This is a genomic window from Niabella pedocola, assembly GCF_021044425.1.
GTDB classification, from domain to species: Bacteria; Bacteroidota; Bacteroidia; order Chitinophagales; family Chitinophagaceae; genus Niabella; species Niabella pedocola.
Window position 1 is genome coordinate 1,153,063 of sequence record NZ_JAJNEC010000005.1, and the last position, 230,686, is coordinate 1,383,748.

Genomic DNA, 230,686 nt, shown 5'->3' on the forward strand with positions numbered 1-230,686 from the left:
CCTTCATCCATCAGTTGCAAAAAGATATCGAATACCGACTGGTGTGCCTTTTCGATCTCATCAAACAATACCACCGAATACGGTTGCTGCCGGATCTTGTTCACCAGCAACCCGCCTTCTTCATACCCCACATAACCGGGAGGGGCGCCGTATAATAACGCGGCTGAATGTTCTTCCTTAAACTCCGACATATCGAAGCGGATGATATTGGTTTCATCCTGGAACAGGAAATCGGCCAGCGATTTTGCCAGCTCGGTTTTACCGGTACCGGTAGGACCTAAAAAGAAAAAGCACCCGATGGGTTGCCCGGGCTTTCCTAAACCCGAGCGGGACTCTAAAATGGATTCGCTGATGATCTTAACGGCATGATCCTGCCCTACCACCCGTTGCTGCAGGATCTCTTCAATGTTCAGCAGGCGTTCCTTTTCCTGTGCCTGTATTTTACCCAATGGGATACCGGTTTTATCCGCCACAATGGAAATAACATCATTTTTATCCAGTGCGGTACGATCCTTTTCTACCAGGGGTTTCAGCGTTTCATAAACCACATCCAGGTATTTTACCACTTCGTCCGAGGTCTTCATCTGCATCGGGTCCTCCGATGTAGGAACCGCGCTCCAGATCACCGGACTCATCCCACTTTTTAATTGCTGGTAATGCCACTGATATTCGGTCAACGGCGTTGGTGTTTCCGCATTATTTTTCAATGCTTCATATTCGGCCTTCCGGCTTTCCAGCAGGCTGGCTCCCGTATCTTTTACTAGGCGCAATGCGGCCATGGAACGGTCTGCAAGATCGATGGCAGCATCGGGCAGGCGCCGGTCCTTAATATACCGTTTGGCCAGGCGGATGGACTCGTGCAGGGTTTCATCCGGTGCTGCAATCTTATGATGGGTTTCATAAAGCGGCATCACAATCTTCATCATCCGGAAAGCCGCCACTGCACCGGGCTCCTCAACGGTCAGCGTTTCAAACCGCCGGGCAAAAGCCTCATCCCGCTCAAAATGCTTCCGGTATTCATCAATGGTGGTGGCTCCTACAATGGTAATAGACCCCTTGGCCAGTTCCGGTTTGAGCAGGTTGGCCGCTCCCGAAAAGGGGCCGTTCTTATCCAGCAATACATGGATCTCATCAATGAACAATATGCCTTTTTCAAATTGTTTGATCTCGTTTAGTACCGATTTCAACCGCTCCTCCGTTTCCCCTTTATAGGACGCTCCGGCGGCCATGGCCCCGTTATTCAGTTCAAACACCCGCGCATTTTTCAAGAAGGCCGGAACCTGTCCCTGCTGGATAGCAATGGCAAACCCATCTACCAGCGCGGTTTTGCCCACGCCCGGCTCACCAATCAGCAGCACATTGGGCTTGGTACGCCGGCTCAGGATCTCCGCCATCATCCGTATTTCCTGTTCTCTTCCGATAATGGGGTCCAGCTTGCCCTCAGCAGCCATAAGGGTTTTATCGATCGTATATTTTTGCAAGGCCTGTTTGCCGCCCCCGGTGCCCTGTGCGGCCGCGCCCTGGGTGGCATTTTTTACTTCATTGAGCAACCGGGCTCCCTCAGCGGAAACAGATGCCAGGTCAATCAGCTGCTGCCGCTGCGCCGGGAATGTTTTTAGCTGGTCAAAGGAAAAAACGATCCCCGGTGTGCTGATGGATGCCAGTACATGAACCGGTGCAATTTCATCATCGCCCGTTTGTAAACGGATGCGGTCGGCATCATCCAGTACCGTGGCGATATCATCGGCAGGCGGAACCTCGTCTTTCGGTGCCGTAGATTTCGGAAGCGCCTCTATGCGTACATCGGCCCAATCCGCCAGGTAATACACATCCATATCCGCCTGTACCAATACCGGCTCCAGCTCCACATCTTTGTGCAGTAAGGCTTTTAGCAGGTGCGCAGACGCATAACTGCCGTGCATATTTTCTTTGGCAATCGCTTTTGCAATATGCATTGCCTTTTCGAGCGTTTTTGAGAATTGCATTTTGGTCTGTTAATTAGTGATTGATTAAAGATCTCTCCATGACATCCCCAGCATTCCCGTTTTCACCTTCCCGATTATGTCAATTTTATTTACGCAATTGTTCTGCTTGCTTTTATATAGTGTGGTCGTTAATGACAGTTTATCGCCTTTTTTTACTGCTGCTACCTTTTCGAAAAACTGCTGAAAGGTAGTTGCTTTTCCGTTCAGAATAACCGTTGTATTCAGATTTCCCTCACAAAAGTATTTACTAAAGGTGGAAATCGGCCGTTTTCCGCCTGCAGAATTCCGGAGCATCTGGTTAAAATCGGCGGCGGCCACATCCGGATACATCACCGTTGGCTCCGGTGTCTGGGGCTGCGGCTGTTGTTGCTGGGGCGCCGGATTCAGCTGTTCGGGCAGCGGAGCGGTATGCGGGTCGTCGTTCACCCGGGGACGGATCACGGGCCCGGATGCTCCTGCCACTCTGGGTGCTTCGGCGGCGGCCTTCGGATTTACAAATATCTTCCGCACCAGCGGTGTTTTCATATTTCCGTTGATGACAACTGAAATGGTTTTCCAGCCGGGCGTTTTATATGTATAGTATTGATTCCGTAGCGTACCATCTACATTGGCGGTTTCACCAAACCGCCACTCCCAGGAACTGGCCCTGGCTGATGTATCGGTAAAAAGCACCGGTACATCCACTGTTGCCGTGGCAGGCATCACCACTTTGGCAACCAGCGAAGAATCAATGATCTCCGGTGCTTCATAAACCGTAATGGTCTTGTACTCCGAACATTTGCCATCCGCTATCAGCATAATGGTATAATTTCCCGGAGCGTCAAAGGAGTGCATCGCCGATGCCACTTCGGTAACACTCTGCTGGTTATCTCCAAAATCCCATTGCAGCTGCTTGAAGTTGCGCACATCCGTTTCAAACCGGACAATAGTGCCCACCCGCAGACTGGAGCCCACGGTTTTGATCGAAAACTCCGAACAGGGTTTATAATTTTTAAACCGCACCACAAATGCCAGCGAGGCCAGGATGCATACAGCCAGGAGCGTGATGATCACATTATCATCCAAACGAAAAACCATAAATTGTTTTTTCTGCATAAAGATGGCTTTGCGATTTTCAATAGTTTTTTTACAAACGGTTTTTAGTTTAAAACTTAATTTTGCTACATGTTACCAGGAAAAATATTCAGCGCCTTGTTAATCACTTTAAGCCTTCCGGCCTGCACCATTTTTAAAAAACCGGCCACTCCGGATTACAGCACCTCCCTGTACATTAACAACCCGGCCCACAAAGACAGCACAAGTGCTGCAGTGATGGTTAGTACGGGCAATAAACGAACCCTGTCTCGCTCCGACTCGCTGTTAAAAAGCAAGTATGCACAATATTTACAGGTACCTGCCGATAGTATTAGCAACCTAAGGCTTTACCGCTTTATTGATGAATGGCTCAACACGCCCTACCAGTGGGGCGGCACTACCAAAAGAGGTATCGACTGCTCGGCACTGATGCAACGCCTGCTGGCCGAAGTGTACGATATCTATATCCCCCGCACGTCCTACCAGCAGTACTTTACCGATAATGTGGAACGCTTTGCGCGCTGGGAATCGCTGGCCGAAGGTGACCTGATCTTTTTTAAGACCATCCCCGGCAACCCCATTACACATGTGGGTTTGTACCTCGGCAACGGCCGCTTCGTAAACTCCGCCTCCCGTGGTGTTACCATTGAAAGCCTCCGGAAACCCTATTGGGCCGCACGCTATGTAGCTTCCGGCCGGCTTATTGTAAACAAATCGAAGCGGGTAGCAAAAAAATAAGTCAAAGAACAGACCGCGCCTAACGGGGCGTGGTCAACAAATTATTCATCTGGGTCCGGCACTCCGTAAGATCCCTGCTGAGTTGGGCATTATCCGCTTTCAGTTTTTCCACTTCGGTGGGCATATCACCAATATCTGTGATCTTGTTGGTAGCCTCCAGGTACCGTTGAAACACATCGATCACATTGGTATTTAACCGGGAGTACATGCTGCTGTCTTTGTACTGCAGGTTGTTCAGCGTCCGGATCTTTTCCATGATCAGTGAGTTCAGATACGCCTTTTGCGATCCGGGTTTGCGGAGCGAATCGATCAGCACCTTGGTTTCGTCCATGGTTTGCACAAAACGGTCCTGGGCAGCTTCCTGCAATTTAAAATTGTTCAGCTGCTGCCGCATCACCCGGTTATCTTTTGTGGGCACCAGGGTATCAAAATAAAAGGCCAGTAACACCAGGCCCACCGCCAGTATGAATAACAATAAAAATTTCCAGAATGCCTGCTGGCGCTCTTTTGCGTTGATGACGATCTGCGACATTTTTCTTCTGTTTTAAATTCCGGTTAATGATAAAGGGATCAGTCTGCCAGGAAAAATCCACGCTTTCTGGCCTGTACTTCTTCTTCGGGAACGATCAGCTTTTCTTTTACGAAAATTCCAGTTTCCTTTTTCTTACCGATATAATCCAGCCCGGCAAGGTTGGTAAACAGCTGCAGGATCAGTGCACAGAATTTTATATTCTTCTCTATTCCTTCGCGGATGTTCAGGTGATCGTACCGGTAATTCGTAATACTGGTAATTTCGTCCTCCAGCGCGCCCTGGTTTACATTGCACCACTCTGTAAAATAATTGACCATCTCTTCCTTAGCCGACCCTACATAAATGTCGATGGCATTTTTAATGGTACGCGCCAATCCGGAAACCGCGGATACCAGGTGTACCGGCGAGCCGTACAATACATCATGCCGGTATCCTCCATATACCTGGGAAATATAAAACAACACCTGCTCACTCAATTTGCGTACAGGTTCAATAAGTTCATTCTGCTGGTTTTTCTGAAGGATCTTCTGCAGGATCTGTAAGGCGTTCAATTCCATCCGGCCAAAAAACTGCTCTGTTTCCGCGTGATGCTGGATCAGGCTTTCGTGGCTGTTTACGGCCGTACAGGGCGGAAGATAGTCCTCCTCCAGCGAAACGGACTGATCCCGGATGACTACTTTCCCAACCGGCAGCTGGAATGCTCCCAGCGTATTAAGCGAGGTATCCACCACCGGCAGCAGGGACACGGTATAAGCCGGCTCTGTAAAGGGCAGCCGGATGGGCTGTTCCTCCGGGTTGGCCGCACCGGAGGGGACCGGATTATACGGATCCAACGAAAGAACCACATAAAACGCATCAGACTTTCCCTGCAGCTCGCTGAAAGGAACGCTCAATCCCGGGATGCGGGCACTCAGCTGGCTGGTATTATCTGCTGAATCGGCATTGAGGCGGATCACATATCCTCCCCTGGTAACAGCCGTACAGGAAAGAATGCGCACATTCACGTGCTGCATATTATCTACACTTACCCAGATCCGGGGAGGCTCTGTTGCCGCACTAATGGGCAACAGACCATAGTTATGATCATTCAGGAATACCGTATTACTCATCGCCTGCTGAAATACAGCGGCATTGTGTTGCGCAATGAAATGATTTTTGTTGATCTTCATTCCATTGACCCAGTTAACAGGTTTATATTCTTGCATGCGGTTCATATGTTCATGTTTTATCAGGAAACCCTGGAGCAAATAATAATATCGTTCTCTTTTATTTTATTAATAAAGATGGTACGTTCCGGATCGATATATTTTGTAAACAGGGTATACCATCTTGGTTTTTTAAAAAAGATCCAGCCGGAGGGTACACCTTTTTCATTGATATAAGCAATGCTGGCACTCGGATGCCGTTCATTATAGTCGTTGATGAAATAATAAAAAAGCTCGCCAAATTCCATGTCGACGGGTGCTTTGGCCCTGAAATTCGTAAAATGTTTATCGGCGCCCTTTTTATGAAATTCGAAACTGATCACTAGCAGGTTCCGCAGTTTCTTTTCGTCTACTTCCGCTATTTCCATATGGGCGGGATAATGCCACTGCTTCAAAATTTTAAACGGAATGGCAACGGCCTGTTTATAGGTATAATACACGATCAGCGGAATGAAAAAGATCACAGCAGCCGTAGCCATGGTGAGGTCCATATAATCTTTCCGGAACAGCCGGTAAGTCATCATAAAACAAAGTCCGCCAATAAACAGGATCGCCAGGGTTAGAAAAATTTCGGCCCAGTATGTTTTTTCATTCACCCATTTCAGCCGGGTGGTAAGGGTATACACATGCAGGATACCCAGCCATAAAAAGAAAAACTGGAAAAAAAGAAATTGCTGCGTATTGCTTTCCAGGAACCGGAACCAGGACAATAGCCCGATGATGGCAAACCCGACCGCATACAAAAGAATATAGTACACCGTAGGTTTTGTAAACGGCTTAAAGCTGCCCCTGATTTTTGAAACAATCAATCCCATGATCACCGACATGCTGATAAAGCTGATCCCCAGGTAGGGCAGCGCCGATTTTAATGATGGTGAAAACCAGTTTTCCATTGCTTTGTCTCTGTTGTTCCTAAATTAAAAACCGTTTATATAATAGAAGAATATCCCAGGATCACTTCACTTTCCTCATCAAAGGACATTCCTTCTGTTTTCTGTGTTACAATAATTTCGATTTCAATATCCGCTTCCACCGGAGCAAAATAATCATTAAAGGTTTTTATCAGCAGGTCCTTTTCTTTGTTGTTGATAAAATCGCTGACCTTACCATTTTCCAATGGTCCTATTTTATACAACAGCACCGGATAATCCTCCATGAACTCCGATCCGCAAACCATATAGTCCCCCAGTGGTTCTGCTCCCAGGCCTGTTCCACTGCCCAGCCCTTCGTTTTCCGCCACCTGTATCAGTTCCGGCTCCTTACGAACGATTTGTACCGGCTCGTTCAACAATGTTTTCAAACAGGACTCCATAATGGGAAGGTTGCCGCTGGTTTGGTGTGCATACGGCAGTAATAGCAAAAATGAAGCCGCTTCGTGTACTTTAAAAGAAGCCGGTAATCCCCAGAAATCCAGGAAGTATTTGGTGAGGATCTGGCTTTTTAAAATATCCAGTAAACTGATTTCTTCTTTCTCGAGCATCCGCTGCTGGTAAAAAAATTCATGCTCAAAAGGCTGAAAAAATTTGCGGATCTCGTTTTCCTTTGTCAGATTCTTTTTATACCGGTCGATCATTTCAGCCACTCCGGCCTGTTGCCGGAACTCGGAGGTCTCCGGCTGGTGAAACAAGGCCTCCGGAAGCATATCGTAAAAACCGGCACGGGATAAACCGATCTCCAGGAACGTCCGGTACCAGTCGTCCTCGATCACGTTGGTACGGTAGATATCCTTTACAAATTCCCGGTAGAAATAGCCATTGTTATGGGTTACATAACCCTGTTCCGGAAAACCATTCTCCAGCGCATGGTTCAGCAACACTTCGGCCTTTACATCCGCATCGCGCTGTTGTAACCATTCTGACAGGTATCGTATGGTATCTTCGCTCTTCATATTAAATGCCTGAAGCTTCCCTGATAAATACCCGGTACGGGATAAATGCCATCGAACGTTCGGCCAGCTGCAGGGCCAGCTCTTTTTCCCATTGGGCCACTTCGCCTTTTTCCTGGGCTTCAATAAAGGCTTTCCGCTGCATGGTGATCGTTACGTCAATTGTTTTCATAAATCCCTTTGTTGTTTCTGCAGAGATCATAAATCCTTTGTCTACCGCTACGGCCTCTACCACCGCCCCCAGGAAATGCCGGCAATATAAGGCGATATCGTTCCGGCTCATGATACGGTCTTTAGACAGGAGGGCATACTTATAGGCCACCACCGCATCCGACTGGCTCAGCCGGTTTTTACCGTTTTGCGTGTTGGTAAGTAAAAAAACGGAAGCATGATTCACCGATCCGGTTCTGTACGGGTGCAGACGGGTGCCGGGGCGCAGGCCATTTGCCGCATACCCGTTGGTACTCCAGTATTGGATGTATAAAAATTTTGAGCTGGTTTGCCGGGGATTGCGTACCATCAGATAGGGTGTGTAGGCCGATTGGTTGGAACTTGTATTGCCTACCAGCTGCTCAATTTTTGCAATGGATTGCTGCAGGCTTTTGAGCTCCTGGGAGATAAGATCTTTACCCAGTTTTGCAAAAGCCGCACTTTCATCCCGCAGCAGCTGTACAAGATTCTCTACCACAACCGTTGCATCGCGTTCATCAAAACGGCCGGCACCCCCATTGCGCAGCAGGATATTGAGCTTTTCGTGGGCCTCTTCGGAATTTTGCCGGGTATGCAGGAAACGCCCGGTTTCATCGGTAATTTCTGCCAGGTCGTAAAACTGGTCGGCATCCGTAAGCAGCGGAATCACATTGATCATTTCCTGGATCCGGTACGTGATCTCATGCAACTTCCGGTTCACTACAGGAAAGCAGTTTGCAAACACGCTTACATCTTCCAGCATGGTGCTGGTAATATTTTCGGGGAAGGTGATGCGGATCCAGCACAAGGGTTCATGTATCGCTTTCAGGGTATCGTTACCAAACACCGCTTTCAACTCCGCCGGTAATGCTTTTTGCGCGGCGGCATACTGTTGTACAGCCGGATCTTTAATACTTACAAAAGCCTCTTCATATAATTCGTTTACCAGCCGGATATACCGGGAAGTAGCGCTCGCTTCCTGCTGGATCAGCTGTGCAGCATACCAGTCAGGGTTCCGGTTGGCCTGCACATTATATCCCTTTTGCGTATGTACGGGACGGTCTCCGATCTGCCAGCCGGCACTTTTCAGCTGATTAAAGAATACGGCTTTGTTTACCTCGCTGCGGTACTGGAAGTAAAACTGCGTATGATTCAGATCCAGTTCTTTATGATCCATCGCAATCCAGAGCGTGGAGGGCGGCAACCATTGTTGCTGCTCCGCCAGTCCTACAAGTTCTTTGGTAACGCCTCCGGGATAACGGTACAGCTTGTTTCCGGTGGCAGCGTAGCGCACACGCGATTTGTTGATGATAAACGCGTCTGTAGGTGTAAAAAAGATATCGGTACTTTTGGGCGCTTCGCCACTGCTCTGCCGTATATGCTGGGTAGTATAAAATTGTTCTTTTACCGATAAGGTGGCCACATCTTCCAGGCTGTTTGCATTTAAAACGGCGGAAGCCAGCCGGGGCCCGGTTAAAACATCCGGTGCCAGCAGTTGCACAATGCGATCCATTACCCGGTTGCGGGAGTGATAGATCTCGTTCGAAAGCCGCTCCAGCTCTGCCGCATTTACCGACAACAACAGGCCAACCAGCGGATCGAAATTAGAAGCTTCCTCGGTTTCGGGGTATCCCCAGATCCTCGCTGCGTTTTGCAGCATCCTGTTCCGGATATGTTCCCTGCTTTCGTTCATTGTGTATGTTTAGTTATATGCCAGCGGACTGATAAAAAAGCCATCCCGGTAAACGATGGGTTCGTTGGTAGCCGAGATCACTGCGGTAATGGTAAATTCCAGCTTTCTTTTTATTCCCGGATCGGAGCGGCCGGAAGCATTTTCTTCCTGCTGTACCCGCATTTCGATCTTTACCTTTTCGATCCTCTTTTCAAAACGGGCAATGGTTTTCCCCAGCGAAAGCAATATTTTTTCTTTTTGCTTATTCCGGTAAGACACATTGTCAAAATCTTCATCCCATAGTTCGTTCCCAAACTGCGCATCGCTTTGCAGTTCACCAAACGCCGTGGTCAGCATCAGGTGTAAATGATGCGCAATGGATTCCTTTAGCGAGCATTTTTTTACTTCTTTCTTGCCCACTATTTTTTCCAGTTCTAATGGAAGTTTATAATACGGATACAGCATGCCCGACATCAAAATGGTTCGTAAGTAACGTTGCGATTTAGAATCATGCGATTTGCCAGGCTCAAAAGATATTTTCTTGATAGGTAAACACGCGGCAGAGTTTCCTCTCCTGAAGCAAATATTATTTTTTTTTCCAGATTTTCCCAGTTTTGCCCCGAGTTTTTAAAAAAATCACCTGTTTTTGATGATTGCTTCTTCCCCGCCCTGCATATATAATAACTATTCACCATATAGCTGCAGATCCTCCTCTTTTATCCAGCCCGTAAGTTTATAATCGGGGTTTGCAATACTTTGAAAAACAGCGTAGTAAAAGTTTTTATAGCGTTTTGAAACCTGGATTTTATTCCCCCGCGTCAGGTACTCATCGGTCCGCACCTGATTCTGGGGATCTTTATAGAAATATGCCCTGTCTGCCGCAACGATGAATTTTCCGGAAACATTGGTTACCGTACCTTCCGGAACTGCCGCTACTTTTTCAGCTGCCGGTATTTTGGTAAGCCATATCACCGATGCGGCAATGACAAGCATACAAAGCAACATCAGCGGAATCCGGTAGCGCTGCTTTTTATCTGTTCCTGTTGTTCCCAGCTGCCGGTATGCTTTTTCCGCTTTCAGGTATGCCTGTTTGGCCGTAATATAATCCGGCAATTCGGCCCGGATGCGCTCCAGTGCCCCGGCATGCGGATCTTCCTCAACAGCCACTTCTTCCGTTACAACCTCTGAAACAGCAGGCTCCGGTGTAGCCGCTTCCGGTTCATGGTCCGGCGTTTCCGGGGAAGGCTGCGGCTCCGGTTCCGGCCGGGAAGCCGCTTCCTGGAAATTCATTTTTGCAGCACGCCGGTGTTCATCATATACCTGGTCATATTCTCCGCGTAACTGCGGGTCGCTCAATACTTCAAATGCCTCTATGATCTTTTTTGACCAGTCTTCAAAATAAACATCCCCTACATTTTTATCCGGATGAAATTTAAGAATCAGTTTCCGGTACGCCGTTTTTATCTGCTCGTCTGTAGCAGAGCGCGGCACGCCCAGGGTTTCATAATAGTTCTTTAATGTTCCTGCCATATCAGTTGTCTTTCCAGCTCAGCACTTTTTTATTAAGGATCTGTACTTCTGTAATGCCGGTTTGCGCCGCGTTTTTCTCCTGCGGATAGATCCAGGTTTCTTCGCCGGCCTGCGCTTTTATTTCAGCAGGATGCCCCCAGGCCATTAACAAAAATTCGGCGGGCATCCCGATAGTGACTTCGCCTTCCCGGATCTCCCGGGTATATTTCCGGTCGATCTTGTTTTCAATAATATCAAATAAACGGGTTTCTACCTGTTCGTATACCGCACGGGCGGATGCCAGTTCGGCGCGGGCTTTTTCCCGGTCTTCTTTCTGGTGTACGGCCTTATCGCCCCGGCTCAGCAGCAGGAAAACAAGCAGCCCGGTAGTAATGGCAATAATAATGATCGGCAAAAGGAACATAGGGCATTTTGATGATGATAACAGATTAACACGTGTGCACTCAAAGATAACGGCAATGCCGGAAAAAAGAATAATTTCAGGACGGGTTCCGGTGAAAAAAATTTTTCCACATTGTCAAAATATTTAGTAATTTGCACTAAAATTATTAGTCATGTCAGTTGCCAACAAAAATCTGAAATACCTGAGGAAGCTCAGAGGTTTAACGCAGGATGAGTTTGCCAGCAAATTAAGCATCAAACGCTCCCTGCTGGGTGCTTATGAAGAAGGGCGTGCCGAACCAAGGCTGGAAGTACTGGAAACCGTTTGTGACCTGTTTAAGTTAACACTTGACGAAATTTTACGCAAGGACCTGAGCGAACATACCGATAATTACCTGGCCAAAAGACGCGCTCTTAAGCTCTCCGACACCTCCGCAAAGATCCCCTTTGTTCCTGTAAAGGCCGCTGCGGGATACCTGAATGGGTATGCGGATCATGAATTTATTGATGAACTGAACACTTTTACGCTCCCCATGGTTACCGGCGGCAACTATCGGGCGTTCGAGATCTCGGGAGATTCGATGCTGCCCACCCCCAGCGGATCCATCATCGTGGGTGAAAAAGTAGAGGCCATGGATCATGTAAAGAACAATACCGCCTGTATCGTGGTATCCAAGAACGACGGTATTGTTTACAAACGCATTCAGAAGAACGGGAAAGCCAAAAGCAAATTAATGTTGCTGAGCGACAACCCTACCTTTCAGCCTTATTCGATCAGTTCGGAAGATGTAGTGGAAATGTGGGAAGCACAATTTATCATTTCAAAAACGAATACTATGCAAAGCTGGAATGTGGGCCAGCTGGTAAATATTGTTGCCGACCTTCAGCAGGAGGTTGCGGGTATGAAAAAGAAGATCAATTAAGGGCTTAAACGCGAAGCCGCTGGGGCACTGAATACTTTCGCACTTCTGCAAATCCGGCGTTCCCGGATGTTGCAGACCTTTCCGCAACCTTATCCTAGACCCGAATTCCAGTGCTCTGTTTTCTGTGGCAACCTGAATTGAAGCCGCTAAGGCACTGAAGCGCTGCGTATTTTATACCTTCTGAGGAAATGCAGCACTCAAACGGATGACGCCGGCCTGTATCTTCTGTGTTTGCTATGGCAAGCCGGAACCGTAGCCGCTACCAGTCGTCGCGCCGCAGGGTGCGGCGGCTGGACTTGATTTCACCTTTCCGCTTCTTCTTATCGATCCTTCGGGCAACCGCTGCCTTTGAAATCTTTGTGGCGATCCGTGCCTTTTTTTTATGAAGTGCAGCAGCGATCAGCGTGTTAATCTTTTGAATGGCATCCACCTTATTCTCCAGCTGGGTGCGGTACTGTTGTGCCTTTACCTGCAAATATCCTTCCGACTGAATACGGTTGCTTAGCTTTTCCAGCAATATGGCTTTCTGCGCTTCAGAAAGCAGGGTCGAGCTTTGTACCTGAAAGGAGGCGATCACGGCAGTTTCCACCTTATTTACATTTTGTCCGCCCTTGCCGCCACTGCGGGTTGTTTGAAACAGCAATTCTTTTGAAACATCAATCTTCGGGTCCATATCGGGCGTAAAACTAATTCATAATTCTGAACCAGCCAGAACTGGCTTAAACGATCCGGCGATCAGTCCGCATTGAAATGTCCCACTTTCGCAGTGTAACAGGTAATGGCCAACTATATTGGAGTATCCGCCCCAGTAACCGGAGCCTATCCCACAAAATTTATATCCCTTTTTGCAAATTGCCCGGGATTCCTCCCGGGATCGCTATTTTTGAAGAAGGAAGCAAATTATGAAAATAGTTATTCAACGTGTATCCGGAGCCAGCGTGATAATTGATGGCATTATTTTTTCAGCAATTGAAAAAGGGCTGTTGATTTTGCTGGGTATTGAAGACGCCGATACGGAAGAAGACATTCGCTGGCTTAGCCAGAAAATAACCCAGCTGCGGATCTTTGATGATGAAAGCGGTGTAATGAACCGGTGCGTAAAAGATGTAAACGGCGCGTTGTTGCTGGTAAGCCAGTTCACCCTGCACGCGTCTACAAAAAAAGGGAACCGGCCTTCCTATATTAAAGCCAGTAAACCGGATGTGGCCATTCCCCTGTATGAAAAAATGATCCGGCAGCTGGAACAGGACCTGGGGCAAAAGATACAAACCGGTGTTTTTGGAGCCGATATGAAAGTACAGCTGGTGAATGATGGCCCGGTTACGATCATCATCGACTCAAAAAATAAAGAATAAAAAAGTATCAAACATATGACAATAGACGAAGCTCAGCGCACCGTAGACCATTGGATCCAAACAGTAGGTGTCCGGTATTTCAGTGAACTCACCAACATGGCCATTCTTACCGAAGAGCTCGGTGAGCTCTCACGGCATATGGCCCGCATTTATGGCGACCAGTCGTACCGAAAAGCGGAAGACGAAAAGAATGCCCGGGAGATGATGGCCGATGAAATGGCTGATGTGCTTTGGGTGTTGATCTGCCTGGCTAACCAAACCGGAACGGACCTGACAAAGGCGCTTCAAAAGAATTTTGAAAAGAAGAATATACGGGATGCCGACAGACATTTGAACAATAAAAAATTGTAGTGCATGGCGCTAAAACGGACCTGGACGGTTATTAAGCAAACGCTTGAAGAAACCTTTACCAACCGCATCTTTAAACTCAGTGCGGCCCTGGCTTATTATACCATTTTTTCACTTCCCGGACTGCTGATCGTGATCATCTGGATCGGCGATAGCTTTTTTGCAGACACCTTATTAAACCATGGTGCACATGCCGATGTGAAAAACAGCCTGCATAAACAAATCGAAGGGTTTATTGGCACCTCCTATGCAGACCAGATCTGGCAAACCATCGACAATGCAGCCCGTTTTCCTAATAAAGCGTTCGCAAAAGTGATCGGTATTCTTACGCTCGTATTTGGTGCCACCGGGGTTTTTGCAGAGATCCAGGATTCTATTAATATGATCTGGCGGTTGAAAGCCCGCCCCAAAAAAGGCAAGGGTTGGTTAAAATTGTTATTAGACCGTTTAATGTCTTTTTCGGTGGTTGTTACATTGGGATTCCTGCTGCTGGTATCCCTCATGATCAACGGGTTGATGGAACTGCTCACCAACCAGCTTACGCGTATTATTCCCGATTCTCAGCGGGTGATCGCTTATATCTCCAACCTGGCCATTACCTTCCTGATCACCTCCGTTTTGTTTGGTATGATCTTTAAGGTGCTGCCGGACGCAAAAATAAAATGGCGCGCGGTAAGAGCCGGCGCCTTTGCGACCACCCTGCTTTTTATGGGTGGCAAATTCCTGATCAGCTATTACCTGGGGCACAACAAAATGTCATCAGCCTATGGTGCTGCCGGCTCCGTAATTATTATTTTACTTTGGGTGTACTATTCGGCCATTATCCTTTATGTAGGAGCTGTTTTTACCCGGGTATACGCCATTCACAATGGCATGAATATTTATCCCAGCCAATATGCGGTATGGGTAGAACATGTAGAAGTTGAAAATAAAGACTCCATCCAGAACCTGCACCAGGATCCCGTGGTAGCGAAATCAGCCGAAGAGCACCGGTTGGAAAATATTTATACGGACGAAAAGGAGCACCGCAAGGAAGAATAAGCCGCTTTCCGCCGGTTCCATTTTATCTGTTGATAATGCTCAAGGCTGGGGGCTTCGCCCACCCCGGAATTTTGTGCGGGGTGTTTCCGTTTAAAAATGCAGCAATGGATTTCGCCTGTTTAATACCGGCCATACCGGCCCTGGAACAAGCCTACATTCACTCCTGCACGGATTACCGGGATGATCACCGGCCTTTTGTTTCCAAAATCATCATACCGTTTATCAACATAAGGACTATTCCAGTTTTTTAATACATCGGCCAGTACCGAAATATAAAAGAAGGTGGTGCCTCCTTTTACACGACCGGTAGAATAACCGCCGCCCAGCAACAAGGAAGGGGCGCTGGCATTGATCTTATAAGAAGGCACCGAGCTGGCGCCGGAAGTCGTATACCGCTCATTGGTAAAATTCTGCTCAAACTGCGCCTGGAGAAACAAAAAGCTGATGGGGTAGGCCCTCAGGAATGCCCCCGGCCCCCATACATGCTGCCGCAGTTTATCATTACCCGCCCATATATCCCGGGCACCGTTATACACATAGTTCAGTACGATACCGCCATCGAAATAATCGTTGAATTTATATCCGATCACCGGGCTGGCCCCCAGCACACTGCCTCCCGAATAAAAAGAGGCCGTTACACCTCCACCAGTAAACAGGTTTTCCTTCTTAAATCCTTTTTCCTCAAAAGGTTGTTCCTTATTGGCATTTCTTACCTCCACCGGGTCATCCTGTTGGGCATGCGATGTTATGGTTAGCAGCAGTGCCGTGCCAAGCATACAGGCCATACAGATCATTCTTTTCATATTCAACGGTTTTATGTGCTATCGCCTTGTTTATACAGATGCCTCGGCATCAAATATTTTCCCGGCGTTTAAAATATTGTTGGGATCAAAAGCCTTCTTAATGTCGCGCATAACCTGGAGCTGGCGTTGTTCAAATACAATGTCCATATAGGTTTTCTGGATCAGCCCGATGCCATGTTCGCCGCTGATGGTACCTCCCAAACTTTTTACTAATTTAAACAATTCCCGCAGTATGGCATTCATTTCCGGATCATTCAGACTGTTCTTATTGCCTTCCTTTTTGATGCGTACGTGCAGGTTCCCATCGCCGGCATGCCCGTAACAAACCGCATGAAAATTGTATTTCAGGCCCAGTTCCTTTACGCCTTTGATCAGTTTGGGCAGTTCTGCACGGGGTACTACGGTATCTTCTTCAATGGTATATCCCGAAGATTTTACGGCCTCCGCGGTTCTTCTGCGCAGTTTCCACAACTCTTCTTTTTGCTGGGCATCATCTGCAAAGAAAAGTTCGCCGGCCTCATATTGTTCCAGCAACATAGCGATCTGTTCCATTTCCTGCATCAGTACATCCAGGTTGTTGCCATCCACTTCCACCACCAGGTGCGCCGCAATGTCGTCGTTTACCGGCACCACGTAGCTGTCTACCATCTGGCTCACGATCTTTAACGCATCGATCTCTACCAGTTCCAGCGCGCTGGGATTAAAGCCTGCTCTGAAAATAGCACTTACCGCCTCGCTTGCTTTTTCAAGAGAAGCAAAAGGCGCCAGCATCAGCAGGTCGTATTTAGGCAGGGGGATCAGTTTCAACACAATTTTTGTAACCAGGGCCAGCGTACCCTCGCTGCCTACCAGCAATTGTGTAAGGTTATAACCGGTGGCATTCTTTAATACATTGGCGCCTGTCCAGATGATTTCCCCGGTAGGTAAAACAGCCTCCAGGTTCAGCACGTAGTCTTTTACCACCCCGTATTTAACGGCCTTGGGGCCGCCGCTGTTTTCTGCAATATTGCCGCCGATAAAGCAGGTGCCCCGGCTGCTGGGGTCCGGCGGGTAAAACAATCCTTTTTCTTTTACCGCATTTTGCAGCACTTCGGTGATCACTCCGGGTTCTGTGGTCACCTGCAGGTTCCGTTCGTCGATATCCAGGATCCGGTTCAGCCGTTCCGTAGAAAGCACTACCCCGCCCAAATGTGCCAGGGCACCACCGCTCAGCCCCGTACCGCCACCCCGCGGGGTAACAGGGATCAGATCCCGGTTACAGATCTTAAACAATGCCGATACTTCTTCTGTGCTTCCGGGTTTTACCACCACTTCCGGTACAAAATGAAGCGTTTCTGTTTCGTCGTGCGAATAAAATTCCAGTGATTCTGCGTCTACGATTACATTTGCGGCACCTACTATCTGCTTAAAAGCCTCAATATGCGCTGCCGTGATCTTTTTGTCTGCCATTAGTCTTTTTTACGAACAGTCTATAAATTTAGGAGGCGTAAAATTCGGGGAAATTTGGGAAAGGAAAAAATGATATAGTAAGCAGCGTTGAGATCTGAGGGTTGAGCATTCAGACAATAAAGACTGAAAACCGTATTTTAAGACTTCTACAGACCAGTAGCCCGTTTGTAATTCGCTTCCAAATCAGCCATCTGACTTCTAAATTCAATTTCGATTGCGGCGGTCTCGATTCTGTGATCTCAATTCTGGCGGCTAACAGCCCTAAGAAATCTTGCTCCAGGCCGTTTTTCCCTTCTGCGATCGCAGGAAATCCTTCAACACTTCATGTTCGGGCAGGGAAAGGTCCGGATCTTCTTTTAAGATCTCTTCGCATTGTTGCTTTGCCGCATCTACCATCGCCCGGTCATTTACAATATCTACCAGTTTAAAGCTCAGGGCGCCGCTTTGCCGGGTTCCTTCTATTTCTCCGGGCCCCCGCAACTCCAGGTCCTTTTCTGCAATCACAAAACCGTTATTGGTGGAGGTCATGATCTTCATCCGCTCGCGGGCCTCATTGCCCAGTTTTTTACCGGTTAGCAGGATGCAATAGCTCTTTTCTGCCCCCCTTCCTACCCGGCCCCGCAACTGGTGCAATTGCGATAACCCAAATTTCTCGGAGCTCTCGATCAGCATTACGGAGGCATTGGGCACATTTACCCCTACCTCAATCACGGTGGTAGAAACCATGATCTGGGTATCATGTGTTACAAAGCGCCGCATGTTTTCTTCTTTCTGAAACGCCGGCATTTTTCCATGCACCATGCTGATCCAGTACTGCGGCTCGGGAAAATAGGTCTTTATCTCTTCATAGCCCTGCATCAGGTTCTCATAATCCAGCTTCTCGCTTTCTTCAATCAGGGGAAAAATAACGTATACCTGCCGGCCCAGGGCGATCTCCGCTTTCAGAAAGTCCATCACCGAGCTGCGGTCGTTCTCAAACCGGTGCACCGTTTGGATCGGCTTCCGTCCCGGCGGCAATTCGTCAATAACGCTGTAATCCAGGTCGCCGTAGGCCGTCATGGCCAGCGTGCGCGGAATCGGCGTAGCCGTCATCACCAGCACATGCGGCGGAATGGGCGCCTTATCCCAGAGCCTTGCCCGCTGCGCCACGCCAAAACGGTGCTGCTCATCGATGATTACCAGGCCCAGGTTGTGAAACTGTACCGGGTCCTCGATCACCGCATGGGTACCTACAAGCATATGGATCTCCCCTGCCGCAAGCCGCTCCAGCACCAGCCGGCGCTCTTTACTCTTGGTAGTGCCGGTTAAAATGGCCACTTCTACCGGTAATGGCTCCAGCAATTCCTTAATGCCCTGGAAATGCTGGCGCGCGAGGATCTCCGTGGGTGCCATCAGCACCGCCTGAAACCCGTTATCGGCTGCCAGCAGCATATTGAGCAGGGCTACGATTGTTTTACCGCTCCCCACATCGCCCTGCAACAGGCGGTTCATTTGTTTGCCCTTTCCGGTATCGATGCGGATCTCCTTTAATACCCGCTTCTGTGCGTTGGTTAATTCAAACGGCAGGCATTCTTTATAAAAACGATTGAAGAGGTCGCCCACCTTTTCAAATACCACGCCTTTTGAGAACCGGTGCCGTTCCCACCGCAATAAATTCATCCGCAGTTGGGCAAAAAAGATCTCTTCAAACTTCAGCCGGCGTACCGCCGCCTCGTACAGTGCGGTTGTTTGGGGAAAATGAATGTTCCGAAAGGCTTCAAAACGCGACATCAACCGCAGGGATTCCCGCATTTTTAAAGGCAGGTTCTCCGGCAGATCGCGTTCGGTGAGATGTGTTATCAGCGCCGCCGTCAGCTTCCCGATCTGCCGCCCTCCCAGGTTTTTTGCTTTCAGCTTTTCAGTAGACGGGTATACGGGTTCCAGGAAATCTTTTCCTCTTAGTTTTTCGGGATCCCAGGCTTCCATTTCCGGGTGGACGATCTGGGGCTTTCCCATAAAAAAGGAAACCTTTCCATAAACGAGGTAGGGCTGTCCCGGCTGGATCACTTTTTGAATAAGACTGATACTTTGAAACCATACCAGTTCCAGCACGCCGGTTTTATCGCGGATCTGGGCGGTAAGCCTGCGTGCGCGCCGCTCCCCGATCAGTTCAAACGGAGATAACAATCCGGCCACCTGTGCATATTCCTCGCCCGGGGCAAGCGCGGCAACAGGCGTAATCCGGGTTTTATCTACATGCCGGAACGGGTAATGCAGCAACAGGTCGCCAAAGGTAAAAATACCCAGCTCCTTTTGCAGCAGCTCGGCCCGTTGCGGCCCCACTCCCTTGAGATAACCGATCGGATTGGATAATATATGCGGATGCGTTGAAATAGGTTGTTTTTTGACAAAAATAAGGCGGAATTAAACATAGGCAAACCAGAGGGGCCGGGCCGCTAAAAGCCGGACCAATTTTATCTGATAAATCTGCCAATGATCGGTAATGCCTTCAGTTCCTTTTTTTCCACACGACCGATAAAATACAGGAATACTGCCATGAAAAATGTTGCTGAAATAGTTTTTAACCAGAAGTTACCGATAAAGGAGCAGATTGTACTATTGATCCAAAAAAGAATCACAGTTATAAAAATATACGCCACAAGCTTCTTCCATGCATATGGTATCGGATAATATTTCTGGCCCAGCAAATAAGCCAATAGGACCATGGATCCATAACAAACCATCGTTACCGTTGCTCCAGCATACATTTCAAATTTGGGAATAAATAAGTAATTTCCTATTAAAGTTATAACTGCTCCCAAAATGGTAATGATAATGCCCCAATACATCCTGTCTGTTAATTTATACCAGGCAGAAAGATTATAGTAAATTCCCAAAAAAACATTAGCCATTAACAATATGGGCACAATACCCAAGCCAGACCGATACTCCCTGCCAATCATGTGCTGCCAGATATGCAGATAAAGCCCGGTAAACAGGTATGCAATGCAAAGAGTGATAACAAACCATTTCATAACGCGTGCATAGGTTTGCCGGGCATTGGCGGCATTTTTTTGCCGGAAAAAGAAGGGTTCTGCAGCCATGCGAAACGCCTGTATAAACATGGTTATAAAGATGGATATCTTATAATTGGCGGAATAAATACCCACTATACGCATATTTTCATCCATGGAATGGGGCAGAAAACTTTTCAGCATCTGCCGGTCCATTACCTCATTCACCATTCCGGCAAGACCAATAACAATCATTGGCAAGCTGTAATGAAGTACTTTTTTCAAAAGAGTTACATTAATATTGAAGCGGAACCGCTTCCATTCCGGATATAAAAACAGAAATACAAAAAAGGCCTGTGCCAGATTTGCCAGGACCAATAAGGTTACTCTATTTTGCTGCAACAGCCATTTAACCAGATAATTTTCCGACTTTGAAAAATGTTTGGGAATAAAATATACAAACAACACCACCAAGCCAATATTAACCAATACACCAAATACCTTTATAAAAGCGTACCTGCGCGGCCGGTTCTCCTGCCTTAATTTTGCAAAGGGAATAGTAGATAGGGTATCAAACCCCATAATAATCACAGTAATTACTATGATCCGGGGAAGTTCTCCAATTTCTAAAAATTCGGCAATGGGATGACTAAAATAAAGGAGAACAACACTTAATATAATTGTGGTAACTACATGTGAGCCAAAAGTAGAATTGAACAATTGTCGTTGAGAAATCCCTGCATCGCTGCTAAAACGAAAATACCCGGTTTCCAATCCATAAGTATATATAATATTGGCAACACCAATCCAGGCATACAATAAACTAAAGTCTCCGAATTCCTTCACGCCTTTTGAATCTACCATCAGATAGGTCAAAATGGGAGTCAAAAGAAATCCGATTAATCTGGTTAACACATTGCTTAAGCCATACCAAATCGTTTGTCCTGCCAGTTGTTTAATGCCGCTCAATGGATCTTCGTATTATTTAACAAATGTACTGTTCTTCTGCTAAATGGTATGGCTGCCTAAAATTTGGGGTTGGAATAACATCTTTTTACCTTCGCAGCACATCACTCCATAAAAATACAAATTAACATGAAAAAGTTTTCGTTGATTTTGGCATTGTTTACGCTGACCGGCACTGTTTCTTTTGCACAAAAAGCCTTTGAAGGAAAGATCCGGTATAAAAAAATCGACCAGCCGGCACTTGCGGTAGAATACGACTACCCGGTAGCCGTGGTGGAAAATGCACTAAAAGCCAAAATGGCGGATCTGCAGCTAAAATATACCGCTGCCAAGGATTTTATTTCCTATAACAACAGCAGCATACCATCCATTACCCGCTCCGTGTTGGATTATACCTTTAAAACCATTCCTTCCGTTAAAAACGGAAAAGAGAAAACAACCCTGTATATGATCATGGAGGGAGGCAATAATGTGGTGGGCGACGCTGCAACACTGGCGGCCAATGGCAAATCCTTCCTGGAAAGTCTTGCCTCCGACGTAAAAAGAAGTGATGCCATTTTCCGGATCAAAAAACAGGAAGACATCCTTGTTACAGAAGAACAAAAACTGCAATCCTTAAAAGACGCCTATAAGGAACTGGAAGAGAAGCTGCAGAAGAACCTGGACGAGCAACAAAAACAATCCAGGATCATCGCCTCTCAAAAAAGTGTACTGGACGACCTCAAAAACAACTGATACGGCCGTTCCGGCGGTTAGCGAACTCTTTTAAAACTGCCATTGGAATATTCCAGGAAGTATAGTTTCTTGTTTTCGTAATAGTCCAGTTGATTGATTTTGCTCACCGGCTGAATATCATAATCATAAAATACCCGGTACTCTTTACTGGCCAGCATGGCCGCAAGGTTTTTACCATATTGATTAAGCAGACGGCCAAACCGGTAGGTAAGATCGTAACTGCGAAATACCAGGTCTGAAGGCCTTGCATACATTTTTGCGTTATAGTAGCTGATGATATTCCGGCTGGCTGCATCCAGCCTGGAGCTGTAAAACGGGGTACTGTACACGAGGTCGAGCCCCTTATACTTTGAAAAATTCAGATTGTCCCAGGTAGGCATTCCCATTATGGTGATCCGGGGATAGGTTTTACTCAGTCTTGACAGCTGGGTGAGCAGTTTTTCTGAAAAGCTATTATCCAGCGATCCGATCACAAACAGCGAGGGGCGGTCTGTAAAAAGATTGGCCGTGATCTGGGCCTGCGACAGCGAATCCTTAACATCTGTAAACTTAATGTGCATGGCGGTGGTCCGGTCCAGCTTGTTGAGGGTTTCAAAAACCGATCTCAGGTAGTTCTCAGAGGCTCCTTTACGGGTAAGATAAATGATCTGCTGACCGGGATAATTCTTCTTGAGATAGGCATAGATCTGCTCCCCCTGCGTGGGCAGAGTAGGGTTCATTACCACGAAATAAGGATTATCCCGCACATTTCCGTCGTTAGGCACTACCGCATTTACAAGCGCGATCCTTTTTGAAGCCGCCAGCTTTGATAAGCGATCCAGCTCACTGATGGCACAGTTGGCGATGATCAGCTCCACACCGTCGGCCGCAGCCTTGTTAACCTGGCTTTCCAACGACATTTTCGCCGACTTTGAATCATAAATGTAAATATCCAGCGGAAGACTCAGCTGGTTCAGGGAATCGATGGCCATCGACGCCCCATGATAAAACTCCAGCCCGGGTATCGACGCTTTGGGAAATGATTTGCCGCTGTAGTTGTACGATCCGTCTGCTCCAAAGGCATCATCCAGGTATAAAGGGGTAAAAATGGCCATTTTATGCCGTTGCAAACCCGCTACCTGTGCCGTAACTGCCATAACCTGGCAAAGGGCAAGGAGTACAAATAAAGATAATTTCTTCATAGTCACAAGAATATTTGATCACCTGTTCCCCGGTTCCGTTCCAGAAAGATCGATCGGGGAAACCGGTATATTCCCAGCAAATATTATTCCCATTCTATGGTAGCCGGCGGTTTGCTGCTGATATCATAAACCACGCGGTTAATTCCTCTTACATTGTTACAGATCTCATTGGAAACATTTGCCAGGAAATCATAAGGAAGATGTGCCCAGTCTGCGGTCATTCCATCCACACTGGTTACTGCACGGAGGGCCACGGTATACTCATACGTACGCTCGTCTCCCATTACGCCCACACTCTTCACCGGTAACAAGATTGTTCCGGCCTGCCAAACCGTTGCATACAGCCCTGTTTCTTTTAGGGCATTGATGTAAATAGCATCGGCCTCCTGTAGTAATTTGACTTTTTCTTCGGTTACTTCGCCCAGTATACGAATCGCCAGTCCCGGGCCCGGGAACGGGTGCCGGTCGATCAGTTCGGCGGGTATGCCCAGCTCCCGGCCCACTTTGCGTACCTCATCTTTAAAAAGAAAGCGCAGGGGCTCTACCAGGGACAGGTGCATTTTTTCCGGAAGACCGCCCACATTGTGGTGCGATTTGATGGTTACTGACGGGCCGTGTACCGAAACGCTTTCGATCACATCCGGGTAAATGGTTCCCTGCCCCAGGAAATCGATACCGGTTAATTGGTTGGCTTCGTCCTGGAACACGTCAATAAAAAGACGGCCGATGATCTTCCGTTTGGTTTCCGGATCGGGATTTCCCTTTAATTCTTTATAGAACGTATCCTTTGCGTCCACGCCTTTAATATTCAGGCCAAGCTGTTTGTAGGTTTCCAGCACCTGCTCAAATTCGTTTTTCCGCAATACGCCATTGTCTACAAAAATGCCATACAGCCGGCTTCCGATCGCTTTGTGGATTAGTGTAGCCGCCACGGTACTGTCTACCCCACCGCTCAACGCCATAATCACTTTACGGTCGCCGATCTTTTCACGAAGTTCATTTACCGTATCAGTAACAAAATGCGCGGGCGTCCAGTCCTGGCTGCAACCGCAGATATCCGTAAGAAAATTCTTTAATATTTTTTTCCCTTCAATGCTGTGATACACTTCCGGGTGAAACTGCAATCCGTAAAGCGGGTGTTGTGCGCCTGAGTATTTAAACGCTGCTACCGGTATGCTTTCCGTGGTAGCCAATACCTTAAAATCTGCAGGAAGTTCCAGGATACTATCGCCATGGCTCATCCACACCTGGCTTCTGGGTTCCACCGCTTTCATCAATGGGTCTCCGGCCTGGCCGATCTGCATCTGCGCCCTTCCGTATTCCCGTTTACTGCTTTTTTCCACCCGCCCGCCAAAGAGTTTGGTAGAAAGCTGTGCGCCGTAGCAAATGCCCAAAACCGGCACCTGGCCCAGGAGGCTTTTTATGCTGATAACCGGCGCATTTTCATCATTTACCGAAAAGGGCGACCCTGAAAGGATAATTCCTTTTAAATTGCCGTCGAATTCAAATGATTTGGAGTAAGGAATGATTTCGCAATAAACATTGGCTTCCCTTACGCTACGCGCGATGAGCTGGGTATACTGGGAGCCAAAATCAAGTATTAAGATTTTTTCGGTCATGATGCGCGAAGGTAATAAAATTGCAAATCACATAGGTAGAGAATCCGGAGAACCTTTGGTTAAATTACATGGATTCTGTGTTTAAAATTTTATTTTTATAAAAAGGGGCAGTACCGGTTTCCGGTTCCGGAGAAAAACAAACGATTATAAACTTAAAAAAGCAGCGGATGAAACAGTTATTTTTTTTGGCATTGGGCGCCATATTACTGGCAGGATCCTGTAATATCATTGATCAGCAACGTATTAAAGGCAATGGGAAAATTGTGAGCAAGACCTACGAGCTGAAGGATTTTAACAGCATCGATATTGGCAATGCCTCCCTGGTATTCCTCAAACAGGATTCTGTGTTCAGCGTAAAGATCGAAACAGATGAAAACCTTTTTCAATATATTACTGCGGGTGTTCAGGAAGGAGAACTGGATATTGATGAAAAAGATGATGTAAACCTGAAACCCAGCAATGATATTAAGATTTATATTTCCATGCCGGTAGTGAAAAAGGCTGCGTTATCCGGGGCCTCTACCCTAAAAGGCGATAATAAGATCATTCAGAACGATCCGTTTGCCCTGGATATCAGCGGGGCTTCCAATGCAACCCTCCAGGTTAAAGCGCCCACGGTGCAGGTGGATGTAAGCGGAGCTTCTACCCTGACGATTACCGGGGAAACCCGCGATATCAAAGGAGAATCCAGCGGCGCCAGCACTATTCATGCTTTTGATTTGAAAGCCGAAACCACCAATATTGAAGCCAGCGGGGCCAGTACCGCCAATGTGTTTGCCAGCGTTCAGCTAACGGCAGATGCAAGCGGCGCCTCCAGCATTAAGTACAAAGGCAATCCCAAGGTAAGTTCTTCTGCAAACGGAGCGGGGAGTGTAAATAAGGCGGATTGAGGTTTGAGATTTCAGATTCGAGAATCGAGAATCCAGATTTGAGATATCAGTTCCCCATATTACCGGGTAACTCAGCTTTTAGCTTTTAGCTTTCAGCATTCAGCATTCAGCGTTCAGCCATCCGTATGTAACGTCAACACTGCATTACGGATTTGGATTTGGATTTTAGATTTTAGTGCTTAGAATTTAAAAATTATTCTTTATCCAGTCGCTCCCAGGCCTCCATAAGCTTTTTTTTAACCGCCGGTGGAAGACTGTCAAAATTTTTAGAATACCGGCTCTTACTGTATCCATCCGCGGCAAACGCGCTAACCGTATAAAATGCCGTACCTTTTGAAAACAGCAGGTGCACCGATTGCTGCTTCAGATCTGCGTCGGTCAGGCTGTAAATAAAATACGCATCTACACTGCCATCCGCGTCCCCGTCAAAAAAGCCTTTACGGGCATCCCAGTTCATGATAACGCCGGCATGTACCAGCATGGTATCCGCTTTTACAGTCCACCCGCTTTTTTCCCTGGAATAGCGCTGCAGATACATGGTATCCGGTTGAGCGCCTTTGGTCGCTTTTGAAAAAATGAAAACGTTTTCCTCCCGGCCCTCAATTCCGGCCTCATTCACATTCAGTAACCGGGCGCCCCGGAATTTAAAATGGCTGTATGCTTCTGCCGCGCGCGTAATCACGCTTACCTGTGCGTGGGTAGCCGCAGAACCGGTAAGCAGCATTAATAGCAGTATTATGGATTTCATAGTATGTATGGTGTTTGGTGTTGATTTTTGTTTTTTGGATTTTGTTTTTTTCTTTAAAATCCGGAACCGGGAACTTATAAAAATGGGTCATGATCCATTTACCATGCATCATGACCCATTCACTATGAACAATAATTATTTCCGGCTGTAGTTCGGGGCCTCTTTGGTAACATCCACATCATGCGGATGGCTTTCGTTCATACCGGCATTGGTGATCTTTACAAACTGGGCATTCTGCAAATCCTTAATGCTCTTTGCACCGCAATAACCCATCCCTGCACGAAGTCCGCCGGTATACTGATAGATCACTTCTTTCAATGTTCCTTTATAAGCCACCCGGCCTTCAATACCTTCCGGTACAAATTTCTTTACATCATCTTCCGGATCCTGGAAATAGCGGTCGCTGCTGCCTTTGGCCATCGCTCCCAGCGAGCCCATGCCGCGGTATGCTTTAAACTTACGGCCTTCAAAAATGATGGTCTCACCCGGACTTTCTTCCGTGCCGGCAAAAATACTGCCCATCATAACGCAATCGGCACCCGCGGCCAGTGCCTTTACCAGGTCACCGGTATACCGGATACCACCATCGGCAATGATCGGTACGCCTTTCCGTTTCAGGCCGGAGGCAGCCTCCATAATCGCCGTCAGCTGCGGCATGCCTGCTCCGGCAACAATACGCGTGGTACAAATGGACCCGGGTCCGATTCCCACTTTTACCGCATCGGCACCTGCTTCTGCCATCGCCAGGGCGCCCGCGGCCGTTCCTACATTACCGGCAATGATATTGAGTTTCTTAAAATTCTTCTTCACCGTTTTTAATGCGGTCAGTACGCCCTTTGTATGTCCGTGTGCGCTATCCAGTACCACCACATCCACACCTACCTGCTGCAATGCATCAATGCGCTCGGCCACATCACCGGTGATGCCAACGCCTGCGCCCACCAGTAATCGCCCAAACCCGTCTTTAATGGCATTGGGAAAGGAAGTCACCTGCAGAATATCACGGTACGTGATCAGCCCGATCAGTTTACCCTGCCGGTCTACTACCGGTAATTTCTCTACCTTATGCTGGCGCAGGATCGTTTTTGCCTTTTTCAGATCGGTACCCTCGGGTGCGGTGATCAGGTTTGTGCTGGTCATCACCTCACTTACTTTCCGGCTCGGGTTATCTTCAAACCGAAGGTCTCGGTTGGTGAGGATCCCTTTCAGTTTTTTGTTTTTATCGATTACGGGAATGCCGCCAATTTTATTTTCTGCCATCAGCTTCAGTGCATCCCCAATCGTGGCATCTTCCAGTAACGTGATGGGATCCAGGATCAAACCGCTTTCACTCCGCTTTACCTTGCGCACCTGTTCTGCCTGTTTTTCAATGCTCATATTCTTGTGCAGGATGCCCAATCCTCCTTCACGGGCGATAGCCGTAGCCAGCGCTGCTTCCGTAACCGTATCCATGGCTGCGGATAAGATGGGAATGTTTAACGTAATATCTTTTGTAAGCCTGGTACGAATGTCTACCTCGCGTGGCAGCACCTGGCTGAATGCCGGAACCAGTAATACATCATCAAATGTTAAGCCTTCAAAGGCGATCTTGGGATTATTTGCAGTAGCTGCAGAAGATTTTCTTGTTGCCATGTGCAAAGGTAAGGGAAAATGGAAATACGATCCGTAGTTTTACAATTTGATCATACGGATCTTGCAATTCCATGACTTTAAAACCCGCATCCGGCAAGGGTTTCAGGGCAGCAATTATTTTTTGAACCGCGTTTTCCGGGTCATCGTCCTTATTTTAAAGCAGCTTATACATGCAATCGTTTGCGTAAGTACACGTACATGAAAATCAAGGGCGCACACAAACAATACCCCTGTTTTTCTTTTTAGTCCTACTTTTGCAAACAAATTTTAATGCGGAACTGAATCATGTTTAAAAGCAATCTTTCAAAAAAACCCGGGCCTACGGTCCTTTTTATATTTGGCGGGAGCGGAGATCTGAACCAGCGTAAACTGACCCCTGCCCTGTATAATCTCTGGCTGGATGGCCTGATGCCGGAACAGTTTTCCATCATCGGTACCGGGCGTACAGATTATTCCAACGAAAAATTCAGAGATCACCTGCTGGAAGGCATCAATGAATTTTCACGCAGAAAAAGTGACGGCAACGGAAGCTGGGAAAAATTTTCGCAGCAGATATCTTACCTGCGCATGGATGTAGACAAGCCGGAAGACTATGTGGCCATGGGAAAGATCATCAGCGATTATGAAGCGGAATGGGGCGTGGAAGTGCATGTGCTCTTTTACCTGGCGGTAGCACCACAACTGGTACCGGAGATCACGACCAACTTAAACAAACTGGAAAAAGCAAAGGATAAGAACCGGGCGCGCATTGTTATTGAAAAGCCCTTTGGTCATGACCTGAAGAGTGCTGAGGAATTGAACCGGCTGCTGACCGAGATGTTTGATGAAAGCCAGATCTATCGCATTGATCATTATCTTGGAAAAGAAACCGTACAAAATATCCTGGCCCTGCGCTTTGCCAATGCGTTGTTTGAACCCATCTGGAACCGGAACTATATCGACCATGTACAAATCACGGCCGCAGAAACCGTGGGCGTGGAAGATCGTGGCGGCTATTATGAACGTTCGGGCGCCCTGCGCGACATGGTGCAGAACCACATCCTGCAGTTGCTCTGTATGGTGGCGATGGAAGCACCGGTTTCTTTTGAAGCCGATGAGATCCGTAATAAAAAATCGGATGTGTTGAATGCCATCCGGAAGATCAAAAAAGAAGAAGTACAGCAGTACGCGGTACGCGGACAATACTCCCAGGGTTGGGTGCAGGGACAACAGGAAAAGGCTTATCGTGAAGAAAAAGGTGTGGCACCCGATTCTTCAGTGGAAACCTTTGCAGCAGTAAAATTTTATATCGATAACTGGCGGTGGCAGGATGTTCCGTTTTATGTACGCACCGGAAAATTCCTGAAAGAGAAAACCACGCTGATCACGGTACAGTTCAAAGAAGCGCCTAAATATGCCTTCCCGCCGGAAGCTTCTGAAACCTGGCGCTCTAACCGGCTTACCATCAGTATTCAGCCCGAAATGGATATCCGGCTGCGGTTCCAGGCCAAGCGCCCTGGTCAAACCATGTCGCTGAACCCGGTGAACATGGTGTTTAGCTATGCAGACAGCTATGATGCCCCCCAGCCGGAGGCTTATGAAACCCTGCTGCTGGATGCGATGATGGGGAACCCCACCCAGTTTATGCGCGGCGACCAGGTGGAAGTAGCCTGGGAGGTGATAGCGCCCATCCAGGAAACCTGGGAAAACCGCCCGCCGGTTGACTTTCCCAACTATGCGCCCGGCACCTGGGGGCCCGAAGACGCAGAAGCACTGATTGCACGCGAGGGCAGGAACTGGATTACCCTGCCGCCCAAAAGAAAAGAAGGATAAATATTTTTGAATAACATAAAAACAGGCGCCGGATCATCTTCAGGGCCTGTTTTTTTATGCCTTACGGGATCCTCTATCCCGGCCCCTGCCGGCATTTAACGTTTCCTTTGCAGCCATTCGTCGGAGGTTTGCATTTATACCAGATGATGTAACATTTAAACCCATTCATACGAATCATAACAATGAAAGCATTTCTACTGACTGCTATCGCATTCTTTTTCCTGCATACGGCTGCTGCCCAGGTAAAGGGTCTGGTTGCTGATGAACATGGATCACCGCTTCCCTATGCCACCATTACCGTAAAGGGCACTACCAGCGGCACCACGGCCAACAGCAAAGGGTTTTACGCCTTAACCCTTGCGCCCGGCACCTACACACTTGTATTTGAATATGTGGGATACATTCCGGTAGAAAAGCAACTCACCATTACCGATAAAGAACAAGTATTCGATGCGAAGCTTTACACCAACGACCACCTGATGGGTGAAGTGGTGGTTAAAAGTAAAGGCGAAGATCCCGCCTACCGTATCATCCGGCAGGCGATTAAAAAGAAATCCGATTACGAACATCAGACCGATTCTTTATCCGTGAACATTTACCTGAAGGGGATCATCCGCACCCGGAATATTCCAAAAAAAGTACTGGGCCAAAAAGTAGAACGGGATGCCAACGACGGGTTGGACACCATGGGTAAAGGTGTATTGCTGTTATCGGAATCTACCATCAAACTGGATGAGGTAAAACCCCGCCAATCGAAGATCACCGTACTTTCCAGCTATGAACGGGGCAGCAATATGGGGCTTAATTTTTCGAAGGTAACTTCTTTTTACACCAACAATGTAGCCGTATTTGACCTGGGCAACGGCTCACGCGGTTATATTTCGCCCATTGCAGACGCTGCATTCAATTTTTACCGGTATAAACTTTTAAACACGTATACCCGCGATGGCATTACGGTAAAAACCATCCGTGTGATTCCGAAAAGGAAAAATGAACCGCTGTTCTCCGGCACCATTGAAATTGCAGACAGCACCTGGCATATTTACAGCCTCGATCTCATGCTTACAAAGGAATACCAGCTGGAGCTGATCGATACCCTTCACATCAAACAACTGCATAGCCGCATTGCACCCGGAGTATGGAAAACCCGGAACCAGATCCTTTCCTTTTCCTTTAACCAGTTTGGCTTCAGCGGTGTGGGCAGTTTCGTAAATGTATACAGCAATTACAACCTGCATCCGCCATACGCCGCAAATTATTTCAACAATGTGGTAATGAAATATGATACGGGCTACTATAAAAGAGACTCCAACTTCTGGAAACAGCAGCGGCCGGTAACATTGGAGCATGATGAAAAAAGATACTATGCGTTCCGCGACAGCCTCAGTATCCTGAACAGCAACCGCCCAAAGACCTACTATGATTCCTTAAGGCGACATCAGAAAATTACCGTATGGAACCTCCTTTGGAGCAATCAGCAGTACCGCTGGTACTCGAAAAACCATACGCTTACCTATAATCTCCGGGGTCTTTTAAAGGGGCTGGAGTACAACACAGTGGAGGGCGTTGCATTAAAAGCAGACCAGACGTTTCATTATGCTCCCGTAAAAGGTAAATACGTATATGATCTGCGCTGGAACCTGCGTTATGGTTTTGAAAATCATCATTTCAATAGTTACGGAACATTCATGGTGAAACCCAAAGAGCTTCCCTACCGCAACCGGTATTTAAGTGTTTCCGGTGGAAAGCGGGTATCGCAGTTCAACCCGGATGAACCGATCAACGCACTGACCAATACCTTTTATACGTTATTTTTCAGAAGCAATTTTATGAAGTTGTATGAAAACCGGTTTGGAAGCGTCCGTTACAATAACCGGTTTGAAAACGGATTGGGTATGTATGCGGAACTGTTGTATGAAGACCGTATGCCGTTGCAAAATACGTCCGGCTTTTCATTTTTCTACCGGGATAAAGATTTTACACCCAATCACCCCGGGGCTCTGCGGCAGATTGCCTTTAATCCGCATCAGGCATTAATGGCAAGCCTTACGATCCGGTACCAGCCCGGGCAAAAGTATATTCAATATCCCAGCTATAAAGCATCCATCGGATCCGATAAGCCCGTGTTTGCGCTTAACTATACCGCCGGTATTCCACAATTGCTGGGCAGCGATGTCAACTATCATAAATGGTCGCTGGAGATGACGCATGATAAAAATTTCCGGCTGGCTGGCCTGTTCAAATACCGCATCGGGGCCGGCGGTTTCCTGAGTGCCGATGCCTATTCCATTCCGGATATGAAACATTTTAACGGCAATCAGACCTTTTACAATATCAAATACCTCAACAGCTTCCAGCTGGCGCCCTATTATGCATACAGCAACGTGGCACGTTTTTATGCGGAAGGGAATATTGAGCACCACTTTAACGGCTTGCTCACCAATAAGATCCCTTTGTTCAATAAGCTTAAGTGGAACCTTGTAGCCGGAAGCAATGCCTTTTATGTAAACAAAAACCAATATTATGCGGAGGCTTTTGCAGGAATTGAAAACATCTTCAAACTATTCAGGGTAGATGTGATCGCCGGCTATCAGCCCCTGTTAAAAACAACCTATGGCGTGCGCGTAGGATTGGGCGGTCTTTTGGGAAGTGCATTCCGGTTTGAGCAATAGCCGCCCTGATCCGCAAAATATTATAAAAGGGTTAACACAGAAACCGTCTATTCCGTTTTAAATTTATGGGGAACATATGAAATGTGCTTACCCAAAATAACTACGATGCGATTCCTCCTGTTGTTCTGCTCCCTGTTACAGTTAACAGTTGCCGGCCATACACAGCCGTCTGCACGTCAAATTCAGAACATAGAAGCATTTACCAAACTCTTTGGTTACATCCGTTATTTTCACCCTTCCGATGAAGCGGCGTCGATCAACTGGGATCAATTTGCAGTTTATGGCGCCCACCAGGTTCTAAAAGCTTCTTCAGACGAGGAACTGGTTAGGACCCTCAGCAATTTATTCATGCCCATCGCCCCATCCATCCAGCTGGGGCCCGATCCTCATTTCAACGTTGCAAGTATCACGCCCGAAAAGCCACAGGATCATCAAAACATATTCTGGTTTCATTCTGGCGTTGGGATCAACGATCGCCGGCCCTATTCCAGCAAAAGAATAAACCGTCCCACAGGAGCTTCTACCGGATCATCGGAAGGTTCTGCGCTGTTTACACAGGTTATCGACGCCTCCGGCTTAAAGGGTAAGCAGATCCGAATGGAGGGAGAAATGAAAGCGGATGTCACCGATGGTAGTGGTTATTTCCGGATCAAAATATATAAAGCCGGAGAAGCCGGGCTTTCATATAATATCGATAGTGAGCCTGCCCAAAAAAATGAATGGACTGTTTACAAAGTATCCGGAACAGTTGAAAAAAACGCCCGGCAAATTATACTTGGCGGAATGCTGAAAGGAACTGGTTCTGTGTGGTTCGATGATATGAAGGTATTTGCCTATGATGACGTTCTAAAGCAATGGAAACCGGTAACCATCAATAATGGAGATTTTGAAACATGGAGTAATGCGCTTCCGGCGGATTGGAATATAGCCCCGGTAAAAAGATATAAATATACAATGGCTACCGTTGAAAGCAATAAGGTGCTTTCCATAGCGAGTGAAAATATGGAAATGGAGCGTAACCGTCCTGTGGTAAACATACACACCATAAGCTATAAACATATTCCAGCCCCCGGCACCACGCTTCAAAAATCCATTGCAAAAAATATAGCGGTCATCTTTCCCATAGCACTCTATGGTACCGATAGCCATACCTTTCCTGTTGCAGATAGTGCAAAGCTCGATGCGCTTAGAAAGGAAATAACAGCATTTTATCAGCAGCACAAAATGGCGGGAAACCTGAGTGTACGGTTGGGTACCATTGCTATTGCATGGAATCTGTTTAAGCATTTTTTTCCTTACTGGGAAGACACGTCCCAAAGCGCTGATGAACTCCTGAGTGAGGCCATCAAAAGGTCGTTTGCAGATACAACTCCACTCGAATTTAGACACACCTTGTTAAAGCTTATGGAGCCTTTAAATGATGGTCACGTCCGGGTTGGTTTGTGGGGAGACACCACTCATGCATACAGCGTACCCTTACAATTAGCCTGGGTGGAGGGAAAAGTGGTCGTAGAACAGGTGTTAGAGTCCAGCGTCAGCGGAATAAAACGAGGGGCAGTCATTACGGCAATAAACGGGAAAGATGTGATGGATGTTTACAAAGATAAGATGAGTTCTATTTCCGGGTCCCCTCAGTGGAAATCATACGCTGCCGTTAGCACACTATTAGATGGTTCCCGATACACCACAGTGGAAATAAGCTACAGACAGGACGGAGCCCTTCATCGTAAAAAATGGGAACGTAGTTTTAGCAATGCGCAATATTACAATAGTCTGAACCGGTTGAAAAAACCAAGTGGTAGAATTGAAAACGATCTATTTTATCTTGATATGAGTACCGTGTTGCAGGATTCGATCGATAAATGGATGCCGGAGCTTGCCAAAGCCCGGGGCATCATTTGCGACTTCCGCGGTCATCCGGAAAGTAACAACGACTTTATCAACCATCTTCTAAAAGAGGAGGAAGATACAAAATGGCTGTTCACTCCGCAGACTGCTTATCCGGACCAGGAAAATATCGAATTCAAAGGCTCTGGATGGAATAGGAAACCCAAGAAACCCCAGGTTGCCGGAAAAGTTGTTTTTATAGCGGATAGCCGCGCTATTAGCCTGGCAGAAAGTTACCTGGGTTTTATCAAAGATTTCAAACTCGCCACCATCATTGGCCAGCCCTCCGCCGGTGCCAATGGCGACGTTAATACCGCCGATTTGCCGGGAGGATATACTATTATTTGGACGGGAATGGTGGCCAAGAATCATGATGGCAGTAAACATCATATAAAAGGTATTGTGCCGGATATTCCCTTGGAGCGCACCCTCAAGGGAGTGGTTGAGGGACGGGATGAGTTCTTTGAAAAAGCACTGGAACTTATATCAAAGTAAAACTGCTGTCTTCTTACAGCAGCTGGTACATTTTTCCTGGTAGTGCCTGGATTACATGCTGCATTTCAAGGTTCAGCACCGCCACGGCCACCCGGCTGCTGCTCAACCCGGAGCGCAGGTGCAGTTCATCAATATCGGCCTGCTGCCGCTCCTGCAGGAGTGTTACGATAGCCTGTTCTTCGGCAGATAACTCGATAAACAATTCTCTTGTTTGTTTCTTAACGGCTTTTTTCGCCGTTGCCCATCCCATGGTTTCCAGCAGTTGTTTCCCATCTGTAAGCAGCTGCGCCCGGTTGGTTTTAATAAGGTGATTGCAGCCACTGCTTTTTTTATCCAGTGTTCTCCCCGGAAAAGCAAATACATCCTTGTAATAACCGTTCGCCAGTTCCGCAGTAATCATGCTTCCACCTTTGATTTCCGTTTCCACTACGATGGTAGCATCGCTCATACCCGCTACGATCCGGTTCCGGCTGGGAAAATGATGACGATCCGGCTGTGTTCCGGTTACAAACTCTGTCAGCAACCCGCCCTGCCCGGTCATTTCCCGCGCCATGGCAAAATGATCCGCCGGATATATTTTATCCAGTCCATGTGCCAGCACCCCTACCGTTTGCAGCTTCGCTTTTAAGGAGTGCTTATGCACCAGCGAATCAATTCCATAGGCCAACCCGCTAACGACCAATACTCCGCTGTGCTGCAGGTCATCGATCAGCTTTTCACAAACCAGCCGTCCGTATTCGGTATGCAACCGGGATCCCACAACTGCAATGATCTTTGATTGGTTCAGATCCGCAGTTCCCTTGTAGTACAGGAGTACGGGGGCATCGTAGCAATTCAGCAGCCGCTGCGGGTATGCATCATCGGTAAGAAAAAGTGGCCGTACCCCGTGCTTTTCAATGAACACCAGTTCCCGTTCCGCCTGTGAAAAACCGTTAAATTTCAGAATGCTGTCGGCCCGCAACCGGCCCAGGCCTTCAATACCTTCCAGTACAGGCCTTCGTGCTGTAAAAATTTCTTCCGGTGATAAATGCTGTAACAGCAACCGTGCAATAACGGGCCCGATGTTCGGAACAAGGGTCAGGGCAATACGGTACATCAACGGGTGTTCCATGAGGTTATCTTTGTATTAAAGATACAAAGATTTTTACAGGCTCTTTTTAATTTTCCTGAAAAAACACACCCCATTTACCTAAAGAAACGGCTCATACAGGGAATGTAGAAAATATGCGGATGCTTCATCCCAAGATCATTCATTTATTCCTGTATTACCCGGATAGCTTTTGAGGCCACCTGTGTACCATTATTATCTACCTGTACGATACGCACAAACAGTTGCCCGCTTTGAGCATCATCAATAACGGCCTGTCTGCTACAGCTGAAAGCGACTGCAAATAATACCACCGCCGCTATAGCAACCGCATATTTTCTGCGGCATCCCAACGCAAACACACCAAATAAGAAGGTCAAACTCAATGCGGATAAAGGGATGGCTGTTTCATAGTCCAATGGAGTACTGCTATTCCCGCCGGGTGCTCTGGTTTGTACCGTTTGCGTGGTTTGCCAGTTGCTCCCATCCCGTGAAAGCTGTATTAAAAAATGTTTGTTGCCGGTTTCCGTTTCGGTGCTCCAGTTTACCAGTAGTTCTCCGTTTTTTACAATCGCGCCTATAGCGCCAAACAATACCGGCAGGGCCGTCTGATTTTCAAAGGCGCCCATATCAATAGTGCCCCCGGCCAACCGCCGGTTACCTGCTAAATCAGTGTCCGTATTCAAATCGCCCCCAGCATCGGTATATAATTGATTGGAACCGGCGTTAACTGCCGGGCTTCCTCCCTGTAATGTATAATTTCCACCGGCAGCATTGGTAAATAACGGAGCTGCATTGGAATTACCCGTTCCTACCGGCACTGCGGCTCCCTGTACGATGCTATGGCTAACTACAAAGGGTGTGCTGCCAACGCCATCCAACATACTCACAGCACCGGGCTGGCTGTTCCATAGAATGCTATTGGTTAATATTACCGGACGCCTGCTGGACCAGTTAAACAGGGCATTACCCCCCAGGCTGGCTGTATTGTTTGCCATCGTGATGTTGACCAACACAAGCGAATCGAGCTGGCTGCAGATTGCTGCGCCATATTTTGCTGCATTGCCGGTAAAAAGCGCATTGGTAAATACATAACCGGCCCCCACTCCCATGGCAGGTAAAAAGAATCCACCACCCCGTTCTGTTGCAACGTTGTCACGAACCGTAAGATTTATGAGTGAAGGAGTTGCAGCAACACTGCCACCGGCTCCAAACTCCCCCCTGTTGCCGCTGATCTCCGTATTGCTGATCGTGAAAGAACTTCCGCCACCTAAAAAAAATATACCGCCGCCCCCCCCTCTCACGAAAGAAAGGTTTGTCTTGTTTATTATAATCTCTGTTTGTATCGAAGTACCATCGGCCATTCCTCCTGTTATTTTCACCCCATCAATATGTGCAATTTGCATACCGACAGCGATCAGCACATGATACACGTTGTCTGCATAGTCATTGGCTACACCGATATCGCCACTCAACGTGGTTATATGGGTTTTCCAGTTTCGCTGACCCATTCCGGGATTTCCTGTAGCGGGAAATCCCCCATACAGGTTTACACGGTCCACCCATACAAAGGCATTATCCCGTCCGCCGTCATTCTGATAACGTCCGCCATCTGCATCGTAAAGAGGCTTATATGTCCCCTCGGCAATAAATATACGTAGTGAATCACCGGCCAGCCAGTTATTATCCGCATCATGCTGCTGCCTTGCCCATCTGAGCGCATCCGCCAGTTCGGGTACCGCATTTGCCCAACTATCACCCGATCCGTTACCACCAGCTACCGCTTTATTAACATAGAGGATCTTGTCGGCAGAAGGGGAGATCTGCGCACTGACTGTGCTTGTCCACAACAGATAACCCAAGAGCAGCAGACAAAATTTTCTTATGCTCTGTCCTGACGGGAATGTTAGCTTCATTATGATTTTGCTGTTTAGTTTATACCCATAGATATTGATGCAACCTGATATACTGTAGTTTAATGATTTTCCAAAGCGTAGCGTAGTTCACCGAGGGTTTAAACTATCGTATGTCAGCATGTTCCCGCAAAATAAAAAAATAAAACCAGAACACAAAAGGATTCAGCATCTTTCCGTTAGCGGCTCGCGCTTTTACTCCAGGTGCGCCTGTGGCCGGTGTCGTTCCATCAACGTTGTCGTGTTTGCGGGTTCTTCAAACCCATATTGCCGGTAAAGCTCGTGTGCATCCTTTGTGTTCAGCATTAGCCGTCGCATATGCTTTGTCCAGGGCTGCTCCAGCAATACCGATAACATAGCTTTTGCAATTCCTTTACCGCGATGCGGCGGCAATACAAAAAAATCGGCCAGCCAGCCAAAAGTGGCGTAATCCGTAATGACCCGCCCGAAGGCCACCTGGCGGTCGCCGATAAATGCACCGATACAAAAAGAGTGTTTGATCGAATGTTCCACCATTTCAAAACGGATGCCCCCGGCCCAATAAGACGCGGTACTCAAAAAATGGTGGATCACCGGTACATCCATCTGCTCACTACCGGTGCGGATCATAAATGTGTTCATGCTGTTGTTTTTACAAAAGAAATCAAAATATCAAAACAAGCACAGATACAATTTATGAAAAAAAGCAGACACAGTTTAACGATCAAGCCTCAACCATTCCCTGCGCCTGTATGAAGCATTGCGCAGCAATGCACACGAACAGCAAGGAAAACCGGAATCACTGAACGAAGGAGCCGCTTTTGCAACGGGAGGCTATGCCATTTTTTTCTTTTGGCCATAGACCAGGTGTGCCACCAGCGCCAGTACCGTAAAGGCAATACCGATGGCTACGACACCGTTCCATTGCCCATGCTTCCAGGCCTGTGCGGCCAGGTAGGTGCCTGCTGCGCCACCTATAAAATAGCTGAACATATACACCGTATTCAGCCGGTTATTGGCTCCCAGGTTTAATGCAAAGAAGGAGGACTGGTTGAGGATGTGCATCGACTGTAATCCCAGGTCGAGCAGGATCACCCCAACAATCAGTCCGGCATAAGTATACCCACCGATATAAAAAATGCACCAGCTCAGGATCAGCATCACAATGGCCGACGAAATAATCCGGGATGCCGGCACCTTCCGGGCCACCCGGCCTACCAACGCAGCCGCCAATGCCCCTACCGCCCCAATAATACCGAAGGAACCGGCCACCGCCGGGCCGGCATGAAACGGGGCATCTTCCAGGTGAAACACTAACGTGGTCCAGAAAGCACTAAAGGCCGCAAAGCCCATCGCCCCGCGAAACGCCGCCAAACGCAGCACCGGCTGGGTACGGGTAAGCTGCAGCAGGGACCGCATCAATGAGCCGTAGCTCCCTTTAAAAGTGGGATGTACTTCCGGTAGCTTTAACGCAATCAACCCGGCCAACAATACCATCGCGCCCGTAGCAATATAGTACATCACCTTCCAGCCCCAAAGATCGCCAACCACCCCACTAACCACTCGCGACAATAATATACCCAGCAGCAATCCGCTCATCACCATACCGATGGCTGCACTTTGCTTTTCCTTTGCCGCCAACTCTGCTGCCATGGGCACAAACAGTTGTGGCAGTACCGATGTAAAGCCCACCATGAAACTGGCCAGGAACAACCATCCTACCGTAGGAGCAATGGTCATACCTACAAGCGATAAAATGATCAGTCCGAAATCAATAAGAATTAACCGCCTGCGCCGAAGCATATCACCTAGCGGTACAATCAGCAACAGTCCCATTGCAAAACCCACCTGCGTCAGCATCGCGATATTGCTGATGCGCCCTTCGCTTACACCAAAGTCCCGGGCCATGAGTCCCAGCAAGGGTTGGTTATAATAATTGTTGCCCACTACCACTCCCGTGGCGATAGTCATCAGCCAGAGCGTTCCACGGCTTAGTGGCGGCCTGGCCGGTGTTTGCTCCGGACGGTGCGCGCGGTGTATGTTCACGTTGGTTTTTTCTTCAGGTTCTTCTAGCATCTCAATATTCGTAGTACGCATAATCATCATGTTATAGATCCGGTTTCCGGATCCGCTTTACTTCGCGCCGGTTTATTGGTAGTTGCTTACACCCATCATCACCGGACACATCCTAAGTGAAAAAGCCCCTGAGGGCTCTTTCGTTATTGAACAGTATAAACACATTATAAAGCCGTTATTCTTTACCGTTTTTTTTTGCGGAAGCGTTTTCCAAAACCCCGGCAATTTCCGTATATCCCCTGGAGCGGGCGTGCTGTAACGCCGTAACACCATCATGATCCGGGATCTGGATATTACACCCGGCGTTTACCAACAGCTGCACCACGGTTACATATTTTTCTGATCCGTTGCCCAATACCACCGCCTCCATCAACGCCGTCCAGCCCAAACGGTTCACATGATCGACTGGGAAGCCCTTCGTGTTTGCCAGGATCTTCACCACATCAATATGCCCCCGCTCGCAGGCCGGGATCAGCGCAGTTCCGTTATACCGGTTAAACAGGTCGAAACGGGCGCCATGTGCCAGGAATAGTTTTACCAGTTCTGTAAACCCCGCCGCACCCGCATACAAGAACGGGCTGTCTTTGATCTGGTCCTGCTGATTCACATTTGCTCCATGCGCCACCAACAGGGTTGCCATCTGCAGGTTATTGGCCTGTGTGGCGATCAGCAGCAGGGACCTTTTATTCTTATCGGTAGTATTTGCATCCGCCCCTTTCTTCAACCCAGCTTCCACTACCGACAACTGATTTTTTTCTACTGCTTCTATAATATTTATACGTTGTGTATTCATATCCGCACTGTTTGTTTTTGCCTGGCAGGCATTCAGGATCCATATCGAGTACACCAATAGTAAATAATGCATAACGTTATTAATTAAAACACGACGGTTCCGCGGTGGATCAGGGAGCGCACCGGCGAGATACGCGATACGGCTTCTGCCGAGCAGCTGGCATCGATCAATACCAAATCTGCTTTATCTCCAACCCTGGGCCATTGCCGGTTACCTTTATCATCCAGCGGCAGTACATTATGGGTGGCCAGTTTTAATATACGCGACAAATCAAACTCCGTACGATATCCATACAGCTGGGCTGCAAGATTGGCTTTCTGTAATACACTGCCGGAACCAAACGTATTCCAGTGATCAATGATACAGTCGTTCCCTGCACGTACATCCACGCCGTACTTATACAACGTTGGAATGGGCATAATCATTCCTCCAAACGGAATGGTAGACATCACGCCCACTCCGGCATTCCCCATCTTCTCCGCCATTTCTTCCTGCTTCTTCCGGTCGAGATAGCCCAGGGCAAAGCAATGACTAACGAAGGTCTTTCCCTTCAAAACCGGGTTTTCGTTTACCTTGTTAACCAGGTATTCAATGGTTTTTACACCCGACTCACCCCCTTCGTGCAAATGAATATCGATGCCTTTTTTGTAATCCAGCGCCAGCTGTACCACAAAGTCCATGCTCTTCTCAATGCTGCCATCAATAGTGGTAGGATCCAGTCCCCCGATATAATCGACGCCCATTTGTGCAGCATCCTTCATCAGCGCGGCGGAATCGGTATAAAAAATACCATGTTGCGGAAACGCCACCAGCTCCGCCTCAAAAGTATCCTTTTTATTTTCCAGGGCCTTCTGCAGGTGCTTTAACGAATCCAGTTTTGAGGTAGGTTCGATATTGACATGGCTGCGGGCTATATTGCTGCCTTTTGATTGCAGCAGCTCGATCAGCTTTTCTGCTTTATAGGTAGAGTTCTTCAGCAATTCCGGGATGATCTGCTGCTCCAGCGCAATCATTCCTTTTACACCACCCTGCCGTTTACCGGTAGCCTTCCATTTTTCGCCATAATAGGTTTTATCCAGGTGGATATGCATTTCCTTGAAGGCCGGCAATAACAGTAAGCCTTTTGCATCCACTCCTTTTGCCGCCGGGTTATTGGGCAATACCGATTTTATTTTCCCATCGCTGATCTCAATGGTAAACAAGGCCGTTTTTGTACCAACCACCTCTTCTCCTTCATATTCAAACCCCGTTTCCAACCGCACATTTTTTAAGGTAAGCGTTTTCCCGGCAGTAACAGCTGTTTGACTGCCGGCGGCAACGGCCTGGCCGGTTGCCAGTAAACCACTGCCGGCGGCGAAAAGAATGGACGAGTTCTTAATAAAATCTTTCCGGGAAATGGATCTGGGTACCATAATGCGTTATTTTTTACAAAATTAATTCAAGCCTTTTCCTCCACGATGGAGGATTTATGCTATAACTTGTAAAATTTATAACTGTTCCCGGAACACGCGCGGCGCAAAACCTGTTTTGCTTTTAAAAAAATTTGAGAAATAAGCGAGATCACTAAACCCTAGTTCGTAGGCTATTTCCTTTACTGATTTTTCAGAAACCTGCATCAGGCGCTTGGCTTCCAGTATCACGCGGTTCTGGATCAGGAAGGTGGCCGGCACATGAAAATGCCGTTTGCAAAGGATGTTTAAATAGTTGGCGGTTATATGCAGCTGTCCGGCGTAGAAGGTCACCGACTTCTGTTCCTTAAAATGCAGGTCTACCAGGGATTGGTATTTTAACAATACGGGCCGTGTATGATACACTTCAAAATCCTCAAACTTCCGCTCTGCTTCCCGGCTGGCCAGTTGTGCAATCAGGCGGGTGCGAAGCGTAACAATTTCTGATTGAACCGGTGCCTGCTCCAGTTCTTCTTTTATCGAACGGAACTCATACAGCAGTTTTTTAAACACCGGTTCCGGAAGATCCAGCACCGGATGATGCTGATACAGGAAAAATGAAAAGCGTAATGCATCGGAAAACGTTTCAAAAACCGGCCGGCTGATCATCAGCTGAAATCCCGAGGTATTTTTCCCCAGCCGCCAGCTATGCACCTGGTCCGGAAACAAAAGATGCAACTGGTGAGGCCTTACCTGGTAATCAATAAAATCGATGGAATGAACACCGCTTCCCTTTTCAAACAAAAGAAAAAAGAAGAAATCATGCTTATGAGGTTTTTCAATAATCCGTGCGCCGTGCAGCTCCTGATACACCAGGTCCTCCTCGGATTGTTGTTGTTCCTTAAATTCCCGGATCCCAAAAATCGGGAAAGGTTCTTTTCCGCTCACGGATGAAAGTTACAAACTTTTTAAAGAACAGGCCCTGGCCGGCCTTGTGCATGCCGGCATGCGCAGTTTGCTTCTCATCGATTCCGATTGGATGACCGGATTGTAACGTCTGCAGCAAACAGGTTCCGGAACCGTAAAGGGTGGTATCGGCTTCTCCGCCGGTTGATGAGCGCTTCGCATGCCCATAAACGGATGAATGGCATAACCTTTCCCCCACCTGCTAAGCATGTTTCCCCAGGCTGTTACCAAAATGCTGATAGGCTTTTTCCAGCAATGCCACAAAGACCGGTAATGCAGGCTGCCGGTTCTCCGGATCAAAAACCAGCACGGTTTCCGTGCGCACCGGCAATTGCCGCAATGGTGCAAAATCCAGATCCGTAAAGCGGAATAATTTCCGGACCGATTGCGGAACAATGGCCAGGCCCATACCATCGGCCACTAACTCCAGGATGGAGGGCATATTATTACTTTCATGGATCACCTGTGGCTCAAAGCCCAGCTGGTGGCAGCAATAAATAAACTGCTGATGGTAATCCGGCGCATAATCCTTATTAAAGGAAACAAACGGCTGCTTGGCCAGTTCCCGCAGAGGGATCTTTTTTCCCTTCGGCTTCGCCAGGCAAAAATATTCGGTCAGCATTAACCGCTGCTCTAGTTGCGGGGCCAGCACCGGTGCGCGGGTAATACCCAGATCAAGCGTTCCGCTTTCCAGGGCGGCCCGCTGCCGTTGTGTAGCTGCTTCATACAGGTTTACGCGCAAAAAAGGATATTGTTCTTTTACCGTTTTCAGCACCTGGGCGAGAATGCTCCGGGGTGTGGAGCTGATATATCCCAACCGGAAGGTACCGGCCACGGAATCGTGGATCTGCTTGGTCTTTAATTTTGCCCTTTCCAGCTGCTGCAGCAGGGCCGTGCTTTCAGACAGAAAATACCTGCCAGCCTCCGTAAGCGTTACCCGTTTATTATTCCGCTCAAACAGCAGTACGCCGAGTTCCGTTTCAAGCTCCCGGATCTGCCGGCTTAATGGGGGTTGTGAGATAAACAGTTTTGCTGCCGCTCTTCCGAAATGCAACTCTTCTGCAAGCATCTGGAAGTATAATAAATGCCGGATTTCCATGATACCTTTTAAGTATTAATAGATGATAAAAATAGCATTTTTAAAGTATCGGTTCTGTTTTTACTTTTGAATGAAAACCATTGTATGGAACAAAAATCAACATTGAAAGAAATTGAAGCGCGGTTCGACCAGGATGTGGCCCGTTTCTCCAATCTTGAAACCGGTCAGCAAACCACGCTGGATGCCAGCTTTAATATGGAGCTGATCACGGACGGTATCGTTGCCACTACCCCCGATTTAAAAAAGTTGCTCGACATCGGATGCGGCGCCGGTAACTACCCGGTAAAGCTACTGGCAAAAACAAGTATCAACCCTGATGTAACGCTTGTAGATCTCAGCCAGCCTATGCTGGAGAAAGCCAAAGAACGGGTACAGCCATTGACTACCGGCAGGGTAACTACTATCAAAGAAGACTTCAGAACAGCGGAGCTGGAGGAAGCCGCATATGATGTCATCATCGCTACGGCCACACTGCATCATTTGCGGGAGGATGCCGACTGGGAAGCCGCTTTTGCAAAATTTTACCAGCTTCTGAAGCCAGGTGGCAGCATCTGGATCTTTGACCTGGTAACCGAAGATCATCCGGCCATTCAACATCTGCTTTTTACACAACACTACGGCAACTTCCTCACCGGCCTGAAGGATGCCGCCTACCGGGATCATGTATTTGCCTATATCGAAAAAGAAGACTCTCCCAGAAGTGTGCTTTATCAAACCCATCTTTTACAGCAGTCGGGTTTTAAAACCGTATCACTCCTTCATAAGCATCTTTGCTTTGCTTCCTTTGTAGCTTTTAAATAAGCCCGCAAGTACATTTGACAATCTTAAAAATCTTGTCGAAATTTGCCAGGCTGAGAAGCGCATCCTGTTTTGCAGATGCCCGCGAAAATATCCGGACATTGCATACGGGAATCATAAACAAAGTACCAATGACAGGCCTGATCAACGAGCTGAATAGCATGCGCAGTTTTTTTCACACGGGAGCTACGCGTTCCATCGCGTTCCGGAAAAAGCAACTGCAACAATTAAAAGAAAGCATCCTGCGTCATGAAGAAGCATTGAGCAATGCATTGTTTCAGGATCTGCATAAAAGCAAGGAAGAGGTCTGGATCACCGAAACCGGAATGGTCATCTCGGAGATCGATGCCTGCATCCGTTCGCTGAATGAGTGGATGGCTCCGCAACCGGTGGCCACCAACCTGGTCAATATGCCCGGCAAAAGCAGCATTCTTTACGAGCCGTTGGGCCTGGTGCTGATCATCGCTCCCTGGAATTATCCTTTTCAGTTATTGTTCATGCCGCTGATCGGCGCCATTGCGGCGGGTAACTGTGTGGTATTAAAACCCAGCGAACTGGCGGCAGCCACGGAAAAAGTGATGGGACAGATTATCGGTGAAGCGTTTCCTGCCAACTATATACTATATGTTCCGGGAGAAGGGGTTACCCTCATTCCCCGGTTGATGGACGACTTCCGGTATGACCACGTTTTTTACACCGGAAGCACGATGGTAGGAAAGATCATTTATCAAAAAGCAGCAGCGCAACTCACACCGGTAACACTGGAGCTCGGAGGAAAAAGTCCTTGTGTGGTAACCGCCAATGCAACGTTGAAAACGGCAGCCAAACGGATCATCAATATCAAATTCTCCAATGCCGGCCAGATGTGCATTACCCCGGATTACCTGCTGGTGCATCACTCGGTTAAAGAAGCGTTGATCCAGCTTCTGAAAGCAACCATCCTCAAATTTTACGGGCAGCACCCCATCAGTAGCTATGATTATGGCCGTATCATCAACAACAGGCATTTTCATCGCCTGAAGCAGTTGATGAACGGACAAACCATCCTGCATGGCGGCGAACACAACGAAGAACAATTGTTTATTGCGCCCACGCTGATCGATGCGCCACCCATGGATGCACCGGTTATGAAAGAAGAAATTTTCGGACCGCTGCTGCCCGTTATTGGTTATGAAACCGAAGAAGAAGCGCTGGCCCTTATCCGGCAGAACGAAAACCCGCTGGCCTTTTATGTATTTACCAACGATAAAAAAGAGGCAGACCGGTGGCTGCAGCAGGTGCCCTTTGGCGGCGGGTGCGTAAATACGGCAGCGATGCATTACCTGAATAAAAACCTACCCTTCGGAGGCCGGGGCAACAGTGGCATCGGGCGCTATCATGGACGGTTTTCCTTTGAAACCTTTAGCCATGCAAAAGGCATTTTAAAAGCCCGTAACTGGCCCGATATCCCATTGGCGTATCCTTCGCTGAAAGGAAAACTGAAAACCTTAAAAAGGGTAATATAAGCGGATCCCATACGCTTCAGGATAAAACATGCTTCCCCAAAAAATCGATTTACAATATAAAAAGGCTGCATCAAAAATCTTCAGGGTAATATTGCCTTCTCAACAATAGGTACACCCAATCATTTTTGATACAACCTCTGGTCAACCCCATCGGGTCATTTAAAGAATGTTAACCCATAGCTGGCAGGTGCTCAGCAACAGGGCGCATGCATTCCGGACTACCCGTTTGTTTCATCTGCAATATCGGCATCCGGCGCATTCTTCTTTACCGATTCAATCCCGTTTTCCCGTGCTGCCTCCGACTCATACAGTTCGCTTTTACCGATCACCTGGCCATTGCCAGCCTTCAGATTGAAAAACGGTTTGCCATTGGATGAGGTTTTACGCTCGAAATTATCATCCTCCGGCGCATTTTTCTTTACAGAGTCAATACCATTATCACAGGCTGCTTTTGTAGTATAGCCTTCGCTGGTAAGAATTACCTGGCCATTGCCGGCTTTCAGGTTAAACTGGAACTCTCCGTTGGTTCTTTTGGTAATTACAAATTTACCCATAGTTGATTTTCTTTAAAGGTAACGCAATAGATTATTGAAATACTTGATGTACTAAAGTTAAGGAAACGGATTTATAAACACTCCTCCCGGGTATGCAAAATCTTTTATCGCATCGGCCGGAAGCAATAACACACAGCCGGCCCCTCCGCAACAACAAATGCCGCCGCTCCAAAACGCTGCTGAAAAACAGCCTGGGTCTACTCACAAAAATGCGCTGATTATACAAGCATCAACAGCTGCATAAAACCAGCGCCATCCGCGGCAAACGTATACAATATCAATTTTGCTACAGTCCCAATACCGCCTTTAACTTTCCATACCCATTCCGGCTTACATTGATCTTTGTGCCATTTTTAAGAATCGCTACATGCCCGTCTTTTTCATAGGGATCAATACGCGTAATTTCCTGTATGTTCACAATGTAGGAACGGTGGCTCCGTACAAACAGGTCGGCCGGTAAAAAAGCTTCAAAGAATGACATTGTCTTATTTTTAAGGAAATAGCCATCCTTTGTAAAGATTTTTACAAAATCATCCGCAGCTTCCAGGTATAATACCTCCTGTACCGGGATGATCTTGATCTTACTTCCGTTTTTTACCACGATCCGGTTATTGGAATTGGGCAGCTGTACATCATTCAGCAGCTCCTGTGTATTGGTTGCGCTTCCTTTATGCTGCGCCAGGAATTTATTCACGGCTTTATCAAAGCGCTCCTGGTCAAAAGGCTTTAACAGATAATCCACCGCATGGGCTTCAAAGGCCTTGATCGCATATTCATCAAATGCCGTGGCAAAAATTACGGCTGGGGGCTCTTCGATCAGTTCCAGCATTTCAAAGCCACTGATCTTGGGCATCTGGATATCCAGAAAAATCAGGTCAGGCTTGTGCTCCTGTATGGCCTTCATGCCCTCAAAACCGTCTCCGCATTCGGCCACCAGCTCCAGCTGGGGATACTTCTGCAGATACTCCTTTACCATGCTTCTTGCCAAAAATTCGTCGTCGATGATGATTACTTTGCTCATGCCTGTTGTGGTATTTTTACGATTGTATAATAAATATTCTCTTTTGTTTTTGTAGACAGCAGGTCATTCCTTCCATACAGCAGGTATAACCGTCTTTTGATAGAGCTCAATCCAAAACCGGTACCCGTTTTGGGCAGGGAGGTTTCCGGATCAAAAGGGTTGCTGACCATAATGCATAATTCCGACAGCTCCTTGGTACTTTCTATCGTAATCAGGGTTTCGCCGATCGTATCATACAGCCCGAATTTGATCGCGTTTTCAACAATGGGCTGAAGCAGCAATGTGGGCAACTGCAATTCTTTGGTATCCTCATCAATGGAAATGGAAGTCATCAGCCGGTTTCCGAAACGCACTTTTTCGATCTCCAAATATAAGTTCAAATAATTAATCTCCTCGGTAAGGGAGATCATTTGAGATTCCTCCTTTTTGAGTGTTCCTCTTAAAAAATCCGACAGTTGTTGCACCATCCGCCGTGCCTGCTGGGGATTCAACCCGATCAGCGCGTTAATGGAGTTAAGACTGTTGAACAAAAAATGAGGTTGTAATTGCTGACGCAGTTTAAACAGCTCCGCTTCCCTTGACAGCCGGTCTGCATCCGTACGCCGCTGCTCTACTTTTTGCCGCTCTACCCAGTTGTACCACAAAATGGCCGCAATGGTAAGAATGGTAAGTACCAGGAAGGCAAAGCCCGCACGGATGATCAGTGAGTTTTTGAGAAAAGCGGCATATACCTCGGAATCTCCCAGGAATATTTTCAAAAAGGTATTGGAAACAAAAAGCCACAAACCCGTTAAAACCAGGCAGGCCGCAATAACGCTGGTATATTGATAGGTTGACGGCAAATAGTACTTGGTTACATTCAGCATCAGCAAACCGGCTACCAACAGCAGGAAATTGCTCAGCAAGCTATCCGTCAGAACGGTGTAAAGCGGGAAAAACGGGAAATAACTACGCAGGAAAAATACCTGGGCGGTCACCAGAACCACCCAGGCAATAATCAGGGGTGTAAGAAATCTTTTAGCTGTTAACGGCGAGGACGACACTGAATTATTTGGAATTTGAAATTCGGGATTTAAAATTTAAGATCCGGGACATAGCCCCTTCTGTTGTAAAACGGTAACGTATGCACGATTGGCCTTTCACTATTGATTATTGCTGATTCACGATTTCCTTCGCCACTAAAAGCTCTTGATATCAATACCCCCTAAAATTACGGTTCCTTTTAACACCAGCGTTTTTGTAGTATCCACATTGCCCATCGATACCCGTTTATCCTTTACCTCCCCAAGGATGGCCACGGCTTCTGAAACCACATTCCAGTGAGAGGGGATCAGCAGGGTAGCCCCGCCCAATATGGCTGTTACCTCCAGTACCGCCGTTCCGCTGATATCGGCCTGCAGCAGGTCAATTTCACTGCCACCGAATACATTTACCATATCGCCGCCCCTGAAATTTTTTGACAATACTTTTTTCTTGGTCCCTCCAAAAATAGAGGTAGCGTCAATGATATCTTCATTACTGATGCTGCCCCGGTAGGTTTTTTTGCCGGTCGGATCGCCGGTACTGGGGTCCTGGGTTATAAATTCATAGCTTTTTTTAGGACGCAGGATAAAAAACAGACCGGCACCGATGAGGGCAATGGGGAAGATAAATTTCCGCAGTGCATTAAAGAGGAAGAACTCATTGACCAGGAACAGGGATCCTACCAGGATCAGGATCAGCCAGCCGGGCCCCTGAAAATTTTTACGGAAGCCGATAAAGATCCCCAGCACGATCAGGAACATCTGCCAGGAAAGCATAAAATCCGGAAAAATGAAACCCATTCGTTTCAGCAGGTACACCACACCGATCAGCACCAAAAACAGGCCCACCCATATATGTCCCTGTGCATTCCGCTCTTTAAAATAAGGCGGTTGCCCGGTTCCCGGAGGCTGTGTCTCCGGCCGGTCGCTTTTCTCTGATTTATTATAGAATTCGGTATTGTACGGATTATTTTCACTCATTGTTCAATATTTTCTGTAAAAATACCCCCCTAAGATAGGCCTTACAACAGATTTTTCGTATGTAAACGCCAGATATCGGTAAATGGGCGGATTGCCACGGCGAATGACAACCGCGTTTTCAGGAAATCCGGTTCAGGCGGTAAAATGCTCATTTTGCAGGGGTGATAAATTCAAATTTTTCTCCATCGAACAGGCCTTTATCGCTTAGTTTCAGAGCGGGGATCACCAGTAAGGCCATAAACGAAAGCGTCATAAAAGGAGCCGAAAGTGTTGAGCCCATTGCCTTTACCATCTGGTCAATGGCCGTATAAGCCGCCGCAACCGCATATCCGTCTTCATTGCTCATCAATCCCGCCACCGGCAGCCGTACAATCGCTTCCTGCGCACCGTCTACAGCCGCAACTCCGCCTTTTGCAGCAATCACCAGGTTCACGGCACGGCACAAACTTTCATCGTCTACGCCTACGGCAATAATATTATGACTGTCATGTGCCACAGAAGAAGCCATGGCACCCCGTTTCAGCCCGAAATTCCGGATAAACGCCACCGCCGGCGCTGCCTCCTTGTACCGGTTCACTACCGCAATTTTCAACAGGTCCTGTCCGGGATCGCTTACAAAGACTCCGTCCTCTTGCCGGAGCTGCACGTGCAAAGCGTTGGTGATCAGTTGCCCATCAAGGGCCTCAATCACGGGCAGCTCCGGTGCCCCGGTAACGGGTATCCGGAAATCAGCGGCTGTTTTCGGCCGGCATTCAAAATAATTGATCACCCCGGCCCTGGAAGTCTGGATATTCGTTTTGCCTCCCTTCGCCACCAGGCTTCCATTAATATAGGTTTCAAGGACCCTGAAATGCTGCAGGTCCGCTACCACGATCAGGTCTGCCGGATCACCTTTTTTGAGCTGTCCTACATCCAGTTTATAATGCGTAACCGGGTTTACACAGGCGGCCTGCAATACATGAAACACATCTACGCCTCTCTCCACCGCCCGGGCACATAGCTGGTTTATATGTCCGGCTTCCAGGCTATCCGGGTGTTTGTCATCGCTGCAAAACATGATCGCGTCCGGATAATCATTGAGAAGATCGATCAGCGCATCAAAGTTCTTTGCAGCGCTTCCTTCCCGGATCAGGATTTTCATGCCCGCCTTTAGCTTATCCAGGGCTTCTTCTTTTGTAAAGCATTCATGATCTGTTCCGGGTAGCCCTGCAGTGGTATCGGCGATGGCTTCCGCATAGCGCAGCGCGTCTTCCCCTCTTAAACCCGGGGCATGCCCGTCAACGGGTTTTCCTGCCTGGTGTGCCGCCTTTATTTTTTCCATCACTTCAGGGTCCTGCGCCAGCACGCCCGGAAAGTTCATCATCTCGCTCAGGTAACGGACTTCGGGATCTTGCAACAGCTCGGTTACCTCCTTCACACCCAGTTTTGCACCCGCCGTTTCAAAAACCGTGGCCGGCACACAACTGGGGGCGCCGAAATTAAATTTAAAGGGCACCGTTCTCCCGTTTTCGATCATATACCGCACCCCCTCCATCCCGCATACATTGGCGATCTCATGTGGGTCACTTACCGTGGCTACCGTTCCGTGTACTACCGCCAGGCGTGCAAATTCGGAGGGCACCAGCATACTGCTTTCGATGTGTACATGACTGTCTGTAAAGCCCGGTAGTATATAGGGATACCCCGCTACCGGCTGCGCTTCGATCACCTGCACATCGCTGATCGTTCCCGCATCAAATTCCACTAATGCAAGGCTGACCGTCCGCGCCATAATATCCACCAGATTTCCTTTTACCTGTTTCATTACATGTATCAATTTGAGTAAATGTAAAAAATTGTTCCAGAATAAAATAACACCCCGCTTGAACAGGAACATTTAGCCTGTAATTTTGTATCAAATCGTTTATATGTCCGGGGACCCTCAAATTTTTCAGACGGAAAGCAGGACGCGATGGAACACGTTTAAGTGGATCAGCCGGCTGCTGGTTTTCCTGGCCATTGCGATGATTCCATTGGGTATTTTTTCCATTAGCCGGGTAGATAATTTACTGTTGCCCGGTCTTTCAAAAGCCGATACCAACCGGACGATCCACCTGACCATCCCTAAGAGCCTGAGTGAAAAAGATAAGAAAAAGTACAAGGGCATGCAGGCATTCATCAGTGCCCGGGCACAAAACAACGCCTATATCGCGCAGGAAAAGAAACGGCCCAAAAGTGCCGGAATCCGCGCTGCATTTTTTGTAGACTGGGATCCGCAATCGCTTTCTTCCTTAAAGTCGAACGTTGACAAACTGGATATGGTATTACCGGAATGGTTCCTGCTCGATCCGGATGCGGATACCCTCCGGCCCAATATCGACAACGATGCGTTACAGATCATGCGCAAGGCCAAAGTGTCCGTCATCCCCATGCTGACCAATGTGCAGAATGGAGATTTTGATGGAAAACTGCTGCACCGGATACTGAGCAACCCACAGAAAAGGAACCGGCTGCTGCAAGACATCCTCAATACCATTGAAAAATACAAGCTAAACGGTATTAACCTGGATCTTGAGGAACTCCAAGAAGGCACCCTGCCGTATCTGCGCCAATTCCAGGAAACATTATACAGGGAATTGCACAGTCGCGGGCTCCTGGTAACACAGGACATACTGCCTAATGACGACAATTATAACATCGCTGAAATTGCCCGGCTGAACGATTATATTTTTCTGATGGCCTATGACCAGTTTTACGACACCAGCATCCCCGGGCCGGTAAGCGAACAACGCTGGATTGAAAAGGTACTGGATGATGCCGCCAAAAATGTGCCCTCTGAAAAGATCGTGCTCTGCATGGCCACTTATGGATATGATTGGCCGGAGAACCGGGCCGCACAAAACCTCACCTATGCGCAGGCCATATCCGCCGCCAAGGAACACAATGCCAGCATTGAATTTGACAACAACACGTATAATTGTCATTTCAGTTATACCGACTATAGCAATGTAAAGCACCAGGTCTGGTTCAACGATGCGGCCAGCAATTTTAATACGATGCGGTTTGCAGACGACTATGGTGTGGCCGGCATCGCCATTTGGCGATTGGGAGCAGAAGACCAACGCTTATGGACCTTTTACAAACGAAACCTCACCACCGAAGCAATGCGATCGCAGGCCCGGCTGTTCCAACGGCTCGAAAACATCCCGGTATCCTTTGAAAAACCCGATTATGTGGGCGATGGAGAAGTACTCGATGTGATCTCCGAGCCGCAGAATGGCCGCATGAAAATAACTGCAGACACCCTGAATGATTACCTGATTCAGGAAGAACAATATATTGAGCTCCCCACCAAGTATGTGATCCGGCGGTTTGGCCAGGTAGTACCGGGCAAACAGGTACTGCTTACTTTTGATGACGGTCCGGACCCTGAATATACCCCTCAGATCCTCAGCATACTCAAACGGGAGCAGGTACCCGCCGCATTCTTTGTAGTAGGCATCAACATTCAAAACCATTTACCGGTATTTGAACAGGTTTATAAAGAAGGCTTCGAAATCGGCAACCACACATTTACCCATCCCAATATTGCCAGTGTGGGCATCCGGCGCGCACAAACTGAGATCGATGCCACCCGTCTTTTAATTGAAGCCGTTACCGGGCGCAGCACCATTCTCTTCCGGCCACCTTTTAATGCCGATGCTGAACCTACATTGCAGGTAGAGTTGCAACCGGTGGCTTTAAGTAAAAAGCTCAAATACTATGCAGTGGGAGAAAGCATTGATCCTGAAGACTGGGATCTGGATAGTGCCCACGTAAATGCAGACAGTATTTACAACCGTATTGTGCGGCAATATGAAGCCATGCCCTATAAAGACCGCGGCATTATTTTATTACACGATGCCGGTGGCAACCGGCAGGGAACTGTGGATGCCCTGCCCCGGATCATTAAATATTTTAAGGATCGCAACATCCAATTCATTACGGTAGCGCAATTGCTCAATCTTACCCGCGACCAGGTAATGCCCCCTGTAAAAAACGATATGCTGCAGGCGGATAGTTTTGCCACCAAACTTGTTTTCTGGATATCGCAGTTCCTTACTACTGCGTTCTGGCTGGCGATCTTTCTGGGGTTGGGCCGTGTTATTTTTATGGGCATCCTCGCCGTGCTCAATTACCGGCGCCAGAAAAAAGAAACACGCCCTCCATTGGGAGCCTTTAAAGAAAAAGTAAGCATTATTGTTCCCGCATACAATGAGGAAGTCAACTGTGTTAGAACTGTCAACAGCCTTCTAAAACAAGATTATCCCAACCTGGAGATCATTTTTGTAGATGACGGTTCAAAGGACCAAACATTTAAGAACATCAGTGAAGCCTTTGCCGGCCATCCAAACGTAAACGTACTCACCAAGCCCAATGGAGGCAAGGCTTCAGCACTCAACTATGGCATAGGGCAGGCATCTGCTGATTACCTGGTTTGTATTGATGCAGACACCCAGCTGCGGAAGGATGCCATCAGCCAGCTCATGCGGTATTTTGTAAATGAAACCATTGGTGCCGTAGCAGGTAATGTAAAAGTGGGCAATATCAACAATGTGCTTACCCGCTGGCAGTCGATCGAATACATTACCGCTCAGAATTTCGACCGCCGGGCATTTGATTATATCAACGGGATCACCGTGGTTCCCGGTGCTATCGGCGCCTTCAGGAAAGAAGCCATTGTGGAAGCCGGCGGCTTTACCACCGATTCGCTGGCAGAAGATTGTGATCTTACCATCCGCATCCTGCGCCAGGGATATGTTATCCGCAACTGTAATGATGCGGTTGCCATTACCGAAGCACCCGAAACCATCCGGCAGTTCTTAAAACAGCGCTTTCGCTGGAGTTATGGGGTGATGCAAAGTTTCTGGAAAAACAGGGATGCCTGTTTCAGGGCGCGGTATAAAGGATTGGGTATGGTATCCCTTCCCAATATCCTTTTATTCCAGATCATACTTCCCATTATTGCACCCATTGCCGACCTGCTGTTTTTCTTCTCTATTTACTACAACTGGCCCAATGCGCAACACACCAGCTGGACCGATCTGAACCGGATCCTGTTCTACTATGGCATCTTCCTGGTGGTAGACGTACTGGTAGCGGCCTTTGCATTCAGCATTGAAAAAGAAAAAAATTACTGGCAGCTTTTATGGCTCATTCCCCAGCGTTTTGTATACCGGCAGATCATGTATATTGTGCTCTTCCGGTCACTGCGCCGCGCCATCAAAGGCGAAGGCCAGGGTTGGGGAAACCTGAAGCGTACCGGCAATGTTGTTCTAAAGGAACCATAATCCGGTGCAGTTCCGTTTTCGTTAGCCCCGCGTGTCCATCAGGGAAACATACCGGTTCATATGCCGGGCTGCAATTTCGTCCGCACAGGCCAGGATCGTGGCAACCTTTTCCTTCAGTGCTTCCAGGAGATGATCCGGCACCGTAAAATCATTCTTATACCGTCCGCCGGTATAGGAGCTTTCCAGCAGTTCCAACAGTTCAAGTTCGGCTGCCGTTTTAAAAAAAGAAGCAAACCGGCGATGGATACGGCTGCAATGATATAACAGTTCCCGGATCGAGTGCTGGCGCAGGTATACACCGGAAAAGGCTGCTGCAAACCCGCGCAGCGAAAGTTCAGTAGCCTGATGCAGCATAAAACAGCCCAGTTCATTGGCTCCTTCCTTTTGAAACAGCGATGCGTGTTCAAAGATCCGCCGGCCCCTTCCCGACCCGGTTTCAAGTGTTTGCCGCGACTTTTCCAGCCATTCCTGTATCACCCGGTTATCCATTGATTCCAATACAGCGCCTTTCCGGGCATACACCAGCCGTTCCTCGTTGCAACTCAGCACACAAAACAGATTTCCCTGCTTCCGCTGTTGCAGGAATTGACTACGCTGGCACAAGGTGAACCGGATATTCCAGGTTCCAAAAGTGGCGGCATGAATGTAGGCATGCAGGTCTTTAAAATTGCGCGCTTCCTGCGGCTGTAATACAATAAACAGATCCAGGCTGCACTGTTCTGCAGTATGCTCCATTTCGAAAATAAATTCAGGTGCACACAATCCGGAGATCCATGCAATCACCTGCGCCCTCGACAGGCCGGAGGGCGGCTGCCCGTTCAGGGGAGTGGCGGGCCCATCCGGATCAAACAGCCGCTCTACATCCGGGATCAATTCATAGAGATAGTGGGCAAAGCCCCGCTCGGCTTCTTTTACGATCAATTGTTTTAGCAGGTTACATTTTGTAGTTGCATCCCATTGCGGTAAAACAACACCACCGCTGTGTAACAGCCGGATATCGGGTATTGGTTCGTTTTTCATTTATCGGAAATTTATAGATTAGAAAATGCGATCACAAAGAAGTGCACAAAGCGGGCATACGCTTTAATGAATGACACGGACTCTAATAGGTGCGGGGAGACGGCATCACAAACTTCTGGGCATTCCAGGCATTTGAACCGGGAGTACGTTATTCTGAAGGGCCCTCCTGCTTTTTTTCCTCAATGCCAAAAAGTGCAGGGTACCGTTTGATCATATGGTAAGGCGCCCGCAACATACACAATAGCGACTCATAATCGAAAAGAACATTCTTATGATCGATCTTAAAATAGGTTCCACATCCCAATATGCAATCTAAAACAGACCAGAGGTAAACACGGGCCTTGCGCTCGGAATAAGTGGCGGTAAAACCCAGTATCTGCTGGTAGGCCTTGCCGGTTTCCGGCAGGTAGCGGTAAATCACCTGGCGATCGGCAATAAACAGCCGCTTCTTTTTCATTTTCATCCATTCATGAACCGCATAGTGCGATGCATCCATCAGCAAATGAAAATGCATGGCAAACCGCAACAGGAAATTCCGGTCCATATCATCGCTGAACGCGCTATACTCTGCACAAATCGTACAATGCACCCATTCATTCCATTGCGCCTGCAGATCCTGAAGAGCGGTACTATCCAATACCCGCATCAGGCAGTAAAAGGGATTCGATTTTACCAGGTGCATAAAATGATAACCGGGTTGAAAGTTGCTTTCATTGAAACGGGCCTGGTTTTCCTGGTGTTTTTCTTCTTCAGATTCGAAATGGGCGGCATCCTCGGATACGATCGAGAGAATCTCGTTATTTTTGTAGTTCATGGCTGTGTGTTTTATTGTTAGCACCCCAAAGATACAAACCTATTTGTGATAAACAAACAAAAATGAACAAATCTTCAACTTTTTTTGAACGACTGGAGCAATTCAGTGCTGCTGAGGGGTTTAAATCGATCAATGATTTTGCTATTAACGGACTGAAGTATAAATCGTCGCAGAAGCTCAACCGGCTCCGCGACAGGAAAAACAAGCCTTCGCTGGAAATCATTGAAGATATTAAAAACCGGTTTGCACATGCAGATTTGAACTGGCTTATCTCCAATAAAGGGGCGAAGTATCTGACGGATGCCGACCTGGTGTTACAGGAACCGCCGGAGCCGCAACCCTGCAAGGAATGTGCACTGCGGGAAAAGATCATTACGAGCCAGGAACAGGCCATAAAGGCCTTGCAGGGCCAGGCCGATGCCTTACAATTAAGTATGGAAATCATCAGCCGGAAAACGATCCGGAAAAACGCATAGCTTTAACAGGATGCCGCTATTACAGGTCAATTCATATCCTTTCCGGCCTTCAGCTTGCCGATCTGCTCCAGCAGGTTATTCCGGGTATTGATTTCACCGGCTTTAGGTAATGCCTGCTGGGCATATTTAAGTGCCGTTTTATAATCCCCAAGTGCCGAATATGCCCTCGCCATGCCCAGCAGCGTTGTAAACTCGTTTGGATACTTTTTATAATTATCTTTGAAAACGGCCGCCGCTTCCTGCAGCTTTTGCTGCTGCATCAACGTACGCCTGTACATATGAACTTCATTCATGTCTGCATGTACAAGAGCGGCCCTCATTACGGCTGCAGCCTCATTGCTGCGGCCTGCCTTTTCCAGTAGCTGCGCCTTCGTGTTTAAGGCCGCAAATGCTTTTTCGCCACCAAAACTTTTGCCGGTTGCAGAATCTGCCCAAAGCAGCGCCTGGTCTAAATTTACATTCCGTTGCAGGCACCAGAGCGCCGCCTGGTTCCATGCCTGCCAGCCAAAGCCCTTTTCTGTTCTCAATTCCTGGCGAAATACGGCCAGCTGATCATTGATATAATCCGTCTCCACCCTGAAGGGAACGGCCAGCTTTTCCCATTGCAACGTAACCGTTGCCCCTGTTTCTGTTTCATCAGAAAACTCATATTTCAATCGCTCTACAGTTTTCTCCAGCGGCAGCGGCTTTACCGGTACCCGCAGCACGTCCTCCTTCGCATCATAAAAATAACTGCCCCAGGAGCCCGCATTCTTTGAAAAGATCAGGATGCATTCAGCGGGCGCGTACGCAATAAAAAAGCCATACTTGCCTGCGGGGAGTAATCGCCCTTCAACTTTTACCGCATTAGAAAATTCGATGGTCGTATTTTCATTGGCCCCCGCCCGCCAGGGTGCCGCCTTGCTGCTGCCAAACCCCAGGTCTCCAAATCCCTCATACACCAACCCACCCCAGATCTTTCCCTCCCGGCCTTTTACAGCCGGCCGGTCATAATGTATGGTTACATCCGTAAGACCGATGCGTTCGCTTACAGATGCCTTTTTGTTACCGCCGCTGGGCGGGGTGGTTAGTAACAGCTGTGCCTGGGCAGCAATACCGGCAAAGCAGGCAAACCCAAAAAGCAGTTTCTTTTTCATTTTTTAATCGTTTCTACAAAATTAGTCTACTTGGTTACAGCTTTGCGCAACCATCGGCGACAAAACCCTGTTTCGGGCACCGGTTGCCCGGTCGTTTGTAACCGATTCACCTGTTTCGGCGATGGTCATTCCCCGTTATTCTCAGTAAATTTATAGGTTGGTAAAACAATACGGATAACCGGCTTAAATTTTTATTATATGCCTAAATATCTAATCGAACGGGAAATTCCCGGCGCAGGAAGTCTTACCCCCGATCAGTTAAAACATGTTTCGCAAACGTCTTGTAATGTGTTGCGGGAAATGGGACCGGAGATCCAATGGGTACAAAGCTATGTAACCGGCAATAAAATCTATTGCGTGTACATTGCTCCAAACGAAGCCCAGGTAAGGGAACACGCCGCAAAGGGAGGCTTTCCGGCCAACGCCATCAATGAGATTGCCACGGTAATTGATCCTACCACGGCGGAATAATGGCGATAGGGATCATAAATGTATGCAGGTGATGCGGGATCGTAATCAATCAGCCAGCAGGTCCGGGCGGCGGTCCTTTGTGCGTTGCAGTGCCTTCTCATAGCGCCATTCTTCAATTTTTGCATGATTGCCGCTCATCAGCACATCCGGCACCTGCATGCCTTCAAAATCAACCGGGCGGGTGTACACCGGAGGCGCCAGCAGGTTGTCCTGGAACGAGTCGGTTAACGCCGAGGTTTCGTCATTCAGCACGCCGGGCAGCAGGCGGCCAATTGCATCTACCAGCACGGCAGCAGCCAGTTCGCCTCCACTCAAAACATAATCCCCGATAGAGAGTTCAAGCGTTACATATTTCTGCCGGATGCGTTCATCGATCCCTTTATAATGACCGCAGATGATCAGCAGGTTTTCTTTTAAGGAAAGCGCATTGGTCATACGCTGGTTCAGTGTTTTCCCATCCGGTGTTACATAAATAATTTCATCAAATTTCCGGCTGGCCGAAAGCTCGGTAATGGCATTTACCAGGGGCTCACACATCATAACCATGCCTGCCCCGCCTCCATATTGATAGTCATCTACCTGGCCGTATTCATTAACCGCCCATTTTCGTAAATGATGTACTGCAACAGTAAGCAAACCCTTATCCTGCGCACGTTTCATAATACTGTGTTCAAAAGGACTGGTCAATAATTCGGGAAGCACGGAAATAATATCAATATGCATTATACTATTTGAGATTTGAGATTCGAGATTCAGACTCAGATTGGAATTTAGAATTTGAGCTTTGGAATTTTCTTTTCGCCTCACTCCTCGCCGTCCATAAAATCATCCAGGTCTCTTCGTTCCTTTTTGGTAGGACGGCCGATCTTACTCAACCGCTTTCCGCTGAAAAATGAAGCCGCCTGCACCTTTGCTTTTTCCAGCTCTTCCGCCGGCGTAAGGTCGGTATAATATTTTATGGCCTCCTCATACTTCAACCGGGTATGGAGCAAACCGGTAACCTTGACTACCCATCTGCGGCCTTCCGTGCGCACGTCGTACACATCGCCCAGATGCACATTCTTACCGGGTTTGGCCGACTCTTCCTGGTATTTTACTTTGCCGCTATTACAGGCATCCGTAGCCAGCCGTCTTGTTTTAAAAAGCCGGATGGACCAGAGGTATTTATCTAAACGTAGTTTTTCTTTTTCCATTTTTTTGTACATGCGCTGTTACAACCAATCCCGGAATGGCACTTCGCCGTTCTTTCCTCCCGTACCTTCTTTCATTCGTGCCTGAACGTACTTCAGATCGATACGAAACCTATATGAGGTCATACTGAACTTGTTTTCAGTATCTATCACGGACATTAAAGCGGATGTCGTCGTCTGCCACCCGCGATCCCAGCGCTCCGCCGATACAGGTGGCGTTCATCGTGTCTGGCATTAAAGACCACGAATACACAAATCCGTTTAAGGCATTCGTGCATTCGTAGCTATTTATCTTACTCCCCGAAATACTTATGGAAGTAAGGGATGGTTTCAATACCCTTGTAATAGTTTTCGATATTGTATTTTTCGTTGGGGCTGTGCAGGCCATCATTATCCAGCCCAAAGCCCATGAAAATAATCTTGATGCCCAGTTCTTTTTCCAGCACCGAACAAATAGGAATACTACCACCACCTTTTACCGGGATGGGGGTTTTACCGAAGGTGGTTTCCAGTGCCCTTGAAGCAGACTGGTAGCCCTTGCTATCGATGGGGGTGCCATAAGGCTCGCCGCCATGATGTTCAAAGGCATTTACCTCCACACAGGATGGAGCGATCTTACGGAAATGCTCCAGCAATAACTTAGTGATTTTTTCGCTGGTTTGGTTGGGTACCAACCTTGCAGAGATCTTGGCCGTTGCCTTTGCCGGCAATACCGTTTTGGCTCCCTCCCCTGTATAACCGCCCCAGATACCGTTCAGTTCCAATGTGGGCCGGATACCCGTACGCTCATAGGTAGTAAAGCCTTTCTCACCGTACAGTTCCTTAATACCGATCTCGTCTTTATACTCCTGCTCATTAAACGGCGCTTTGTTGATCAGTTCCCGCTCTTCCGCAGAAACCTCCAGTACATCATCATAAAAGCCCGGAATGGTAATGTGATTGTTTTCATCATGACAGCTGGCAATCATTTTCGACAGGATCACAATGGGATTGGCCACTGCACCCCCATAGGTACCGCTGTGCAGGTCTCTTGCAGCCGCGGTTACTTCTACTTCAATATAGCTCAGTCCGCGCACACCCGTATCCAGTGAAGGATTTTCCATGCTCAGCAATGAGCTGTCGCTGATCAGGATCACATCGGCTTTCAGCAGGTCTTTATGCGCTGCCACAAATGCGCCCAGGTTAGGAGATCCTACTTCTTCTTCACCTTCAATAATAAACTTGATATTGGTGGCCATGGTATCCGTGTTCACCATTGTTTCCAGGGCTTTTACATGCATATAAAACTGCCCCTTGTCATCGGCACTTCCACGGGCAAATACTTTACCGTCTTTGATGGTGGGCTCAAAAGGAGGCGTGTTCCAAAGTTCCAGCGGTTCCACTGGCTGCACATCATAATGACCGTATACCAGTACCGTGGGTTTTGAAGGGTCGATGATCTTTTCGCCATATACGGCCGGGTGGCCGCCGGTTTCCATTACCTCCGCTTTATCACAACCGGACGCCAGTAACGCCGCTTTAACTGCCTCCGCACATTGCTTCATATCCGCTTTATTCTCACTCTTGGCGCTGATAGAAGGAATCCGTAAAAGATCCATCATCTCATTAAGAAAACGCTCTTTATTTTCCTCCTGGTATTTTTTCCATACTTCAGACATAGTATAATTTTTTGTTCCCGCGAAGGTACGGAATTGAGCGATTTAGCCTGAAACTGCTGCCGGTGCGCAGAAAAACCGCATCGAATCGGTTGCGCGGCGATTGCAGCATCGGTCATGCCTCCGGTACTTGTTGCCGGCTACGCCGGCACTCCTTCGAAACTCCATAAATATGCGTAACTTTAAAGAAACAGGCAAGCAATGAAAAAAGAGATCCTCGACGCTATTCTGAAAGCCCTTGAAAACGAAACCGCGGGTATTGAACAGGAGATCGATACACAGGAGAGCAACGCAGCTATTGATACAGAAGCCACGGCCGACCTGGATACAATCTCCCAGCGCGACCAGGCCACAGATATTTACAATCTGCTGCAACAGCCGAAAGATACGGCGGAAAATACAGCAGCAATGGTAAAACAATACCGGGAACTGTCACGCAGCGATGCAGGCCCCGGGGCACTGGTAGAAACAACGGAATATTTCTTCCTGGTGGGTGTAGCCCTTCCGCCGCTGGAGATCAACGGCAAGAAGGTGGCGGGGATTACTACAGATGCCCCTACTTATGCCAATCTTGAAGGAAAAAGAAAAGGCGACGAAATTCACCTGGGTGAGTGCGATTACCTGATCCTTTCCGTACAGTAACACGGCTATTGCAGGGCAACTTTCCCATCCACCGGTGCGCCGTTGCGTACCTCTTCGGTAACCGTGGTAATGAGCGTGTCGCTGGCATGCAGATCTCCATATACTGCCACCTTGCCCCCGGTTTGCACACCGGTCTTTACCGGCACCCAAACGGTTTTCCCGTTAATAACCTTGATCACATAAATTCCCTGGCTGGAATTGAGCAATGCACTGCCCGGGATCACAAAGGAAGCCTGGTGGCCCGCCTGTAACGGAATCTGTACTTCCGGTATCATTCCGGGTAATAATTTCTTATCGGTATTCAATACATCCATTTCCACATGTTGTGCCCGCAGCCGGTTGTCCAGTGCGCCCGATACCCGGGAGGTTTTAGCAGCAAACTGCTGCCCCGGCAACGATTTCACCGTAAACCGTACCGCCCCGTTCTGATCCAGCACACCGGCATTGCTTTCCGGCAGGTTCACTACCAGGCGCAGCTTTTTCTGCTCCTGCAGGGTAAACATCGGCACGGCACCGGCACCCGGCCCCACATAAGCGCCGGCACTTACATTGCGCGCGGTAATAACCCCTGAAAAAGGTGCCCGTATCTCCAGGTAGTTGCGATTATCGTGCACCTCTTTTAACGCCGCCTTGGCCGCCTGGTACTGGGCATAGTCTGACTGCTGGCGCGCCCGGGCCACATCCAGGTCGTTTTGCGAAATGGTGCCCGGCGTTTTACTGGTTTCCAGCAACCGGTCGTACGTGGCCTTGCTGGCCAGGTAAACGGCTTCCTGCGACTGTACGCGCGACTGTGCACCTTCACTCTGGGCATTCAGTTCCGGGGCTTCCATCACAGCCAGCAATTGTCCTGCCCGCACTTCACTTCCCACATCCACATACAATTTCTTTACAAAGCTGCTCACTTTTGCAAACAGATCCACATGTTGAAAAGCCACCAGCTCACCCGGGATGGACAAGGTATCCAGCAGCGCGCCTTCGGTAAGCAGGAACGCCTGTACTGCCGGTACTTTTTCCGGGGCCTTTTCCTCACCCGCATTGGTTGAGCCGCAGCGCTGCAAAACGGCGGCGGCTGTAACAGCACCAATACCAACCAGGATCATTCTTATTGTCTTTATCATAATTCCGTGTAGTTAAATATGAGCAAATCAGGTTTAATGGTGATGTAAATTCGGTATGTAATGTACGCTTTCCGCATCTTCCGGATCGAGGGATACACTGGCTGTTTTTGCCTTTCCCTGCCCCCATGCAAATGCCAGCGGCAAAATAAATAAGGCGGCAACCGTAGAAGCGATCAATCCACCGATCACCGCACGCCCCAGTGGTGAGGACTGGTCGCCGGCTTCTCCCAGGCCCGATGCCATGGGGATCATACCCACTACCATCGCCAACGCCGTCATCAGGATCGGACGCAGGCGCAGGGCGGCCGCCTCCCGGGCCGATTTCAGGGCATTGCCGTTATGTTTCCGGATCTGTTCGGCATTCGTGATCAAAAGTACCGCATTGGAAATAGATACGCCCACCGACATGATCATTCCCATATACGATTGCAGGTTCAGGGTGGAGCCGCAAAGCATCAGCAGGGCCATCGACCCGAATAACACGGCCGGAACGGTAGCCAGTACGATGAGCGAAACTTTGAACGACTGGAAATTGGCCGCCAGCATCAGGAAGATCACCACAATGGCAACGATCAGTCCACCCTGCAAGCTGTCCAGCGTGTCGGTAAGGGTTTCGCTGAGCCCGATCAGGTTCACATTCAAACCGCGTGGAAGCTTACCCAATCCGTCAATGGCCTGTTGCACATCCGTTGCCGCAGCGCCCAGGTCTTTATTGTTCAGGTTGGCCGTAACGGTCAGCATCGGCACCGAGCCCAGGTTATCGGCCTCTCCATACGTCACATCCGGTTCAATGGTAGCCACATCGCCCAGCAGCGGACGGGCATTGTTGGCGCTAAGCGGTATTTCACTGATCGCGTTCTGACTGGCCATTTCATTTTCCGGGATCTGCACCTGCACACTGTAAGGCAGGTTTGATTTAGGATCTACCCACATATTTTTCTCCGTTAACCGGGAAGAGGAAGTGGATGCGATCAGCGACCGGGAAATGGCATTTACATCTGTACCCAATTGTGCGGCCCGCAAGCGGTCGATATTAATATTCAGCGACGGGTAGCGGATCGACTGCCCCAACTGCACATCCCGCAGGTAGGGGATTTTTTTCAGCCGCTCGATCATCATCAGCGCATACTTTTCATTCATCTTTTTATCCCTTCCGGAAAAACGTATTTCAACCGGCGTAGGCGATCCCTGGCTCAGGATCTTATCCGTTAGCTCGATGGGTTCAAACGACAACTTCATTTCAGGAGCGATCTCGCGGGCACGCTTGCGGATCTTGTCTTTCAATGCATCCAGGTTTACGCTGTAATCTTCTTTCAGAGCCACCTGCAACACCGCTTCATGAGGGCCGGCCATCCAAAGGAAAATAGGTGCCGTGGAAAACAATTGCGGATGCACGCCCACAAACGAAGAAGTAATGGATACATTTTTCTTTCCTACAATTTCATTTACCGCATTGATCAGGTCCAGTGTTTTCAGCTCCGTCCGTTCAATACGCGTGCCATCCGGCTCACGCAGGCGCACCTGGAACTGTTTCCCATTTACCTTGGGCAATACATCCCGGCCGATCTGTTTCAGGAACAGCAAGGCCAGCAGCCCGATCACCACTATATAGAGGGATACGATCCATTTCCGGTGAGGCATCATCCGGTCAATAAACCGCATATACCGCATCCTGAATTTTTCAAACCGGCTGATTTTCCCATCCCGGTTACTGTCCGCACTTTTCAGCAATATTTCTTTTTGAGACCAGGTATCTTCTTCGGCATCTGCAATAGCAGCACTTTCAAACACTTCCTGCTCGCTTAGTTCTTTTCCGTCCTTGCCCTTCTGGTGCTTGATCTTCATGATCCAGTTGGCCATTACCGGCACAAAGGTCTGGGCCAGGAAGTAAGAGGCGATCATGCTGAAGCCGATGGCCAGTGCCAGCGGCAGGAATAACGACCCCGGAATACCGCCCATGGTAAACGCCGGTGCAAAAACGGCCAGGATACAAAAAAGGATCAGCAATTTGGGAAATGCGATCTCCTTACAGGCGTCCCAGATCGCCAGCGCCTTGGGCTTGCCCATGTCCAGGTGCTGGTGAATATTCTCAATGGTTACCGTACTTTCATCTACCAGGATCCCGATCGCCAGCGCCAGCCCGCTCAGCGTCATGATATTGATCGTTTGCCCGAACAGGCTCAGGAACAGTACGCCGGTAATAATAGAGGTGGGTATGGTAAGGATCACAATGAGCGCGCCCCTGAGGTCACCCAGGAAGAGCATCACCATCAAACCGGTCAGTATCGCACCGATTACGCCTTCACTCAGCAAACTCTTTACAGAGTTCATCACATAGGTGGACTGGTCGAACTCATAACTCAGCTTTACGTCCTCCGGTAACTGCGACTGAATTTTGGGCAGGGCTTTTTTCAGGTTTTGCACCACCTCCCAGGTGGAAGCATCCGCCGCTTTTGCAATATCTACGTATACGGAACGTTTGCCATTGATCAGCGCATAACTGGTACTTACGTCTGCACCATCTTCTACCGTGGCTACATCACGCAAATACAAATTCGCGGCGCCGGTACCGGTAAACAACGGGATATTTTCAAAGTCCTTTATTTCCTTTAACGTGGTATTGGCCGGCGTTACATAGTTCTTATCATGAATGCGTACATTACCCGCAGGCGCGGAAAGGTTGTTGATCCGGAGCGCCGCCACAAGCTGGTCTGCCGTCATATTATGTGCCCGCAGCAGTTCCGGACTGGCCTTGATCACTACCGTACGCACATTGCCCCCAAAGGGTGTGGAACCCACCAGGCCGGGAATGGAGGTAAAGGAAGAACGTACGTATACATTGGCCAGATCAAGCAGCTCATTATTACTGCGTTTGTCACTGCTCAGCACCAGTTGCCCCACGGGCAATGTAGATACATCAAAGCGGATAATAAACGGGGGGTTGGATCCCTGGGGAAAGATGGCCTGGATCCGGTTAGAGAAAGCGCTTACCTCCGCTGCGGCCTGGGCCATATTGGTGCCCGGGTAAAAATTGATCTTGATGAGCGTAAGGCTCTGGATATTTTTTGTTTCAATGCTTTTTACCCCGTTTACATACAACAGGATATTGATATACTGCTTTCCGAAATACGCTTCCATTTGCTGCGCCGTATAACCGCCAAACGGATGCGAAAGATAGATCACCGGCAGATCCAGCTTGGGAAAGATATCTACCTTTATGGTGCTTACGGCCTTAATTCCAAAAAAGAAAAGCGCTGCTACCATCACCAGGATGGTAATGGGTTTTCTTAATGCAAAACGTATCAAATTCATAACTGTCCCTGCTTTTTATGATCCTTACCGGTTCGTTGTTATAACTGTGCTTCAAATAATTCAAAATCGCCAATGGCCGCTGCCTTCAGCAAAAGGGCCTGCCATACATTGTTATTGGCAATGTCGCGGTCGGTTTCCGCGCGTATCAGCGTATAACCGGCCTGCATTACGTCTACCATATTGGTAAGCCCGTTTTTATACAATACCGATTTTTGATGATAGGCATCACCGGCAGCCTTTACCTGTACCGGTGCCTCTTTGTAGTTCGAAAGCGCATTATTCATTTTATTATCTGCGGTGCGCAACTGTGTTTTTAACTGCAAAGCCGCAGCATTATATTCTTCCTCCAGGGCCTGGCTGATCATCTGCTGCGCGTGCACCTGCCTGGACAAACGTACCGGCTGCATAATATTCCAGGTCATCCCTACTCCTATGAGGTAATTGGAGCGGTTGGGGTTGATGCCTTTCCAGTAATCCGATGTATAATGGGTTTGGTCGGTTATATAATCACTTTCAAACCCTGAAGCCCTGGCTTGCCAAACCCCCACCAGCGAAAACGACGGGTAGTACTGCGTTTTTATATACTGCGATTGCTGGTCGCTGACTGCAATCCGGCTCCGGTAAAATTCCAGTACCGGATGCTGAAGGTTTGTATCCGGCATGCTTGTATAGCTGCCCGGAATCTTCGAAACAAATACGGTGTCAATGGTAAAGCTGGTATCTTCTGAACCGATCAGCTGCGCCAGGATATTTTTTTGCTCCTGCTCCTTATCCCTGGCATTGGTAAGCAGGATCTGCGCACTGGAGTACTCGGCATTGGCCAATGAAGAATCCACCCCCGCAATCAACCCGTTTTTTACACGGGCAATGACAAACCTGCGGATCGAATCGGCCCGGTTTACATTTTTTTCATAAGATTTCGTGATCTGCTGGCTGGCCACCAGGGTAAGATACGCAGCGGCTACTTTTATTTTGTGTTCAAAAAGCTCCTGCGCCAGATCCTTGGTATCGCGCTGCCATACCTGCTGCGCCACCTTCACCTTCTCCCGGTATTTTCCAAATGCAAAAAACTCCCAGTTTACATTGGTCAGATACAATGCGCCAAAAGCCGCATTCCAGTTTTGAGCAGCAAACGCCGGTCCGGAGGAGGCTGTAGCTAAGCCACCAAAACCATATAGCGGACCGTTGGTTCCGTTAATGGTACCATAATCCTGCTGCACGCCCAGGTTCACGTTGGGGAGCTGTTCTTTGCGGGCTGCTGCAACCAGTTGCGCCGATGCCGTTGCATACGCGGTCTTTGCTTTTATGGTAGGATAGTTTTCCGTTGCGATCCGGATCGCATCTTTCAGGGAAAGCGGTGACTGGGCATTTATTGTTGCGGAAAAAACGCCCGCAAGCAGTACAAAAAGAAATCTTCTGTGCATTGTTATTGCGCTATTTGGAGGAAACAATGCGCAAATCAACTGGATCTTTTTGAAGCAATTTTGAAGCTGCCGTTAAAATGTTAGCCGGTTAAAAAAACAGCGCTCAGACCTCAGCAAAAACCACGCGCTGAAAGCTGGAATTGGAAGGAATGCCGTCAATTTCGGATAAATAATTTTCATTAAAATACACACAGAAAATATGCCGGCCCTCTACATAAGCGTAGGAGATCCGGAAATTACATACTTCACAGATCTGCTTTACAATGGCCAGTCCCAGCCCCACGCCCTCATTCTTCTGACTGCCTTTTTTAAACCGGCGGAACAGGTCTTTATGAGGAATGGTTACCGGGGCGCCCGTATTGCTGATCCGGAAGTAATCTGTAGTCAGTTCTACATGCACCGATCCGTTTTCTTCATTGTACCGGATGGCGTTGCGCATCAGGTTGGCCACCAGGATATCGGCCAGCGTAGGATGTATCTGTATAAATACCCGGCTGTCTGTGTTACGGGTAACCGTGATGTTTTTCAGATCGGCCCAGTAAGCATAGGTTTCAATCACATTTTTTGCGATCCGGCAGAACCGTATCTTTTCCCGGGTATTGAACTCATGATTTTCCATCCGGGCCAGCAATACCAGCGATTTGGTAATATTGGAAAGCTTGTTGATCTCTGTTTGCATATGCTCAATCAGGTCGGCCTGCTGACTGTTGAGCGATGTTTGGGTGAGCAGCTCTGTTTTTGTGCGCAGTACGGCCAAGGGTGTCTGCAGCTCGTGCGATGCATTTTCACTGAACTCCCGGGCCGTTGCATATTCCTCCATGGCCTTATTGGTCATGGTTTCGATAAAACAATTGAGCTCATTAAATTCACGGGTAGAGGATCGTTCCAGCTGCAGTTTTTGCTTTTGCCGGATATTGAAATTCCGGATGGCTTCCATCGTGCTTTTAAACGGTTTAAACAGGATCCGGGACAGGATGCGCGCAGATATCAGTACAGCGATACCCAGCAATAGCATTTTCCACAACAGGGTAATGAACATGCTGCTGAAGAACTCGCTGGGATTGATAAAATAATTATGCGAGGTAACCTTATAAACGACACCATTCACCTGCCGGTAACTGGTTACAAAAAGCGCCAGTTCTTTTTCACTCATTCCTTCTGCATTATCCACACGCCGGACCACCTGCGGGTTTTCCCTGGGTACCGGCCCCTTAACGGCAGCGATTTGAATTTCCCGGTCCCTGATAAAATCGTCAACCGGCTGTCCTTCCTTCAGCAGATTGTATACACGTTCGTTTACCGACAACAGGCGTTTTTCCTCAAACTCGATCATTTTGCGTTTGATGCCCGCCCGGGAAATGATCATTGTAACCGGGGTGATCACCAGAATAATACAAAGAAACCAAAGGGATATCTTGTTGATCAGTTTCATATGTCAGAGTTTAAAACGGTAACCCAAACCGTACACGGTTTCGATATAATCGTTACCGTTTGCCGCCGCGATCTTTTTACGAAGGTTTTTGATATGCTGGTAAATAAAATCAAAGTTCGCAAGATTATCGGTATAGTCGCCCCACAAATGCGTGGCAATGGCCTGGCGGGAGAGCACCCGGTCCTTATTTACAATAAAATACAGCAACAGATCAAATTCCTTTGGGGTAATATCCAGCAACAGGGAATGCACCCTGGCTTCGATGGTATTGGTATCCAGTTCTATTTCGTTAGCTGTAACAATATGACTGCCCTGAAGACTGTTCCGGCGGTACATCGCACGTAGCCGGGCATGCAGCTCCGGCAGGTGGAAGGGCTTGGTAATATAATCATCCGCCCCGCCCTCCAGTCCGTTTATTTTATCATCCAGCGCATCGCGTGCCGAAATGATCAGTACATTGCTTACGATTTTCTCCGCCTTTATAAACCGCAGCACGTCCAGGCCGTCACCGTCCGGAAGCATTATATCCAGTAAAATAAAGTCGTAGGTGAATATGGATAATTTCTCCCTTGCCTCATCTACCCCAAATGCGCATTCACAAATAAAATGCTCGGTTTCCAGGTAATCCCGGATGCTGGCAGACAACGCAATATTATCCTCAATGATTAAAATTTTCATCCCCCGCAAAAGTACGCAGGAGTTTTGAAGAAACTTTGAAGGAGCCGTCAGCTTTCAGCTTTCAGAATTGAGATTCCAGATTCCAGTTTTCAGATTCCAGTTTTCAATATCCGGAGTGCTTCTTTTCAGGCATACGACCAGATTCAGCCCGGCGGTATTCCGGTCTTCTGTTACCAGGAAGTTGCCACCGGCGGACCTGAATAAACATGGCGCCTGTGCTCACCAGACCTGAGATTGCTAAACGCTGATTGCCAAAAGCCGAAAGCTAACAGCTGATTGCTGACTTCTGACGGCTGATAGCTGCTCCCTACTTCTTCGTAGCCACCAACATTGCCCTGAAGTAGCCCACAGATTCGGCAATGCCCATAAACGGATTGTCCATATTCCGCTCGTGCTCCAGGCTTACCACCCCGGTATAGCCTACCTGGCGCAGCATTTTTACAAACGCCGGGAAATTAATGATGCCGCGGCCCACTTCTACGGAATAGCCCTGCTTCGTAGGCCCGGTAACATCCTTCAGATGGATATCAAATACCCGGGTATGGTATTTTTTCAGATCCGCAACCGCATCCTTTCCATTCCGGGTGTCGTGGCCAATATCCAAACACATACCCATGCGCGGATCCAGGTTCTTTACATTTTTCCATACATCATCTGCATCGGGATACAACGGCATATCCGGCCCATGCAGGTGGATGGCGTATTTCATATCGTATTCCTTTACCTTTTTATTTACATACGGCAGCAATTCATAGTTGGGCACGCCCACGATCAGTTTTACCCCCACCCGTTTGGCATATTCAAATGCCCGGTCTACTTCCGCTTCGGTTTTCATATAGATAGGTCCTATTCCGTAACCGGTAACGCCTTTGTCTTTCAGTTTTTGATGAAAAGCCGCAATTTGCTCATCCGTGCTGTTAAACGGGAGGTGAAAATCCTTGATGCAGAAATAATGTACATCCGCCCGCTGCAGGGTTTGCAACGCGGTATCCAGACCAAATTTTGCAAACGTATACCCGGCCATTCCCAACTTAAAAGGTTCCCGGGTATCCGCGGCAGGTTGCGGATCCGGCCGTTTAACTGTTCCCTGGGCATTTGCCCCGACCGTTATACCTGCTGCCAGTAAAAAAAGCAACGCAAATCGTTTCATATTTCTAATTGTATTTATATTTTAAGAACCGTTACACAACGCCCTAAAAATATTAAATGTTTCCATGTCCGGAACCGATCTGCGCCATTTTTTAAGACAACGTTTTCGAAAGCCGGCAACTATTCCTTCTTTCTATGCCTTTTTTTTCTTAAAAAAATGAAAATTTATACCGGTCCTGCTGTAGGTAGCCCTTTACCGGAGGTTCCATTACTGGTAGCAGGGCCACCGGCCTAAGGGTCAGCACTATTCATTTTTCGGCCAAAAACAGGGAGAGGATCCGGCTCACCTGCTGTAACGGGTCATTTACAGCGTCCTGAAGCCCGTTCGGCGAAGCATGACGCGGATCAAGTTGGGGCGCCGGGGGTTTGGCCCGGTTCTTGAAAATGATATCATACAAACTATACACAATGACCAACCTAATGACCATATTTGGAGCTTTTTTGTTCCTGTACAGCATCGGGATATTTGCTGCGATCCGGTTTAAAAAGTAATCCGTTGCCTCCGGTAGCAAATGTTTCTAAAATCTTCGCTCCAGCAACCGGGCTTTTAAGCCGATAACCGCACGCTGCCTTACATCACCGTAAAATTTCCCGCTGACTGTCATTTACAATATTTAAATCCTGGAATCGACGCTTTAACGGCTTTGACTGGTAGCCTCCGGCAAACGAGCCAATTATATATGGCGTTCCGTTGTCATAATCAAAACCGGTATGGGGCCCGCTGTTGACGGATAAGATCTAATCATGATTACCAGATTCTTTGTACCTTCGAATTATGGCTATTTTAAAATTCAGGGTATATTTTGAAGAGGATGACAGTATCTACAGAGATATTGCAGTGCTGCATACCCAAACCTTTTTTGACCTGCACGGAACGATTCTCAAGGCATTTGATTTTGATAATAAACATCAGGCTACTTTTTTCAGGAGTAATGACCAATGGCTGAAAGGCCGTGAAATTACCCTTGAAGTATATTCCGACAGAAATTACAAAGTAGCGCCGCTGTTGATGCGTACAACCACCATCGGCTCTGAAATAAAAAACACCAATCAGCGCTTTACCTATAGCTACGATTTTCAAAAGCATTGGGATTTTCTGCTAGAACTGATCAATGTTTCGAAAGATGGCAGTGCCGCAATAGACTACCCCAAAATCACCCGTACAGAAGGGATCAGCCCCAAACAATATGGTACTAAAGGCCTGCTGGGGGAGAAATTTGCCGATATTGAAGAGAAATATGATCTTACCCGGTCGGCCGAGGGCTTTGGCGAAAAAGGCGAAGACGGAGAAGATGTAGGCGTTGACGAAGGGGAAGGGGCAGAGGATTACAATGATGGGCTGGAAGATTAGTCCCCCTGGTAAAACTGCTCCCTGATGGATGGTGCTCCATTCTCTATTGCTCATGCATTATAGTCCGTTTGCAAATGCTGCTTCACAAAAATGTACTCATTATTATTACAGGGCCTACCGCCGTTGGCAAAACTGCGGTAGCCATTGAAGTGGCCCGGCAACTGGATACGGTAATTCTTTCTGCCGACAGTCGCCAATGCTTTAAAGAGCTGTCGATAGGCGTGGCCCGACCTTCGGAAGCAGAGCTAACGACCGTTCCCCACTATTTTATTGCATCGCACAGCATCCATGAAGCAATGAGCGCTGCAATTTATGAAGCCTACGCATTACAGTTGCTGGAGACCCTCTTCCAACAACATCCGGTGGTAGTGGTTACCGGTGGCACCGGTCTGTATATAAAAGCCCTGCTGGAAGGTTTGGACCCGGTACCAGCCGTTGCAGCCGGCCTCCGGGAGGAGATCGTCAGCGGTTATGAAACCATGGGCATTGACTGGCTGCAGCAGGAACTGCAAAAAAAAGATCCGCTTTTTGCACTATCCGGTGAAATGCAAAATCCGCAGCGGATGATGCGGGCGCTGGAAGTGGTGGAGGCCACCGGCCGGTCGATTCTTGAATTCCAGTCTAAAACCAAACAGCACCGGCCCTTTGATACGATCAATATCGGGCTTGAACTGCCCAGACCCCTGCTTTATGAACGGATCAACCAGCGGGTGATGGGCATGATGGAAGCAGGCCTGGAGGCCGAGGCGAGCAGTCTTTTACCCCTGCGCCAGCTAAATGCCCTGCAAACCGTAGGATACCAGGAACTGTTTCAATATTTTGACGGTGCCCTTAGCCGTGAACAAGCCATCGCCCTTATTCAGCAAAACACCCGGCGTTATGCCAAACGGCAGCTGACCTGGTTTAAAAAACAGCCGGAGTTCCATTGGATGGAAGCCACCGCTTACCCAACTATTTTACCGTTTATAAAATCCAGACTGGCACAAGGGGCAAAATAACATCTCATAATCAAACTTTTAGACAGGCCTGTTGTTAGTACACCTTTTGCAGGAAAAAGCAGTTTAAAGATTTTTTAATACCTGTTTGTTCGTATTTTACCGAACTAACTATAAATTTGCAGTTCGTTTTACAAATTATGGTAGCTACAAAAAAAGAACTCTATCAGGACATGGTCACTTTTTACGGGAACCTTTACGGGCTTCCCCCGTTGAATGCAAAGATCTATGTGTACATGATGATCGATCTGAAAACAGACGGATATACGTTTGACGAACTGCTGGAAAAATTCAACGTGAGCAAGAGCTCATTATCCAACAGCCTGCAAATGCTTGTGCAAAACAAATATGTGGAGTACATCACCCCCATCGATTCGCGCAAGCGGTATTACCGCATCAACCCCAAATTTATGGGGATCCGCTTTGGTAATATCCTTGATAAGCTGGTTCGGGAAAAAGAGCTCATGCAACGGATGGTACAATGCAATAAGCAGGTAAAAAATCCCAACGAACAGGTAATTAAAGGTATCAACCAGTATATAACTATTTTAGACAAGCATATCAAAACAGTAGAAAGCACCGTAAAAAGTTTACACCAATAACCCGAAATCAGGATTTATGAATACAAAGACCCGTATTGCAGCAAGCAGCATCGTTATCCTTCTCCTGGCTGCCTGTGGAGGAAAAAAACAAGCTCCCAACCCCAATGCCGCCAAGCCCTACCCCGTTATTGCCGTACCGGTAAAAACCGTTACCGGCTACAGTGCCTACCCGGCCAGCATCCAGGGGCGTAACAACAATGATGTACGCGCAAAAATATCAGGCTATATTAAAGAGGTACTCGTAGACGAAGGGCAGGCCGTTCGCAAAGGACAGGTACTGTTCCGTTTGGAAACCAATACGCTTTCGCAAACTGCGGATGCGGCTAAAAGCGGCGTGGGTGCCGCAGAAGCCAGTATCAGCACGGCAGAAGCCAATGTGAATGCAGCCCAGGTAGAGGTAAACAAACTGACGCCGCTGGTAGAAAAAAATATCATCAGTAATGTGCAGCTGGAAACGGCAAAAGCCAACCTGCGCTCCGCCCAGAGCCAGTTGGTACAGGCAAGGGCCAACCGCGGACAGGCACAGGCCAACTACCGCAGCGCTGCAGCCAATGTAGAATATTCCATCATCCGCAGCCCTATCGATGGTATCGTAGGCAAGTTGCCCCTGCGGGTAGGTAGCCTGGTGGGGCCCACAGATCCTACCCCGCTTACCACGGTTTCGGATGTAAGCGAGATCTATGCCTACTTTTCAATGAATGAAAAAGAATACCTGAATTTCCTGGAGCAGACACCGGGTCTTACCGTTCCGCAAAAGCTCAACAACATCCCTCCTGTTTCACTTGATCTGGCCAATGGTTCTGAATATGGACAAAAGGGTAAGGTAAAAGCCGTTACCGGCCAGATCGATCCCAATACCGGTACCATCCTGTTCCGGGTATCTTTCCCCAACCAGGGAAGACTGCTGGCAAACGGGAACAGCGGTACCATTAAAATTCCCAAAACCTATACCGATGTGCTGGCCGTTCCGGAAGCAGCCACCTTTGAGCAGCAAGGGATCATTTATGTATATAAAGTGGGCAAAGACACCGTAAACTCAGTAGTGGTGGGCGTTTTGGACCGTATCAATAATATGGCCCTGCTGGGCGGCGGTGTTAACAAGGGTGATACCATCATTGCTGCCGGCGTGGGCGGACTGCGGAACGGTGCTGCCGTTATTCCCCGTCCTGCTGATTTCGATAGTATTACTAACGCCATTAAACCTGTTTTTTAACACATGATTAAAACATTTATCAACCGACCGATCCTGTCTACGGTGATCTCCGTAATACTCGTATTACTGGGGATACTGGGAGTGATTTCCCTTCCCGTAACACAGTATCCAGATATCGCCCCGCCCACGGTAAACGTGCGGGCAACCTATACCGGTGCCAATGCCGAAACCGTACAAAAAAGCGTGATCATTCCTATTGAAGAGCAGGTGAACGGTGTAGAAGGGATGGACTATATCACTTCTACTGCGGGTAATGATGGTAGTGCTACCATTAACGTGTTCTTCAAACAGGGGATCGATCCGGATATTGCCGCGGTAAACGTGCAGAACCGCGTGGCCCGCGCCACACCCCTGCTGCCCGCCGAGGTAACACGTGCAGGTGTGGTTACGCAAAAGCAGCAAACCAGCGCCCTGATGTTCCTTACTTTTTATACCAGCAATAAGGAACTGAACGACGTATTCCTGCAAAACTACCTCGATATTAATGTGATCCCTGGTATTAAACGGATCTACGGGGTGGGTGACGCTACGGTATTCGGAGGAAAATCCTATTCCATGCGCATCTGGCTGGATCCGCAGAAGCTGGCCGCCTATGGTATACAACCCAGCGACGTAACCGCGGCCATCAACAGTCAGAGCCTGGAAGCTGCCGCAGGATCCGTAGGACAAAACAGTGGTAGTGCCTTTGAATACGTGATCAAGTATAAGGGCAAATTCAATGAAAAAGAACAATACGATGACATCATTATTAAATCGCTGGGACAGGGTGAATTTTTACGCCTGAAGGATGTGGCTACCGTAAAACTGGACGCCCTTTCCTATGCCGGTGTGGGCGAAAGCTCCGGCAATCCGGGTATCAGTATGGGGATCTTCCAAACACCGGGGTCCAATGCCCAGCAGATCATCGTAGACATTAAAAAATACCTGGCGGAAACCGAAAAAACATTGCCGCAGGGCATCGGTTATGTGATCAACTATGATACCAATGAATTCCTGGAAGCCTCTATTGAAAAGGTAATTCATACCCTGGTAGAAGCCTTTATCCTGGTGTTTATCGTGGTTTACATCTTCCTGCAGGATTTCCGTTCCACGCTCATTCCGGCCATTGCCGTTCCGGTATCCATTGTAGGAACCTTTTTCTTCCTCAACCTGATGGGCTTTTCACTAAACCTGCTGACCCTGTTTGCCCTGGTACTGGCTATCGGGATCGTGGTGGATGATGCCATCGTGGTAGTGGAGGCCGTCCATGCAAAGATGGATCACGGGGAACGGGATCCCAAAAAAGCTACCCTGGACGCCATGCACGAAATCACAGGGGCCATCATTTCGATTACCCTTGTAATGGCCGCGGTGTTTATTCCGGTAACCTTTATCAGCGGTCCTACCGGTGTGTTCTATAAACAGTTTGGTATTACGCTGATCATCGCCATCCTTATCTCGGCAGTGAATGCGCTTTCGCTCAGCCCGGCACTCTGTGCCCTGCTCCTGCGTCCGCATCCGGAAGGACACGATCATAAAAAGAAAAATTTCCTGCAACGCTTCTTTGCCAGCTTTAACGTTGCGTTTACGGCAATGACCACGCGTTATGGAAAGGCCTTTATCTTCCTGATCCGTCATAAATGGGTTACACTTATCATTCTCCTGGCTTCCATGGGGCTGATCTTCTTCATCAGCAACAAAACCCCTACGGGCTTTGTGCCGGCGGAAGACCGGGGTATTATATTCGGTAACGTGGAGCTGCCCCCCAGTGCCACTATGGACCGTACCTACCAGGCCATGAAAGAGCTCACCGCCAAGGCCTCCAAGATACCCGGTATACAAGGGGTTACCTTTAGTACCGGGCGAAGCCTGATCTCCGGTTCGGGCAGCAACTACGGACTCGCCTTTATCAAACTGGCGCCGTTTAAAGACCGGAACTCCGCAAAGGGGCAAAGTGTGGATGATATCACCAAGCAATTGTTTGGTGTAGGCGCTACCATACCAGATTCAAGGATGATCTTCTTTAGTCCGCCCAGTGTACCTGGTTTTGGTAACAGTGCCGGTTTCCAGCTTTCCTTGCTCAATAAGGGCGGCCAATCGATCAGCGAGCTAGACGCAACAACCCAGCGTTTTATTGGTGAGCTGATGAAGCGGCCGGAGATCCAGTTTGCGCAAACCTCGTTCAACACGAAGTACCCGCAGTATGAAATGGTGATCAATGTACCAAAGGCCAGTGAGGCGGGCGTATCGGTAAGCAGCCTGTTATCTACCATGCAGGGATATATTGGTGGTATTTACGCCGCAGACTTTACAAAGTACGGTAAACAATACCGCGTAATGGTGCAGGCATTGCCCGAAGCAAGGATGGACGCCAACAGCCTGAACTCCTTTTTTATAAAAACAGGAAGCGGCCAAATGGCGCCGGTATCGCAGTTTGTAACACTGGAACGCGTTTACGGTCCACAGTCCGTTACCCGTTTTAACCTGTTCTCTTCTGCCGATCTTACCGGAGCTACCAACCCGGGTTACAGTACCGGGGATGCCATTAAAGCCGTACAGGAAGTAGCACAAACGACGCTCTCCGCCAGCTATGGTATCGATTATTCCGGTTTAACAAGAGAAGAGATCAATGCCGGTTCACAAACACTGATCATCTTTGCGCTGAGTCTTGTATTTGTGTATTTCATTCTCAGTGCCCAGTATGAAAGTTATATCATTCCGCTTACGGTGATCATTTCCTTACCCATGGGGGTAATGGGTGCTTACCTGGGCCAGTGGTTGTTTGGGCTCGAAAACAATATCTACTTCCAGATCGCACTGATCATGCTGGTGGGGCTCCTCGCCAAGAATGCGATCCTGATCGTGGAATTTGGCGTGCAGCGTCGGCATAAGGGCGAAAGCATTCCTATGGCCGCTATCAATGCCGCAAAAGCCCGGTTACGTCCCATCCTGATGACCTCCTTCGCATTTATTGCCGGTATGATGCCCCTGGTATATGCAACCGGTATTGGTGCCATCGGTAACCATTCCATTGCCACCGGTGCGGCCTCAGGCCTGTTGATTGGTACTATCCTGGGATTATTGGTAATACCGGTGCTGTTCGTGATCTTCCAGTGGCTGCAGGAAAGAATACGCCCGGTAAAGATCAACAAAGCTGAAAAATTATCAGAATAATCATTCAACGCAACACCACCGTTTATGCTACGCCCGTAGAGGTAACCGTTATGAAGCAGGCATGCATCGGCGTAACATAAACAGGATAAAAAAACAGATATATGAAATCAAACAATAAGATCCGGATATACAGGGCCCTGCCGGGATTGCTGCTAATGACGATTTTGCTGCAGGCATGTTTTGTGGCAAAACCTTACCAGCGGCCCAGGGACCTGGTTGACGACCGTTATTACCGTACCGACCAGCTCCCGGCAGACACTACTACCATCGCAGATGTTTCGTGGAAGGAACTGTTTACCGATGAAAAACTGGCAGGCTATATCAATAAGGCACTTGAAGAAAACCTGGATATCCGGACGGCCATCCAGCAAATTGCGGCGGCGGAAGCCTATATGAAGCAGGGCAAAGCGGGCTTTTTCCCAACCCTTTCAGCCGGGCCGTCTGTAACGTATCAGACCAACTCACTGAACACACAGCTGGGGCAGCTGGCAGGCGGCCACCGGCTGCACCTGTTCCAGTATGGCATCAGCGGCAATCTTTCCTGGGAAGCCGATATCTGGGGCAAGATCAAAAGCAATAAAGAAGCGGCCGTTGCAAATTTCCTGAAATCACAGGCAGCGCATCAGGCTGTAAAATCAGACCTCATCGCTGCAATCGCAGATACCTACTACCAGCTGATGTCGCTGGATGAGCAGAAAAAGATCACAGAAGAAACCATCCGTTACCGCGAGCAGAACCTGGAAACCACAAAGGCGCTCAAAAACGCGGGGAGTCTTACCCAGGTGGCCGTGAAACAAAGTGAGGCACTGCTCCTGAATTCAAGAGGCATCCTGGTGAACCTGGACAACAGTATCAAACTGATGGAGAATTACTTTTGCATGCTCCTGAGTATTCCACCCCAACCCATTGAACGGAATACGCTGGATCAGCAACAGATCAACACGCCCCTGGCCATCGGCGTTCCGGTACAGTTGCTCACCAACCGGCCGGATGTAAAAGAAGCTGAGTTTGGTTATATGAATGCCTATCATATGACCAATGCTGCAAAGGCAGCATTTTACCCTTCGTTAACGCTCAGTGCCAGCGGCGGACTGCAAAGTGTAGACTTTGACCGGCTCTTTAGTGTAAGCTCCCTTTTTGCAACCGCAACCGGGTCATTGCTGCAGCCGGTGCTGAACAAACGCCAGATCCGTACCCAATACGAAGTATCACAGGCGAATCAGCAAATCGCTTACAACGGTTATAAAAAAACGATCTTAAACGCAGCAAAAGAGGTATCGGATGCCCTGTTCAGCTACGATGCCCAGCAAAAGCTCATTAATTTTAAGAAACAGGAGTTTCAGCAATATGACTCTGCTACGCAGTACTCCCAGGAGCTTGTAAACAACGGTATGGGTAACTACCTGGATGTGATTACCGCCATGACCAATAAATTACAGGCAGAGCTGAATTATGTAGACGCCAAATATGGCAAACTGAATGCCGTAATTCAATTGTATAAAGCATTGGGGGGCGGCTGGCGATAAACCGGCCGGAACCTGGAGGGGCTGTATCAAAGCGAAGTCGCCGGTTGTTGATACAGTCCCTTTTTTTATTCCATAACGGGAATGCACGCACTTGCCGTATTTCTTAAAAAAACATGGCCTATATTTACATTTCAAAAAATAACAATGACAGAACAGGATCCCCATTCCATCTTTGAAACCGAACCCGATCCGGAAATGGATCGTCAGCTGCTGGCCCTCAGCCGGTGGACGCGGTTGATTAGCGTGATCGGCTTCAGTACGGGTGCATTTGTGGTGGCCATGATGCTGGTAAACGGTGCCATGATTTTAAAATCGCTTGAAAGCGTTCTCCCGGTAAAGGCAGAAGGAACATATGGTGCGCTGATTGTGGTGTTCTTTATCTTCTTTTTTATAACAGCAACCATCCTGTATTTTCTTTATAAAGCGGCCAGCAGCATCAAAGCAGGTGTATTGCAAAAAAACACAACCCTGCTTGCAGAAGGATTTTCCAATTTTCATCGTTTTTTTATTGCCATGGCCATCCTTTCGGGGATCAGCCTCCTTGCAAATATTTCAACACTGTTTCAATGAACCAACCGGAACAAGATCAAAGCCCGTCATTTATACCGCTTGATGTTTATACAAAAAGCAAGATCAGCAGTACTGCAAAGGTCGCGGGAACCGTTGCCATTCTTTCCATTTCGGGAACCATCATCAGCCTGATTGCTTACATCACCAAACCCTCTGTAAGAACGGGACTGGCGAAAGAAGGATTCGATGATGCCACACTACAAATGGCAACGCAGGGCTCTGTAGTTTTTGTTGCATTTTCCGTAATTGTAAGCGCCGTACTTTTTTATATGCTTTACAGCTTTGCAAAATTTGCGCAGAAGGGGCTTGCAACCGATGACCGCCGCAGCCTCAACAAAGGGCTGTTTCACCTGGCTACTTACTTTAAAGTGATTGCCATCATTTTTTTATGCGCTCTGGCCTTCCTGTTCTTATCGGTTCTGATGATGATGCTGGGAGCGGCTGCTTAAACCAATTGGCGGGTAGAAAGGTAATTGTAATCTTCCAGCAGCTTATCTAAAAACTGGTAGGGTTCCATATCCGTTTCAATCTCCAGGTACTGTTTCACCCGGTCGGCAGCCGCCCTTAATGATTCGTACCGGTGCGTTTTATGCGCATTGTCCAGCAGGTTTTTAATGATGTTCAGATCCCTGTCGGAAATATGCATTACCTGTGGAAAAACGGGTATATAATCTTCGCTCACTTCCCGGAAAATTGTAGCCGAAAGGTCCTGCTGCCGGTTCGTCCGGATCAGGATCGTATGCGCCAGCAGGTCGCCGATACGCTGGGATCTTTTTGAAGAGGCCACCAGCACAATATCCGTTACCAGAAATCCGAGCGCCAGCAGTAACATAAAAAAAGTTTGCAGGTTGGTGCCATCGCTCAAACTCAACAGCAGCGCCAGGATGAGCACCATCCAAAGATCAGAAACCCGCAGCAGCCACCGGATCAGGAACTGGCTGATACTGGCCTTACCACCCTTATCGTTTACCACCCGCAGCTTCATTATTTTTTTACCCACGCTTTGTCCGTTGGTGGTTACCTCCATAATGACGTGGTATAAAAAAACCGGGGCAATGGCCAGCAATTGAAGCGCCCATAAATTATGCTGTGCATCCTCATCCCAGGTATTTGCCGGACCTGTTATTTTACCAATCAGCCATAAGGCCGTAATCAGATAACAGATCTCCACCGCCATATCAATGAGCAGGGAAGCCAGCCGTCTTCCAAAACTGGGTACTTCAAAAGCCACATCAATATTAAAAGAAGTAGGAATGCTGATTACCGGCATGGAGCAAGTGTTTATCTGGCAAAATACGTTTTAATTATTATATGCCCCACGATTATTTACCCGGCAGGATTGATCTTCTTAAATAAAAATTGTATTTTGGCAAAAATCTTTTGCTTGAGAGAAGCACTGTTTATTAAAAAGAACAAAGACCGCTGGCTGAAAAACCAACAGGAACCTCCGGGAACACCCGATGAGCAGGCCCGCTCTTTTACACAGCTGGTAGATGACCTGGCTTATGCCAAAACTTTTTATCCCACCAGCAAAACCACACAGTACCTGAATAAGCAGGCATCCGACATGTACCTGGGTATTTACCAGAACCATAAGGAAGAATCCAGCCGGATCGGGTATTTCTGGAAATATGAGCTTCCGCTGGTCATTTATAAACAACGTAAGGCTGTTCTGTTTGCCTTTGTATTGTTCACGGTCTTTTTCCTGCTGGCTTTTTTTATAGCGGCCAAGGACCCGGAACTGGCCAATAATTTTTTTGGCGATAACTATGTGCAAAAAACCCTGGACAATATCGCGGATGGAAACCCCTTTGGCATTTATGAAACCGGCAACCCGGTATTAAGCTGGCTGGGCATTATGATCAACAATATCCGGGTTGCCTTCTTCTTTTTTGTTTCCGGTATTTTTTGCGGCGTTCCCACCATGTATAAACTGGCCGAAACAGGCGCCATGATCGGTATTTTTGATCAGTTATTTGCCTCAAAAGGACTGGGCATTCAATTCTGGCTTGTTGTGTTCGTGCACGGTACGCTGGAGATCACGGCCATTATCCTGGCCGGTGCAGCCGGTTTTGTTTTGGGAAAAAGTTTCCTGTTCCCGGGTACTAAAAAGCGGATGGAGGCGTTTGGAGAAGGTGCAAAAGATGGTGTTAAGATCATGATCGGCATTTTACCGGCGTTTATCATTGCCGCCTTTTTTGAAGGACTTTTTACACGGCTCTATAATAACGCATCCTGGTTTACCACGTTACTAACGGCGGCTTCCGTTCTTTTTGTGATCTGGTATTTTATCATCTATCCGGTTCAATTGTTCCGCAGAGGCATCCGAATCGCAAAGGAGGGCAGCGCCGGTGATGTATAACCTTGTAAAGACGATATGCCGTTTGGCCTGCCTCGGACTGCTGCTATGCAGCACCCCTTGTATTGCACAGCAGGAAGCAGACACGGTGGTAACCGTATTGGAGCCACCGCAGGGCAGTGATGCCCATGCAGAAGCGGCGGACAGTGAAGGTACCGCATCCTTCGACCCGGTAGAAGGATTTGAAAACGAACAGTCCGTCATTCGCCCGATGCCCGGCGACTTCACGCGCAAGCTGCAGGAAGACGAGGCCTTTCACTATGTAAAAACCGGTCTGAAGCCTGCCAGGGATCAACAGGAAGCAACCAACGCTCCGCACCGGCGCTCCGGCACCTGGGCCGTGTTTTTTGAGGTACTCCCTTATATAGCCGTTGCCGTTTTTATAATACTACTTGCATGGTACCTGGCATCAAATAACTTTATCCTGTTCCGTAAAAAAAGTACCGCACTCGAAACACCGGTGATCAAAGATGCGCCGCAGGACATTTTCTCTATCGATTATACGGCATCCATCCGCCAGGCCTTACAACAAAAAAACTACCGGCTGGCCATCCGCCTGCAATACCTGGAACTTTTAAAAAAACTTTCCGACCGGCAGCTGATCCATTTTTTACCCGATAAAACAAATATTGAATACCTGCTTCAGATGCGTTCCAGCAATTACTACGATGATTTTTTTACTGCCACACGCCATTATGAATACAGCTGGTACGGCTTGTTTGATGTTACCGAAAATATGTATCAGAAAATAAACAACACCTTCCAGCAACTCAAACAAAAACTATAATCATTATTGATCGCTTGAAAAAATACGCTCCATATCTCTTGCTGCTTTTGCTGGTTGGCGCCGTCTTTTTCCTGTTTGTACGCCCCGGAAAAAAGACTGCCAAGCCGGTCAGCACTTTTGTTTCCTTAAAAAAAGAAGACAAGAATCCCTATGGCACTTACGTAGCACACCAGGGTATAAAACGTTTTTTTCCCGAAGCCCGCCTCCTTTCGAATACAAAAAACTTCTTGCAGGACACCCTTTTAAACCAGGGAACGCCGGGGCAGCTTTTCATCAGCATCGGGCCTCAATTTGGCATTTCCACTTATGAGCTGGATGCCTTGATCAGTTTTATTGAAGAAGGTAATACGGCATTTATCAGTTGTTTCCGCGCCGGTGAAGCGCTGGAAAACCTGATCGACGGCCGGGCCAGTGTGGGGCCCATACGATCCTACCCTTTTGCCGACTACGGGCCCGACACCATGCAGGTGGAACTGGACGCCGGCCCCTTTCCCAAAAACTATACGGCCAGTTATCCCGGCGTGGCATTGGAAGGCTATTTTGTAAGAACGGACAAAAGCACCACCCGTATCCTTGGGAGGGGGCATGAAGGCCGGGCCAACTTCATCCAGCTAAAAAAAGGAAAAGGCCGGTTATTCCTGCATCTTTCGCCGTTAAGTTTCAGCAATTACTTCCTGTTGTATCAAAACAATATCGAATATTTCAGCCAGGTATTTTCAATGATCCCCCGCAATACCCATACCATCATATGGGATGAATATTACCGCAAGCGGAGTTATGACAGCGACAATAAAAATAGTTGGTTTGCGTCCATTATGCAGCAACAGGCATTCCGCAGCGGGATCCTGCTGGCCCTTGCCCTGCTCCTGATCTTCGCGTTGCTGGAAATGCGGCGTCGGCAGCGCATTATTCCCCGGGTAGAGCCGCTGAAAAACGACACCCTGGATTTCGTAAAAACAATGGGCTTACTGTATTATGAGAAGAAAGATAATGTGAACCTGGCTCAAAAAATGAGTGCTTATTTCCTGGAGCATCTGCGGAATAAATATCATATCTTTTCAAAAGAGCTGGATGAAGCCTTTATCCGGGAAGTAAGTGATAAAAGCGGAGCCGATACATCGCTGGTAACGGCAATTGTTTATCAGATCAAACAGGTGGGCAATGAAGGCGTCATTTCGGATACCGACCTGATCCAGTTACAGACAAACATTGAAAAATTTTACAAGAGCGTTTAAAAATAACAGAATGGAAGAACCGATTTTTGAAAACCGTGTCAATCTCAGCGACCTTAACCAGGCAGTCATAAAGATCACTGATGAAATTAAAAAGATCATTATTGGTCAGGACGAAATGGTCAGGCTGATCATTACCGCACTGCTGGCCGATGGGCATGTGCTCATACAGGGGGTGCCGGGCGTTGCCAAAACGCTTACCGCCAAACTGGTTGCCCGTGCTGTAAATGCCGTTTTTTCGCGTATCCAGTTTACACCGGACCTGATGCCTTCCGATGTGATCGGCACGCCGGTATTTAATCCGGCAGACGTTCGCTTTGAGTTCAAGAAAGGCCCCGTGTTTGGTAATATTGTATTGGTAGACGAGATCAACCGCGCCCCCGCCAAAACGCAGGCGGCATTGCTGGAAGTAATGGAAGAACGGCAGGTTTCTGTAGATGGCAAAACCTATACCATGGATGCGCCCTTTATGGTCATTGCCACGCAAAACCCCATTGAGCAGGAAGGTACCTATCGCCTGCCCGAAGCCCAGCTGGATCGCTTTCTTTTTAAAATTGAAGTGCCTTATCCCACCGAAGAAGAAGAGTTGCAGATCCTCAGCCGCTTTCATGAATTGGGCAACCACAGCCCGCTGAACAGCATCCGGCAGGCGCTAACAGGCGCAGAGATCAATGCACTCCGGCAACAGGTAAAAGCGATCGTCATCGAAGAAAAACTCCTGGGTTTTATTGCAAAACTGGTACATCAAACGCGGAACAACAAAGCGATCTACCTGGGTGCCTCACCGCGTGCCTCCCTGTCGATTATGAATGCCTCCAAGGCAATGGCGGCCATCAGCGGCCGGGATTTTGTTACCCCGGATGATGTGTTGGCGGTAGCAGCCCCCGTTTTAAGACACCGCATCATCCTTTCACCCGAAAAAGAAATGGAAGGTATTACCGAGAACGAGATCATTAAGCAAATGATCAACGGGCTGGAAATACCGAGATAACGAAATCTTAAATCCTAAATCTCAATTCTGAATTCTCGAATCTCTAATCTCAAAACTCAATTCTGAATTCTCAAATCTCAGATCAATCCTTGCAATCCTTTTACCTCAATAAAATTGTTTACTATATCGGCGGCGCACTGGCATTGTGCTTTATCGCCAGCTATTTTGTGCCGCAGCTTTATGCCGTCGCTTCGCTGTTGCTCCTGTTTCTTGTTGTTGCGGTGCTGATCGATACCCTGCTGGTTTACCGCAAACGGAACGGCATTATTGCTACCCGCACCACGCCCGACCGTTTGAGTATCGGTGATGTAAACAGGATCAGCCTGCATCTGTTCAATAACTATCCCTACCCTGTTTCACTTTCCATTATCGATGAACTGCCGGTTCAATTCCAGGAGCGGAACTGGGTGCGGCATGCATCCCTGGCAGGCAATCAGGGAACGGATATCCATTACGAGGTAAAGCCGCTAACCCGGGGCGCCTATACCTTTCATGACATTCAGGTGTTTGTTACAGCCCCGCTGCGCCTGGTTACCCGCAGGTTCACCATTCCTGCGCAGAAAACAACCAAGGTGTATCCTTCTTTTGTACAGATGCGCCGGTTCCAGCTGCTGGCCATCAGCAACCGCCTACAGGAAGCCGGCGTAAAACGCTCACCCCGTTTGGGCCATAGCATGGAATTTGAGCACATTAAAGAATATGTGCGTGGCGACGACTACCGCACCATTAACTGGAAGGCTACAGGGCGTAAGGGTAACATCATGGTGAACAACTACACCGATGAAAGAAGCCAGCAGGTATACTGCATCGTTAACAAAGGACGGGTAATGAAAATGCCCTTTGAGGGAATGACCCTGCTGGATTATGCCATCAATGCCTCGCTGGTGCTTTCCAATATTTCCCTTGTAAAACAGGATAAAGCCGGTTTGATCACTTTTGCAGAAAACCTGGACAGCTTTGTTCCTGCAGACAAGCGCCCGGGGCATATTAGCCGGATACTGGAAACCCTGTATCAGCAGGAAACCCGTTTCCTGGAAGCCGATTATGAAAAGCTGTATACGGTGATCCGGAACAAGATCAACAGCCGCAGCCTGCTGGTACTCTTTACCAATTTTGAATCGATCGAAAGCCTGCAACGGGAAATGCCCGCATTAAAAAAAATGGCCCATTACCACCTGCTGCTGGTAGTGATCTTTGAAAATACCGCCATCAAAGGACTCATTGAATCATCCGCCTCCAATCTGGAAGAAGTATATATCAAGACCATTGCCGAGAAATTCGCCTTTGAAAAGCGGCAGATGATCAAAGAATTGCAGCAAAACGGCATCCTGGGCATTCTTACCACGCCCCAGCAACTTACCGTTAATACCATCAACAAATACCTGGAACTGAAGAACCGGGCAAGAATCTAATGCTGAAGATTTAATTGAAATTCTAAAATCAAAATTCTAAATGTTAAAGAATAAAATCTGGCTTCGGGGGTAAGTTTGAAAATCACAACCTCAAATCAGAACCAATGAAATCTTGAAGGACAGAAACACCTGCTATTGATAAGATTGAATAAATCTTTTCGGGTGGAAGTTTCCTGAATAAAAATTCACCGGCAGCGGATGACATAATTATAACGCCAAACCCTGAGCGCAAGGAACCCCCGTAGGAATGATATAATGTTACTCCTTCGAGCTTGAAAACCAGGATGCGCTTGTTCCCCGATTTTTATCCGGCGTATTTATTAAAGGTACACTGTCAGCATTCAGCCAACAGGCAACAGTGCTGCGACCAGCACATACTTATTTTTGTGCGGGATCAAGCAAGGGCCGCGGATCAAACACCACTTTAAATGACCGGATCTTTCCTGCATCCGTATGATACCAGCCGGAGGCCAGGATCTTTTTACCATTCATATCAATATTGTACCAGAGGCAGGTGTCCTCACCAGCCTCAAAAGATTGCAGCACCTCATATTTCAGCTTCATCTGCGACATTTCCTTTATGTAAAGGTCTGCCCCTTCTCTCTTTCCCAGCACCCCTTCAAATACAAAGTCATCATGCAGTGCATTTCTTGCCCCTGAAAAATCTTCGTTGTTGAGATCCTCAATAAATTGGGAAACAACAGTTGTTGCGTCGTGATTCATACTGTGTTATTTTAATAGAATTACAAAGCTATAAAGCCGGGAGAAAAAATGGTGTGACAATTATCACAAAATGCCCGGCTCAAAGATGCCGCCGGCTTCTTATGCGGCTCAGGGTTTCGCGGGCTACACCCAGGAACGAAGCCAGCTGTGTTAACGGAACCCGCTGTAACATAAAGGGATACCGTTCTTCAATAGCGGCCAGTCGCTCTTTAGCGGTATAAAGCTGAAACAGGCTTGAGAACGCTTCCTGCTTTGATGCAAACAAGCGGATACAGCAGCGCCCGGCGGTTTCAATTTCCGGTGCTTTTTTTCCCGCCTCCAGTAAACGCTGTTTATCAAAAACAATCACCTCCAGCGGTTCGCCCGCTGCTATAAAATATTCCGACGGCTGCCCGCTTCCAAAACTGCTGATATTGGTAGCTATGTCGTTTTCAAAAAAGAAACCCGTGTTTTTCTCCAGGCCGTCTGCCAGGTAGTAACTTCTGCAATAACCCTTTTCAATAAAATACAACGATTGGCAAACCGCGCCTTCTTTTAAGAGCAGCTCATTTTTAGCAACCTGCTTCCGCTTCAATGCCGGCTGCAACAGTTGCCAGCTTTCATCAGAAAGCGGAGCCAGGGATCGTAAATATGTAAGCAGGTGATGCATCATCCGATAGGTCACTGTTCGGCTTTGGAAACCTGACAGATCCGTTATTTATTAAAAAAACAGCAGGAACAACCAAACAAATGGAATGGCTACGAGGAGCGAATCAAACCGGTCCATAAAGCCCCCATGTCCTGGCATGATATGGCCGCTGTCTTTTACACCAGCCATTCGCTTGAGCTTCGACTCCAGCAAATCACCCGCCGTACCGGTAATGGCCGCAATCAATGAAATGCCCAGCAGCGCCTGCCATTGAAACCAGTATTGCAGGATCAGTGTAATGGCCGCCACACAAAGCAGCATTCCACCAACGGTGCCTTCCATCGTTTTCTTGGGAGAGATCTTTGATAACGGGGTTTTCCCGATCATTGAACCTACGAGGTAGGCACAGGTGTCATTGATCCATATCGCTACGATCAGCAGGATAGGAATAAAGAAGCCGGACATGGCGTTCTGAGCCGGATCTTTCATAATATGGATTTCCGTTGTATACCGCAGGGATAACAGCAGTGCCCAGCTCAGTGAAATATACACAAAGCCCAGTGCCGCAGCGCCCAACGCCTTTACATGGATGCGTTGCCGGAACATCCCCGTCACCAGCAATACCAACCCTGCCACCAGGAACGGCAACGAAAAACTGGAAGCAAGGCCAAAGCCCAACCATTGCAGGGAGCCGCAGCAAAGCAGCAGCAAGTGATACCCGGTTAAACAGAACCCAAGCTTTATATAAGGATGAAAAGAAACGCCGAAAATCTTCTCGATCAGCTGCAGGTATTCCCACCAGCAGCCAAAATGGATCAGGCTGATCAATATCAAAAAGCTCCATTCATTATAAAGCAACCCGGCCATCATCACCGCTACAAAGATCAATGCGGTAAAAGCCCTTGTCCAGAATGTTTTCCAGTTAAATGCCATCTGCCGGTTTTGTTTGTTGTATTTTCTTATTCAGCTGCATAAAAAGAAAGGCCACTACCGGCACCGCCAGCAGTCCCAGGTAACTGCCGCTTTTGTCGCTCATGGCTTCCGCGATCGACTTTCCACCCTGTACCTGGGTATACATCACAATAACGGCCAGGGCATTGTTAATAAAATGCGCCAGGATATTCAGCCAGATATTTCCCGATAACTGATAAATCAACCCAAGAATTATACCCAGGGCCAGGCGCGAAAGAAAACCATATCCCGACATATGCACGATACTGAAGATCACGCTCACTACGATCACCGATAGCCATAAGTTCCGGTTGCCGCGATACATAAAATTTTGCAATCCGCCCCGGAAAAAGGCTTCCTCACAAACCGCGGGCACCAGTGCCAGCACCACAATTGAAATCAGCAGATCCGGTATGTTTTTAAAACTCACCAGCCCCGCAGCCTGGGAGGCATACAGTTTTTCCCAGTTATCAAAAACCGTTCTTAGTCCTGCCGGCAAGGGCAGCTGGTAGCTTAAATGGCCCAGCCCGGCACTGATTCCCAAGCCGCACAACATAATCGCAATACTGAAAATGATCTGATTCCCCTGAGGTTTTTGGCTAAAACCCACCAGTCCAAGCGGCTTACGGCTTAAAAAAGAAGCAGTTACAAGTGTTGGCACCAAAAATCCAAACACGGCCTGGAGGGTTTGTAAAAGTTGGATTTCCTTTAAATAGGCCGGATTCCCAATCGCCTTGGCCAGCTCCAACAGGTTCTTCCCTGTCATTAAATTCCACACAATTCCTCCAATAGCACCTGCCAGGAACATGCCACCCACACCAAAAGCCACCAGCATAAAGAACCCCGCTGTATAGGATACATCTTTCTTATAAGGATCTGTTATCATAGCATCAAAAAAATAAATCGTACCTTTGCGGGCTCAAAAATAGTTGATTTCTTCAAGCTGAGCGTAGAACGCTGAAAGCGAAACATTAAACGCTGAATGCGGAAGGCTGAAAGCTGATAACTCAAGAAATGGTAAATATAGGAAACATATCACTGCCGGATTTTCCGCTGTTGCTCGCTCCCATGGAAGATGTAAGCGATCCTCCCTTTCGTGCGGTGTGTAAGGATAACGGAGCCGACCTGATGTATACCGAGTTCATCAGCAGTGAGGGCCTGATCCGCGATGCGATTAAAAGCCGCCGGAAACTGGATATTTTTGATTATGAGCGGCCCATCGGCATCCAGATCTTCGGAGGCGATGAAGACAGCCTGGCAATGGCTGCCCGGATTGTGGACGTAACGCAGCCCGATCTTTTGGATATTAATTTTGGCTGCCCTGTAAAAAAAGTGGCACTGAAAGGCGCCGGAGCGGGTGTATTGAAGGATATCGACCTGATGGTACGCCTTACCGATGCCGTGGTACGATCTACCTCATTGCCGGTAACCGTAAAAACCCGGCTGGGTTGGGACGACAGCATGCTGAATATTGAAGAGGTGGCAGAGCGCCTTCAGGACGTAGGCATCAAAGCCCTGGCCATCCACGGCCGTACCCGCTGCCAGATGTACAAGGGAGAAGCAGACTGGACCCTGATCGGTAAAGTAAAAAACAATCCGCGGATCCGTATTCCCATCTTTGGCAACGGCGATATCGACAGTCCGCAAAAAGCACTCGAATATAAAAACCGTTACGGCGTGGATGGCATTATGATCGGCCGGGCCGCAATCGGTTATCCCTGGATCTTCCGGGAGATAAAGCACTTTGTGCAAACAGGCACTGTACTACCCCCTCCTACCGTGGAAGAACGGGTAAACGTGGTGCGCAAACACCTGCAAAAAAGTGTGGAATGGAAGGGCGCCATTGTTGGTATCAATGAAATGCGCCGTCATTACGCCAATTATCTTAAAGGACTGCCCAATATAAAAGAATACCGGAGCAAGCTGGTACGGCTGACAGAAGAAGCCCCCATCCGCGAAGTGCTGGATGAGATCATTGAAAAATATTCCGGTCTTGAAATGCAGGCCACACCCATTGAGCTGATTAATTACCACGAAAAATGCCCGGTGAATTAATGTGCTTATGACCAATGGTTCATGAACTATAGCGGGTCGTCCAGCGCATCTATGAGCCGTTAATCATGGTAAAGAAGCAGACAACTCTTCCGGCAGCCATTTAAAAAGATTATCTTTACAGGAACTGAAAAGCCCCATTTCATGGATTCGGAAAACAACGTAGAAGAACCTTTTGTTCCTTATGGTGCCATTACATCCCTGGATCAGCTTGACTTGTCTGAGCGTTATTCCTATGCCGACTATTTCCGCTGGAAATTCCGGGAAAGAGTAGAGCTTTTAAGAGGCTGGATCCATAAAATGAGCCCGGCACCGGGTATAAAGCACCAGTCTGCATCCTTAAAGCTCACCCTTAAAATCGGGAATTACTTTGAGGGAAAGTCCTGCAATGTTTTTGCAGCCCCTTTTGACGTACGCCTGCCTGATTCCAAAAAGCAAACGAATGATGCGGCTGTTTTCACCGTGGTACAACCCGATATCTGCGTTATCTGCGATGCGGAAAAAATAGACGACCGGGGTTGCATCGGTGCTCCCGACCTGGTAGTAGAAATTCTTTCTCCCGGGAATACGCAAAAGGAGATGGGGATCAAATTTGACCTCTATGAAGAAAGCGGCGTTAAAGAATACTGGCTCGTAGAACCGCAGGATAAAGTAATCCTTGTGTATATATTAAAAGACGGAAAGTTCCAGGGCATCAAACCTTTTATTGAAACCGATGAAATCCGTTCCGCATTGTTCCCGGAGTTAAAATTTAACGTGCGCGATATATTTGAATAAAGTAACACCAGCCCGCCCATTTCTGTGCATCATTGACGCTTCTTCTTTACTTTTACGGTTCTATGGATACTACAAGCTATAAAGAAAGAGCGGAACAGTTTTCTAAACAGGCAAACCTGCTGAAGCAAAAGTCGGGATGGCTCAGTTTCTTCCGGCTCCTGCTCTTTGCCGTTTTTATCTACCTGCTTTATCAATCTACCCAAACCGGCAATGCCTTAACCATTGCATCCGCCGTTATTGTATTTATTGCTTTCCTTGTAGTGGTAAAATGGTACGACCGCCTGCAGCAAAAGACCGCCTATTACAAAGCCCTGGTAAAATATAATGCCGACGAGATCGCTTTCCTGGAAACCAACCGGTCGCCTTATGCCAATGGAAAAGCCTATGAAGATCCGCACCATCCCTATTCTTATGATCTGGACCTGTTTGGAGCGGGCGGACTTTACGCGCATTTGAACCGTTGCAGTACCTCTTTTGGAAGAGAAGCGCTGGCAAGCCTGCTGCTAAACCCAGACACAGCAACCATCTTGCAGCGGCAGGAAGCCGTAAAAGAACTGGCAGCCCTGAACGATTTTCGTCAGCAGCTCTATGCCAGCGGCAGCCTGCAGGAAAACCGGGAGAAGGAACTGAACCAGCTCATGGCCTGGGTACATGCTTCCAAAACCGGCATCAGCAAGCCGCTGTATTGCTTCCTGATGCTTTTTCCGCTGGTTACCATTGGCAGTTTACTCTATTATCTGTTTATATCAGACAGCAACGAAGTATTCCGGATTATTTATAGCACGTTTGTATTGAACCTGGTCATCGCTTTTGCATTTGGAAAAAAAATTGCAGCCCAGTTAACCGTTTCTACATCCGTAAACAAAATACTGGCCGCGTATAAAGACCAGCTGCGGCGGATCGAAGATCAGCCATTCAACACGCCGCTCCTCCAGGCTTACCAGCAGCAGCTGAAACAGGATGCCCCCGCCGCCTCGCGGCAACTGCATCAACTGGCTTCCTTGTTTGAATACCTGGAATCCATCGTAAATCTTGTGGTAAGCATCCTGCTAAATGGGTTATTCCTTTTTCATGTACACATTCTGTACCGGCTGGGCATTTGGAAAAAGAAGCATGGAGATCATATTGCCGGCTGGCTTGAGGTAATCGGCCAGTTTGAAGCGCTGGGCAGTTTGGGTAATTTTTCCTTTAACAACCCGGTAAACGCCTTCCCCGAAATCAGCAAGGAGCCTGCACTGGCCGCCACAGACCTGGGGCACCCGCTGATCCGCTCTGAAAAAAGGATCTGCAACGATGTAAACTTCCTGCAGCAAAAATTCATCATTCTTACGGGTTCCAATATGAGCGGCAAAAGCACTTTTTTGCGCACAGTAGGCATGAACCTTGTGCTGGCACGCAGTGGTGCACCTGTAACAGCCTCCCGTTTTGTCTTTTATCCCTTTGATGTATACGTGAGTATGCGCATTACGGATTCGCTTCAGGAAAGTGAGTCCTTCTTCTATGCCGAATTAAAGCGCCTGCAAACCATTGTACAGCATCTTGAGAACGGGCATATCACATTCGTGATCCTGGATGAGATCCTGCGGGGTACCAACAGCAACGATAAGCGGAACGGCACCATCGGTTTGATCCGGAAAATGGCCGGCTTCGATACGTTTGGTATTATTGCCACACACGATGTAGTGGTAGCCGACCTGATACAGGATTACCCCGGCTATATTTCCAACAAGGCTTTTGAATCGGAGATCATCAATGATGAACTGATCTTTGACTATAAACTGAAAGATGGGGTTTGTACCAAGCTGAGCGCATCCTACCTGATGAAAAAAATGGGCGTCATCGATCAGTAATACAGGGTCTGTTTTCGTTTGGGCAATGCCAGTTCGGTTTTCCCGGGTATAAAAGCATCCATCAATGGCAGCGGCTTTTTAACCTGCATCCGCTCTGTCCAGCCGCTTTCTTTTGCCGCCCCTTTTTTGTCGCAGGCCTCTGTAGTATGTTTTACCACCACTTCGCCTGTAGATAAATTATAATCCAGCTGTTCCATATAATCGCAGGGTGCTCCAAAATGCACGGTAGCGCCGATCAGGTACCAATGCTCGTTTTGAAACCGGTAACGGTGGGTATATTCCCATTTCTGACGGCTTCCTCCAAAATGGTGAATAACGATGCATCTTCTTGCAATCTCCACGCCGCTGTAAGGATCGCCCATCATGCCTCCGTTCTGATCGCCCAGCAAGGGTGCCAGGGTTTGATGCCAAAGGTGCCATTGCCCGCCGGCTTTCCGGTAAACGGCAAGACAGGAAGCAAAGCCCATCTCCGCCGGCATGGGCGTTTTATACACCATCACGGCCTCGTCGCCCTCCACACCATCCAGATCTCCAAAAGCGCTGTCCCGCACCGTCCAATACGCCGGTGTAAAAGCCGCAAGCGTAGCAGCGCTGGTAATTTTAATGGTTTCATCATAGTTACCGGATGCTACTGCAGCATCAAAGGCCTCCTGCTGTTGCTTTTTTTTGGCGGCAATGGCCGGTATTGGCTTCAGCATCGCCGCTAACTGTGCAGGGTAATGCGGCAGCGGCAACATTTTTGGTACCTGCCCGGTCTGGTAATACACAATTTCCCGCGCCTCAAAGGCCACCTGTTGCTTTTCGCCATATACGCCGTTGTTACAGGGCTGGTAATACTTCCGTTTTTCGATCCAGTTATTTTTGTCGTCATACTTATATGTGTAGCTTTCGATGCCCAGCAGATTGCCGGTATACTCGGTTGACTGTTCAAACACCAAGTCGCCCTGTGCATTGTACCTGCGTACCGTTTTTAATGATTTTTCGGTACCCTTCATATGATACTGCTGTTCGATACGTTCGGTATATTCCTTTGAATAGAAGTATTCCGTTTTATTTTCCAATGTCCCCTCCGGCTTTTGCCAAACCTCGGATGTAATAAAACCCTTGTCGTCGTAAGTGAACCGCACCTGGCGGTCGTCAAAAATATAACCCTGCGTTTCCACCGGTTTATACGAATGCCGGATCATCCGGAAGCGTTGCACTTTCGATTGATATAAGGGCCGGTTTTTTACCAGCGTTGACCCGGAGAAGCGATACTCCGCAACCGGATCCGCGATCGTATCACTGTTATAACCGGTGATCTGCACCATGCGGACAGCGCCGGAATCACGGTAGCTATACGTTGTATAAGCATCCACCTGGAGGCGGCCCTCATTATTAGCACAACGGATCATGCCCTCAAGCAATCCCTTATCGTTATACCGCAGCCAGTTTTGCCAGGCTAAAGTTTCTGTTTCCGGCCGTTCGATCAGCAGCAGGTTTTTGAATTGCGGATCATAATAATACCGCGCATCATACTTTTTATCTCCGCTGTAGTATTCATAATAAGTTCTTCTTCCATCCGGAAGGTATGCAGCATACGCGGTCATCTGCACCAGCGTACCTCCGATATTTTTTACATTTTTCCCCGCCGGCTTCTTATCCGGTTTACTATAATAACGGACAGAAAAAATATTTTTTGTTCTAAAACTTCCGGTATCGGCAAAAGACGCGGCTATTTCAAAATTGTCCAGGTTCTGATTGATGACCTCCGGTGATTGCGCAACTGCCTTAAGCGAAACGCCCGGGAGCAGCAGCAACAAAAAACAAACAGCATACTTCATAAGCTATACAAAATCAATATTAAATACCGGCTAAAAATACGGCATTCATTACTTGCATGCATTGATTGTAAGGCAACAAGGCTTCGATTAAATCGATTTTCAAAATAAATTTATCGATTTACAATAAATTTATTTTGAAATATGATAAAAATAGCGCAGCTTTGTATTTAAAATCAAATGTATGAGATCACAACCTGCTGTTAAAATTTTAAAGGTGCTGGCCTATATTGGCTTTTACCTGCTCGTGATTTTTACCGCTTTATTCCTGGTAAAGTATGTACTGAATATAGCCGGGGTGAAGCCCGGTTTCGAATCGAATGATTTTCGTGAGCTTAATTTAAATGTACGGTCCTTTAACTCCATAAAATCGCCCCTGGTTATCAACGCTGAACATACTGCTAAATATGAGCAGGTAAACAGCCGGTATGTGATCAGCATTCATCCCGATACACCTGCCGGCTATTATACGGTATTCATAAAAACAGTGTATATGGCATTGGGCATATGGATCCTGTGGATCTTTATCCGCGTATTAAAAAGCTTTAATAAAAGCGATTCACCCTTTCACCTGAAGATCATCCGTTACCTCCGCCTGATGGCCCTGGCTTTTATTTCAAATGACATCATTAAGATGCTCGACTACCTGATTGAGGGGCGTATATTGCGCCAGCTGTTTCCGGCGATGCATTTTCAGTTAGAAACAGAAATCGGCAATGGTTTGATCACCGGTTTGATCATCTGGGTCATTGCTTTTGTATATGCAAGCGGCGTCCGGCTTCAAAACGATCAGGCGTTCACTATTTAAATCACCGGCATGCAACCACAACATTCATATTCCATTTTGTTCAGGGCATTGTTTTTTTACATCAGTACTACCTTGCTGTTTGTGGCTACTACTGCAATAGTACCGGTGACCGGCGTTCACCCGGAAGCTACGGTAACGATAGGAACGGCAGCCGTGCTTACCTTTATAACGCTTATCCTCTTTTGCCGAAGGGATAAGCTGCCACTAAAACAGACGGGGGTTTATTTGCATAAACAAAGCATTCCCCGTTTTTTAAAGGGGTTTGTAGTGGGTTTGCTCATGGTTCTTGCCTGGGTATTGCTTGTTATATGCGTAACGCCTTTCCGGTTGTCACTGGGTGCCATGCCCCGTTTCGGAACCGTTTTTTCCGCCCTGTTGTTGTATCTTCTTGTAGCAGCAAGAGAAGAACTGGTATTTCGCTCTTACTTTTTAACAAGACTTGCCACAGGCTACAACAACATGGCCGCATTAATGATCGTAACCATCGTTTTTATTCTTGAACACCGCCTGGCGGGCATGAGCTGGCGCATGTCGGTCATTGGGTCAGGAACCGGTGGGCTTTTGTTCGGATTGGCCGCCCTTAAAACAAAAGGCCTCGCCCTGCCTATAGGCCTTCACAGTGCCTGGAATTTTGGCCGCTGGATGTTCGGACTTACCGGCAGTCCCGGCATCTGGCAATACACCAACACAAAGGGGAATGAAGCATACGGCGAAACGGTTGCCCTGATGCTCCACGCAATCATTTTTCTGATAGCCATCACCGGCATCCTTATTTCCGGGAAAACCACTAACCGGCCATTTCTACGTGCAATTACCAAAATATTTAAATGATTTTAAAATGAAAAAGAATACAATACTGTTATGGGTCCTGATCATTGTTTCATGGATCATATTTGTAGGACTCTGTATCGAGGCCGGAGGCTTCATCACCAACTCCGCTTTTGTATTGTTCAATCCGGATAAGGTACGATATCTTTGGCAGCAGGCCGACCTGTCGGACCTGTTTAAAAGCGATCACGGGTATTTTTTTGTAATGACGCTGGTTATAGGCATTGTAATGGTATTAAAAGCATGGTTATTTTACGGGATCATAAAAATCCTGCATAATAAAAAACTAACCCTGAGCCAGCCTTTCGATGAAACCATCCGGCGTTTTATCTTAACAAGCGCATTCATTGCCCTGCTGATCGGTTTGTTCTCCTCCTCCGGTGCCCAATACAGCGAATGGCTGGTAAAAAAGGGTATCCGAATGCCCGATCTGCAGGCATTGCGCCTGGACGGCGCCGATGTATGGCTTTTTATGAGTGTGATCCTCTTTGTGATTGCACAGATTTTTAAAAAAGGAATCCAAATCCAGGCCGAAAACGATTTAACCGTATAACTATGCCCATCATTATCAATTTAGACGTTATGATGGCCCGCCGGAAAATGTCGCTCAACGAGCTCAGTGAAAAAGTGGGCATTACCCTCTCCAATCTCTCCATTTTAAAAAACGGCAAGGCCAGGGCCATCCGTATTGAAACTCTGGAGGCCATCTGTAATGCGCTGGATTGCCAGCCGGGTGATATCCTGGAGTACCGGAAAGACAACGCATAAAAAACTTTTACATTTCTTTTAGAACGCTGTAACTTTTTTTCGCATTTAAACGACTAACAGCTGAGCTTAAATAAAATTGACCTTCAATGACAAAAAAATACCTGGGACTTGTATGGTTTTCCCTGTTTCTTCTTTGTATCCAGAGCTATGCCCAAAAAACATCCGTTACCGGTGTTGTAATGGACAGCAGTGCCAATGTGCGGCTGGCCAATGCCTCCGTGGTACTCCTGCAGGATAAAGATTCATTTATTGTAGCCGATACCCGGGCCGACAAAGACGGGAAATTTGCGTTCCATAACCTTAGTGATACCGCACGATACGTGTTATTTTTCAGTTACCCGAAGTATGCCGACTATGCGCACCGGGTTTTTATGCGGGATGCAAAGAACAACCTGTTCAACATGAACAAGGTGAATATGATCCTTAAAGAAAAGCTGTTGCAGGAGGTGATCGTAAAATCGCAGGTGAGCGCTATAAAGATCAAAGGAGATACCACCGAGTATACGGCAGACAGCTTTAAAGTACAGGCCAATGCCACGGTGGAAGAACTGCTCCGGCAACTGCCCGGTTTACAGGTAGACCAGTATGGTAATATCACCGCCCAGGGGCAAAAGGTAAAAAAGGTACTGGTGGATGGGGAAGAGTTTTTTGGCGATGACCCTACCCTGGTTACCCGCAACCTGAGGGCCGATATGATCGACAAAGTGCAGGTATACGATAAAAAATCCGATGCCGCAGCATTTACCGGTATTGAAGACGGGGTAAAGGACAAAACCATCAACCTGAAGATCAAAGAGGATAAAAATCACGGGGTCTTTGGCAAGGTTGAGGCCGGAGGAGGTACGGATCAACATTATAATGCCCAGGGAATGTTAAACGCCTTTAAGGGCAAGAGAAAAATGGCGGTGTATGGCACCACCAGCAATATCGGCCGTACCGGACTGGGCTCCGCCGATAAAGAAAAGATCGGAAGCGATGAGGATGGCAACGGTACGTATTCCGGCAAAGGGTTGCCAACGGCTACCTCCGCTGGATTGCATTATGATAAAAAATGGGGCGAAGATAAAAACAGCATCAATGGTAATTATAAGTTCAATATGACCAATGTGGCGGGGAATGACAATACCATATCACAGAACAATCTTCCCACCGGCCTGATCCTCAGCAACGCCAACAATCATTTTGAAAACAGCAGCAGCGGTCATAAGGCCAACGCCAAATACATACACAAGTTTGATACGACTTCCACCGTTACGGTCTATACGGATGGTTCCATCAACAACAGTAAAAATAAAAGCAACGGGATGACCCGGAACCTGCGGGGCGACAGCAGCCTGCTGTACAATTACCAGAGCTTCGGTTCTAATGACTACGATTATAATGCTTATAACCTGAACCTTTCCTGGGAGAAAAAATTAAAGAAATACGGCCGGACACTTTCGTTTTACCTGAACAATAACTTCTCCAACGATGCCTCACTGGGTGAAAGCTATTCCAAGAGCGATTTTTATGATGAGCAGGGGCTATTCGATAGTACCGCAACCCTTCATTTGCAACGGAAAATGAACGACGACTGGCGCACCCTTAGCTTCAACGCCAACTACACGGAACCGCTTACATCAAAATTATCGCTGCTGGTCAATTATAAGCTCAACAACGAAGAGCTGCACGATGACAAGCGCTCATTTGATCTTGCCAAGGATCCTTCAGGAGCCACTATGGACAAAAAGTTCAGTACCCTTATGAACAGCACCATTTGGGGTAACCAGGCCGGCGCCGCATTGAACTATGCTTCCAAAAAATTTATTGCCAAAATCGGTAACAACGTCAAACTGGTACGCATGAATATCGAAGACAGCTACCGTCCGCTCACGTTCGACAAACAGTTCTGGAACTGGAATCCCCAGGCCAGCCTGAATTATAAATTCAGTAATTATAAAAGTTTAAATGTAAGCTACAACGGTAACAGCACCAATCCAGAGCGCACACAACTGCTTCCCTTAGCCTTTAATAATGGCCAGTTATCCACTTACCTGCCCAACCTTGATCTGAAGAATAGTTTTTCCAATAACCTTACGGCTTATTACAATACGGTAAAAGTGGTATCGCAAACCTATGCCGGCGGTTATGCCAATTATAGCAGGGCATCGAACCCTATTGTCAACAGTGTACTGGTAGATACCTCCGGCGCCTACACGTATCAGTTTATAAATATGCAGGGCTATACCAACCAGAATTACAACGCCAGCCTTTACTATTCAAAAAAGATACAGGCATGGGATCTCCAGGCCGGCGCTTATGGCAGCATTAGCGGCGGAAATACGTTCAGCCTGATCAACCGGGCAGTAAACAAACTCAATTATACCACCTATACCCTGGGTCTGGAATTTTTCAAAACCAAGATGAAGGCATACAGTCTTTACCTTACGGGCACCGGAGGGTATACCTTAAACAGCTCCTCGCTGCAACCCGGAAGCAATAACAACTATTTCTTTTACAACCTTAACCCCTCTGCAGATATTTACTTTCTTAAAAAGTTTCAGCTGCATACCGATCTGAATTATCTATGGCAACAGAAAAGCAGGGCCTTCAGTGATAATTTCACCCGCACCATCTGGAACGCCTGGGTGGGCCGGAATTTCCTGAAGAATGACCAGCTGACCATTAAAATATCCTGCAATGATATCCTCAACGAGAACAATGGTTATGCGCGTACCGCCAATAACACCTTCTTCTCCGAGAACCGGTATACCACCATTCGGCGCTTTTTTATGGTGGGCGCCACCTGGAGTTTTACAAAATTTAATAACCTTAAGCAATAACTTTTCATGAAACGGATTTATCTGGCTTTATTACTGATAATAGCGGCACAAGGCACCGTGCGGGCGCAATATGCAGCCTTTGTGAACAGCGGCAGGATCACCTTTGAACGCAACGTGAATACCTTTGCCGCCATGCAGATCTTCCTGAAGGAAACCAAACAGGTACCGGAAGACCAGCTAAGTTCCACCATGCAGCAATACCGCAGCAGGGCTCCCCAGTTCTGGGCGGATAGCTTTGAATTGTATTTTGATAAAACACATACGCTTTATCAGCCGCAGAACCCGGACATTGATTTTTCAAAAACCTTTGCCATTCCCGTGGCCTATAAGAACCAGGTGTACAGCAATTTTGAAACAAAAGAAGTGCAAACCATCAAACAGGCTTTCGAGAAATCCTTTTTTATAAAGGATTCCCTGAAGAATATAAAATGGAAACTCACGGATGAAACCCGGGAGATCGCGGGCTATCAGTGTCACCGGGCCAATGCCTTGTTCTTCGATTCCATTTATGTGGTTGCTTTTTATACCGATGAGATCCTTACGAAAGGAGGACCCGAATCGTTTAACGGCCTTCCGGGTATGATCCTCGGCATTGCTATTCCCCACCAGCATATTACCATTTTTGCCAAAACCGTTACCGGTACCGACACGGCGCCCGACAAATGGAAGCTGCCGGTGCAGGGAAAAAACACCCTGGTAAACAACAAAGAGTTTAATACCACCACGGCCAAAATGCTGAAACAATTTGGGCTTACCTCCCCCTGGGTACAGTTCTTTATGGATCTGTAGCGGCCGTTTTAAAAGACGCAATAAAATCCGGAAGGTCTAAGTGGATGTGTAGGTGTTCCTACCGATAGCGATCGTTTTAAACCTTTGTCAACCTTTCAGTACGGGTCAATTTTGTAACACCATTTTCTGTAGCAAAAAAAAATGCTACAAAATTTTATACTACAAATTTGCCTTCGGCTTTGTGGCCTTATGGTTATGCGTAAATGGTTCGCCGCGGCAGACAGAATGGCAAGGCCATAAACGAGCGATGGCTGCCCGTTGAGACAACCATCTTTAAAATCGTTGAAATGCATACCCCGTATGCCGGGGAGTTATGGCACTATGAAAATTCGTACCCGATATCCCGGCGATAGTACATACCATCAAAACGGATCTGCTCCAGGATCTCCTTTGAGCGGTTAACGGCTTCTGTAACCGTGGCACCAAATGCCGTGGCGCATAACACCCGCCCGCCACTGGTAACCACCTGTCCTTCCGCCTCCTTGGTACCCGCCTGAAACAGGATGGCATCATTCAGCGGCTGATCCAGTCCGGTTATTTTAAATCCCTTTTCATAATCCCCCGGGTAGCCTCCGCTTACGGCCATTACGGTTACAGCGGTACGCGGATCTTCCTCGATCGTAATTTCAGCCAGCCGGTGTTCGGCAGCGGCCTTACACACGGCCGCAATATCATTTTTCAGCCGGGGCATCACCACTTCTGTTTCCGGGTCGCCCATACGGCAATTGTATTCGATCACAAACGGATCATCTCCTACTTTGATCAGGCCAATAAACACAAACCCGGTATAATCAATTCCTTCTTTGGAAAGTCCGTCAACCGTGGGTTTCATAATGCGGTCAGTTACCTTTTGCATAAAACCGGCGTCTGCAAACGGCACCGGGCTTACCGCACCCATGCCACCGGTATTAAGTCCGGAATCCTTTTCACCGATGCGCTTATAATCTTTCGCCTGCGGCAACACCACATATTCCTTTCCGTCGGTAACCAGGAACACACTCATTTCTATTCCCGATAAAAATTCCTCCACCACTACTTTACGGCTGGCCTCGCCAAATTTTGCTTCCTGGATCATGGCTTCAAACTCGGCCACCGCCTGCTCGTTGGTCTGACAGATCACCACACCCTTTCCCGCAGCCAGTCCATCGGCCTTTAACACCACCGGCAGTGCATGCGCCTCCAGGTACCGGATCCCTTCTTCATAATTTGCTTCCGTAAATTCTTTATAAGCGGCGGTTGGTATCTGGTGCCGTTCCATAAAGGCTTTTGCAAAGGCCTTGCTACCTTCCAGCTGCGCGCCAAACTGCGAGGGTCCGATCAGCGGTATCGCCTTCAGTGTGTCATCTGCCAGGAAAAAATCCCGGATCCCTTTTACCAGGGGTTCCTCGGGCCCTACCACCACCATTTCAATTCCGGTTTCACGGCAAAATGCGCCGATGCCTTCAAAATCATTCACACCCAGGTTTATGTTGGTGCCCAGCACAGCCGTTCCCGGGTTTCCCGGGGCAATGAACAGTTCATGATTACCCCGCTGTTTCATATTCCAGGCTAAAGCATGCTCCCGTCCCCCGCTTCCTAAAACCAGTATTTTCATTTTTTTGCTTTTGATCAATATTAAGGGCGGAAAGATAGCTATAAAATGAAAAAAAAAGGTGATTCCGGATTTTTCTGTACTTTGGCCGGTAATTTTTAAATAGAAAATATATGACTCAGGTACCCGCCAAAGCGAAACATCACCGCTCGCTGTTTGTGTTATTTATTACCGAAATGTGGGAACGTTTCGGATACTATTTGATGGTTGGAATTTTATTTCTTTACCTTACGGATAACAAAACAGGGGGAAAGGGATTTGATAATAAAACGGGTGCCGACATTGTGGGCACCTTTATTGCATTGGTGTATTTAACCCCCTTTATTGGTGGCCTGCTGGCCGACCGGTATCTCGGGTACATCAAATCCATTTTTTTAGGCGGTATCCTGCTGGCGGCCGGTTACATCGGGCTGGCCATACCCGGTGATACGGCGATGTTCGTTTCACTGGGGCTGATCTGTATCGGCAACGGCTTCTTTAAACCCAATATTTCTACCATCCTTGGTAATATTTATAATAGAGAAGAACTGAAGCCATTAAAAGATAATGCATACAATATTTTCTATATGGGCGTGAACATCGGCGCCCTTTTCTGCAATTTTGCGGCAGCCTATTTACGCAATACCTACGGCTGGGGCTATGCCTTTGCTGCTGCAGGCGTGGGCCTGATCCTGGGACTCATCTGGCTGGCCACACAGCTGAAGCATGTAAAAGAGGGCGATATCAAAAAGCCCCTGGAAAAAGAAGACATGCCCATGTCAAGGATCATGCTCTACGTATTTTTACCCGCGATCGTAGCCGCGGTCATCGGCTGGGTTATTCCGGGAAACATCTTCGGCTCTGACACAAACGATGCCTTTATGTTTGCCTGTGTACCCGTGATCATCTTTTATGTAAACATCTGGCGTAAAGCTGCGGGATCCGATAAGCGGTCGATTGGAGCCTTGCTGTTCATTTTTGCCATCTCCATTATTTTCTGGACCATCTATAACCAGAATTCTACCGGTCTCACCATCTGGGCACAAACCTATACCGACCGTAAAGTAAGCGGCACCACAGAACAAATTGCAGGCAAGCTGGGCTTCCTTGAAAAAGTAACGGACAGCCTGCGGCAAACCGATAAAGTAGACGGCCATTTGATTGCGGTAACCGATACCAGTTCGGTAATACAGGCTGTAAAAGGCAAGGACCTCCTGCTGGCAAACGGCAACCTGGTAGACTCCGCCACAAGGATCGTTCAGGTACAGGGGCCCGATCCTTATTATAATAATGTACCGCCATCCGAATGGCCCCAGGGAAAAACCGAACGGCTGGCCAATACCGAACTGTTTCAATCGATCAATCCGTTTTTTATCGTAGTGCTTACACCCATACTGGTAGGGTTGCTGGTATGGCTCCGGAAACGGCGCAGTGAGCCCACCACCTCGGCTAAATTTGGCCTGGCCCTGTTCATTTCCGGCCTTTCGGCCCTGGCAATGGTATTTGCAGTAATGTCTGTGCCTTCGGTTTACACGAATAAAACGGCCGCTTACTGGCTGTTTATCACCTATTTTGTATTTACGATCAGCGAGATCTTATTGAGCCCGATCGGCTTGTCGTTCGTATCCAAACTTTCCCCTCCCCGGCTTACCGCGCTCATGATGGGCGGTTGGTTCCTCTCCACCTCGCTGGGCGGAAAGGTGGCCGGTGTAATGGCCAGCCAGTGGGATCATTTTGCGGATAAAAAGATTTTCTTCCTGATCATTGCAGTGGCCGCCTTTATCGGAGGCATCTGGATCTTCGCCCGGATCAAATCATTAAATGCGATTGTAAAGGAGCGGACGGGTTCTGCCTGATCTGCCACCGGGCAAATAACCATCTTAAAGACACGTAGTTCCTTACTGCGTGTTTTTTTTAGTTTATAAACGATCATTTGTTATCTTTCGCCCCTGAAACAAATTGGTCATGTGGAAAAGACATCCCCGGGCGCTGCCTTTTTTATTTTTTAGTGAGATGTGGGAGCGCTTTGGCTTCTATCTGTTGCTGGGTATTTTTACGTTTTACCTGAAGGATGCCACCGGTGGCTTTGGCATGGACGAAAAAGAATCCGCCTCCCTGTACGGCACGTTTATCGCACTGATCTATTTTACACCCTTCCTCGGAGGATTGCTGGCCGACCGTAAAATGGGTTACTGTAATGCCATTATCATCGGCGGGCTGCTGATGGGTGTGGGCTATTGCCTGATGAGCGTACGCTCCGTACCCATGCTGTACCTGGCCATGACCCTCATCATTATCGGCAACGGGTTCTTTAAACCCAATATTTCCACCCTGCTGGGCAATGTATATTCTACCTCCCAATACCAGGATAAAAAGGATGAAGGATATAATATCTTTTATATGGGGATCAATATCGGCGCCTTTATCTGTAACTTTTTCGGAGCGGCCCTTTATACTACCATTGGCTGGGGCGCTGCTTTTATCGCAGCCGGTGTGGGTATGTTCCTGGGTGTGATCATTTTTGTGATCGGTAAGCCGCACTACAAAGCATTCGATACCCGCAAACCGCTGAAACAGGGGGATATGTCCATAGGCAAAATATTCGGACTGGTGGTATTGCCGGCCCTGGTTTTTGGAGCCGTTGGTTACCTGATAAAAGGTGCCGACGGGGCTATTTTCGACAGCAGCAGTACGGATGCCTTTATCTTTGCCTGCTTCCCCGTTGCGGTATTTTTTATCGCACTCCTGCTCCGGAGCCCGAAAGAGGAACGGCGCCCCATGGCAGCACTGCTTTCGATCTTTGCCGTGGTGATCCTGTTCTGGGCCATTTTCAAACAGAACGGCTCCGCACTCAATACCTGGGCCAGCCGGTACACAGAACGGCATGTGGAAGGTACCACGGGAACGGTCCTGAATGCGCTGAAACTTACCGAAACCATCCCGTATAAAAAAGATTCAGTTACCCTGCTCGACCACCAGTTCCGGAAAATAAAAGAGGACGGGAAGGAAGTAAAAGGGCTGGATTATCCTTCTTATTTTAAAAATATGAACCGAGCGGAAACCCCGCTGAAGGACGGCGACCAGGTAAAAGCCTGGGCTCCCTCACTGTCGCAATCCATCAATCCATTCTGGGTGATCGTGCTTACTCCGTTGCTGGTAGCCTTCTTTACCTGGCTCCGCAAAAAAGGAAAGGAACCTTCCACGCCCTCCAAAATAGCCCTGGGCCTGCTGGTTTCGGCGATGTCGGTACTGGTGATGGTGCTTGCCGTAAAAGCCGGTAACAATGGTGCAGAAAAAGTAAGCATCTGGTGGCTGATCGGCAGTTATGGCATCATTACCGTTGGGGAACTGTTTTTAAGTCCCATGGGATTGTCGCTGGTATCCAAACTGAGCCCGGTGCGCATCACCTCCCTGATGATGGGCGGCTGGTTCCTGTCTATCTCCATCGGCAACAAGCTCAGCGGTATTCTTTCCAGCAAATGGGATGAATATACCAATAAAGAAAGCTACTTTTGGCTGAATTTCGTATTGCTTTTTAGTGCCGCATTGTTCCTTTTTGCCATTTTAAAATGGCTGAACCGCGTGATGAAGGAAAAAGGCGTGGCATAGAGCAACGATAGCAAGCAGCCGGATCACAACGCAATTATCATTTTTAAGAATATCTATGCAGGAAACAAAATCTTCATTTAAGCCCTTTGTGCCGGATGACGCCCGCGTGGCGGAGTTTACATTAAAATCGGTGCTTACCGGTGCCGCCTTCGGAATCATATTTGGCGCTGCCACGGTGTACCTGGCATTAAAAGCCGGGCTTACCGTATCGGCCTCTATACCAATTGCAGTAATTGCCATTACCCTGGGTCGCAAATTTTTAAAGACCACCATCCTTGAAAACAACATCATTCAAACAACGGGCTCCGCCGGTGAGAGCATTGCGGCCGGCGTGGTATTTACCCTCCCCGGTTTTTTGTTCCTGAGCGATGGCAGCGGCGAACATTTTTTTAATTATATGACCATCCTTACGCTGGCCATTATCGGTGGTATATTGGGTACCCTGATGATGATCCCGCTCCGGAAATCATTGATCGTAAACGAACATAAAACCCTGCCCTACCCGGAAGGTACGGCCTGTGCCGATGTATTGAAAGCCGGGGAAAAGGGTGGCAATTTTGCCAAGACCGCTTTCTGGGGACTTGGCTTTGCCTTTGTATATGCCGTGCTGCAGAAGATCGTACACCTTATTGCGGAAACGCCTGCATTTATTACCAAACAAACGAACCGGTTTTTCCCATCCGCAAAGGTCAGTGGTGAAATCACCCCTGAATACCTGGGTGTGGGTTATATCATCGGGCCAAAGATCGCGGGCGTACTGGTAGCCGGTGGTGTGCTGGCCTGGCTGGTATTGATCCCGCTGTTATCATCCGTAGTGTCGCCCGACCTTATTGCCAGTCAGCTGGTAAAATTAGGCTACCTCGCCAATACCGCAACCGCGGGCGGCAAGGGCGGCTGGGATCCCGTGGCCAAAACATTTGATGATTTTTCTTCCGCTGTGTATTATGCCTATATCCGCCAGATCGGCGCGGGTGCAGTAGCTGCCGGTGGTTTTATTACGCTGATCAAAACCATTCCCACTATTGTTTCCTCCTTTAAAGGAAGCCTGGGTTCTATCAAAGGCGGTGCAGCTGCAGCGGCTTCGGTTAAACGTACGGAGCGCGACCTGAGCATGAAAGTAGTGGCCCTGGGCAGCCTGGGCCTGGTGATCCTGATCGCTTTACTGCCACAGATACCCGGACATACCATTCTTCAAAAATTACTGATCGGCATCCTGGTGGTGATCTTCGGCGCCTTCTTTGTAACCGTTTCTTCCCGTATTGTAGGCCTGATCGGTTCTTCAAATAACCCCATCAGCGGTATGACCATTGCCACATTGATGGGTACCTGCCTGATTTTTATTGCCGTGGGCTGGAGCGGAAAAGCGTATGAACCCATGGCCCTGGTGGTGGGCGGATTGATCTGTATTGCCGCGGCCAATGCCGGAGCCACATCGCAGGATCTGAAGACCGGTTATATTGTGGGGGCTACGCCCAAATACCAGCAGCTGGCCTTGTTTGTAGGTGTAATCGTTTCTTCCATTGTGATCGGTCTTACCGTGAACTTCCTGGATAAACCAACCGCCGATATGGTGGCAAAAGGCGTTACCGAACATGCGATCGGTTCCGAATATTATCCTGCACCACAGGGTACGCTGATGGCTACGCTGGCAAGAGGGATCCTTTCCTTTAACCTCGACTGGCAGTTTGTACTGGTGGGTGTATTTATTTCTATAGTGCTGGAACTCTGCGGTGTAAAATCGCTGAGCTTTGCCGTAGGTGCGTACCTGCCATTGTCGACCACATTGCCCATCTTCATCGGCGGATTGATCCGTGGTGCCGTAGATAAAAAAGCCGGTAAGGCTGCAAATCCTGAAGAAGAGGAATTAGGCCGGGGCAATCTTTTTGCTACCGGACTGGTGGCCGGTGGTGCGGTTGCCGGTGTGGTGATCGCTATTCTTTCCGGGTTTGATGGCCCCGCCGCCGCCTTAAAAGCGGTGAACGCAGAACATGGACTCAGTACTGCGCTGGGAGAAGGCGGTTATTACGTATTGGGCGCACTGGCTTTTGCCACTATGGCCTTCGTTTTGTACCGGGTGGGTCTTTCCAAGAACAAGGAATAATATTCCTGCATATTACAGCCATCCGGGTTATACATATTACCGGCGCGCTGTGTTGGGTTTATTAAGTACCTTAATAAATTGTTTACCAAAAAAGTTCCGGCTGTAATGCGTTGCAGCCGGAACTTTTTTTTCAGGTCACATAGGGAAGTTGCAACGTTGCACTAACCAGCCAGCCAACGACAATCATCTGCAATGCAGGAGCGCACCCGTAACATGCGGGATTGATATAGACCCGGCGCGCCATATTACCGCCGCGCTGCGGCTAAGACGTTTCTCCGGCTTTCCAGGTTACAAATATTAACGGCGCGCTGCGCCTGCCGGCAGGTGGGCCTCTTTGTTCATTAGGCACTATTGAATGAATAAATGTAAATAAAAAAATCTCCAGCGTGTTCCAGCCCCAACTTTTTTTATCACATATGGGGATGAAGAAAAGCTGTGGAGCAGCGTTGACCGCCTAGCCAACGATAATAAAAGGTAACACTTCCGGCTTTCCAGGTTACAAATATTAATGGCGCGCTGCGCCTGCCGGCAGGTGGGCCTCTTTGTTTATTAGGTCCTATTGAATGAATAAATGTAAATAAAAAAACCTCCAGCGTGTTCCAGCCCCAACTTTTTTTATCACATATGGGGATGAAGAAAAGCTGCAGAGCAGCATTGACCTCTTAGCCAACGGCAATAAAAGGTAACCGAGGTGCAGCGCACCGGTAATCTTGTAATGACATCACGCTCTATTTGAATGCATCATTTTTCGTTTTCATATCACAATGTTAAAGGCACTTCCGTTTCAAATAGGAGTGTTCTTTTTTTTATGTCCCTTATTTCTGCTGACATATAGCTGTCACAATCCCGTATTTTCTTTGTATCATTAAAATATGAATCATGGAAAAACTGGATCTTACAAAACAATACCGGCACTATTTTACGGCAAAGCCGGAACCGGCACTGGTAACGATCGAAGCCGCCCAATTCCTGTCTGTCACCGGCAAGGGCGATCCCTCCGGTACATCCTTTAAAAAACATATCGAAGCCCTGTACAGCACCGCTTATACGTTGAAGTTCGCCTGCAAGGCCCGCAACAAGGATTTCGTGGTTTCAAAACTGGAAGGACTCTGGTGGTTTGATGAAAGCCGGTTCCGTGTACAAACGGCTGCTGAAGCTTCGCTGAAAGTACCCCGGAGCGAGTGGGAATACCGCCTGCTGATACGGCTGCCGGATTTTATCACCAAAAAAGAAGTACAGGAAAGCCAGGAAGCCGTGCTGCTGAAGAAACAACTCATCGAAGTTCAATTCCTGGAGTTATTCAGCATGGAAGAAGGTTTGTGTGTACAATTGCTGCATCAGGGTCCCTTTGCCACGGAACCGGAATCACTGGAAAAGATCACTGCATTTATGCAGGAGAAAAATCTTTCCCGTAACGGCGTACATCATGAGATCTATTTATCCGATTTTAATAAAACAGCTCCTGAAAAACTGAAAACGATTTTAAGAGAACCGGTAAAATAACCGTTCTCAATTGCCGGGTATATTTAGTTTATTGAAAAAATTGCTAAAGAACAGCAGCTGGTATTGGATGGCATTGCGCCAATAGGCCCAGTCATGCCCGCCGGGATAGGTACTATAGCTGTGCGGAATTTTTAACCGCACCATTTTTTCGTGGAGTGCGTTGTTCGTTTCGTAAAAAAAATCATCCACCCCGCAATCAAAGATAATGGCTACGGAATCACGCGGATATTTTTCAATCGCATCCGCCACGGTGATCTCCTTCCAGTCGAAACCGGCGGCACCCGGATCGCCGATCCATGTTTGAATGCCCCATTTTTCCGCAAACGGCTTTATGTCTACCCCGCCACTCATGCTGCCACAGGCCCCAAAGGTAGCGGCATGCCGCAGCCCCAGAAACAAACCGCCATGGCCGCCCATACTTAAACCCGTAATGGCCCGGCCAAAGCGGCTTTTCTGTGTTTTATAATGCGTGTCGATATAGTCAGGAACTTCTGTACCGATATAGGTTTCATACTGCACGGCCGGGTTCATGCGGCTATTAAAGTACCAGCTGTCCTTACTGCCGTCCGGACAAACAATCAGCAACTGGTAACGATCGGCATGCGCTTTCAGGTCCGGCACACGGATGATCCAGTTCGCATACCAGCCATCATAACCATGCAACAGGTAAACCACCGGGAACTGTTTCCCTTCCTGGTAATGCTGTGGCAGTATGACCACGCAATTCGAACTTTTTTTCATCGCCTTGCTATAGATACTTACGGTATCAACCGTGGCCGCATGTAAGCAACCGGCACTCCAAAGCAATAGCAGCAGGAAAATAGCCTTTCTCATTTTTATTGATTTTTTGAGAAGGTGTATTTAAAAAAAATGATGTAAGCTTCCTTCGCTACATAAACGCATCCGATTCCCGGTATGCCGCAATCAGCCGGTCTTCCCCAGCTTTTCCGGGGTGTAAAATGCCATGCTCCATTCCCAGCACTCCTTTATAGCCCTTTTCGTAAAGCCATTTGAATACGTTCTTGTAATTGATCTCTCCCGTTGTGGGCTCTTTTCTTCCGGGGTTATCACCGATCTGGATATAAGCGATTTCGCTCCAGGTCAGTTCCATGTTTTTAATAAGATTGCCCTCATTTTTCTGCATATGGTAGATATCGTACAGGATCTTACAGGAAGGGCTGTTTACACCCCTGCAGATTTCGTAGGTTTGAGCAGAAGTGCGCAGGAACAAATCCGGCGTATCACTCAGCGGCTCCAGCACCATTACGATCCCATGCGGTTCGAAGATTTCTGCGCCTCTCCGCAAGGCATCGATCACATTGCCCGTTTGCACTTCAAGCGGAAGATTGCGCTGAAAATCGCCGGGTACCACCGTTACCCATTTAGCGTTGCACCGTTTGGCCACTTCAACCGATTGCCGGCAACCGTCCAGGAAAATATCCAGGTGTTCCTTTTTATTGGCGGCCAGGGTATTGGCGCCGTTGCCACCTTTGGGCACTACAAAAACCCCCATGCGCATATTCAGTTTGGCCAGGGTTTCTCCTATTTTCGACTGCATTTGCGGCGTTCTGCCGGTCATACCGTTGTCTTCAATAGAGCGGAAACCTTTGTCATACATATACTTTATCTGGTCGATAAAGTCCTTACCGGCGCTGTTACCAAACATGCCGTCGTGGGGAGCATAGTCCATATGAAAGGTCTTATCCGCTTTTACTTCTTTCGCTGATCCTGCCCATAAACTGGTTCCCAGCCCCAGGGCACTCATCGTTAGTACATTGTTTTTTACGAAATTTCTTCGGTTCATTGTGGCAAATTTTTTCGAACTAAAAATAGGAAACTTTAATATTTATAAAAAAGATTTAGGAATTATTTTCGTTTTGTGCTATTTTGGAACCCATTTAATTGTGAAACTGAAAATTTACTTAACTTCGGAACGATGAAAAAATTGATTGCTGCAGCATTGCTATGCGCTGGTGCAGGCGCACTTGGTGCTCAGGAAAAAAAGGATACCGAATTTAAAAAATATGAACAGTCCATTCCCGGTTCATCTGTAAAGTTCACCATGGTCCCTATACCCGCCGGCTCCTTTAAAATGGGAAGCGCTTCCGGCAATACGCCCAAAGATGCCGATGAACAGCCACAGGTAACCGTAAAACTGGATGCCTTTTATATGGGCTCGCACGAAGTGAGTTTTGATGAGTATGCCCTTTTTCAATACGACGAAAGTTTGGGTCAGAATGTAGATGCCGATGCGGTTACAAGGCCTACTGCCCCTTATATTGATCTTACATTGGGCATGGGTAAGGAAGGCGGATTTCCGGCCAACAGCATGCAACAGCGAGCGGCCATCATGTATTGCAAATGGCTTTATACGAAAACAGGCGTTTTTTACCGGTTGCCTACGGAAGCGGAATGGGAATATGCCGCCCGCGCCGGCAGCACCACGCCCTATTTTTTTGGAGCCGATGCAAAGCAGCTGGACGATTATGCCTGGTACGCCAAAAACAGTGAGGATAAATACCATAAAATAGGACTCAAGAAACCCAATCCATGGGGGCTGTATGATATTTATGGCAACGTGGCCGAATGGGTGCTGGATCAATACCAGGCAGATTATTATAAAACCCTGGGTAAAGAAGCCGCCAACCCTACACGGCTGCCCAGCGCCAAAAATCCGCGCATTGTAAGGGGTGGTAATTATAAGGATGATGCTGCTTCATTGCGTACTGCCAACCGGACCGAATCGGATCCGATCTGGAACCGTCGCGATCCGCAGATCCCGAAAAGCAAGTGGTGGAATGCCGATGCGCCCTTTGTAGGATTCCGGCTGGTACGTCCGGCAAAACAGCCCAGCGCCGCTGAGATTGAAAAATTTTTCTCAACATATATCTTATAATTTCCAGCGATTAAATACCATAATAATGAATCACAAAACAACAAGAAGAGATTTTGTAAAAAACAGCTCTCTCATTGCCGGTGGTTTGCTTGCCGCTCCTGTTATGGGCAATGTAAATTTCTTTTCCGGTGCGAAGGGAGCAATTAAAATAGCCCTGATCGGCTGTGGCGGCCGGGGCACCGGCGCTGTAACACAGGCATTATCCACCAAACAGAATGTAAAACTGGTGGCGATGGCCGATGCTTTTAAAGACCGCCTCGACGGCTGTTATAAAACCATTACCTCAAAGGACGACAGCGGGATCAGCGCAGAAAAGATCGACGTACCCGAAGCGAATAAATTCACCGGGTTCGATGCTTATAAAAAGGCCATTGCCCTGGCAGATGTGGTAATCCTTACCACCCCTCCGGGATTCCGCCCCATTCATTTTGAAGAGGCCGTAAAACAAGGCAAACATATTTTTACAGAAAAACCCATGGCCACCGATCCGGCCGGGATTAAAAAAGTACTGGACGCCGCCGAAATTGCAAAACAGAAAAAACTGAACGTAGTGGTAGGACTTCAGCGCCGCTACCAGGATTCTTACCGCGCGTTGTTTGAGCGGAAGGATATGATCGGTGAAATCATTTCCGGTCAGGTTTGGTGGAACAATGCCGGCGTTTGGGTAAAACAGCGGGAACCACAGCAAACAGAAATGGAATACCAGATGCGGAACTGGTATTACTTCAACTGGCTTTGCGGGGATCATATCAACGAGCAGCATATTCATAATATTGATGTAATGAACTGGTTCAAAAACGCCTATCCGGTAAAAGCGCAGGGTATGGGCGGCCGCCAGGTAAGAACCGGCAAACAATACGGAGAGATCTACGATCATCATTACGTGGAATTCCATTATGCAGATGGCTCTATCCTGAACAGCCAGTGCCGGCATATACCAGGTACTATGAGCAAGGTAGACGAACTGCTGGTGGGCACCAAAGGATCCATTTTCTGCGATCAGGCAGTGATCAAAGACCGGTCTGGAAAAGTACTGTATGCTTTCGACAAAAAGAACGAGCGCAATCCTTATCAAACCGAGCATGATGAACTGTTTGAGGCGATTGCAAAGGGTGACTATAAGTTTGACAATGCCGAGTATGGTGCCAAGAGCACGTTAACGGCAATCATCGGGCGTATGGCTACGTACAGCGGCCAGGTGATCGAATGGGATAAGGCGCTGAATTCCGGTATCGATATCATGCCTAAAGAGTACAGCTTTAATGCCACCCCACCTGTTGTTCCGGATGCAGATGGCTTCTACCCGATTGCCACACCCGGTAAAACAAAATATTTTTAGCGCTGCAAACGCATTAATAAAGCCGGACGTTTTTTCGTCCGGCTTTTTATTTGCCCGGCAACACCGTCATCCCCTCAGTTCAGGACATTCGTACCCGGAACCAGTTTCCTTGAAACGCCTTTATGCTCAAATACCCCGTACAAATTGGGCGGAAGCGTAATGCTGCCGGTTAACCGGCCATTTCGCTGCTCAAAGAAAACGCGGATCTCCCCGTTTGTATGCGGCATGGCCGCTTTTACCCATTTTAATGTTCCCAGGTGGGGCGCTATGTGCACTTTGCGGAACCCGGGCGCCGCCGGTGTAATGCCACAAACCGTTGCCAGCAAATCATAATTCGGACTGGCACTCCATGCATGGCAATCGGACCGGGAAGGTTCCGGTTGCTCGGCAAACGTAGTCAGCCCGTTTTTCAACATGGTTTTCCAGATATCAAGGCTGCTGGTATAACGATCTGCCAGGCCTGCTTTTTTCATCGCCCGGAACAGGTAAAACCGGTAATAGACCGTAGCCGGGGTCAATGACGTATCGGAATTCAGCTTTTCAAATACCCGCTGTTGCTGGTCCCGGCTGATAGCCTCTGAAAGAATGCCCATAATCGACGCGTGCTGACTGTAACGGCTATGTGTCCGGTCATCCGCCATCAGTCCCCGTTGCTGGTCAAAGCACTGTTTCATTGCCGCTTCCCCAATCGATTGTTGCAGCTTTTTATATTTTGCGGCCAACGCTGTTTCATTAAACACCTCCAGGAGCGCCGCCGCGTCAGCAAGCGCATACGCCAGTTGCAGGCTCAGGATAGAAGAGCCGCCCGCGATGGCCGCGGGAGGTGTGCCACCCAGTGGTTTCCGGTCATCCCATGGCCATTTAACCGGCCAGTCTACAAAATTCCAGTGCGGCAAAGGCCCCAGCAAACCCGTTTGCGGATCTATTTTATGCTCAAACCAATTTAGTATACTTTTTAATATCGGGAGATATGATGCCACAAACGCTTTATCATCCCGGTACATCCAGTAATCATGCAGCATATTGATCCAGTAAAGCGAGAAGGGAGGAATTACCTGGTTATACCGCGCCGGGTAGCGGCTCAGCAAAATGCCCTCAGGGGTTACAGAAGAAGCAATGTCTGTGATCGCTTTCCGCATCAGGCGGTCATCGCCGCTTACATATAAGGAGATCAGTCCCTGTATACGCGTGTCGCCCGTATACTGCAGCTGCTCGTAATAAGGACAATCGTAATAGGTTTCACCCGCACAAAGCCTCGCCGTGCGCCAGCCCGCTTTCCATATCTCCTGCAGCGCAGGATCGTTACAGGAAAAGCGTCCCTTCTCTTTAAACGGATACCCGGTAAATTCCCGGTCAAAGGAATGCAGGAGCAGTTCCTGCGTTGTTGTTTCGATATCCAGCTGAATATACCGGAACGTACGGAACCAAAGCGGGCTGTACACCCGCCGGCTTCCACCCTCCGGATAAAACACATCTACAAACCCGTTGATGTGTTTGCCGTCTATTTCATTCCGGTTTCCTTTATTCCTCGCATCCAGGTACATGGCTTCTGAATAGGTAACGGCTATTTTAGACCGCGCGCCCTTGCTTACCGTTAATGCCGGGTATGCATTAGTCAAATATTCCTGGTCCAGCAGTATCGAAACCTTTGAATGCGGCGGAATCTTCAGCGCTTCCTTGCCAGGTATAAAATCACCCTTTACATCGATGCCCTCACTCCGGCGTATTTTCATGGGCCCTTCCAGATGTGCTTCCATTAAGGGAATGCTGCGGGGTGTTAAGGCCCGCAGGTACTGGGTTCCGGTTCCGGCCGGTTGTCCTCGCTCTTTTACCTCCGCATTTTTCCATTGCGCATCATCAAAGTCTGCAGTATTCCAATTCCAGGGATGCGTCTCACCCTGAATGATATCGCCCGGGCCCACATCCTGCAGGTATACCAGGGACGGGCTAAACGACCGGTCTGTAGATACTTTCCACGTACCATCGGTATTGGCAACGGCCTCCTGTTCCGATTCACCCTGTACAATAAAACCGGTGTACATGGAAATTTGTGCACCCGGGGACCACTCTCCGTAATTCCATACGGTAGCGGCAATGAGGTTTTGTCCCTTTTTCAGGAACTGTGCAATATCAATGGTTTCATAATGCCAGTTGTACAAACTGCCCCTGGCAGGCCCCCGGCAAACACGCGTGCCGTTTACAAAAAACTCGTAGCGGGGATCTGCCGACAGGTTTATAACAAAGGTTTCAGGTACTGCGGATATGCTGAATGCTTTCCGGAAACGATGAATGCCATAGTCGTATTTTGAACCGGCGTCCTGCGAAACCGTGATCCAGTGCGCATTCCATTGATGCTGCCGCCATTGTTCTGAGGCTTTACAGGCAATATCCTGTTGCCCCTGCAATCTGCTGCAGCAAATAAGAAAAAGCATCAAAAGCGTCCATCTGCTCATCTCCGTTCTGTTTTACGTTTATAAAGTATCATCGGTTAACAGTTTCCAGTTGTCGGTCCTGAAGGGCGATGCCGGCAAACCGGCACTGTTCTCCAGGTTGGCCTCCGATGAATAATTTGCCCAACCATACCGCACGGCCACCGGAACCGGTACCTTATCCGAAGATACCATTACGGTTTTCCCGTCATTTGAAATAACGGCAGCCGCCGGATAAAAGACCTGGTCGTTGCCCGCAATGGTAAATCCCCCTAACGGCTTTCCGGCAGCCGTTGTTAGCCCTTCAGCTGTTTCCCTGAACCGGATGCTGGCGCCGCCGTTTTTAAACAATGCCTGCGTGAACAAAGGACCGCGGCTGACGATCTTTCTAAACCCATAAGCATCGTGTAATGCCAGGTTCGCCAGCCGTAATCCGATTTCGTTTTTCCGGTACGGATGGATATCCAGCGAATCGCCCAGGTGAAAGGCCACAGCCATGCCGGTATGTTCTTTTTTATCCAATATTCTTCTTTGAATATCTCTTAGCTGCGGCCATGCCGACGCGATTTCGGAGCCGGACTGTTTGCCATCATAGCCGGCCAGCTGTACATAAAAAAAATGCAGCTCCGGGTTCTTCCATTTTTTTCTCCATGTATCAATCAGTAAGGGAAACAGGTGCTCATATTGCCGTGCTTTTTGTGTGTTGGACTCGCCCTGGTACCAAAGTACCCCTTTAATGGAATAAGGCACCAGCGGAGCAATCATACCATTGTATAAATTACCGGGGGTATGACTTTGCCCGGCTACATCCCAGCTCCAGGGAAAACGGGTTTCTACGGGCAGTCCTTTTTCAAGATGAACCAGGGACGCCTGGTATCGCTGCAGGATCGGCGCAGTAACCGGATCCTTTGCCAGTTCTTCCCTGGGGAACCAGCTTTCAACGGCCGTTCCCCCCCAATAAGCACAAATGATCCCAACGGGCATCTTTAATGTTTTCCTCAGGTTGATTCCAAAACTGCTGACGATTGCCGACCAACCCATAACATTCGCGGAATCGGCCAGGATCCATTCCCCTCCGGACGAAAAAACCGGATCCCCGGACGGCCATTGTGCTTGTTTAAATACACGTAATCTGCGATCCTGGTTTTGTTGAGTAATGGTTTTAGATACATCGCTTTGCCAGGTACGCATTTCCATATTGGATTGTCCGGAAGCCAGCCAAACCTCACCCACCGCAATATCCCGGATCCGGATCTTCTCTTTTTTAGAATGCACTTCCATATCCAGGCTGTCATTTACTGGCAATGCGGGAAGCCCGATCGTCCATTTACCATCCTTACCGGTACGGGTCTTCAGCCGCTTTCCTGCAATGCGTATCTCTACTTCGCTTCCGGGTGCCGCCCTGCCCCAAACCGGGTTTACCCGCGCATGCTGCAACACCATGCCGTCGGAAAACAGGGCGGGCAATACCAGCTCCCGGTGCTTTTGTTCCGGGTTCTGAAGGGTGCACTGAAAATTTGAAAAAACAATATCCGGCCGGGTAGTATATAAGCCTACCTGGCCTAAACCAAAGGCAGGCATATCGTTGGACACGCCTTGCTTCAGCAGGATCGTTCCGGTTTTCTTTTCACGGATGATGATCTTCCAGGGCCTCCAGTCTTCCAGGTCTACCGCCGGTGCTTTTACAATGGAGACCGTATATACCTGGTCTTTATACAGCTTTACCGGTAAAATAACTTCCTGCCACATTCTGAAATACCCGTATTTCCGGTGCAGCAGTTGAAGCACACAACGGGTTGTATCCGGAGCGATCCGCAATAACTGATAGTCATCCCCATCTTCGACATTCAACATCATCCCAAAGTCTCCTTCAGCAGGCCGGCCTTCAAAGCGAAAATCCACCGACAGTGATTCCCAGGCCATTTCCTTTGCAGAACCCGTGTAAAGCAGCGTAAATAAACGCTCCTTACCCGCAACCGGATATACCTGGTTTGCGGAGCTATTCCAGGACCCGGATAATTGTTTCCATCCGGTTTGTGCTTTTACTGAACGATTTAAACCGAAAAAAAAGAGTGATAACACGCTTACCAGAACAGCAATCCTCATTACTAAATTTTTAAATGTTTTTATCAGCCGGCCGGATCAGCAGGCCGTATTGATTTTTATCCACTACCTTAAGACTCAGGCCGCGTACTTCCAGCGCTACATCAAAGGTTCCAGGGCATTCCCACCCAAAATTCATCCCCTCCAGTACCAGGTCTGAAAGGGCCGAATTCAGGAATGCGCCCTTTGCCCTCATAGCAGCTACCGCCTGCAATACGGAAGGCAACAGATCTGTTTGCGTTTGGTGCCACCGGTGATCATTGAAGCTTGTTTTTTTGCCCCAGATACGCGTTTGCGGTATGTTATAAATATACATATGCGTATCCTTGTCAAAGCCGATTTCCTCTTTGGAATTCATCTCCGGATAACGGTAATCAAATGATTGAATACCCAGCCATATCGCATAATTGTAATCTTCCGATTGTGGGTTCTTATTCTTTAAAATAAAATACATCGGGGTTTGAGCCGTATGGATGTCCGGGTTATACTCCTGCTTTTTCATTTTTTGTTTGCAGGCTACAATTTTTATCGCTGCAGAAAAATACAGATGATTCACATCTCCGATATTGGGCGGATCCCGAAAATCCTGTTGTATCAAAAAGCCCGTAAAAGCACCGCCTGCTTCCCGGGGCCTTGTATATTCCCTACTGGTAAAAACGCCGATATGTAGGGTACCATCCGTATAGCGCAGGATGCGTTTTGCTGCGTTCCGGTATTCCACACTGTTATCTGCATTCTTTTTGGGCCCTGCCCCTTCCAGGGAGTGTTTACTCGCCCACTGGCAGAACTCCCATACCGGTTTTTTATCCTTTTCCTCAAAATAGTAATACCCCTTATGCGCCTTATCAAAACTACCCGCGGCCATTACTTCTTCCGGCGTTAATGGAGAAAGTGAAAAGCCCTGCCTGAACCGGGCATCCCTGATCAGTTCTTTTCCCGGAGCCGGTTTACCCTGTTCTCCGGCAACGGCCAATACCGTGCCGGTATGACTACCAGCAACCTGCTTACCCGATCCGGTTAGGCATGGATATAAAGCGATACATGCCACTAAAAAATGTCCTGCTTTTGGCATTCTATATATGTTTCTTATTTACAGTAAAAAATCATTATTGCCGAATATAAATGTCTGCAACCTTACGATCATTACACCTGTTTTGCTCCCCGTTTGCATCTTTTATCAATCGAATGCACCAACCGGAGGCGGCGGGCTTTCATAAAAGCAGTGCCAGCCCTTTTGATGTTTCTTAAACATGCCATCGGTATCCTGCACTTCTACAACAGATGCGTTAACAACCTCTTGTTATTATACGCTGATCCCTGTTTTTCCAAGGGTCTGCCTTCGCCTTTTACAGTATCCGTAATGACCTGATCTCGGGGGCGGGAAATATATGGACTCAGCAATCATCCAGTCGCTTTTATGCAACCAGTATACCCCCTGTTATCAGAAGGCAACAAGATCCAGGTTTTTTGTTTGCATAGTGCCTATATTTAAACCCGTACATTCAAATCCCATTGTAAAAAGAGACAGCTTGTAATCGTTATAGTTTTGAGATTCCAGAAGATACCCCCGGCTCCAGGCTTCGGTCAATGCCTGCTTAATATAGGGTAACAAATCCCCGTGAATGTGCTTCCATTGCCCCTGTACCAGTCCGGTAGCTGTAAACGGAGCAATGCCGATATCATAAATCAGCCGCCCGCTGAAAATATCTTCGTTAATGGAAAGATCCGGTAAAGGATATCGATCGTCAAATAACATCACCAGAAAATACATGGACTTTCCATAACCAGGATTTCCCGCTCGTAAGTTCTGAATGAGAAAGCTACAGCTGTACTGTAAGGCATGGATGGATGGATCATACCCCGATTTTTGATTACGCGTATGATATTGCAACAGGGCATCTATATTAAAAACCATACTATCCAGGCCACCCAGGAAAGGAGTGGAAGTGCCCAACCAGCCGTCAGGATCAGCAATGCGCTGATCTGCCAGCAGGTGCGGGAACGGCTGGGATGCAGTACGGTAATTATTTCCAAACTCACTCTGTCCATTAATTGCAAAGACAAGATCTTTATCTGCTGAAGATGCAGGCCCAATCGTAATCGCTTTGTTGGCGTTGGCAAAATGGTAAGACCCTGAGCCGAGCGCAACCGGCGCTGCACCATAGATGCTTGCATTACTGTACCATTGCGCCAGGTTCCATTTGGATGCCGTAACCCCGCCGGGGTATTGTAGCGTGCCCTGTAGTGCACCCGAGCCCGGATGCAGTACATTAAACCCCTGCTGAAATATTCTATCGGTAAGCAATTCGATACCAGCCGCTGTTGTCTGGCCGCTTTTGCCGGTATGCGCAATCATCTTCTGTCCACCATCATTTGCCAGATCGGAAGAACGTTCCCGCGAGCATGCAGTGATCAGCAACATAAGTGCAAAAACCGGGAATAACCTTTTTTTGTTTTTCTGTTTCATAGCTGTTTTTTTTGTTTCTGATCATTGAACACAGATCCCTGATGTCATTCTTTAATGGCCGCTCCCTTCTTTTAAGGGCTGGTATTTCAGATCGAACCCCTTAAACTCAAATCCGACATCGAAGGTGCCCGGTACTTCCCAGCCAATATTCATACCGCCGATACGGATATCATCCAGGGTAGCACCTTTAAGATATCCCCGTTCCTTTGCAAGGTTTACGGCTTTTACCATCAGCGGCTTCAGGTCCTTTTCTACCTTTACCCAATTACCATCGTGAAAACTGCCCTGCATATAATCCGTGGTGCCCAGGCTGTATATAAACATCCCGGTAGCATCTCCTTTTCCGATATCCTGTGCGGCATATACCTGCAGCTGCCGGTGCCGGTAGTCGTAAAAAGGCACACCAAACCATACCAGTTCTCCATAGCTGGGCGATTGCGGGTTCAGATTCTGCAACGTGATGAACAGCTGGAACTGGGCCGTATGCAGATCCGGATTAAAGCTGCCGGAAGGCATGCCTGAAACTGCGCTTACCAGGCGTCCTTCAAAATTCAGGATCAGTTTATCTGTATATTTCAGGAAGGGCTTTACCGCAAATGCCTGTTCCAGCAACAGGTGGGGCCAGGCTTCCCCGCTTTTCCGGGGACGGTCATATTCCGTAGCAGCCTTAACATCCATCCGGATTTTTGTTGTATTGCCATCGCGTACAAGAGACAGCAGCTTACCCTGGTTCTCATACCGTTTTTCCCCGTTATGATCGCTCATTTCATTTTGATGCAATAAATATTTACTGGCCCACTCGGCCAGTTCCCAGGCAGGCTTGGTGCCTTTCCTGCCAAAAGGATACAACGATTCCCCGGCGGAAGGCACGCCGCTTACATCCCCCTTTAAATAAAGTCCGGTTTCAAATTGCGGGTCTGCAAATAATGATACCAGCCCCTCTTTACTTTCTGTTCCGGGGTCCGTAACGGTTGTTGTTTTTCTGCCACAGGCCGTCAACAGGATGCATGCCATTAATAAAAGAAACGATTTCATCTGCAATATTTTTTGTTACCTCCCGGATATACTCCGCTCGGATGGGTTTTTAATAATCAGCCGGAGCTGTCATATCAACCATTCAAACACAATGGAACGTTATGATTGCTTTGCAAGGCTTCTGCGGCAGATTCTTTTTAACATTTATTGTAGTTCCAGTGAAAAATCATCAAAATAGATATTGACAGGATTGGCCAACCCGAAATAATAAAAACCGGGAACACCGCCTGTGTAGGGATTGGGATCTTCCACCGTACGTTCGAGCATGACCCCATTCGTATCGGGATCCGAAAGTTTGACCGTGATTTTACCGGCAGTTGAAGAGGAGATATCTACCCGGTACTTTTTGTTATCAACAAATCCTTCAAAATTATCATTGATCATGATCGCGGCCCAGTCGCCCAATCCATTGCCGCCGGTTTTCAACAGCTGAACCATTTTACCCGCTGTTCTCAACAGATAAAATCGTTTATTATCCGGCTGCGCATGAAAGATCACCCCGCCAAAGGAACCGCCACCAGACACCGTAACCGATGCCGAAAACTTAAAGAAGTGATCACTTCCCGCTTTCATATCTGCTTCGGGCGCACGATACAACATATAGGTTTCCACGCCCCCGGCATGCGTGGCCAGCTGGTTATTCTCCAGCGAAAATCTTCCGGTTACAATTTCCCAGACGCTGCCAAGAGGGTTAGGCATAACGGTATTATCTACCAGCGCTACATTGGCCCGGTTAAAATCATCCTGGAATTTTTTGATCTGGACCAGGTTTAGATTTTTCCGGTTGGAGATCTTACCATTGCTTCTTACCGTTACACCGGCAGATTTTACCGTAAGCGCCGGAACCACCACGGTGATTGCTGTATCGCTCACCGATTGGGCTGTTACCACCGTTTGGTTAAACCGGACAATATTCTTTTCAGGATCCGTAGAAAAATGTAAGCCTTTGATGGTGAGGAGATCCCCGGGGCCTGCATTTTCGGGTGCAAACGTTAAGATACGCGGGATCGGCGCATTGTTCACCGGCAATTTGTTATCGTCCTTTTTGCAGGAACCGGCTGTACCGGTTAAAACGACCAGTAATACGGCAATTATTTTATTTTTAGTCAACATAGATTTCGTTTCAAAAGTGATTAATAAGCAATGACTCCGTTCATGAAACCGGACGACCATCCAATATGCGATCTGTTTACCATCCGGGGTTCTGTTCCCAAAGGGGCATCAGCGTTAACTCACTTGTCGGGATCGGGATGATGAGGTAATTATCCGCCCAGCTTTTCCTTCTTCCTGCAACAACACGCTTTCCTGTAAACTGTCCCTCTCCTGTCTTTGTCCATTCAATACCGGTTGTCAGCTTATCGGTCTGCCCCAGGATCTTCCAGCGGCGCACATCCCATATCCGCTGTTCTTCAAACGACATTTCAACCCGGCGCTCCCTGCGGATCCGCTCCCGCATCGCTTCCTTGTTTAACCCGGCCGGAAGCTGCGGCATCTTTGCCCTTGCCCTTACCGCATTTACCGCATCGTAAACGTCGCTGGTAGGACCGGCGGCTTCGTTGGCGGCTTCAGCATAGTTCAGGTATATTTCACCCAGGCGGTATTTTTTAAACAGGGCCGTACCTGTATTGGGATCCAGCTGTTTCGGATTCCGGAACTTACGCAGGTAATAACCATTGTGTGTCCGTTGCATCAGGTTTGAAATACCATCGGCACCACCAACGTAGGATTGAATGCGATAGGGCTTGCCATTCACATCACCATACAACGCATCGTTATACCAAACGGTGGCGTAAAAACGGGGATCCCGGTTCAGATACGGATGCTTTTCATCATAACCGGAAGCAGTGTTAATGACAGGTTGCAGGTGATCGTCATCCTGGTAACCCAGTATCGGGATCTGACCATCGGCCATTTCGTAAGCATCCACCAGTTCCTGCGAAGGGCTGCATCCGGCTTTATCGCCGCCCAATGTAGGGATGGCATGCATCCGGAACATCAGGTGGCTGAACTCAGGGGTACCACCGAAGGTCTTTACCTCGTAAATGGTTTCTTTGTCCCCCGGGCTGGGACTCAGGTCAGAGCGGCCATAAAAAAATGCTTCGTATTCCGGGTATAGCTGGTATCCTGCATCTGTAAGCGCCTGCAGCGATTGTTTTATGTCAGCAGCGGCAAGGGTCCAGCGGCCGGCATCGCCTTCCGGGTTCCACAAAGGGCTTGCGCCGAACAGGAGTGCTTGTGAGCGAACCGCATGCGCCACGGCTTTGGTAAACCGTCCCCGTTCCGGCTCGGTTGTGATGCGCCAGGGAAAATTGCTTTCCGCAATGGCCTGATCGCAGTTTTGTTTTATAAAATCAACACATTCCTTAAACGATTGCCGGGGCAGTGTTTCAAATTTAAAATCTACGGTAAAGGGTTTATCCACTACGGGCATGCCGCCATACATCTTAATGAGCTCCAGATAAAAGAACGCCCGCAGGGTTTTTACTTCCGCAATCAGCCTTGCTTTAACCGTGGGATTTGTAAACACTGTTTTATCAATATTCGCCAGGAAAACATTTGACTGCCGGATGCCCTTCCATCCATTGCGATAATAAAACCCGTTGGTGGTAGGATCGTATGCCCCAACAGAGGCAGGAATATCCATCGGGTTCCAGTTGGGCCGCAGCTCGCCGTTGTACCACCGGGATGGAGCGCGCCCCATATCCTGCGGAAAGTCGTTGTCGTGGGCCTCGTCCGAGTAACCAGCCAGCATGGTCCAGTAATTATATGCCGTACCGTAATGTTGCATGTTGGCGTAGATCGTATTTACGTATTCTGATGCCATCATTTCATCTGTAAATACCTGGTCGATGGTGATCCGGCCATCCGGCATAAGATCCAACGGGTCTTTCCTGCAAGCGCCGATCAGCACCGTGGCTATCAGCAATATATTAAGCGTTATTCTTTTCATTTCGTTTTTGTAAGAGATTATCAAAATGTAACATTCACACCGGTGTTAAATATCCGGTACACCGGATAACTAAGGGAGTTATCCACTTCCGGATCAAAATCCTTTGTCCGCATTTTATCCCAGGTGATCAGGTTAAAGCCATTTGCGTAAATACGCACTTCCTTGCTGCCTATTTTGCGTGCCCAGTTTTCCGGTAACCGGTAGCCGATCTCGGCGTTCTTGAGCCGTACAAAGCTGCGGTTCTCAATAAAGAACGCATTGTAATCCCGCTCACTCGAACTCCCTCCGGTGGACAGTCGCGGGTACAGGATCTTTTCGCCGCTGGCGGCCCTTTCAGGAGTCCATGCATACAGGTGTCGTTCCCTGTAATCGGTAAGCGCCATGGTTCCGTAACCGGAAAGCGGCTGCGATACATTCAGGTTGCCCTGGAATAAAAAGGACAGATCAAAATTCCTGTAGGTGATGCTGAAAGCCGCACCCAGTGTATATTCCGGGATGGCCGAATAGCCCATGGGAATCATGTCCCGCTCGTCGATGGTCTTATCACCATTAGTGTCTGTATATTTGAAATCACCCGGTCTTACGGTATACCCTACATAATTGAATCCCTCGGTTGCGATTTCGTCATAGCTGTTGTAATACCCTCCCTGCAGCGGATATCCAAATACCTGTCCCAGGCGGAAACCGGTTTGCCGGTACCGGTAAGCATAATCTGCCGGCAGCTGCAGCTCATCTGAAAACAGCACTTTGTTCCGCGCAAAATTGAAGTTGATTTTTGATAAAAAGGACCAATCCCGGGTCAAGGTCTTTTTATAATTCAGTTCGATCTCGTAGCCCTTGTTCTCCACAATTCCCATGTTCACCGGTGCCATACGCCCGGGCTCGATTCCATAGACGATCGGGATGGTTTGCCGGCTGATCAGAATATTATCCCTCCGTTCATTAAAGAGATCCACCATCAGGTTGAGGTCGTTATTCAAAAAGCCCAGTTCAAGACCCAGGTTGGCCTTCGTTGCCACTTCCCATTGAATATTGGGATTGCCAAGGTAGTTTTCAGCGATCAGGCCTCCGCGCCCCAGCGAACTGCTAAAACCGCCACCACCGGCCCGCTGTATATCATCCAGGTACAAAAAGCGTCTTCCCCCCAAACGGTCGCTGCCCACGTTCCCGTAGGAAGCTCTCAGTTTCAGCATTGAGATAAGATCACTGGATTTTAAAAACCGTTCGTTTGACACCACCCATCCCCCGGAAACAGTAGGAAAGAAACCATACCGCCGGCCTTTGGCAAATTGTTCAGAACCGTTGTAGCCCGCATTAAATTCCAGCAGGTATTTACTGTCATAAGCGTAGGAGGCACGGGCAGAGATACCGCGCAGGTTGTAGGGAATACGGTCATTGGGCAGCACCCTTGTTTCCTGCTGTGCCAGTAGCAGCCCGGTAAATGCATGCTTTTGTTTAAACACCCGGTTATAATCAACGGCAAACTGAAAATTAAAGAACGACTGAAAATTGGAACCGCTGCCAATGTTCAGCGGCGTATTTTCCATATCCAGCAACACCCTTGTATACTGTACACTATCCATCCCCTCATGGTTGGGCGTATTCGGGTCGATGATCTGGATCCAGCGCTGATAGCCTTTGGCCGCTGTCAATCCGTAAATGGTACGGGTGTCAAAGGATGCCATAAAACGGGCGGAAAGTCCTTTTGTAATAAAGCTGAAATCCTGTTTCAATCCCCAGGAGGCGGTGATATTATTCCTTGTTTCCTGACGATACCCGCTCCGGTTGATCATTGCCCAGGGCGATTCATTATAGTTTCCCGGTCCGATGAGCACTTCCCCCGTTGGTGTCAGCGGGCCCGGCAGCACTACCGGGAAGAATGCATAGGTACGGCGGAAGATCTCATTGGTATTGGCATTGGGCGAATTGACCTTTTCAAAATATCCGGCTGCGTTTAAAAAGGTACTAAGGGTACCCGCCTTGTTTAATTTTGCATCGATATTGGAACGGAAATTATATCGTTTTAAAAAACTGGAAGGATCATAATCTTTAACACCGGGATCTATCTTCCATTGCCCGCCCTGATCCAGGAAACCAACATTTACAAAATACTGGATGTATTCACTGCCGCCGGATAAATTAAGGTTATACCGTTTTTGCGCCACATAGTCGTTGAACAACATTTTTTGCCAGTTGGTATTCGGATAGGCTTCCGGGTATTCCTGGTAAAGGAACCGGTCCAGTGCATATTCAGAATAAGGAGGCTGGTTCACCGGATCGTCCGGATCAACACCCGGATTATCATTGGCCCAGGCCTCATTCTTCAGCCGTGCCCAGTCATAAGCGTTCAGCATGGAAGGCGAGCGGGTAAATCCCTGTAACCCGTATTCATAGGTTAATCCGATGGAAGGCTTGCTGCTCACCCCCCGTTTGGTGGTAACCAGTATCACGCCGTTTGCCCCGCGTACACCAAACAGGGCGGTGGAGGAAGCATCCTTTAGAATGGTTACGTTCTCTACTTCATTCGGGTCAATATAGGTCATTTCGCGTTCCACCCCATCTACCAAAATAATCGGCGACGTACCGTTGAGGGTACCGATCCCCCTCAGGAATAAAGCCGTCGCGTCCCGCCCCGGTTCACCGCTTCGCTGCAGGGCGGTCAACCCCGGCAAACGTCCGGCCAGGGTAACCGCAAGGTTGGCTGCAGGGCTTTGCTTGATTTCCTTTGTTGAAATAGATGCGATAGCGCCGGTTACCGAAATCTTTTTTTGCTTGCCATAGGCCACTACCACTACATCATCCATGGATGCCTGCTGCGGGTTCAATACGATTTCAATATTTTTCTGATCGCCGGCAATAAGCTCTTTGTCTTCGTAGCCCACATGCGAAATGACCAGCACTGTTCGCGCATTGGGTACTTCAATTGTAAACGCGCCATCGGCATCGGAAACCACACCCGTTTGCGTGCCCTTTATCGTTACACTTGCATTTTCCAGGGGTTCGCCCCGGGCGTTTATCACCCTTCCCGTGATCACTCTTCCGGCCGGCACTATTACCCGCACCGGCTCCTGCTGATTTTGAGCCACAGGTTCTTTATTCCGCTTCACCACAACGGTGTTCTTTATAATTTTATAACTCAGCGGCAGCCCTTTAAAACTTTCGCTCAGGGCTTCTGTTACTGAGGCCCTGTTTACACTGACACGGTTTACCGTAATGTCCTTTAACTGCAGATTGTCATACAAAAAATGATACCGGCTTTGCTTCTCAATGATCTGCAGCAACCGTATCACCGGGATATTTTTTTCATTGATCGTTAATTGCTGACCATAGCCATTTGCGCTTACCTGCAGCGCGGCAGCCAACAGAAAAAAAGCCGTTAATTTCATAGCAAGGACAATAGAGGAAAGACACGACGATGCCGGATGTTTCCTTTTTAGTTTAGAAATCATACTTTTGCAATTGTTAGATAATATGTAAGGGGTTTAAAATTTCAATGTCGTTTTACAGCTCCTTCCAACCGGGGAGATGGGTCCAATCACTTCCCGGTTTTTTTCGCTTTTGTTTATCGGTACATTTTATGCGTTAAAAAATCTGGTGGTCTTTTTGTTACCGCTGGATGATGATGGTGTTTCCTTTTATAATGCATTTCATGTCATCATAAAAGCTCAACATCTCCATCAGCTCGGAAAGGGTTACAGAACGGGGAATGGTACCTGTGAACTGTTTGGCGGGTATCGCACCGTTGTATTGCACATCGATATTATACCATCGCTGTACCTGCTTCATTACGGCTTCGATATCATCATTTTTAAAATAAAACATTCCATTTTTCCAGGCCAGCTCTGCATCCACATCCACATGCGGTACAACTTTAAACAATGCCCCGCCGGCCTGCAGCTGCTCGCTGGGTTTCAATACAGCCGTCTTTCCGGCATGTACAATCTTAACCGATCCCTCTGCGAGGGTTGTTTTCATAATACCCTCGTCTGGATACGCTTTTATGTTAAAGTGCGTACCCAGTACCTGAACGGTGGTGGTGCCGGTGGTAACCACAAATGGCTGTGTGGGTTTATGCGCCACTTCAAAATATACCTCACCCGCAATGGAAACATTCCGCTGATCCTGTATAAAACGCGTAGGGAAACGGATGGAAGAAGCGGCATTCAACCATACACGGGTACCATCCGGCAATGCCACCCGGTACTGGCCGCCGCGGGGCGTGGTAACCGTATTATAAACAACGGCTTCTGCCGAAGCGGGATGAGCGGCAACGGAATAGATCAGCAGTCCGTCAGCGCTTTTGCTTACCTGCATACTGCCCTGCTGCACCAGCGAGTCCTTCTTCATCTCATCCAGCACAATTGTTGAACCGTCATCCAGGGTTAAGGTGGCCTTGTTACCTCCGGGCAACACATCCGTTATCACAGGGCCTTGCTGCGCAACACCGGCATCGGGCTGTTTCCGGAACACCCACCATAAGGTAATACCGGCCATCAACAGGAATGAGGCTGCCACGCTCAGCCGCCGCCAGCTCCTGAATACCGGGCGGTGATGCATTTCATATACATCCATTCGGTGGTGAATGCGCTCCCGTACGGACTGCTGTAAGGATTCCAGTTCCTCCCTCGTCAGTTCCTGCTCTATCCCCGCCTGCTTTTCAAAAACATTATAATATTCCTCCAGGAAAAGTCGTTCCTCCTCGGAAGCTTTACCGGCAAGCACTTTTTTTGCAAGTTGTTGCAGATATCGTCGTTCTTTTTCAGACATTCATACGGCTTTACACCTATATAGTCTGTGAAAAACGAAAATCTCCCAAAAGATTTGAAAAATTATTTTATCCGGCAGCATGTAAAAGGGTAAGCACGCCCACGGAGGCCAGGTAATGTGCCAAGTGCAGGCGCAAATCGCGGAAAGCCAGCAGCAGCTGGTTCTGCACCGTTTTTTGAGAAATATTCAGGTATTCGCTGATCTGTCTTGTGGAAGCGCCTTCGTAAAAACGAAGCCGGAAGATTTCCCTTCTTTTTTCGGGAAGGCTTTCCATCCAGAGCTGCACCAGGTTGCTGATTTCCTTTTGATTGAAATGACTGTCGGCCTGTGATGCGCCGGCGATGTCTTCGAAAGGCTGTATAAAGTAATTACCCGCCTTCCCCTGCGCCAGCAGGGTGTATACTTTATTCCTTACCGCCGTGTTCAGATATGCTGCAAGGTTATCTACATTGCGGATCGCACGTTTGTTCCAGAGATCGGCAAAGATGTCCTGCAGGATATCGCTACAGGCTTCTTTGTCGCGCAAACGCTTGTATGCCTTATTGAACAAAGACAACCAATGCCGGTTATACAATTGATCAAAAGCAGTCCGGTCATGCTGTTTCACCAGCGAGAAAAGCTGTTCGTCACTGAGCATCGTCATGGGAAAGATATTCTGGATCCGGACAAATATAGAAAAAACCTTAAAGAAATAAAAGGTCAAAGCCCGGATGCCTTATTACCATGACAAGGCGGAAGGCATACTTTTAACGCGGCCACTGCTGCAAGGGCCTTAAAGGCCGACAAATCCTGAAAGACTTTTTATGGCCGGCGGACCGCGTTTCCTGACAACGATCCCTTCCGTTTATTTTCGGGCGGTGATCTTAAAAAGCCTGCAGTTACCTGCGCACCAGTTTTAATACATCAAACCCTTTAAATTCAAATCCTACATCCAGTGTACCGGGAACTTCCCATCCCAGGTTCATAGAAGATAAGCCGAGATCTTCAAATACCGATCCTTTCAGGTAGCCCCGCTGCTTTGCCAGTTCCACGGCATTTTTCATCATCGGTAAAATATCCTTTTCAATCGTGATCCATGTTCCGGAATGAAAGGAACCGTTCATAAAATCGGCACTTCCCATGCTGTAAATAAACTTACCGGAAGCATCGCTTTTGCCCAGGTCCTGTGCAGCAAACCGTTTGATGGTTTTATAGCGGTAATCATAGAACGGGATACCAAACCAAAAAAAGTCGCCATGGCTGGGAGACGCAGGATTCAGATCCTGCACCGTAATGAAAAGCTGGAACTGAGCGGTATGCAGTCCCTGGTCAAATGCATTTTGCGGCATCCGTAGTACGGCTTTCGTAAGCCGGCCCGTAAATTTAAGCACCAGGCCTTCAAGATCTTTCAGAAAAGGTTTTCGGGTAAATGTTTGCCCCAACAACAGATGCGGCCATTCCGCTCCTTCCCTGCGCGGTGTATTGTATTCTTCGGAGGCGGCTACATCCATGATAATGTGCCGGCTCCCGGTACCCTTCTCAAAAATGATCTTTTTTCCTTTGGCGGCATAGACGGCTTTTTTGCCGGTCGCTGTTTTTTTTGAGGCTACCAGGGGATAGCGGCTGCCCCATTCCGCAAGTCCCCATTGTACCTGCGTTGCATGGCCTCCATAAGGAAAAATAAATACATCCCGACGGGCCGCACTGGTATTGGTTCCCTCCAGCACCAATCCCTTACTGAAAGCTGCGTCATTCAAAAGCGACGATGTGTCGGCCTGATGCCTTCCGGGCGGCTTCGGGGTTACGGTTGCCGTCGAACAACAGAGCATCACCATTGCGCATACCCCCACGTAAAACAAATTGCTGTACATCATACTATAAATTCATAAAAGCAACGCGTATATTGTTCCCTTCCGCTACCGCAGGTTGGGATGTGCCAGTTCACTAAGCATAAAAACCACCTGTTTGCCAATGGGATGTCCGTTGCTGTAGGCAACTACCCGCACCTGGCTCGCTTCGCGCGGTGTTTTCAAAGGCTGTCCCTGGTACCGGGCGCTGTAGGCATCCGCATTGGTTCCGTCAAACGTATAATACAATTGAACACCGGGTAATTCGCTGTCCAGTTGCACCCTGTAACCACCGGCACTATCCTTTACACCGGTAACAACCGGGTTGTAAAAACTTTCCGAATAATTGATGCCTTTCTTTTGAAAATAGGTGAACCGCCGGATCACCCGCTCGGTAAACTCCGGCCAGTTCCGTTGCTGCTTTGGACTCCAGAATACTTCGGCAAGGGCCAGCGCCCGGGGCCAGGTCATGTACTCTGCATGCCGTTCGGTAGGAACGCTTTCCGTCCATAGGTTTCCCTGGCCACCCCGTATATACGCAGCATCAGCGCCATCCGGTACCGGGTCAAAGGCATAACAATGTTTCAGCCGTACGATACCCGGTATCACATTTACCGGCTCCGCAGAAAAAACACCCTGGTAAAAATCAAGATAGGTATCCCATGCAGGTGTCATCACTACCGGAACTTTTTTCTGCGACATGCGTATGCCGTCTTCCCGCGTTGTCCAGCTATACATGGTGGTTTCTTTATCGCGTTCATCAAAATAATGCCCGTACCAGCAGGCCATCTTTTTTCCCTTCGCCCGGATGATCGCTGCCACCTTTTGTCCGAAATAGGCCTGGTAGGCTTCCCCGGTTGCGATCTGTTCCCGCTTCATGAGTGCCTGGCACGCCGGGTGCTTTTCCCAGAACCGGTAGCTGACTTCATCGCCTCCTGTATGAATATAATCGCCCGGAAATAACTCAGCTACCTGTGTAAAGATCTTATCCAGCACCCGATATACGGAGTCATTGGCGGGACAAAGCACATTATGTTCCTGACCAGAGCCGGCGCCATTGCTTACCGGATACTGCTGTTGCGAACAGGAAAGGCCCGGGTAGGCAGCGATCAGTGCCTGGCTGTGGCCGGGTACATCGATCTCGGGTATGATGGTTATAAAACGGTCTGCTGCATAGCGTACAATTTCGCGGATATCATCCTGGGTATAATATCCGCCGTAGGTAGCCGCCTCCCCGGGCTGCGGAGCCAGCGCCGCCCAGGTACCTGTACGGGGCACCCGCCAGGCACCTGTTGAGGTAAGCCGTGGCAGTCCTTTTATTTCGATCCGCCATCCGTTGTCATCGGTAAGATGCCAATGAAACACATTCAGCTTGTAGCGGGCCATCTCATCAATGTATTTCTTTACAAACTGTTTTGAGAAAAAATGACGGCTTACATCCAGCATCAGCCCCCGCCAGCCAAAACGTGGATGGTCCCGTATGTGCATATTGGTCAGTACATGTGCCCCGGCCTGCTTCTCACTATTATCGATCAGTTGCAACAGGGACTGGATGCCATTAAAAATACCATGCGGGGTATTTCCCCGGATGCGGATCTCCGATGACTGCACCTCCAGTAAATAACCCTCGGCCTCAGATACCGGGTCCTTGCCTTTGTCCAGTAGCAGGCGTATCCGGGTTGCGGTAACCGATCGTTGCGGGTTTACCGGTAGCACATGCCCTGTTCGCTCCTGTATGTCCTGCACCAATTGCATTGCTATTCCCCGGATCGCCGGTTGTTGACATACAATTTGTGTTTTTGCATTTAAGATAAAAACGCCTGGCTTTTGTACCAGCGATGCCGGATAAGGGATCAGGGATACCGGCTTCTGCGCAGCCGCCAGCAGGCTGTTTAAGGTTACCAGCGTACCATACAGAAACCGCTTCAGGTTTTGCATGAACATATCGTTGCCGTTCATTTTTATTAAGCCTTATAATTATTTACCATTGGTATACAATACCCGGAAGATCTGCATATTCTTTTTGGGATCGATGCCATTCCGGGAAACAGATTTGATGAGGATCGGCATCCAGTATTCACCATAAGCCGGCTGTCCGTCAGCTTTTACCAGTTTATCTTTCAGGATCCTGCAGTCCAGCTGACGCATGTTTCCATGTGCGGGAATGCTCCATTGCCCGGTATTGAATGCTACCGCCGCTGCGGGCATGGGTACCAGGTTGGTACCGTTCACCCGGTTGTACTCTCTTACATAGGCTTCATCTACCATCAGCTCAAACGCAAGGTTTCCTTCAGAAGAATAGTTGGTATGCACTTTTGTGTAAAACCAGAACTCGTTACCGGTGCCGGCTGTAACATTGATGGGATTTTGGATTACACCCGATGCTTCAAAAAAGAGATAGGGGCTTTTAATATCAAATAACAATACTTCCTCCAGCACCGTGTTCTTTGCCGGCTGCACTGTTCCGTCCACGATCGATATCTTACAGGGCAGTGCATATTTTTTTCCTCCCGCCACCGCCTGTTTTAAGGCATCCACATCCAGCACCAGGTCGAAGGTTTTTTTATAGTCGCCCGTTTTAAATTCCAGCACATCGCTCACTATTTTATACAACCGTTCATCCATCAGCTCGTATGATGCCGCGGGCGTTTCCTTGTATTTGCTGATCAGCGATGGATCGATCGTTAGCTTTACTTTTGCCGGCTGCTGCCCCACACCGCTTTTGACCACCTGTAAACGTACCGAATCTTTTCCCCGGTCAAAAACCGGCACGGTATGCAGTCCGGGTGTCACCAGGTAGATCCGGTCCTCCACCATTCCGTCCAGCCGTTTTTCCTGGCAGGCGCTGAAAAATAGTGTTAACATCAGGAAAGCTGTAAAAAACGTATTTGAAGATTGTTTCATGTTGCATAAGATTTAATAAAATCACCACCCGTAGTTCTGAGTAATATTGGGCATTTCGCTGAGTTGTCCCTGGTAAATTGGAAACAGGTAATTTTTGGGAAGAAAGACCATATTTCCGGGAAAAATATCCTTGGTGCGCGTCCATGAATCCTCATAGCTGGATGCCGCCAGGTTCCGCGTATAATTAGGTCCGTTGAATTCTTTTTCCGCAATCATCCAGGTGCGGATATCATAATACCGGTGCCCTTCAAAGGCCAGCTCCACCATGCGCTCCTTACGGATCAATTCCCGCAGCAGGGCCTGATCCCCGATCACTTCCGGATAGGCTTCTTCCAGTTTATTCAGCCCGCTGCGCGCTCTTGTTTTATTTACATACTGCAGGGCTTCCGCTTCATTCCGCGATGGTTTTTCATTGCAGGCTTCGGCATAGTCCAGATAGATTTCTGCCAGGCGGTAGTAGGGCCAGGAGAACTTGCCCCATTGTCCCTGGTCGATATCATTGGTGGGATCACTCATCCGGCGCCAGAGATACCCCGATTTTACACAGTCGCCGGACTGGGTATAGGGGGAGGTACCGCCCGCATTAAAGGTTACGCGTTTTTGCCCGTGATAGGTATTGATCCACCAGAATCCATTTGCCAGCACCGATGCATAAAAACGGGCATCCCTTCCCACGGTGCTTTTATGCGCTTTTACCGGAGCGAAATTATCTAACGGGTGAATGAAGTTGTCTACAAACCCGTTTTCGGAATAGCCGGACTGGGGGTCAATGACCGGGTTGCCATCGGCCTGGTAACCGGTTACGGGGTACCGGCCACTGGTGGCCATGGGGTAGGCATCTACCAGTTTCAGAGAAGGTGCATAGCCTCCGAATCCTTGTTTTACAATTTGCGGCGGGGCGCAACGCGATACAAACTGGAAGGGATCCGCATCCCATCTTCCCCAAATGATCTCTTTGTTCCACAAACTGAAATAGATACCCATATAGGATTTCATAGCCTTGCGGAACGGATCCGTTTCCTGGTTGTCTGTATACAATTCATACCGGTTCAGATCGATCACTGCTTTTGCAGCCTGTGCGGCCAGCTCCCATTTATTGGGATCGGGTGCCTGCGGGAACAGGAATTTTCCGTCTTTGTTCTTTAATCCTACGTACAGGTTACAACCGTTGAAAAGCGGCCTTGCCATATACAATAACAATTCGGCTTTGGCCGTTAACGCCACCCCTTTTGTAACCCGGCCATACCATGCCTGATCGGTGATCACCTCCGGTAATGCACCCGCTGCCCGGTCGAGTTCAGCCACAAGGAAACTCACGTTTTCATCCAGCGTGTGGCGATCGATATCTTTTCCCTTAATGGTGATATCACTTTCTTTATCGCCCCAAACATACACGGGACCATACTTCTTCAACAGCAGGAAGTAATAGTAGGCACGTAAAAACCTCGACTCGGCCTTCATTACCTCCCGCTGCGCCGGTGACAGCTCCAGACATTTATCAGCATTCTCAATAAAAATGGTGGCCTGTTTAATGGCCTTGTAGTTATGATCCCAGCTATAATACCAGGGAGAGGCGGGCGTTTGCGATCCGCTGTTCATATTGAGCCAGGGCACACCAGACACCCAGGAATACAATCCTTCATCGCTCCTGCCCGGGAGTTCGCTTTCCCCGGCGCGGTCCATGATCATATTGTCCTGCGGCAGGTAACTGTACACATTTGCAAGAAAGGATTCGGTTGTCTGGCGCTTGCTAAAGGTTTCATCCAGCGTTAACTGGTTTTGCAATTCTACATCCAGATAGCGTTCGCAGGCTGTTATCAGCAGCAGGAACGGTATCAGCAGCCAAAAGATTTTATTCATTTTCATATGCATCATTAAAATATAATGTTTAAACCTACGTTCATTACCCGCATCTGGGGATAGGCCTGCCCGGTATTGGTACCCAGCTCCGGATCCCATAATTTGAATTTGCTGAAGGTTAGCAAATTCAGTCCCTGGGCATAAAGGCGTACCGAAGAGATCCCTGCCGGTTTATAAATCCCCTTGGGAAGTGTGTAGCCCAGTTCTGCATTCTTCAATCTGATAAAGCTCATATCCCGCAGGTAAAAGGTGGAAGCCTGCGCATTGTTTTCATTATAAGCCAGGGAAAGCCGGGCATATGTTGCATTGGGATCGGGGTTACGATGGCTCCAGCGCTTGTCAGCCACATCGGAAAGGATCTGTCCCTCCACCAGTATGTTTTGATTGGGACCGGTAATGGCGGCACCGCCAATCACCCGGTCTACATGTCCTACGCCATGAAAAAATACCGATACATCGAAGCCCTTCCATGCCATGCTTACACCAAAACCGTAACTGATCTCCGGGATGGATCCATAGCCAATACCCATATAATCGTAGGAGTTGATGATACCATCACCATTGATATCCTTGTATTTGATATCGCCGGGCTTTATCTGTCCGTACATCTGCTGGGGACTGTTGGCGATTTCCTGTTCCGATTCAAAGAGACCCAGCGACACCAGGCCCATGAGTTGCCCAAAGCGTTTTCCAACGCCCGACTGGTAGGCCCAGATAGGATCGGGCTGGTCATTATACAACACCCTGTTCCGGTTATAGGTAAAATTGCCCCTTGCCTGGATGAGCAGCTCGCCAATGGTATGCGCATATTCCAGAGAGCCGTCAATCCCCTTATTTTCCATACTTCCCAGGTTTACAAACTGCTGGATATTGTTTCCTACAATGGAGGGTACCATTCCCTGCAGGATATAAATCCCTTCCCGTTTTTCATCGAAATAATCGGCCTGTATTTTCAGCCGGCTGAAGAGTTCCAGCTCTACTCCTATATTCTTTTTAATGGCAGTTTCCCAGGATACGTTGGGGTTTCCCGGATAGCCGGTGGAAATACCGCCTCTTCCTGTTTGACCCGTACTTCCAAAAACGTAGCCTGCCGATCCCTGCATTTCGGTGTTATAGGCAAAGCGGCGGTTACCTCCGATCTGGTCATTACCGATTTCACCATAAGATCCGCGGAACTTCAACAGGCTCACGACCGGCAGCAGTTCCTTAAAAAAGGCTTCATTGCTTACAAGGTAGCCGGCCGCAACGGAGGGGAAAAACCCGAACCGTTTTCCGGGTGCAAAATTCTCCGATCCGTTGTAGCCGAAATTCCCTTCGGCGAAATACTTATCCTTAAAGGAATAGGTAAGTCTTGAAGCGATACCAATATTCCGGTAAGGAAAAGCCGAAATATAATCGCCCGGGAAGTTGTTGGTGTATTCCCGCATGCTGAAAAGGAACAATCCTCCGATCCGGTGTTTTTCTGCAAAAAGGTTATCATACATCAGGGAGGATTCCAGGTTGATGGAGCGGTTTCCACGGTTAGAACGGGCCAGTGTCAGATAATCGCTGCCATCCGTATTCTTATGAAGGATCAGATTTCCATCCGCATCCCTTCCGGTGGCATAAAACGTAGCGGGTGCTTTTCTTTTATCCAGTGTCGATTCGTTCACGGCATCCCAGGAAAACTTAAAGTTTGCTTTTAACCCTTTGGTGATGATACCGGAAAAATCCTGTGTAAGTCCAATCAATGATTGGGATGTATTCCTGAAGTCTTGCGTGAATCCTTTGCTGTTAAGTGCATAATAAGGATTGTATCCTACCAGCGGCATGGCATGTGATCCATCGGAATATTCAAGGGGTGTGGAGATGGGCGGTGTAGAGATCAGGATCCGGTACATCATATCCATGTCTTCACCCAGCCGGTTCCTGCGCTCGTATTGGTTGGAAAGATTCAGGTTTAATATCGTGGAAGGGGTAAGGTTGATATCCAGGTTGGAGCGGAAATTAAATTTATTGTAATTGTACTCCGGGTTATAGTTGGGCGTGATCACGGGTTGAAACAAACCGTTCTCCCGGAGATAAGAACCGGCCACATAGTACTTGGCCACTTTACTGCCACCGGTGATATTAAGATTGACCCGTTTGTTGGTGGTGCCTGGTTTAAAAATGGCATGCATCCAGTCTACGTTGGGATATAGATCCGGGTCGGTATGATCCCGGTACAATTGTTTTACATGTTCCGGGAAGGGCATATTGGATGAATTTTCAAAACTGATATCATTGTAATAATCCATCCATTGTTCGGCATTGGCCAGTTCAACCATACGCACCGGACTTAAATAGCCTTGTTCGCCCCGGATATTGATCGTGGGCCGCTCACTGATCTTTCCCCTTTTAGTTGTTACCAACACGATCCCGTTTGCACCTCTTACACCATATACGGCAGTAGCCGTGGCATCTTTAAGAATGGAAAAAGATTCTATATCCTCCGGATCCACCAGGTCCAGCGGACGCTCGATACCATCTACCAGCACCAGCGGCCGGCTATTGGCCCCGAAGGTGCTGATGCCCCGGATCCAGAATGCCGCACCCGAACCTGGTTCTCCCGAACTCTGTACCGCCACCACACCCGCAAGCTGCCCTGCCAGGGCACTGCTGACCTGTGTTACCGGTAATTTTAGTTTACTGGGTGTAATAGAAGTAATGGCACCAATCACGCTTACCTTGCGCTGTGTTCCGTAAGCAACCGTTACAATTTCATCCATGTCGGCCACTACAGCACTCAATACAACATCAAGGATGGGCCGGTTCTCAATGGTCACTTCCCGCTCCATATATCCAACTGCACTGAAGACCAGCACGGCGCCCTTTGCCGCCTGGATACTGAAGCGGCCATATGCATCCGTAGCGGTGCCCGCATTGGTACCTTTCAGTTGCACCGATACAGATCGGAGCGGATTTCCCACAGAATCCGTAACACGTCCCGTAATATCCATTTTATTGCCGGGTGATGCCGGCGCTTTGGGCGGAGGCGCCTTATCGGCCGGGATCAGTGTAATGATTTTGCCGTTGATCTTATAATCGAATGGCTGATCGGCAAATAACTGTTCCAATACTTCTTGAACCGGTTTTTGCTTAACCGTTAATGTAACCGGGCGCGCCTGGTCAAAATATTCGGCTTTAAACAAAAAGCTGTAGCCGCTTTGTTGCTGAATGCTCAGCACCACCGACTCCAGCGAAGCGTTCTTAACATTCAGGGAGATGGTCTGCCCATTCGTTCGGGCGGGCCAGCACAATACTGCGGCAAGGATGCCGGTTAACAGCAGCCGGAAAAAAAAGCCGCCGGAAAGGAAGGATGAGTAATGGTTTGTTTTTTGTTTCATATTTACTTCTTCAAATGGCTAAAAAGCAGTAACGATAAGAAATGAGCACACTCAGATCCACTGCGGGTTCCGTATTTCAGGATCGTCGCTGCTTATATACTAAGGAACAATTCCGTTATTGGTTGCACCACCGGCAGGATGCAGGGTGTAAAGGAGGCAGCCTTTACAAACGATGCATCATTTTATCGTTAATTCATACCTGTTTTTGGACTTATTAAAACCGTTTTCCCCTGAAGGGTAAACTTCCACCCGGTATTCAATGCAAGCACCTCCAGGATCTCCGAGAGCATTACGTTCCGGGAAACGGTGCCCCACATCAATGTGCGTTCCATAGCTGCCGGATACCTGAACTGCACATCATACCACCGCTCTATCTGTGGCAGGATCGCCTGAACCGGCAACCGGTTGAAAACAAACAACCCGTCTTTCCAGGCTGTATAATAACCCACTTCTACTTTTTTTACAGACAGATCCCCATCTTTTAAAACAGATTGTTGTCCGGGCACCAATAGCCGGGGCTGACTACCCACTCCCGGCAGGATTTTTACCGATCCCTCTACCAGCGTGGTAACGATCCTTTTATCTTCCGGGTAGGCCGAAATATTAAACCGGGTACCCAGTACAGACAATTCCTGTCCGCCGCTCAATACAACAAATGGCATATCCGGGTTTTTCTGTACCTCAAAATAAGCCTCCCCACTCAGCGTTACTTCCCTGCGCGTGCCTGTAAACCGCACCGGATAGCGGATGGAAGAGGAGGCATTTACCCATACCCCGGTGCCATCAGGAAGGGTAAGCCGGTATTGCCCGCCCGGCGGTGTCGTTAGCACAACAAACTCCGGTTGTCCGTTCGCATGGCTGCTATCCGCATTCAGTGAAGTGATCAAAGAACCGTCCGCATAGCGAAGCGCTCCGTTCTGTACGATCACCGCGGCCTGGTTACTATCCAGCACCACCCGTTGTCCGTTCCCTATCGCTAAAAAAGCACGGTTGCCGCCAGGATTTACATCATGTGTTTTGACAGCTGCCTGCTGTGACGCATGCCGGGATCGCGGAACTGTATACCAGATCACGGCGCCTACAACCAGGAACATGATGATCGCTGCGCTGGTGAGCAACCATTTCCTTCGCAGGCTTCGCACAGAACGTTGCCGGTAACCGGGGATTCGTTTTACCGATCCATCCAGCCGTGCCAGCAATTGTTCATCCAGTCCCTCCAGCAATGCTTTCAATTCACCAGGCAATGCTTCTTCGCCCGGGGCGGTTGCCTGCCATTCGTTGCGAACCCAGGCGCTCAGCTGTTCTTCGCGGCCTTCGGCTGACAGGTACTGCAACAGTTTCAGGAACTCCTCCCTGCTGATATCATTGTTGACATATTTCTTAAATAGCTCCTGTATGTCCTCCTGGCGATCCAAAATATTCTTTTATACTAGTAATACGGGGAAATGATTGTTTACATCTGTTCTGCCGGCAAAAACTTTTTTATACCACCTGACCAATATGACTGATACCAACCAGCAGCAGGTACACGATCCTCGTCGCCAGGTATTTTTTTAAGAACTGGTTGGCCTTATAAATATGATCGTTCACCGTGCTCATGTTAATATTGAGCATCAGGCTAACCTCCTCATAACTTTTGGATTCAAACTTGCAAAGGATGTATACTTCTCTTCGCTTGGGTGGCAACAGGTTGATGGCAGCGTGGATCAGTTCCTGCTGCTCGCGGTCCTCCATCCGCTCTCCAACACTTATCGCAGAGGGTTGTATACGCGTCCACACCTGGTCCTGCATTTTTTTATCCCGTGATAATTTCCTGAAGAAATCGCAGACAAGATTTTGCGCGATCCGGTGCAGGTATCCCCCCACCGGCAAACCGGGGTCAATGCGTTGCCGGTGTTCCCATAAACGGATGAACACTTCCTGCAGCAGGTCTTCCACCAGTTCGGGGTCCTTTACCATCCGGTAAATGGCCGCTGCAATGGATATCTTGTGTCGTTGATAAACGGTTTGAAAGGCATGCCGATCTCCTTCCCGTAACCTGGAAAGCAGTCCTTTTTCCCCAGCATCCGCTTCACAACGCATCATTGTCTGAAAGTTATAGCAATCATCGTTATACCGGCTAAGTTACGCATTCTGCAGCGGAACCCGGCCCCGGCCTTATCGTCCTTATGTTCTATCTGGTATATACGGCAAAGGGAGCAGTGCCACCTGCTCTCCCTGGAAAAATATTTTTAGCTGCGAAAAGGCCGCCCACCCCCTGGCGGAAAAAACAAAATACGGCTTACCTGTTGCAAAAAGATCGCTCAGATCGTTTTTATCGATAAAGAACAAGGATGAAAAAAATCATGGGAAGTCTGATACCTGGTATCACCTGTTTTCTTTTTGCATGTTCACACACACCATCCCTGGAAGATGCTAAAAAAGAGGATGCCGAAAGACTACAAAATGTATATATTGAAATAACGGCCATGGCGGCCCCAGTGTCCTGTACCAAGGCCTCAGACTGGAAGTGGATGCCTATCGGCGCCAAGGCCTGCGGCGGGCCAACCGGGTACCTTCCCTATCATATATCGGTGGATGAAGATTATCTGAAGCACAGGGTGAACGCTTATACCGATCTGCAAAAAGCATTTAATAAAAAATGGGGTGCTATTTCAGATTGTTCCATACCGTTTGCTCCCTCGGGCATTCAATGCGAAAACAATAAACCGGTATTCACTTATAGCGCTCCTCCGGGCATATAATCTATTTTATAAAGTCCGCACAGTAGTTGGGTTAGGCTAATTAGCCGCTAAATGGAGCCGGCATTTGCAGCAAAGAAGCCATCAATGGCATTGCCCAGTTCCTTCAGCGGATCACCGGAAGGGTTTATGAAATCAGCGGTGTTAATGGTATAAGCCCAGTCGATGCCATCGCCTCTTGAAACTGCCAGGGTGGCGGCTCCGGGTGTACCACCCGATCTGGCCGCATTGGCCATACGCCCTCCGGTACCCCACACCGCACGCTGATGGATGAACTGCACCATTGCATGCGCCGATGATGCCAGCCCGCAAGAGGCCGCCGCCACTTCTTTGATCATGCCATCACCCCCGTATACATTCGGCACCAGTACGGCCGGATTGATCACCAGGGCACTTTCTCCCAGCCCCCAACTTTCTGTAGCCACTTCATCGGCCGGCCGGGGATTGGCTACCGTTTTCCAGATCTTCACTTCCGCAACGCCGATCTTATCCAGCACCTGCTGCTTTAGATATTGGAAATAGTCTTTTCCCGTAACCTGTTCAATAATCAGTGATAACAACACATAACCATAATTTGAATAATTATCCTTGGTACCAGGATCGTCTTTCAGCTTTCTTTTTTTATACATATAGGTTGCCAGATCCCGTTTGGTAACGGGTATTGCCTGGCCCAGCTCCTTTGCAATAAAGCGCATGGAATAAGTAGCATCAAAATCCTTTGCATCAAATCCGCCTTTATGATCCAGCAAGTGCTGAATGGTAATACTATCGCTTCGCGTGTCCCTGGGTGAACTGAAGCCCAGCTTTGCATAGGCCAAATCACCCGGAGCAAGATCCTTGCTGTCGAAAAGCGCCTGTATTGCTGCACAAAGAAACATTTTGCTGCAGCTGGCCAGCAGGAACCGGTCGGATGGCTGGGCGGTTTTATAGTTCGGTTCCGCCCAGGTAAACGCCTTGTTGTACCTGATGCTGCCATTTTTACCCAAACAGAACTGGGCATAACGGATGGCCTGTTTTTGCATAAAATTCTTCAGGATCTGGTCAAGCCCCTGCGTGGCGGTTGTTTGGGTACCTGTGGCGATCCATTTCCGGCTTTGCGGAATATCGGTTTCCGCAAATACACAGGCATACCGGATGCCGTTGCCGGTACCGCCTCCATCCACGTACACCGGCATCAGACCTTCCTTTGTGTATTTGTCAAATGCCGCCTGGTACTCATCCGCCGTAATGCCATGCTTTGCCACCCAGCGGCCTGCGATGCTATCGGTAAACATCGGGCAATATACCGCATCATCCGAAAGGGCTACTACTTCGGGTTTATAATACGGCAGCTCGGTATTGGCATTAAATATCCCCTGGTAATTTGCCGCAGGCACATTCGGATACACCAGCCACTTAATAAAAGTAGGATTCGGAATCCATACACCGGCATACCTTCTTGCGGATCCGGAGCCATATACGGTGGCCGATTTAAGACGCAGGTTATTTTCCCGTGCATGTTTATTTTCATTGTTAAATGCGGCTTCATCAATATTATGACGGGCTACCCAGCCGGAGTAACTTTGTTTTTCAAAAACGGCGGCAAAGATGGCATTGGCGCCACCGCCCGTGGCCGTTATTAAAACAGGTACAAATCCTTTCTTGGACCAGGTATCAAAAAAAGACTGGTATTGTGCTGCGTTAATGCCGTGGGTGGCCACGTATTCCGGGCCGGACCGTTTTACCCATACGGCTGCGTAGCGGGGATCACCTGTTCCTCCGTAAACACTGAGGGAGATCATACGGTAGCCCTTCCCGGAAAGATCATTGAAATGGTGCTGGTGCTGACTGGCGTTTACACCGTGGTAGGCGGAGAATGATGCGGACATAGCAAATTAGTTTAAAGATGAAGTATATAGGTCATTATAGTTACTGCGTCAACAGTAACCGTTATCTCTACGAAAATAAACGATGCCGCCCCCGGTTTCAATAGCCAATTTGAGCGAAAAAAAACCGCCCCCTGAAGCGGGGGCGGTTGCGTATATGCCATAGTTTTTTTTAAACGGCTGCGTTATAGTGTTCCTCTACTTTTGCCCAGTTCACTACATTCCAGAAAGCTTTTAAATAATCCGGACGTTTGTTCTGATATTTCAGGTAGTACGCATGCTCCCAAACGTCCACACCCAGGATAGGCGTGCCTTTTACTTCGGCAACATCCATCAGGGGGTTATCCTGGTTAGGCGTGGATGTAACTTCCAGCTTGCCGTCTTTAACAATCAGCCAGGCCCAGCCGCTTCCAAAACGGGTAGCACCTGCGGTATTGATTTTTTCTTTCAATCCGTCCAGCGAACCAAATGTTTCGTTGATCGCATCGGCCAGTTTCCCGGAGGGTGCACCGCCATCAGCGCTCAGGATCTCCCAGAAAAAGGAGTGGTTCCAGTGACCACCTCCGTTATTACGAACGGCGGGGGAAATAGTGCCTGCGTTTTTCACCAGTTCTTCCAGCGACTTTTCAGCATGCTCTGTTCCATCAATTGCTTTATTCAAATTATCCACATAAGCCTGGTGATGCTTATCGTGGTGAATTTCCATTGTTTGCTTGTCAATGTGCGGTTCCAGCGCGTCGGGCGCATAAGGAAGGGCTGGTAGTGTAAATGCCATGATTCTTTATTTTTTTATTGAGTAAATAAAAATACTTAATTGCCCAAAGTTAACCCATTATTGCCGGGCTGCAAAGTTCCATCGGGAAAGCAATGTCCGTGAGACCAAAAGAGGCCACAAAGGCTAAAAGGCACTAAGAAACACAAAGTCCTGTAGTTTTCATTAACCAAACCAGCGTTGTTGCGCTCACAGATCACACGGGTTATTACAGATACTGGGCTGCCCGCTGCTGAACTGTTCGTGCAGATCTCAGCCGTGAGCTACTTATTCAGCGTTTAAAAATTGGTAAAATAGTTGGTAAATACCAGGTCGAACAGGTTTACATTGGCCTTCTTCGTTTGCAGGTAAGCGCCGGGTACCGGCACTTTGTTCAGCTCCCGGAAAAGGACGGGCTCTGTTTGGAACGATGCCTGCAGCACCTGGTTCATCGTGCGGATATCTTCCAGGTACTGCTGATGCCGCCGTTCATCGTTGAGACAAAACTGATCATGATCCATCATAGCTGTACCACTAAGACCCAGGAAGTCGGTTACCACGATACTGTGCCAGGGCATCAACACGCTCAGCAACACATGTATTTTAAACAGGCCGCGTCCCTCCTTCGAAGTACAATCCAGGTAGTAACAAAATTTATTATGAAATAAATCCGTCCGGTCGCTCAATTCATACCGGGTCAGCTTTTCATCAAGCACGGCTGTAAACTCCTTCCATTGTTCCTTCAATGCCTCCTTCAGGATACGTACCGATCGTTTACGCCGGGCAAACACCCTTTCATATTCCTGCTGATTCACCAGCGGCGTTACATCCTTGGGATAGTGGTCGTATATTTTTTTTAAAAGAGACGGAGGGTTCATCATAAAACAGATTGAATATTATAAATAAAAATATCTGTTGCAAATCAAAATAAATTTACTAAAAAAATGCACACGGATGAAATTTAAACATATTATAAAAAATATAATGCATTAATTTTCTGGATTTTGCGTTTTTTGGCTGATTTTTTGCAGTATATTAACAAATTATTAAACTAAAACAAATCGCGCATGAAGTATACACCTCACCCCTCCATCCATTTATTAATGGTGTGTCTCTTCGCCCTTTTTCTATCCCCGTTACAAGCACAGGTGCTGCGGGTATCCGGATTCGTAAAGAACGGGCAGGGAGAAGCCATCCCCGGGGCAACCATTCAGCAAAAAGGCACCCAAACAGCAACCGTTGCAGACGCCAACGGGCATTTCTCGTTCAACGTGAGCAGCAATGCCATACTGGTGATTTCCTCCGTTGGGTACCAGCCAAAAGAAATACCCGCCACCAGGGGTGCCGTCCAGATAATCCTTATCCCGGATGAAAAAGATAGCCTAAGCGAAGTGGTAGTTACCGCAATGGGCATTAAACGGGAACAGCGTACCCTGGGGTATGCGGCCCAAACGGTGAGTGCGGAAGACCTTACCGTAAATAAGCAAACAAATGTGGTCAATGCTTTGCAGGGAAAAGTAGCAGGGGTCAATATTCAAAGCACAGGAGGCGCTCCCGGACAGGGCGCCCGGATCAATATCCGCGGTGTAAACTCGCTGGACCCGAACCGGCCCAGTCAGCCCCTGTTCATTGTAGATGGTGTGGAAATTGATAACAGCACTACCACCTATGGCGGCGGTGATACGCGGGGTATGACCAACCGGGCAGCGGATATCAACCCGGATGACATTGAAACCATTTCCGTTTTAAAAGGCGGGGCAGCCACGGCCTTGTATGGTATACGTGCATCCAACGGTGCGGTGATCATTACTACAAAATCAGCCAAGGCCGGCAAACTCTCTGTGAGCTATAACGGCACCTATGGATTCAGTAAGGTGAATAAAACACCGGATGTACAAAGCACCTACACACAGGGTTACCTGGGTGAATACGATAAAACCAGCTTCTGGCCTTCCTGGGGACCAACCGTGGAAGAAGCAAAAAAGCTGGACCCCTCACACCCCGCTCAGCTATTCGATAATTTTAAACGGGCCTACCGCACCGGCAATACCAACCGGCACAATATCAGCCTGGGAGGTGGTACCGATAAAATACAGGGTGGCGGTTCGTTTAACTATGCCCACGACAACGGGGTGATTCCGTTCAGCGATTATACCAGTTACAATGCCCGCGCTTTTAGTAATATCCAATTCAGCTCAAAATTCCAGGCAGGTTTTTCCATTAACTACATTAACTCCGGGGGGTCCCGGGTAAACTCCGATCGCTATGGCGAGCAACTCATCTACTGGTCGCCTCGCTGGGATGTAATGGACTATATGAACCCGGACGGCACACAAAAAACCTATGGGGGTGATAACGACAACCCCGTTTATACCCTGGCCACCAACCGTTTTTTCGACAATGTGAACCGCGTTATCTCCAGTGTTAATTTTAAATATTCACCCCTTAGCTGGCTGAACTTTACCTACCGTTTTGGAAATGATATCTATACCGATCACCGCGACTGGCATGCCCCCGGTCCGGTTGGGGTAGTGGGCGAAGTGATCAGTGGTGATAACGGGTTCGGCTTTGTGAGCACCACCGATATTAAAAACCGCAACATCACTTCCACCTTTATCGCCAACATCAATAAAACCTTTAATGATCGCTTCTCTGTAAGTTTGAACCTGGGGCACGATCTGATCGACCGGAAGTATAACCGGTCCTATGTGTACGGAGATACATTAGCCGTACGCGATCTGTTTGCACTTCAAAACACCCGGAAGATCACGGGTAATACTTATGCGTCCCTGTACCGGAACGTGGGTATTTTTGCAGACCTTACCCTGGGATACGACAACCTGTTGTTTTTAAACCTTACCGGGAGAAGAGATATGACGTCCACACTGGCACCGGATAACCGCGCCTATTTTTACCCCTCGGCGAGTTTGAGCTATATTTTTTCCGAGTCGATCAAAAACAGACCCGACTGGTTCAGTTTCGGAAAATTCCGGTTCTCCTATGCCACCGTGGCAAAGGATACCGACCCCTATTCCATTCTTTCCGGATTTAGTGCCAACGACGATAAGATCGGCAATGCCATTACTTTTACCACGTTGGACCGGTTAGAAAATCTCCGCTTAAAACCGGAATTTACAAAAACCTATGAAGGTGGTGTTGAACTCAAACTGTTCAAAAGCAGACTGGGCCTGGATCTTACGCTGTATAAGGCCGTCAGCAAAGACCTGATCGTGCCTGTTTATGTTTCAAATGCCACTGGTTACGACCAGGTATTTTTAAACGCAGGTGATCTTGAAAACAGAGGTATCGAGCTTACCCTATCTGCGGTTCCGGTAAAACAAACCAACTTTACCTGGGATTTCAATATTAACTTCACCCGCAATAAAAGCGAGGTACTCTCCCTTTCGCAGGATCCTAAACTGGATGAAATTATAACCGCAACACAGTTCGGGTATTCCAGTTCCACTGCCTCTATGAAACTGATCCCGGGCTACCCGTACGGAGCACTTTTCGGAAGAACCTACAAACGGTACTATGGTAATGATACCGACGATGGGATTACCCTGGAAAAAGACCGGCCCATGGTGATTGGAGCCGACGGGTTCCCCATGATCGATACCAAGCAGCGGTACCTGGGTACCTCCGAGCCGAAATTCATTATCAGTACCCTGCAGAACCTCACCTTTAAAGATCTTACCCTGAGCGCGTTGCTGGATGCCCGTTATGGCGTAAAAAAATACAACCAGTTTGCCAATTTTATGGCGGCATTCGGTGTATCCAAAATAACCGAGAACCGCAATCAAAGCATTGTATTTCCTGGTGTGCTGGCAGATGGTACACCCAACACCAAGACTGTTTACCTGGGCCAGGCAACCGGGCCGGATGGCAAGGACTACGGTGCCGGTTATTACCGGAACGTGTACCGCGGTGTTACCGAAAACTTTATTGAGGATGCCGGCTGGGTGCGACTGCGCTCTTTAAGTTTATCTTATAATCTTCACAAGTTGTTTGATAAAACAGGCTTTTTAAAAGGCGGTTCCGTTGCTGTAACAGGCACCAACCTCTGGCTGAATACAAAATTCACGGGCTTCGATCCGGAGTCCAGTTCTTTTAGTGCATCCGATAACTCTTCAGGTGGTTTTTCCGGTTTTACTTATCCCGCCGTTCGCAGCTTCCTGTTTTCCCTTAACCTACAATTCTAATCCCATGTCAATAAAGTATTCTTTTTCCATTGGTATATTGCTTATCTGCCTGGCATTTGTTACCGGGTGTAAAAAATACCTCGACAAAGGCATTGTAAATCCTAATACCACCGATACCCCCCCTATCGAAGGGTTGCTGGCAAATGTTACCTACCAAACGGGGATCAATGTTTACCGGGCCGGCAGTTTTACGTCCAACTATGTACAATACCTCGCCTCCAGCAACGCCGCAAGCGGGTTTGATACTTACGAAGACCTGGACAAAAGCACGTTGTGGAAAAATATCTATGATATTATTACCGACAGCAGGAATATGAAACTGCTGGCTGAAAAACGCAATGCCTATCATCATATAGGGGTTGCAGAAATCACAGAAGCAATGAATATGAACCTGGTCATCGATCTTTTTGGAGATGCGCCCTATTCAAAAGCCTGGGATCCTACCAATTTCAAACCCTCTTACGACAAAGGAGCAGACATCTACAAAGCCTGCCTGGCACTGATCGACGATGCCATTCTTCAGTTTGGTAAAGCAGACGCCACGGTTGAGCTTGGCAGCAATGATTTCATTCATAACGGAGCCACAGCCCAATGGATCAAGACCTGTTATGCATTAAAGGCCCGGATGCTCAACAAGATCAGCAAAACGGGAGCTTACAGCGCCACCGCTGTATTAACCGCTGCCGGTAATGCTTATCAGTCAAACGCAGATGATGCCCAGCTAACGCAGTTTATCAGTCTTAGTCCCTGGAACGAGATCGCTGTTAATAATAAAAATCTTTTGCTCGATGGGTGGCTGGGGGCGCAATTTGTAAATGCCGTGAACGGTACCACTTATGGGTTCAAAGATCCCCGGGTTGGACACATGGCTACGCTTACGAAGTTCAATGATTACAGAGGTACCGTAAACGGTGCAGGAAGAGTAGGTACCGGCACTTCAAAGGAAGAAAGTTATATCGGAACGGGAACCGGGAAAACAGACGACAGTACATTTTATGCAAAACCAGGTGCACCCTTGGTGCTGATCTCTTATCCGGAGATCAAGTTTATCGAAGCCGAGGCGGCGTTAGCAACCGACCGGCCAAGAGCCTATGCCGCCTACCTGGAAGGTATTAAAGCCCATATGGAAAAAATCGGCGTTCCTGCAACAGAAAAAACCAGTTACCTTGCCAACCCGGCTGTTGCCGTGGGAGCCGCAGCACTTACAAAAGACCTCATTTTTAAAGAGAAATACATCGCGCTCTTTCTAAACCCGGAAACATGGACGGATGCGCGGCGCTACGATTATAAATACAAGAACTTTGTATTGCCGAAAAATGCCCTGCTGCAAACACCCATCCGGAGGATCGGCTATCCCGATACTGAAAAAACAAGGAACGGAGCCAATGTGCCGGACGTGGGTTCGCTTGCAGATCATCTGTGGTGGGATCAGCCGTAGGGTGAGAGGTTTGCTTAAGATTCTTCAACTTCACTGGTGGAACAAAAGCGACCTGGAAGACATGACCGTTACGATCATTTTTTCCAAGGGCTGGGGAATAAGCTCCTGTCTCACCAGTCGCCCAAGTCCCCCGAAACAACCAGCAGCCTTATATTGAGGTGCTGAAGTGTGCGACGCAAGACCGCTGCCATAAGCACTACAGCCGGGACAATAAACAGTCCTCTATCGCTTTGCCTTAAAAAAAGCCTTCATCAACGCGGCACATTCTTCTTCCAACAAGCCGGTTACAATCTCCGTTTTCGGATGAAACGGAGAGGTTGCAGGCCCCACCCGGCTAAAGCCGTTCTTTACGTCCGAAGCTCCCCAAACCACGCGGCGGAGCTTGCTCCAGTAAAGCGCCCCGGCACACATCACGCAGGGTTCCACCGTAACATACAACGTGGCATCGGGCAGGTATTTAGCATTCAGGAAACTGAATGCCGATGTTAATGCGATCATTTCCGCATGTGCGGTAGGGTCATTTAATTTTTCTGTCATATTATATCCCCGGGCAATGATACGGTCGTCCTGCACCACCACAGCCCCGATGGGGATCTCATCTTCATCAAACGCCCGCCGGGCCTCTTTCAGCGCCTGCTGCATAAAATATTCATCCGTCATTGATCTGCTTTGAAGCAATAAAAATAGAAATAACAAACGAGAATCGGGGAATCCATACGCCAAAGCGTCGTTTTTTTCCTACCTTGTATTTTTAAATACAGCATGACGGATCTGCAGCCGGAAAGTAACGGCCGCAGGCGATAAATAAAAACACAGATGGCATTTCCCAAACAGAAACTGGAAGAAAAATTTAAAGAAGTATACCAGCAGCTCAATGACCAGCAACGCGTTGCCGTAGATACCCTGGAAGGCCCGGTAATGGTCATCGCCGGGCCCGGCACCGGTAAAACCCAGATCCTGGCCGCCCGCATCGGGAAGATTCTGCTGGATACCGACGCCCTGCCGGAGAATATCCTTTGTTTGACCTATACCGATGCCGGTGTGGTAGCCATGCGCAAACGCCTGCAGCAGTTTATCGGCGCCGATGCGTATAAAGTCAATATTTATACATTTCACGCTTTTTGTAATGATGTGATCCAGGACAATCTCTCCCTCTTTGAAAAAAATTCGCTGGATCCTGTTTCCGAGCTGGAACGGATCGAATATTTTAAAAAGCTCATCGATGCCTTCCCCAAAAGTCACCCGTTAAAACGTTACCGGGGTGATGTGTATTTTGATGCGCCCCACCTGCAACAGCTATTTTCCGCGATGAAGCGCGAGGGCTGGACGGCCGCCTTTATCAATGAAAAAATTGATGCCTATATACAGGATCTTCCCAGCCGGGACGAGTACATTACCAAAAGAGCCACCAAGGATTTTAAAAAGGGGGATCTGCGTACGGATAAAATTGCGGAGGCCACAGAAAAAATTGAAAAGGTACGTGCGGCGGTGAATGAGTTCAATGCGTTTCAGCAACTGATGAATGAAAAACGCCGTTATGATTTTGACGATATGATCAACTGGGTGATCCGTGCTTTTGAGGAAAATGAATCGCTGCTGCGCAATTACCAGGAGCGTTTTCAATACATCCTGGTGGATGAGTTCCAGGATACCAGCGGTACCCAAAACCGGATCGTGCAGCTGCTGATCAACTACTGGGAACAACCCAATGTATTTGTGGTAGGCGATGATGATCAGAGTATCTATCGCTTCCAGGGTGCCAATGTGCAAAACATGCTGGACTTTGCCCAGCAATACCAGGACGCGTTGAAAACGATCGTGCTCACCAGCAATTACCGGAGTATTCAGCCCATATTGGATGTTTCCAAATCTGTAATTACGAAAAACAATGAACGCCTGGTGAACCAGCTTCCCGGGCTGAGCAAAGAACTGGCAGCGGCCAATGCAACCATCAACCACCTCACCACGCCACCTGAGCTGGTCGAATACAACAGTGAAAAAGAAGAGATGGCAGGTGTCTGCATGGAAGTAAATGCACTGGTTCAGCAAGGGGTGCAACCGGGCCGCATTGCCGTTATTTATAAGGAGAACAAATATGGGGAAGAACTCTCCAATTATTTCCGCCTGATGCAGGTACCGGTGTTTAGTAAACGGCCTGTGAACCTGTTGCAGGATCCGTTCATTAAAAAAGTCATTACCATCCTCCGGTATCTGAATGCGGAGCATGATATCCCCTATGGCGGCGATGAACTGTTGTTTGAGCTCCTGCACTATGATTTTTATAAGGTTCCTCCCATTGAAATTGCAAAGCTCAACGTGGAAGTGAATAACCGTCAATTTAAAGGCGAAGCCACTTCCCTGCGTCAGCTGCTTTCCGAAAAAGCCAATACCCCTCCCAGGGATCTGTTTGATACCGGCATCCATCCGCAACTGAAACAGTTCAGCAATACGTATGAACAATTGATCGCCGATGTTTCGAACCTTACCCTGCAGCAATTGGTGGAACATGTAATCCGCAACGCCGGCGTGCTGGCCTATGTAATGCAGCATGCCGAAAAAATAGAACTGATGCAGTTCCTCTCCGCCTTTTTTGATTTTGTGAAAGAGGAGAACAGCCGTAACCCAACGTTCAGCCTCGACGGATTGATCAGCATTATCGATCTTATGGAAAAAGAGGGCGTGCCGTTGGCGATGACGCGCACCATCGGTAATGACAAGGGTGTAAACCTGCTCACCGCGCACGGAAGTAAGGGCCTTGAATTTGAATACGTATTTCTTGCAGGCACCAACGCTGCTTATTGGGAAAAAAAGAAGAGCTTCCCTGCCATCTTCAAACTTCCTGATACTATTTTCAGTTCCCAGCCCGACGGCGATTCCACCGAAGAATTACGACGCGTATTTTATGTAGCGCTTACAAGGGCGGAACAGCACCTGCATATTTCCTGGTCAAAACGCAACAACGCCGGTAAGGAGCTCGAGCCTTCCATGTTTATTGCCGAGATACAGGAACAACATGCGCTCCAAACACAATTCCGCTCAATAGCAGAAGAGGAGATGACCCGTTTCCGCCTCCTCCAGTTCACCGCACAGGCACCTACCATTGAGCAACGTGAGGCAGACTTCATTACTCCGCTGGTAGACAAATTTGTAATGAATGTAACCGCGCTGAACAACTATCTCAACTGCCCGCTGCGGTTTTATTACCAGAACCTGATCCGCATCCCCTCCGGTAAAAATGAGAATACCGAATTCGGAAGCGCCATCCACTTTGCACTGGAACGTTTTTTCCGGAAGATGCGGGAAAACGCCAGCAATGCTTTTCCGCCGGTACAGTCGCTTTACGAAGATTTCAAATGGTATATGCAGCGCCACCGGCAGAACTTCACCCGCGAATCTTTTAAACGCCGGATGGAACAGGGTGGCATTATCTTACCGGAATATTACAACAATTATATCGATGCCTGGAATAAAGTGGTGGTAGTGGAGCTGAACATCAAGAACGTGGTAGTGGACGGTGTGCCTTTAAAAGGCAAGCTGGATAAGCTGGAGTTTAATGGTAAGGATGTAAATGTAGTGGATTACAAAACCGGTAATGTTAAATACGCCAAACCCAAATTGCTGCCGCCTTCTGAAAAAGACCCCAATGGCGGCGATTACTGGCGCCAGGCGGTTTTCTATAAATTGCTTGTAGATCATTATGAAGCGAAGAACTGGACGGTAGCCAGCACCGAGTTTGATTTTATTGAACCGGATGAAAAGAAAAATTTTGTCAAACAAAAAGTGGTGATCCTTCCGGAGCACCTGGAGATCGTGCGCCGGCAGGTGCGGGAAACCTGGCAGCATATCCAGAACCATGAGTTTTACAAGGGTTGCGGCAAAGAAGATTGCCACTGGTGCAATTTTGTAAAGGATAACCGGCTGTACTCAGATCTGGAAGCAATTGAAGAAGATCAGGAATGATTTCGGCTCTTGCCACGAAGGCTCAAAGACACGAAGACCCACGAAGATCGAATAGCATCCCCTTTGTGTTTCTTTCTGCCTTAGCGTCTTTGTGGCCTATTGCGGATAAAACCGGATCTGTTCAAAGCTATACGCCCCGCTTGCCTTCAGCCGGTCAACCAGCTGCTTCAGCGCACTTTCCTCCCATTTTGTCTGGAACATCTCATCATGGATCAGCAATACAATATTCCCCTTTGTAAAAGCGTTACCCGTTTTACAGCGCTGTGCGATTTCATCAAACATCGCATCTACCGTTTGTACCGGCCGGCCATCCGGATGGTGCTGCCATTCCAGGTCCCACCCGATCACCTTATATCCCTGTGCTGCCAGTCCATCCGCGGTTGAAGCGCCGCTGACCCCATCGTCGCGTTTTTTCCCGTTCAGCCGCCACATATTCCGGCCCGGCAACCGAACAATTTTATAATGCAGTTTCAGGAGCTGCTGATTTTTCAGGATATCTGCAATGGCGGATTGCGGGTCGCTGTAAAATTTTTCGTAGTGATTGTTTGCATGGGAATAGCTGTGATTATACTCATCAATGTATGGATTCTCCTCATAGTATTTAAAATACGTATCCATCCGGCGGTTAGCCTCCACATGTGCGCCAACCAGGAAAACGCTGATCTTGATCTTTTCGGCAAGGATTACACTGTCGATGTTCTCACTGCCGTTCAGGGGGCCGTCGTCAAAAGTCAGATAGATCGTACACTTTTTTTCGCCGGTACGCTGTGGTTGCGAAGTTCCGGATAAACAGGCACTGAGTCCAACCAGGCAGCCCATAAGGGCGAGTTTTGATAAAGCGTTCATAAGAAAGGGTTGTTCGTCTTTTAAAACTACAAAAAAACGGGCACCATTTAAGAAGAAATCCGTCGCCACGAAGGCTCAAAGACACGAAGATGCGCTAAGCGCAAACAGCGCCCTCCTTTTATGTTGCTTTGTGCCTCTTTGCACCTTAATGTCCTTGAGCCCGCCTTGTGGTCTTCCTATACAAAGAATGCCTATTTTTACATCCTAAATCCATACGCTTATGACCGATATTTTTTCTGCCGAAGGCGCACAATCCATCATCAGCCGCATTGAGCAATTAACACCCGAAAGCAAGCCTTTATGGGGCAAAATGAGCGTAGACCAGATGCTGGCACATCTTTCTGTAATGTACGAGCTGGTATATACGGACAAACATCCCAAGCCCAAAGGTTTTGTAAAATGGGTGATGAAAACCTTTATTAAAAAGACGGTCGTAGGCGACGCGCCATACAAACACAACATAAAAACAGCACCCTTTTTCAAGATCACCAACCACCGTGATTTTGAAAAAGAAAAAGAACGCCTGACCGGCTATATCCGCCAGACACAGGAACTGGGTGGTGGGCATTTCCACGGCAAAGAGTCGCATTCCTTTGGTCCGCTTACCCAAACGGAATGGAACACGATGTTCTCCAAGCACCTGGATCATCATTTACGGCAGTTTGGCGTATAGCCCGGCAAAAACCGGCCGGTACAATTTTACCGCCCGCCAGCACCACTTAAAAAACACCCGGAGTCCTGCAGAAATAAACGTAAATTAGTAGCAGCGAACGATTCGTATTAAACCCTTTACAAATGCTGCGACTATTACTCCTCCTGGTGCTGGTTCCCTTTGCAGGCAACGCGCAAACGGGATCGGCTGGCGACAACTATAACAAAGCCCTGGCAGACAGCCTGGGCGCCGATCAGTACGGCATGCGGATGTACCAGTTTGTTTTATTAAAAACGGGCGACAGTACCATTGCCGATAAAGAAAAGGTGGCTTCGCTTTTTAAGGGGCATATGGACAATATCGGCAAACTGGTAGCAGCGCATCAGCTGATCGTAGCCGGACCATTTGCAAAAAATCCCCAGCAATACCGTGGACTGTTCATTTTCACCACCAAAACAAAAGAAGAAACAGCAGCATTGCTGGCATCCGATCCGGCGGTCAAATCAGGATTGTTGAAAGCAGAGATCTACGGCTGGTACGGATCGGCGGCACTGCCCCTGTACCTACCACTTCATCAACAGATCGAAAAAAGTAATCATTAATAAAGATGGATATCGGGGAAGCAAGGGGGCTGATTAAAGACATACCGCTGCCTGAAGACAGACCGCTCCAATGGGCAGACTTGGGCTGCGGTACCGGTACATTTACCTATGCATTGTTTAGATTGCTTCCCCCGGGAAGTATCTTATATGCTTTCGATAAGCATATACAACTATTTCATGAGCCGGGTATCCGTTTCACACAACTCGATTTTGAGACCCAGGCCCTGCCCGTACCCCCGCTTTCCGGTATCCTTATGGCCAATTCATTGCATTATATAAAAGACCAGGAAGCTTTGATCACAAAGCTCCGGCAGCAATTGGAGCCGGAGGGTACCCTGGTACTGGTTGAGTACGATATCCGGGCTGCAAACAGCTGGGTACCTTTTCCTGTACCTTTGCTAAAGGCAAAACAACTGGCCGCGCTTTGCGGTTTTAGGAATTTTCATCGAATGGGAACCCGGCCTTCCATATATCACGGAGGAGATATGTATGCGGCCGCTTTTACACGTTAAACATTCCATTTTTCTAACGATAAAAAATCAAAACATGCGTATTCTTAAAAAGATCCTGCTGGTAATTGCAGTGCTCATTTTGCTGGTATTACTTGTAGCCGCATTCGTAGACGGCAAAATCAGGTTCGAAAAATCGACAACCATCAATGCCCCTATTGATAAGGTGTGGACCCACGTCAACAGTCTGTCCGCTATGAACACCTGGAGCCCCTGGACTGATAAAGATCCCGGCATGAAAAAAACCAGCGAAGGTACCGATGGTACGCCCGGTGCCCGGTTCTGCTGGGAGAGTCAAAAAAAAGATGTAGGTAAAGGTTGTCAAACCATTAAATCTGTAAGTGCCCCATCGCTCATCGAAACCGATCTAAAATTTTATACCCCTTACGAAAGCGATGCACAGGCATATGTAAAGCTGGAAGCAGCCGGTTCCGGCACTAAGGCCACCTGGGGCTTTAACAGCGAAATGCCTTATCCGTTCCGCATTATGAAACTCTTTATGAACATGGAGAAAATGATGGATCCCGATTTTACGCTGGGGCTGCAGCGACTGAAGAAACTGGCGGAGCAATAAGCATAAAGAAGGCCCATTACATTTTGTAGTAACACTTTAACAGGAATATTTACACACAAAAAATAAAATATTATGGCACACATCAATCCTTACATCACGTTCAACGGCAATTGCGAAGAGGCGTTTAACTTTTATAGATCTGTATTCGGTGGCGAATTCGGTTTTATGGGCCGTTTTAAAGACATGCCGCCACAGGAAGGCTACACCATGCCCGAAGCAGACGCCAATAGGATCATGCATATCTCCCTGCCCATTGGCAATACGGCACTTATGGGCAGCGATACCGGTGGCGAATGGGCCTCGGGGCATACGGTAGGCAACAACATCACCATCTCTTTTAACCCCGATTCCAAAGAAGAAGCAGACCGCGTATTTGGAGCACTTTCCGAAGGCGGTAATGCCACCATGCCGATGGCCGATACCTTCTGGGGTGATTATTTTGGAATGTGTACGGACCGGTTTGCGATCAACTGGATGATCAGCATTCATACAAATCCTCAGTAAGCTTTGGCGATCTGCTGCAAACAATAGACTATATAGAACGTCTTTACCTCCATTTTCTGTTGCATTGCAAAGCAATAACAAACATGCTCATATCAGGAACAGATCCCGGGCTTGTTCCGGGATCTGTTCCTGTTTCCGGGTCGCCCAGAAAAATAAAGCTGAAACAGGTTGCCAATGACACATATCCCACTATTTTGAGAATCAATCTTTCTTTTGGTTATGCCGCCCGATCAATCGGAAGAGGATGACCATAACTATTTGTTATTTTATATCGATTTGCAACGCAAAGGAAATACGCAGCAAAACATTTTTTAAGAATAACCAGGTCCGGGCATGCAATTTCCCAACCTGCGCAAATTTGATTTGCGCATCCGGAACTACGATGCAGCATACCTTGTAATGTGATAATGAACAAACAGCCATCTATGCGATTACCAATAGGAACCCGTTTTTTGATCCCGCTCTTTCTTGCGGCAGCCTGTACCAGCCAGCCAAAGCAGCCAGCCGCCCCGGAAGATGTTGCCGGCCGGTTAAAGGAACTCTGCCAGCTCATTACGAGCAGTTCCGCCGATAAAAACAAGACCATCCTGGCTTTTACCACCATCGATGCCGGTGTCTTGCGCCGGGAGGCTGCCATACCGGACAAGAGTCATCCGGAGTTTTATCCTGATAGCATTTACAGCATTTTTGCGGTACCGGCCAACCCGGAAGGCACCCCATCTGTAAAACGAACAATGCAGACCTGGCACCGGGGTGCAGGTCTTTTTTATGAAGTCCGCTTTCAAATGGAAAGCAGGTACCATACGGTGACCGGCAGGCAACCGGTATTTGAAGATCCCCTGGACAGTCTGCAAATTTCCCATGCCCTGCTGGCCCAAATTTTTGGGAAAGCTGTTTCCCTTTTCCCCGAGGCAATGCAACCCAAAGAATCCCATTATGATTACTATACGTATATCAATCCGGAAACGCGGGATACCGCCTTTATCAAAACCCGTTCTTTTATGAGTCCAGCCTCAAATGATAACATCATCTACGATATATTCATTGTCAGCAGCACCCTGGATCCTGTTCGGGGACGCAGGTAGGCCTTGTATTTTTACGCGGTGCTTACAGACAGTTTAATGACAAAAGTCCGGGCTCTTTTTTGATGCCTGGTGTTCCCTACATTTGTATTGAACAAAAAGATACCGCCCGTGGTTATTAAAATCTCAGGTGTTTAAAACACGAACCGCCAATCAAACAGAATATATGATACATGACTACTTACTCATTTCGATCGGAGTTGTAATAGCCGTAATGCTGCTGGTCATATTAGGCCAGCGGTTAAAAGTAGCCTATCCCATCTTCCTGGTCATTGCCGGGCTGCTCATCAGCCTTACTCCAGGTATGCCCGTACTGCAGATCAACCCGGATATCGTATTCCTCATTTTCCTGCCGCCCATTCTTTTTGAAGCGGCCTGGTTTACTTCCTGGAAGGATTTCTGGAAATGGCGGCGTCCTATTTTCCTGCTGGCCTTTGGGTTGGTATTTCTTACCGCGTTGGTGGTAGCCCTGGCCTCTTCGGCCCTCATCCCCGGCATCACCCTCGCACTTGGATTCCTGCTGGGCGGTATCAACTCCCCTCCCGATGCCGTTGCCGCTACATCGGTTTTAAAGCATATGAAGATCCCCAAACGCGATATCACCATCCTTGAAGGTGAAAGCCTGGTGAATGACGCTTCCAGTTTGATTGTATTTAAGTTTGCCCTGGCCGCTGTGATGACCGGCCAGTTTGTATGGTATCATGCGCTGAAAGATCTGCTCGTTATGGCCTCCGGGGGCATCCTGGTGGGGTTGGCCGTAGGGTTTCTTTTTGCATGGCTGCTCAACCGCATCCGGTCCAATTCCAACATTGATACGGTGCTTACCCTTGTGGTGCCATATGTCATGTACATTGTAGCGGAACGCCTTCATTTTTCCGGCGTGCTGGCCGTGGTGGCTGGTGGACTGATGATGTCGTACCATTCCCATTGCTTCCTGAGCCATACCACACGCATACAAGCGGTGAATGTCTGGAGCACCCTGATCTTCCTGATCAATGCCTTTATCTTTATCCTGATCGGTTTGGAAATGCCCGTTGTGGTGCAGGGAATGAAAAATTACTCCATTGCCGACGGTATTAAATATGCCGTGATCCTGGGCGGTATCATTGTGGCCACCCGCATTGCCTGGTGTTACCTCATCGCCTTTGCACCCCGCTGGTTCTCAAAAAAGATCCGCAGAACGGAACCCAATCCGGGCTGGCGCGGCCCCTTACTCATGAGCTTTGCGGCCATGCGGGGTGTGGTATCACTGGCATCGGCGCTGGCCATTCCACTGGTGCTCTCTTCCGGCGAGGCCTTCCCGCACCGGGATATACTGCTGTTTGTCACCTTTGTGATCATTGTACTCACCCTGGTTGGGCAAGGCCTGCTCCTGCCCTTGTTTATCAAATGGCTCAACATTAAAGAAATTGATGAAGTGCTGCCCAGGGAAAAACAGGAGGCCCTGATACAAGCCAGTTTGAAACATGCCGCGCTCACGGCCATTAACAGTAATTACCAGCAGCAGGCTGCACAAAATTCACTGGTGAACCATCAGAAAAGAAAACTGGAGAGCGACCTGGAATTATTATCCAATAAACTGCAGTGTATTGCTACATCTGCGCATCATGCGGAAGTGGCTACGGTCAATAAAGATATTGCGCGTGAGCTGATACAGGTACAACGGCACCAATTGCTGCGTCTGCGGCATGAACAGCAGTTTGAAGATGCCGTTCTCCGCAGCCAGGAGATGCAGTTGGACCTGGAAGAAGCCAAGATCACGGGGTTTGAACATTAAAAGGGTATCGCTCTAATTACTTCGCAACGGAATCGCAACTACAGCAATTGGGAAATTTCGCAGCGCCTCTTTTTACGTGATTGATATGCTTTCAAAAAGTGATCACGGCCGTAAAAAAGCAGCGCAGTAATGGTTCTGCAACAAGCAGGCAGCTAGCGCTTCAACCTATTTTTCGAGAAGGAATTGAAGCTTCTTTTCGATTCGGTTCTATAGTGCGGGGGCGGTCAAACGATTGCTCCGCCGTTTGACCTTGGTTTTTGCTCCACTTTTTGCCAAGAAAAAGGGGAAAGAGAAAAGAAGGAGAATGCATTTGATTGTCAGTGTATCCTGTCATCTGTTATTGGCAGCAAATCGCGCAATGGCGAGAAGAGCCGAAGATTTCCTCAATTATCACCGCCCCGTATTGCACAGATATTTTAACTGCTCACAAAAAAGCAACTGATTGCATCGAAATCTTGTTACCTGCCCTCTTAGCCCGCTTTTTTTCCCAATGCCTCCTACCAGCCGGAAAAAAGCACATCACAGCCGCTATTTTTGGCCAGTCATTTGCAGGAAGAAATGGAATACGAACCGCTATGCTCCAATTCAAAGAAGAAGGCATCTATTTCCCCGCAGCCGATCTTTACATAGATCCCTGGAAGCCCGTGTCCCGTGCAGTGATCACGCATGGACATAGCGACCATGCCCGGCCGGAAATGGGCAGCTATCTTTGTCATACCCTCACCAAAGAGATCATCAAACATCGCCTGGGGCCGGAGATCGCTGTACAAACCCTGGATTATAACGAACCCCTGCACATCAACGGTGCCACGCTCAGCTTTCATCCCGCAGGTCATATCATCGGCTCTGCACAGGTACGACTGGAATACAAGGGCGAGGTATGGGTGGTTACCGGTGATTACAAGCTGCTCAACGACGGGGTTTCCACACCGTATGAACCGATCACCTGTCATAGCTTTATCACTGAAAGCACGTTCGGACTGCCGGTTTATCAGTTCAAACCCTGCGCTTCTATTTATGAAGCGATCAATCACTGGTGCGCGCAAAACGCCAAAGAAGGCTACAACAGTGTGCTTATTGGCTATGCCCTGGGTAAGGCCCAGAACATCCTGGCCAACCTGGACCCGGAACTGGGGGTGCCCCTGCTGCACGGTGCAGTATTTAATATGAATGAAGCCCTGGCCCGGTCGGGACAGCTATTCCCTGGCGAATGGCTGACCCCGGAAACCCCGGCCGACCGGTTGAAAAATACCGTTGTAGTGGCACCGCAAAGTGTATTGGGTACGCCCTGGCTACGCAAGCTGCAGCCGTACCGGATAGCAGTTTGCAGCGGCTGGATGGCCCTGCGCGGCCCCCGGCGGCGGCTTTCGGTGGATAAAGGATTTGCCCTCAGCGATCATTGCGATTTTGAGCAGCTCAATACCGCCATCAAAGCAACGGGTGCCCAGCATATTTATGTAACCCATGGCTACCAGGCAGTGTACAGCCGGTGGTTGCGCGAGCAATATGGGCTGAATGCTGTGGAGCTCACTACCCACTTTGAGAACAATGAAGAAGCCATTACCGGTGAAGATCAAAAAACGCCCGAATGAAAGATTTTGTAACCTTATTCCAGGAGATCGACGCCACCACGAAGACCAACGCCAAGATAGCAGCGCTGGTTACCTATTTTCAAAACGCGGCTCCGCAGGACCGGCTATGGGCCATTACGCTATTAATGGGTAATCGCCCGCGGCGGCCGGTGAAGACCACCGATCTGCGGGCATGGGTTGCAGCCATCACCGATCTTCCCTTGTGGCTGATCGAAGAATCGTATTACATTGTGGGAGATCTTGCGGAAACCCTGGCACTGTTGGCAGGTGACCAGGAAAATACCGAAGCCCCTGTTCTTACACTCACTGAATTATTACAGGCCCTGCAACAATTGGCCGGTTTAAATCCGGAAGAACAGCAGGCATTTATTACCCGCTTCTGGATGGATCATCGTGGTGAAGACAATTTTGTTTTTAATAAGCTGATCACCGGCAATTTCCGGATGGGGGTTAGCAAGCAACTCGTCATTAAAGCCCTGGCGCAATATATCGGCCAGGATGAAAAAGCCATCGCCCACCGGCTCATGGGTAAATGGGATCCCGCCGCCGAAACCCTGGAATCGCTTTTTGGAGACCGCACCGTAGAAAATAAAGCATACCTGCCTTATCCCTTTTTCCTGGCTTATCCGCTGGAAGGCACACCGGAAGCCATCCTGGGCCCGATCACCGACTGGTACCTGGAAAAGAAATTTGATGGCATCCGCGGACAAATCATCGTCCGTAACCACCAGGTATTTGTATGGAGCCGCGGCGAGGAACTGGTCACCGATAAATTCCCGGAATTTGACCGGCTGCAAGACCTGCTGCCCAACGGAACCGTTATCGATGGAGAGATCATTCCCTGGAAAGACGGACAGGTGCTGCCTTTTGCGCAGATGCAAACGCGCATCGGCCGTAAAAAGCTCACGCCAAAGCACCTTAGCGAAGTACCCCTGATCATGATCTGTTACGACCTGCTGGAATATAACGGGGAAGACATCCGCAGCAAAACACTGGAAGAACGCAGGCTGTTGCTCACCACCCTGCTGGCATTGCCATCGGTCAACTCTGTTTTGCAGTTATCGCATTTGCTCGAATTTGATCACTGGGAAGAAGCAGCGCAATTCCGTGCCCGGGCAAGAGATTTCTTTTGTGAGGGCATCATGATCAAACGGATCAGCAGCGTGTATGAAACCGGCCGGCGCCGGGGCAACTGGTGGAAATGGAAAACCGCCCCCATGACCGTTGATGCCGTGCTCATCTATGCCCAAAGCGGCTCCGGCAGAAGGTCTAACCTGTTTACCGATTATACCTTTGCCGTTTGGGATGGTGACCAGCTGGTACCTTTTACCAAGGCCTACTCCGGTCTTACCGACAAAGAGATCCTGCGGCTCGACCGCTGGGTTAAGACCCATACCATTGAAAAATTCGGACCTGTCAGAAGTGTACAACCGGAGCTGGTGTTTGAGATCGCTTTTGAGGGCATCCAGGAAAGTAAGCGACATAAATCCGGTGTGGCTCTCCGCTTTCCCCGCATCCTGCGCTGGCGGGAGGATAAGCCCGCGACGGAGGCCAATACAAAGGAAGATCTGCGGACATTGTTGTAATACCTATACACAACCGGAAGGCCTGCACAAGATGTGAACTGTAATTCGCTCTTGATGGTTGGGCAAAGTGAAGTCTTTTTCCCTTCGAATATAATACAAAAAACAGTCGGCCTGATCTTCTTTCAACTCCCGAATTATTCCGGAGACAGCACCCGCTAATAAGAGACAGAGTGCCGTAGGCCGGTATATTTCAGCTGCCGGAAGCCCAAATAGTTTGGAACCAAGTAACCCCGGAGCAAAGCAAGGGCATTACCCCGCCTACCTGGGAGCTGTTCCCGGAAGGGGACCAGACCCGCGTACTGCTCACTGGCAGATGGTGGTCCGGCCTTTGCAAAAGAAAACTATGAGCAGGGCTGGAAGGAAATTATGGGCAGGTCGCTTCGTGGCTTTCTGGAGCAATGATGCGGGTGGTAGCAGCTACGGCGGGCACCTTGTTAAAGGCCCGTTCCTGCTGGTAGCGTCTTATAAAAAGCACACAAAGCCCCAGGCCGGCAAAGGCCATTACCGCACCCACCAGTGAAGGATACTGGTACCCGAATCCATGCTTCAGCGGGATACCACCAAAGTAGGCCCCCAATGAATTGGCCACATTAAAAGCCGCCTGCATAATTGCCGCAGCCATCATCTCTGATTTTTTGGACGAACGCAGCATGAGTACATTTACCGGGGTACCCACGGCCATAGACAGGGCTCCGCAGATAAAGGTAAGCCCCAGCGATACGGGTTGGTTACCGGAGAAAAAGAACACGGCAATGAGCGCGGCCACCATCAACGAAAAAAGGATCGCCGCTGCCTTAATGGGTTTCATCTGGTCCGCCATATAACCGCCTACCAAATTACCCACCACCATGCCCCCGCCGGCCAGCACCATAATATAGGAAATGGAACTTTCGCTAAAACCGGATACATGGGTCATGAGCGGGGCTATATAACTGAACCAGGCAAATAATCCCCCAAAACCGATACCCGTAATGGCAATGATAAGCCAGGATTTTTTTGTCTTAAAAAATTGCAGTTCTTCCCTCAGGCCGGTGGTTTTCATGCTCGGCATGGCCGGCAACCACAGGTGCAGGAACAGGATCGTGAGCGCACCGATAAAGGATACCATTCCAAAGGCCAGTCGCCAGTTAAACTGGTGCCCGATAAAGGTAACCAACGGCACCATGGCCAGGTTCGCCACGGTGAGTCCGGTAAACATCATGGCAATAGCCCGGGCCTGCTTGCCTTCCTGCGCCAGTCGCGAAGCTACAATAGCCCCTACCCCAAAGAAAGCGCCATGGGGCAAACCGGAAAAGAACCGGGCAAAGAATAAACTGTAAAAGCCGGGCATTAATGCCGACAGTCCGTTAAATAATGTAAACAGAACCATGAGGCCGATCAGGATACGCTTGGGCGGGTATTTGGCAGAGAGGGCCACCAGTAAAGGAGCACCGATCACTACACCCAGCGCGTAGGCGGAAATAAGGTACCCCGCAACGGGGATCTGAACGCCCAGCGACTGCGCCACATCCGGCAGCAGCCCCATGATCACAAATTCTGTTGTTCCGATACCCAAACCACCGAGGGCCAGGGGAAATAATTTTTTATTCATCATTTTAATAAAAATCGTACTTTAACAAATGTGTACTTAATACACATTACAATCCGTCAACTAAAATCGTCTTATGCAAGATACTTGCAATAACCGGCTTTATGGGTACAAAATAGCACCGGCAACATGATACCCAAACGCTATTTGGGGGTGGAGGGTGTTGCTGCAGACATTGAAAAAAAGCTTCTTAGAAACTCATTTACAGCAGATTAGGTAAATAGCAATTGAAAAAATTATTTGTAGGATGGTAAAGCTGCTGTTACTGCCAATGCTGCTTAGGGCACGGGGAGACCGCGGGAACAGGGCGCAGTACTTTGCCGGCAGGCTCCGGGATACAATCCAGCACTTTTGTGTTTCCGTGCCTCTGTGGCCATCAAACTTTTTCCTTCCTGAACTGTTCTTTTACTTGCCTGTTTCCCGGAAACACCCGGTACAAACAGTAAAATCGGATATATGAGCCGTTTACAAAACATCAAGTATTCTATCCTGGACCTGGCTACTGTTTGCCAGAACGATACCTTACAACAAACCTTTGAACGCAGTCTGGAAAGTGCCCGTCATGCCGAACAGCTGGGCTATACCCGGTACTGGTTCTCCGAGCACCACAATATGGAAAGCGTGGCCAGCGCCGCTACTTCTATCCTCATTGGCTATGTAGCCGGGGGCACCCAAAGCATCCGTGTAGGATCCGGCGGCATTATGCTGCCCAACCACTCACCGCTGATCATTGCTGAACAGTTTGGCACCCTTGGTATTTTATATCCCAACCGGATCGATCTGGGCCTGGGACGGGCTCCGGGTACCGATGCCCTTACCGCCATGACCATCCGCCAGGCGCCGGTAAATATTCCCTATGATTTTAAAAGCAATATCGAGGCCCTGCAACAATATTTCAGCAAAGAAAATTGCCAATCTAAAGTAAGAGCACTCCCCGGCGAGGGTGTGGAAATTCCTTTATGGGTGTTGGGATCCAGTACCGACAGCGCCTACCTGGCCGCAGAAATGGGACTGCCCTATGCCTTTGCCGCACATTTTGCTCCCGCGCAGCTGATACAGGCCATGGAGATCTATCAGAGTCGTTTTAAACCTTCCGCAGTACTCAGCAAACCCTACGCCATGGCCTGTGTAAACGTCATCGTTGCCGATAGCACCGCCGAAGCGGCAGCGCTCTCCACCTCGCTTTACCGGATGTTCCTGGGTATTTTTACCAACAGCCGCTCGCCGCTGCAACCACCCATTACGCATGAAGAACTGGAAAAACTCTGGACTCCGGAACAGAAATACGGGGTGATGCATATGCTGTCCAATGCTTTTTTTGGAAGCAAAGAAAAAGTAAAAGAGGAGTTAACCGATTTTATTGAGCAGACCGGCATACAGGAGCTGATGGTGATTTCACAGGTATTTGATCAGAAAAAGAAACTGCGGTCCTATTCGTTGTTGAAGGATATTTTTAACGAGGGATGATCATTCAAAAAGCAGGACCCCAGCGTGGGTTACAATTGGCTGGTAACACTGGAGGCGGGGATACTTAGGGAACACGGAAATGGTGAAGGATGATCACCTTCAAAAAGGACTCACCAGACATTAGCGAGATAGTTGTTTTCTTTCACATTTAAAATTTCACCCTGAAGCTTGGGGATACTTTGAATTCCTTGAGCTAACTTACAGTTATGAACTGGAGTTGGCTTCTTGTAGCAGAAGTATTGTATGTGATCCTGGTGATCCTGGTTTGCATGCGGGTGATCTATGATACGCGCAGTTCTACAAAAACACTGGCCTACCTCCTGTTGATCATCTTTCTACCGGTAATCGGGATGTTCACCTATTTTTCCTTTGGGATCAATTACCGGCGCAGAAAACTTTACAGCAAAAAACTGCAGATGAACGAGGCCATGGAACAGTCCCTCAACGACCAGATCCAAACCAGTTCACTGGAAGCCTATAACCAGGGCAAGGTATCGGTGGCCAACAACGACCGTCTCTTTCATTATCTCTTAAAGGAAGGAAGTCCGCTCACCGGAGCGAACCAGGTGGAGCTCCTGCTAAATGGTGAAGAAAAATTTCCCCGAGTACTGGAACAACTGCGTACGGCCAAGCACCATATCCACATTGAATATTATATTTATGAGAATGATGAAACCGGGAATGCGATCGCAGATCTGCTGATTGAGAAAGTACAGCAGGGCGTGGAGGTCCGGTTTATCTATGATGATTTTGGCAGTCACTCCATCCGGAGAAAACTGGTGAAACGCCTGCGCAGTGCGGGTGTAAAGGCCTTCCCCTTTCACAAGATCATTTTTATTGCCCTGGCCAACCGGCTTAATTACCGCAACCACCGCAAGATCATTATCATTGATGGTCATACCGCATTTGTAGGAGGCATCAATGTGAGCAATAAATACTGGAACAAGCCGGAATTCAATAATAAACTGTATTGGCGCGATACGCACCTGATGATCCGCGGACCTGGTGTGTATTACCTGCAGTACCTGTTCCTGGCCGACTGGAATTTCTGTGCCGGCGACCAGCTCTCCATCAATGAACAGTTCTTTCCCGCTCCACATACCCTGTACCAACCAGGGAACACGCTTGTGCAAACCGCCGCCAGTGGTCCGGACTCGGATCAGCCAACCATTCTTTATGCTATGCTTCGCGCCATCAGCCTGGCTAAAAAAGAACTGCTGATCACCACTCCTTATTTTATCCCCGGGGAGAGCATTATGGAAGCCCTGATCGTAGCGGCTTACAGCGGTATAAGGATCCGGATCCTGGTGCCGGGCATCTCCGATTCCTTGCTCGTAAATACCGCTGCCAACTCCTATTATGCTACATTACTAAAAGCAGGTGTAGAGATCTATCGCTACAAAAAAGGATTTGTACATGCTAAAACCCTGGTATCTGACCGCAACCTGGTGATGGTGGGTACCGCCAATATGGATCATCGCAGTTTTGATTTGAACTTTGAAGTCAACGCCCTGGTATATGATGCCCCCATTGCCGATCAGCTGGCCCGGGCATTCGAAAATGACCTGCTGGACGCGGAACAGATCGATGCTGAGAAATGGCTGAGCCGGCCGTTGTACATACAACTGTTTGAAAAAACCTGCCGGTTGTTATCACCGCTGTTATAGAGATTACCGCCGCGCTGCGGCTGGGGCTTTCGTTTTTTACTCCAAGCTATAAAGGTATCGGCGCGCTGCGCCTCTATTTATTTTACCTGACATCACTCAGCAGCAGATACCGCTTGTCCCTATATTTTATTCGGACATGGTCTTTGATAACCCTACACCTATTTAATGCCCGGCACTTTCTCCTGCTTTTCAGACCACCTTCTAAGCCATATCACGGCCTGGCATGGGCACTGCCCACTTCAAAATAGATACTTTCGCTAATGACTTTGAACGATTGATAGCTGATTTAGGATTCCAGCCGCTTTTTCAATTTCCGCAACCGCAGCGAAAGCACAATCTGAACAATCCCCAGCATTAAAAAAGAAACCGCTGTATAGATAATGATCGTCAATCCGCCGAAGACAGGATTGCCGATCATCAGCAGGGCAAAAAGAATACCGATGATCGCCATAAACAGCACGCTTCCCCAACCGGCGACCTGTGCTTTTTTCAAATGGAAGGCATAAAATACACCCATCAGGGCCCGGAACAGGATCACGATGCCAATATACATGGGTAATACGGCCATGGTAAGCGCCGGCGAAGAAAGCAGGAAAATTCCAAATAGCAGGTCTACAATCCCGCCGAATAATGACCAGCCCCAGCCCTGATCGTGCCGGCGGCTGCTAACCGCATAGGCAATTTCAAAAATACCCGCTACTAAAAATGTGGATGCAAAGAAAATGGATAAGGCCAGATAAGAAGCTACCGGCTGATTAAAAATATAAAATGCCAGCAATACAAACAGGATTCCGGAAACAAGAAGCAGCCACCAGTTTTTAAGGCGCTCTTCCAGCAATGTTGTGGTCATAGTATTCAGGTTTAACCGTTAAAAGATGGATTTTAAAAAGATTGTCCGCTATTCAAAGGTCACCGATCGTTTGCTACTCCTTCAAAGTTATACAATAAGTTTGACCATTTTTGCCTTTAATTGTATCTTTCTTTTTCCAAACCACCAATCAACGATGAAACATTGTCTTTTTATACTGCTCCTGACCGGACTGCTACTGGGGAATGCAACTGCACAGGGCCCTATTGAAAATGATCTTTTAAAACTGATGCAGCAATACCAGGCTATTGGCCTGTCCGTTGCCGTTGTAAAAGACAATAAGATCATTTATAATAAGTCTTTCGGATATAAAAACAGCAATGATAAAACCATTATCCAGAACACTGACATCTTCCGCATTGCTTCTATTTCCAAGTCCTTTACCGCTACTTCGCTGATGCAGCTGGTGGAAGCCGGCAAGCTTAGCCTGGATGATGAAGTAAGCAAACTCACCGGTTTTAAGGTCAACAATCCAAAGTATCCGGATGTACCCATTACCCTGAGAATGATCTTATCCCACACATCCAGCATCAACGATAAAAACGGGTATTTTAGCCTGGATGCCATCAACCCCGGTAAAAACCCCAACTGGGCACAATGCTATAATGATTACAAGCCCGGGGAGGGCTACCAGTACTGCAACCTGAATTTTAACCTGGCCGGCAGCATCCTGGAAAAGTTCTCCGGGGAACAATTTGACCAGTATGTAAAAAACCATATCTTAAATCCGCTAAACTTGTATGGCGGTTACAATGTGGATTCACTGGATCGCAACCGGCTGGTGCCGCTTTACGAATTCAACGATTCCACAAAAATATTTGAAGCGGCCCCCGCAGCCTATGCATCGCCCAAAGCAAAACTGGCCAATTACACCAGGGGATACAATACACCGGTATTTTCGCCCACCGGTGGCATGAAAATTTCAGCGCTGGACCTTGCAAAATATATGATGATGCATATGAATTACGGTAGCAGCAACGGCGTACAGATCATCAGCGAAGCAAGCAGCAGGACCATGCAGACCAAACTTTCCGACAAAGAAAATTACGGTCTGGCCTTATGGTCTACCAACCAGCTGATTGATGGCATCACAATGACCGGTCATACCGGCAGTGCCTATGGCTTATACAGTATCATGTTTTTTCAGCCGGAGCAAAAATTTGGATTTGTAGCAATTACCAACGGCTGTATTCCACGGTATAAGAAATCGACGGTGGCGTTGTTATATGATGCCGTTAATACGCTTTATAATGGTATGGTGAAATAATTATTATTAGCAGTCCCGAAGTTTTGGGCAACGGGCAAACTGAGCGAACATCAGGCTGACGTTTTTACCGATAGCCTTTATTTAAAAGCAAACGGGTCAACAGGAAAAAACGTTTTACGTTAAGCTCCTTGTCAGCCCCTTTGCTAGTTCAGCTGCGATTTTACCCCTTCAGCAGATCTACATACTCCTGGGTGTCATAATCATCCATGCCTTCCATTTTTTTGATCAGCTCTCCCTTTTCATTAAAAATAAAGGTAGAAGGGATCGCCTGCACATTGAATAAAAGCGGTAACTGCTCGCCGGGGAAAAAGATCGGCATATTCAGATTTTGCTTTTTCTTAAATCCTGCAGCATCTTCCATACGGTCATCTACAGACAGCAATACGAATGCGACTTTTGCTTTATCTGTTTTTTTATACAGCCGCTGGATCGAGGGCATTTCCGCACGACAGGGCGGGCACCAGGAGGCCCAGATATTCACCACCACTTTTTTCCCCTTCAGGGACTCCAGCGTTACCGGTTGTCCCTTTTCATCCGACATTTTAAATGCCGGCATCAGGGATACCGAAGGTGTTGCCGGTGCAGTACTCGTTTCTACATTGGGGGCTACCGCCGCCGTATCGGCAGCGACGGGCGCGGCACTGTCAGCAGTATCCTGTTTTTCTTCATTTTTACAGGCAGCAAGGGTACCCATACCCAACCCCATCATCAGTATAATCGTGTTCAGTTTCATTGATTGTTTTTGTTTGTTAAATTAAGATCGTTTTTTACGCGGAAGCAGTATTATCAAAGCCTTTTATCTCGTTGTGTTTAATCTATTTCGGCCCTAAATGATTTTACCGATCCACAGATGCTGATCCGCCGCGGCGGACCAAATGATAATGAGCAATAAAATAATTTCAGGTATAGCTGCTCATAGTTTATACCGTAACAGCGTTGATCCGGGGAGGCGCATCAATGCATTCCGGGAAAGGATCTGCAGGAAAACGGATCTTTGCAGGCGGGTAGTTTCTCCTAAGGATCCGCGCAGTCAGCGCCGGCACATATTCCACCACAACCGGCTCAATTGCTATGCCGGCCACACCACAGGAAGCCGGCGCCTCCATATCACCGGCAGGCACCTGGTGTTTAACAGGGGCATTTACCTGGTGCATCAGCCGCTTGCAGGCTGGTCTTAGCATGGGCATGCCGAACAACAGAAAGCATGCTGCCAGTAAACTAAATACGATAATATGGTGTAGTATTTTCAAGACCACGCAAATGTAAAGAAATACGGGCATATCATCCGATGGCGGCGCCCGGGTGCCGCTGGTATTCATGCAATTTCGATAACTCCACGATCGTTCCCTTCCCTTCCGCAGATTCATAATATACGGGAACAAATTTTGCACCATTCACCAGCTCACTGTACGTATAGCTGGTACGGGCAATAACTGTATTGGCAAAGTCTTCGTCAAAGGCCTTCAGATAAACCATCATTTCAAAATCGGCCTGTTCCAGCTCTGCCATGGTCATATTGTACACCGGGCTCTCCTCGTTAATGGGATGCACCACCGTCCAGGATATATGCAATGTATTAATGGTATTAAATTGCAGGGGCAGGGAAAAGTACCGGTAGCTATCCTTACCGTTCTCATTGACAAGCATGCTTACCGTAACCTGCATCGATACCTCGCTGAGTATGGCATTTTTTATCGGTGCCAGACGAAACATAATCGCCTTTCCTTCGCGGAACGGAGCAATGACCGCATGTTTACTAAAGCGGATATAGGCCCGGGGTTTTACAAAGCGGCCATACAGCAAACCCGTAATAATGGCCAGCGTAAGAATACCTACCAGTGCTTCAATAGAAGCAATGGTATTGGTGATAAACCCAATGGGACTGATACGTCCATACCCCACGGTGGTCAATGTTTGCGAAGAAAAGAAATACGCCTCTTCGAAAGTCTCAATTGGCGTTCCCCTTACCAAGCCCTGCAGGTGCGGGATGCAAAACAGATAATAAATAATGGCAAACAGTAAGTTAATGGTTGTGTAAAACCCGATGATGAGCAGACCGAATTTCCAGCTTTTGAGGTTGATCAAAAAATTATAAATACTGTACTTATCAAACATGGAACCAGACCTGTTGATCACATTGGCGGTTCCGTCCTTATTGATAAAACGGGCATATTTTGCCGTTACCGCAGTATTCAGCCCGGTATTATCTACCGTTGTGCCCCTTGCCCGTTTTCTTCCGATTGCCATAAGGTGAAATTATTGAAATAAATCCGATTATGGAGGCTCAACCTTTTTTGTATTTTTCAACCCAAAAGACGCAATGAATCCGCAATGTCTGCAATTGAGGCCATTGTTAAATATCATTGCGAGGCCTCGTGCGCCTTAAGGTTGAAACCCAACTCAAAAACAACGGAAGGGCTGATAACACCTCATGTAAAAAAACGGTTCATCAAAAGTTCTTTACCAGGCCGATCCCGTACGACCTACCGGAAACAGCCGGGTAAAAATACGTGGTACTGCCCGGATGGTCTTTTTTCTGTCCGATATGCAGCTTATTGTAACAGAGATAGGCCAGGTTAGTGGAAGCAATACCAAAGCCTGCACCGGCTATCACATCACCCAGCCAGTGGCGGTTGTTGAACATCCGCAATACACCCGTAGCGGTAGCCGCAGCATACCCGCCGATCCCATACCAGGGCGATACATCTTGATATTCTCTGCGGAGAAATTCCGCCGACGCAAATGCTGTTGACGTATGCCCGGAAGGAAAGGATAAGCGGTTGCTGCCATCCGGCCGTTCCACTTTCGTCCAATGCTTCAGCGGTGTTACCAGTGCCGCATTTATACCCAGCGACATAGCATACAAAACAGCTTCATGCCCGAACGTATTCTTTCCCTTTATCCCCAGTCCGCGCAATGCAAACACCGCAAGCCCGGGCGTGTATTCCAGCACATTATCGATATGCGTTCCAAACGCAGGATGATCCTCCACAATTTCATTCCGGGTTGTTTGATTCAATCCGTTGAACAGGTTTGTGCCATCTGCCAATCCGCCTAAAGCAATCAACGTAGCCGGTGCAATAAATTGTTTTAACCGGACCGGGCTGCCGGAGGTCGGTAACTCCCGGGGCCGGATATGAGCGCTGTCGGTGGTCACTACCATAGTATCTTGCTGGGCCTGCAGCCACAAGAATGAACAAAAACAAAAACACAGGAATATGATCTTTTTCATGTTTACAGTTTAAAACGGAGCGACAGGTTGACCACCCTTCCATCGATCGGTGCCCATAGCGGTTTGAATTGAGGATCGGTTACGGACCCGGTATACAAGGCCTCAACATTGCTTTGCTTATAGTTCAGCAGGTTTTCGCAGTTTACTACCACCGTAACATGATCCCCGATATGTTTTTGTACAACAGCGGCCATGAACATATAGTCCGGGGTGGCGGATCCATCCAGCCGTTTTTGACTTCCGTTGTAGGAGCCTTCAAGTCCGGCCATTACGCCCGCCGCTTCAAAATCACGGGCCAGCACAAACGACATCCGGTTCCGGGGCGTCAGCGGCATAAATGGCTGCTGCGGAAGATAGTTCCGGGTTACTACGGTATAGGTATACCCGGCGTACAGCTCCCATTCATCCAACGAGGCCTTAATATAGGTATCAAGGCCTCGGCTAAGTACTTTTTTACTTCCGTTCTGATATAATAATGTTCCGTCCGGGTTAATGGTTCCGTAAATCGGATCGTTGATCTGTGTAAGGAAGAAGGCCTGGTTTATAAACAGACTGTTCCCACCCTCCCATTCCAGCTTATAATTTACTTCTGCATTATACCCTATCGATTTTTCAGGCGTTATACCGGCCGGTAAGGCCGCAATTTTATCCGGGGTATAATCCACATACCAGGGCGTAAACGGATTGGGCACTTTATAGCCCCAGCCTATGCCGAGACGCGTAGCCCAATGTTCATTTAACCGGTTGAAAAAAGCCAGGCGTGGCAAAAAGAAGTTACCATATTTCTGGTGGTAATCATCCCGCAGTCCCAGTTCCAACGTAGCCTTATCCTTTATCGTCCAGGTATTTTGTGCAAAGGCCCCGACGGTATTATTGTTCAGCGAAGCGATGGGAATGAACTGATTCTGATGCGTTGCCTTAAACTGGTCGCCGGTTATATTTACCCCGCCAACAAAACTGTTCTTATTCCCGTAAGGGATCAGTGTAGACAATTCACTGTAATAACTTAGCTGATTACCTTTATAGTTGAACCGGGCATCCGCAAATTGATTGGTATAGTCACTGACGGTATTTTTAAAATACAGGCTTTTGCCACTGTTAAAATGATGCTCCACCACCAGTTCTCCGGTATGCCGCGTGGTATTGTTTTGCTCAAAATATTGATGCACGGCATCGGAGTACTCTTTTAACACCTGCATATCTCCGCCCTTCGTATTATTAACGTTACCGTTGTAGCCGAGAATAATGGTCGTATTTTTGGGATAGAAGAACAAGCGCGGATGTATATTGTAACTATTCAGCTTCGGAACATCTGAAAAACCATCCCTGTTTACATCCACCGGGTCCTGGTGTATATAGCCTCCGAAAAGTGTATATCCAAACGCTTTATACCGTTTCGACAAATAGGCATTGGCATCGGTTTCCTTCAGGGTTGTCTGGTTCAGCGTAAGGGTTCCTTCCTGTGCCGCTGTTGGCCGTTTTGAAATCATATTGACCAACCCGCCAATGGCGCCGCCGCCATATAAAGTAGAGGCCGATCCTTTTACCAGTTCGATCTGTTGCAGGTCAAGCGGTGGAATGGTTAAAATACCAAATCCGCCGCTGAAGCCATCATACAAAGGCACTCCATCCCGCAGGATCTGTGTATACCGCCCGTCCAGCCCCTGGATACGCACATTTGAATTACCCGATGTGGCGCTGGTTTGCTGGATCTGTACACCACTCACATCACCCAAAATACTGGCAATATTGGCGGGCCGGATACCGTTTTCCTCGTTCATTTCTTCTTTTCCCAGCACTTCCACTTTGATGGGCGCGTTTTCTATAGATTGATTATTCCTGGTGGTAGCCACCACCACTTCTTCCAGTGCCCTGATTCCTGTCTTTAACGGAACGGAGATCAGCGTATCGTTTACCACCCGTACCGTTTGCATGGCCTGCTCATAGCCCACTACCGAAAAGGAGAAGGCTCTTTCACCCCGGGGCACATTCAGTTGTGCCGTACCACTGCTGTCTGCTGTAACAACGGAAGCGTTGTTTACCGCAACCGTAACACCCGGAACCGGCTCCCCGCTTGCTCCGTTGTGAAACTTAAATGTAATAACTGTCTGCGCCTGCAACTGTGCACATATCCCAACAGCCATGAACAGAAAAAAAACAATACCGTATCTTCTCATTATTTCTGATAAATCATCTGCCGTAAAAACCAGTCCCTTCACCCGGAAAGATCTGGTTGACCTGCCGCCGCAAGCAGGTCAACCGGTAAAGAGCTCGCTTTCATTTCACATTCTTTAAGTAGGATAAAAATCGGACAGTACAAAGCTGAATGATGATTCTGTAGAAAAATGGAATTTTTTGTACGGGGTCCGATCCTTAACAAAAAATTAGGCGCCGGTCAGGAAAACGAAACTGAAAAATAGTGCCGCTGCTCCAGGAACTGGTATTGCAGCCGGTATCCGTATAATTCGCAGATCTGTTTGCAGATCTCGAGACCCAGTCCCACACTTCTGGAATCGGTGGATTGTTTTTGAAAACGCCGGAAGATTTGCTCCGCATTCAACGCTGAACCGGAGGCCGTATTACTAATTGTAAACGTATGCTGCAATAAAGACAGCCGGATCGCACCCGCTGTACCGGTATGCCGGAAAGCATTTGAAAAAAGATTACTGATCAGGATATCGATCAACGGGCCGTTGGCCTCGATCCGGCAGATTTCCAGGGGTCCGGTTTCGAGTTGGATCTGCTTCTCTGCAATTATATCCGCAAACTGGTTGGCTGTATGCATCACCACCGTTTTAACATCGATGGATTCCGTTTCCGGAAACTGGTTATTCTCTATTTTCGTTAACAGCAATAAGGTGCGGTTCAGCTTCTGAAGCTTCCGCACACTTAGCGTTAATTCTTCAATAAGTCCCGCCTGTTCCCCGTTTACAGGTGTTTGCAGCAACAGGTCCAGCTTGCTTTGAATGATGGCCAATGGCGTCTGTGTTTCATGGGCTGCGTTTTCCGTGAATTCTTTCTGTGCCTTGTACAGATTGGCATTCCGCAATAACAGCGCGTCCAGCGAGCGGTTTAACTTTTCGAATTCTTCAATCGCCGTTTGTTCAAACCGTGGGGTTGTATAGCGGTCTACCCGGTAATCAGCCAATTTTCCCAGCGTATCCTGAAAGGGCTTCAAGATCTTCCGGGAAAGATTGCGGTTGATCAGGAACAAGCCCCCCAACAGTAAGAGGATGAAAACAACCTGCAAAAGGGAAATACTTTGTACAAGATCCGTATCCTCCAACATAGACTTTTGAATCTGGATGGAGTAATACGTTCCATTCACTCTGACCACCGACTCCAATATCCGGTGTTTTACCATTTCATCATCATCCGGTATGAAAATATCCTTGCTGTAAAAGCTGTCCCGGATCATTTTATCCTGCGTTGGAGTAATGACCACGCTGTTATTGTAAGAAGTAACATTTTCCGGCGGACCGGCTTCCAGTTTTTTCCGGATCCAGTTTTTCTGGTAGCCCATCGACTCATCCAGGTTGTGCATCATGATGCGTTGTACCAGGAAGTAAAACAGGGGAACGGATAAAACGGTCAGCAATATGGTGTACAAACTGTACCGGGTGGATATATAACGAATCAGTTTCAAAACACCTCAAATTTATAACCCATACCGTATACCGATTTCAGGTAATCATCCGCACCCGCTGCGGTTAGCTTTTTCTTCAGGTTTTTAATATGGGCGTAAATAAAATCAAAGCTCTCGTAGAGATCCGCATCCGCACCGGAAAGGTGCTCCGCAATAGCGGTTTTGGATAGTACACGGTTTTTATTAACAATGAAGTAGATGAGCAAATCGAACTCCTTCTTTGTAAGGTCTACCGTATGATTATGTACCCTTACCATCCGCGAAGCCGTATCTATTTTGATTTCATTCAGCTCCAGCTCATTGCTGCCTTCAAATTTTCGGCGACGGATCACCGAAGCGATACGGGCGCTCAATTCGGGCAGATAAAAGGGCTTGGCCAGGTAATCATCTGCCCCCAGGTGCAACCCGGTTATTTTATCATCCAGTGCATCCTTGGCGGAGATCACAATCACCCCATCGGTACGTTTATCCCGCTTCAGAGCCCGGAGCAGGTCGAGCCCATTTCCGTCGGGCAGCATAATATCCAGCAGGATACAATCATAATCAAACACCTCGGTTTTAGCCAGGGCATCTGATGCCGTTGCCGCTACCACACAGGTATATCCCTCCTGCTTCAGATAGGTAACGATACTTTTACTTAAGGCGGATTCGTCCTCCACGATCAGGATATTCATCCTTACAAAGGTGGGTCATAATGCTGAAGAAAAACTGAATTTTCAGCACTAAAAATGCACATCGATAATGCTGTTCAACGGGATCAGGATGCCCCCTTTTAATGAAATATAATTTTCCGTGAGCGACCATACGGTTGTTTCCACAGACTGGGGCCCCTCGGTTGTATTAAATGTAACGGTTGTTTTACTTTTAAATTCATTACCCAGCCGCACGGCATAACCCAGATGCTCTTTCCAATGAATGCTGCGGTCTTCCTCTGCCTGGATGATATGATATTGCGCTATCGCCTCTTTGGGAATCAATTTTTCAAACATAGGATTTTCGTTTAATCTAATCTACCCAAATTTACTGGTATTTACGCTTTTCTATTTAAAAAAATATGCGAAAAAAAGTTCTTTATCCTGGCCGGATAGCCGGCTGGTTCCTTCTTATATATTCAATAATAATTAGAAAGCTGCTGCAACACGGCATTGCTGTCGGCAACGGTCCGGAGTTTCTTTCCCTGGTAATACCCATCTTCCCAGCTGCCATACATATTATTGGGCAATACAATAAACTTCTTTCCAAAAGTATCTTTATATGTTTCCGTCCAATTGTAACGGCTATCCATGGAATGGTTATCAAAGAGAGAAGAGAAATCGCCAAGGTTATCTCCCAGCAACATTACAATATCATAATCCTTCAACACGGCCCGCCGGCGGCTCTCTTTGTCGGATGTGGTCCCCATCAGCATCAGATGACCGGTGTCTGCATTGGGGAAATGGTATTTTTCCAGGTTGGCCACTGTTTGCAACCGGTCTCCCGCAATACGGTTTGTGATATAGAATATGGTGACGCCCTTTGAAGCGGCATACTGGAAAAATGAAGGTGCTCCGGGCACGGAATCGCAGGCTATTTTTTTTGTCCATTCCACCCAGGAAGCATCTGAATAGCCCGCATGTTGTGTGGCCAGATGTATGTAATACGGACTGTTGTCGAGTACCGTTTCATCTACATCGGTTACAATCGCCATTGGCCTGGAAGAAGGCTGCTCCAAAATCTGATCCAGCCGGAACCGGGCTGTATTGTATGCCTGGTAAGACAGGGCCCTGTATTCTGCCGCACGCTGTTGCCATAAGGCACCCCAGGCCGGAGCTTCAGGCATCAGGGAAAGGGAATGGGCACGGGCCTGCGCCCGCTGCGGTACCGACCTGCAGGAGCATAGAATAAGAACGGCGATAAAAAAAGAAAGCTGCTTCATCATTTATGTACATTTGTTTTAAAACGGATATGTTTTAACGGCGCCGCTGTTTCATAATGATCAGAAGGCGCCCAGCCTGAATGTCGTAAACACCGCCGCATGATCGGAGGGCCATACATCATCGATCTCCGGAGCGGTCTTTATAATCCTGGAAGCAACGGTCTTTATATTCCTGCCTTTGTAATACAGGAAGTCGATCCGGCAGTGTTGCAGATGGCCATAAATAACCGCCCAGGTGCCTTCCGGCCTTACCACTTCATTGGGGTTTGCCTCTCGGAAACTGTCTTTATACCCTTCCTGCAGCATATAACGGGAAACCGGAAACGCAATAGGACCATACCCAAAATGCAGCGTTGCCGCGGCTTTTGTCCAATCCAGATGGCTGCAGGAATTGAAGTCGCCACCAATAATAGCAGGCAGGGTATCATTTTGATACGGTTTTGTGTCTTTTTGTATAACGGCCCGCGCATCTGCAAGCCCCAACAGGGAATCTGCCGCAATCCAGGTGCGCGTATCCTGGCCCGGTTCCTGGTAAACAGATGTGTATTCCGGCTGGTACGCATACCGGAGCCAGCAGGCATTTACCAGCAACCGGCGATCCCCGGGAAGGTGTATAATCGCAGGGTTTGAATTAAATGTTTTAAAGGCGGTAGGAATACCCGTTAAGGGATAGCGGCTGAATAAGGCCAGGTTATCCCTGGAAGACGGCGTGCTCAGATAATACCCCAGGGAATCAGCAATCCGTTGCTGCGATCCGTATGCCTCCTGCATCGTAACGATGTCTGCATGGGTTGCCTGTATCAGGCGGGTCACTCTATCTGGCCCGTTATCGCCTACATGTACACCTCCATGCCAGATATTCCATTGCAACACTTTTACAATATCAGGAGCTGTGTTACTGCTTTCGGTAATACTTTTTGATATCGGTGCCATACCTGTTTCCGGTATTTGCAGGCGCCGGTTTAACCGGAAAGAAGGAACTGTCATTTTAAGCAAATGCCCCGCACCTGCGTTTTCTGCGATATCAGCAGTAACCAGGAAATAATGAATGCCGGGAGTAAGCCGGTACGGCTTGCCGGCAAACCGTATGCTCCGTTGCGGGCGCTTGCCGTTTCCAAACAATTCTTCGCGGATTTTGGAGGATGGCGTTTTACCGGCATAATACAAATGAATGCGGTCAATATCCGAAAGGGCTGTCACCTTTGAAAGGCTGAGCGTGAGTTCATCCAGCTCAAGCGGCTTTGCCGATCCGGTAACCGCTATGCGTAATTTGAGGATCTGGTCGCCCCTTGTTCCGGCATCTGCATCCCATTCACTTTCCACAACCACCGCATTAAAAAGTTGCTGCTGTTCCGGCCGGAAAAACCGGGGGTTATCATTTGCCACAGTATACGCCAACGGTGCATGTCCGTTGTATTGAATGCGGCCATTGCGCAGGTGATACGCCTGATCTCCTTTACCCACCCAATTCACCACCATATCATCTATATCATCATCAAATGTATAATACCCGATCAATGCTTTAAAGCCCGGATGCGCAGCTGCCAGCGGCCGGTACATCCATTCATTCAGGGTGTGTAACGGCACCGCTGTTCGCCAGATGCGCACCTCATCCATCAGCCCTCCGAACGCCGTTGCAGCCGTTTCCTGTACGCCCAGTGCGCCCGGAAGAATGGCAAACGCAACAGGTTTCCGATCCGTCATCACCCCGTCGAGATACAAGCAAGTGGTTGTCCCATCACAACTCAGCGCCACATGGTGCCACTGGTCATCCAGCACCCGGGAGGACCAAAGACCCGCCCGGGGGTTATGCAGCCTGCCGTTCTTTATTACTAGTGGTAACCCGTCCGTAGTACTCAGTTGGCTGTATTCCCCGCCTCCAAAAAGCACCTCGGTTTCCTTCCAGGACGTATCATTGCCTTTGATCCAGGCTTCAATGGTCCAGGGACTTTTAATAATGGGCATTCCTGTACGTACATTATTATCCGTGCCATCCAGGTGCAGCACGCGGTTACCTATAGATTGGGCAACAGTTGCCGTTGTAAACAGGAAAAACACCCCTATCATCAGAACATATCTCACTTCGCAATCATTTTTATGAAACAACATTTTTAAATATCAGTGCAAGCACCAATGCTATCAATGCGGTAAACTATTAATTAAATTGATTGAACATTCATTTAATAAAAATAATTAACGAATCCTTAATAGAATACTGACAAACAATTGTTTTTTGCCTGCGCACTGGTTCTCCGGTATGGATCCCTTGTCATACAGATCTACGCATTAAAAAAGCAGCCTGTTTCCAGACTGCTTTTTATGATATGAATTATCTCCGGTATCCGCTATGCGAGATCAAACCGGTCCAGGTTCATTACTTTATTCCATGCCGCCACAAAATCCTTTACAAATTTTTCTTCGCCACCGGCGCTTGCATAAACTTCGGCAAGCGCCCTTAGCTCTGCGTTGGAGCCAAACACCAGATCTGCACGGGTTCCGGTCCACTTTACTTCACCCGTAGTGCGGTCACTTCCCTCATACAACTCCTGATCCGCGGAAGCTGCTTTCCATGCAGTGCGCATATCCAGCAGGTTTACAAAGAAATCGTTGGTCAGTTGTCCGGGGCGCTTTGTAAAAACGCCGTGAGCCGATCCATCGAAGTTGGTACCCAGTACCCGCATACCGCCAACCAGCGCCGTAAGCTCCGGCGCGGTAAGCGTCAATAGCTGTGCACGGTCTACCAGCAGTGCTTCTGTTGATACACCGGATCTGGCTTTCCGGTAATTACGGAAGCCGTCAGCAGCAGGTTCTAAAAAGGCCATCGACTCCACATCTGTTTGCTCCTGAGACGCATCCATCCGGCCGGGAGCTACGGAAACGTTAACCGTATGCCCCGCATCTTTGGCGGCCTTTTCAATACCTGCAGCACCCGCCAGTACGATCAGGTCGGCCAGGGAAACTTTTTTACCACCGGTTTGTCCGGCATTAAATGCCTGTTGAATGCGCTCCAGTACGCCGAGCACTTTTTGCAATTGCGCCGGGTTATTCACCTGCCAGTACCGCTGAGGCGCCAGGCGGATGCGTGCACCATTTGCGCCACCACGTTTATCACCTCCCCGGAATGTGGCAGCAGAGGCCCAGGCAGTAGTTACCAGCTCTGCGATACTCAGTCCGGATTCCAGCAGTGTTGCTTTTAATCCTTCCATATCGTTGTCGTCGATCAATACATGATCCAGTTCCGGGATCGGGTCCTGCCAAAGCAGCACTTCCGCAGGAACGTCGGGCCCCAGGTACCGGGAACGCGGGCCCATATCGCGATGCGTCAGTTTAAACCAGGCCCGCGCAAAAGCATCGGCAAAGGCGTCCGGGTTTTCCAGGAACTTCCTGGATATCTTTCCGTAAGCGGGATCAAAACGCAGGGAAAGGTCCGTCGTAAGCATGGTTGGTTTATGCTTTTTAGCGGTATCAAATGCATCGGGGATCACCGCGTCTGCATCCTTGGCCACCCACTGGTGCGCTCCCGCCGGGCTTTTGGTCAGCTCCCATTCAAACCCAAAGAGGTTCTCAAAAAAGTGATTGCTCCATTGCGTGGGAGTTTGCGTCCAGGTCACTTCAAGCCCGCTTGTAATTGTATCTGCGCCCTTGCCTTTACCAAAGCTATTGCTCCAACCCAGTCCCTGTGCCTCAATGCCTGCAGCCTCCGGTTCTTTTCCTACATGGGTGGCCGGTGCCGCGCCATGCGTTTTACCAAAACTATGTCCACCCGCAATCAGCGCCACGGTTTCCTCGTCATCCATTGCCATACGTCCGAAGGTATCCCGGATATCTTTTGCCGCAGCAATCGGATCCGGGTTGCCATCGGGGCCTTCCGGGTTTACATAAATTAATCCCATTTGAACGGCGGCCAATGGTTTTTCCAGGTTGCGGGAATGGATCTGTCCGTCCGCATCATCATCTGTTACCACCACACCACCACTTTTTTCCACGCCTTCTGAGCCATCGTGCGCATAGCGGATATCTCCTCCTAACCAGGTAGTTTCGGAACCCCAGTATACATCCTCATCCGGCTCCCAGACATCTTCCCGTCCACCGGCAAAGCCAAATGTTTTAAAACCCATCGATTCCAGTGCCACGTTACCGGTAAGCACCAGCAGATCGGCCCAGGATATCTTGTTTCCATATTTTTGTTTGATGGGCCAGAGCAACCGCCGGGCCTTATCGAGGCTTACATTATCGGGCCAGCTGTTCAACGGTGCAAAACGCTGTTGCCCCCCGCCGGCACCACCACGTCCGTCTCCTACGCGATACGTTCCGGCACTATGCCAGGCCATGCGGATAAATAATCCTCCATAGTGCCCGAAATCTGCCGGCCACCAATCCTGCGAATCGGTCATCAGCGTCTGAAGGTCTTTTTTAACGGCCTCCAGATCCAGGCTTTTAAACGCTTCTGCATAGTTGAAGTCCTTATCCATCGGGTTCGACTTGGAGGAATGCTGGCGCAGGATATTGAGTCGTAACTGGTTTGGCCACCAATCGCGGTTTTTGGTTCCCCCGCCGCCTACATTTTGCTTCAGGGTGCCGTTATGAAACGGGCATTTGCTGATGTCGTTCGATTCCTTTTCCATTTTATAATTTTTTTGCTGTTGACGGATTTTTTCTTTGCAGTAGTCTGTCTCTGCAAACATCCCAACAAACTTATGACATTTAAATTATAAATATAATTGATTAAATTTATCGTTTGATAGGTATAATCTATTGAAAAGCATCCGTCAGCTGGGCACCCGCAGGGAATAGTCGTATAATCCATCCTTGAAGGTTCCCAGGTAGTGTTTATCAGTGGTCCCGTGGTAGAATTCACCGGAAGTATTGGTAAGCCAGGCAGAAGTGCAATCAGTACTTTAAGCGCCTGTAATGTTTTGTCCCTGTATCTCGTACGGAGTGGCGAAGGTGGCTATTCCCATAAAAGTAAAGCAACCAGTTGTAAAGATTTAAGGGCCCTATGATTCATGACGAATTTGTTTGTGCAAAAAAAGATAATTGTTTCGACGGCTTTGTATGTGTTTTAAACTCCAATCAATAGATACTGATGTATAAAAAATAAATACTATTTATTTTTTATACATCAGTTCCTTTCATTATTTTTAGGAGCAATTAAGCAACCATGAAATATAGCATATGAAAATAAATATCTTACAAATAATATTATTCCTTGGAGTTGCTAGTTGTGGTAAAAGCTCCTTAGAGGCAGATAATCAACTGCCCAAAAGCAAAACAACCGCCAGGTCGATAACGATGGTATCTGCCACCTCTAATGCTGATGGAAAGACAGTTACTGTGACTTGGAGCTCAAGCGGATCCCCAGGTAACTATTGGACAGTAACAGCAAATGGCCCTGGTCAGTCTGTCAAAAAAACTGCTAGCTTACCTTATGTACAATTTAATACCAGCTCTAACTCAAGCTATCAGTTTTGTGTTAAAGAAAAAACGCTTTCGGGCATGGAGGTAGGAGATGAGCAATGTGTTAGTATAACAACAAACGCACAACCAATCAATAGTCCAACATCAAATTGCAATTTCCCCGTTCCAGATTTAATTTTCAATGATCAAAATATAATAGACAATGCTGTTGAGTTTACCTGGATTACGCCGCCCGGCTCAAACAATCCCTCAGACCCATTTTATCAGTACAAACAACCTGCTTGGCTTTATATACGTTACAGGATAGCTCAAAGTACCGACAGCTGGCAACATGTTACGCCAGATTTATATGCCCCTAATTCAACACCAGGATATTACAGAATTACAGGATTAGAAGCAGGTACGAATTATGAATTTCAGGTAGCCGCGTTATGCAATCTTAATGATCCTCCGCGTGAAGGTGATTTTCAGAAAACATTTTATTGCATGACTATTGTATTGTAATACTTCTTTTAACTAATCGGGTAAGAAGATAGCCATTATTTGGCGCTCTTTCTCCGATAAGAATATCCGGAATAACGGTTAGCATGAAGAAAACTTTGGTGGAAAAAGAAGACCGTCCCGATGGGAAATTCTCGCCACCATAGCATCATTCCTCTCGTGAATACGCCTACTTCCCAATACAGAATTTTCCAAATATCGTTCCCAGGATATCCCGGTCTACTTCTACCTGGCCTGTGATTTCTCCAAGATAATGCAGGGTTCGGCGGATGTCTATAGAAAGCAGGTCACCGGTTAAACCCGCACGCATACCGGCCTCAATGGCCTCCAGGCTCTCCATCATTCTGGAAAGGGCATCAAAATGACGGGCATTGGTTACAATCGTGTTTTCTGTGTGGATGGTTTCTCCCACGGCGCGCTCATACATGAGCTGCTTTAACGCTTCGATACCGGTGTTTTTTTTTGCGCTGATGGAAATCTGCGATTTGCGATTTGAGATTTGAGATTTGGAACCGGACACCTGGTCCGTCTTATTCAACACATCGATCGTTTTACCGGCAAATGGTTTGAGCCATTCAATCACGGATGTATCCGGGTCGGTTACATCTACCAGGTGCAGGATCAGGCTTGCCTTTTCGGCGTTTTTGCGGCTGCGCTCGATGCCAATGCTTTCGATCTGGTCCGCGGTATGTTCCCGGATGCCAGCCGTATCAATAAGCCGGAACAACACACCGTTAATATTAAGCGTTTCTTCAATGGTATCCCGGGTGGTGCCTGCAATATCGCTTACAATGGCCCGCTCTTCATTCAGCAGTGCATTGAGCAGCGTGCTTTTCCCGGCATTGGGTTTTCCAATAATGGCTACACTTACCCCGTTTTTGATCACATTACCCAGCCGGAAAGAATGTAGGAGATTCGAGATCTGAGATTTGAGGTTGGAGATCAATATGCGGAATTGTTCCCGGTCGGCAAACTCCACATCCTCATCGCTAAAATCCAGTTCCAGTTCAATGAGTGCTGCAAAGTTGATCAGTTGTTCCCGCAATTTTTCCAGGTCGCCTGAAAACCCGCCGCGCAGTTGCTGCAATGCGGCCTGCTGCTGTGCCTGGCTATCGGCAGCGATCAGGTCTGCCACAGCCTCCGCTTGCGTTAGATCCAGCTTCCCGTTTAAAAAAGCGCGCTGTGTATACTCACCGGCCTTTGCCAGCCTTGCACCGGCAGTGATGGCCGCTTCCAGTATCCTTTGCAAGATGTATGAAGATCCATGCCCGCTGATTTCTACCACATCTTCACCCGTGTAACTTTTGGGACTTTTGAATAGTGTTACAACCACCTCATCAATCAGACTTCCATCCTCCGGAGCAATGATATGTCCAAAATGCACGGTATGTGATGGCTGTGCTTCCAGTTTTTTGCCTTTAAAGATCGCATCTGCCACCGGGATGGCGGTTTTACCACTGAGCCGTATCACACCTATGGCACCTATTCCGGGAGGCGTTGCAATCGCCGCAATTGTATCATCAAAACCAGAAAGCACATTCATTTTTCAAAAGTACGCAATCGGCCGCAGATGAAAAGAAGCGAAAACCAACCGCATCTGCTAACTTTGCGCTTTTCAATTTTACGCCATGAGATCTGTGTTTGCTTTTCTGCTGCTCCTGTTTGTGTTAATCGCCGGCCGGCCGGCGGCCCAGGCTTCTAAAACGCCACGAGCATATTACCAGCTGCAGGTATTTTATTATACTACGGCACAACAGGAACAACAATTGGACGACTATCTGCAGCAGGCGCTGGTGCCGGCACTGCACCGGCTGAAGTTGCAACAGATCGGTGTGTTTAAGGCTCTGGAAAATGACACAGCTACAGAGAAAAAAATTTATGTACTGGTTCCCTTCCGTGAGCTGCAGCAATGGACACAGCTTGATGCACATCTGCAAAGCGACCGCAGTTACCTGCAGGCGGCGACCGGCTATCATAACAGTGCCAATAAAGCCGGTATCTATAACCGCATCGAAACCACTTTTTTAAAATCCTTTTCCATGGCACCGGCATTGCAGGTACCGCAGTTGGAAGGTCCGAAAGAACAACGGATCTATGAATTGCGCAGCTATGAAAGCAGTTCTGAAAAACGGTTCCGCAGTAAAGTAAAGATGTTTAACGAGGGGGGCGAAATCGGGATCTTTAAGCGCCTGGGCTTCAACGCCGTCTTTTACGGCGAAGTACTGGCCGGCAAACGCATGCCCAATCTGATGTATCTTACTACGCATGCCAATATGGAGGCCCGTAGCCAGAACTGGAAAAATTTCGGGAAGGATAGCACCTGGAAACAACTCAATGCACAGATGGAGTACAAAGAGAACGTATCCCATATTGATGTTACTTTTCTGAAAGCCACTCCTTATTCCGATCTTTGACCTGAGCAATGTTTCCGCATACACCGCTGTTTTAGCAGGGTTCCGGAAATACAATTTTAAAATACCAGAACTACTTATTTTCGCCGCAGATGAAAAAAGAAGATTTAAAGCATATTGATTTTGCTGAAGGAGCTGTGTTGCTGATCGACAAGCCGCTTGAATGGACTTCCTTTGATGCGGTACGGAAAGTGCGCAACCTGGTCCGCATCAAAAAAGTGGGACATGCGGGTACACTGGATCCGTTGGCCAGCGGCTTGCTCATTATCTGTACCGGAAAATTCACCAAGCAGATCAATGCCTATATGGCAAAGGAAAAGGAATATACCGGTACGTTCACGATCGGGGCCGTAACCCCTACTTATGACCTTGAAAGCGAACCAACGGATTTCAAACCCTATGATCAGCTTACCATTTTTGATATGGAGGCGGCCACCCATCAATTCACCGGCGATATTTTACAGGTGCCCCCGGCTCATTCCGCTATCAAAAAAGACGGGAAACGGGTTTACGAGCTGGCAAGAAAGGGTATCGATGTAAAGCTGGATCCCCGCCCGGTAACCATTTCCAGCTTTGAAATAGATGCGACCCGCCTGCCGGAAATTTCGTTTAAGGTGGTTTGCTCCACGGGTACTTATATCCGGAGCCTGGCCCACGATTTTGGACAGGCACTGGGCTGCGGGGCCTATCTCAGCAGCTTGCGCCGTACCCGCATCGGGGATTTTTCAGTAGACGACGCGCTTACTATAGAGGCATTTACGGATGGAATGAAGGAAGAGTAGGGTTTCCCCATTTATCCCTGCTTAATACCCTACATTTATCACACGTCTCCGGATCTGATGCTGGCCACGATACCTAATTCTGAATTCTCCATTCAATGTCGCTTACTTAATACGTTTTTTTTATTATTGCCGCAGATATGCTGATTGCTCCTGCAGCGCTTTCGCTACGATATTGTTGAGTACTATTAAAGCATGTACCAGATCTGCGCATCTGCGGCCTTATGAAACGACATTGAAGCTCAATTCTCGATTCCGCAACTGAAAACTAATGGCTAGAAGATAAACGGATAACCAATACCAATCTGCAGCTGACTTCCTTTTATAAACGGATAGGCAAAAAGCTTATTCCGGAGAGCAGCATTATCAGGGGACGGACTGGGATCTTTTACCTTATAGGCATAATCCAGGCGGATTACGAAAAAGCCCAGGTCTACCCGTACTCCCGCACCGGAACCAATGGCCAGATCGGTACCCAGGCGGCCCAGTTTAAAAATCTCATCCGGTTGGCCGGCGTCCTTTTTCAGCAGCCACACATTTCCCACATCCGTAAATACGGCTCCGTTTATGGGAATACCCCCCATTTTGAACAGGGGTATCCGGTATTCAATGTTTCCCTCCAGCTGCATATCTCCAAAACGATCGGGGAAACTATAGTCTCCCTCAAAGTTCTTAACAGCAGAGCCAGGGCCCAGCCGTCGCAGCTGCCAGGCACGCATACTGTTTGGCCCTCCGCTGTAATACTGTTTAAAGAAGGGCATTTGCGCGCGTTTATCCGGGTTCGCCGTGGATTCCAGTTCGTACCCCGCCCCTGCAAAACCCCGTAGTACCAGCGATGTCTTTGTCCATTTATACAGCTTCGCATATTCTACATCCAGTTTTATAAACCGGTAGAGATGCTTATCAAAAAGCGGATTCCGGATCATGCCGGTTAACAAGCCGGATTCCTCGAAATTTGCACGGATCACATTGTTATTATGCCCGTTAATACTGCCCCAGGGCATAATAAACTTTACAATCGACGAAGTAACCAACCCGTCGGAAAATAAATTTTTAATCGAGGGATTCTTGGCGATCATTTTATCCAGGCTGTCGCGCCGGATGAGGTAAGAGTATTCGATGTTGGGGATCTTCACCGAAAGGTTAAAGGTCCGGTTATTGCGGCTGTAATCTCTGCCCCGCCAGCCAAACTCATATCCCCAGGCACTGCTGAAGGAGGTCAGGTTGAACAAATAGCGCCGCTCCGTACTGGCCGCACTCAGGGTGAACAGGGAGCGGAAATTTCCGCGGAAGTTTTCCTTAAACCCTTTCATGCCCGGAAAAATAAACCGGGGGTAGGAGATCGTGTTTGTAGCACTGAATTGCTGCGTCTGGATGATATCGCCCGCGGTTAACTGCCCGAGTTCCACCAGGTAATTTACGTTCGTGCTCATCAGGTTGGCGGCCCGGGCAAAGTTGCGGTTTTGCAATCCCAGGCTGAAACCGAGGCCTACAAAGTTCCCGGATAGCACACTCTGACTGAAACTTCCTTCAATATTCGTGGTGAAATTGTATTTTTTCGCCGGTAGCAGTTTAATGGCAAAATCCACCGTATCCTGGTTATCCCGCGGTAACTGCGCAATATCTACCATCCGCCAGGAACCGATATTATTAAAGCGGTTCAGCGTTCGTATATAGCGGCGCTGATCGTAGGGATCGCCTTTTTTAAGATAGATATTGGGCGGAAATATTTTAGGCTTGAACGCTTTTCCATTCTGGATGACGGTTACATTATTCAGTACGGCCTCGTTCCTGTTGCCGCCGGAGGTATCGCTGCTGTTGGGATATACGACAAAATTTCCCACAAAATATTTCCGGATCGCAATGCTGTCTTCGATCGGCCTGGTGCGGATCTCCAGGTTGGCGGTAGGATTCAGCCGTTTGTTTTTAAGCCGCTCCAATTGTAATGCCTGGTCCAGCGGATCGAGGGACGGCTGCAGCAACGCCATATCCAGGGTGTCCCATAACCCAAAAAGAAGGCCGCGCGAAAACCGGAGGTACCCGTTATTACGGTAAAGCTCCACCAGCCGGTCCATTTCTGCTGAAATCGGTGCCTGAGCGAAGGGATCGCCTTTTTTTATAAATGCATTCCTCCGGTTGTCTTCCGTTACCTTCTGCAGGCTATCATTTTGAAGTACATAGGCCAGCGAATCGATCTTCGTAACCTGTTTGGGCCATACCAAAAACTGGATGAAGGCCCGTTGCTGTTGTTCTACCTTTTTTATATCAACGGCATACCCGATCGAATCCTGGAAATACCCCTGTGCGTTGAGGTAGTAGTGCATATTCTGGATCGATTTACTGATCTGGCTGGTATCCAGCCGGGACGGATTTTTGATCACGGCCCATAACACTTTATCAACTTTCCGCGACTGGATGCTATCGTCCAGCTGTTCATTAAGGCCCGCTTCCAGCCGTTCTTTCTCTTCTTTGCTCGTTGCGTTTTCCACTTTCACCCCGGTTTCAAAAACAAAGGGTACATCCCCCGGGTATTTTTTTACCACGGTAAAAACGTTGCAGGAAGATAAAAACAGCAACGTAAAAACGCAGGCAAAGGGAAGAAATGTATTTTTGAATGATTTTACCAGGATTATATGGTTTAAATGTTCAATAAGATGCTTAGTAAATCTGAAATCAAATATATTCAAAGTTTGTTCCAAAAAAAATTCAGGGATACAGAAAACTGTTACCTGGCTGAGGGTCCAAAAATAGTGGATGAGGCGCTGAATACACCGGGCATCACTGTTAAAAAAGTATGGGGACTGACGGAATGGGTACAGCAGTACCAGCCCCTGCACCCGGAAGTGGAAATGATAGCGGTTGCCCCTTTTGAACTGGAGAAGCTTTCTCAGCTTAAAACACCAAACGAAACAGTAGCACTTATTGAGAAAAATAACACGGATCACACCGGGTGGCAGCACAGGTCTGCACTGGTGCTGGCACTGGACGGCATACAGGATCCGGGGAACCTGGGTACCATCATCCGTACGGCAGACTGGTTTGGTGTGCCGGGTATTGTGTGCAGCACGGACTGTGCCGATGTTTATAATAGTAAGGTGGTGCAGGCTACCATGGGCAGCCTCTTCCGCATACCCGTAGCGTATACCGACCTGCCCGGCTGGCTGGCGGGCCAACAAGATGTGGCGGTTTACGGAGCCGTGTTAAACGGACAGCCCCTGGATAAAAAACAGGAAGCCGCCAGTGGCATTTTGATTATCGGTAACGAATCAAAAGGCATTCGGCCCGATGTGGCCACCCATCTTACGCATAAGATCACCATAGAACGGATCGGGGCTGCAGAATCATTGAATGCGGCGGTAGCAACGGGAATTTTGTTAGCACATCTGAAATAGCGGGCAGCTTTAGACTTCAGACTTCAGATTTCAGATTTCAGAATCGAGAATCAATGACGTTTCATTCAGGCCGCAGATGCGCAGATCATACCGGCTTTGATAGTACTCAACATATCACAGTAAAAGCGCAGCAGGTGCCATGAGTGTATCTGCAGCAATTATAAAAAAGCTTGGTAAACGACATGGATTCCAGCATTCAGCATTGAGCGATCAGAGATACTCGATCCAGCTGATGAAAGTTAAAAGCTGATGACTGACGGCTCCTACCTGAAATGGATGGCTTTTACCACCTGCACTTTTTTAACAATATAAGTGGGAATCATCAGCACCAGCAGGCATACGAGGAAGGTTCCGGAACAGATGGCCAGCACTTCCCACAAAGAAATTTTAACGGCTGCCTGGCTGAGATAATACGCGGTTTCATCCAGTTTGATAAAACCGGTCTTTACCTGCATATACAATAAGCCCAGGGCCCCGGCCGCCCCGGCAATAATACCGGTGAGTGTAATCAATAAGCTATGCTGCAGGAAGATCTTTTGAACCGTCCAGTCGGTAGCACCCACCGCCTTTAATACGCCGATCATACGCATCCGTTCCAGTACCAGGATGATGAGGCAGGTTACCAGGTTAATCACCGCCACAACGATCATGATTGCGATGAGCAGGTTCCGGGTTACATCCTGCATGTTCAGCCAGTCGAAAATATTGGGTGCAAAGTTCTTGATATCCTGGGCATCCCATTCTTCCGGCATCTGCGGCAGGGCGGTTAGCTGATCGGATACCGCACCGATCTTTTTGTAGTCCTTTAAAAAGATCTCATAACCGCCGATCTGGTCCGGTTCCCAGTCATTGAGCCGGCGGATCAGTTTAATATCACCAATGGCAAATGTTTTATCGTATTCTTCGATCCCGGTTTTATAGATGCCCGTAATCGTCAGCCGGTCTGGCCGCAGCGAATTATCCGGACGGATAAAATAGATCAGTACCCGGCTGCCGGTGTCCAGCTTCATTTGCCGGGCCGTATATTCCGATATCATGATCTCCCGGGCATAAGTAGTATCTACAAACCGCGGAGGACGGCCGCGTTGCATAAAGGATTGCAGGTTGCCAAAGTTATACGTACTGTCGACTCCCTTCACCAATACTCCTTCCAGGTCGTCCCTGGTTTTTATGATCGCATAGCGGGTGGCAAAGGGTTGTATGGTGCTCACCTGCGGGTTCTTCCTTATCTGGGCAACAAGCGCAGGGTTGGCATTGATGGGTATTTCTTCCGATACCACATATTGATAAGGGGCCATCTCCTGGATACGGATATGGCCCCAAAAACTAAATACTTTTTCGCTTACTTTTTGCTGGAAACCATTGGCAAATGCCAGGGTAATGATCATTACTGCCACACTGATCGCGGTAGCCACAATGGACAGCCGGATAATAAACCGTGAAAAAGAACGCTGTTTATTAAAGGCAATCCGGTGTGCAATAAAGGAAGCTGTATTCAATTGCGAATATTATTTTTCGCGAATTTATTGAAGCTTCTTTGCATCATCTAAAAATTTCGCCAATCCGCTGTCGGTAAGCGGGTGTTTCAGCAATCCGAGGATGGCATCCAGCGGACTGGTTACCACATGGGCACCTACTTCTGCACAACGTACAATATGATTGGAGTTACGCATAGAAGCCGCCAACACCTGGGTCTTCAGCCCCTGAATATTATAAATGTGTACGATCTGCTCTACCAGCTGTACGCCGTCCCAACCGGTATCATCAATGCGGCCTACAAACGGGGATACATATTTTGCTCCGGCCTTGGCACATAAAATAGCCTGCCCGGCATTGAATACCAGCGTACAGTTGGTTTTAATACCGTTGTCTGTAAACCATTTGATTGCTTTTACGCCATCTTTGATCATGGGCACTTTTACCACAATATTCGGATGAATGGCTGCCAGCTTTTTTCCTTCTTCTATGATATCGTTGAATTCGGTGCTTACTACTTCCGCACTAATGTCGCCATCTACCATTTCGCAGATGTCCTTATAATGCTTCATGACCGCATCATGTCCTTTGATTCCTTCCTTTGCCATCAGAGAGGGATTGGTGGTTACTCCATCCAGGATCCCCAGTTCATTGGCTTCTTTGATCTGGTCCAGATTGGCTGTATCAATAAAAAACTTCATTGCAAACTGATTTTATATTAAAAAATAAATACTCCTTGCTATTCCGTAAGGGCTGCATGATCTCAATCGTACCATTGAAATCAAATTTAAAAACCAGTTGTAAAATTAGGTAAATTAGAGAGAGAAAAAAAAGGCAGGCTACTCACATCGCGCCGCTACAACCACCTATCCTTGCTGTCTTCCGACCCTGGGGAGATTCAGTAGGAGCTGGCCGTATGAGACCTGCCGGGCGCAAATATAGGGTAAAGCTGTTAAAAGGAAAAGAATCCCCGGAATAAAATCATTTTTTATCTGCAGACGGAGCCTTCCGGGTAACGGCCTTGGAAACAGCTTCTTTTCCAAACCGGTTCTTGATTGCATCTACTGCTTTGTATAAGTTAAGTTTTTCATCCTGGCGGTTGAACAAATCCATCTGCATGCCATCATCCGCCAACTGGCTGAAACGCACGCCGATAAGACGCACGGGACGGCCTTTCTGGTAAAACTTATCAAAGATCGCTTTTGCTTTTTCAATCAGTTCGTCGTCAAGGGCGGTGTACGCCATCGACTCCTGCCTGTTGGTGGTTTCAAAATCGCTGTACCGGATCTTTACAGTAATACAACCTGTTAATTTATTATCCTGCCGCAGGTCGTAGGCATTCCGTTCTGTAAGCGCGATCAGTTTTTTATGCAGGAATGCCACGTCCGTTTGATTTTCATGAAAGGTGGTTTCATGGCTCATACTTTTCTGATCCCAGCGGCCTTCTACTTCCCCGCTGCCCATACCCTGTGATTTAAGCCAAAGGTCTTCACCCCATTTACCCAATTGGCTTATGAGGAGATCTTTGGGTGTAAGCGCAATGTCTTTAATGGTGTGCAACCCCAGTTTCCGGAGCCGCAACGCTGTTTGTTTGCCTACGCCATTGATCTTCTCAATGCCCAGCGGCCACAAAAATGCCTTTTCCTTTCCATGCGGAATCTCTAAAAAGCCATTGGGTTTGGCTTCGTTGGTGGCCATTTTGCTGATAAACTTCGCAGACGACAATCCACAGGAAATGGGCAGGTTGGTTTCCTTAATAATGTATTCCCGCAACTGGCGTGTATACTGGCTTACGCCAAAGAACCGGTCCATACCCGTAAGATCACAATAAAATTCATCGATGGATGCCTTCTGATAAAGGGGTACTTTTGATGCGATGATCTCCGTAACCAGATTTGAATAGTACCCGTATTTTTCATGGTTGCCCCGCAGTACCACGGCATGCGGACAAAGCCGCATAGCCCGCTGCATGGGCATTGCAGAATGCACGCCGTATTTGCGGGCCTCATAACTGCAGGTAGATACCACACCCCGGTTGGCCGAGCCGCCAACAATTACCGCCTGCCCCTTCAATGCCGGATTCTGCAGGATCTCCACCGCCACAAAAAATGAGTCCAGGTCAAAATGAACGATATACGATTTCTGGTCTGTCACTTCCTCAAAGTTAAAAACCAGATGCCACTACACATACATTTTATTTACCGTGCTGTTGCAAGGCCTGTTTTCTTTGCGTTATATATCTTAAATGATGTCATATGAGATCCTGGTTCTATTTGCTGGTCTGTACCACAACGGCTTTTAGCCTGTTATCCGCCTGCCACAAGAGCAGCACCCAAAACTGCGACGCGTACTGGATCGCCAAAGCCCGTAAAGCGTGGATGCCAATGTCCAGCTGCAGTCCGGAATTCAACCATTATCTTGGAAAAGGCATGTACAGTGGTACGGTGCTGTATTATACCAGTATCAGCTGTACCGCCTGCAGTATGGCGCCACCAGCATACGGTTTTACCTGCAAGGGCGATACCGTGCACGTTGCGGATTGGAAAGCAGTAACGGACATAAAAATCCTGGCAACCTGCAGGGATCTTTAACCGGCTGACCGGAGGTATTTTTTGATCATCACAACCTGGCCCAGGTGATAATGCGCATGCTCCACCTGCCCCTGAAAGTTTTTATAGGCGCTGGAATGCCCGGGTAATATGAGTGCTTCCAGTTTATCCTCATCAAACCTGCGGATCACTTCCGCCAGTTCTTCGGCCGACCGGAACAACCCGTTCTTCAATGCCTCCCAGTGTTCCGGCGACGCTTCGTTTATCGCAAACCCGTTGTGCCCGGCTATTTCCGGTGTTATTCCCCTGCCCCGTTGGGCTACGATCCCGTTCCAGTACGCAATATGGTTCAGTAACGAGGCGATGGTATTGGGTGAAAAAGGCACGGGGGCAAATGCTTCCTCCCAGTTACTATCGCGGATGGTGTCGGCAATGGCTACACTGGTCCAGTTGTTTCCCAAATGTACATCGGTCAAATGCTGTGCGATCAGCGCTGTTTTCTTCATAGTGTTTATTTTAAAGGGCCCTTAAAACAGCTACAAGGTAGTCAAACTTTTTAGTTTCGCCGGCCGGGTTTATCTTTATCACCGATGCTGCCCCGAATAAGCATGATCATTACTGCATATAATCCATTTTCATACATGAAACAGATACAATTGACGGTTGCGTTTTTGTTGCTTCTTTCTATTACCGGCCTTCAGGCCCAAACCCGTTGGTTCAACCCGCTGAAAGCGGAAACAGCCGTAATCCAGAACCAGGGCTGGACGGATGAGATCGGCAGGTCTTTTACCCGCTTACCGGAACGGGCCGGGCAGGTGGTACGTAAGGCCGTGTGGAACCTTTCAAAAAATGCCGCAGGCCTCAGCATTCATTTTTATACCAATGCGCCTGAAATCACAATCCGTTACAGCGTAACCGGTCCCTTTGCCATGAACCATATGCCTGCTACGGGCGTTTCGGGTGTAGACCTCTATGCCATTGACGAAGACGGCAACTGGAAACGGGCCTGGGGGTCCTACGACTTTTCGGACACGATCCGTTACCAGTATCAGCATCTGTTTCCCAGCCGTTATCATAAAAAAGGATTTGAATACCGGCTGTTCCTGCCGCTTTATAACAGCATAAAATGGATGGAAATCGGGGTACCCGAAGAGGCTTACTTCGAGTTCATTCCCGTATTAAAGGAAAAACCCGTGATCGTTTACGGAACCTCCATTGCCCAGGGCGGTTGTGCATCCCGGCCGGCGATGGGCTGGACGAATATTCTGTCACGCAAGCTCGATTACCCGGTGGTCAATCTTGCATTTTCCGGGAATGGCCCGTTTGAAAAAGCCGTGGTAGACCTGATCAATGAACAGGAGGCTGCCGCCTATGTTTTCGACTGTCTGCCCAATATGGGAGCCCTTTCACAGGAAGAAGTATATTACCGGGTGCTTTACGGCGTAAAAACCATCCGTAAAAATCATAAAGCTCCCATCTTACTGACGGATCATATCGGGTATTTTAACGACCAAACCGATTCTACGCGGGCGGCAGTATGGCAGCGGCTGAATGCCACACAGTGGAAGGCCTACACCGAACTGAAAAAGCAGGGGGTCAGGGATCTGTACTATCTTACAAGGGATTCCATCCGGTTTCCGGTGGATGGCACCGTAGACTATGTGCATCCCAACGACCTGGGCATGCAGGCTTATGCAGATGCTTACGAACCGGTGCTGCGTACCCTGCTGAACATGCCGCAAGGAAAAACCGGAACCACCAGACCGGTAAGCCAGCGCAGGGAAGCCGGTGGATACGAATGGAAAAAAAGACATGCGCAGGAGCTGCAGTTCAACCAGGATCAGCCGCCGGCACAGGTCATCATCGGTAACTCCATTACCCATTACTGGGCCGGTGAACCCAGGGCACATGTTGTAAGGGGTGAAAAAAGCTGGAATCAGTACCTCAGCGGCTTCCGGAATATGGGTTTTGGCTGGGACCGTATAGAGAATGTGCTATGGCGGGTGTATCATGGGGAACTGGACGGGTATACCGCAAAAAATATTGTGCTGATGATTGGCACCAATAATATCGGGGGCAATACGGATGCGGATATTGTGCGGGGACTGGATTTTTTGCTGCAGCAGATCCGGCAGCGGCAGCCAAAGGCAAACATAAAACTGGTGGGCATTTTTCCAAGAAGAAATACGGAAGCCAGGATCGCATCCCTGAATAAACAGTTACAGGCCGTTGCCCAAAAAGGCCGGTTCATCTTTGCCGACCCCGGGAAACAGCTGCTGCTACCCTCGGGAAAGATTAATGAAACCTTATTTACGGATGGCCTGCATCCCAATGAAGAAGGTTATGCACGGCTTGCAAAAGCGGTTGCCGGTTTTTAACCGAGATAGATCTCCAGCAGCCCGTCCGGTAGTTTAACGGTGATATTCCGGTATTGATGGTCTACCTTTTTCAGGCTTTCCGCATGCAGTGGAATCAGCACTTCTTTTCCCCGCACCGTAAGCCGGCAAAGCACCTGGTGCGGCTGCTCGATAATTTCCTGGATGACTCCCAGCACCTGCTTTCCATCTTTTACAGTGTAGCCCAGGAGGCTGATGGGTGCTTTTTTGCTGGCATAGCGTTTAAAGTCGGCCCCGGTGAACCATACTTCTTTGCGCAGCAGCGGCTTTGCCGCCTCGGGCGTGTGTACTTCCTCCAGTTTCAGATAGGCTTCTTCGTCATTTTTTTTGCGCACGCCTTCCACAAACCAGGGCAGGAAGCTTCCTGTGGCGTCTTTGATAAATAGCTGCTGCAGGCCCTCGAATGTGGTATCGCCCAACGCATGTTGAAGGATCACTTCTCCTTTAAGGCCGTAAACACCCGCAATCTTTCCGATGCTGATATAGTCTTCCTGTTTCACTGTTATACCCGGTTATCGAATAAATAAAAAGCGGCCCGGAGCCGCTTTTTATTTTAAGAATCATTTTTCTACTATTATTCTCCGTTGCCTTCAGCGTTTGCTTCAGGAGCAGCAGTTCTGCGCGGAGCAGCGCTGGCCACTCTGCGTTTAGCTTTTCTTTCTTCAATCGCTTTTGCAGTACGTTTTTTAATTTGCTCGTCATGCTCTGCACTCCAGGCGGTGAATTTCTGCATCGCAGCAGCTTCATCAAACAGTCCCAGTTTTACACCACGTAATAAGTGTTTCAGGTATAATACACCTTTAAAACTTAAAATACGACGCACTGTGTCTGTAGGAGTAGCTCCTTTGTTCAGCCATTCCAGTGCTTTCTGACGATCCAGTTCAATTGTAGCAGGAATAGTCAGAGGGTTGTACGTACCTAATTTTTGGATGAATTTACCATCACGGGGACTTCTAGCGTCCGCTACTACGATAAAGTAGAAGGGTCTCTTCTTTGACCCATGTCTTTGCAATCTAATCTTAGCTGCCATTTTAAATAGAAATTTAAGGCTTTTAACAAAAAAAATTAATTCCCATACACCTCATATGGGGCACCAAAAGTAACTCATTTTTGAATAATAACGGTCATATTTTGACAAGTTTAAAAAAAATGACGGATTTTAAGATTTTCTTATCAGGAAGCAGGATGCTTCATTAAAGAATTTAAAAAAAGATGGAAACTTCCTTGAAACAGGAACCGGATTTGTCCTCCTACCGGCATGGGACTCAAAACTATTCCCCAATAGCAACTTGTTTAAAATCAACTTTTTCAATACCTGTTTACGGGAGTTTTAACAATTTAAAAAAATACACCAAACAACTACGGTTTCTTTAATTTCATCCTTAAAAGGACAACAGAAATAGAAAGTATCGAACCGGCGACGAAATCGCTGTAAAAGGGTACCGATACTCTCAAATAATCCGTTACTTTTGCAAACTTTATTTATGACGAAGCGGTTTTTAACATTTATTGGAACGATCGGGTTTTTGCTCCTGACCATCAATACTGTTACGGCGCAATCAAAGGCAGCATTTTATACTGCGCTGGCCAGCAGTTCGGTAAAGACCATTGATGCACAGATTAGCCAGGTAACCGGTTACACCACGGCTGCCGAAGCCCCGGCTTTTATTGGCGCGCTTGAAATGCGGAAGGCAGGACTGGTTGCCGTGCCGGCTAAAAAGTTATCTGTTTTCAAGCAGGGGCATAAAAAACTGGAATCGGTTATTAAAGCCAATCCTAAAGAGGCCGAATACCGTTTCCTTCGTTTAATGATCCAGGAAAATGCTCCCAAATCGTTGGGATATTCCAAAAACATTACGGAAGACAGCAAAATGATCCGGGATCAGTTTGCGTCGCTACCTGCTGTTACCCAGCAAAGCGTAAAAAGTTACAGCAAGAAATCAAAATCACTGTCGGGCCTTTTATAATTTCAGGTATGAGCAAGCATGTATTAGCGGTTTATTTTACACAATCCGGGCAAACCAAGGAGATCCTGGATTCCTTTTTGCAGCCGCTGCTTGCAGATGGGGTTCAGGTAGATTTTCTGCAGGTTAAAACCAGCCATCAGTTTCCGTTTCCCTGGAGCATTCCTGTTTTTTTTGATACGGTGCCGGAGTCGGTAGATGTGATCCCCACAGCGTTGGAACCCTGGTCGGTACCCCGGCAGCAATATGACCTGGTGATCCTGGCCTGGCAACCTTGGAACCTGTCGCCCAGTATACCCATTAATTCCATTTTACAGGATAACGCGTTTAAGGCCTTGATAAAAGGCACCCCGCTGGTAACCATTTGTGGTTGCCGCAACATGTGGATCAATGCCCAGGAAAAGAATAAAAAACTGCTTCAGGAAGCCGGCGCCCAACTGGTAGGTAATATTGCTTTGTTTGACCGGCACCTGAACCACCTTAGTTATTTTACTATTTTTCACTGGCTGGGTACGGGCAGAAAAGACCGTAAATGGGGTATTTTCCCCAAGCCGGGTGTGGCACAGGACGATATTGTCTATGCGGCTGTTTTTGGAGCTACCGTAAACCGGTTCCTGCAATCCGGCAACTGGCAGGGGCTGCAGCCGGAGCTGGTGGGCCAAAAAGCGGTGGTGGTCAAATATTCCCTGATGTACATTGAGCGCAAGGCCGGGAAAATATTCAAAAAATGGGTCGCCATCATTAATAAACACCCCCAAAACAGAAAAAAAATACTTGTAGCCTATAAATATTATCTTGCGGTAGCATTGCTGATTGCGTCTCCTATTATTTTATTAGTAGATTTGATCCTGGTGCGCCCGTTCAGCCAACGGAAGATCCGGCGGCAAATGGACTACTACGCAGGTGTGGCATGGAGGGAAAAGATTTAATCGCTCATTGATCAATAACAGCACTATAGTTGAAGGGTGCGACGCAAGGAAGCTGAAAGGTGTTCCTGCAGCCGGGCCCACAAAAAATAAATGATTAAAAAACATTATGAATTTGAACGACGTTTATATTAACCGTACTGCTCATTATTTCCCCAACAACCCGGTATCAAACGATGAGATGGAGGAATACCTGGGCTATATTAATGGAAAACCATCCAAATCCAGACGAATTGTTTTGAGAAACAACGCCATTACCAACCGCTATTATGCATTGGAAAAAGGCGGAAAGATTACCCATACCAATGCCCAGTTAACGGCGGAGGCCATTAAGGAATTGTTTAAGCAGGACCGGGAAGGCATGAAACAGGTAGATGTGCTTTCCTGCGGCACCTCGTCGCCGGACCAGATGATGCCCTCACATGCCGTGATGGTGCATGGCTGGCTGCCGGAGCTGGGTTCCATTGAAGTAGTATCCCCCGCGGGAGTATGCTGCGCAGGCATGCACGCATTGAAATATGCATACATGTCGGTAAAAACCGGTGATGCGGCTACGGCCGTTGCCACGGGCTCCGAGCGGTTTTCCGCTTCACTGGTGGCCAACCAGTTTGAAGACGAGGTGCATAAACTGGAAGCCCTGGAAGAGAACCCTTACATCAGTTTTGATAAGGAATTTTTACGCTGGATGCTGTCAGACGGGGCTTCTGCATTTTTAATTTCCAATAAAAAGAATGAAGAAGGCCTGAGCCTGAAGATCGAGTGGATGGAAGGCATTTCCTATGCCGATTATATGGAAGCCTGTATGTATATGGGTGCGGAAAAGCAGGAAGACGGTCATTTGAAAAGCTTCCTGGAATTTAACCACGAAGAGCTGAATGAAAAATCAATCCTGAGCATTAAACAGGATGTGAAATTGCTGAGCCCGAATATTGTGCCGTTGGGCGGCAAGATCCTGCCGGAGCTGTTCGAACGCCGCGGACTGAACCCGGATGATATCACCTGGTACCTGCCGCATATGAGCAGCAACTTCTTTAAAGATAAAATATATGACGAGCATATTAAGCTGGGGCATCATATTCCTTACGAAAAATGGTTTGTGAACCTGAGCCGTGTGGGAAATGTAGGTGCCGCTTCTGTATACTTTATGGTAGATGAACTGTTTAACAGCGGTCAGCTGAAAAAAGGTGATAAAGTATTCCTGCTGGTTCCGGAAAGCTCGAGGTTTAGCTATATGTATGCCTTGCTGACAGCGGTGTAGAAACGCAAATCGTGAATAAGAAATCGTGAAAAGTGAAAAAACCTTCCGTTTTTTCACTTTTTTTGTTTCAGAAGGCAAAAACCCGCAGGCATTTCACCGGAAACTCGCGATTTTTGTCACCCAATTTAGCGAATATTATATCGCTAATTTTTATTAGCTTGCCTCGTTTAAAATTTTTTTCATCATATGAAAAAAGAAGAAATTCCGCAGGACAACGGCGCGCTGGGCAAAATAGCCAAAGAGGTTACATATGTGGTAGACGAAAACGGTAACTACTCCACGGGGCAAAGCACCGGCTGGGACGTAAAAACCGATGCATTGAATGTAGCCTGGCATGATGTGGAAGCAAAGATTGAAGCGGCCAAACAAAAAGTATTGCATGGCGAGGCCAGTCCGATCCTGTATTTTATGGAGAAAAAGATCATGGACCTCAACATCCTGGCCTCCTATACCGGTTACTGGAAATGGAGCATCAAAAAACACCTGAAGCCTGCCGGCTTTCAGAAACTGTCGGCCGATAAATTAAAAAAATATGCGGAGCTTTTTGAAATAAGCGTGGAAGCATTAAAAAACCCGTTTCAACATTAGATCATAGGCTGTGATTCATGGTTCATGGTCGTTACTATGAACCATCACCATAAACCATAAACAAAATAACTTGGAACTTCAACATACAAATTTTAAACATCTCCAGGCAGCGCATTGCGAAAACGGTGTTACTACCGCATTACTGCGTCATTACGGCATTACAAAAATTACCGAACCACTGGCTTTTGGCATGGGCTCCGGATTGTTTTACATACAACTGCCGTTTATGAAGGTGAATGGGGGGCCGGCCATTTCTTTCAGAACGATGCCCGGGCTGATCTTTAAGCGAACCTGTACTGCATTGGGCGTTCCGGTTACCCGTAAAAAATTCCGGTCGCATGAAAAAGCCATGCAGGAGCTGGATGAGCGTATACTGGCCGGTAAACCTACCGCCTGCCAGGTAGGCGTTTTTTACCTGACCTATTTTCCAAAGGAATACCGCTTTCATTTCAATGCCCATAACCTGATCGTTGTAGATAAAAAAGGGGATGACTACTATATCAGTGACCCCATTATGGAAGGCCTTGTTACCATGAACAGCTATGAACTGGAACGCGTGCGTTTTGCCAAAGGGGCTTTTGCTCCGCGCGGACAAATGTATTACCCGGGCGATCAGTTGCAGGAACCAACAGACGAACAAATGAAACAGGGCATTATCAAGGGTATCAAACGCAATTGCAGGGATATGCTGCATATTCCCGGCTCATTTGGCGGCGTGAGCGGTATTGCCTATACCGGCCGGCAGATCAAAAAATGGAAGACCAAACTGGGCGATGAAAAAGCCCGCAGCTACCTCGCTCAATTGGTACGGATGCAGGAAGAGATCGGTACCGGCGGCGGCGGTTTCCGGTTTATTTATGGCGCATTCTTGCAGCAGTCCCATCCCTACCTGAAGGCCGACGAGCTGTTTGCGCTCTCCAAACAATTTACCGCTACCGGCGACAAATGGCGGGATGCTGCCATCCAGGCTTCCGGTATCTACAAAGGCCGGCTGAATACCCAGGCTGATTATGATAATATGGGCGACCGGCTGATTGAAATATCGGCGCTGGAGAAACAGGCGTTTCAACAACTAAAGGCGCTGATGGGGAAAATAAAATAATCCAACCGTTTATTTTTGAATGCCCTGACGCCCTTCATTTTTAAGGGCTTCGGCTACTCTTGCTTCAAACTTTTTAAGATCCAGGGACGGAGGGGTTTTCAATACCGGCATTTCGTTCTTCGTTTTCAGCGTTGGGGTATAACCGCCCGCAGCCATGTAAAAGCGATCGGGGTATGTTGGCGATACGCCCTGCTCATAATCTACCCGCTGGCCGGGTTTGCCGTCGGTATTTGAAAAACGCACTTTATTAAAGTTGATCCATTTACCCGATGCGGCCTCCACTCCCCAGGCATTGTAATAGTAGGCCTCCCGGCGCAGCTGACCGTTGGTATAGCCATAGTTTTCAAGGAAGGAATAAAAGCCGTCGAAAAAGCGCTTTTCATGGGGGGCGCGCCAGGAAGCAATATAATGCCACCCTTCATTGGCCACCTGGTACCATGCAGAAAGCACCACCGAATGATTTTCCTGCGGCAGCACATGCATCAAGAACTGAACCGGCTTACCCGTTTTCCAATTGGCCTCCTTTACAAAAGATTGGCCGCCTGTGCCTTCGCCACCAAATGATTTAACCGTAGTAGCCGGATCCTTATCCACCAGGCTTACAAAATCGGCCTTTGTGATACTGGAATCTTTTTCGGCATCTTTACTATCCCAAACCGAGAATAATACCCTCCGTTCTGTGGATGTGTTTGTTTGTATGCCCAGGTACCCGCGGTAAAAGCCCAGCGACATGTAATAGGTGTATAGCGGATCGGCACCTTCCGGAACCAGGATTTCTTCATATAACCAGTTATAGGATTTAGAAGTAGGCTCGGTACTGCTAAATGACAAGTGTACCGAGGGGGTTGACTGGTAGTTGATAAAATTCACCCAGCCATCCGGTGTAGCGGTTCTGAACAAAAGCGTAGTGATGGTAATGGCTCCTTCCGGATCCGTTACCGGCGTCAGCGTATATTTATAATAACCCTCAGCAGGAATCTTAACATGCACACCGTATACGGTATCCTTATTACCGGTTCCCTTAAAAACAAGATCCCGGCTTACCGGCTTCTGACCCGGTTGCGGGTAAGTGCTGCTTACATCCAGTTTAAAGCGCAGTTTTTTACCCGCGGTAACCTGGTTGTCGAAATACAGATCGTAGTCTCCGGGCTTCTGAAACACGATCCACGAAACCCGTTTGTCCTTATTCCGCCACCGGCTGATACTGCCGCGGGTTTCCGGGTATCCTACCGGAATAGAAACACCCGGATCTCCGGGAGCAAAGGGCTCTGCATATGCTTTATTAGCGGGTATTTCAAATTGTTTGAGTGTTCCCATTATGGCGGGTGATTGTGCCCGCAGCAAAGGAAGCGAAAAAAGAAAGCCGCTTAAAGCCAGTAAAAGACAACGGTACATATATGGACTGCTTTTATAAACTGAACCTCAAAAATAACAGCTGCGGGTCGGTTGGCAAACATTTATTATTTTTAAAATCCTGCTGATCAAAAAGATTGCGAAGATTGCAGGTTATAATAGTAGTATATGTCTAAAAAAACCGTACAAAACCTTATCTCCGTAGGCCTCTTTGCTTTTGTACTGGCACTATTTATATTCCCAGAGTTCAAAGCAGTGCTCATTCGCGGGCTGATGAAGATAGGATTCTTCCAGCCGCGGGTAGAAACCGCCAAGGCCCTGCCTTCTGAAACCGCCACAGGATCCGTACAATTTGTTACAGCCGGCGGCGAAATGCATACCCCGGAATCCTTAAAGGGAAAAGTAGTATTCATCAATTTCTGGGCCACCTGGTGCCCGCCCTGTATTGCAGAGATGCCGGCGATCCATGAACTTTATGCAGCCTTTAAAAACAACCCGGATATTGTTTTCCTCCTGGCAGATGCCGATCAGGACCTGCCTAAGGCAACGGATTTTATAAAGAAAAAACAACTCGATCTGCCCGTGGCGAGCTTCCGGGGAACAGTGCCGGCATCCTGGTACAGCGGTACGCTCCCCACCACCCTTGTACTGGATAAAACAGGAACCCTGGTATACCGGCATGAAGGAGCCGCCGATTTCAGCAACAAACAATTCCGGGCGTTTTTGGAAGGATTGGTACGTTAGAGATTTGAGATTTGAGATTCGAGATTCGAGAATACAGAATCGAGAATTCAGAATCTATATCGTTTATTTAGCGCCGCAGATGCGCAGATTTAGTACCAGCTGTAACAGTTCTCAAAAATAGCGCAGCGAAAGCGCCGCAGGCCCCATCAGCACATCTGTGGCAATTATAAAAAAGCGCTTAAGTAAACCACATTGTATCTGAAATCGGGGATTCAGATTCAACATCGCTTCGTTAGCGCCGCAGATGCGCAGATTTGGTACCGGCTGTAACAGTTCTCAAAAATAGCGCAGCCAAAGCGCCGCAGGCCCCATCAGCGCATCTGTGGCAATTATAAAAAAAACGCTTAAGTAAACCACACTGTATCCCGAATCAAGCTTTGAGCATCGCCGTTGGGCTATCCGCAACGGGTTAACAATGGTCTTTATAACCTGTTTCTCCTTTTTTTCAGGCGGCAGGCACCGGTCCCGGTCGGAGCCTCCAAAAATCATTCGCCGCGTTTTTAATAAAATGGAAAGCGGCTTATTCACGGATCTCAGGTCTTATCTGGATGCTGAAATCGCTCCATACACAAATTAACGTTTCTCCATCCGTGCATTCATCGCATTTGGCTAAATTTGTCCCATGTCGCATACATCATCTCAATTTCAAAAGAAAAGCAAGGACAAGGCCTACGACCGTGAGCACCGGAAGGTGATCAATTTCAATATCTCCCGATACAATGCGGCGGTACCGGGCGGACAGGCCCAGTTTGCGGACCTTAACCTGGCCAGGGAACGGGCCAAGAATCTAAAATGGAAAGCCATTGAGGTACTGGACCAGACCCTTGAAAATTTTGAGGCCAATATCACAAAGCGGGGCGCCAAAGTGATCTGGTGCGAGGATGCCCGGCATGCCAATGAAGTGATCCTGGAGATCTGCCAGCAAAAGAATTGCAAAACGCTGGTAAAAAGCAAAAGCATGGTTACGGAAGAACTGCATCTGAACGACAATCTGGCCAAACACAATATTGAAAGCGTGGAAACAGACCTGGGTGAATACATCCAGCAACTGGCCGGAGAGCCTCCCTATCATATTGTAACCCCAGCCATGCACAAAAGCCGGGAACAAATTGCCGAACTGTTTGCAGAAAAGCTGGGCACCGATCCCAATGATAGTGCGGAAAAGCTCACCCTCACCGCCCGCGAAAAACTGCGCCAGAAATATGCGGAAGCAGAGGTTGGTGTTACCGGGGCTAATTTTATCATCGCCGATATCGGCGGCATCGCCATCACCGAAAATGAAGGCAATGCCCGGCTGAGCTGTTCCATGCCCAAAACACATATTGTGGTAGCCGGCATCGAAAAGGTCATCCCCTCTATGACGGACCTTGCATTGTTCTGGCCACTGCTCAGCAGCTTTGGCACCGGCCAGCGCATTACTTCCTACAGTACCATTGTAACCGGTCCGCGGCAGCCAAATGAAGTGGATGGTCCGGACGAAATGTACGTAATCCTGCTGGATAACGGCCGCAGCAAAATGCTGGCGAATGAAAAGGCACGCGAGGCGCTTTATTGCATCCGTTGCGGCGCCTGCCTTAATGCCTGCCCGGTTTATAAAAACATTGGCGGTCATACCTACAACACCACTTACAGCGGTCCCATCGGTTCGGTGATCACACCGCAGTTAAAAGAAATGAAGGAATGGAAGCACCTTAGTCATGCCTCCTCGCTCTGTGGCAATTGCACCGAAGTATGCGCGGTAAAGATCAACCTGCATGAACTGTTACTGGAAAACCGGTATGAGGCCGTGGAGGAAGGCTATGCCCCCCTGGTTGAAAAATTTTCCTGGAAGATGTGGAAAACCGCCATGCTTAAACGCAGCATGGTCAATATGGTAAACGGCAATTTCAAGAGCACCTTCATCAATATGGTAGCGGGTTCCTGGACCAAAAATCACAGCAAACTCCAATTCCCCAAAAAATCATTCAACGAACAATGGGAAGAGCGGAAGAAACAAAGCCCGGCAGATCTGTAAGTTCTGTTTGCGCGCTGCCCATGTCTTTTAGCCCATCTATAGTGCAAATAGCAGCTTTCTTGCGTCGCACACTTGTGCTGCAGTACTGGTAGCAGCTTTGTTATGCCTGTCCGCCGCTGCCGAATTACACACTTTGTGCGGGGCATCACCCGCTTTATAGGTCGCTCAACCTGCTGCGGAACAATTTCCGGCGGTATCCCCGCGCAAGAAAATAACGTGAGGCAGGCTGATGGCCGTTGCAGAATCCGTTCCGCGGTTAATGATACCAATGGTAAACAAACTGCAAGATTCATCTTACTTTTGAATCACCATGTTGGTCTACAGCACATATATCACCCCACGGTTGCAGTATATTGTCCGGTTCTTTTCAAAAGAATTGGGCACACCGGAATGGCAGCTTACCGATGACGCGCAGGCGTTCCTCACAGAGCAGGGCGCACGGATCAATTATTCCGGGGAGGTATTAGATATGCAAAGCCTGCACATTGTGCCCCATGGCTTGCTATCGCAAACAGGCATTCAGCAGCAGCCGGTAAATGTTACGCAGTTAAACGGACTGCCCGTTTTTTTTCAAACAGGTGGCGTATTGGGTTTCGATGTATTTGCGGCCGCTTTTTATTTGCTGAGCCGTTATGAAGAATACCTGCCTTTTGAACAAGACCGGTATGGAAGGTTTCCGGCCACGCAATCCCTGGCACACAAAAACGGTTTTTTGAAAACGCCGCTGATCAATCGCTGGACGCAGTTGTTATACGAACAACTCGTTACACGGTTCCCCGGTGTAACGTTCAGGCAAACAGCTTTTCAGTTTGTACCGACTTATGATATTGATATGGCCTGGAGTTACCGGAATAAGGGCTTTATCAGGAACACGGCCAACTTACTCAAAGAAGCGTTCAGCTTTCAGTTTTCAGCTTTCAGCAAACGCTTTAGGGTATTAACCGGAAAAGAAAAAGATCCCTTTGATCAGTTTGGCTGGTTAAACGGGATGCATGAAAAGTACCAGCTAAAGCCCTATTATTTTTTCCTGGTTGCGGAGCATACCAACCGCTATGATAAGAATATTTCACCACAGCACAAAGACATGAAGGCCCTGATTGCAGACCATGCGATCCGCTACCCCATCGGCCTGCATCCCTCCTGGTATAGCAATACGGAACCCAGTGCTTTAAAAAAAGAGAAGGCTTTGCTTGCCGCCATTACCGGTACGGCCGTCAATGCCTCCCGCCAGCATTTTTTAAAGCTCTCTTTTCCACAAACCTATCGCAACCTGCTGAAAGCGGGTATCCTCTTTGATTTTTCAATGGGCTTTGCGGATGAGCATGGTTTCCGGGCTTCCGTAGCATCGCCCTTTTGCTGGTACGACCTGGAAGCAGAAACAGCCACCGACCTGTTGATCTTTCCCTTCTGCTTTATGGAAGGCACTGCTGTGTTTTATAAAAAGGATTCCCCGGAAGCCGGACTGGCGGAGTTGCAAAAACTCTATCACGAAGTAAAAATCGTGAACGGTTTTTTCAGTATGATCTGGCACAATTCCTCCTTTACGGATGAAGGCGTATTTAAAGGATGGAAACAGGTTTATGAAACGTTTATTACAGGCAGGACTGCTATATAATGGCTTTCTTCAAAAACAAGACTTTCGCCGTATTTAGAGGTCTACGATCACCTCGCTTTTCCCTGATTTTTTTTCTACATGGCAGCCATCGTTCCTAAACATATAGGGTTCATTCACAATGATCTTATTGTGCTTTATACCAATAAACTGCAGTTTAATATTCTTGCCCACCGGGAAAAGATCGCTTTGTCCATCGCTTGTTATGGCATATACTCCCTCTTCCCTGCTCGACCATAATTCATTGGAATGAAAAGTGCGATTAGTGGCAACAAATCGCGTGTAAAATGTGTCCAGCGGTACAGGCTCCCTTGTAGAAGAAAGTATCCTTACTCCATAGATTAGGTATTCTTTCGAGCATATTTTTAATATTGGCCCTCTTTTGCAAGCACCCAATACCAATATACCAAACAAAAGCATACATGTGATCTTCATATCCGCTGTTTTCCCAATTAACGTACATTAGCAACACATTGCAACATGATCGTTCAGAAAAGCTTAAAATAAGGATCATTACCGTTCAAGCTACGGTTTCCTATGGTACAAGACACTCCTTCGAACAAGCCGCAGGCTTATTTTCTACGGTCCATTAAGATAACCTTCTATATACCCTTTATGCCCCGTTAACTACCGCTGACGGGTTTCGCCCGGTTTTATTGCGTTATTACGATTTCTTTTTTTCCGGAAACTTCTTCTATATGACAACCGTTGTTTTTAACAATATAGGATTCGTTCACTACGATCTTGTTGTTTTTGATACCTGTAAAGCGGAGTTCGGTATCCTTCCCTTCCGGCAAAAGAAGCAACTGGCCGTCACTTGCCACGGTATAATACCCGTTACCCGCTCCCGGAACGACGTTATTGGCATGAAAGGTTGCATTAGAGGCTACAACACGGGTATAAAACGTATCCAGCGTTACCGCTTCTCCGGATGCACCGGTTACCTTGATATTATAGAACCGGTATTCCGCAGTGCAAATCCTGCCATCATCCTTTGATGCTTTCTTACATGCTGTTAATACTCCTATTCCGAGCAAAAGCAAAATGACTGTTTTCATATCCTGGCTGTTTTCTAATAGAACGTAAGCCGGATAAAAAACGCAACCAAACGGATGAATGTTTTAAAAAGAAAGAGAGTAACAAGACTGAAACTCCCTTTTAAACCTTACTTAAACCTTATTAAAACCGTTAAAACTCAAATTCAGCTATCAGGGTTTGACCATCCGTTCTATTGGCATTGCGTCCTTTTGCATCCTGGAACACGATGATCTTCCGCTCCTCATTTCCAGATGCATAGCGCAGGAATACCTCGGCCATCAACGTGGGTGGACCAGCCACCGTAACCTGGCGCTCACCAAAGAAATTTGTTTTGATCTGGTATTTCCCCCGGATGGCTTTCTTCAGCAGGAATTGTTCCGGGCCAAAACCATCGGTAAAATCATCACTGATGCGCCCGCCCAGGGATGTTTCCCGGCTTCCGTAATAACATTCCTCATTTTTAGGATCCGTTACATGCAGGTCAATATCCGTATGATCCATGTTCCAGTTCAGCACCACCCGTATATCCACCGGCAGTTGATACAATAAAGCCTTATCAATCTTTGAGGTGTTGATTCTTGCGTTGTAACGACTGACAAGTTGATTCAGCTCCATCAGCAGCACCTCCTCAATCCCCTGGTCCCGGGTCCTTGTTTCCTCTGTATAGCTTTGCGTAAGGGCCGTGTACAGCGTATCCAGCGCCTGTTGATATTTCCCGTTATCCTGTAAGGCCAATGCATAATCACGATAACTCTGCGGATCCATCGGCCGCCAGTCCAGCACTTTTTTGGTAAGGATCAGTTCCTTTTCATATGCCCCATATTTTTTCAACAGATAGGCCACTGTTTTGTATAACACGGCATCCTCCAGCTCCAGTTCTACCAGGTTGCTCACAATGCTTACTGCCCGTTCGGTTTCCTTTTTACTATAAAACCAGTTGGCCATATCAAAATAAAAAGAAGGTGTGGTCTGGTAATCCGCTCTCAGCCTCAGGTAGGTTTTATATGCTGCTTCTGTGTTTGCAGCCGCATCCATTTGCTTCATATATTCCGCATCACTTTTTATCTCAACGGCCGTTACTTTCCCTTTGGATACAGCGCGATAGCCCACTACAACCGTCTCCTCCATTTTTGATGCAGCGGCATTTACACCTGCCACCCGTCCCTGAAGGTGTTCGGAAATATTGGCCACCGGTGCATCTTTTAATGCCTCTCCTGAAATAGTCTGGTACTGGACTTCCCGTGCCCTTGCCGGCGCAGCCGCATCAGCCCTCACTTCAATGATGCCGCGTCCTCCGTCTACACCCGCCGGTGGTACCATTTTTTTATTTTTCACCTTTAGCGGATAGCTCGTATTCCACCACTTCTTCAACTCCTTCATCCGTTCCCTGGCAGCAGCCAGGTAATTATCCCAGGCTTCTTCCTGTTGTAGCTTTCGTTGTTTTACAAGGACCTTGTACTCCTGCAGCAATGCTTCCGGTGGTGTTATCTTATACTTTACATAATCCGCTACGCTTTCCAAAACAATCAGGCTTGTGTTGGGCGTTACAATACCAAATTCCTTTCCCAACCGGGAAATAGCATCCTTGTGCTGCTCGTAAAAGGGTTCCAGCGCTGCCAGCTTTTGCTGTGCCCAAAATGTTTCAATAGCCCAGTCCCCAGCCGTTTGCTGCGCATCCAGTGTAACCGGGATCTCTTGCTCCACCCTATTTCCGTATCCGAATTGCAGCGTAAGGGTTACCGGCAGCTTTTGGGTAATGCCCGTAATCAGGAGGTTATCGCCGGAAACCACTGTTGTTGCAGGATTAACGCTATTGACATCGTATAAATATTTTACGCCCAAAAAACGATACGGTCGGCGCAGCAACATTGCCGCAGCATCCGCTGCCTCCGTTTCATTGAGGTTAATCAGCTGGCCGCCGGTGTTGTTGCTGTAGGAACGCAGTTTGCTGTAATTGGCTACCGGTGTGGCCACCACCGGGTAAACGGGCCTGGAGGGCAATTTGTTCCATTCCCCAAAATTGGAAAGACCATCGGTAAAAAAAAGCACGTCGCCACCCCCGGCCAGCGATGCGGGTATGGTGCTGTAATCCGTGGCGCCATCGTAAGTCATGTCATTCACTGCTTTCAATAATGCTCCGATGGCGCCATTGGATATCGTGTATTCACCCACTTTTTTGGTGGTGGTAGCAACGGCATAAAGTGTAACCTGTATCTTGCTTTTGGTTGCAAACAATTTTTCTAAAAAGGCCTGCTCCTTTTTATGATCCCGCTTCCGGCCGCTTAAGGATTGATCCCATAAAATGGTAACCTGTTGCATCGGCCTTATTGCAGAAGCAGGGGGTGTGATCTGTACATTGGTTAAAAAATACCAGGAATCCGCATCCCTTCTTTTTACAAGCGTTTTGGGTGCATTCGGTTGCTGCGGAAATGCAATTTTCAACGATTGATCCGGTGTAAAATCAGACTTCCGGATAACCGCCTGCCACACATTTCCTTTTTTCTCAAAACCAAAACTGCCGTCCGGCTTTTCAATCAGCTGCGGTGCTTCAGCCGTTTCATATACGCTGGCCGACAGAGAAAAAGAGCCGATATTCTTATTCGCCAGGGGAAGGTGGTACACCAGCTGGCCGTTGCTGCTGCGCAGCTCCTGGTTATAGGTAATTTCAATGGTGCGGATCCCCTCCGGGTTTAATGGATATATGCGTGTTCTGAAATTATTGCCCTCGGTTTTTTCCAGGATACCAGGATCTACCTGCCGGCGCTCAACACTTTCAAAAACAGCCGTGGCCTTCTCTTTTTCCACCGGTACCGCCTTGCGCAGCACGCCATTGATGTCCAGCGCAAAGCCACTTACGCTTACCCCTTCCGGTAAAGGAAAGGTCAGCCGCCCCTCTTTCAAACGGGACGATCGGTTATAAAAACTCATACGCATGGTAGTGGTGGCTATATTTCCGATGATCTTTATATCTGCCGAAAGCTGCTGCAGCACTACGGTTTCATCGGTCTCATACTTTCCGTTTTCCTGTATTTCCATTACCGGTATCTGCGCACGGGTTAGAAAAGCCAGCAATAATGCGAGGGGTGTTAGTATAAGCCGGCGGATCCTTTTCATATACATCTCCATTTCGTTCTTTTGGAATAAGATGCAGGGACAACGGAAATTGCATAAAAATCATTGATAATTTATTTTCCAGCCGGCCGCCATACAACACGCCACATTTGCCATAAGGTGTGGGGAAACAATGAGGCATCTGCTTTTTTTTCTTACTTTTATAGAAGCAGGGCTTCAATTATGCCGCCGGTATCAAAACATGGTAAGTCATAAAATACACCATCTTACACCCCACCCGCTGTTACTGCCTTTTATAAAGTACTACAGTATAAGAGAAATTGACATCACCCGGCATACAACTTTAAAAAAACTAACCACCTATGGCCTGCAAACTTCTATAGACTTTTTTCTGGGCACACCCTTTCAGATCATTAATATCGCAGATAGTACAGAGCAACGTTTTAACCGCTGTATGATACGTGGTCTGCGCACCAGTTGCAAATATTTGCTGAATCTAACAGGCCGTTTTTTGTCGTTCAATATTAAATTTACACCCACTGGTATGTACCAGCTTTTGGGTATTCCCATGGAACATTTTACAGATCAGGATATACCGTTGGCTACTCTCAATGCATTACCTGCGGATGAAATCGCTGAACGGCTGGCGTTAGAAGACAGCAACGACAAACGCCGCCAGATAATAGAATCTTACCTGATTAAAAAAATAAATACCCGGGAAAAGAAAATCATCTACCTGAACGATAGCTTTTATGAAAAAATGATCGAGGAAAAAGCGGACCATCCAATACAACAACTTTCCATAAGATACCACTTATCCGAACGGCAACTGGAACGGTGCTTTTTAAAAGAGATCGGCACCACCCCCAAAGGATATGAACAGTTGATCCGTTTCGACAGACTGATACAAAAGAAAATTACTTGTCCTACACATAATTGGACCAGTTTATGTCATGATGCCGGCTACTACGACCAAATGCACATGATCCGGGCCTTTAAAGCCATCCTGAAAATTACACCCAAAGAATTTGTAGCATCTAACTATGCTATATAACCTTTCACGTATCGCCGGGGATTCCGGAGGAACGTGAATGGCATGTCGGATTTATACTATTTTTTATACCTGTAATACAGGAATTTCGCGATACATATTATACGGCTTATAGTAATCTGAGGAATAGACCAGACCGAAGTTGCTGCTACCGAACCCTTGTTAACAACGTAATAAAATAACGTATATGAAACTTTTACTACTGCTTTTTTTATCCGTCATCACTGTAGCGGTGCTTTCGCAGACAAAAAAACCGCTTCCCATTATAGATATGCATTTGCATGCCTTGCCGGCAGATTGGGATGGCCCTCCGCCTATCGGTATGTGTTCACCATTTGATCACTGGAATGTGCACGACCCAAAGGAAAACGGCCAGCAATATTATATCAATACCATTACCAAAAATCTTTATTGCAACGGCAGGGGATTCTGGTCGCCCGGCACTGATGACTCGATCATGAATGAAACCATTAAGATCATGAAGCAATATAATATTTACGGTGTAACCAGCGGCATGTATCCATTGGTGCAGAAATGGAAAGCAGCGGCCCCTGACCGCATTATCACCGGCATAATTTTTTCACCGGAGATGCATATTCCCCTTGAACAGCTTCGCAAATGGTTCACATCAGACAGTATAAAAGTACTGGGAGAGATCATTGGCCAGTACCATGGCATCACGTTATCAGACAGCGTAATGGAGCCCTACCTTGCCCTTGCAGAGCAATTGGATGTGCCCATTAGCGTACATGTTGGCCCCGGGCCTCCCGGCATTGCCTATGCCGGCGACAACCGCTACCGGGCGCGGTATCACAGTGCCCTGGTCATAGAAGAAGCATTGATAAAACATCCCAAATTAAGAGTCATAGTAGCACATGCCGGATGGCCGATGATCGACGATATGCTGGCGGTGATGTATACACATCCGCAGGTATACGTAGATCTGGGTGTAATTTGCTATGGCTTTCCCAAAAAAGAATTTTATACTTATTTACAGCGTATGATAGACGCCGGTTTCGGCAAAAGAATTTGTTTTGGCTCCGATCAGATGATATGGCCGAAAACAATTATTGCGGGTATTGAAACCATTAATAAAGCTCCGTTTTTGACCGAACAGCAAAAAAGGGATATTTTATATAACAATGCGGCCCGGTTTCTACGAATTACAAATACACCAGAAAATCTCCATCTGTAAGTAATATCTATAGCCGCTGTCACCTAAATTAGGGATCCCAGCCTTTTTGCTAAAAAGAATATGCATTTTTGCAAGAACCTCCCACCGGTATTTTCCGGAGGGGAATCACTAAAACAACGAGCCATGTACCGCATCATCACTACCCTGCTTATCAGCGGCGCTTTATGCACCCCCGTCAAAGCCCAATACAATTATCCGGCAACAAGAACCGTAGACAGCAGCGATATATATTTCGATGTTGTTGTTAAAGATCCGTATCGCTGGCTGGAAGACGTTAAAAGCAACGAAGTAGTCGACTGGTTCCGCGCACAATCGGCATACACCAATACACAACTGGCCCAGATACCCGGCCAGGATGCCATTACAGCGGAACTGAAGGCACTCGATAAAATCGTTACTGCCAAATATTACCCCCTGGGTCTAGCGGGCGGAAGATACTTTTATAACAAGCGGCTGCCGGGAGAACCCGTATACAAACTTTATTACCGGCAGGGTGAACATGGAAAGGAAATACTGCTGTTTGATCCGCAGCAATATATTACCGGTAAGACGATGAACTATGATGTCAGCATCAATGACGGTGGCAGCCGGGTGCTGCTTAACCTTAGTGAAGCCGGCTCCGAACTGGGCGATATACGGGTGCTGGATGTCGTTTCAGGGAAAATGCTGCCAGACCGGATCGCTCATAGCAGCGGCAGCTTTGTTGAGGGCAGTAACCACTTGGTAATGTATGGAAAGGCCAAAAGCTATGATACACACGACCCGGAAGTGTGGCTGAATGCCCCCTGTATGCTGCATGCGTTGGGAACCGATTCTTCCAAAGACCGGGTCATCGCCAGCGCCGAAAAATATCCGGAACTCCAGATACTTCCCGCCCAGTTTCCAGGCATATACATTTTTAAAAATTCGCCATACATGATCCTTGGAAAATTTACGGTAGAAAATTATAAAGAGCTATATGTGGCACCGGTTGCAGCATTAAACGATGCGCATATTTCCTGGACGCCGCTATGTACAAAAGAGGACGAAGTGTGGAATATTTTTGTAAAAGGATCCGACATTTATCTGCTGACCTCCAAGGGCAATCCGATGTTTCGCCTTATAAAAACTTCATTGAAGAAGCCCGATTTGACAAATGCCATTGAAATAGCTTCGGGTGATGCAGACTGGAAGCTTTCCGATGTTGCACAATCCCGGGATTACCTTATCATAAATAAAAGCAAAAATGAGTTAATAAAAAAGCCTTATGCCTATCATTTTTCAACCGGTAAAACCACAGCATTAAACACGCCCCTAATGGGAAACATCATTGCCAAACCCCAGGGAACGCATACCAATGAATTAATATTAACAAACCTGGGATGGAATATTCCTTTAAATTTTTATAAATATAACCCGGACACAAAAGTATTTTCCAACAGCTTTTTTACCATGAAAATTTCTTATCCGGGTCAGAACCGTCTGCAGTACGAAGAAATAGAAGTGCCGTCGCATGATGGTACACTTGTACCGCTTAGCATTGTATACGACAAAACAACGTTCAAAAAGGATGGCAGCAATATCGCCTTTATGGAAGGCTACGGTGCTTATGGCATCTCTGAAGAGCCTTACTTTTCATCCTCATTTTTGCCATTGCTTAACCGGGGTGTAGTTATGGCAATTGCGCATGTACGCGGCGGCGGAGAAAAGGGACAGGAATGGTATCTGGCAGGCAAAAAAGCAACAAAACCCAATACCTGGAAAGATTTTAATGCTTGTGCAGAATACCTGATCCGTAACGGTTACACCACTTCGCAAAAGCTAGCCATTTCCGGTGCCAGCGCTGGTGGCATTCTCATTGGAAGGGCCATTACCGAACGCCCGGATCTATACAAAGTGGCCATACCCAAAGTAGGCTGTTTAAATGCATTGCGCATGGAACGCTCTCCCAACGGTCCCGCCAATATTCCCGAGTTTGGAACCGTAAAAGACGAAACAGAGTTCAAAGCCCTGCTGGAGATGGACGCTTATCAGCACATTAAAAAAGGTATCGCCTACCCCGCGCAATTGATCACTACCGGTTTTAACGACCCTCGGGTAGAAAGTTATATTCCGGCCAAGTTCGCCGCAAAAATGCAGGCCGAAGGAGCTTCAGCCAATCCGGTGCTCCTGTTCGTAGATTATAAGGCCGGGCATTTTGGAGGCAGCACCATAGAAGAACAATTTGCACAAAGGGCGAAAGAATATGCCTTCATCCTCTGGCATTGCGGATACCGGTAACCGGCCATTTCATGCTCAAAGAAGATCGCGTTCAACCGCAGACGGCCTGCGCTTTTTAAAAACACGCAGGTAGCCCAGCACCAGCAATGGCAATGCCAATACCTGGAAAAGAAAGAGAAAAAGCGACGGCAGCCCCTCCGGCTTCAGATCCCCGTTCCGGTACCACCATTGCCGGCCTAATGGTCCGTTCGAGAACACCACAATATTTACCAGGTTCCAACCCAGGTGCAGTGCGACCGGCAGGTATAATGAACCCGTTCTGGAAAAAGCATAGGCATACATAAGTCCCGCGAGGCCGGTAATCAGGAAAACGATTGCCATCTGGGCAGGATTGCCAAACGCCCCGTACGAAAACCAGTGATAGATACCAAACGCAATGGCAGCCATCCAGCAGGCCTTATGTGCTCCTATATATTTTATCAGCAGGTACAGCAAGGCTCCTCTGAACAGGAGCTCTTCGAACAAGACCGATTTCAATACCCACCAAAAGCCGCTGAAGAAATGCCGAACGGTAAATTCGGCACTCCACTGCCAGGGATCCCGTACTGCCCAGGCGGTGCCAATATGATACACCGCATTGATCATGCCCGCAAATATAAATCCCAAAATCAGCGCCCGTATCCGCCGCCTTGTGGGAAAAATGCCCAATACGGTTAATGACTGCTTTTGAAGCAGCCAAAGCAATATCCAGGACAGAAGCAGTTCTACAATAATTCCAAGCATATCGTTTTTATTGCGGTGTACAGATTTTGATCAGGCCCATAAAAAAAGATCAGGAACGATCCTGATCTTTTGAATAATTTATATGCCCCGAATGAACCCGTTTATGATTCGCAGCTGCTGCATACGGTAAGCGTGTTCACCAGCTCCTTGGAAACACTCTGGCTACGCTGGTAATACAGGGTTTTTACACCCAGCTTCCAGGCCTCGATCAGCAATTTGTTTACTTCCTTTACAGGCAGGCCCGGAGGAATATTCAGATTCAGGCTCTGTCCCTGGTCCACAAATTTCTGGCGGATTGATGCCTGTTGAATGATCTCCAGCTGGCTGATCTCGCGGAAGGTTTTAAATACATCTTTTTCATGTTCGGTCAATCCGTCCACATGCTGTACGCTGCCATGGTTCAGCATGATGCTGCGCCATACATCCTCCGTATCCAGGCCTTTTTCCTCCAGCAGGGCCTTCAGGTATTTATTCTTGCGGATAAAGTTTCCTTTTGATAAACCGGCTTTGTAATAATTGCTTACAAAAGGTTCAATGCCCGGTGAAGATTGCCCCAGGATGGCGGAAGAAGAAGTGGTGGGTGCAATGGCCATCACGGTGGTATTGCGGCGGCCATATCCTTTCAGCAGATCCGGTTCCCCATAAATGCGCGCCAGCTCCATAGTGGCCTTTTCTGTTTTTTCCTGCAATTCGGAGAAAATAGAATGCGTCAGCTGCTTGGCCTTCATACTTTCAAATGCAATCATATTGCGCTGTAGGTAAGAGTGCCATCCCAATACCCCCAGGCCCAGTGCGCGGTGTCTTTTTGCAAACCGGTTGGCATTGGCCAGGTAATGGTTGCCTTCTGTTTTTGCAATAAACTCCTGCAATACCGCATCCAGGAAGAATACGGCCAGCTTGATGGCATCGGTATCTTTCCATTCATCATACAGCTCCAGGTTCAGTGAAGATAAACAGCAAATGAAGGATTCGTCTTCTGTGGAGGGCAACATGATTTCCGAACAAAGATTACTTCCGTTCACCGTCAGGTTCAGATCTTTATATACCTGGGGTTTGTTCTTGTTCACATTATCCGTATAAAAAATATACGGCAGTCCTTTCTGCTGGCGGCTTTCCAGCACGCGCGCCCATATCTCTCTTTTTGCAATATCCCCGTCAATCATTTCCTGCATCCAGTAATCCGGTACGCACACCGCGTTAAACAGGTTCTGGATGGGATGCCCGATATCTTTAATGTTTAAAAATTCTCCGATATCCGGATGGTCAATATCGAGGTAGGCGGCAAATGCGCCACGGCGTACACCACCCTGTGAAATGGTATCCATCGCCGTATCAAACAACCGCATAAAACTTACCGCGCCACTACTCTTCCCGTTATCGGTAACCGCACTGCCCCGTCCGCGCAGCGAACCAAAATACGCAGAGGTACCACCTCCGATCTTGGTTTGCATGATCACTTCTCCCAGTTTATGGGTAATGCCTTCAATATTATCCGGCATATGCACATTAAAACAGGAAATGGGTAATCCCCTTTCGGTACCCATATTGGCCCATATAGGAGAACTGAAGCTCATCCAGCCGTTCTCCACCATTTCTTTAAAGGCTTCTTTCAGTTCCGGTTTGTACAGGCGCTGGGCTGCAGCGGTACACACACGGTCAATTGCTTTTTCTACTGTTTCTCCGTTTAACAGGTATCCCCGGTTCAGGATCTGTTCGCTTTCTTCATTTTTCCACCAAAGCCTTTCCATGTAAAAAGTTTATTTTAAAGTTCAATGTTTAAGGTTCTATTGTTCGTCATTTTTTTATACCAGCTGCAGTGCAGATGGCATCCGGGTTGCGTCGCAATCCCTTCATCGTTCCCGCCATACAGCATCTTTTAGCCTTTCCTTTCGGGAACAAAACTGAAAGTGTAACTAAAAAAGATCGTTATACGTAATGCTCTTATCATGCTTGGTATACTCCACCGGCCGTTTTGCAAAGAAATCATCCAGGCTGTTGGCAAACACTTCTTCTTCGAACCACTGCATCGGCCGGTATTCTTCCATTGAAACATTGAATTGCTTGGGGAAGCCCAGTTTTTCAAAGCTTTCATCAACCCGGAACTTCATAAAGTTCAGCAGGTTTGTTTTATTGATGGTATCGATCTCCCCCTCAGAAAAGATCCAGTCGATAATGCGGCCTTCTACTTCAATGGAATCGCGTACCAGGGCCATAATGCGGTATTCCATGGCCTCATCAATCAGTTGAGGATACTCCTCCCGGATCTTATTGATCAGGTATACACCGGCATTGGCATGGATCTGCTCATCTACGGAAGTCCAGGCAATGATATTGCTTACATTCTTCATCAGCCCGCGGAAACGGGTAAAGGAAAGAATGATCGCAAACTGGCTGAACAGGGATACATTCTCTATCAGGATCGCAAAAAGGATCAGCGAAAGGGTATATTCCTTAGGATCTGCAGACTTGGCGTCTTTTAATGCTTCGGAAAGATATTTAATACGTTCTGCAATCACCGGTTCCTCAACCAGTTTGGAAAACTCGTCGTTATAGCCCAGTACTTCCAGCAGGCGGGAATAGGCCTCTGAGTGACGAAACTCACACTCTGCAAAGGTGCTGCCAAGGCCGTTTAATTCGGGCTTGGGCATATGATTATATAAATTACCCCAGAACGATTTTACCGCTACCTCAATTTGTGCGATCGCCAGCAAACTGTTCTTGATGGCATTCCGTTGTGCAATATTCAGGTGACTGTGAAAATCCTGCACATCCGCTGTAAAATCCACTTCCGAATGCACCCAAAATGATTTGTTGATTGCTTCTGTAAATTTCAAAACCTCCGGGTACTCAAAAGGTTTATAGTTTACGCGTTTATCAAATAAGCCCATATATAAATATTCTTGTTCTTTAAAAATCGGTTCTTCAAACGTTGAGAGCAGAGACGACGATTACCCCTTTGGAAATAGTACTATTTCCTAACCGGAATAAGACGCAACTTTCTGCCCGAAAGCTTCGTATGATGACAAAAAAGGGAAGGCTTTAACGGCGGGATCTGAAGACCTTTTACCAAAAAGCCGACTACAAATTAATCATATAAAGTTGAGACGCGGGAAACTTGTTATACACAGGCTGTGGAAATATTTTACCCCTTATTTTGGAGTTTCCCGATGCGACTGTCCAGCAAATTTCTTATTTTATCCACAGCCCCGTTGAAGGCATGATCTACCGTATCGGCAAAATGCGTTACGGCCTCGGGGTGCAGGTTGCGGGGGCGCACTTCTATGGTGCAGCGCTTATCATGGGTGCCTGTTTTACCACTGTTTTCATCGCCAAAAAAAACTTCGGCAGTGGTAATATATTCGCTGAAACGATGCAGCTTTTTGGTTAACTCGGCGTTTACTTTTTCAAAAAAAGCTTCGGAGGCCGTAAAATTGTTATCCGTATTCAAACGTATTTCCATAGCGGGATGATTTGATCTACCAATATTACAATTCCGGACACAAAAAGTTGAAGATATAGCCCTCAGCCTTCAGCAATCAATGGCAGATTTGAAAATTTGAAGATTTGAGCATGTGTAATGATTATCCTGCACAAAACCAGCTCCAGATCGGATGTTGGATCCTGTGTATGCCTGATGTTCGATTTATCATTTTCAAATCTTCAAATTATCACATTTTTAAATTTCTGTGTATTTCTTAAAAACAGACGTGGCAATATGTCCGCCAAATCCGAACGTATTGCTCATTGCATAATTGACTTCTTTCTGTTGTGCCTGGTGCAGGGTCAGGTTGAACCGGTCCTTAAACGCCGGCTCAATCTCTGTTGAATTGATGGTCGGCGGCACGATATTTAGTTGTACCGCTTTGATACAAGCAATAGCCTCTACCGCACCCGCGGCCCCCAGCAAATGCCCCGTCATTGACTTTGTAGCACTGATATTCAGCGCAGTGCCGGCGCCAAATACCCGCTCAGCCGCCTTCAGCTCGCTTAAATCGCCCTGCAGGGTAGAAGTAGCATGTGTATTCAGGTAATCGATGGCTTCCGGTTCAATGCCCGCATCTTCCAGCGCCGCCAGCATACCCAGCCGGGCGCCGTCGCCCTCGGGATGGGTTCCGGTAAGATGATACGCATCCCCGGCCATACCACCACCTACGATCTCCGCAATAATGGGCGCACCCCGGCGTTTGGCATGTTCCCACTCTTCCAGGATGATGGCCCCGGCGCCCTCTCCCATTACAAACCCATCCCTTGTTACGTCAAAAGGTCGGGAGGCCGTAGCGGCTTCCTCGTTATTGGTAGAAAGCGCTTTGGCCGCATTAAACCCGCCCACACCGGTTTCATTGATCGCCGCTTCGGAGCCACCGGTAATGATCATATCGGCCTTGCCCCATTTGATATAATTAAAAGCGTCGATAATGGCCGTATTGGAAGTGGCACAGGCGGAAACGGTAGTAAAATTGATCCCCCGCAACCCATATTTGATCGAAATGATGCCCGAAGCAATATCCACGATCATTTTGGGGATAAAGAACGGGTTGAACCGGGGCGTACCATCGCCCTGTGCAAATTCCATTACCTGCTGCTGAAAGGTTTGAATCCCCCCGTTACCGGAGCCCCAGATCACCCCGATACGGTCGCGGTTCAGTGCTTCAAAGGAGATACCGGCATTTTGTACCGCTTCTGCTACACTGATCAACGCATACTGCGTATACAGGTCATAACGGCGTGCTTCTGCCTTTTCAATATAAGTGAGCGGATCAAAATTTTTAAGCTCGCATGCAAACCGCGTCTTGAACTTCGAAGCATCAAACTTCGTGATGGGCGCTGCGCCGCTGACGCCGCTGATCAGCGCCTGCCAGAAATCTTCTACGTTATTGCCAATGGGTGTTAATGCACCCAGTCCTGTTACAACTACACGTTTCATGGTTTATTAATTAATTCGTTTATTAATGTCTGTTTTATTTCTTTGAAATCCTTTTTCCCGGTAATGCGTGTCAATTGCAACGCCGCAATCATATTGGTAGTAATCATCAATGCCTTTGTGCGCACCGGCAGGTCGAAAAAAAAGAGCCCCTGGGCCTTCCCCTCCTCGAGTATGGAGATCAGCCATTCCAGTACCTGTTGCACGATTTTGCCAAGCGCCTCCTGTATCTCCGCGTCTACCGTGTAAAAATCGGTGGCCAGGGAACCTACCAGGCAGATCTTATTTTCTTCCTTGGCAGCAATATACACATTAAAAAAAGCTTCCAGCTTTTCCATCACGGGCTGGTCTTCCAATGCCTTCCGGAGCCGGGCAAACCGATCTTCATATTCGGCTATAATGGCCAGTCCCAGGGCTGTTTTTGTAGGAAAATGATAATGAACAGATGCATTCCGGATCTGAAGCGCCCGGGAAATATCCGAAAAGCTAAAGGCATTAAATCCCCGCTCTCTTAAAAGGGCATCCCCGATGCGTATGATCTCCGACCGTGTACTCATTTCAGGGTCAAAGATACCTACCTATCAGTAGGTAGACAAATTTTTTAATTTAGCGGCAGATACCGGGTCGATCAGCGGCCGCGTGTTTCATCGTTGTTCAGCCAAACCACCTGTTGGTTGGCTGTATGCGCTTTTCCAAGGATGTCTTTGTACAGTTCTGGTCTTCTTGCGTTGATATAACGATGGCCGCCGGCTTTTTGCAGGTGCTCTTTATACAGGGTGGCAGTTACAAAGCTGTTTTCAAAAGACCGGCATTCGGCCACCGCGTCGCCATAAGGATCAATGATCATGGAACAGCCATTTTTTAGCTGGTCGTCATCCATTCCAACGGGGTTGGAAAAAACCACGTACACCCCGTTATCATAGGCCCGTGCGGGCAGCCATTTCATCAGCCAGTCGCGCCCCTTCATGCCGTCAAACTCCAATCGCAGGGAGGTAGGATCTTTTTCCCGGTTCTCCCATAGCTGCGGATCCACAAAACCGGCACCCGGCCGGGTAGAGGGCGTGCACATGGTTACATGCGGCATAAAAATAATCTCCGCGCCCAGCAGCCTTGTGGCCCGTACATTCTCCACAATATTATTATCATAACAGATGAGGATGCCGCATTTCCAGCCCCGGATATCAAATACACAATAGGCATCGCCGGGCAGCAGGTGCGGGTTGATGAATGGGTGCAGCTTCCGGTATGTTGCCACCAGCCCATTTTTATCTACACATACATAAGCCTTATACAACCGGTCCTGTGCGTCTTTTTCAAACAATCCTGCCAGGATGATGATATCATTATCGGTGGCAATCTGCTGCAACCGCTGGATGCTTTCCCCATCCGGGATGTGCTCGGCAATGGCGGTAAGTTCCTCCCGGGAAAGATGTCTTGCAAAAGTGTAACCGGTCACCGAACATTCGTGGAAAGCGATCACCTGGGCTCCGGCTGCCGCAGCTTTCCGGGAAAGTGATTCAATCACCGAAAGGTTATAGGTTTTATCACCACTCCTGTTCTCAAACTGGGCTGTAGCAATCTTCAGTCCATCCATAAGATATTGTTTTGCTGCAAAGGTTACGAATAAGTGCATTTAAAACTTCAGGCATTGTGCTTTTTCGCCACTAAAACAGAAAGGCACCAAGACCCACCAAGAGTTTGAACTCCATAACTCCTTCGTGCTTCTTTGCGGCTTCGTGCCTTTGTGGTTCTCTTTGCCACCAAGACAGGAAAGCACCAAGACACACGAAGTACTTTGAACCCTATAACTTCTTCGCAGTTTTGTGCCTTTGTGATTCTCTTCGCCACCAAGGCAGCAAGGCAGCAAGACACACCAAGAGCTTTAAACTCCTATAACTCCATTGTACTTCTTTGCGGCTTTGTGGTTTTTAAAACCTTTTCTCTTGGATATTAGTGTTTGAAATGCCGCATGCCGGTAGTCACCATCGCCAGGTTATGCTGCTGTGCGTATTCAATGGAATCCTTATCGCGGATGGATCCGCCGGGTTGAATGAACGCCTCAATGCCTGCCTGGTGACCGATCTGTATGCAATCATTGAACGGGAAAAAGGCATCACTGGCCAGTACCGCACCCTTCAGATCAAAACCAAATTGCTTCGCCTTTTCGATGGCATGACGCAAGGCGTCGATACGGCTTGTTTGACCAGCACCTTTACCCACCAGCTGTTTATTCTTTACCAGCGCAATGGCATTTGATTTTAAATGCTTGCCGATGATATTGGCAAATTCCAGGTCAGCCTTTTCTGCTGCAGTGGTTTCGCGGCCCCCGGCCTCTTTCCATTCGGTATAATTGCCTTTATCCTGCTCCTGGATGAGTACACCATTGAGAACGGATTTGGTTTGAGCATTCACCGTTAAGCCTTCAGCCTTTAGCTGCAACAGGATCCGGTTCTTTTTAGATTTTAATATATGCAGCGCCGCTTCGTCAAATGCAGGCGCAATCAGTACTTCAAAGAAGATTTCATTGATCGCATTCGCCGTTGCTTCATCTACGGTACCATTGGTTACCAATACCCCGCCAAAAGCGCTTTCCGGATCTCCTGCAAGGGCCTCTTTCCAGGCTTCGCTTACGGTGCCCCGTGCAGCCACGCCGCAAACGTTGGTATGCTTAATAATCGCAAATACCACATCTCCGCCCTGCGGAAATTCATGGATCAGCTGTACCGCTGCATCCACATCCACCAGGTTATTATAAGAAAGCTCTTTACCGTTCAGCTGGTTGAACAATGCTTCCAGGTTACCATAAAAGGTACCCGACTGGTGCGGGTTTTCGCCATACCGCATCGCCTTGGGGCTATTTACGGACTGCAGGAAATATTCGCCGTTGTTCCCGGTAAAATAATTGGAAATAGCTACATCATAATGCGCCACAATCTCAAATGCTTTCGCAGCAAAGGATTTGCGTTGCTCCATAGAGGTTTCACCGTTTTGCGTCTTCAGCAATTCCTCCAGGCCGGCATAATCTTTTTTGGCAGCCACCACTACTACATCTTTAAAGTTTTTGGCCGCTGCGCGGATCATCGATGGTCCGCCGATATCAATTTTTTCAATGATCAGTTTTTCTTCGCTGGTTTGTGCCAGGGTTTCTTCAAAAGGATACAGATCCACAATAACCAGGTCGATCTCGGGGATCTTGTACTCCGCCATTTCCGCCACATCCGATTCCAGGTCCCTTCTGCCCAAAATACCGCCGAATACGGATGGATGCAGGGTTTTTACCCGTCCGCCCAGAATGGAAGGATAGGTGGTCAACTGCTCCACCGGAACCACCTGTATGCCCAGGTCTTCAACAAATTTTTGCGTACCTCCGGTAGAATAGATGGTAATGCCCAGGCGGGATAATTCCTTTACGATGGGTTCCAGACCATCCTTATAAAAAACGGAAATGAGTGCAGATTGGATCTTTTTGTTCATAAAAACTGAATTGGGATGCTTATTGAGCCGCAAAGGTAAGCGTTCAAAGGTTCATTACAAAAGCTCCTTTCTGCAAAACCTGATGACAGGGAATCCCCAGCGCATCGCAATCCTGCTGCCAGTAGCGGGCCTTCCAGCCTGGTACCGTTCCATCGATGACGATCTGTCCGGGCTGCACTTTATTCAGCAACTCCGCAATATACAAACGTGGATTCCCGGTGAGGATCACCAGGTCTGCAGCTCCGTAAACCGTGTTATCCAAAGGCACTCCAATAAACAAGACCGACCGGCCGCCAAACAACAAACGGTCGTTTTTGGGCATAGCCTTCACCGTTTCCGGCGGCTGTAACCGGTAACAGACCGCTGCGGGTTGCAACACATTTTTGCGGACGGCCGGGTCGGCTACGGCCAGGGAATCGGCATAAAGCACCTGATCCCTTCCCCGGATAAACCCAACAGCTGCTCCACGGGGAATGCTGTAAACGATGATCTGCTCCTGTTGCAGCGCGTTCCGGAATGAAACCATCCGGATTCCCATGATTGCGCATAATGCAATGGCAGCCGTCCACAAGCCGCTTTTCCGTTGCTGCATATACCCCACCGTAATGCCCACTATAAAAACATAAAGCAACAGTACCTGTGGTACACTCACCAACAGCC

General features: G+C 48.0%; 186 protein-coding genes, 1 other RNA gene and 1 pseudogene (2 of these 188 running past the window's edge). 77 read left to right on the top strand and 111 right to left on the bottom strand.

The window, feature by feature from the left end:
- Positions 1 to 1,985: the 5' portion of an ATP-dependent Clp protease ATP-binding subunit gene (locus LQ567_RS12430; RefSeq protein ID WP_231004835.1), read on the bottom strand. Its footprint begins 493 nt before the window's first position; only the first 1,985 of its 2,478 coding nucleotides appear in the window; its start codon is at positions 1,983 to 1,985; its stop codon lies beyond the left edge, outside the window.
- Between the two features lie 24 nt (positions 1,986 to 2,009).
- The gene (locus LQ567_RS12435; RefSeq protein WP_231004836.1) at positions 2,010 to 3,062 is read right to left on the bottom strand and encodes a PKD domain-containing protein; all 1,053 of its coding nucleotides are present in this window, start codon (positions 3,060 to 3,062) and stop codon (positions 2,010 to 2,012) included.
- Between the two features lie 87 nt (positions 3,063 to 3,149).
- On the opposite strand from LQ567_RS12435, the gene LQ567_RS12440 reads away from it, so the two are divergent.
- Entirely contained in the window at positions 3,150 to 3,797 is a 648-nt protein-coding gene (locus LQ567_RS12440; RefSeq protein WP_231004837.1) for a C40 family peptidase, read from the top strand.
- Between the two features lie 19 nt (positions 3,798 to 3,816).
- Here the strand turns inward: LQ567_RS12440 and tssO are convergent, their stop codons facing one another.
- From tssO to LQ567_RS12480, 8 genes are all read right to left on the bottom strand, one after another.
- A complete protein-coding gene (tssO, locus tag LQ567_RS12445) occupies positions 3,817 to 4,329 on the bottom strand; it encodes a type VI secretion system TssO (RefSeq protein WP_231004838.1) in 513 nt (170 codons plus the stop codon).
- A 38-nt stretch (positions 4,330 to 4,367) separates the two neighbouring features.
- Positions 4,368 to 5,543 carry a hypothetical protein gene (locus LQ567_RS12450; protein ID WP_231004839.1) on the bottom strand — a complete coding sequence of 392 codons (1,176 nt, stop codon included), beginning with the start codon at positions 5,541 to 5,543 and terminating at the stop codon, positions 4,368 to 4,370.
- A 14-nt stretch (positions 5,544 to 5,557) separates the two neighbouring features.
- On the bottom strand, positions 5,558 to 6,427 hold the full coding sequence (locus LQ567_RS12455; protein ID WP_231004840.1) for a TssN family type VI secretion system protein: 870 nt from the start codon (positions 6,425 to 6,427) through the stop codon (positions 5,558 to 5,560).
- Positions 6,428 to 6,462: 35 nt separating this feature from the next.
- Positions 6,463 to 7,422 (bottom strand): type VI secretion system baseplate subunit TssG, encoded by a 960-nt coding sequence (locus LQ567_RS12460; RefSeq protein WP_231004841.1) that lies wholly within the window; start codon positions 7,420 to 7,422, stop codon positions 6,463 to 6,465.
- 1 nt (position 7,423) lies between these two features.
- Positions 7,424 to 9,301: a hypothetical protein gene (locus LQ567_RS12465; protein WP_231004842.1), complete on the bottom strand. Its 1,878-nt coding sequence runs from the start codon at positions 9,299 to 9,301 to the stop codon at positions 7,424 to 7,426.
- Between the two features lie 9 nt (positions 9,302 to 9,310).
- Positions 9,311 to 9,754, bottom strand: coding sequence for a GPW/gp25 family protein (locus LQ567_RS12470; protein WP_231004843.1), 444 nt, complete (start codon positions 9,752 to 9,754; stop codon positions 9,311 to 9,313).
- A gap of 210 nt (positions 9,755 to 9,964) precedes the next feature.
- Positions 9,965 to 10,810: a J domain-containing protein gene (locus LQ567_RS26170; protein WP_317206838.1), complete on the bottom strand. Its 846-nt coding sequence runs from the start codon at positions 10,808 to 10,810 to the stop codon at positions 9,965 to 9,967.
- Between the two features lies 1 nt (position 10,811).
- Positions 10,812 to 11,213, bottom strand: a complete 402-nt coding sequence (locus LQ567_RS12480) for a hypothetical protein (protein ID WP_231004844.1) — start codon at positions 11,211 to 11,213, stop codon at positions 10,812 to 10,814.
- A 151-nt stretch (positions 11,214 to 11,364) separates the two neighbouring features.
- On the opposite strand from LQ567_RS12480, the gene LQ567_RS12485 reads away from it, so the two are divergent.
- Positions 11,365 to 12,114 (top strand): XRE family transcriptional regulator, encoded by a 750-nt coding sequence (locus LQ567_RS12485; protein ID WP_231004845.1) that lies wholly within the window; start codon positions 11,365 to 11,367, stop codon positions 12,112 to 12,114.
- A gap of 259 nt (positions 12,115 to 12,373) precedes the next feature.
- On the opposite strand, the pseudogene arfB reads toward LQ567_RS12485, so the two are convergent.
- Positions 12,374 to 12,784 (bottom strand): annotated as a pseudogene (gene arfB / locus LQ567_RS12490) (alternative ribosome rescue aminoacyl-tRNA hydrolase ArfB); the annotation flags it as partial.
- Positions 12,785 to 13,016: 232 nt separating this feature from the next.
- Here arfB and dtd point away from each other — a divergent pair.
- Genes dtd through LQ567_RS12505 form a run of 3 tightly spaced genes read left to right on the top strand, consistent with a single transcriptional unit; the run spans position 13,017 to position 14,858 of the window.
- Positions 13,017 to 13,469 (top strand): D-aminoacyl-tRNA deacylase, encoded by a 453-nt coding sequence (gene dtd / locus LQ567_RS12495; RefSeq protein ID WP_231004847.1) that lies wholly within the window; start codon positions 13,017 to 13,019, stop codon positions 13,467 to 13,469.
- 15 nt (positions 13,470 to 13,484) lie between these two features.
- Complete coding sequence (locus LQ567_RS12500) at positions 13,485 to 13,820, top strand: nucleotide pyrophosphohydrolase (RefSeq protein ID WP_231004848.1); 336 nt, start codon at positions 13,485 to 13,487, stop codon at positions 13,818 to 13,820.
- 3 nt (positions 13,821 to 13,823) lie between these two features.
- Positions 13,824 to 14,858 (top strand): YihY/virulence factor BrkB family protein, encoded by a 1,035-nt coding sequence (locus LQ567_RS12505; protein ID WP_231004849.1) that lies wholly within the window; start codon positions 13,824 to 13,826, stop codon positions 14,856 to 14,858.
- A 119-nt stretch (positions 14,859 to 14,977) separates the two neighbouring features.
- Here the strand turns inward: LQ567_RS12505 and LQ567_RS12510 are convergent, their stop codons facing one another.
- The 4 genes from LQ567_RS12510 to LQ567_RS12525 all read right to left on the bottom strand — a co-directional run bounded on the left by LQ567_RS12510 (position 14,978) and on the right by LQ567_RS12525 (position 21,072).
- The gene (locus tag LQ567_RS12510; protein WP_231004850.1) at positions 14,978 to 15,661 is read right to left on the bottom strand and encodes a hypothetical protein; all 684 of its coding nucleotides are present in this window, start codon (positions 15,659 to 15,661) and stop codon (positions 14,978 to 14,980) included.
- 30 nt (positions 15,662 to 15,691) lie between these two features.
- On the bottom strand, positions 15,692 to 17,110 hold the full coding sequence (locus LQ567_RS12515) for an FAD-binding oxidoreductase (RefSeq protein ID WP_231004851.1): 1,419 nt from the start codon (positions 17,108 to 17,110) through the stop codon (positions 15,692 to 15,694).
- A gap of 261 nt (positions 17,111 to 17,371) precedes the next feature.
- Positions 17,372 to 19,504, bottom strand: coding sequence for an ATP-dependent DNA helicase RecG (gene recG / locus LQ567_RS12520; protein WP_317206842.1), 2,133 nt, complete (start codon positions 19,502 to 19,504; stop codon positions 17,372 to 17,374).
- A 59-nt stretch (positions 19,505 to 19,563) separates the two neighbouring features.
- Positions 19,564 to 21,072, bottom strand: a complete 1,509-nt coding sequence (locus LQ567_RS12525) for a lipopolysaccharide biosynthesis protein (RefSeq protein ID WP_262909603.1) — start codon at positions 21,070 to 21,072, stop codon at positions 19,564 to 19,566.
- A 126-nt stretch (positions 21,073 to 21,198) separates the two neighbouring features.
- Between LQ567_RS12525 and LQ567_RS12530 the strand changes: the two genes are divergently transcribed.
- The gene (locus tag LQ567_RS12530) at positions 21,199 to 21,804 is read left to right on the top strand and encodes a hypothetical protein (RefSeq protein ID WP_231004854.1); all 606 of its coding nucleotides are present in this window, start codon (positions 21,199 to 21,201) and stop codon (positions 21,802 to 21,804) included.
- A 17-nt stretch (positions 21,805 to 21,821) separates the two neighbouring features.
- On the opposite strand, the gene LQ567_RS12535 is transcribed toward LQ567_RS12530, so the two are convergent.
- Together LQ567_RS12535 and guaA are read right to left on the bottom strand one after the other, a co-directional pair.
- Positions 21,822 to 22,985 carry a type 1 periplasmic-binding domain-containing protein gene (locus tag LQ567_RS12535; RefSeq protein WP_231004855.1) on the bottom strand — a complete coding sequence of 388 codons (1,164 nt, stop codon included), beginning with the start codon at positions 22,983 to 22,985 and terminating at the stop codon, positions 21,822 to 21,824.
- A gap of 83 nt (positions 22,986 to 23,068) precedes the next feature.
- Positions 23,069 to 24,604 (bottom strand): glutamine-hydrolyzing GMP synthase, encoded by a 1,536-nt coding sequence (gene guaA, locus LQ567_RS12540; protein WP_231004856.1) that lies wholly within the window; start codon positions 24,602 to 24,604, stop codon positions 23,069 to 23,071.
- A gap of 167 nt (positions 24,605 to 24,771) precedes the next feature.
- On the opposite strand from guaA, the gene LQ567_RS12545 reads away from it, so the two are divergent.
- Positions 24,772 to 25,494: a head GIN domain-containing protein gene (locus LQ567_RS12545; protein WP_231004857.1), complete on the top strand. Its 723-nt coding sequence runs from the start codon at positions 24,772 to 24,774 to the stop codon at positions 25,492 to 25,494.
- A gap of 193 nt (positions 25,495 to 25,687) precedes the next feature.
- Here the strand turns inward: LQ567_RS12545 and LQ567_RS12550 are convergent, their stop codons facing one another.
- Both LQ567_RS12550 and guaB read right to left on the bottom strand, forming a co-directional pair.
- Positions 25,688 to 26,242 (bottom strand): hypothetical protein, encoded by a 555-nt coding sequence (locus tag LQ567_RS12550; protein WP_231004858.1) that lies wholly within the window; start codon positions 26,240 to 26,242, stop codon positions 25,688 to 25,690.
- A 135-nt stretch (positions 26,243 to 26,377) separates the two neighbouring features.
- Positions 26,378 to 27,874: an IMP dehydrogenase gene (guaB, locus tag LQ567_RS12555; protein ID WP_231004859.1), complete on the bottom strand. Its 1,497-nt coding sequence runs from the start codon at positions 27,872 to 27,874 to the stop codon at positions 26,378 to 26,380.
- A gap of 285 nt (positions 27,875 to 28,159) precedes the next feature.
- Between guaB and zwf the strand changes: the two genes are divergently transcribed.
- The 3 genes from zwf (at position 28,160) to LQ567_RS12570 (ending at position 34,740) form a co-directional block, all read left to right on the top strand.
- The gene (gene zwf, locus LQ567_RS12560; RefSeq protein ID WP_231004860.1) at positions 28,160 to 29,686 is read left to right on the top strand and encodes a glucose-6-phosphate dehydrogenase; all 1,527 of its coding nucleotides are present in this window, start codon (positions 28,160 to 28,162) and stop codon (positions 29,684 to 29,686) included.
- A gap of 182 nt (positions 29,687 to 29,868) precedes the next feature.
- Positions 29,869 to 32,358, top strand: a complete 2,490-nt coding sequence (locus tag LQ567_RS12565) for a DUF5686 and carboxypeptidase regulatory-like domain-containing protein (RefSeq protein ID WP_231004861.1) — start codon at positions 29,869 to 29,871, stop codon at positions 32,356 to 32,358.
- A 105-nt stretch (positions 32,359 to 32,463) separates the two neighbouring features.
- The gene (locus LQ567_RS12570; protein WP_231004862.1) at positions 32,464 to 34,740 is read left to right on the top strand and encodes a S41 family peptidase; all 2,277 of its coding nucleotides are present in this window, start codon (positions 32,464 to 32,466) and stop codon (positions 34,738 to 34,740) included.
- A gap of 13 nt (positions 34,741 to 34,753) precedes the next feature.
- Here LQ567_RS12570 and dprA read toward each other — a convergent pair whose 3' ends face one another.
- The 8 genes from dprA to LQ567_RS12610 all read right to left on the bottom strand — a co-directional run bounded on the left by dprA (position 34,754) and on the right by LQ567_RS12610 (position 44,041).
- Positions 34,754 to 35,851, bottom strand: coding sequence for a DNA-processing protein DprA (gene dprA / locus LQ567_RS12575; RefSeq protein ID WP_231004863.1), 1,098 nt, complete (start codon positions 35,849 to 35,851; stop codon positions 34,754 to 34,756).
- Positions 35,852 to 35,994: 143 nt separating this feature from the next.
- On the bottom strand, positions 35,995 to 37,743 hold the full coding sequence (locus LQ567_RS12580; RefSeq protein ID WP_231004864.1) for a choice-of-anchor Q domain-containing protein: 1,749 nt from the start codon (positions 37,741 to 37,743) through the stop codon (positions 35,995 to 35,997).
- A gap of 192 nt (positions 37,744 to 37,935) precedes the next feature.
- Entirely contained in the window at positions 37,936 to 38,361 is a 426-nt protein-coding gene (locus LQ567_RS12585) for a GNAT family N-acetyltransferase (protein WP_231004865.1), read from the bottom strand.
- 192 nt (positions 38,362 to 38,553) lie between these two features.
- Positions 38,554 to 39,816, bottom strand: coding sequence for an MFS transporter (locus tag LQ567_RS12590; RefSeq protein ID WP_231004866.1), 1,263 nt, complete (start codon positions 39,814 to 39,816; stop codon positions 38,554 to 38,556).
- Positions 39,817 to 39,970: 154 nt separating this feature from the next.
- Positions 39,971 to 40,660: an ankyrin repeat domain-containing protein gene (locus tag LQ567_RS12595; RefSeq protein ID WP_231004867.1), complete on the bottom strand. Its 690-nt coding sequence runs from the start codon at positions 40,658 to 40,660 to the stop codon at positions 39,971 to 39,973.
- Positions 40,661 to 40,671: 11 nt separating this feature from the next.
- The gene (locus tag LQ567_RS12600; RefSeq protein ID WP_231004868.1) at positions 40,672 to 42,000 is read right to left on the bottom strand and encodes an amidohydrolase; all 1,329 of its coding nucleotides are present in this window, start codon (positions 41,998 to 42,000) and stop codon (positions 40,672 to 40,674) included.
- A gap of 75 nt (positions 42,001 to 42,075) precedes the next feature.
- Complete coding sequence (locus LQ567_RS12605) at positions 42,076 to 42,924, bottom strand: helix-turn-helix domain-containing protein (protein ID WP_231004869.1); 849 nt, start codon at positions 42,922 to 42,924, stop codon at positions 42,076 to 42,078.
- A gap of 220 nt (positions 42,925 to 43,144) precedes the next feature.
- A complete protein-coding gene (locus tag LQ567_RS12610; protein ID WP_231004870.1) occupies positions 43,145 to 44,041 on the bottom strand; it encodes a LysR family transcriptional regulator in 897 nt (298 codons plus the stop codon).
- A gap of 84 nt (positions 44,042 to 44,125) precedes the next feature.
- Between LQ567_RS12610 and LQ567_RS12615 the strand changes: the two genes are divergently transcribed.
- Both LQ567_RS12615 and LQ567_RS12620 read left to right on the top strand, forming a co-directional pair.
- A complete protein-coding gene (locus LQ567_RS12615; protein WP_231004871.1) occupies positions 44,126 to 44,842 on the top strand; it encodes a class I SAM-dependent methyltransferase in 717 nt (238 codons plus the stop codon).
- Between the two features lie 128 nt (positions 44,843 to 44,970).
- The gene (locus LQ567_RS12620) at positions 44,971 to 46,344 is read left to right on the top strand and encodes an aldehyde dehydrogenase (RefSeq protein WP_231004872.1); all 1,374 of its coding nucleotides are present in this window, start codon (positions 44,971 to 44,973) and stop codon (positions 46,342 to 46,344) included.
- Positions 46,345 to 46,562: 218 nt separating this feature from the next.
- On the opposite strand, the gene LQ567_RS12625 is transcribed toward LQ567_RS12620, so the two are convergent.
- The 5 genes from LQ567_RS12625 to ade form a co-directional block, all read right to left on the bottom strand.
- Positions 46,563 to 46,898 (bottom strand): YegP family protein, encoded by a 336-nt coding sequence (locus tag LQ567_RS12625; RefSeq protein WP_231004873.1) that lies wholly within the window; start codon positions 46,896 to 46,898, stop codon positions 46,563 to 46,565.
- Between the two features lie 286 nt (positions 46,899 to 47,184).
- Positions 47,185 to 47,919, bottom strand: coding sequence for a LytR/AlgR family response regulator transcription factor (locus tag LQ567_RS12630; protein ID WP_231004874.1), 735 nt, complete (start codon positions 47,917 to 47,919; stop codon positions 47,185 to 47,187).
- Positions 47,916 to 48,962, bottom strand: coding sequence for a sensor histidine kinase (locus LQ567_RS12635; protein ID WP_231004875.1), 1,047 nt, complete (start codon positions 48,960 to 48,962; stop codon positions 47,916 to 47,918). Before LQ567_RS12635 ends, LQ567_RS12630 begins: the two co-directional genes overlap by 4 nt.
- A 135-nt stretch (positions 48,963 to 49,097) precedes the next feature.
- Positions 49,098 to 49,922, bottom strand: a complete 825-nt coding sequence (locus LQ567_RS12640; RefSeq protein WP_231004876.1) for a LiaF transmembrane domain-containing protein — start codon at positions 49,920 to 49,922, stop codon at positions 49,098 to 49,100.
- 148 nt (positions 49,923 to 50,070) lie between these two features.
- Complete coding sequence (ade, locus tag LQ567_RS12645; RefSeq protein WP_231004877.1) at positions 50,071 to 51,726, bottom strand: adenine deaminase; 1,656 nt, start codon at positions 51,724 to 51,726, stop codon at positions 50,071 to 50,073.
- 103 nt (positions 51,727 to 51,829) lie between these two features.
- Between ade and LQ567_RS12650 the strand changes: the two genes are divergently transcribed.
- A complete protein-coding gene (locus LQ567_RS12650) occupies positions 51,830 to 55,231 on the top strand; it encodes a glycosyltransferase (protein WP_231004878.1) in 3,402 nt (1,133 codons plus the stop codon).
- 21 nt (positions 55,232 to 55,252) lie between these two features.
- On the opposite strand, the gene LQ567_RS12655 is transcribed toward LQ567_RS12650, so the two are convergent.
- Both LQ567_RS12655 and LQ567_RS12660 read right to left on the bottom strand, forming a co-directional pair.
- Positions 55,253 to 56,251: a HEPN domain-containing protein gene (locus LQ567_RS12655; RefSeq protein ID WP_231004879.1), complete on the bottom strand. Its 999-nt coding sequence runs from the start codon at positions 56,249 to 56,251 to the stop codon at positions 55,253 to 55,255.
- A gap of 148 nt (positions 56,252 to 56,399) precedes the next feature.
- Positions 56,400 to 57,065, bottom strand: a complete 666-nt coding sequence (locus LQ567_RS12660) for a hypothetical protein (protein ID WP_231004880.1) — start codon at positions 57,063 to 57,065, stop codon at positions 56,400 to 56,402.
- A gap of 62 nt (positions 57,066 to 57,127) precedes the next feature.
- On the opposite strand from LQ567_RS12660, the gene LQ567_RS12665 reads away from it, so the two are divergent.
- Positions 57,128 to 57,541: a hypothetical protein gene (locus tag LQ567_RS12665; RefSeq protein ID WP_231004881.1), complete on the top strand. Its 414-nt coding sequence runs from the start codon at positions 57,128 to 57,130 to the stop codon at positions 57,539 to 57,541.
- A gap of 26 nt (positions 57,542 to 57,567) precedes the next feature.
- On the opposite strand, the gene LQ567_RS12670 is transcribed toward LQ567_RS12665, so the two are convergent.
- The gene (locus LQ567_RS12670; protein ID WP_231004882.1) at positions 57,568 to 58,677 is read right to left on the bottom strand and encodes a DUF2911 domain-containing protein; all 1,110 of its coding nucleotides are present in this window, start codon (positions 58,675 to 58,677) and stop codon (positions 57,568 to 57,570) included.
- A gap of 198 nt (positions 58,678 to 58,875) precedes the next feature.
- Here LQ567_RS12670 and LQ567_RS12675 point away from each other — a divergent pair, with 198 nt between their 5' ends.
- Positions 58,876 to 59,148: a DUF4242 domain-containing protein gene (locus LQ567_RS12675; protein WP_231004883.1), complete on the top strand. Its 273-nt coding sequence runs from the start codon at positions 58,876 to 58,878 to the stop codon at positions 59,146 to 59,148.
- 45 nt (positions 59,149 to 59,193) lie between these two features.
- Here the strand turns inward: LQ567_RS12675 and trmD are convergent, their stop codons facing one another.
- The 3 genes from trmD to LQ567_RS12690 form a co-directional block, all read right to left on the bottom strand.
- Positions 59,194 to 59,871, bottom strand: a complete 678-nt coding sequence (gene trmD, locus LQ567_RS12680; protein ID WP_231004884.1) for a tRNA (guanosine(37)-N1)-methyltransferase TrmD — start codon at positions 59,869 to 59,871, stop codon at positions 59,194 to 59,196.
- Between the two features lie 80 nt (positions 59,872 to 59,951).
- Positions 59,952 to 60,341 carry an RNA-binding S4 domain-containing protein gene (locus LQ567_RS12685; RefSeq protein WP_231004885.1) on the bottom strand — a complete coding sequence of 130 codons (390 nt, stop codon included), beginning with the start codon at positions 60,339 to 60,341 and terminating at the stop codon, positions 59,952 to 59,954.
- A 290-nt stretch (positions 60,342 to 60,631) separates the two neighbouring features.
- Positions 60,632 to 61,996 (bottom strand): dipeptidase, encoded by a 1,365-nt coding sequence (locus LQ567_RS12690; RefSeq protein ID WP_231004886.1) that lies wholly within the window; start codon positions 61,994 to 61,996, stop codon positions 60,632 to 60,634.
- A 198-nt stretch (positions 61,997 to 62,194) separates the two neighbouring features.
- Between LQ567_RS12690 and LQ567_RS12695 the strand changes: the two genes are divergently transcribed.
- Complete coding sequence (locus LQ567_RS12695; protein ID WP_231004887.1) at positions 62,195 to 62,635, top strand: hypothetical protein; 441 nt, start codon at positions 62,195 to 62,197, stop codon at positions 62,633 to 62,635.
- A gap of 5 nt (positions 62,636 to 62,640) precedes the next feature.
- On the opposite strand, the gene LQ567_RS12700 is transcribed toward LQ567_RS12695, so the two are convergent.
- The 7 genes from LQ567_RS12700 to LQ567_RS12730 form a co-directional block, all read right to left on the bottom strand.
- Complete coding sequence (locus LQ567_RS12700; RefSeq protein WP_231004888.1) at positions 62,641 to 63,753, bottom strand: efflux RND transporter periplasmic adaptor subunit; 1,113 nt, start codon at positions 63,751 to 63,753, stop codon at positions 62,641 to 62,643.
- Between the two features lie 33 nt (positions 63,754 to 63,786).
- Positions 63,787 to 67,065, bottom strand: a complete 3,279-nt coding sequence (locus tag LQ567_RS12705) for an efflux RND transporter permease subunit (RefSeq protein ID WP_231004889.1) — start codon at positions 67,063 to 67,065, stop codon at positions 63,787 to 63,789.
- 38 nt (positions 67,066 to 67,103) lie between these two features.
- Complete coding sequence (locus tag LQ567_RS12710) at positions 67,104 to 68,489, bottom strand: TolC family protein (RefSeq protein ID WP_231004890.1); 1,386 nt, start codon at positions 68,487 to 68,489, stop codon at positions 67,104 to 67,106.
- Positions 68,490 to 68,592: 103 nt separating this feature from the next.
- Positions 68,593 to 69,921 (bottom strand): sensor histidine kinase, encoded by a 1,329-nt coding sequence (locus tag LQ567_RS12715; RefSeq protein ID WP_231004891.1) that lies wholly within the window; start codon positions 69,919 to 69,921, stop codon positions 68,593 to 68,595.
- Between the two features lie 3 nt (positions 69,922 to 69,924).
- Positions 69,925 to 70,599 carry a response regulator transcription factor gene (locus LQ567_RS12720; protein WP_231004892.1) on the bottom strand — a complete coding sequence of 225 codons (675 nt, stop codon included), beginning with the start codon at positions 70,597 to 70,599 and terminating at the stop codon, positions 69,925 to 69,927.
- Between the two features lie 307 nt (positions 70,600 to 70,906).
- The gene (locus tag LQ567_RS12725) at positions 70,907 to 71,749 is read right to left on the bottom strand and encodes a sugar phosphate isomerase/epimerase family protein (protein WP_231004893.1); all 843 of its coding nucleotides are present in this window, start codon (positions 71,747 to 71,749) and stop codon (positions 70,907 to 70,909) included.
- A gap of 247 nt (positions 71,750 to 71,996) precedes the next feature.
- Positions 71,997 to 72,176, bottom strand: coding sequence for a hypothetical protein (locus LQ567_RS12730; protein ID WP_231004894.1), 180 nt, complete (start codon positions 72,174 to 72,176; stop codon positions 71,997 to 71,999).
- A gap of 347 nt (positions 72,177 to 72,523) precedes the next feature.
- Here LQ567_RS12730 and LQ567_RS12735 point away from each other — a divergent pair, with 347 nt between their 5' ends.
- The 8 genes from LQ567_RS12735 (at position 72,524) to LQ567_RS12770 (ending at position 81,607) form a co-directional block, all read left to right on the top strand.
- A complete protein-coding gene (locus LQ567_RS12735) occupies positions 72,524 to 73,099 on the top strand; it encodes a plasmid pRiA4b ORF-3 family protein (RefSeq protein ID WP_231004895.1) in 576 nt (191 codons plus the stop codon).
- Between the two features lie 74 nt (positions 73,100 to 73,173).
- Positions 73,174 to 74,097, top strand: a complete 924-nt coding sequence (miaA, locus tag LQ567_RS12740) for a tRNA (adenosine(37)-N6)-dimethylallyltransferase MiaA (protein ID WP_231004896.1) — start codon at positions 73,174 to 73,176, stop codon at positions 74,095 to 74,097.
- A 137-nt stretch (positions 74,098 to 74,234) separates the two neighbouring features.
- Positions 74,235 to 74,696, top strand: coding sequence for a GbsR/MarR family transcriptional regulator (locus tag LQ567_RS12745; protein WP_231004897.1), 462 nt, complete (start codon positions 74,235 to 74,237; stop codon positions 74,694 to 74,696).
- 16 nt (positions 74,697 to 74,712) lie between these two features.
- Positions 74,713 to 75,909, top strand: coding sequence for an efflux RND transporter periplasmic adaptor subunit (locus LQ567_RS12750; RefSeq protein ID WP_231004898.1), 1,197 nt, complete (start codon positions 74,713 to 74,715; stop codon positions 75,907 to 75,909).
- Between the two features lie 3 nt (positions 75,910 to 75,912).
- The gene (locus LQ567_RS12755; RefSeq protein WP_231004899.1) at positions 75,913 to 79,062 is read left to right on the top strand and encodes an efflux RND transporter permease subunit; all 3,150 of its coding nucleotides are present in this window, start codon (positions 75,913 to 75,915) and stop codon (positions 79,060 to 79,062) included.
- Positions 79,063 to 79,163: 101 nt separating this feature from the next.
- A complete protein-coding gene (locus LQ567_RS12760) occupies positions 79,164 to 80,588 on the top strand; it encodes an efflux transporter outer membrane subunit (protein ID WP_231004900.1) in 1,425 nt (474 codons plus the stop codon).
- A gap of 144 nt (positions 80,589 to 80,732) precedes the next feature.
- Entirely contained in the window at positions 80,733 to 81,158 is a 426-nt protein-coding gene (locus LQ567_RS12765) for a hypothetical protein (protein WP_231004901.1), read from the top strand.
- Complete coding sequence (locus tag LQ567_RS12770) at positions 81,155 to 81,607, top strand: DUF5362 family protein (protein ID WP_231004902.1); 453 nt, start codon at positions 81,155 to 81,157, stop codon at positions 81,605 to 81,607. The genes LQ567_RS12765 and LQ567_RS12770 overlap by 4 nt, the downstream gene beginning before the upstream one ends.
- On the opposite strand, the gene LQ567_RS12775 is transcribed toward LQ567_RS12770, so the two are convergent.
- Entirely contained in the window at positions 81,604 to 82,428 is an 825-nt protein-coding gene (locus LQ567_RS12775; protein WP_231004903.1) for an RDD family protein, read from the bottom strand. The genes LQ567_RS12770 and LQ567_RS12775 overlap by 4 nt on opposite strands.
- 114 nt (positions 82,429 to 82,542) lie before the next feature.
- Here LQ567_RS12775 and LQ567_RS12780 point away from each other — a divergent pair, with 114 nt between their 5' ends.
- The 5 genes from LQ567_RS12780 (at position 82,543) to LQ567_RS12800 (ending at position 87,939) form a co-directional block, all read left to right on the top strand.
- Entirely contained in the window at positions 82,543 to 83,520 is a 978-nt protein-coding gene (locus LQ567_RS12780; RefSeq protein ID WP_231004904.1) for a stage II sporulation protein M, read from the top strand.
- A gap of 22 nt (positions 83,521 to 83,542) precedes the next feature.
- Entirely contained in the window at positions 83,543 to 84,304 is a 762-nt protein-coding gene (locus tag LQ567_RS12785) for a hypothetical protein (RefSeq protein ID WP_231004905.1), read from the top strand.
- A gap of 14 nt (positions 84,305 to 84,318) precedes the next feature.
- Positions 84,319 to 85,539, top strand: a complete 1,221-nt coding sequence (locus LQ567_RS12790; protein WP_231004906.1) for a DUF4350 domain-containing protein — start codon at positions 84,319 to 84,321, stop codon at positions 85,537 to 85,539.
- A 10-nt stretch (positions 85,540 to 85,549) separates the two neighbouring features.
- Complete coding sequence (locus LQ567_RS12795) at positions 85,550 to 86,527, top strand: AAA family ATPase (protein ID WP_231004907.1); 978 nt, start codon at positions 85,550 to 85,552, stop codon at positions 86,525 to 86,527.
- An 89-nt stretch (positions 86,528 to 86,616) separates the two neighbouring features.
- Positions 86,617 to 87,939 (top strand): DUF58 domain-containing protein, encoded by a 1,323-nt coding sequence (locus tag LQ567_RS12800; protein WP_231004908.1) that lies wholly within the window; start codon positions 86,617 to 86,619, stop codon positions 87,937 to 87,939.
- A gap of 378 nt (positions 87,940 to 88,317) precedes the next feature.
- On the opposite strand, the gene LQ567_RS12805 is transcribed toward LQ567_RS12800, so the two are convergent.
- The 4 genes from LQ567_RS12805 to LQ567_RS12820 all read right to left on the bottom strand — a co-directional run bounded on the left by LQ567_RS12805 (position 88,318) and on the right by LQ567_RS12820 (position 91,127).
- Entirely contained in the window at positions 88,318 to 88,662 is a 345-nt protein-coding gene (locus LQ567_RS12805; protein WP_231004909.1) for a nuclear transport factor 2 family protein, read from the bottom strand.
- A gap of 79 nt (positions 88,663 to 88,741) precedes the next feature.
- On the bottom strand, positions 88,742 to 89,326 hold the full coding sequence (locus tag LQ567_RS12810; protein WP_231004910.1) for a Crp/Fnr family transcriptional regulator: 585 nt from the start codon (positions 89,324 to 89,326) through the stop codon (positions 88,742 to 88,744).
- Positions 89,327 to 89,362: 36 nt separating this feature from the next.
- Entirely contained in the window at positions 89,363 to 90,223 is an 861-nt protein-coding gene (locus LQ567_RS12815; protein ID WP_231004911.1) for a phosphatidate cytidylyltransferase, read from the bottom strand.
- On the bottom strand, positions 90,213 to 91,127 hold the full coding sequence (locus tag LQ567_RS12820; RefSeq protein WP_231004912.1) for a CPBP family intramembrane glutamic endopeptidase: 915 nt from the start codon (positions 91,125 to 91,127) through the stop codon (positions 90,213 to 90,215). The genes LQ567_RS12815 and LQ567_RS12820 overlap by 11 nt, the downstream gene beginning before the upstream one ends.
- A 128-nt stretch (positions 91,128 to 91,255) precedes the next feature.
- Here LQ567_RS12820 and dusB point away from each other — a divergent pair, with 128 nt between their 5' ends.
- The 3 genes from dusB (at position 91,256) to LQ567_RS12835 (ending at position 94,920) form a co-directional block, all read left to right on the top strand.
- The gene (dusB, locus tag LQ567_RS12825) at positions 91,256 to 92,296 is read left to right on the top strand and encodes a tRNA dihydrouridine synthase DusB (protein WP_231004913.1); all 1,041 of its coding nucleotides are present in this window, start codon (positions 91,256 to 91,258) and stop codon (positions 92,294 to 92,296) included.
- 141 nt (positions 92,297 to 92,437) lie between these two features.
- Positions 92,438 to 93,070 carry a Uma2 family endonuclease gene (locus LQ567_RS12830; protein ID WP_231004914.1) on the top strand — a complete coding sequence of 211 codons (633 nt, stop codon included), beginning with the start codon at positions 92,438 to 92,440 and terminating at the stop codon, positions 93,068 to 93,070.
- A 62-nt stretch (positions 93,071 to 93,132) separates the two neighbouring features.
- The gene (locus tag LQ567_RS12835; protein WP_231004915.1) at positions 93,133 to 94,920 is read left to right on the top strand and encodes a MutS-related protein; all 1,788 of its coding nucleotides are present in this window, start codon (positions 93,133 to 93,135) and stop codon (positions 94,918 to 94,920) included.
- Here LQ567_RS12835 and LQ567_RS12840 read toward each other — a convergent pair.
- Entirely contained in the window at positions 94,914 to 96,743 is a 1,830-nt protein-coding gene (locus LQ567_RS12840) for a hypothetical protein (RefSeq protein ID WP_231004916.1), read from the bottom strand. The two genes, LQ567_RS12835 and LQ567_RS12840, sit on opposite strands and share 7 nt — an antisense overlap.
- Positions 96,744 to 96,924: 181 nt before the next feature.
- On the opposite strand from LQ567_RS12840, the gene LQ567_RS12845 reads away from it, so the two are divergent.
- The 6 genes from LQ567_RS12845 (at position 96,925) to LQ567_RS12870 (ending at position 102,755) form a co-directional block, all read left to right on the top strand.
- Complete coding sequence (locus LQ567_RS12845; protein WP_231004917.1) at positions 96,925 to 97,548, top strand: DUF2975 domain-containing protein; 624 nt, start codon at positions 96,925 to 96,927, stop codon at positions 97,546 to 97,548.
- A 9-nt stretch (positions 97,549 to 97,557) separates the two neighbouring features.
- Positions 97,558 to 98,379, top strand: coding sequence for a CPBP family intramembrane glutamic endopeptidase (locus tag LQ567_RS12850; RefSeq protein ID WP_231004918.1), 822 nt, complete (start codon positions 97,558 to 97,560; stop codon positions 98,377 to 98,379).
- A 7-nt stretch (positions 98,380 to 98,386) separates the two neighbouring features.
- Entirely contained in the window at positions 98,387 to 98,929 is a 543-nt protein-coding gene (locus LQ567_RS12855) for a DUF2975 domain-containing protein (RefSeq protein ID WP_231004919.1), read from the top strand.
- 2 nt (positions 98,930 to 98,931) lie between these two features.
- The gene (locus LQ567_RS12860) at positions 98,932 to 99,144 is read left to right on the top strand and encodes a helix-turn-helix domain-containing protein (protein ID WP_231004920.1); all 213 of its coding nucleotides are present in this window, start codon (positions 98,932 to 98,934) and stop codon (positions 99,142 to 99,144) included.
- An 86-nt stretch (positions 99,145 to 99,230) separates the two neighbouring features.
- On the top strand, positions 99,231 to 101,966 hold the full coding sequence (locus tag LQ567_RS12865) for an outer membrane beta-barrel protein (RefSeq protein WP_231004921.1): 2,736 nt from the start codon (positions 99,231 to 99,233) through the stop codon (positions 101,964 to 101,966).
- Positions 101,967 to 101,972: 6 nt separating this feature from the next.
- Positions 101,973 to 102,755: a GLPGLI family protein gene (locus tag LQ567_RS12870; RefSeq protein ID WP_231004922.1), complete on the top strand. Its 783-nt coding sequence runs from the start codon at positions 101,973 to 101,975 to the stop codon at positions 102,753 to 102,755.
- Positions 102,756 to 103,074: 319 nt separating this feature from the next.
- Here the strand turns inward: LQ567_RS12870 and purD are convergent, their stop codons facing one another.
- Positions 103,075 to 104,349, bottom strand: a complete 1,275-nt coding sequence (purD, locus tag LQ567_RS12875; protein WP_231004923.1) for a phosphoribosylamine--glycine ligase — start codon at positions 104,347 to 104,349, stop codon at positions 103,075 to 103,077.
- 110 nt (positions 104,350 to 104,459) lie between these two features.
- On the opposite strand from purD, the gene LQ567_RS12880 reads away from it, so the two are divergent.
- The 4 genes from LQ567_RS12880 to LQ567_RS12895 all read left to right on the top strand — a co-directional run bounded on the left by LQ567_RS12880 (position 104,460) and on the right by LQ567_RS12895 (position 111,538).
- The gene (locus tag LQ567_RS12880) at positions 104,460 to 106,181 is read left to right on the top strand and encodes a peptide MFS transporter (RefSeq protein WP_231004924.1); all 1,722 of its coding nucleotides are present in this window, start codon (positions 104,460 to 104,462) and stop codon (positions 106,179 to 106,181) included.
- A gap of 109 nt (positions 106,182 to 106,290) precedes the next feature.
- Entirely contained in the window at positions 106,291 to 107,934 is a 1,644-nt protein-coding gene (locus LQ567_RS12885; protein ID WP_231004925.1) for a peptide MFS transporter, read from the top strand.
- Between the two features lie 55 nt (positions 107,935 to 107,989).
- Complete coding sequence (locus LQ567_RS12890) at positions 107,990 to 110,035, top strand: OPT family oligopeptide transporter (protein WP_231004926.1); 2,046 nt, start codon at positions 107,990 to 107,992, stop codon at positions 110,033 to 110,035.
- Between the two features lie 879 nt (positions 110,036 to 110,914).
- Positions 110,915 to 111,538, top strand: a complete 624-nt coding sequence (locus LQ567_RS12895; protein ID WP_231004927.1) for a GyrI-like domain-containing protein — start codon at positions 110,915 to 110,917, stop codon at positions 111,536 to 111,538.
- Between the two features lie 6 nt (positions 111,539 to 111,544).
- On the opposite strand, the gene LQ567_RS12900 is transcribed toward LQ567_RS12895, so the two are convergent.
- Entirely contained in the window at positions 111,545 to 112,372 is an 828-nt protein-coding gene (locus tag LQ567_RS12900) for an alpha/beta hydrolase (protein WP_231004928.1), read from the bottom strand.
- A gap of 55 nt (positions 112,373 to 112,427) precedes the next feature.
- Positions 112,428 to 113,342, bottom strand: coding sequence for a hydroxypyruvate isomerase family protein (locus LQ567_RS12905; RefSeq protein WP_231004929.1), 915 nt, complete (start codon positions 113,340 to 113,342; stop codon positions 112,428 to 112,430).
- Between the two features lie 132 nt (positions 113,343 to 113,474).
- On the opposite strand from LQ567_RS12905, the gene LQ567_RS12910 reads away from it, so the two are divergent.
- On the top strand, positions 113,475 to 114,434 hold the full coding sequence (locus LQ567_RS12910; protein WP_231004930.1) for a formylglycine-generating enzyme family protein: 960 nt from the start codon (positions 113,475 to 113,477) through the stop codon (positions 114,432 to 114,434).
- A 25-nt stretch (positions 114,435 to 114,459) separates the two neighbouring features.
- A complete protein-coding gene (locus LQ567_RS12915; protein WP_231004931.1) occupies positions 114,460 to 115,773 on the top strand; it encodes a Gfo/Idh/MocA family protein in 1,314 nt (437 codons plus the stop codon).
- 74 nt (positions 115,774 to 115,847) lie between these two features.
- On the opposite strand, the gene LQ567_RS12920 is transcribed toward LQ567_RS12915, so the two are convergent.
- From LQ567_RS12920 to LQ567_RS13000, 17 genes are all read right to left on the bottom strand, one after another.
- Positions 115,848 to 118,226 (bottom strand): alpha-L-rhamnosidase-related protein, encoded by a 2,379-nt coding sequence (locus tag LQ567_RS12920; RefSeq protein ID WP_231004932.1) that lies wholly within the window; start codon positions 118,224 to 118,226, stop codon positions 115,848 to 115,850.
- An 18-nt stretch (positions 118,227 to 118,244) separates the two neighbouring features.
- Complete coding sequence (locus LQ567_RS12925) at positions 118,245 to 120,308, bottom strand: sialate O-acetylesterase (protein WP_231004933.1); 2,064 nt, start codon at positions 120,306 to 120,308, stop codon at positions 118,245 to 118,247.
- 10 nt (positions 120,309 to 120,318) lie between these two features.
- Positions 120,319 to 121,377, bottom strand: coding sequence for a hypothetical protein (locus tag LQ567_RS12930; protein WP_231004934.1), 1,059 nt, complete (start codon positions 121,375 to 121,377; stop codon positions 120,319 to 120,321).
- 369 nt (positions 121,378 to 121,746) lie between these two features.
- Positions 121,747 to 122,772: a hypothetical protein gene (locus LQ567_RS12935; RefSeq protein WP_231004935.1), complete on the bottom strand. Its 1,026-nt coding sequence runs from the start codon at positions 122,770 to 122,772 to the stop codon at positions 121,747 to 121,749.
- 51 nt (positions 122,773 to 122,823) lie between these two features.
- Positions 122,824 to 123,807 carry a hypothetical protein gene (locus tag LQ567_RS12940; protein WP_231004936.1) on the bottom strand — a complete coding sequence of 328 codons (984 nt, stop codon included), beginning with the start codon at positions 123,805 to 123,807 and terminating at the stop codon, positions 122,824 to 122,826.
- A 144-nt stretch (positions 123,808 to 123,951) separates the two neighbouring features.
- Positions 123,952 to 124,920 carry an IPT/TIG domain-containing protein gene (locus tag LQ567_RS12945; protein ID WP_231004937.1) on the bottom strand — a complete coding sequence of 323 codons (969 nt, stop codon included), beginning with the start codon at positions 124,918 to 124,920 and terminating at the stop codon, positions 123,952 to 123,954.
- A gap of 76 nt (positions 124,921 to 124,996) precedes the next feature.
- Positions 124,997 to 126,757 carry a RagB/SusD family nutrient uptake outer membrane protein gene (locus tag LQ567_RS12950; protein ID WP_231004938.1) on the bottom strand — a complete coding sequence of 587 codons (1,761 nt, stop codon included), beginning with the start codon at positions 126,755 to 126,757 and terminating at the stop codon, positions 124,997 to 124,999.
- A 20-nt stretch (positions 126,758 to 126,777) separates the two neighbouring features.
- Positions 126,778 to 130,143 (bottom strand): TonB-dependent receptor, encoded by a 3,366-nt coding sequence (locus LQ567_RS12955; RefSeq protein WP_231004939.1) that lies wholly within the window; start codon positions 130,141 to 130,143, stop codon positions 126,778 to 126,780.
- Between the two features lie 220 nt (positions 130,144 to 130,363).
- The gene (locus tag LQ567_RS12960; RefSeq protein ID WP_231004940.1) at positions 130,364 to 131,524 is read right to left on the bottom strand and encodes a FecR family protein; all 1,161 of its coding nucleotides are present in this window, start codon (positions 131,522 to 131,524) and stop codon (positions 130,364 to 130,366) included.
- A 67-nt stretch (positions 131,525 to 131,591) separates the two neighbouring features.
- Entirely contained in the window at positions 131,592 to 132,167 is a 576-nt protein-coding gene (locus LQ567_RS12965; RefSeq protein WP_231004941.1) for an RNA polymerase sigma factor, read from the bottom strand.
- 235 nt (positions 132,168 to 132,402) lie between these two features.
- On the bottom strand, positions 132,403 to 133,377 hold the full coding sequence (locus LQ567_RS12970) for a hypothetical protein (RefSeq protein ID WP_231004942.1): 975 nt from the start codon (positions 133,375 to 133,377) through the stop codon (positions 132,403 to 132,405).
- Positions 133,378 to 133,419: 42 nt separating this feature from the next.
- The gene (locus LQ567_RS12975) at positions 133,420 to 135,294 is read right to left on the bottom strand and encodes a beta-N-acetylhexosaminidase (RefSeq protein ID WP_231004943.1); all 1,875 of its coding nucleotides are present in this window, start codon (positions 135,292 to 135,294) and stop codon (positions 133,420 to 133,422) included.
- A gap of 33 nt (positions 135,295 to 135,327) precedes the next feature.
- Entirely contained in the window at positions 135,328 to 136,254 is a 927-nt protein-coding gene (locus tag LQ567_RS12980; RefSeq protein ID WP_231004944.1) for a DUF1735 domain-containing protein, read from the bottom strand.
- 21 nt (positions 136,255 to 136,275) lie between these two features.
- Positions 136,276 to 138,120, bottom strand: a complete 1,845-nt coding sequence (locus LQ567_RS12985; RefSeq protein WP_231004945.1) for a RagB/SusD family nutrient uptake outer membrane protein — start codon at positions 138,118 to 138,120, stop codon at positions 136,276 to 136,278.
- An 8-nt stretch (positions 138,121 to 138,128) separates the two neighbouring features.
- Positions 138,129 to 141,479 (bottom strand): TonB-dependent receptor, encoded by a 3,351-nt coding sequence (locus LQ567_RS12990; protein WP_231004946.1) that lies wholly within the window; start codon positions 141,477 to 141,479, stop codon positions 138,129 to 138,131.
- A gap of 188 nt (positions 141,480 to 141,667) precedes the next feature.
- On the bottom strand, positions 141,668 to 142,894 hold the full coding sequence (locus tag LQ567_RS12995; protein ID WP_231004947.1) for a FecR family protein: 1,227 nt from the start codon (positions 142,892 to 142,894) through the stop codon (positions 141,668 to 141,670).
- 67 nt (positions 142,895 to 142,961) lie between these two features.
- On the bottom strand, positions 142,962 to 143,564 hold the full coding sequence (locus LQ567_RS13000) for an RNA polymerase sigma factor (RefSeq protein WP_231004948.1): 603 nt from the start codon (positions 143,562 to 143,564) through the stop codon (positions 142,962 to 142,964).
- Positions 143,565 to 143,812: 248 nt separating this feature from the next.
- Between LQ567_RS13000 and LQ567_RS13005 the strand changes: the two genes are divergently transcribed.
- Complete coding sequence (locus tag LQ567_RS13005; protein WP_231004949.1) at positions 143,813 to 144,223, top strand: hypothetical protein; 411 nt, start codon at positions 143,813 to 143,815, stop codon at positions 144,221 to 144,223.
- 47 nt (positions 144,224 to 144,270) lie between these two features.
- Here the strand turns inward: LQ567_RS13005 and LQ567_RS13010 are convergent, their stop codons facing one another.
- The 3 genes from LQ567_RS13010 to LQ567_RS13020 all read right to left on the bottom strand — a co-directional run bounded on the left by LQ567_RS13010 (position 144,271) and on the right by LQ567_RS13020 (position 147,717).
- A complete protein-coding gene (locus LQ567_RS13010) occupies positions 144,271 to 146,088 on the bottom strand; it encodes a serine hydrolase (protein ID WP_231004950.1) in 1,818 nt (605 codons plus the stop codon).
- A 169-nt stretch (positions 146,089 to 146,257) separates the two neighbouring features.
- A complete protein-coding gene (locus LQ567_RS13015; RefSeq protein ID WP_231004951.1) occupies positions 146,258 to 146,860 on the bottom strand; it encodes a superoxide dismutase in 603 nt (200 codons plus the stop codon).
- Between the two features lie 275 nt (positions 146,861 to 147,135).
- Positions 147,136 to 147,717 carry a hypothetical protein gene (locus tag LQ567_RS13020; protein ID WP_231004952.1) on the bottom strand — a complete coding sequence of 194 codons (582 nt, stop codon included), beginning with the start codon at positions 147,715 to 147,717 and terminating at the stop codon, positions 147,136 to 147,138.
- A gap of 186 nt (positions 147,718 to 147,903) precedes the next feature.
- Here LQ567_RS13020 and LQ567_RS13025 point away from each other — a divergent pair, with 186 nt between their 5' ends.
- Positions 147,904 to 151,038, top strand: coding sequence for a SusC/RagA family TonB-linked outer membrane protein (locus tag LQ567_RS13025; protein WP_231004953.1), 3,135 nt, complete (start codon positions 147,904 to 147,906; stop codon positions 151,036 to 151,038).
- A gap of 4 nt (positions 151,039 to 151,042) precedes the next feature.
- Entirely contained in the window at positions 151,043 to 152,476 is a 1,434-nt protein-coding gene (locus tag LQ567_RS13030) for a SusD/RagB family nutrient-binding outer membrane lipoprotein (protein ID WP_231004954.1), read from the top strand.
- A 222-nt stretch (positions 152,477 to 152,698) separates the two neighbouring features.
- Here LQ567_RS13030 and LQ567_RS13035 read toward each other — a convergent pair whose 3' ends face one another.
- Positions 152,699 to 153,136 carry a nucleoside deaminase gene (locus LQ567_RS13035; protein WP_231004955.1) on the bottom strand — a complete coding sequence of 146 codons (438 nt, stop codon included), beginning with the start codon at positions 153,134 to 153,136 and terminating at the stop codon, positions 152,699 to 152,701.
- A 156-nt stretch (positions 153,137 to 153,292) separates the two neighbouring features.
- Here LQ567_RS13035 and LQ567_RS13040 point away from each other — a divergent pair, with 156 nt between their 5' ends.
- The gene (locus LQ567_RS13040) at positions 153,293 to 156,436 is read left to right on the top strand and encodes an ATP-dependent helicase (RefSeq protein WP_231004956.1); all 3,144 of its coding nucleotides are present in this window, start codon (positions 153,293 to 153,295) and stop codon (positions 156,434 to 156,436) included.
- A gap of 96 nt (positions 156,437 to 156,532) precedes the next feature.
- Here LQ567_RS13040 and LQ567_RS13045 read toward each other — a convergent pair whose 3' ends face one another.
- Positions 156,533 to 157,282 carry a polysaccharide deacetylase family protein gene (locus LQ567_RS13045; RefSeq protein WP_231004957.1) on the bottom strand — a complete coding sequence of 250 codons (750 nt, stop codon included), beginning with the start codon at positions 157,280 to 157,282 and terminating at the stop codon, positions 156,533 to 156,535.
- A gap of 220 nt (positions 157,283 to 157,502) precedes the next feature.
- On the opposite strand from LQ567_RS13045, the gene LQ567_RS13050 reads away from it, so the two are divergent.
- From LQ567_RS13050 to LQ567_RS13090, 9 genes are all read left to right on the top strand, one after another.
- Positions 157,503 to 157,955 carry a DUF1569 domain-containing protein gene (locus LQ567_RS13050; protein ID WP_231004958.1) on the top strand — a complete coding sequence of 151 codons (453 nt, stop codon included), beginning with the start codon at positions 157,503 to 157,505 and terminating at the stop codon, positions 157,953 to 157,955.
- Between the two features lie 122 nt (positions 157,956 to 158,077).
- On the top strand, positions 158,078 to 158,536 hold the full coding sequence (locus LQ567_RS13055) for a YciI family protein (RefSeq protein WP_231004959.1): 459 nt from the start codon (positions 158,078 to 158,080) through the stop codon (positions 158,534 to 158,536).
- A gap of 5 nt (positions 158,537 to 158,541) precedes the next feature.
- Positions 158,542 to 159,048, top strand: a complete 507-nt coding sequence (locus LQ567_RS13060) for a class I SAM-dependent methyltransferase (protein WP_231004960.1) — start codon at positions 158,542 to 158,544, stop codon at positions 159,046 to 159,048.
- A gap of 34 nt (positions 159,049 to 159,082) precedes the next feature.
- Positions 159,083 to 159,619 carry an SRPBCC family protein gene (locus LQ567_RS13065; RefSeq protein ID WP_231004961.1) on the top strand — a complete coding sequence of 179 codons (537 nt, stop codon included), beginning with the start codon at positions 159,083 to 159,085 and terminating at the stop codon, positions 159,617 to 159,619.
- 72 nt (positions 159,620 to 159,691) lie between these two features.
- Positions 159,692 to 160,123: a VOC family protein gene (locus tag LQ567_RS13070; protein WP_231004962.1), complete on the top strand. Its 432-nt coding sequence runs from the start codon at positions 159,692 to 159,694 to the stop codon at positions 160,121 to 160,123.
- Positions 160,124 to 160,548: 425 nt separating this feature from the next.
- Complete coding sequence (locus LQ567_RS13075; RefSeq protein WP_231004963.1) at positions 160,549 to 161,208, top strand: hypothetical protein; 660 nt, start codon at positions 160,549 to 160,551, stop codon at positions 161,206 to 161,208.
- A gap of 163 nt (positions 161,209 to 161,371) precedes the next feature.
- The gene (locus tag LQ567_RS13080; protein ID WP_231004964.1) at positions 161,372 to 162,982 is read left to right on the top strand and encodes a Na+/H+ antiporter; all 1,611 of its coding nucleotides are present in this window, start codon (positions 161,372 to 161,374) and stop codon (positions 162,980 to 162,982) included.
- Positions 162,983 to 163,557: 575 nt separating this feature from the next.
- Positions 163,558 to 164,574, top strand: a complete 1,017-nt coding sequence (locus LQ567_RS13085) for a ligase-associated DNA damage response exonuclease (protein WP_231004965.1) — start codon at positions 163,558 to 163,560, stop codon at positions 164,572 to 164,574.
- Positions 164,571 to 166,160 (top strand): ATP-dependent DNA ligase, encoded by a 1,590-nt coding sequence (locus tag LQ567_RS13090; protein ID WP_231004966.1) that lies wholly within the window; start codon positions 164,571 to 164,573, stop codon positions 166,158 to 166,160. Before LQ567_RS13085 ends, LQ567_RS13090 begins: the two co-directional genes overlap by 4 nt.
- A 364-nt stretch (positions 166,161 to 166,524) precedes the next feature.
- On the opposite strand, the gene LQ567_RS13095 is transcribed toward LQ567_RS13090, so the two are convergent.
- A complete protein-coding gene (locus LQ567_RS13095; protein ID WP_231004967.1) occupies positions 166,525 to 167,754 on the bottom strand; it encodes an MFS transporter in 1,230 nt (409 codons plus the stop codon).
- A gap of 450 nt (positions 167,755 to 168,204) precedes the next feature.
- On the opposite strand from LQ567_RS13095, the gene LQ567_RS13100 reads away from it, so the two are divergent.
- Complete coding sequence (locus LQ567_RS13100; protein WP_231004968.1) at positions 168,205 to 169,215, top strand: LLM class flavin-dependent oxidoreductase; 1,011 nt, start codon at positions 168,205 to 168,207, stop codon at positions 169,213 to 169,215.
- A 206-nt stretch (positions 169,216 to 169,421) separates the two neighbouring features.
- Positions 169,422 to 170,882 (top strand): cardiolipin synthase, encoded by a 1,461-nt coding sequence (gene cls, locus LQ567_RS13105; protein WP_231004969.1) that lies wholly within the window; start codon positions 169,422 to 169,424, stop codon positions 170,880 to 170,882.
- Positions 170,883 to 171,168: 286 nt separating this feature from the next.
- Here cls and LQ567_RS13110 read toward each other — a convergent pair whose 3' ends face one another.
- Positions 171,169 to 171,732, bottom strand: a complete 564-nt coding sequence (locus LQ567_RS13110; RefSeq protein ID WP_231004970.1) for an HdeD family acid-resistance protein — start codon at positions 171,730 to 171,732, stop codon at positions 171,169 to 171,171.
- Between the two features lie 154 nt (positions 171,733 to 171,886).
- Here LQ567_RS13110 and LQ567_RS13115 point away from each other — a divergent pair, with 154 nt between their 5' ends.
- Positions 171,887 to 173,017 carry a serine hydrolase domain-containing protein gene (locus LQ567_RS13115; RefSeq protein ID WP_231004971.1) on the top strand — a complete coding sequence of 377 codons (1,131 nt, stop codon included), beginning with the start codon at positions 171,887 to 171,889 and terminating at the stop codon, positions 173,015 to 173,017.
- Between the two features lie 160 nt (positions 173,018 to 173,177).
- Here LQ567_RS13115 and LQ567_RS13120 read toward each other — a convergent pair whose 3' ends face one another.
- The 11 genes from LQ567_RS13120 to katG all read right to left on the bottom strand — a co-directional run bounded on the left by LQ567_RS13120 (position 173,178) and on the right by katG (position 186,435).
- A complete protein-coding gene (locus tag LQ567_RS13120; RefSeq protein ID WP_231004972.1) occupies positions 173,178 to 173,750 on the bottom strand; it encodes a TlpA family protein disulfide reductase in 573 nt (190 codons plus the stop codon).
- 187 nt (positions 173,751 to 173,937) lie between these two features.
- A complete protein-coding gene (locus tag LQ567_RS13125; RefSeq protein WP_231007333.1) occupies positions 173,938 to 174,336 on the bottom strand; it encodes a hypothetical protein in 399 nt (132 codons plus the stop codon).
- A complete protein-coding gene (locus tag LQ567_RS13130; RefSeq protein ID WP_231004973.1) occupies positions 174,299 to 175,264 on the bottom strand; it encodes an ion channel in 966 nt (321 codons plus the stop codon). The genes LQ567_RS13125 and LQ567_RS13130 overlap by 38 nt, the downstream gene beginning before the upstream one ends.
- 202 nt (positions 175,265 to 175,466) lie before the next feature.
- Positions 175,467 to 176,249, bottom strand: coding sequence for a phosphatase PAP2 family protein (locus LQ567_RS13135; RefSeq protein ID WP_231004974.1), 783 nt, complete (start codon positions 176,247 to 176,249; stop codon positions 175,467 to 175,469).
- Positions 176,250 to 176,251: 2 nt separating this feature from the next.
- The gene (locus LQ567_RS13140; RefSeq protein WP_231004975.1) at positions 176,252 to 178,426 is read right to left on the bottom strand and encodes a TonB-dependent receptor; all 2,175 of its coding nucleotides are present in this window, start codon (positions 178,424 to 178,426) and stop codon (positions 176,252 to 176,254) included.
- Positions 178,427 to 178,644: 218 nt separating this feature from the next.
- A complete protein-coding gene (locus LQ567_RS13145) occupies positions 178,645 to 179,895 on the bottom strand; it encodes a sensor histidine kinase (protein ID WP_231004976.1) in 1,251 nt (416 codons plus the stop codon).
- Positions 179,892 to 180,569: a response regulator transcription factor gene (locus LQ567_RS13150; protein WP_231004977.1), complete on the bottom strand. Its 678-nt coding sequence runs from the start codon at positions 180,567 to 180,569 to the stop codon at positions 179,892 to 179,894. The genes LQ567_RS13145 and LQ567_RS13150 overlap by 4 nt, the downstream gene beginning before the upstream one ends.
- Before the next feature lie 48 nt (positions 180,570 to 180,617).
- Complete coding sequence (locus LQ567_RS13155; protein WP_231004978.1) at positions 180,618 to 180,884, bottom strand: hypothetical protein; 267 nt, start codon at positions 180,882 to 180,884, stop codon at positions 180,618 to 180,620.
- 122 nt (positions 180,885 to 181,006) lie between these two features.
- Positions 181,007 to 181,813 (bottom strand): 5'-nucleotidase, lipoprotein e(P4) family, encoded by an 807-nt coding sequence (locus LQ567_RS13160; protein ID WP_231004979.1) that lies wholly within the window; start codon positions 181,811 to 181,813, stop codon positions 181,007 to 181,009.
- A gap of 57 nt (positions 181,814 to 181,870) precedes the next feature.
- Entirely contained in the window at positions 181,871 to 183,892 is a 2,022-nt protein-coding gene (locus LQ567_RS13165) for an endonuclease/exonuclease/phosphatase family protein (protein WP_231004980.1), read from the bottom strand.
- A gap of 263 nt (positions 183,893 to 184,155) precedes the next feature.
- Positions 184,156 to 186,435, bottom strand: coding sequence for a catalase/peroxidase HPI (katG, locus tag LQ567_RS13170; RefSeq protein WP_231004981.1), 2,280 nt, complete (start codon positions 186,433 to 186,435; stop codon positions 184,156 to 184,158).
- A gap of 550 nt (positions 186,436 to 186,985) precedes the next feature.
- On the opposite strand from katG, the gene LQ567_RS13175 reads away from it, so the two are divergent.
- Entirely contained in the window at positions 186,986 to 187,732 is a 747-nt protein-coding gene (locus LQ567_RS13175; RefSeq protein WP_231004982.1) for a fibronectin type III domain-containing protein, read from the top strand.
- Between the two features lie 166 nt (positions 187,733 to 187,898).
- Here the strand turns inward: LQ567_RS13175 and mnmE are convergent, their stop codons facing one another.
- Positions 187,899 to 189,272, bottom strand: a complete 1,374-nt coding sequence (gene mnmE, locus LQ567_RS13180; RefSeq protein ID WP_231004983.1) for a tRNA uridine-5-carboxymethylaminomethyl(34) synthesis GTPase MnmE — start codon at positions 189,270 to 189,272, stop codon at positions 187,899 to 187,901.
- Between the two features lie 85 nt (positions 189,273 to 189,357).
- On the opposite strand from mnmE, the gene LQ567_RS13185 reads away from it, so the two are divergent.
- Both LQ567_RS13185 and truB read left to right on the top strand, forming a co-directional pair.
- Entirely contained in the window at positions 189,358 to 190,143 is a 786-nt protein-coding gene (locus LQ567_RS13185) for an NIPSNAP family protein (RefSeq protein ID WP_231004984.1), read from the top strand.
- Positions 190,144 to 190,232: 89 nt separating this feature from the next.
- Positions 190,233 to 190,922, top strand: a complete 690-nt coding sequence (gene truB, locus LQ567_RS13190; RefSeq protein WP_231004985.1) for a tRNA pseudouridine(55) synthase TruB — start codon at positions 190,233 to 190,235, stop codon at positions 190,920 to 190,922.
- Positions 190,923 to 191,194: 272 nt separating this feature from the next.
- On the opposite strand, the gene LQ567_RS13195 is transcribed toward truB, so the two are convergent.
- Entirely contained in the window at positions 191,195 to 193,462 is a 2,268-nt protein-coding gene (locus LQ567_RS13195) for a BamA/TamA family outer membrane protein (RefSeq protein ID WP_231004986.1), read from the bottom strand.
- A gap of 111 nt (positions 193,463 to 193,573) precedes the next feature.
- Here LQ567_RS13195 and LQ567_RS13200 point away from each other — a divergent pair, with 111 nt between their 5' ends.
- Entirely contained in the window at positions 193,574 to 194,311 is a 738-nt protein-coding gene (locus LQ567_RS13200) for a TrmH family RNA methyltransferase (RefSeq protein WP_231004987.1), read from the top strand.
- A gap of 263 nt (positions 194,312 to 194,574) precedes the next feature.
- On the opposite strand, the gene LQ567_RS13205 is transcribed toward LQ567_RS13200, so the two are convergent.
- The 4 genes from LQ567_RS13205 to dinB form a co-directional block, all read right to left on the bottom strand.
- A complete protein-coding gene (locus LQ567_RS13205) occupies positions 194,575 to 195,810 on the bottom strand; it encodes an ABC transporter permease (protein WP_231004988.1) in 1,236 nt (411 codons plus the stop codon).
- Positions 195,811 to 195,834: 24 nt separating this feature from the next.
- On the bottom strand, positions 195,835 to 196,488 hold the full coding sequence (fsa, locus tag LQ567_RS13210; protein WP_231004989.1) for a fructose-6-phosphate aldolase: 654 nt from the start codon (positions 196,486 to 196,488) through the stop codon (positions 195,835 to 195,837).
- A 128-nt stretch (positions 196,489 to 196,616) separates the two neighbouring features.
- Positions 196,617 to 196,716: signal recognition particle sRNA small type (gene ffs, locus LQ567_RS13215), an RNA gene on the bottom strand.
- A gap of 52 nt (positions 196,717 to 196,768) precedes the next feature.
- On the bottom strand, positions 196,769 to 197,941 hold the full coding sequence (gene dinB / locus LQ567_RS13220; RefSeq protein ID WP_231004990.1) for a DNA polymerase IV: 1,173 nt from the start codon (positions 197,939 to 197,941) through the stop codon (positions 196,769 to 196,771).
- Positions 197,942 to 198,042: 101 nt separating this feature from the next.
- On the opposite strand from dinB, the gene LQ567_RS13225 reads away from it, so the two are divergent.
- Positions 198,043 to 198,378, top strand: a complete 336-nt coding sequence (locus LQ567_RS13225) for a hypothetical protein (RefSeq protein WP_231004991.1) — start codon at positions 198,043 to 198,045, stop codon at positions 198,376 to 198,378.
- Here the strand turns inward: LQ567_RS13225 and LQ567_RS13230 are convergent.
- Positions 198,375 to 198,842, bottom strand: a complete 468-nt coding sequence (locus LQ567_RS13230) for a DinB family protein (protein WP_231004992.1) — start codon at positions 198,840 to 198,842, stop codon at positions 198,375 to 198,377. The two genes, LQ567_RS13225 and LQ567_RS13230, sit on opposite strands and share 4 nt — an antisense overlap.
- Positions 198,843 to 198,977: 135 nt before the next feature.
- On the opposite strand from LQ567_RS13230, the gene LQ567_RS13235 reads away from it, so the two are divergent.
- Positions 198,978 to 200,714 (top strand): SGNH/GDSL hydrolase family protein, encoded by a 1,737-nt coding sequence (locus LQ567_RS13235; RefSeq protein WP_231004993.1) that lies wholly within the window; start codon positions 198,978 to 198,980, stop codon positions 200,712 to 200,714.
- On the opposite strand, the gene LQ567_RS13240 is transcribed toward LQ567_RS13235, so the two are convergent.
- Both LQ567_RS13240 and rpsP read right to left on the bottom strand, forming a co-directional pair.
- On the bottom strand, positions 200,711 to 201,232 hold the full coding sequence (locus LQ567_RS13240) for a ribosome maturation factor RimM (RefSeq protein WP_231004994.1): 522 nt from the start codon (positions 201,230 to 201,232) through the stop codon (positions 200,711 to 200,713). The genes LQ567_RS13235 and LQ567_RS13240 overlap by 4 nt on opposite strands.
- A gap of 74 nt (positions 201,233 to 201,306) precedes the next feature.
- Complete coding sequence (gene rpsP, locus LQ567_RS26175) at positions 201,307 to 201,762, bottom strand: 30S ribosomal protein S16 (protein WP_090389462.1); 456 nt, start codon at positions 201,760 to 201,762, stop codon at positions 201,307 to 201,309.
- Positions 201,763 to 202,216: 454 nt separating this feature from the next.
- On the opposite strand from rpsP, the gene LQ567_RS13250 reads away from it, so the two are divergent.
- The 5 genes from LQ567_RS13250 (at position 202,217) to LQ567_RS13270 (ending at position 206,570) form a co-directional block, all read left to right on the top strand.
- Positions 202,217 to 202,699 (top strand): hypothetical protein, encoded by a 483-nt coding sequence (locus tag LQ567_RS13250; RefSeq protein ID WP_231004995.1) that lies wholly within the window; start codon positions 202,217 to 202,219, stop codon positions 202,697 to 202,699.
- A gap of 8 nt (positions 202,700 to 202,707) precedes the next feature.
- Positions 202,708 to 203,625, top strand: a complete 918-nt coding sequence (locus LQ567_RS13255; protein ID WP_231004996.1) for a hypothetical protein — start codon at positions 202,708 to 202,710, stop codon at positions 203,623 to 203,625.
- A 106-nt stretch (positions 203,626 to 203,731) separates the two neighbouring features.
- A complete protein-coding gene (locus tag LQ567_RS13260; protein ID WP_231004997.1) occupies positions 203,732 to 204,880 on the top strand; it encodes a beta-ketoacyl-ACP synthase III in 1,149 nt (382 codons plus the stop codon).
- Positions 204,881 to 205,066: 186 nt separating this feature from the next.
- On the top strand, positions 205,067 to 205,468 hold the full coding sequence (locus tag LQ567_RS13265; protein WP_231004998.1) for a hypothetical protein: 402 nt from the start codon (positions 205,067 to 205,069) through the stop codon (positions 205,466 to 205,468).
- Positions 205,469 to 205,538: 70 nt separating this feature from the next.
- Complete coding sequence (locus LQ567_RS13270) at positions 205,539 to 206,570, top strand: BtrH N-terminal domain-containing protein (RefSeq protein WP_231004999.1); 1,032 nt, start codon at positions 205,539 to 205,541, stop codon at positions 206,568 to 206,570.
- 9 nt (positions 206,571 to 206,579) lie between these two features.
- On the opposite strand, the gene LQ567_RS13275 is transcribed toward LQ567_RS13270, so the two are convergent.
- The gene (locus LQ567_RS13275) at positions 206,580 to 207,965 is read right to left on the bottom strand and encodes a DUF3472 domain-containing protein (protein ID WP_231005000.1); all 1,386 of its coding nucleotides are present in this window, start codon (positions 207,963 to 207,965) and stop codon (positions 206,580 to 206,582) included.
- A 126-nt stretch (positions 207,966 to 208,091) separates the two neighbouring features.
- On the opposite strand from LQ567_RS13275, the gene LQ567_RS13280 reads away from it, so the two are divergent.
- The 3 genes from LQ567_RS13280 (at position 208,092) to LQ567_RS13290 (ending at position 212,296) form a co-directional block, all read left to right on the top strand.
- Positions 208,092 to 208,667 (top strand): TlpA family protein disulfide reductase, encoded by a 576-nt coding sequence (locus LQ567_RS13280; protein WP_231005001.1) that lies wholly within the window; start codon positions 208,092 to 208,094, stop codon positions 208,665 to 208,667.
- 622 nt (positions 208,668 to 209,289) lie between these two features.
- Positions 209,290 to 210,681 (top strand): LutB/LldF family L-lactate oxidation iron-sulfur protein, encoded by a 1,392-nt coding sequence (locus tag LQ567_RS13285; RefSeq protein ID WP_231005002.1) that lies wholly within the window; start codon positions 209,290 to 209,292, stop codon positions 210,679 to 210,681.
- Positions 210,682 to 211,024: 343 nt separating this feature from the next.
- A complete protein-coding gene (locus LQ567_RS13290) occupies positions 211,025 to 212,296 on the top strand; it encodes a polysaccharide deacetylase family protein (protein ID WP_231005003.1) in 1,272 nt (423 codons plus the stop codon).
- 33 nt (positions 212,297 to 212,329) lie between these two features.
- Here LQ567_RS13290 and LQ567_RS13295 read toward each other — a convergent pair whose 3' ends face one another.
- The 3 genes from LQ567_RS13295 to LQ567_RS13305 form a co-directional block, all read right to left on the bottom strand.
- The gene (locus LQ567_RS13295; RefSeq protein WP_231005004.1) at positions 212,330 to 212,728 is read right to left on the bottom strand and encodes a hypothetical protein; all 399 of its coding nucleotides are present in this window, start codon (positions 212,726 to 212,728) and stop codon (positions 212,330 to 212,332) included.
- A 218-nt stretch (positions 212,729 to 212,946) separates the two neighbouring features.
- Positions 212,947 to 213,351: a hypothetical protein gene (locus LQ567_RS13300; protein WP_231005005.1), complete on the bottom strand. Its 405-nt coding sequence runs from the start codon at positions 213,349 to 213,351 to the stop codon at positions 212,947 to 212,949.
- A 130-nt stretch (positions 213,352 to 213,481) separates the two neighbouring features.
- Positions 213,482 to 216,445: a VIT domain-containing protein gene (locus LQ567_RS13305; protein ID WP_231005006.1), complete on the bottom strand. Its 2,964-nt coding sequence runs from the start codon at positions 216,443 to 216,445 to the stop codon at positions 213,482 to 213,484.
- Between the two features lie 199 nt (positions 216,446 to 216,644).
- Between LQ567_RS13305 and LQ567_RS13310 the strand changes: the two genes are divergently transcribed.
- From LQ567_RS13310 to LQ567_RS13320, 3 genes are all read left to right on the top strand, one after another.
- Positions 216,645 to 217,457: a helix-turn-helix domain-containing protein gene (locus LQ567_RS13310; protein WP_231005007.1), complete on the top strand. Its 813-nt coding sequence runs from the start codon at positions 216,645 to 216,647 to the stop codon at positions 217,455 to 217,457.
- A gap of 184 nt (positions 217,458 to 217,641) precedes the next feature.
- A complete protein-coding gene (locus tag LQ567_RS13315) occupies positions 217,642 to 218,649 on the top strand; it encodes an amidohydrolase family protein (RefSeq protein ID WP_231005008.1) in 1,008 nt (335 codons plus the stop codon).
- 123 nt (positions 218,650 to 218,772) lie between these two features.
- Complete coding sequence (locus tag LQ567_RS13320) at positions 218,773 to 220,908, top strand: prolyl oligopeptidase family serine peptidase (RefSeq protein ID WP_231005009.1); 2,136 nt, start codon at positions 218,773 to 218,775, stop codon at positions 220,906 to 220,908.
- Positions 220,909 to 220,923: 15 nt separating this feature from the next.
- Here LQ567_RS13320 and LQ567_RS13325 read toward each other — a convergent pair whose 3' ends face one another.
- From LQ567_RS13325 to LQ567_RS13365, 9 genes are all read right to left on the bottom strand, one after another.
- Positions 220,924 to 221,631 carry a CPBP family intramembrane glutamic endopeptidase gene (locus LQ567_RS13325; RefSeq protein WP_231005010.1) on the bottom strand — a complete coding sequence of 236 codons (708 nt, stop codon included), beginning with the start codon at positions 221,629 to 221,631 and terminating at the stop codon, positions 220,924 to 220,926.
- A 101-nt stretch (positions 221,632 to 221,732) separates the two neighbouring features.
- Positions 221,733 to 223,379: a ribonucleoside-diphosphate reductase subunit alpha gene (locus tag LQ567_RS13330; protein ID WP_231005011.1), complete on the bottom strand. Its 1,647-nt coding sequence runs from the start codon at positions 223,377 to 223,379 to the stop codon at positions 221,733 to 221,735.
- Between the two features lie 165 nt (positions 223,380 to 223,544).
- Positions 223,545 to 224,519: a ribonucleotide-diphosphate reductase subunit beta gene (locus tag LQ567_RS13335; RefSeq protein ID WP_231005012.1), complete on the bottom strand. Its 975-nt coding sequence runs from the start codon at positions 224,517 to 224,519 to the stop codon at positions 223,545 to 223,547.
- Between the two features lie 254 nt (positions 224,520 to 224,773).
- Entirely contained in the window at positions 224,774 to 225,091 is a 318-nt protein-coding gene (locus LQ567_RS13340; protein WP_231005013.1) for an HPF/RaiA family ribosome-associated protein, read from the bottom strand.
- A 216-nt stretch (positions 225,092 to 225,307) separates the two neighbouring features.
- Entirely contained in the window at positions 225,308 to 226,555 is a 1,248-nt protein-coding gene (gene fabF / locus LQ567_RS13345) for a beta-ketoacyl-ACP synthase II (RefSeq protein WP_231005014.1), read from the bottom strand.
- Entirely contained in the window at positions 226,552 to 227,109 is a 558-nt protein-coding gene (locus LQ567_RS13350) for a TetR/AcrR family transcriptional regulator (protein WP_231005015.1), read from the bottom strand. The genes fabF and LQ567_RS13350 overlap by 4 nt, the downstream gene beginning before the upstream one ends.
- Before the next feature lie 71 nt (positions 227,110 to 227,180).
- A complete protein-coding gene (locus LQ567_RS13355) occupies positions 227,181 to 228,146 on the bottom strand; it encodes a nitrilase family protein (RefSeq protein ID WP_231005016.1) in 966 nt (321 codons plus the stop codon).
- Positions 228,147 to 228,502: 356 nt separating this feature from the next.
- A complete protein-coding gene (purH, locus tag LQ567_RS13360; RefSeq protein WP_231005017.1) occupies positions 228,503 to 230,026 on the bottom strand; it encodes a bifunctional phosphoribosylaminoimidazolecarboxamide formyltransferase/IMP cyclohydrolase in 1,524 nt (507 codons plus the stop codon).
- Between the two features lie 43 nt (positions 230,027 to 230,069).
- Positions 230,070 to 230,686: the 3' portion of a ComEC/Rec2 family competence protein gene (locus LQ567_RS13365; protein WP_231005018.1), read on the bottom strand. 1,465 nt of this gene lie beyond the right edge of the window; only the last 617 of its 2,082 coding nucleotides appear in the window; its start codon lies off the right edge, out of view; the stop codon is at positions 230,070 to 230,072.

Bases quoted from the DNA above. Each gene is read 5' to 3' on its own strand.
- LQ567_RS13070 (WP_231004962.1), top strand. From the start codon at position 159,692: ATGGCACACATCAATCCTTACATCACGTTCAACGGCAATTGCGAAGAG.
- LQ567_RS12935 (WP_231004935.1), bottom strand. From the start codon at position 122,772: ATGAAACAGAAAAACAAAAAAAGGTTATTCCCGGTTTTTGCACTTATG.
- LQ567_RS13300 (WP_231005005.1), bottom strand. From the start codon at position 213,351: ATGAAAACAGTCATTTTGCTTTTGCTCGGAATAGGAGTATTAACAGCA.
- LQ567_RS13320 (WP_231005009.1), top strand. From the start codon at position 218,773: ATGTACCGCATCATCACTACCCTGCTTATCAGCGGCGCTTTATGCACC.
- LQ567_RS12830 (WP_231004914.1), top strand. From the start codon at position 92,438: ATGGATTCGGAAAACAACGTAGAAGAACCTTTTGTTCCTTATGGTGCC.
- LQ567_RS13155 (WP_231004978.1), bottom strand. From the start codon at position 180,884: ATGTTTGAAAAATTGATTCCCAAAGAGGCGATAGCGCAATATCATATC.
- LQ567_RS12835 (WP_231004915.1), top strand. From the start codon at position 93,133: ATGGATACTACAAGCTATAAAGAAAGAGCGGAACAGTTTTCTAAACAG.
- LQ567_RS12700 (WP_231004888.1), bottom strand. From the start codon at position 63,753: ATGATAAAGACAATAAGAATGATCCTGGTTGGTATTGGTGCTGTTACA.
- LQ567_RS12450 (WP_231004839.1), bottom strand. From the start codon at position 5,543: ATGAACCGCATGCAAGAATATAAACCTGTTAACTGGGTCAATGGAATG.
- rpsP (WP_090389462.1), bottom strand. From the start codon at position 201,762: ATGGCAGCTAAGATTAGATTGCAAAGACATGGGTCAAAGAAGAGACCC.
- LQ567_RS12845 (WP_231004917.1), top strand. From the start codon at position 96,925: ATGAGATCACAACCTGCTGTTAAAATTTTAAAGGTGCTGGCCTATATT.
- LQ567_RS13315 (WP_231005008.1), top strand. From the start codon at position 217,642: ATGAAACTTTTACTACTGCTTTTTTTATCCGTCATCACTGTAGCGGTG.
- ade (WP_231004877.1), bottom strand. From the start codon at position 51,726: ATGAAACAGGTAAAAGGAAATCTGGTGGATATTATGGCGCGGACGGTC.
- LQ567_RS12765 (WP_231004901.1), top strand. From the start codon at position 80,733: ATGACAGAACAGGATCCCCATTCCATCTTTGAAACCGAACCCGATCCG.
- LQ567_RS12860 (WP_231004920.1), top strand. From the start codon at position 98,932: ATGCCCATCATTATCAATTTAGACGTTATGATGGCCCGCCGGAAAATG.
- LQ567_RS13120 (WP_231004972.1), bottom strand. From the start codon at position 173,750: ATGAAACTGAACACGATTATACTGATGATGGGGTTGGGTATGGGTACC.
- LQ567_RS12900 (WP_231004928.1), bottom strand. From the start codon at position 112,372: ATGAGAAAGGCTATTTTCCTGCTGCTATTGCTTTGGAGTGCCGGTTGC.
- LQ567_RS12675 (WP_231004883.1), top strand. From the start codon at position 58,876: ATGCCTAAATATCTAATCGAACGGGAAATTCCCGGCGCAGGAAGTCTT.
- LQ567_RS12440 (WP_231004837.1), top strand. From the start codon at position 3,150: ATGTTACCAGGAAAAATATTCAGCGCCTTGTTAATCACTTTAAGCCTT.
- LQ567_RS12630 (WP_231004874.1), bottom strand. From the start codon at position 47,919: ATGAGCAAAGTAATCATCATCGACGACGAATTTTTGGCAAGAAGCATG.
- LQ567_RS13055 (WP_231004959.1), top strand. From the start codon at position 158,078: ATGCTGCGACTATTACTCCTCCTGGTGCTGGTTCCCTTTGCAGGCAAC.
- LQ567_RS12990 (WP_231004946.1), bottom strand. From the start codon at position 141,479: ATGAAACAAAAAACAAACCATTACTCATCCTTCCTTTCCGGCGGCTTT.
- LQ567_RS13140 (WP_231004975.1), bottom strand. From the start codon at position 178,426: ATGAGAAGATACGGTATTGTTTTTTTTCTGTTCATGGCTGTTGGGATA.
- LQ567_RS12480 (WP_231004844.1), bottom strand. From the start codon at position 11,213: ATGTTCCTTTTGCCGATCATTATTATTGCCATTACTACCGGGCTGCTT.
- LQ567_RS12685 (WP_231004885.1), bottom strand. From the start codon at position 60,341: ATGGAAAAAGAAAAACTACGTTTAGATAAATACCTCTGGTCCATCCGG.
- purH (WP_231005017.1), bottom strand. From the start codon at position 230,026: ATGAACAAAAAGATCCAATCTGCACTCATTTCCGTTTTTTATAAGGAT.
- LQ567_RS13130 (WP_231004973.1), bottom strand. From the start codon at position 175,264: ATGGCAATCGGAAGAAAACGGGCAAGGGGCACAACGGTAGATAATACC.
- LQ567_RS12735 (WP_231004895.1), top strand. From the start codon at position 72,524: ATGGCTATTTTAAAATTCAGGGTATATTTTGAAGAGGATGACAGTATC.
- LQ567_RS12850 (WP_231004918.1), top strand. From the start codon at position 97,558: ATGCAACCACAACATTCATATTCCATTTTGTTCAGGGCATTGTTTTTT.
- LQ567_RS12975 (WP_231004943.1), bottom strand. From the start codon at position 135,294: ATGTTCATGCAAAACCTGAAGCGGTTTCTGTATGGTACGCTGGTAACC.
- LQ567_RS12985 (WP_231004945.1), bottom strand. From the start codon at position 138,120: ATGAAAATGAATAAAATCTTTTGGCTGCTGATACCGTTCCTGCTGCTG.
- LQ567_RS12885 (WP_231004925.1), top strand. From the start codon at position 106,291: ATGTGGAAAAGACATCCCCGGGCGCTGCCTTTTTTATTTTTTAGTGAG.
- dprA (WP_231004863.1), bottom strand. From the start codon at position 35,851: ATGGAACACCCGTTGATGTACCGTATTGCCCTGACCCTTGTTCCGAAC.
- LQ567_RS12435 (WP_231004836.1), bottom strand. From the start codon at position 3,062: ATGGTTTTTCGTTTGGATGATAATGTGATCATCACGCTCCTGGCTGTA.
- LQ567_RS12930 (WP_231004934.1), bottom strand. From the start codon at position 121,377: ATGCCAAAAGCAGGACATTTTTTAGTGGCATGTATCGCTTTATATCCA.
- LQ567_RS26170 (WP_317206838.1), bottom strand. From the start codon at position 10,810: ATGGCAGGAACATTAAAGAACTATTATGAAACCCTGGGCGTGCCGCGC.
- mnmE (WP_231004983.1), bottom strand. From the start codon at position 189,272: ATGAATGTGCTTTCTGGTTTTGATGATACAATTGCGGCGATTGCAACG.
- LQ567_RS12580 (WP_231004864.1), bottom strand. From the start codon at position 37,743: ATGAAGCTAACATTCCCGTCAGGACAGAGCATAAGAAAATTTTGTCTG.
- LQ567_RS13095 (WP_231004967.1), bottom strand. From the start codon at position 167,754: ATGATGAATAAAAAATTATTTCCCCTGGCCCTCGGTGGTTTGGGTATC.
- LQ567_RS13050 (WP_231004958.1), top strand. From the start codon at position 157,503: ATGACCGATATTTTTTCTGCCGAAGGCGCACAATCCATCATCAGCCGC.
- LQ567_RS12710 (WP_231004890.1), bottom strand. From the start codon at position 68,489: ATGCACAGAAGATTTCTTTTTGTACTGCTTGCGGGCGTTTTTTCCGCA.
- LQ567_RS13175 (WP_231004982.1), top strand. From the start codon at position 186,986: ATGAAAATAAATATCTTACAAATAATATTATTCCTTGGAGTTGCTAGT.
- LQ567_RS13260 (WP_231004997.1), top strand. From the start codon at position 203,732: ATGAATTTGAACGACGTTTATATTAACCGTACTGCTCATTATTTCCCC.
- LQ567_RS12895 (WP_231004927.1), top strand. From the start codon at position 110,915: ATGGAAAAACTGGATCTTACAAAACAATACCGGCACTATTTTACGGCA.
- LQ567_RS13285 (WP_231005002.1), top strand. From the start codon at position 209,290: ATGTCGCATACATCATCTCAATTTCAAAAGAAAAGCAAGGACAAGGCC.
- LQ567_RS13075 (WP_231004963.1), top strand. From the start codon at position 160,549: ATGCGATTACCAATAGGAACCCGTTTTTTGATCCCGCTCTTTCTTGCG.
- LQ567_RS13275 (WP_231005000.1), bottom strand. From the start codon at position 207,965: ATGTACCGTTGTCTTTTACTGGCTTTAAGCGGCTTTCTTTTTTCGCTT.
- LQ567_RS12760 (WP_231004900.1), top strand. From the start codon at position 79,164: ATGAAATCAAACAATAAGATCCGGATATACAGGGCCCTGCCGGGATTG.
- trmD (WP_231004884.1), bottom strand. From the start codon at position 59,871: ATGCATATTGATATTATTTCCGTGCTTCCCGAATTATTGACCAGTCCT.
- LQ567_RS12955 (WP_231004939.1), bottom strand. From the start codon at position 130,143: ATGAAATTAACGGCTTTTTTTCTGTTGGCTGCCGCGCTGCAGGTAAGC.
- LQ567_RS12980 (WP_231004944.1), bottom strand. From the start codon at position 136,254: ATGAAACAATCTTCAAATACGTTTTTTACAGCTTTCCTGATGTTAACA.
- LQ567_RS13235 (WP_231004993.1), top strand. From the start codon at position 198,978: ATGAAACAGATACAATTGACGGTTGCGTTTTTGTTGCTTCTTTCTATT.
- guaA (WP_231004856.1), bottom strand. From the start codon at position 24,604: ATGACCGAAAAAATCTTAATACTTGATTTTGGCTCCCAGTATACCCAG.
- LQ567_RS12620 (WP_231004872.1), top strand. From the start codon at position 44,971: ATGACAGGCCTGATCAACGAGCTGAATAGCATGCGCAGTTTTTTTCAC.
- LQ567_RS12755 (WP_231004899.1), top strand. From the start codon at position 75,913: ATGATTAAAACATTTATCAACCGACCGATCCTGTCTACGGTGATCTCC.
- LQ567_RS12745 (WP_231004897.1), top strand. From the start codon at position 74,235: ATGGTAGCTACAAAAAAAGAACTCTATCAGGACATGGTCACTTTTTAC.
- LQ567_RS12565 (WP_231004861.1), top strand. From the start codon at position 29,869: ATGAAAGCATTTCTACTGACTGCTATCGCATTCTTTTTCCTGCATACG.
- LQ567_RS12595 (WP_231004867.1), bottom strand. From the start codon at position 40,660: ATGCATTATTTACTATTGGTGTACTCGATATGGATCCTGAATGCCTGC.
- LQ567_RS12545 (WP_231004857.1), top strand. From the start codon at position 24,772: ATGAAACAGTTATTTTTTTTGGCATTGGGCGCCATATTACTGGCAGGA.
- LQ567_RS12610 (WP_231004870.1), bottom strand. From the start codon at position 44,041: ATGGAAATCCGGCATTTATTATACTTCCAGATGCTTGCAGAAGAGTTG.
- LQ567_RS13310 (WP_231005007.1), top strand. From the start codon at position 216,645: ATGGTAAGTCATAAAATACACCATCTTACACCCCACCCGCTGTTACTG.
- fabF (WP_231005014.1), bottom strand. From the start codon at position 226,555: ATGAAACGTGTAGTTGTAACAGGACTGGGTGCATTAACACCCATTGGC.
- LQ567_RS12890 (WP_231004926.1), top strand. From the start codon at position 107,990: ATGCAGGAAACAAAATCTTCATTTAAGCCCTTTGTGCCGGATGACGCC.
- LQ567_RS13355 (WP_231005016.1), bottom strand. From the start codon at position 228,146: ATGGATGGACTGAAGATTGCTACAGCCCAGTTTGAGAACAGGAGTGGT.
- LQ567_RS12815 (WP_231004911.1), bottom strand. From the start codon at position 90,223: ATGGCATTTAACTGGAAAACATTCTGGACAAGGGCTTTTACCGCATTG.
- LQ567_RS13160 (WP_231004979.1), bottom strand. From the start codon at position 181,813: ATGATGAAGCAGCTTTCTTTTTTTATCGCCGTTCTTATTCTATGCTCC.
- LQ567_RS13335 (WP_231005012.1), bottom strand. From the start codon at position 224,519: ATGGGCTTATTTGATAAACGCGTAAACTATAAACCTTTTGAGTACCCG.
- LQ567_RS13150 (WP_231004977.1), bottom strand. From the start codon at position 180,569: ATGAATATCCTGATCGTGGAGGACGAATCCGCCTTAAGTAAAAGTATC.
- LQ567_RS12470 (WP_231004843.1), bottom strand. From the start codon at position 9,754: ATGTCGGGCATGCTGTATCCGTATTATAAACTTCCATTAGAACTGGAA.
- dusB (WP_231004913.1), top strand. From the start codon at position 91,256: ATGGTAAATATAGGAAACATATCACTGCCGGATTTTCCGCTGTTGCTC.
- tssO (WP_231004838.1), bottom strand. From the start codon at position 4,329: ATGTCGCAGATCGTCATCAACGCAAAAGAGCGCCAGCAGGCATTCTGG.
- LQ567_RS13225 (WP_231004991.1), top strand. From the start codon at position 198,043: ATGAGATCCTGGTTCTATTTGCTGGTCTGTACCACAACGGCTTTTAGC.
- LQ567_RS12960 (WP_231004940.1), bottom strand. From the start codon at position 131,524: ATGTCTGAAAAAGAACGACGATATCTGCAACAACTTGCAAAAAAAGTG.
- LQ567_RS12715 (WP_231004891.1), bottom strand. From the start codon at position 69,921: ATGAAACTGATCAACAAGATATCCCTTTGGTTTCTTTGTATTATTCTG.
- LQ567_RS12485 (WP_231004845.1), top strand. From the start codon at position 11,365: ATGTCAGTTGCCAACAAAAATCTGAAATACCTGAGGAAGCTCAGAGGT.
- miaA (WP_231004896.1), top strand. From the start codon at position 73,174: ATGCTGCTTCACAAAAATGTACTCATTATTATTACAGGGCCTACCGCC.
- LQ567_RS12530 (WP_231004854.1), top strand. From the start codon at position 21,199: ATGAAAAAGTTTTCGTTGATTTTGGCATTGTTTACGCTGACCGGCACT.
- LQ567_RS13060 (WP_231004960.1), top strand. From the start codon at position 158,542: ATGGATATCGGGGAAGCAAGGGGGCTGATTAAAGACATACCGCTGCCT.
- LQ567_RS12730 (WP_231004894.1), bottom strand. From the start codon at position 72,176: ATGGTCATTAGGTTGGTCATTGTGTATAGTTTGTATGATATCATTTTC.
- LQ567_RS13090 (WP_231004966.1), top strand. From the start codon at position 164,571: ATGAAAGATTTTGTAACCTTATTCCAGGAGATCGACGCCACCACGAAG.
- LQ567_RS12670 (WP_231004882.1), bottom strand. From the start codon at position 58,677: ATGAAAAAGAAACTGCTTTTTGGGTTTGCCTGCTTTGCCGGTATTGCT.
- LQ567_RS12500 (WP_231004848.1), top strand. From the start codon at position 13,485: ATGACAATAGACGAAGCTCAGCGCACCGTAGACCATTGGATCCAAACA.
- LQ567_RS12820 (WP_231004912.1), bottom strand. From the start codon at position 91,127: ATGATAACAGATCCTTATAAGAAAGATGTATCCTATACAGCGGGGTTC.
- dtd (WP_231004847.1), top strand. From the start codon at position 13,017: ATGAAAATAGTTATTCAACGTGTATCCGGAGCCAGCGTGATAATTGAT.
- LQ567_RS13135 (WP_231004974.1), bottom strand. From the start codon at position 176,249: ATGAAAAAGATCATATTCCTGTGTTTTTGTTTTTGTTCATTCTTGTGG.
- LQ567_RS12725 (WP_231004893.1), bottom strand. From the start codon at position 71,749: ATGAAACGATTTGCGTTGCTTTTTTTACTGGCAGCAGGTATAACGGTC.
- LQ567_RS12855 (WP_231004919.1), top strand. From the start codon at position 98,387: ATGAAAAAGAATACAATACTGTTATGGGTCCTGATCATTGTTTCATGG.
- LQ567_RS13100 (WP_231004968.1), top strand. From the start codon at position 168,205: ATGAGCCGTTTACAAAACATCAAGTATTCTATCCTGGACCTGGCTACT.
- LQ567_RS12915 (WP_231004931.1), top strand. From the start codon at position 114,460: ATGAATCACAAAACAACAAGAAGAGATTTTGTAAAAAACAGCTCTCTC.
- LQ567_RS12920 (WP_231004932.1), bottom strand. From the start codon at position 118,226: ATGAGCAGATGGACGCTTTTGATGCTTTTTCTTATTTGCTGCAGCAGA.
- LQ567_RS12625 (WP_231004873.1), bottom strand. From the start codon at position 46,898: ATGGGTAAATTTGTAATTACCAAAAGAACCAACGGAGAGTTCCAGTTT.
- LQ567_RS13340 (WP_231005013.1), bottom strand. From the start codon at position 225,091: ATGGAAATACGTTTGAATACGGATAACAATTTTACGGCCTCCGAAGCT.
- LQ567_RS12455 (WP_231004840.1), bottom strand. From the start codon at position 6,427: ATGGAAAACTGGTTTTCACCATCATTAAAATCGGCGCTGCCCTACCTG.
- LQ567_RS12870 (WP_231004922.1), top strand. From the start codon at position 101,973: ATGAAACGGATTTATCTGGCTTTATTACTGATAATAGCGGCACAAGGC.
- LQ567_RS13035 (WP_231004955.1), bottom strand. From the start codon at position 153,136: ATGACGGATGAATATTTTATGCAGCAGGCGCTGAAAGAGGCCCGGCGG.
- truB (WP_231004985.1), top strand. From the start codon at position 190,233: ATGAAAAAAGAAGATTTAAAGCATATTGATTTTGCTGAAGGAGCTGTG.
- LQ567_RS12770 (WP_231004902.1), top strand. From the start codon at position 81,155: ATGAACCAACCGGAACAAGATCAAAGCCCGTCATTTATACCGCTTGAT.
- LQ567_RS12880 (WP_231004924.1), top strand. From the start codon at position 104,460: ATGACTCAGGTACCCGCCAAAGCGAAACATCACCGCTCGCTGTTTGTG.
- LQ567_RS13185 (WP_231004984.1), top strand. From the start codon at position 189,358: ATGAGATCTGTGTTTGCTTTTCTGCTGCTCCTGTTTGTGTTAATCGCC.
- LQ567_RS13020 (WP_231004952.1), bottom strand. From the start codon at position 147,717: ATGATGAACCCTCCGTCTCTTTTAAAAAAAATATACGACCACTATCCC.
- LQ567_RS12865 (WP_231004921.1), top strand. From the start codon at position 99,231: ATGACAAAAAAATACCTGGGACTTGTATGGTTTTCCCTGTTTCTTCTT.
- LQ567_RS12705 (WP_231004889.1), bottom strand. From the start codon at position 67,065: ATGAATTTGATACGTTTTGCATTAAGAAAACCCATTACCATCCTGGTG.
- LQ567_RS13010 (WP_231004950.1), bottom strand. From the start codon at position 146,088: ATGTCCGCATCATTCTCCGCCTACCACGGTGTAAACGCCAGTCAGCAC.
- LQ567_RS12925 (WP_231004933.1), bottom strand. From the start codon at position 120,308: ATGAGGATTGCTGTTCTGGTAAGCGTGTTATCACTCTTTTTTTTCGGT.
- LQ567_RS12655 (WP_231004879.1), bottom strand. From the start codon at position 56,251: ATGAAAAACGAACCAATACCCGATATCCGGCTGTTACACAGCGGTGGT.
- LQ567_RS12750 (WP_231004898.1), top strand. From the start codon at position 74,713: ATGAATACAAAGACCCGTATTGCAGCAAGCAGCATCGTTATCCTTCTC.
- LQ567_RS12660 (WP_231004880.1), bottom strand. From the start codon at position 57,065: ATGAACTACAAAAATAACGAGATTCTCTCGATCGTATCCGAGGATGCC.
- zwf (WP_231004860.1), top strand. From the start codon at position 28,160: ATGTTTAAAAGCAATCTTTCAAAAAAACCCGGGCCTACGGTCCTTTTT.
- LQ567_RS13085 (WP_231004965.1), top strand. From the start codon at position 163,558: ATGCTCCAATTCAAAGAAGAAGGCATCTATTTCCCCGCAGCCGATCTT.
- LQ567_RS12505 (WP_231004849.1), top strand. From the start codon at position 13,824: ATGGCGCTAAAACGGACCTGGACGGTTATTAAGCAAACGCTTGAAGAA.
- LQ567_RS12720 (WP_231004892.1), bottom strand. From the start codon at position 70,599: ATGAAAATTTTAATCATTGAGGATAATATTGCGTTGTCTGCCAGCATC.
- LQ567_RS13265 (WP_231004998.1), top strand. From the start codon at position 205,067: ATGAAAAAAGAAGAAATTCCGCAGGACAACGGCGCGCTGGGCAAAATA.
- LQ567_RS12775 (WP_231004903.1), bottom strand. From the start codon at position 82,428: ATGCCGGTAATCAGCATTCCTACTTCTTTTAATATTGATGTGGCTTTT.
- LQ567_RS12615 (WP_231004871.1), top strand. From the start codon at position 44,126: ATGGAACAAAAATCAACATTGAAAGAAATTGAAGCGCGGTTCGACCAG.
- LQ567_RS12950 (WP_231004938.1), bottom strand. From the start codon at position 126,757: ATGAAAAGAATAACGCTTAATATATTGCTGATAGCCACGGTGCTGATC.
- LQ567_RS12550 (WP_231004858.1), bottom strand. From the start codon at position 26,242: ATGAAATCCATAATACTGCTATTAATGCTGCTTACCGGTTCTGCGGCT.
- LQ567_RS13040 (WP_231004956.1), top strand. From the start codon at position 153,293: ATGGCATTTCCCAAACAGAAACTGGAAGAAAAATTTAAAGAAGTATAC.
- LQ567_RS12640 (WP_231004876.1), bottom strand. From the start codon at position 49,922: ATGAGTGAAAATAATCCGTACAATACCGAATTCTATAATAAATCAGAG.
- LQ567_RS12515 (WP_231004851.1), bottom strand. From the start codon at position 17,110: ATGGCAGACAAAAAGATCACGGCAGCGCATATTGAGGCTTTTAAGCAG.
- LQ567_RS12695 (WP_231004887.1), top strand. From the start codon at position 62,195: ATGAAAAAAGAGATCCTCGACGCTATTCTGAAAGCCCTTGAAAACGAA.
- LQ567_RS13110 (WP_231004970.1), bottom strand. From the start codon at position 171,732: ATGACCACAACATTGCTGGAAGAGCGCCTTAAAAACTGGTGGCTGCTT.
- LQ567_RS13295 (WP_231005004.1), bottom strand. From the start codon at position 212,728: ATGAAGATCACATGTATGCTTTTGTTTGGTATATTGGTATTGGGTGCT.
- LQ567_RS12905 (WP_231004929.1), bottom strand. From the start codon at position 113,342: ATGAACCGAAGAAATTTCGTAAAAAACAATGTACTAACGATGAGTGCC.
- LQ567_RS13280 (WP_231005001.1), top strand. From the start codon at position 208,092: ATGTCTAAAAAAACCGTACAAAACCTTATCTCCGTAGGCCTCTTTGCT.
- LQ567_RS12585 (WP_231004865.1), bottom strand. From the start codon at position 38,361: ATGAACACATTTATGATCCGCACCGGTAGTGAGCAGATGGATGTACCG.
- LQ567_RS12970 (WP_231004942.1), bottom strand. From the start codon at position 133,377: ATGATGTACAGCAATTTGTTTTACGTGGGGGTATGCGCAATGGTGATG.
- katG (WP_231004981.1), bottom strand. From the start codon at position 186,435: ATGGAAAAGGAATCGAACGACATCAGCAAATGCCCGTTTCATAACGGC.
- LQ567_RS13045 (WP_231004957.1), bottom strand. From the start codon at position 157,282: ATGAACGCTTTATCAAAACTCGCCCTTATGGGCTGCCTGGTTGGACTC.
- LQ567_RS13325 (WP_231005010.1), bottom strand. From the start codon at position 221,631: ATGCTTGGAATTATTGTAGAACTGCTTCTGTCCTGGATATTGCTTTGG.
- LQ567_RS13125 (WP_231007333.1), bottom strand. From the start codon at position 174,336: ATGAATACCAGCGGCACCCGGGCGCCGCCATCGGATGATATGCCCGTA.
- guaB (WP_231004859.1), bottom strand. From the start codon at position 27,874: ATGGCAACAAGAAAATCTTCTGCAGCTACTGCAAATAATCCCAAGATC.
- LQ567_RS12650 (WP_231004878.1), top strand. From the start codon at position 51,830: ATGTCCGGGGACCCTCAAATTTTTCAGACGGAAAGCAGGACGCGATGG.
- LQ567_RS12805 (WP_231004909.1), bottom strand. From the start codon at position 88,662: ATGAATCACGACGCAACAACTGTTGTTTCCCAATTTATTGAGGATCTC.
- LQ567_RS13030 (WP_231004954.1), top strand. From the start codon at position 151,043: ATGTCAATAAAGTATTCTTTTTCCATTGGTATATTGCTTATCTGCCTG.
- LQ567_RS13080 (WP_231004964.1), top strand. From the start codon at position 161,372: ATGATACATGACTACTTACTCATTTCGATCGGAGTTGTAATAGCCGTA.
- LQ567_RS13005 (WP_231004949.1), top strand. From the start codon at position 143,813: ATGAAAAAAATCATGGGAAGTCTGATACCTGGTATCACCTGTTTTCTT.
- LQ567_RS12600 (WP_231004868.1), bottom strand. From the start codon at position 42,000: ATGGTACCCAGATCCATTTCCCGGAAAGATTTTATTAAGAACTCGTCC.
- LQ567_RS12465 (WP_231004842.1), bottom strand. From the start codon at position 9,301: ATGAACGAAAGCAGGGAACATATCCGGAACAGGATGCTGCAAAACGCA.
- LQ567_RS13230 (WP_231004992.1), bottom strand. From the start codon at position 198,842: ATGAAGAAAACAGCGCTGATCGCACAGCATTTGACCGATGTACATTTG.
- LQ567_RS13025 (WP_231004953.1), top strand. From the start codon at position 147,904: ATGAAGTATACACCTCACCCCTCCATCCATTTATTAATGGTGTGTCTC.
- LQ567_RS13115 (WP_231004971.1), top strand. From the start codon at position 171,887: ATGAAACATTGTCTTTTTATACTGCTCCTGACCGGACTGCTACTGGGG.
- LQ567_RS12510 (WP_231004850.1), bottom strand. From the start codon at position 15,661: ATGAAAAGAATGATCTGTATGGCCTGTATGCTTGGCACGGCACTGCTG.
- LQ567_RS13350 (WP_231005015.1), bottom strand. From the start codon at position 227,109: ATGAGTACACGGTCGGAGATCATACGCATCGGGGATGCCCTTTTAAGA.
- LQ567_RS12840 (WP_231004916.1), bottom strand. From the start codon at position 96,743: ATGAAGTATGCTGTTTGTTTTTTGTTGCTGCTGCTCCCGGGCGTTTCG.
- LQ567_RS12940 (WP_231004936.1), bottom strand. From the start codon at position 123,807: ATGAAATCGTTTCTTTTATTAATGGCATGCATCCTGTTGACGGCCTGT.
- LQ567_RS13015 (WP_231004951.1), bottom strand. From the start codon at position 146,860: ATGGCATTTACACTACCAGCCCTTCCTTATGCGCCCGACGCGCTGGAA.
- LQ567_RS13330 (WP_231005011.1), bottom strand. From the start codon at position 223,379: ATGGAAAGGCTTTGGTGGAAAAATGAAGAAAGCGAACAGATCCTGAAC.
- LQ567_RS12965 (WP_231004941.1), bottom strand. From the start codon at position 132,167: ATGACGATGCTCAGTGACGAACAGCTTTTCTCGCTGGTGAAACAGCAT.
- purD (WP_231004923.1), bottom strand. From the start codon at position 104,349: ATGAAAATACTGGTTTTAGGAAGCGGGGGACGGGAGCATGCTTTAGCC.
- LQ567_RS13000 (WP_231004948.1), bottom strand. From the start codon at position 143,564: ATGATGCGTTGTGAAGCGGATGCTGGGGAAAAAGGACTGCTTTCCAGG.
- LQ567_RS13065 (WP_231004961.1), top strand. From the start codon at position 159,083: ATGCGTATTCTTAAAAAGATCCTGCTGGTAATTGCAGTGCTCATTTTG.
- LQ567_RS12570 (WP_231004862.1), top strand. From the start codon at position 32,464: ATGCGATTCCTCCTGTTGTTCTGCTCCCTGTTACAGTTAACAGTTGCC.
- LQ567_RS12665 (WP_231004881.1), top strand. From the start codon at position 57,128: ATGAACAAATCTTCAACTTTTTTTGAACGACTGGAGCAATTCAGTGCT.
- LQ567_RS12590 (WP_231004866.1), bottom strand. From the start codon at position 39,816: ATGCGTACTACGAATATTGAGATGCTAGAAGAACCTGAAGAAAAAACC.
- LQ567_RS12535 (WP_231004855.1), bottom strand. From the start codon at position 22,985: ATGAAGAAATTATCTTTATTTGTACTCCTTGCCCTTTGCCAGGTTATG.
- LQ567_RS12910 (WP_231004930.1), top strand. From the start codon at position 113,475: ATGAAAAAATTGATTGCTGCAGCATTGCTATGCGCTGGTGCAGGCGCA.
- fsa (WP_231004989.1), bottom strand. From the start codon at position 196,488: ATGAAGTTTTTTATTGATACAGCCAATCTGGACCAGATCAAAGAAGCC.
- LQ567_RS12795 (WP_231004907.1), top strand. From the start codon at position 85,550: ATGGAAGAACCGATTTTTGAAAACCGTGTCAATCTCAGCGACCTTAAC.
- LQ567_RS13250 (WP_231004995.1), top strand. From the start codon at position 202,217: ATGACGAAGCGGTTTTTAACATTTATTGGAACGATCGGGTTTTTGCTC.
- LQ567_RS13200 (WP_231004987.1), top strand. From the start codon at position 193,574: ATGCTTAGTAAATCTGAAATCAAATATATTCAAAGTTTGTTCCAAAAA.
- LQ567_RS12690 (WP_231004886.1), bottom strand. From the start codon at position 61,996: ATGTCTGAAGTATGGAAAAAATACCAGGAGGAAAATAAAGAGCGTTTT.
- LQ567_RS13305 (WP_231005006.1), bottom strand. From the start codon at position 216,445: ATGAAAAGGATCCGCCGGCTTATACTAACACCCCTCGCATTATTGCTG.
- LQ567_RS12460 (WP_231004841.1), bottom strand. From the start codon at position 7,422: ATGAAGAGCGAAGATACCATACGATACCTGTCAGAATGGTTACAACAG.
- cls (WP_231004969.1), top strand. From the start codon at position 169,422: ATGAACTGGAGTTGGCTTCTTGTAGCAGAAGTATTGTATGTGATCCTG.
- LQ567_RS12945 (WP_231004937.1), bottom strand. From the start codon at position 124,920: ATGTTGACTAAAAATAAAATAATTGCCGTATTACTGGTCGTTTTAACC.
- LQ567_RS13255 (WP_231004996.1), top strand. From the start codon at position 202,708: ATGAGCAAGCATGTATTAGCGGTTTATTTTACACAATCCGGGCAAACC.